A 230,686-nucleotide genomic window follows, 5' to 3' on the forward strand; every position below is an offset into this window, starting at 1 on the left:
TCGGCCGCGGGTAGCTCAGGACGCAGGATCGGTAGAAGGAGTGCATCTGGGCAAGTGTCGCGGCCCGCTGTTGTTGTTTCGGTGTGGCGGAGGAGGACTTCGTCTGCACCGCAGCCATCAGGGTGTCTGTCGTATCGATCAGCGTGGTGGGCACCACAGCCAGGTACGAGGGGTCGTTCAGGGGGAAGTAGGTGGAGCCGCGGCCGCTCGCGAACCATTCGGAGCTGGGCACCACTGTGGTCCAGTAGTTCTCCCACGCTGAATAGTAGGCAGCCAGGTCGTCCCCAGCGAGGGGCCCGACGGCGCGATCGCACCATTCCTGAGTGAGGCTGGTCTCGTCCAGGGTGGAGTCCCAGGCCAGTTTTGTAAGGATCCATGGCTTGGGCCCCTCGCCCCAGTTCGGGTACATCTCGGAGTACAGGGCGGTGACTCCGTGCGTGGCCCCGTGGCCCATGGTTTCGGCCATGGTGGCTGTGTAGATCCGAGGTGCGACGTACGGGACGCCGTAGTTGTAGTCGTACCAACCGAGTTGGCTGGCCTTTGTTGTCCACGAGTCCAGGAGCGCCTTGTCCTGTAGTCCGAGCGTGCTGTCCACCCAGCCATACCTGTCGCGGGTCAGGAACGGATGGACTCGGCTGTCGAGGGTGAATGTCGGAGGATCGGAGACGTTTTTGTATGCCAGTAGGCCGAAGGTCTTGTCGGAGTGGCCGGCAGCGACCACCTGTGCGACGACTGCGTTGACCCAGGCGTAGTAGGTCTCGGACTTGCCGGGCAGTCCGACGGAGTTTGGGCCGCCGCTGTCGACGGGATCGGTCTCCGAGAACCCGCCGTCATCGTTAACTCCCAGGGACACGCTGCTGATGCCCGGATTGGCTACGAAGAAGTTGATCAAGTACGTGGCGGCGACATCGATCGTGCCGGGTTCGCTGAAGGATGGCTGCCATCCTGTACGGCGATAACCGGTCGTTGCGTCGGCGGGTGGGATGTAGCGAACCCCGTTAATGATCGGGTAGTACTCGGGATGAGTGGCCGCGTACACGCTTGGTGGGAACATGTTGTGCAGGTTGTGGTGAAACGCGACACGCCCGTGCGCCCTGTTCCTCGTCATCCATGTCCGCTTGTCCGACGCAGATGGGCCCACATCGACGCCGCTGAACTGGCGTGATGTGAACGAGGGGACTGCAGTGATGTTCGTGGCTGGCATGTTGATCGTTGCCATGATCGGCACGTCTTCGCCCACTGGCGTCGGCATCAGCCATCGAACGTTCAAGAACCGTTCCAGGAACGCTGACGCGGCGAACCGGGTGCCATAGGGGCTAGGTCCCATGAGTGTGACGCTGTTACCCCAGGTGCGGATGATGTAGCCGTCTGCGTCGATGTTGAGCAGGTCGTTGGGGATGGCTGGGTCGCTGAGGGATCCGACTAAGCCGACGTAAATGCGTGTCTGCCCGTCGTACTGGGTTCCTGAAGCGGCGAGGTCGGCCTCGGTCAGGATCGGCAGCGTTGCGCCGGAGGCTGCGGAGATGTACTTGCGGAGTTCGTTGGCGGCCTGGGTGACCAGCGCCGCTGGCGTGGGTGGCACGACGATGACGGCGGCTGGCGAGCCGTCGTCAACGACCGACAGCGGCGTCGTCGCGCCGGCAGGTCGAGTGCTTGCTGTGACCAGGGCCGCCACGCTAGCGGCGAGCAGGGCTCTGCGGCTGACGACAAGATGCGGGTTCGACGATCCAGGAGTCGACGGCGACATAGGACCTATGTTAGGGGAGGATGGTGCGGCTGTCACCAACGATTTTCTGGACAGACTGTCGACCAACTAGCCCTCTGGGCCGTGTTTGTGTCGAAGTGGAGGCGATCATGGGAGATCTATCGCGGAGACATCGGTTGGGTGTCTCGGCTGGCCTAGGCCCTGTCGCTGTGATCGGTGGCGCTGTTTGTCGCGCCGGCAGGTCGAATGCTTGCTGTGACCAGGGCTGCCGCTCGCGCCGAGTAGGGCTCTGCGGCTGACGACAAGATGCGGGGTCGGGAACCAAGGTCCACCTTGACATAGGACCTATGTCAGGGGAGGATGGTGCGGCTGTCACCAACGATTTTCAGGCCGGACTGTCAACCAACTAGCCCTCTGGGTCGTGTTTGTGTCAAAGCGGAGGTTGATCATGGGAGATCTATCGCGGAGGCATCTGCTGGGTGCCTCAGCTGGCCTAGCTGCTGTAGCAATGATCGGCACCGGCACCGCTGAAGCTCAAGGGCGGAGAATCGCCCTTGTTCAGGCAGGCCGACCTCTGGCAACGGTGGTCGTGTCAAGAGGTTCAGCTCGGCTCGTCGCCGCTGCAAAGGACCTCATTGAGGTAGTCGCTGCCATGTCGGGAATTGAGCTGCCACTCGAGAACGCCGCGCCGCGCACAGGCCTCACGATTCGCATCGGATCCAGCCAGGGCGAGCAATCGCCGAAGATCGAGGACCTCGGCACAAGCGGAGCCGTCATCACTGTCCAGCCGGATGTCATCACGATAGTCGGGGCCAGCGATGAGGGGACCGCCAACGGGGTTTCCATGTTCTGCGAACAGCTCCTCGGAGCCAGGAGACTGTTCCCTGGCCCTGATGGATTGGACGTGCCGAGGAGTCCGGTTCCCAGCGTTCCCGTGGGTAGGTGGACGCACAAACCCAGCTTTGACCAACGGTGTATGTCACCGTTCAACCGGCGAGAAGGGTTTGACCCGCAGAACCCTGGCGAGGTGTGGGCCCTGCAGTGCCGTGCCAACTGGCTGATCGATCAGAGCCACGGCCTGTGGGCGATGGCTCCGGTGGAGAAGTACGGCAATCCGAACCTGCCGACCTATCGGCCGGACTTCTACCCGATCCTGCAAGGTACCCGGGTCATCCCGGCCGTGGGTGGCAAGACGTCGTGGGAGCCACGGTTGAGCGCAGATGGCTTCCTTGACGTCGCCGTCGCGGAGACCCGCGCCCGTTTGCTGGCGAACCCGGACGCGAAGACCTTCGGGCTCGGCATGAACGACTCGGGGCGTTGGTCGGACGACGAGGTCGATCCGTCGCGGCGCAACATTCTCGGCTACCCCGACATGTCAGAGCTCTACTACGGATTCCTGAATGAACTCGTGGCACGTCTGGCGCCCGAGTTCCCAGACGTCAAGTTCGGCGCCATCGCCTATCAGCATGTACTCGAACCGCCGTCCTTCCAGCTGCATCCCAGCATCGTGGTGTTTCTCTGCCAAGAGCGATACGGATGGATCGATGACGAGTACCGTCGAATGGATCAAGACCTCACCCGGAGGTGGTTGACCAGGACCGAGAGTCTCGGCTGGTACGACTACCTCGAGGATTCGGCCTACCAGGTGCCGCGGCCGACGTCGCGGGTCACACTCGAGGCATATCGGTGGGCCAAGTCGGTCGGCGTCCGCTACCTGTACACCGAGCTGTACCCGAACTTTTCCGCCGGTCCCCAGTCCTTCCTCCTTCCGCGCATGATGTGGGACGTCGACCTCGACCTAGACGCCGAGATCAACGACTGGTGCCGCCGGATGGTCGGGCCGAGCGCGGCCGGATTGCTGCGTTACTACTATTCACTATGGGAAGACTTTTGGCTCAAGACGGTTCCAAGCGATGGCGGCTGGTTCTCAACGGGGCGGATCTACTTCACCTTCAACGCCCCGTCGTACCTTGACCTGGTCAGCCCTGAGCTGATAGCGAAGAGCCGGCAGTTGATGAAACGCATCGTTGAGCGCGCAACCCGGTCGCCAGACAAAGTCCACGGACGCAGAGCGCGAATGATCCAACGTGGCTTCGACCTGGTCGCAGCCACGGTCGACAGCTACGCTGGCCAACCGCCGGTGGTGTCCAGCCGACAGAGCGCTGACCAGGTTTGGACGACTCTGAAGGATCGCCAGCCGGCCGCCATTGCACAAGCGGACGCCCGCCGGCAACTCATCGCAGAGTTCGACGCCGATCCGGCCCTCAAGCAGTGGAACGCGCCACTCGCCCTCGGAATTGACTGGACCGGTTGGCAGCTCCAAGACGTGTATGCGCTGGGTGATTGGGCAAGAGAAGACCCTGCTGGGCCGGCGTTCCTGGATGCCGTGCGGACCGACGTCGACTCCGCTCAACCCACCACGGCAACGTTGGCGTCCTATGTGCTGGCGGCCGCCGATCCTGAAAAGAATCGTCAACTGTCGAACTTCAGCGACATGGAAGACATCCGCTACGCACCTCAGGTCTGGCGGCTCACCGCGTTTGATCAGACCGTTCGCACGCCGGGCCTGACCACCGAGACGGCTTCGTCCGGATCACGAAGCTTCCTCATCCCGGCCGGATCCCTCAGCCTGGTCTACAGGACCGTCATCCTCAAAAGCGGACCCGTACGAGTACGGGTGAAAGTGCGGACTGCGCCAGGGACACCAGCCACCTTCCCTACCGGCGGATGGCAGGTCCAGCTCTGGAACACCGTCTACCTCAAGAACGCGCCCGCACTGACCCGACGCTCGCAACCACTGCCAGTCTCGGGACTCACCGATGGCTGGATCGATCTCGAGTGGTACGAAATGCTGCCAGAGAATGTGACCCAGATCGTCACCCGAGCGATGGTCGTCACCTCCGCTGACATCTACCTCGATGACTACGAGGTCTGGCAGTTCGCTTGAACTGAACAAGAAGCGACCACCCGAGGATCAACGGTCCAGCAGATACACCATGCCGCTGCACCTGCCCCGGATGGATGGCTTCGGCGCCACCCCGTACGTGAAGAACGGGCCGCCCCTGGCCGGCCACGGGGCCAAAGCCGTCCGTGACGCGATCGCCACCCAGATCGCCACGCTGCCCGAGCAGCTTCGCCGGTCGCTGACCTGGGACCAAGGAGCCGAGATGGCTCAACACGCCCAGCTCAAGATCGACACGGGGGGTCGAGGTCTACTTCTGCGACCCTCACTCCCCGTGGCAGCGCCCCAGCAACGAGAACACCAACGGCCTGCTGCGCCAGTACTTCCCCAAGGGCACCGACCTGTCCCGCTGGAGCGAGGACGACCTCGCCGTCGTCGCCGCGGTCCTGAACGTCAGACCACGCAAGACACTCGGCTGGCGCACTCCGCCGAGGTCTACCACGAACAGTTGGCCGTGCTGACACAGGCCGGTTTTCCTACGACGGACCTCGAACAGATCCGGCCGTCGATCGGCAGCGTCGGTGACGTCTACGACAATGCTCTGATGGAGACCATCAACCTCCTCTACAAGGTCGAGTGCATCCGCACCATGGTCTTCCACGACGAACCGTACAAGGCCCTGGCCGACGGAGAGTCGCGGACGAGCACGCCCACTACGCTGCTCTCTACCAAAGCCGCAACCGCATGAGAGCGGCAAAGAGGGACTGTCGGGACTGTCTGAAAAACGGTGGATCTTGGTCTTGGTCTGACACGCCGAGCAGGGGTGCTTGGCGGAAAGGATTGATCTTGACCGAGACACTGGAGCCCGTGGCGGACGAGGTGGATCAGCAAGCGCTGGCCGAGCAGTTGCTGGCGCAGGCCAAGGAGCAGGGCGTCGATCTGGTGGGTCCGAACGGGCTGCTCAACCAGTTGACGAAGAACGTGCTCGAGACCGCTCTGGAGGCGGAGATGAGCGAGCACTTGGGCTATGAGAAGCACGACCGGGCCGGGCGGGACAGCGGGAACTCGCGCAACGGGACCCGCACGAAGACGGTGCTGACTGAGATCGGGCCGGTCGAGATCGAGGTCCCCCGCGACACCGAGTCCTCGTTCGAACCGCAGATCGTGAAGAAGCGGCAGCGCCGCCTGAACGGGATCGATGAGATCGTGTTGTCGCTGACTGCCAAAGGCCTGACCACCGGTGAGGTCGCCGCGCACTTCGACGAGGTCTACGGCGCGAAGGTGTCCAAGGACACGATCTCCAGGATCACCGACAAGGTCGTCGGCGAGATGACCGAGTGGTGCGCCCGGCCACTGGAACGCGTATATCCGGTGATGTTCATCGACGCCATTCACGTGAAGATCCGCGATGGTCAGGTCACCAGCCGCCCGATCTACGTCGCCATCGGCGTCACCGTGACCGGCGAGCGGGACATCCTCGGGCTGTGGGCCGGCGACGGCGGTGAAGGCGCGAAGTTCTGGCTGCAGGTGCTGACCGAGATCAAGAACCGCGGCACCCAGGACGTGTGCATCGTGGTGTGCGACGGCTTGAAGGGGCTTCCCGAGGCGATCACCACCGTGTGGGAGCTCGCGATCGTGCAGACCTGCATCATCCACCTGCTGCGCAACACGTTCCGGTACGCCTCCCGCCGGTACTGGGACCAGATGTCACGCGAGCTCAAACCGGTCTACACCGCACCTTCGGAGGCCGCGGCCAAAGAACGCTGGAACGAGTTCGCCGCCAGCTGGGGGCAGCAGTACCCGGCCATCGTGCGGTTGTGGGAGAACGCCTGGTCGGAGTTTGTGCCGTTCCTGGACTACGACCAGGAGATCCGGCGGGTGATCTGCTCGACCAACGCGATCGAGTCGATCAACGCCCGCTACCGACGCGCGATCCGCGCCCGCGGACACTTCCCCACCGAACAGGCCGCCCTGAAGTGCCTCTACCTGGTGACCCGGTCGCTGGACCCGACCGGCCGAGGCCGGGCACGATGGGCCATGAGGTGGAAACCGGCCCTCAACGCGTTCGCGATCACGTTCGAAGGCCGCATCACACCAACCGGAAACTAGCCGATGCCAAGACCGGATCCACCGTTAATCAGACACACCCGGCAAAGAATCTGGGCGCTTCAGTACAGCGCGTGGTGGAACGGGCAGTGGCATGACTGGTTCCGGGTCGGCGCCGCGAAGTTCCCGGCGGGGACGCCCGTCGCGGCCCTGTCGCGGAAGCCGAACCAGATGGACCTGCATGTGCCGCCGACGAATGCGTGCATCATCCTGCCGTTTGTCGCCGGATCACGAGGTTGCCGCTGTCCAGGTGGCGATGGCTGTCTCGAAGCGTTCGAGTGCGTCGGCGAGTTCCTGCGGGCCGTGGGCGGCGGATGTGTACCAGATGCCGCGGCCTGTGACCCAGATGCCGTGGTCGACGAGGTGGTGGGAGAATCGGTCGTACTGGGCGAGGTCGAGCTGCTGCAACGATCTCCAGTCGGAGACTGCCGCGGCGCCGAAGGAGAGGTGGAACGCGGCGGGAAAGCCGTGGACGTTGAGGGTGTAGCCGTGGTCGGCGGCGATGCGGGGGAGTTGCCGCATGAGTGTCGTGCCGTGGTCGTGGATTCGTTCATAGGGAGGGTTGTCGCGCAGCTGGGCGAGAGTGGCGATGACGGCTGCGGAACCGATGGCGTTGCCGTTCAGGGTGCCGGAGTGGTTGACGCCGCTGGTGACGATGCGCTCCATGATGTCGCCGCGTCCGGCGAATGCTGCCACCGGAACTCCACCGGCCATGGCCTTTCCGTACGTGGCCAGGTCGGGAGTGATCTGGAAGGCTTCGGCGCCGCCGCCGAGGGCAAGCCGGAACCCCGTGATGACCTCGTCGAAGATGAGGAGGGCGTCGTGGTCGGTAGTGGTCCGTCGGAGGTGTTCGAGGTAGCCGGGCTGGGGCGGGATCGCGCCGGCATTGATCATCGCCGGTTCGGTGATAATCGCGGCGATGTCGTCGCCGTAGAGCTTGAAGGCGGCGTCGACGGCGCTGGTGTCGTTCCAGGGGATGACGATGGTGTGGTCCAGGTCACCGCGGAGCTGTCCGGCCGATGCCGGGCCCCAGCGGCCGTTGGTGGGTGCGAGGAGAACGTTGTCCAGCCATCCGTGGTACTGGCCCTCGAACCGCAGGATTCGGCTGCGGCCGGTGTGGGCACGGGCGAGGCGGATTGCGGCTTGGACGGCTTCGGTGCCGGTGACCGTGAAGCGGACCATGTCGGCCCAGCCGATCGTCGAGAGCAGTGTCTCGGCGGCTTCCAGTTCCAGGCGGTGCTGACCGCCGAAGATGATGCCGTCGCGGCTGGCCCGATCGACGGCGTCCAGCACCGGCGCCGGGGCATGACCGAGGAAGTTCGGGCCCTGGCCGAGAAGGTGGTCGACGTAGTCCTTGCCGTCCACGTCCCAGAGGCGCGCCCCCGCGGCCCGGGCGATGAATGTGCGCGGACCGGCCAGGCGGACGTTGGAATGCACGCCACCAGGCGTCGAGCTCTCGGCGCGGTCGAGGAGATCGGTCGAGGTCGTGAGAGTCATGATCCGTTCCGTCCGTGTCGGGTGGGCGTGGGCGACGTGCTGGAGTGGTGGAAGCCGACGATGAGCCGCGCGACGGCGCTGCTGATGGCCTGCAGGGCGACGGCGCCCACCTCGGGGTCGGCGTCCGCGGAGTCGTCCGAGCAGCCGGCGCTGGCGTGCCAGATATCCGGCCGGCGGATGGTCGCCGTGGTAGTCGCGAGCTCGGCTAGGGGTCGTGGGGCGCCCTCAGGTGGCGGTCGCCGCTCCAACCGCACCTGGCCGGGCGCGATGGCGAGCAGGCAGGACGTCTCGAAGCCACCGGCATGTCCCGGGACGGGGCCATCGACCGCGAGGTCCAGGGCGGCGAGCTCGTCGGCGGCGCAGGTCCAGTACGACGTGCCCGCGACGTGCAGATCGAGGCCGCGTTCGTACAGGAGCCGGTCTCCGACTGCCCGGACGGCGGCGTCGTTGCCGCCGTGGCCGTTGAGGAACAGCACCCGCCGGAATCCCGATGCGTGCAAGCTGGCGCCGATGTCGGTGAGAACCTCGAGGTAGGTGACCATCCCGAGGCTGACAGTTCCGCCGAACGGCAAGTGATGGTGGGCGAAGCCGAACGGCAGTGTGGGGGCGACGACGGCGGACGCGGCGGCTGCCGCTTCGGTCGCCGCTCGCTGGGCGATCTCGGACACGATGGCGGTGTCGGTGCAGACCGGTAGGTGTGGCCCATGCTGTTCGGTCGACCCGAGGGGGACTACCACCGTCGTGTCCGCCGCCATCGCGGCGAGGTCGTCACGGGTCAGGTGCTCCAACAGGACGGTGCTCACGCGTTGCCCGTCCTTCCCGCGTCGGAGGAACGCCGGGCCCGAGGCCGCCAGCCCAGGTCCGCCTCGGTGGCGGACCAATCCAGCGTGCGTCCGTCGGCGTCACCGGTCACGAGGTACGTGTGGAAGCCGGGCCGCGGATGCTCGAGCGCTGCGAGGTAGGCACTGGCGACGTCGCTGCCGGCGGTGACGACGTCGCGGAGGGGGGTATCGTCGGCCTGCCACTCGTCGTCGGGCATCGGACCGACCAGGCGCAGGGCGGTGATCGACATGCCGTTCCTGCGGGCGGCTGCGGCGCACACCTGCTCGCCGAGCCGTTTGGACAGGCCGTAGGTGTCGTCAGCGTCGGGCTCGGGACCCGCAGCGTGGTCAAGGGCCGTGTAGTCGGCGAACACCGAGGCCGAGCTCGTATGGACGATCTGCGTGATGCCGGCCTCCGCGGCCGCCCAGAGGGTCAGGTGGACGCCCGTGACGTTGACGTCGAAGTTCGACGCCGCCCACGCGGCGGTGGTGCCCCAGCCCTGTTTGGACCCCATGGCCAGATAGACGATCGCGTCCCGCTGGCGTACGGCGGCGCGCAGCGCGTCGGGGTCAGTCACACTGCCCGGTACGTACTCACCGAGCACCGGCTCCGGTGGCGGGACGATGTCGAACAGGAGCAACTCGTGCCGCTCGGCCAGCGCCGGCACGACCAGGCGGCCGACGTCCCCTGATCCTCCGATGACGAGGAGCCGCATGTCATGCCTCCGTCGTGGTGCTGAGTCGATCGAGCGCGCGCATCGTCGGCAACACGTCCTGGACGGTGCACTCTGGGCGGCGGCCGTGGACGATGGCGGTGAGAAAGTCCTCGTCCTGACGGGTCAACCCGGCCCGTTCCATCGCCGCCGCGCTGCCGCAGTCGGCGATGACGCCGTCGGGTGAGAGCAGGCGCGGGCCGTCGATCCGCAGCGTGATGCCCTCGGCGATGATCGTCAGGTCGCGGGCGGCGACCCGCGAGTGATACGACAAGGCGATGGTGGCGACACCGCCGCCCGGGGCGCACAGCACGATGCCGGCGTCCATCGGCCGGCCGCTACGTGGCCAGGCCGGGCCCAGCTGCCCGGTGACCGTGGCGTCGTCGGCCGCCAGCAACCACAGAGCAGCGTCGACCGTGTGTGCCCCGTGATGCCAGCGGACGTCGTCGGTCCAGGTCCGGCGCCGGCCAGCAACGCCGGTGTTCTCTTGGCGCAGCATCAGGGTGCGGGCGACGATGTGCCGGATTTCGAGCCGGCCCGCGTCGACGAGTTCACGAACCTGCCGGTACGGCGAGCAGTACCGCAATGTGTGGGCGACCGCGACCTGCAGGCCGGAGCGCACGGCCGCGTCGGCGACGGCCTCTGCTTCCGCCAGGCTCATGCCGACCGGGATCTCGGTCAGCACGTGCAGGCCCGCGTTCAGCGCGGCGATCGTCTGGGCGGCGTGCGTTTCGTTGGGCGAGGCGACGACGACGGCGTCGATACCGGGGTGTGCATACAATTCCTGGGCGCTGCCGTATGCCGTCGCGGTGCCAGCACCAGCGCCGGCGGTGTCCGCGAGCGCGGCGGCGCGCCCGTGGTCGGGATCCGCGACGCCGACGATCTCCGCGCCGGCGTCGCGCATGGCGATGGCATGCTGTTCGGCCATCGCGCCGGCGCCGACGATGCCGATTCTGGTCCTCATGGCGTGGTCCTGGGCCAGCCGAAGAGCTCCCGTGCCGCCCCGCCGAGGATCCACGTTCTGTCCGCGGCGGTCAGGTACGGCCGCTCGGTCACGTGCCGGACCGCGGCGGCGTAGTGGCCCGGCGCGGGATCGGGCTGGTTCCAGTCGCCGCCCCAGGTGATCCGGCGAGCACCGAACGCGGACACGACATCGCGGAGAAACGGATCAGCATCCGGATACGGATAGGTGGCGCCGCTATTGGCGTAGAAGCCGGACCACATCGTGTACACGTGCGCGCGGTCGGCGAGACCGAGGAACCGGTCGAAGTCCGCTCTGTCGGCCGCCGCGTCGGGATACTGGGTGAACCCAACATGCTCCAGCCGGATCCTCAGGTGGGGGAGCTCGTCGACGAGCTCGACGAAGGCCGGACGCGCGATGTCGGACAGCGGGCCACGAACGCTCGCCACCAGACCGTGGGTTGCGATCGCCCGCCACACCGCCAGCGGGTCGGCACCGGGCGACCTCGTCGACGCCCACAGCCGGACTCCGACGAAGGCGCCCGTGCGCGCGAGCCGGCCCACCTGCTCTACCGCACCCGGTGTGTCCTGCTCGACCATGGCGACCGCGGCGAACCGGTCCGGCGCGCCGGTGACGCACCTGGTGAGGTAGCTGTTGTCCGGGTTGCCCACGAACTGCACCAGCACCGCGTGTGTCACACCGGCACCAGCCATGGCCGGCACGTAGTCCTCGACCGGCGGATACTTCCACGGCCCCACGTGGACATGAGAATCGATGATCACGCTGGCCACTCCGTGATAGCCGTGGCCAGTGCCTGGGTGCCGCGGTCGCCGCCACGCTGCTGGCGCACCGTGTCGACCAGCTCGGTGACGAGTGTGGTGCCGGGGAGCTCGGTGTCGCCCGCGGCCTCGATCACCAGGCCGAGGTCCTTGCGGAGGTGATCGAGTTTGAATCCCGGTTCGAGGTCGCCCGCACGGAGGCGAGACCAGACGAAGTCGAACAGCGGCGATCCGGCCACGCCCGGGCGGACGGACTCCGAGACTCGCTCCAGGTCCAGCCCGCCGCTGCTCGCCAGCACGAACGCCTCGCAGGCCGCGAGGGTCACACCCGCGACGAGTGTCTGGTTGACCAGCTTCGCCAACTGCCCGGACCCGGCCGGGCCCTGGTGGACGACAGTGCCGGCGAATATGTCGAGCACCGGTCGAACTCGCCGCAGGCCATCGGCGTCGCCACCCACCATGACCGAGAGCGTGCCCGCCTGGGCGCCCGCCGGGCCGCCGCTGACGGGCGCGTCCAACACGGTCACGCCGCGTTCGGCACCTGCTTCAGCGAGCCGGCGTGCCAACGCCGGGGCCGATGTGGTCATGTCGATCACCACCGTCCCGGCCGCCGCGTTCGCCAGCACGCCGTCCTCGCTCAGGTAGACCTGCTCGACATCAGCGGGCGCCGAGACGATCGTAACGACGACGTCGGCGTCGCGGACGGTATCGGCGACGGTGCCCGCGGGCTTGGCGCCGGCCGCCGCCAGAGCGTCGGACCGGCCCGCCGTGCGTACGAAGGCCCTGACGTCGTGACCACCGGCGACGACGTGGCGCACCATGGGCATGCCCATGAGGCCGGTCCCGATCCAGCCGATCCGGAACGTGCTCGTGCTCACTACGCGCCCTCCACGTTGCTGTGGCCGTTCAAGAACGCCGCTTCGAACCGTTCGACGCGGACGGAGCTACGATCCACATCCTAGAGGAAGGACCTAGGACCTGGCCACGTATTGTTCTGTTCGTTCCGGAATGGCCTGTCAGTGAGCGACCTCGGCTGAAGTCGACGGCTGAAGTCCACGTGGCAGGACGTGGTCACCGGCGCCGGTCTCGGAGAGCCGTGGTGCCCTTTCGTTCGCGGCAGCGAGAGTGCGCATGGCTTAACCTAAGACCTATGTAGCCGATGGACTTCGCCGCCAGGGCAGATTCCGGATCAAAGCCACGCCGAGAAGGGCAACGATTGATGCAGCTGAACGACACGACGGGGCGCCCAGCAGAGACAATCGACCTCCGGGACGACCGTGTGACGTGGGGCGGGACGATCGAGGTGGAACACGGGCCAGGGTGGTCGCGGGGCTGGCGACTGCCGCTCAGCCGGATCGAGCTCTTCCCCGGTGATGGGCTGCGCAGCCGGGCGGCGATGCAGGCCGGCGTCCGGCTGGAATTCAGTACCGACGCGACAGTGATCAGTGGCTCGGCGACCGTCATGGACGAGGCCGACGCGACGATCGTCGATCTGGTCGTCAAAGGCACGTATCTGGCGTCGGCTCCCGTCCTCGGTGACGGCTCCTTCACCTTCACGGGACTGGCCCCCGTCATGAAAGAGGTGGAGCTGTGGTTGCCGCAGTACGGAGACGTCCGGCTCACGAGCCTGGCGGTGAACGCCGGTGCGGACGTCCGGCGGAGTCCCGACACAGACCGTCCCCGGTTGGTGACGTACGGCAGCTCCATCACGCAGTGCCGGGCCGCGGCGTCGCCGTCGAGAACGTGGCCGGCGCTCGTGGCAGCAGACCTGGGCATGGACCTGACCTGTCTGGGTTTCGGCAGCGAATGCCACGTGGATCCGATGATCGCTCGCCTCATCCGGGACCGGCCGGCCGACCTCGTCGTCACCTGCCTGGGGATCAACGTCTACGGTTCCGGCACGTTCACCGAGCGGTCGTTCCTCCCGGCCGTGCTGGGTTTCCTGAGCACCGTCCGAGACGGCCATCCCGGTACGCCGATCGTTGTGATCTCACCGATCGTCAGTCCGGATCGCGAAGCCGTGGCCGGACCCACCGGCATGACCTTGGCGGAGCTGAGGTCATATGTCGAGGAGGCCGTCGCCCTACTGGCGGAGCACGACGACGGCCTCCACCTGATCCGCGGGCTCGAGGCGTTCGGGCCGGACCAGGCGCATCTACTCCATGACGGCCTGCACCCCGGCCCCGACGGATACGTTCAGCTGGCCCGGTCAATTCTCGGCCGGTTGCGCGTAGTCCTCGACGGCGGCTGAACCGGCCCTCAGGAGGCCACGAAGATCGCTTCAGCGTCGTCGAACCAGACGTTGGCGCCCTCGGGGACTCCGGTCAGGACGGGGACGAACTGAGCGGTCGCCACGGCCCGCGCTGGGTCGGTGGGTGGGGCGAACTCCTCCACACTCGTGACCGGCCGCCAGGTGCCCTCAAGCGTTCTCAGCGCCAAGGATTCTCCGCGCACCGTTCCGACACGCTGGTTTGCGCTGTTGAAGAGGTTCAGGGCGAACTGGACGCTCGCCTCGCCCATGCCCGGATCGGCCTTCACCCAGAACTGCGATGCCAGGATCCCCGTCCCGACGGCGAGCGGCTGAATCGGTCCGCCACGCCCTACGGATACCGACTGCAACGACTTGTTCCCGGAGCGGGATTGTGTGGTGGAGATGCTGAACTCGCCTGTATCGGTGACCCAGGTCGCCCAGCCGGCGAAGTCGGCTTCGAAGCCGGGGTTCGTGAAGATGTTGGCATCCGGCGAAAGGGCCGCCGTGATCACGTTGACCAGTCGTGTGAAAGACGGATGATCGTCGCTGTGGGCGGAGAGCCATTGGGTGACCTCGCCCCCAGATGGTTCGTGTGTTCGCATGAAGGTGATCAGCGCCCACACCGAATAGTGGTTGTACGCCGAGAGGCCGGTGAGTCCACCGCGGGTGGGATCGAGCGGTTGGACCAGCACGGGGTCGGTTCTTGCCTCGGCCAGCCAATCCGCGCGGCGGGTGACAAGTGCCTCACGGACGGGAAGCTCGTCGCGGACGGATTGGGCGAGTTCGAGCGCGGCGGCTGTGTCCCCGGGGACGGGTACCGGCCGGGGATACAGGCGTGCCGTGATGTCGTAGTACTCGTGGGCCCTTGCGAGCGTCGTTGCGCGCTGTCGTTGGGCCGGCGGCGCCGTTTCGGCTGTGGCGACCACGTCGTCCATCAGAGACGCGGCTTGATCCAGGGTCGCGATGTCGACGCTGGAGAGGTAGCTGGGCGAGTCGAAGGGCTGATAGGTCCGGCGCCTGATGAACCATGGGCTCTGCGAGATCTGCGTCATCCAGACGTCTTCCCAGAGCCGGTAGTACGCGCTCAGCGACGCGGCGGCTTGATCGCCAACTGCCCGGCTGCACCATTCGTCGACCAGCGCGGTGACGTCGGCCCCGGGCTCCCAGAGCAGTCGCGAAACGACCCATGGCTTCGGGCCCTCACCCCAGTTGGGGTACAGCTCGCTGTAGTGATACCGCACGCCGACGTCGTGGCTTGTCGTGTAGACCTCACCCAGCAGCGACAGGTACATGCGAGGCACCGCGTACGGCGATCCGTAGAGGTAGTCGTAGGTGCCGAGCTCGGTGGCACGTTGCGACCACGCGAGCAGCTGGTCCTCCCGATACTGGCGCGTCACGGGGTCGACCCAGGCATAGCGATCCTCGGTGAGGAACGGGATCACCGACGGGTGGAGGTCGAAAGGCGGCGGCACTTCCAGCTCGTGGTAGGCGAGCAGGCCGAACTTCAGGTCCGGGTGCTGTGCGGTGACCCGTGACGTGACCTCGTTCACCCATCCGTAGTAGGTCTCCGGTATCGGCTTGCCGATCTCGTAGCTCGTGTAGGCGCCGTCGTTGACTCCCAGCGACACCGATCTGAGCGCCGGGTCCGCAGCTTTCATGGCGAGGATGTCGTCGACGACGATGTCAACGGTTTCAGGGTTGCTGAACGCAGGCTGCCAGCCGGTGACGACACCAGACGCGGGAACGATGCCGTTCGCGTACAGATCCGGCCGGTCGCCGTAGCGTGACACGGGGAAGAACGTGTGCAGGTTGTGATGGAACTCGACCGGCTTGTTGTAGTTGCCCTGGAGCCGATTGCGTTGCGCCCACTCGTACTGTGCCGGGTACGGGCCACCAGTCCCGGGCTCGGCCAAGAGCGGGCTGAACATACGCTGGGAGAAGGCTGGCCGGGAACGCACGATACGAGGTGAGACCGAGATGGTCGATCTCTGGGGTACGTCCTCCCCGATGGCCGTCGGCATGAGCCAGGCGACGCCGACATAGCGCTCCAAGAAGTTGTAGACGCCGTTGAGCGTTCCCCATTCGTTGGCTCCCCTGATGGTGATGGTTCCGTCGCACGGCGCGATGACGTACTCGTCGTCGACGGACCTCCTCAGGAGCCCTGATAGCGCTGAATGCGAACTCGGCCCGGCGAAGCCGACGTAGATGGCGGTGAGGCCACCCGGCAGCGCGTCGGACGGCAGGCTGGCGGTCGGCAGAGTGACGCCGGTCGACTTGGCGATGAAGGTGACGAGCTCGTCAGCGGCGTGCCGCACCGCATCGGTCGCGTCGTCTTCGGTGACGACCACCGCTCGAGCCTCACCGCCGTCCACGACAAGCAGGTCAACGGCGGAGGTCGCGGCAGCGGACGTGGTGGTAGCGAACACGAGTCCGCTCGCAGCTGCCGCGGCCCCTGCTCCGCCGATGGCGAGGGCCTGCCGGCGGGAGAAGAGGCGGGGGCCGGATCGTGGATCGAGCGACATCGAGTACCTCCGGTGGTCTAGCGGCCATGGGTCTGTTGACGATGTGGCGTCGTGGTGGTGGGACTCGTGCCGTCCGCACCTAGAAGGTCGTGGTAGACATAAGACCTAGGACTGATAGGCCCAGGACGCTATTGGGCGGATCCACGGCCGTCAAGGCCTGCGCGGCAACGGATTGCAACCGGTGGCAACGCTGAGGGATGGGCAGCAAGCCGGGTCCGGTGCGCTGTGCTGGGCCGCTCGTCAGGAGCGTGGCACTGATCGTCGACATCCTGAGCATCTGTGGCTGCTGGGGCCGCCGGCAGCTGGCGGGCTAGGAACCAACTTGAGACCTAGGTCTGATATGGTGACAACCTCTCAATGTCTTCGAGAAAGGCCCCGTATGCGTGTCACTGCAGTCCGGAAGTGGGTTGCGGAGTTCGGGTACTACAACGCGATCTATGTCCGGATCGAGACGGACGAGGGTGTTGTGGGGGAGTCCGAGGTGGCGATGCGCCGGCGGACCCGCACGGTCGCTGCCCTCATCGACGAGCTGGGCGAGTACCTAGTGGGGAAGGACGCGACCCGGATCGAGCAACATTTCGAGCGGATGTATCGCGACTCGTTCCTGGGCGGCACCCTGCTGACGATCGGCATCTCGGCGCTCGACATCGCCCTGTGGGATCTGAATGCGCGCGCGCTGGGCGTTCCGGTGCATCGCATGCTAGGCGGGAAGTTCCGCGACCGGGTACCGGTGTACACGCACGCCCGGGCCACCGAGACGCCGGAGCTGTTCGCCAAGGAGATCGCGGATCGGCTGGAGAGCGGGTTCACCGCGATCAAGACGACGCTGCCCGGCTTTTACACGAAGGTGTCGAGCGTGCACCACGACACGCCGGCGGCCATCCCCGCCCGGCAGACCGAGACCGAGCTCTTGCCGAACTCGATCTGGCCGCTGATCGCCGAGTACTTCGAGGCGGCCCGGGAGGTGACGGGTCCGGACGTGCATCTGATGCTGGACTGCCACGGCCGGCTGAACGTCGCGAACTCGATCCGGCTGGCCGAGACGCTCGCGCCGTACAGGCTTACGTTCATCGAGGAGCCGACGCCGCCGGAGCGCCCGGAGTGGCTGGTCGAGGTCGCGCGCCGGTCGTCCACGCCGATCGCCGCCGGTGAGCGTTGGGCGAGCCACTATGGCGCGTCGCCGTTCCTGGAGCAGCCGGCGGTGTCGGTCGCCCAGCCCGATGTCGTCTTCTGCGGAGGCATCACCGCGGCGAAGCGCATCGCGACACTCGCGGAGACGCATGGCGTGTCCATCGCTTTCCACAATCCGTTCGGACCCCTCGCCAGCGCGGCGACCTGGCAGCTGGCGGCGACGCTGCCGAACTTCCTCATCTCCGAGTCCATGATCACGCCACAACAGATGGTCTATTGGGATCGGTACACCGACGGGGCACCGCAGGTCTCCGGGGGAGAGTGGCTCGTCACCGACGAGCCGGGGCTCGGGCCACGATTGCGCGTCGACGACATCCTGAAGCACCCGTTCAAGCCGGAGTACGACCGCGGCGGCACGCGGTGAGCTCGCCCTTCACCGGCATCTGGCCGGCTCCGCTGACGATGTTCGACCTCGACGGCCGGCTGGACGAGGAGGCCATGGCGGCGCACTTCGACTGGCTCGTCACTGCTGGTGTGCACGGGCTGGTCGTCAACGGCACCAGCGCCGAGTTCATCGCGCTGACCGATGCGGAGCGGCGCCGGCTGCTCGAGATCGCGATCACGGTCAGCGCCGGCCGGGTGCCGGTCCTGGCCGGCACGGGCCACTATTCGACGGCGGCCACCATCGAGGCGACCCGGCACGCCGCGGACACCGGTGCGGCCGGCGCGCTGGTGGTGCTTCCGTACTTCCAGCGTCCCGCTCGGCCGGAGGTCCTGGACCACTACCGGGCGATCGCCGCGGCCGCCGGGGAGATCCCGCTCCTCGTGTACAACATTCCAGCCAATGCCGCGACGGCCGCGGTGTCGGTTCCGGACCTGGCAATGTTGTACCGCGAGGGCGTCGTCCGTGGCGTGAAGAGCACCGGGCCGGCGATACACCTGGTCAACGAGCTGCGCACGACGCTCGACGACGGGTTCCGGGTCCTCTACGGCGGTGCCACGGCCCCGGTGGAGGCACTGGCCGGCGGCGCGCACGGCTGGGTGAGCGGCCTGCTCAATGTCATTCCCGCCGAGGCAGTACGGATATGGGACGCGATGGGCCGCGGCGACGTCGAAGACGCGCGAGCCGAGTGGGCCCGGTTGTGGCCATACCGGAGGCTGCTGGTCGATCCACCGTTCCCGGACGCCAGCGACCTCGCCATCTACCGTGGCCTGCTGCGCATCTGGGGGCGTCCGGCCGGCTACTGTCGACCACCACTGCGCGACCTCGACGCCGACCAACTGGCGGAGCTGGAGAAGCTGGCCCGGCTGACGGCCGCCACGGTCGGGTCGAGTGCAAGGAGTCGGGGATGACGTTACGAGTGACCGGTGTCGAACGTTTTGTCGTCAACGTGCCGTTTCGGGAGCGGGTCAGGCCGTGGAACGAGCTGTTGGTGGCGAAGTGGGGCGTGATCGAGATCGTCAAGGTCACGACCAGTTCGAGGGGCATTGTCGGATACGGCGAGACCTTGGTGCATTACACCTGGGAGCAGGTGACCGACGCGGATGTGAACCGCGTGGTCGGCACGAACCCGGCCGAGCACCTGGCTGACGACTCATTGGGCGCAGGACTGCAGATGGCCCTGTACGACGTCGTCGGCCAGGCGCTGGAGGTGCCGATGTACCGGCTCCTCGGCGACCCTAAGATCCGCGACTGGTGCCCGATATCGTGGTGGAACACCAAGATGCCGCCCGGACTGCTCGCCCTCGAAGCGCGGGATGCGGTCGCCGAGGGCTACCTGGCCCACAAGATCAAGGCAAGGCCGTGGTTCGACGTGCGCGAACAGGTCGCCGCGATCAGCGACGTCGCCCCCGAGAACTATCTGATCGACATCGACTGGAACGGCATGCTGCGCAGTCCGGGAGAGGCACTGCCCGTGCTGCGTGAGCTGGACCAGTGGTCGCGGATCGGTCTGTTCGAGAGCCCGATCCGGCAGGACGACGTCATCGGCCATGCCCGTCTGCATGCTCAGTCGCCGCGGCCGCTGGCCGAGCACTTCCGCAAGGACCTCTTTCCGGTCTGGATGCGAGACGACTCGCTGGATGCCTTCGTGGTGTTCGGGGCAGGGGTCAGCGGCATGATGCGGCAGGGCCATCTCGCGGCGAGCTTCAACAAGAGTTTCTGGCTCCAGGTGGTCGGGACCGGGTTGACCACGGCCTTCACGCTGCATCTGGGTGCCGTGCTGAGCCATGCGACCTGGCCCATGGTCACCGGGATGAACACCGTGGCCGACGATCTGATCGTCGAGCCGATCGAGATCCGCAACGGCCTGGCACGGACCCCTGAAATGCCCGGGCTCGGGGTCGCCGTCGACGACGACGCGCTCGAGAGGTACCGCGTCGACACCTCCGAGGTGCCGGCCACGCCACGGCGGATCCTGGAGTTCGACATCGGCGACGGCCGGCGGCGGTACTACGCGGACATGCTCCAGCTATGGCGGGACTGCCGGGACGACCGGAACATGCCGGTGCAGCCGCGGCATGCGACGTTGACCCTGCGCGACGACAACCACTCGGTGGAGTTCGACCAGATCCACCAGCGGCTACAGCGTGCGCCGGTGTGGGACATGGATCTCGCGCTCCCGAACTGGGAATGAGTGGGTGACGGCGGCGCCGGCAGGACCACCTGGAGACTAGAGCCCTAAGTCTCACCTTGCGATAGGATGGCTGAGATCTCCGGGTGAAGGGTGATGTGCGTGGTAGCGCAGAGGGCTGGTGCGGCGAGTGTCGACGCGGAGGAAGCTCGAGGCCGCGGCGAGCGAGTCCTCATGGGCTCTAGCGTCGCGGACAAGATCACCGAGTATATCCGCCGAGAGTCGCTCGTCGAGGGTGATCCGCTGCCCTCCGAGTCCCGCCTCGCCGACGAGTACGGCGTCAGTCAGCGGGTCGTCCGGGACGCGCTGCGGCTGCTGAGTCAGCAGGGCGTGATCTGGACCCGCCAGGGCAAGCGCGCGGTGGTCAGTAGCCTGCGCCCGGTCGGAGTTCTCGGCTACTTTCAGCATGCGGTGGCTGGTGACTCGGAGGCGATCCACGAACTGCTGGAGCTCCGTCAGGCCATCGAGACCCGAGCGGCCGGGAGCGCTGCGCCGCGCCTGAGCGCCGAGGATCTCGCCAAACTGTCCGAAATTCTCGACCAGGCCGAGGCCGAGGACGTGACGTCCTCGTCGCGAGTCGATCTCGACCTCGCCTTTCACCGGTCCATCGTCCGGCATTCCGGCAACCGGTTCTTCGACGCGATCCTCGAAGTGCTCACCGCCACGCTCACCGAGGAGCGGCGGCGCGGCCAGGAGCTGACCGAGCACGCCGGCGGCACCCACGAGATCAGCGACCGCGAGCACCGGTCGATTCTGCGGGCGCTGGAGGCTCGAGACAGTTTCCTGGCCGAGCAGGCCATGCGCGCCCACCTCGAGCGGGTGCGGCAGACCTTCCAGGCCATGTGACCTGTCGCGCCGATCTCCGCCCCACACGGGGCGTGCGGACGATCAGGCGGTCACGTGGTCGCTCAGTTCGATCCAGCGTTGTTCCCGCATCGACCGGTCCGCGGCGAATCCGAGCAGATGCCCGGCGACGGAATCGTCGAGTGTGGTGGCGGAGATCGACGGATCTTTGTGCCGGACGATGTCGACGAAGTCCTCGACGAGCCGCATATCGCCGCCGCCATGCATCTCGCCCTTGATGTCGAAGCGGACGTGCTCCTCCGCGTACTCATGACCGGGCCTGGCGTCGAAGGTGCGCACGACGAAATGCCCATCCTCGAGAACGCCCTCGATCTCGCCTTTGGTGCCGACGATCTTGATGGTCCGGCACGGCTTGGCGGTGTTGCCGACGACGTTGAGGGTGGCGGTTGCCCCGTCGGTGAACTCCACCATGACCGATTGATGGTCGACGACCGTGTTGTCCGCATGCCACACGCAGCGGCCGAAAGGACTGTCGTTGCGCAGAGACGCCAGCTTGTCCTCGTAGGAGGGTTTGCCGTCCGGGCGTTCGATCGGTTGCCAGGCGTAGACGCCCCACAGGTCCTGGTCGATGTAGTTCTTGCGCGCCGAGTAGGGACAAGCGGACTCTATGGAGCAGTCGACCAGGCAGCGGGTCCCCGCGCCGGCAGGCGCCCGCTCGGCTCGGAAGTACGACCGGTCACCGAAGCTGGTGACCCGTCGCGGCGGGATCCCGCTCTTCATCCAGACCAAGAGGTCCAGGTCATGGCATGACTTCGCCATCAGCAGGGACGATCCGCTGACCTCCGCGTTGCCCCACTTGCCACGGACGAAGCCCACGGCCATGTGGTGGTAGCTCACATGCTCGGCCAGCTGCATGTTGATGATGTCGCCGATCTCACCGGCGGCGAGTCGCTCCTTGATCCGCACATAGAAGGGGGCGTAGCGCAGGACGTGGCAGATGAGCACTGTTCGGCCGTATCGGGTGGCTTCGCGCTGGAGGGCCATGACGTTTTCGGCGGACGTGCTGATGGGCTTCTCGAGCAAGAGGTCGTAGCCGCCCTTCAGTAAGGGAACGGCGGTCGCGAGATGAAGATCGTCCATCGTGGCGTTGATCGCGACGTCGGCGATCTTGCCGTGCGCGATGAGTTCGTCCACCGAGTCGAACCGGTGGGCGGCCGGCACGCCGAAGCGTCTGGCGGCCTCGCTCTGCCGGAGGGGGTTGGGATCGACTACTCCGACGATCGCGAGGTCGTCGGGCGCAGTCGTGGCGTACGTGGCGTAATGCAAGCCTCTGTGCCCGGCACCGACGATCACCGCCCGCAGCGGGCCGGTCGGCAAGCTCGACTCCGGCGGCCGGCGATAGGCGGTGAGTTCATTAGACATCGAAGGCTCCACTTCGGTTGGCAGATGACTGCGCCATGTCTGAACGGACAAAAGGTAGGTCCTATGTTAGCGGATGGCTCCGCCAAAATAGAGCGCAAGCACACTGAGAGTGGCGCCTGGTCGAGGACCTAGGACCCTTGACGTATCTAGAGCTCGCCCACATACTCGGGGATCGGCACGTACCAACGTGCCTCGGATCGATCGTGGGAGGTTGGGATGGAAGCCGACGCTCAGGGCAGAAGTCGACCATCGCGCAGAAGCGTCCTGGTAGCCGGAGGCGTCGGCCTGGCCGCAAGTGGCCTGTTGGCGGGTGAGGCATTCGGAGCGGTACGCGACTCGAGCCGGAGTGCCGCCGCGCTCACCATCGTCGACGGCGGGCTGGCGTACGCAGTCGTGGTGGTGCACAGTGGCGCCTCCGCAGAGGTTCAGGAGGCAGCCGCGGAGTTGGTGTCATACGTCGAGAAGTCGACGGGCGTGACATTGCCGGCTGTTCGCTACCCGGACGAGCCGGTCCCGGAGGGTATGGTCAAGATCTACGTGGGCTTCACCGCTCCGGGCGCACATCCGTTGGGCCGGAGACTGCCTGAGCGAATTCGTCATGACGGCTTCTGCATTCTTCCCGCCGACGATTCGATCACCATTCTCGGATCGAGCGACTCACCTGACCTCGGCACTCGCAACGGGGTCAGGGCGTTCTTGGCGCGGTACCTGGACGTGGCTTGGCTGATGCCCACGGAGGTGGGCGACGATGTCCCCGAGCGGGACAGCGTGGTGGTGTCGTTGCGGCCGGTCCACGACGAGCCGGCCTTCGCGCAGCGCGTGTTCAGTCCGCTGAGCAGAGACGATGGGCCATATACCGAGCAGTATCTGTGGGCGCGAAGAAACGGGTTGCAGGCTAGTGTCGGCGATGGGCGTCCTGATTACTTCATCGCCTTCCATCACAACCTCTACAGCTTGTTCCCGGTCGACGAGTTCGGCGAAACCCATCCCGAGTTCTACCCGAACGGAAAGCCGCCTCCGCCCGGAAGTCATGCGGGGTGGCAACCCGTGTTCTCCGAGCCCGGGACGATTCCGGTCGCGGTCGAGAAGATCAAGCAGCACTTTCGGGACAATCCGGCGTCCGCCTCGTTCTCCTTGGGGGTCAACGACAGCGGCGGATTCGCCGAGGTAGATCCTGTGGAGCCCTACTACAGCTGGGTGAACGAGGTCGTGACGCAGGTGACGGCAGAGTTCCCGGACAAATGGTTCGGCCTGCTGGCGTACGTGCAGCTGGAGGAGCCGCCGCCGTTCGCCCTGCACCCGCGCGTCGTTCCGTTCTTCACCCAGGACCGACTGGTCTGGGCCGACGCGACGGCGAAGGCCGACGCCCAGGCCAAGTTGGATGTGTGGGCTGGGATCACGTCCCAGCTCGGGTTCTACGACTACCTCTACGGATGCCCATACGTCGTACCGCGGGTCACTCCCCACCTCGGTCAGGAGGTCTACACCTATGCGAAGGAGATCGGCGTCATCGCTCACTACGCCGAGCTCTATCCGAACTGGGGAGAAGGCCCGAAGCCGTGGCTGCGGGCGAAGCTGCTGTGGAACCCTGCGCAGGACGTCGACGCCCTGCTTGACGAGTGGTGTATCCGGGCGGTGGGAGCCGAAGCCGCGCCACATCTTCGGGAGTATTACGCGAACTGGGAGAGCTTTTGGACCGAGCGGGCGGTGGCCACCGCGTGGTTCAACCCCAGTGCCACCTTTCAGGCGTTCGGTGACGCCTCCTACCTCGAGGCGGTCACCGATGCCGACATCGCCGAGAGCCGTCGTCTCATCGACGAGGTCGTCACACGAGCGGTCACCGCGCCGCAGCGCACACGTGCGGAGAAGCTCGCCCGAGCCCACGAGTACTACGACCTCAGCGCGCGGACATACCCACGCGCCGTCCCCGCGCCGGCCGACTCGGCGGCCGCGGTGACCTTGCTCGAGACCATCGAGGACACCTGGGAGGAGCGCCAACAGCTGGCTGAGCGCCGGTTGGACCTGATCGACGAGTACGACAGCGACCCCGTGCTGGCACACGTGTGGAAGCCGTCGGCCGTCGGCCTGCTATGGGGAGGCTGGAACAAGTCGGAGTTCTGGGGGCTCGCCGACTACCTGCGCGATCACGAGCCGTCGGGTGGGGCAGCAACAAGCTGGCTGGAAGCTCGCGCCGGGTCGGAAGGGGCCAGTCAGTTCACGCAGTTCGCGCAGCTGTTGTTGGGTCTGCGGGCGGGGACGTTGTCTACGCTCACGCAGAACTGGTCGTTTGAAGACGGGCTCGGGCAACCGCCCGGCTGGAGCCTCTGGATTGCTCGGCTCGGCGCGAACGCCCGGTTCAGTGCGCAGGCGGGGGTAGCACACACCGGCACTGCCAGCGTGAACGCGCGAGCCATCGGCCGCGGCGGCCCGAACCAGGTGATCCAAGTCGTGCCCGGCCTCCTCGCCACCCGGGCACACGTGCTCGCCCCTAGCGGTACCGAGTGGCGAGGCACGGTGGGCGTCACGATGAATCTGCGGGACGAAGCCGGCACGCAGATCGGCCAGTTCCGCGGACCCATCATGCCCGTGGCGCCGCGAGCCGGAGCATGGTTCACCGTCGACAGCATCGATGTCGTTCCGGAGGATATCGACGGGCGGGCGGTCAAGGCGGTCCAGTACGTCCTCGTCATCGACGGCTTTCAGGACGACCCCGGATTCTTGTACATCGACGACATCGTCGCGTATCAGGCGCCGGCGTTCTAAGTCCGGGCGTCGTCAGGTGTCTGAATGGTTCGGCCGCCGACGAAGAGTCTTGACCTAGGACCTCAGTTCGGCCATGATGTGGGTCACCCCGAGGCGCCGGAACGCTACCGATGCGTCTTCCCTGCCTGTTGAAGCCAGGAGGTTCCGAGTTTGAACGTAGCGCCTGTACCTCCACCGTGGACTCGTGCCTTGTCGTGTACACCGATGGCCGCTCGTGATCACCGAGCCGGCGCGGATGGTGGGTGAACCGTGTTGGGATTCGTGGGTCGTCGGCTGGTTCGGCTGGTGGTGTCGTTGGTCGTGGTTTCGATCATCACGTTCGGCCTGCTGCAGTTGGTTCCGGGTTCGTTCTCGGAGCTGGCCGACGTGGGGTCGACTGCGCTGGGCGACTCGGCGGACAGCGGGACGGGTCTGGCAGGTCGCTACGGCGACGATGTGCCGGCATGGCAGCAGTACCTGCAATTCATGCAGGGCGTTGCGACCTGGGATATGGGGCCGACGTTCAAATACCCGCAATCGTCGGTGGAGGGACTGATAGCTGAGGCGTTCCCGGTCTCGCTGTCGCTGGCTGTGCCCGCCACGCTGCTCACGCTGATGGTGGCGATTCCGATCGGGATGCTGGCAGCGGTCAAGAAGGACAAGCTGGCCGACTACGGTTCGATCTTCACCCTCACCACGATCCAGGCGCTGCCTGGATACCTGTTCGCGTTGATGCTGGTACTGGTCTTCTCAGTGGGGCTGGGGTGGTTGCCGGTTCGGGGCTGGGCCGGGCCGGAGTACCTGATCGTTCCGGTCGTGGCGTTGGCGGTGCAGCCGACGGCGATGCTCGCAAGGTACGTGCGCTCGTCGATGTTGGAGGCGCTCCGCGACGACTACGTGGTCGCTGCCATGGCGAAGGGCGGAACGAAGCGGACCGTTCTGGTGTGCCACGTACTGCGAAACTCCTTGATTCCGTTGGTGACCGTCGTCGGACCGCTGTTCGCGGCCCTGGCAACCGGGACCGTGTTCGTGGAGGTCCTGCTGGGCATCCCTGGGCTCGGCCGGCTGTTCACGCTCGCGGCGCGGACACGGGACATGCCGTTGCTGATGGGGACGACGTTGTTCTTCGCGTTGATCCTGATGTTGATCAACCTGATCGTCGATGTCACCTACGGTCTGTTGGACCCTCGGATCGCGCACGAACAGCGCAAGGGTGGCGGCTGGCGGCGGTCGCGTCGCCCGGGGCTGCTGGGAGGCGCGCGCGGACTCCGGCCTATGCGTGGCCGCGATGACGATCCGGGCGGTGGGGCCGGTTCTTACGGTGACCGAGGTGCGTCGAATGTGGGGGTGTCGGCATGAGCGCGGCAACGGCCACGCCGAACCAGAATTCTCCGATCGGCACGCCTGCCACTCCGGCCAGAGCGCAGAGCGAGTTGGGGCGGGGTTGGGCGCGGTTCAGACGAAACAGGCTGGCGTTGGGCAGCCTGGTCTTCGTCGGTGTCCTCGTGGTGGTGGCGGTGGCGGCGCCCTGGTTGGCGCCGTACTCCTACACCGAGCAGGACCTCACTCAGCGTCTGCTGTCGCCGCTCAGTGACGGGCACCTGCTCGGCACCGACCAGCTGGGCCGTGATGTCCTGTCGCGGTTGCTGTTCTCGTTGCGAACCGCATTGATGATCGGTTTCGCTGCCGAACTGGTCGCGCTGCTGGTCGCGCTGGCGATCGGGTTGTGGGCCGGATGGCGCGGCGGGAGGGCCGAGTCACTGCTGATGTCGTTCACCGACGTGATGTACGCGTTCCCGAGCTACCTGTTCTCTGTCCTGCTCGTCGTGGTCATGGGCCGGTCGGTGTTCGCGATCATCCTCGCGATCGGGATCGCCGGGTGGGTCACCCAGGCCCGTCTGGTCCGCGCTCAGGTGCTGAAGATCAAGACGTTCGAGTACGTCGAGGCGGCCCGATCGATCGGCACCGGTGGGTTCGCCATCACTGTCCGGCACATCCTCCCGAACGCTGTCGGTCCGCTGCTGGTGACCACCAGTTTCGGGATCCCGGGAGCGATCATCGCCGAGTCCGGCCTCGCTCTGATGGGTCTCGGTGTCGCGCCACCCACGCCGTCGTGGGGCGGGATGATCGTCGAGGGCTATACCTACGTCCTCGCCCACCCGTTCCTGATCGCCGCACCCCTCGTCTTGTTCAGCCTGACCATGCTCGCGTTCACCTGGATGGGTGACGGCCTGCGTGACGCGTTCGACTCCAGTGAGGAGGACCACGCATGACGGCCGCCGCCCGTGACGACACAGCGTTCCCGAGCCCTGCCACAGAGCCGGGGCTCGCCCGGCCCCTGCTATCCGTGCGCGACCTCCGGGTGACGTTCATGCATCCTCGCGGTGGTGACTCGTCGACGGTCGTCGACGGACTGAACCTCGACGTGCGGCACGGTGGGTCGCTCGCCATCGTCGGCGAGTCCGGATCGGGCAAGACCGTGTCCATGCGTGCACTGCTCCGCGTGCTTCCCGAGACCGCACATGTCACCGGCCGCGCCATGCTCGGTGAACGGGAGCTGATCTCCCTGCCGGACGCCGAGCTGCGAGCCATTCGCGGTGCACGGATCGGGATGGTCTTCCAGAACGCCATGTCAGCGCTCAACCCGACGCGCACGCTGAAGGTTCAGCTCACCGAGCACCTGCGCTGGCACGGCATCACCAGCCGCAAGGAGGCCGTTCGCCGGGCGGTCGAGGCGCTCGACCGGGTCGGCATCCCCGAACCGGCCAAGCGGCTGCGGATGTACCCGTTCCAGCTTTCCGGTGGTCAGCGCCAGCGCGCGATGATCGCGATGGCCATCGTCGCGCAGCCGGAGCTACTGATCGCCGACGAACCCACTACGGCACTGGACGTCACCGTCCAACGTCAGGTGCTCGACCTGCTCCGGGACCTGCGCCGTGACGGACTCGCGCTCGTCATGATCACACATGACCTCGGCGTCGCCCGGTACCTCTGCGACGACATCGTCGTCATGCGCCACGGTCAGGTGGTCGAGACCGCGGCCATGGGCGCGTTCATCACGAACCCGCGGCACGAGTATTCGCAACAGCTTCTGAACGCCGCGCTCGACGTCACGACGCCGGAGCACGGCGGCGAGGCCGATGGCGCGTCGGCCACAGCGGATGCCACGCCTGCGACCCCGCCCCATGATCGTGGCGTTCGCGACCTCATGACGGTCTGCGACCTCGTCAAGGTCTTTCACGGCCGGGGAGGTGACGTCGCCGCGGTCAGCAACGTGGAACTGACCGTTGCAGCGGGTGAGAACGTCGGCATCGTCGGGGAGTCCGGCTCGGGCAAGTCCACGCTCGCCCGGCTGATCACCCGTTTGATCGAGCCGTCCTCCGGCACGGTGACGTTCGACGGCGCCGACGTGCTCAGCTTGACCGGTCCTGAGCTGAAAACATGGCGCCGCCGGGTCCAAATGGTGTTCCAGAACCCCTACGCGTCATTACTGCCACACCTGACCGTGGCCGCGAACGTCCTGGAACCCCTCCGCGTGCACCGGGTGGGCACGCAGGCGACGCGCCGCGCTCGCGCGATCGAACTCCTGGACCTGGTCGGCATTCCGCGGTCTCGGATTGATCACTACCCCCGGCAGTTCTCCGGCGGGCAACAGCAACGCATCGCGATCGCCCGTGCTCTGGCCCTGGAACCCGACCTTCTGGTGTGCGACGAGCCCACCTCGGCCCTCGATGTCTCCATCCAGGCGCAGATCCTTGAGCTGCTCCAGCGCCTCCAGGGCGAGCTGGGCCTGTCGATGCTGTTCATCACCCACAACCTCGCTGTCGCACAACGCCTGTGTAATCGAATCGTCGTGATGGCGAGCGGGCGGATCATGGAAGCCGCTCCCACCGCCGATCTGTTCACCGCCCCCCAGCACCCCTATACCCAGGCGATGCTGGCCGCGGTCTTGCCCATCCACGGACGGCCCGGTGCACCCACCACCGTGGGGCTCACCGACCGCGCCGCCACGGACACGACTGGAGACTTGGTCGAAGTCAGTCCTGGTCATTGGGTCCGCACCTCCAACCAACGGCAGCCAACAGCCGCTCCGGCAACGTCAGGTCAAGGAGTCCACCGATGACGCGCACTACCCGCACCATCATCGACGAAGCGCCGCAACTCATGCGGCGGCGTACCTTCCTCGCCGCGACGCTCGCGACCGCCGCGGGAGTGGCCACCGGTTGTGGCTTCTCCGGCGGCGGCGACGACGGCACCGAGGAGAGCGGCGACGAGGAAGGCGGCGGGGGCCAGCGTGGCGGCACGTTGCGGCAGTCGATGCTGCCAGTCACCCAACTCGACCCCGCCATCAACGGGAACTCCTCGTTCGGGCAGATCATCATGATCGGCCTGTGGGAGGGGCTGGTGGTCATCGACGCCGACGATCCCAGTCAGGTCCTCCCCGGTGCGGCGCAGTCGTGGGATGTGTCCGACGACGGCCTGGTGTACACGTTCCACCTCCGCCCGGAAGCCACCTGGTCCAACGGGGACCCGGTGACCGCGGCGGACTTCGAGTGGAACTGGAAGCGGATCCTCACTCCAGGGATCGCCGGGGAGAACGCACCGTCCTACAACCCGGGCGTCGTTCAGGTGGCGGGCGCGGCTGCCTATATGGCGGGTGAGAGCGACGATTTCGCCACCGTCGGTGCCAAGGCCGTCGACGACGGCACCTTCGAGCTCACCCTCGAGCGGCCCAACGCCGATCTGCTCATTCACCTGGCCGGCTTCTGGGCGCTGCCGCTGCATCCGCCCACGGTGGAGGAGCTCGGTGATGCGTGGCTGGACCCGGCGGGTTGGGTCAGCAACGGCGCGTACGTCCTGGACGACTTCAGAGTGAACCAGGGTGCCGTACTGATCCCGAACGAGGAGTACTGGGACGCCGAGAGCTACTTCATCGACCGGTGGGAGGTGACCTTCAACGACGGTGGCACCACTGCGGACCTGCTGGCCTACCAACAGGGCGAGATCGACATCACCGGCCGTATCGAGGACGACCTCGAAGCCGTCACCACGTCCGACGTCGCCGACCAACTCCTGACGTCGCCCACCAACCAGGTCCGCCGGTTGATCGTCATGAACAGCCACCATCCAGCCTTGCACGACGTCCGCGTTCGCCATGCACTCGCCTTGGCCATCGACCGCGAGGCACTCGCCGGCGTCGCCGCGCCGGCCGTGGCCGGCAACTCTCTCGTTCCCACCGCCGTGACGGGGCACGAGGGAGTTCCCGGTATTGAGTTCGACGTCCAGCAGGCCAAGGATCTGCTCAATGCCGCCGGCTACCCCGATGGCGAGGGCATGCCCACCATCACCTTGCTCGACTTCCAGAACAGCCCCTGGGTCGAGGCCATCGCCCAGATGTGGCGGGACAACCTCGGCATCGAGGCCGAGCTGGATATCGTGGAGGTGGGTGTCTACGCGGAGAAGCGGAACCAGGTGCACGGCGAGGACTACACCGGGTTCTACGTGCAGAACGGCGCGATCAACCCGCCCACCCTACTGGCCACGGCCCAGCAGATCATTCCTGCGGCGCCCGTCATCAACAACACGAACCTCATACCCGCCGATATCGCGGAGGACGTGCTCGCCGCGGCGGAGGGTGGGGCGTCTCCGGCCGACCAGTTCGCGATCATCGACCAGAACCGTCCCCCTGAGCTTCAGGCGTGCGTCGATCTCGTCCGGGCCGCCTTGGCCGAGACCGACCTCGACGCCCAGAACGACCTGGCAGTTCAAGCGGCTACGGCCTGGAACGAGACCTACGCCCTCATCCCGGTGCTCTGGGGCGGTTACAACCTCTTGGTCAAGCCCAGGATCCAGAGCCTCAAGCCCTGGTACTACGCGACAGTCTTCACCACAAAGGGCGTCACGATCAGCGACTAGCGCCAAACCCGTCGAGGAGTCCGATCTCGCGACGTGGGCCGCCCGGGGTTGACGGCCCACCTCGCGGGTGACCGAACCGTGAACCAGGAGTCTGTCTCATCTCATGCGATACGAAGAGTTCACTTCGGACATCGTGGTCGTCGGCGGTGGGCTGGCGGGATGCTGTGCGGCCATCGCTGCGGCTCGCCAGGGCGCGACCGTTGCCTTGGTCCAGAACCGGCCGGTGCTCGGCGGCAACTCGTCGAGCGAGGTGCGAGTTTGGGCCTGTGGTGCGACCGCGCACGGAAATCAGCACCATGCGCGCGAAACTGGGATCGTCGGTGAAATGCTGGTCGAGAACCAGTTCCGCAACATCGATGGGAATCCGTATTACTGGGACCTCGTCGTCTTGGAAGCCGTCCGGGCCGAACCCAATCTCACACTATTTCTCAACACCGATGTGCGGACCGTCGATGCCGTGGGACCCGATGACGACAGGTTCATCCGTTCGGTCACCGGCTGGATGGTGGGTTCAGAGCGGGAGATCAAGTTTCGCGCGTCGTCGTTCATCGATTGCAGCGGTGACGGGCTGGTGGGTCATCTGGCCGGGGCACGCTACCGCACCGGATGTGAGGGCGCGGACGAGTACGGCGAGTCCTGGGCCGTGGACGTCGCCAATGACAACACACTGGGCAGCACGATCCTGTTCTACTCCAAGGACGTCGGCCATCCCGTGAAGTACGTGCCACCCAGCTTCGCCAGAGACATCACCGCCACATCCATACCGGAGCGGCGCGTCATCCGGGAGGACCTCAACGGGTGCTCTTACTGGTGGATCGAGTGGGGTGGCGAGAAGGACGTCGTGCACGACAACGAGGAGATCCGCGACGAACTGCAAGCGGCGATCTACGGAATCTGGGACTACATCAAGAACTCGGGCACATTCGACGCTGACAACCTGACGTTGGAATGGGTGGGATCGGTGCCCGGGAAGCGCGAGTACAGACGTTTCATCGGCGATTACACGATGACACAGCATGACATCCTGGAACAGCCGTCGCAGCCGGACAACGTCGGTTTCGGGGGCTGGCCGATCGACCTACACCCTCCGGGTGGCATGTACGCGACGGAGAAGGGTTCGCGGCACTGGCATCCCGACGGCTGTTATGAGATCCCACTGCGGAGCCTCTATTCGCAGAACGTCCGCAATATGTGGATGGCCGGGCGCAACATGAGCTGCAGCCACGTTGCCTTCGGGAGTACCCGGGTGATGCTCACCTGCGGAGTTGCCGGGGAGGCTGCGGGTACCGGCGCGGCGCTCGCGCTCCAGACCCGGACGACCCCGCGAGAACTCGTCGCCTCGCACCTGACGACAGTGCGCAACACGATGGTGCGTGCAGACGCCTCCATCCTGGGCGTGGCCAATACCGACCCGGACGACCTGGCCCGGACGGCGACAGTGACCGGCTCTTCCACCCTCCGCGCCTTGGCCGTGGAGGACTCGATGGGCGCCATGCCGCTCGAGGCCGATCTCGGGATGGTCTTTCCGGTGAATCCCTCGGTCGACTACGTCGAGCTGCTGGTCGACGCGACTGCGGAAACAGAGCTGACTGTAGAGCTGTACAACACGGGGAAACCGCAGTGCTACCTCCCCCGCGATCTGGAGATCTCGGCTCGAGCGCCAGTGGCAGCGGGTCAGAAGCAGTGGGTGAGGTTTGATCTCCCCTGGGCACCAGAAATTCCGCGGAACGCATTTCTGATGATCCGGAAGAACCCGCGAGTGGCATTGCACCAGGCGTCCTATGCCGAGCCCGGGACGATCTTCTTCTTGCACCGCGACCCGCCGGCGGATGAGGAGTACCTGGAGCAATGGCGAGAGTGGAAGTATGCGCTCCATCGGCAGGGCATCTGCTACCGGGTGGGGCCGCGGACGAATGCGTACGCCGCCGAGCTCATTGTCGGCGGATACGCGCGGCCGTTCGGCGGGCCGCAGATGTGGGTGTCGGAGTGGCTTGCATGGGATGAGAACCCGTGGGTCGAACTCACCTGGCCGGAGCCGGTCACGTTCGCGGAGATCGCCCTCGTCTTGGATGACGAGGTTCACGAAGACCTCATCAACCTTCATGCTTTCCGGACGCCCTTCGAGGTCCTTCCCGGCCTCATTCGCGACTATCGCGTCGAGGCCACCGTCGACGGCACCTGGACCGAGATCGTGTCCGTCATGGGCAACCGCCGTCGCCATCGCGTCCACGGCCTCGATCGTCCGGTCACGACTGACCGACTCAGGATCACCATGACAGCCACCAACGGCGCCCCGCGCGCCCACCTTGTTGCCGCTCGCGTCTATCGCGATCGGGCTGGCCGGCGCCGGGCCTTCCAAGAGAGGTCTCATGATGCCCGCTGAGCGTCGCCTTGCCGAGATTCTGCCGACTCGGCCGGCGCCGGTGGACGCGGCGGCGCTCATCGAGGGCGTGGTCGTCGACGACGGGGTCGCGTACGTGTCCGGTGTCGTCGCGTTCAACGGCGCCGACGGACCCCGGACGGGGAAGGTCGGTGCCGACCTCACGGTCGAGGAGGCGTCCGCCGAGGCCGGGCAAGCCGTGGCGAACGCCCTGTACCGGCTGATCGCGGCGCTGGGGTCGTTGGACCGGGTCGAGCGGGTGCTGAAGCTGACGGTGTTCGTCAACGCGACGGAGTCACTGACCGAGCAGCCGGAGGTCGCCGACGGTGGCAGCCGCGTGCTGCTGCACGTCCTGGGGGAGCGGGGGCGCCACGCGCGGTCGGCCGTGGGTGTCGCGAGCCTTCCGCTGGGCGCGTCCGTCGAGATCGAAATGGTTGTGAGGGTCGCGTCCTGATGCGGCTGGCCGCTGTTGGGTTCGGCCACGAGGCGAACTCGTTCGCGCCGGCGCGGGCGACCCTGAACGCCTGGCGGGCCGAGGGCATCCTGGAAGGCGCCGAGATCAGAGCGCGGCACCGTACGGCCGAATCGATCCCGTCCGGGTTCTTCGCGTACGAGGCGGAGCAGCCCGGCGTCGAGGTCGTGCCACTGGTGTACGCGTGGATCACCCCCACAGGTGCCAGCACGGCGGAGGCGTTCGAGCACCTGACCGGCCGGATGATCGGCGCACTGCGGGCAGGTGGGCCGTGGGACGGCGTGCTCCTGCCCCAGCACGGTGCTGCCGTCGCGGACGGGTTCCCGGACGCCGACGGCGAGTTCGTCCGCCGCGTCCGCGCCGCCGTGGGTCCGCAGGTGCCGATCGGGATGACGCTCGACCTGCACGCGAACGTCTCGGACCTCATGGTCGCCCATGCCGACGTCATCACCGTGTATCAGACGAACCCGCACGTCGACGCCGCCGCGCAGGGTCTGGCGTGCGCCCGGCTGATCGGACGTACCGCCCGGGGCGAGATCAGCCCGGCGATCGCATTGGCCGCCCCGCCGTTGGCGATCAACATCATTGCGCAGGGCACCGCCGAGGAGCCAATGGCCGGACTTCTCGCGCTCGCCCGGCAGGCGGAGCGACGGCGGGGTGTCTTGTCCGTCAGCGTCGTGGAGGGGTTCCCGTATGCCGATGTGCCCGAGATGGGCGTGAGCGTCGTGGCGGTCACGGACAATCAGCCTGACCTGGCCGCCGAGATCGCCGCGGACGTCGCTGGTGCGGCGTGGGCGTCGCGAGGAGACATGGTCGGTGACGCCCTCGGTATCGACGACGCGCTGCGTCAGGCGGCTGCCGAGCCCGGCGGGCCCGTCGTGCTGCTCGACATGGGAGACAACGTCGGTGGCGGCAGCCCCGGCGACTCCACGCATCTCCTTCACGCCGCCCGGCGGTTGGGGATCACCGGCGTCGCCGTGTCGCTCTACGACGAGGTCGCGGTCGCCGCCTGCCATGCGGCCGGCGTCGGCGGCCGGGTCGGGGTGGCCGTCGGCGGGCGGACTGACGACCGGCACGGAACGCCCCTCCCCGTCACCGGGGAGGTGATCGCGCTGTCCGACGGCCGGTTCGAGGACTCGACGCCGACCCATGGCGGAGCCAGGTTCTTCGATCTCGGGCCCACCGCCGGTATCCATACCGACGACGGCCTCCTGCTCGCTGTGCATGCCCGTCCGGCCGCGACCCACAGTCAGGTACAGTTCCGCATCGCCGGTATCGAGCCACGAGAGGTGAGGATCATCGCAGCCAAAGGGGTTCACTCCCCGAGAGCTGGGTTCGAGCCGATCGCCAGCCGGCTGATCTGGGTCAACACGCCCGGCGCCACGAGCGCCGACCTGGCCACGCTCGGCTACCGCCTCCGCCGCAAGCCGATGTTCCCGTTCGAACCGGACACCGCCTGGGCGCCGCGATGACCGCCGCGGCATGCTCCCTGCGGGAAGTCGGCCTCGACGGCGACCGAGTCCTGGTCGTCGAGGACGGCGAGATCCGGATGTCGATCAACGTCGACCATGGCGCGCACATCTTCGAGCTCGCCGACCTCCGCAGCGGGACGAACCTCCTGTACGAGGATCCGGACGGCTCACGTCACTACCGGGTGGGCGGCTGGTACGAGCTGTTCCCCAACGCCGGCAGCCCCTGCGTCGTGGACGGGAGCAGCCTCAGCTGGCACGGTGACATCCAGCACCGGCCGTGGTCGTGGACGGTCCGCGCGTCCGGTCCGGAACGGATCGTGGTCGAGTTCGCCGCGCGAAGCCACGATCTGCCGTTCGCGATCCGCCGGACCGTCGAGCTGGCCGGGGACGGCGATGTGCGCATCAGCGAGACGATCACGAACCTGTCCGACCGGGGGCTGCACTACTCGTGGGGGCACCACGTCACGTTCGGAGCGGTGATGATGGGCCCGGGCTGCCGGATCGACGTGCCCGACGCCGAGTTCTCCGCCGAGCCCCGAGACAACCCGTCGGCGCCCTACGCCCCCGGCGCGCGGGGCACGGTCGATGCACTGCCCGGCCGGGACGGCGGCACCGTCGACCTCACCAGGTTCCCGGGCCGGCCGTTCAGCATGATGCTGTTCGCCGATCGCCTGCCTCAGCATCGATGCGGCATCTGGTCCGACGAGCTGCGGACCGGCATCGAGCTGGAATGGGACGGTGACGCGTTTCCGGCGCTGTGGATCTGGGCCACGGACAAGGGCAGCGAGTCGCTCCCCGATGTGGTGGCGTGCGCGCTGGAACCACAGAGCTCCGCGGTCCACACTCTGTCCAGGGCCATCGAGGCAGGGAAGGCGCCCTTCCTGAGGGCCGGAGCCAGCCGCGACGCCTGGCTTCGGGCACGCATCCGCCATGACCCCGCCGCAGGCAACCGCCACGAGCCGGGGCCGCAAGGTAAAGCTGAATCTCACATCTAGGCATGAATCGGCGGTTGAGGCATTGATCGGCCCCTAGGTGCTGTGGAGTGATCGCGGGCTGCGTACCCGCGTCATAGAGGTGGGCGTATGACCGGCGTGGCGGCGAAATCGCCACGTCGTTTAGCGTGCTCGGTCGAGTTGAACGCGCTTTCGTCGTTCGTCGGTCATCTGGCCCATGATCGTGTGCGATCTGTGTGACGATCTTGCATGGCAGGCCGGGTCAGGTGGGATTGGTCCGGGCGAGGTTGCGCCCCTGAGCTGTAGCGATGTGATCCGGCGACGGTCAGGCGGATGTGGGTTCATCGTTCACACCGAAGAGGTCCCTGTTCAGGGCGTGTGGCGGTCGACGTACTACGAGCCCGGGTCGACAACTCGACAACTAAACCCTCACGGTGCGGGTCCTCGACGAATCCTGCTTCGGTAGCGCAGGCGGCAACCTCACGTACCGGATCGAGATCACGTCGCTGTACGTCGAAGAAGCGGATCGGCTGGCGGCCTACGAACTCATCTACGGAGTCCAAGGCGGCGAGGATGCCCGCGTCAACATCCTCACGGTCCAGGGCGACGGCAAACGGTCAGCGTCGTCCCTGCCACGCCTGGGCGCCTCGTGTGTCCGGACGCACGAAACCGCCTCGCCCCGAACGAGAGTTCGGGGCGAGGCGGTTTCTGGTCCCCCAAATGAAGTCCAGCCCCCCAGCAGACTCAAGGTAGGGATCTTGATGATCTACGTCGTGACCGGCGCCGTCAAGGGTGTGATCGCAGAGCGGTGGTCCTCGACCTGGTCGACGTGGCCGGCGAAATCCGGATCGGCCGGACCATCGATCTGCCCAGCCGGCAACTGTACTGACACTCCGACGGACGCCATACGCCCAGCGCATGGCTTCAGAGTGCACTGGGTAGTCGTCATTGATACCGACACTCAGCTTCCACGCCGCCAACGCTGGATGTTGGGCACGCTTGTGTATCGCTTCCCGCAGGTGCACCTCGGTATCGGACTCCTGGGCAACGCACTGTTCGTCGTCGGCGCCATTCTCGTCATGTTCAACCATCAGGGCACCCGGGATCTGGTTCTTCCTCGTCGGCAGCTGCGGCATGCTCGCCGGGAGCCTCGGGGAGCTGGGTCGCCGACCAGGAACTGTCCACCGATCACCCGTCGGCGGATAGCCAGACACAACCCTTCCGTTCCTAGCCCGGGACCGATGCCCAGCCCACCTTCACACGTACCAGAAGCTCCTAGGAGCGCACAACCCGTCCGCGTTCACCGCGGTGCTGCTGAATGTCCCGCGTCTTGTCCGCATTCGACAAGGGCGAGGTGGGCTAAGGCGTCGCTGTCCTGGCCGACGCCGCGAGCCGACGGCGGCGCTGTCGCGGTCTCGGCTGGCCTGGTCCTCAGCGGAGCTGGTGCCTGGTCAGTCGGCGTGCGGTGTCACAGCGGCCGATGCCGGGTCGTGGCGAGGGAGATGGCGCCGGCAGTAGCGAGCAGCGCCGCCGCGGCCAGGAGGCACCGAGAATGCCGGACCGCCTCGGCCTTACCCATGGCGAGATCGCCGGCCCACGGAGTGGACGGATGGCCGGCGCCGACAGCGGCGAGCTCCTCATTCAAGCGCTTGGCCGGCGTAGTCCGCACCACCGCGAGGATTTCATCGAGCGGACCGGTACGTTCCGGCGCCAGGAACTCCGGAACGTCTGCCATGCGCGGGCACCCGACCCAGCAGGGCACCTGCCGGGGCGGGCAGGCGGGTGCTGGAGGTTCGGCACAGCGTGCGGAACCCGCTCGCCGGGCGTTGGACGGCCTCGACGCTGCCGGCGACCTCACAATGGGAACGGCGCGTTGAACGTCGTGCGGGCCGAGTCGTTCACGTCGAACCGCAATCGCAGCATTCGGCGCCTCCCTCGTGTCGTCGCCAATTGATCCTGCGCCGAGCAGAGGTGTCGTGCAACCGGGATCGAGTGACGAAGCCGGCGAATAGGTCGTACCAGCCCGATGACGGTGTGATTCCGGTCAGATGGAGGTGGCGGCGGTGACGGCGAGCGCGGTGCCGAAGGTGTACGTGCCAAGGGCGCCGGCTAGCCGCGGTGTCGATTCGGCGGCGAGGCTGGACGCGGTGAGCATGCCGAAGGCGTGCACCAGCCGTGCGGCGGTTGCGCCGATGATGAGCGCTGCGGACCACCAGGTCGGTTCGCGGGCACTCACCAGGAGGAACAGGACGATGAGCGTGGGGACGTGCTCAGTGGCGTTGCCGTGCGCGCGGATCGCGATGAACAGCCGGTCTGCTGGATCTGAGGGGAGCTGGGAGCCACCGGACTTCGCTGTGACGCCGCGCAGGCGGGACACGTTGAAGCCGAGGGCGAAGACCAGTGTGGCGAGGATGGCCGTGCAGATGATGGCGGTGGTCATGCGGATCTCCTGATGTTGGGTGTGCCGAGCACGGTGTCCACCACATCGGCGCACAGCGACCAACCGAGCATCCCGTCGGCCTTGCGCAGAGCACCCGGGCTGGTCACGTTGACCTCGATGAGATAGGGGCCGATCACGTCTATGCCCGCCATCCGCACGCCATGCTGGGTCAGGGACGGCGCGAGCCGTGCGCAGATCTCGCGGTCGCGTGCCGTCACCGGCGCCTCGGCGCTGGGATCGCCGATCCGGAAGTCGCCCAGGGCGGGGAATCGGTAGATCGCGCCGACGGGGGTGCCGTCGAGAAGGAAGATCCTCTTGTTGCCGTCGGCGACCTGGGGGAGGAAGGGTTGGAGCATGACCGCTGCGCTCCCGCCGCCGGTAGTCATCTCGATCAGCGATGGCAGGTTCCGGTCCTCGCCGTCCAGTACCAGCACGCCGCGCCCGGCGAAACCGTCGATTGGTTTCACTACCGCGACTCGGTGGTCGGTGACGAACGAGCGGACGGTGCGGGGGTCCGCGGTGACCACGGTGGGCGGTATCAGGTCGGGGAAGCGCAGGGGGAGCAGGTGCTCACTGCAGGCCCGTAGCCCGGCTGGGCGGTTGACCATCGCGGTTCGGGACGGATCCACGACGTCGAGGATCAGGGTCGCCGCGAGGTATGACGGGTCGACCGGCGGCTCGGTGCGGATGAACACCGCGCTCATGTCGTCGAACCAGATGTGTTGCGGCTCGGATGCGGTGAACCAGCGTTCGGCCGCGATCCACCGGTGGTCTCCCGCGGGCTCTGAGGGGGCCAGGTGGACCTGGCGGGCCAGGCCACGGGCCCTGCCGTCGCAAGCTTCGAGCAGCCGGCCCTCGGTCACCCATACCTCCGCCGAGCGGTCCTGCGCGGCGTGCATGAGGCCGACGCTTGTGTCGACGCTAGGATCGAGCGTTTCCAGCGGGTCGGCGACGAAGGCTACTCGCATCAGGCGCCTCCTACGGTGCTGAGGTCGTGGGCGGTGAGCCGTCGGGCCATGCCGGCGCGGGCGATGGCGAGCACGTCGTCCGCGTGAGGTGCCGAGCCCGTGGCCGCCGCGAGCCAAGCCCGCTCCATGTCGCCGGCGTGGGGCAGCAGCAGGTCGAGGGCGTCGCGACGCGCTGTAGGGTCGTTGACGAGGGCGTCGACGGTGGCGATCGCCTCGCCGATCCGCTCGATCGGCTGGGCGTCGAGGTAGCGCACCTCGAGGTATCCGCGGCGCGGCCGGACCGGCGGGAACAACGTGTTCAGGTGGTACTGCGGGTCCGCCGCTGCGGCGATGGGCAGACGCTCCGCGCGGGTCGCGAAGGCGGTGTATGCGCCGACCGGGTCCGCCGGGTCGAGGTGCCGGCCGTCGTAGCCGGTCCGTCGCAGGTCGACGCCGTGCCAGATGTGCGTCCTGGCACTGTCGAAGGCGACTCGCCGGCCGTCGAGATGGGGTGAGTTGGCGAAGGCGGCGGTCAGTGCGGGGCCGGCGAGGTTCGCCACCTGCCACTGCTCGTGGCCGGCGCGGCCGGGCAGCAGCTCGACGGCGACCTGCAACGACGCGGTGAGCCTCATCATGCGGCGGCCGTGCGGGCCGACCGTGTCGAACAGGCGCTGCATCGCCAGGTAGCGCGGTGTTCGCGCGCACAGTGGGACGTCCGCGCACGAGTGGTATGGGTTCGTGCCGCTGGCCTCGAGCCGGATGCCGCGCTTCATCGCGATCCTGGCCGCTCGGTCAACGAGGCGCTCCACGTCGTCGATCAGTGCGGCGACCGTGGAGCGCGGTGGCGGGCTCAACTCCAGCTGTCCGCCCGGTTCGAAGGTCGGTCGTGCGGCGGCGACGAAACCGGCGTCGAACTCGGCGGCCAGCAGCGCCGGATCGGCCGGGCGCGGCGATCGGTCGTCCGTGACCGCGATCAGCTCGACCTCGGCACCAACCCGGCCAGGGCAGGCGCCCGGCATGAACTGCCGCCGGACCGCGTCGGCGAGGGTCATGATCCCGCGGCGTCCGCGACGGGGCGGCCGTAGCCGCGCCGAGCCGAATGATCGATGCCGTGCCCGGCCCAGGTGTAGAGATGCAGTTCGAGACCGTCCGGATCGTTGAACACGAGCAGCCACCCGATGGACGCCTCGATGATCGGTGAGTGCGGGACGCCGAGGTCGTCCAGGTGGGCGACCCAGTTCTCGGCGTCGGCATGGTCGGCGATGGCGAAGCCCACGGGATCGAACCCCCGGCAACCCTGCGCGGCCTGCAGGTTCTCGCGGAAGGCGACCAGCGTGTCGCCCAGCCCGGGAACCTGCCCGCCGACGCCGCGGATGACGCCGTCGTCGTCGGGGAACTCCATGGTGGCCCGGAACCCGAAGACCCGTTCGTACCAGGGCAGCGATCGCGACAGATCGCTGACCGGGATCTTCACGTAGTGGACGCCGGCCAGTTCGAGCTGGGGCATGATGACCTCCAATTTCGCCGCAGTGCAACTGCGGCTAATGTTGATAGAATCCACGCCATGGCCGAATCCGTCAAGCGGCAATACCGGGCGCCGGGACGTGCGGCCGCCGCCGCCGAGACCCGCGCCCGGATCCGTCGAGCGGCCGCCAGGCTGTTCGTCGAACGTGGTTATGCCGCGACGACCATGCGGGACGTCGCAGCGGCGGCCGGGGTGGGGGAGCGGACCCTCTACGACGCCTTCGAGAGCAAGGCGGCGCTGTTCGGGCACACCCTCGGGGTGGCGACGGTGGGCGACGAGGAACCGATCGCCGTCGCCGACCGCACGCAGATCCAGGCCGCGCGCGAGGAAGCGGACCCGGTCGCGGCCATCGCCACCATGGTCGCCTACGCGACCGACCTGCTCGAACGTGCCGGCGACCTCATCATGGTCAGCGTCGAGGCCGCCGGCAGCGACGCCGACATGCGCGCCGCCGCCGACGCCGGGGCCCGGGCAACCCATGAGGTGCATCTGGCATTCACCAGCGCCCTGCACGCTCGTGGTGCCCTGCACGACGGCCTCGACGCCACCGCCGCCGCGGACATCCTCTATGCCCTCGCCTCGCCCCACCTGCATCAACTCGTCCGCCGTCATCGAGGATGGAGCCGGGAGCGGTATCAGACCTGGCTCCAGCACCTCCTCGTCCACGAACTGCTCCGCTGAGGGGCACCCAGGTCCGACTCGTCGTCGCGCGGGTCGATGAGGAACGAGGGCGGCGGACTCATCCGGACGACCGCTCGAAGGTCGGTCAGGGTGCCCGGTAGTTCGAGCGTTCGCCGCGCAGGGCCGCGAGGACGGCGAGCACGCGGCGATGGTCGTCGGGGGTCTCCTGCAGGCCGAGCTTGGTGAAGATGTTCGCGATGTGACTTTCCACGGTCTTGGTGCTCACGACGAGACGTTCGGCGATGGCGACGTTGGAGCGGCCCTGCGCCATGAGGGAGAGGACGTCGTGTTCGCGCTCGCTGAGCGATTGGACCGGGTCGTGGCGGGAGCGTGTGCGCATCAGGTGCCGTACGACGTCGGGGTCGAGCACCGTACCGCCCGCGGCGATGGTCGCGAGCGCACCCAGCAGGGTGGCGACATCGATGACTCGATCCTTGAGCAGGTAGCCGAACCGTTCAGGGTGTTTCTCCAGAAGGTGCGCGGCGAACTGCGTTTCGATGGCCTGGGACAGCAGCAGGACACCCAGCCCGGGGTAGCGTTCCCGCAGTTCGACCGCGACCGCGGCGCCCTCGTGCGTGAACGTCGGTGGCATCCGGATGTCGACGACGGCGACGTCGGGCTGGTGCGCCTCGACCGCTGCCGTGAGTGCGGAAGCGTCGGCGGCCAGGGCACTGACGGTGATGCCGACCTCACCGAGCAGCCGGGCCAGCCCTTCACGCAGCAGGGCGGAGTCGTCGGCGATGACTACGCGCATGGCAACACCGCCCGCACTTCGGTCCCGGACGGTACACGCGGCCGCACGGTGAGGCGACCGCCAGCGGCCGCGACCCGGTCTGCCAAGCCCTGCAGGCCGTGCCCGCCGGGGTCGGCGCCGCCGACGCCGCGGTCGGTGACGCTCACGATCAGGTGTGCCTGGTCGCGGTCGACCTCGATGCCGACCGTGTCGCTCGATGCGTGTTTGACCGCGTTGGCGACGGCCTCCGCGATCACGAACCACGCGGTGCTCTCGACCGCGGCGTCGAACCGGTCCGGCGGAACCCGGTAGGTGATCGGCGCCGGGATCCGATCGGCGAGATCTGCGACCGCGGCGAGCAGACCGCCACCGGCCAAGGCCGCCGGCTGGAGTCCGGAGGCGAGGTCGCGGAGCTCCTGTACGGTGGCGCCGAGCTCGACGACGGCGCGGTCCGCCTCCTCCCGGAGCCGCTGGTCGGCGCCGCTGAGTCGTGCTGACTGCAGGTGCAGCGCGATCGCGAGTAACCGCTGCTGGGCACCGTCATGGAGGTCACGTTCCAGGCGCCGCCGTTCGTCGAGGTGCGCCGTTGCCAGCCGGGCACGCGACTCGGTGACCACCTCGACCTGGCGGGCGAGCTCGGCACGCAGAGCCACGTTGTCGATCTCAGCGCTGGCCTCGGCGGCAACGGCCGTCACGACGTCCTGACGGACGCGGGCCGGGTCGTACTCCAGCTTCGCCCCGCGCACGTCCACGACGTGCGGCCCGGGCTGGCCGCTCACGCCGTCCGCGGCGACCCACCCGCCCGGCGCGGGGTACAGCACGCGGGCAGAAGGGTCGCGCAGCGCCGCCCCGATCACCGAGTCCAGGTCGGTGTTGCCGGACGCGGCCAGTCCCCGGCGCAACGCCTCGACGGCGTTGTGCCGGGTGGGGTCGAGCCGCTGCTCGACTGCCCGGCGGGCCCAGACATACGACAGGCGCGCCACGACCACGCCGGCGATGGTCGCCGCGATGGTCGGAAGCTGCGAGCGCTCGCCGAGCGGCGTCGTGCGGCTGATGACCAGAACGACCGCTCCGAATGCTGCGACGACCGCTCCCGAGGCCAGCGCATAAGCCGCGGAGTCGGTGACGACACGCTCGACGTCGTAGAGCCGGTAGCGCAGCACGGAGAGTGCGGCCCCCGCCGCGAGCGCGACGAAGGCCAGGGCCAGCGGCCAGCCCGCCCACTCGCTGTAGCCGGTGTAGGACAGCACGAACGCGGCGGCGACCCCCGGCACCAGCGGCGAGGCACCGGCACCCAGCCAGAGCAGCCGGCGGCGTTCGTCCTCTCGGGCCACCCGCCAGGCCCGGACGGGGACGAGGACGGAGGCGATGGTGCATGCGCCCAATGCGAGCCCGACGCCGTACGACAGGTAGGTCGCGAGGTCGCCGTACGGTGACGGCAACGCCCATGGACTGTGCCGGCCCCTGAACGGGCCCTCCAGCGGGCTCGAGCGCACCAGTACGAGCACTTGAAGCAGGACACCGAGCACGAGGGTCAACCGCAGCAGCCGCCGGGGGCGCAGCGCCCGCGACGGTGTGGCCTGCAGCGCCAACGCCACGAGCACGAACCACCACACCCAGCTCGAGTCGGCCAAGGCCGCGACCAGCAGGTCGCCCTGCCGCAGTGCCAGCTCTTCGGCGAAGACGCTCCAGGCCATCGCGGTGCCGAGGCCCAGGAACGCCCAACCGGCGGGCTGGCGGAACGCGCGCCAGGTCAGGACGACGCCGACGAACCAGCAGCCGAGCATCGCCGCGGCGAACGGCGCGTCGCCCGCGCCGAACCCCGCGGTCGGCAGCGCGTACCCGGCGAGCCCAGGGCACAGCGACCACGACAGTGCCCGAACGACGAACCGGGTGACCCGCGCCATCTGCTCATGGTGGCAGGAATCAGCCGAGTGTGGCTCAGGGTCAGCCCTGATCGTGAACCGGTGCCTGCACCGTGGCGGCGAGCGTCGGCTCCGGCCGAAGGTGGAGCCCATCGCCGAACTACGAGGAGCTCTCATGAGTGTCAACACCGTGCAGTCCGACAACCTGGTGACCAAGACCGAAGGCAGGGTCGCAGCGGTGTCGGCGTTGATGTTCGCCGTCTGCCTGTTCTGGACCGTAGCCAGCGTCAACGTGCCCCGCGACGCCTCCGACACCGAACTCCTCGCCTGGTGGCAGGAGGCCGACAACCTGGTCAGCATCCTGGTCTCGAGCGTCTTCGCCGTCGTCGCCGCGGTGTTGTTCGCAGTCGTGGTCAACCGGGTGCTACGCCTGCCCGCGGCGGGGCGTGCCCCTGCGTGGCTCGGGTTCGCACGATCGATGGGCGCCGCCTTCGTCGCGACGCTGCTGGTGACCGGGGCGACACGCGGTGTGATCGGTCATCTCGTCGAGCGGCTGGACGAGCCGCTGCCCTCGCTCGACGTGTTGCGCTACTCCACCGCGTTGAACTATCTGCTCCTGGATCTGCCCGTGATGACAGCGCTGGCGCTCACGATCGCGGCGATCGGTGTGGTCACGCTGCGCACGTCGGTGCTCCCGCGCTGGTCCGCCTACGTCGGGCTGGCTGCGGCGCTGGTCATCCTGGGCGCCGTCGCCGCCGGCATCGGCGCATACGCGACGCCCGCCGCTCTTCTGTGGGCCGTATGCCTGTCGGCCGTCCTCTGGCGGCGATCATGACGGCTCAGCGGGTGAAGCCGCCGTATCCGCCGTCACCCTTGATTCCTGTGTTGCCGTGGCGTACGCCGATTGGTTTCGATCGGCGTACGCCGCTGGACTGAGCATCGATCACCACATTCGTTGTGATCCGATCGTTCCGATCGCCTAGATGCTTCTGGTGGCGACCGTTGGTCATCGGTGCCCATGTCGCCCTCGACAATGGCCCGATCATGATCACCAGGCCACCGCTCTGACGCGCAATGAGGAGTCCGGCGGTCTCTCTGCGGTGCTGGGCGGATCTCGCGGTGTGGTCGGCGTAGTGGTGAGCCGATGATGGAGTACGGCGTTCGGGCCGTCGGCGACGGCCGCTGGAATGGAAGAGACCCCTGCCGATGCACTCCTGTCGCGGCATGAGCTGGAAGACCACTTCCGCCTAGGCGCCGCCGCTGAGCGGCGAGGTCTGACCGTGGCGTTCGCCGCGGACGCCACCTGCATGCCGACTTCCTCTCCCGCGCCGTCCAGCTCGCTCACGACCAGGGCGCCACCGTGCTGGCGTCGGCTGCCGGACGCCGCGCCTTCCCCCATGCATCCCGACTACGCTGCGGCCCACGGTGCCGAGCTTGTCCGCGATGGGCGCGTGTGAGGGTCAGCGGCTGGTCCGGCTGAACATCCGCACGGCCAGCGGCGCGAACACGACGGTGAGGGCGGCGGCCCATGTGAGGGTGAGCGCGACCTGACCCGTGACGGTCTGCCCGGGTGGAAGGGCGCCCTCGCCGAGCATCAGCCCGCGCAGCGCGCCGGCGGCGACGGTGACCGGCTGGTGGGTTGCGAACGGTTCGAGCCAGCCGGGCATGGTCTGGGCGGGGACGAAAACGGCGCTGGTGAAGCCGAGGGGGAACACGACCATGTACACGGCGGCCTGGACGGCTTCGGCGGATCGGACGACGAGCCCGACCAGCGCCATGACCCACGACATGCCGTAGCTGAACGCGAGCGCGATACCCAGGCCGGCGAGTAGCCCGGCGAGGCTGGTCTGCCAGCGGAACCCGATGAGGATGCCGACCCCGAGCATGAGCGTGATGGTCACCGCGGAGCGGAACAGGTCGGAGAACGTGCGCCCGGCCAGGACGGCTAGCCGGCTCATCGGCAGTGAGCGGAACCGGTCGATGGTGCCGGAGCCGAGGTCGTCGGCCAGGCCGGCGGCGGTGGCGGCGCCCCCGAAGAGTGCGAACTGGGCGATCAGGCCGGGCACGAGCCAGTTGACGTACTCACCGGCGGCGGCCGCTGGCAGCACGCCCTCGACGGCGCCGCCGAACACGAAGGTGAACATCAGGATGAAGATCACCGGCATCGTGGCCGACAGGACCAGCACCCCCGGGAGGCGCACGGTGTGGAGCAGGTTGCGGCGGGTGAGTGCCCAGATGTCGGCGCCGGTGCGGCGGGCGCCGGGTGGCCGGGTGACGGTGGTGGTCATCAGGCTGCCTTTCGGTCTGTGGCCTGGTGGCCCGTGAGTGACAGGAAGACGTCGTCGAGCGTGGGTCGGCGCAGGGCGACGTCTGTCACGTGAACGACGGCGTCGATCTCGCGCAGCACCCGCCGCAGGGTGTCGATCCCGTCGGTGGCGGGCAGGACGACCGTGCCTGCGCTGCGGTCGCTGGGCCGGGCCCCCAGGTGCCGGAGCTCCTCGAGGAGCCGGGCACGGTCGGCCGGCTCGACCGTGACCTCCACCGTCGCCGCCCCCACCGCCGTCTTGAGCTCGTCCGGCGTGCCATCACTGATGACTCGGCCGGCGTCGATGACGGTGATCCGGTCGGCCAGCTTGTCGGCCTCGTCGAGGTACTGGGTGGTGAGCAGCACCGTTGTGCCGTCGCGGACGAGCCCTCGGATCAGCTCCCACAGGTCGCGGCGGCTGGCAGGGTCCAGCCCGGTGCTGGGCTCGTCGAGCAGCAACACCAGCGGGCGGCCGACCAACGAGGCGGCCAGGTCAAGGCGCCGCCTCATACCGCCGGAATAGGTCTTCACCTGGCGGCCAGCGGCCTCGGCGAGCCCGATGCGTTCGAGCATGTCCGTGGCCCGCCGCCGGCTCTCCGCCGGTCGGAGGCCGTAGAGCCTGCCGATCATCTCGACGTTCTCCCGGCCGGTCAGGTAGTCGTCCACCGCGGCATACTGCCCGGCCAGGCCGATCACCGACCGCACCGCGGCAGCATCCTGGCGCACGTCGAGACCGGCGATCCGCACCCGGCCCTGGTCGGGGGTCAGCAGCGTCGTGAGGACACGGACCAGAGTCGTCTTGCCCGCGCCGTTGGGCCCCAGCAGGCCGTGCACCGTCCCGGGCTCGACCGACAAGGACAACCCGTCCAGCGCACGCACGCCACCCGGGAAGGTCTTGCCCACCGCCTCGACCCGAACGATCGGCTCGGACATCTCCCGCTCCTTCAGATGTTGACATCAGAATGTAGACACTAGTGTGTACATCCAGAGATGTAAACTCCGGCTATGGAGACGGCGACACAGCCCCGGCTGCCGCGGGCTCAACGGCGCGAGCAGATCATCGCGGCCGCTACGAGGGCGTTCGCCGCTGAGGGGTTCGCCGGCACCGGCCTGGACGGCATCGCCGCGGAGGCGGGCGTCAGCCGTGCCATCCTCTACCGGCACTTCGAGTCCAAGACCGATCTCTACCGGGTCGTCCTCGACCGGGTCTGCGAGCGGCTCGGCGCTGTCGTGGGGGAGCGGCCCGGCGGTTTCACCGAAGCCGCCGTGGACGGCCTGATCGCCGGCGCGGCGGCCGACCCCGACGGCTTCAGGCTGCTGTTCCAGCACGTTGCCAGGGAGCCGGAGTTCCGGGACTTCGCCGACCGCTTCAGCACAGGAATGACCTCGGCTGCGTATCAGCAGATCGCCGCCGTGGTGCCCGATCCCGCCTGGGCGCGATGGGCGGCCCGACTGGCTCCGATCGTCGCCATCGAATCCGTCATCGCCTGGCTCGACGCCGGCCAACCCGACGCCGACACAGCGAGCGAGCGAGTCATGCAGGCCGTCGGAGGCATCATCGCCGCTGCCCAGAGGCGGCCGGACTGACACCCTGACGGGGTCGGGACCCATAGGTGCGTCAATCTGTGTTTGCGGGAGCGCTGCCAACTGCATGGGACACGGCAGATTCGCTCCAAGCGACTCGGCAAGATCGAACGTGTCTCATCGCTCAGGAGTTCGAGGATGTCGAGGTTCTGATAGCAGAGCCCGTCCTGTGGGAATGGCGAACACGACCACCGCGACCCCAAGCGAGCTGCGGACGAACACGACGCCGCCACGCGCGCTCGCCAGGCACAGCTAACCAGGATCCCCAATGCTGTCCGTATCGCCCCGGACGTCGAGCCTCTCGACGTCCGGGGCGAGAAGCGGCAGCCCGCATGAACGGGATCGATGAGATCGTGTTGTCGCTGACTGCCAACGGCCGGACCATCGGTGAGGTCTCCGCGCACTTCGACGAGGTCTACGGCGCGAAGGTGTTCAAGGACACGATCTCAGGGTCGCGGACAAGCTCGTCGGCGAGATGACCGAGTGGTGCGCCCGGCCACTTGGCTCCGTGTATCGGGTGATGTTCATCGACGTCATTCACGTGAAGATCCGCAATGGTCGGCTCAAGCGCCGTGTCGGTGGCGATCACCGGCGACGTTGAACCAGCGCGGAAACGCTGCAGCGAGCTCGCGGTTTCCGCTCACCCGCAGCGAGCCGAAGTGCAGGATGTGCTGCCACGTCGTGTCCCCGCCTACATAGGCGGCCAGGCACGAGGCGTCCACGGTCATGGTGAGATCGACGTCGTGGCCGGGGTCGCTGATGCAGAGGTCACAGGTCCCGAGCTGGCCGTCGATCACCATCCAGAACCGGCTGAGGCCGTCGGCGGAGCCGGCGACCCGAAACGCGACCACCACGCGTCGTGCCGGTACATCGGTGAGGACCGCCTGCTGTCGAAGCGTCCACAGCAGGTCGCCGGCGTTCAAGGTGTCGGTCTCGCAGCTGAAGCGGTTACCCCACGCGGTCATGGCATCGAGCACCGGCTTCAACTGCTGCCCTGAAGGGGTCAACGCATAGCCATGATCGGAGCGGGTCACCACACCCACCCGTTCGAGGTAGCGCAGGCGGCGGAAGAGCACGGTCGGCGACATCGTCGGCAGGGATCGGCGCAGGTCGTTGAAGCGGCACCGCCCGTGCTGCAACTGGTGGACGATCGGCACGGTCCAGCGTTCGGCCAACACGTCCGCACAGGTCATCACGGCGCAGAGCTCGCCGTACTCCTCCTCCACGCCTCCACGGTAGAACCGGTGCACGGCATGTACCAGTACACGTCGTGCACTTCCTCGGCCGGCGGAAACGGCGAATCCTGAAAGCAGGCACGAGTCAGGAGGAAGCAGAATGACCATCGACCGCGAACTGCAAGACATCGCCCGCCGCACCTGGTCGGCCGGCAACTGGGACAAGGTCGCCGACTTCATCGGCAACGCCGGACCTCGTCTCCTCGACGCCCTTGACGTCTCGGCGGGCATGACCCTGCTCGACGTCGGCGCGGGCAGCGGCGGCTCGGTGGCTATCCCGGCCGCGCTGCGCGGCCTGGACGTCACCGCCACGGACCTGGTGCCCGATCACTTCGACGCGGGCCGCCAGCGTGCCGCGCAGGTGGGGGTGTCGCTGGATTGGGTGGAGGCCGACGCCCTCGACCTCCCCTTCGAGGACGAGTCCTTCGACCGGGTGACCTCCACCTTCGGGCACATGTTCGCCCCCGACCACGCCCGGGCGGCGAGCGAACTGGTCCGCGTCTGCAAGCCCGGCGGCCGGATCGGGCTGGCATGTTGGTCGCCGCAGGGCACCATCGGCCGGTTCTTCGCACTGACGGGTGAGTTCCTGCCGCCGCCTCCACCGGGCTTCGTCCCGCCGGTGGCCTGGGGCTCCGAACAGTACGTGCGCGAGCTCCTCGCCCCGTACGGCCTGGATCTGGCCTTCCAGGAACTGTTGAACACGTTCATCGACGAAAGTCCCCAACACTATGAGGACTTCATGTTCGCGAACTTCGGGCCGCTGGTCACCGCCGTCGAGGCTCTGGGCGAGCGGGCCGACGAGTTCCGGGCCGCCAACCTCGCGCTGTACGACGACATCAACCAAGCCACCGACGGCACCCTGCGCTACGAGGGGCAGTACCTCCAGACCATCGCCGTCAAACCAACATGAGGATCCAACGACGCATCGACGCCAGGCTGCACGCAAGCAGGCCGGTTCGAGGCTACGCAGCATGGCCGGGCTCAACGATTGGTGCCGGCTGCACTACTGCGGTGCGGGCCGGCTAGCCCCCACCGCAGTAGTCCGTGAGAGCTTCATGCGAAAGTGCCGCGATCGCCCCGTGGCGCGCCACCTCTCGAACGCCGGCCGGGATCGGCCGCGGCAGCGACCGAGCGGTGGTAGTTGTCGGGTGCCCCGGCGCCTACGCGAGGCTCGGGCTCCCACGGCTCGGGACGCATTCCTCCAATTGAGAATGGGTCTTCGTGCAGACCTCTGACACGATGTCGAAGTCACCCGATGAGCAACGCTGATTGCGGTGGACGGATCATCGCACTGGGATGAACACATCATCGGTTCAGCATGTTCGCAGTGGCGCCTGACCTTGCCCGTCGTGTTGCCAGTGAGCTGGGCCTCAACAGTCACCCGCGGTCCGCAGTGCGTCGGTGGCTGCGCGCCTCGGGAAACGTCGCCACAACTACGACGACGACTGCGAACACCGTCAGCGCAGCCAATGTGCGCAGCAGATTCCACTCGTTCCACGGATCCTCGAACGCCGCCCGCGCTTCGACCAACGCCGCCGAGGAGGGATCGGTCCGCTCAGCGAGTTCGTCGTTCAGGGGCACATTGACGAGGAACGTCACGCCGAGGACCCCGACCGCGTAGATCGCCGTCGCCACGGCCAATGCCACACGAGCGGCGACACCGGACACTGTGACGGCAGCCAGGGCGAGTAGCGGCGCGCTGCCGAAGAAGAACGCTGCGAACCATCCGGTACGCACGGTCGCATTGATGCTCTGCATCGCCTGCACGTACGTGGCGTCGTCCACCACCGCCAACCCTCGGGTGACAGAGATCGTGTAGGTGACGAAGAATCCCGCCGCCAGGCCGGTCGCAAGCGTGGCCAGTACGGCGACAATGCGTGGGAAGGTCATGACACACCCCAAAAGTAATCGAACCGATCGGTACGCTTGTTACCGTATGCGCTGGTACGGTTTGGGTCCATGGCAGGAGCAACACGGCGTCGAGGCCGCCCACCGGCCGCCGATGCACGCGCACACCGCAACCGAGTACTTGGCGCCGCGCGAGATTGCCTCGCCGAGCATGGTTACGAACGCACCACGATGCTCGCGATAGCCCATCGCAGTGGCTCCTCGAAGGAGACCCTCTACCGTTGGTTCGGCGACAAGGCCGGACTGTTCCGAGCGCTCGTCGAGGACGAAGGGGCGCGGACGGTCCAGAGCCTGCGTCGTCATCTGCGGGCTGACGACGAGCCCCTGAGGGTCCTCACCGATTTCGGGGTCAGCCTACTGAAGCTGCTCACTGGCGACTGGTCACTTGCCGCGAACCGCGCCGCGATGTCATCACCTGAGCTGGCCGGCATCGTCCTCGCCAATGGCCGGCACGCGGTAGGGCCGGAAGTCGAGGCCTACCTGGCCGAGCTCGACGCCCGCGGAGTACTCATTGTCTCCAACCCGGGGGAGGCCTTCACACTGCTGTATGGCTTGATCGTTCGCGATACGCAGATCCGGGCGCTACTTGGCGAGCGCTCGCCAACACCGCATGCGTTGCGCAGACAAGCCGAACACGGCGTCCGGGTGTTCTACTCGCTACACGCCGCCTGATCGGAGACCTGCCGGGTAGCGAGGTGTTCCCGGCGACGGCGGCAAGCTGATTCGTGTCGCACCGATCGACTGACCGGCTGCGCTCACACCGCCTCGGCCGAGATCCTCGTCAGCCACACCGCCGCCATCCTGCAGCGGCTGGAACTGGCCGAATCGGACACGATGGCATCGTTGGACGAGGCGACCGGCACCGTTCGGATAGCCGTATTCCAGTCGGTCGCTATTGCGCTGATGCCCGAACCGGGAGGGTACTCGGTGGTAGTGCGTCGCTGCAGGTCAGAGTGTCGTTGTGAGGTGATCGCGTAGCCGCTCGGCGACGTCCGGGACGTCAGCGTCGCAGAGGTTGAACGGGTTGACGACGAGTGCTCCTGGCGGCGGTTCTTGGTGGAGGGCGATGGGTGGGTCGGCGTCGATGAGTCCGCGCTGGACGGCGGCCGCGATCGCAGTCGCGTTCTCGTGGTCGATGGTGACGAGGATGCTGGGGATGCGGAAGGTGTGGTCGTCGTGTTCGATGGTGGCGGTGACGTGGGGGAGCCGGGTGAGACCGGCGACGATGGGTTCGAGGCGTGCGCGGTAGGTGCTCATCAGCCCGTCGTGGTCGGTGTTCAGTGCCTCTCTTACGGCGGCATGGAGTCCGGCGATGGTTTCGCGGCTGACCTTGTGCGGTCTTCCGAGTTCGATGTTGGGGCTGGCGAGCGTGCGGGCGATCTCGATGAGGTCGCGTCGGCCCGTGAGGATGCCGCTGTTCTGCGGGCCGCGGAGGTACTTTCCGCCACTGAACTGGACGAGATCGGCGCCGCTGGCGGTGAAGGCCGTCAAGTTCGCCATGGGTGGCAGGGCGCCCGCGGCGTCGACGATGACGGGCAGGTCGTGTCGGTGGGCGACGCGGACCATGGTGTCGAGGTCGAGGCCGCGGGATGGGCCGGAGACCACGTGGAGCACTGCGATGGTGCTGGGGTCGGCGGCGGCGTCGAGGTCTGCCGGGCTGGTGTGCTCGGCGGTGCCGATCCAGCGCAGGTGGGCGCCGGCCAGGGTGGGTAGCCGCGTGAACGGGTTCTGGTGGGCGCGCTGCACGATGACGTGGTTGGGCGGGCGGGTGTGGCCCGGGAGGGCGCGAACAGCGGCGGGGTCGTGCCGGGCCAGGCAGGCGGCGGTGGCCAGGACCACTGCGCTGGCCGCGCCGCTGGTGACCATGGCGGCTTCGGCGCCGGTGACGGTGGCCAGGTAGCGCCCGACGGCGTCGTTGAGTTCGGTGACGTCGACAAAGTCGTGAGAGGCGTCGATCATGGCCGCTTGGACGGTGTCGGTGAGCCGGGATCCCCCGTATCGGGTGTTGGTCCCGGCGGCGTTGATGACGCGCCGTACGGCCAGGTCGTCGTAGATGGTCATTCGATGGTCATCCTTGGAGTCCGGAGCGAACGAAGGCGGAGATGATGGAGCGCTGTGCGACGAGGTAGAGCAGGAGTGGTGGGAGCAGTGTCAGCAGGGTGGTGGCCATGAGCTCGCCCCACAGTTGTGCTCCTTCGAGATCCGACGCCATGAACTGCAGGCCGATGGGCAGCGTGCGGGTGTCGATGTCGGTGAGCACAGTGAGCGGCCACAGGTAGGCGTTCCAGCCGGAGACGAAGTAGATGACGGTCACGACGGCGATGGCCGGCCGGGTGATGGGCAGGATGATTCGCCACAGGGTGCTCCAGCTGCCGGCTCCGTCGAGGTGGGCGGCCTGAACGAGGTCGATGGGGATCTGCAACATCGCCTGGCGCAGGAGGAAGATCCCGAAGCCGCAGAACGCGAGGCTGGGCACGATGACGCCTTGCGGTGTGTTCACCCAGCCGAGGTGGGAGATGGTGACGAAGTTCGGGACGAGTGTGACGATGCTCGGCGCGATCATCGTGCCGATGACCAGCAGGAACAGGAGCCGCTTGGCCGGGAGGGTGAAGAACGCGAAGCCGTGGGCGAATCCCTCCTCGGACACGCCCAAACCCCCGCCTTGGTCAACATCTACTCTGACCAGGCGCGGGGTTGGTTCATAAGTCAGTCGTAGGCGAGGGCGTCGTAGATTTCGACGCGTTCCTCGGCCGTGGCGCCGCCGAGGGCCTTCGTGATTCCACGAGCTGATCGACAAATGTCGCGATGTCGGCCTCGGTCACATCTTGGAGTTTGCTCGTAGCTTCGTCGCATTTCAGCGTGCGCTGGTCGATCTAGCGGTCCAGGTCGCTGATGCGTTCTCGCAGGTCCGTCACTCGGGAGTTGTGGGTTTCGGCGTCCTGCTGCCCGCTGGTGTGAAGCGTCCCGGGTTCTCTGCCGCTCTTGTGCGGGTTGCGGCTCTTGGTTGAGCAGCGTAGCGCCCCGCCACCTTGCAGCAGCGACGCACCTTCACCACCGCACGTTGGTCTTCTCGAACACGCTCTCAGTCCGGAACGCGAGGGCTACGTGCGGACACAGGTCGCGCACCGATTAGGTTCTCGCGTCGCGCCCGTCGGTACGTGTGACATCGACTCACGGGAGGCTGACGCCATGCGGAAACTGACCTTTGGCATGAATGTGACCCTGGACGGCTACATCGCCGCGCCCGGCGACGACCTCGGCTGGAGTGGGGGTGAGGGACCGGACTCGTCGCCGAGCGACGAGCTGTTCCAGTGGTGGTCCGACCGGGTGGCGGCGACGGGCCTGGCGCTGTATGGGCGCAAACTGTGGGAGACGATGAGTTCCCACTGGCCGACCGCCGACCAGCAGCCCGGCGCCACACCGGCGGAGATCGAGTTCGCCGGCCGCTGGCGGGACATGCCGAAGGTGGTGTTCTCCTCGACGATCGACAAGGTCGACTGGGACACCCGTCTGGTCGCCGGCGACGCGGTCGCCGAGATCACCAGGCTCAAGGCCGAGGACGCCGGCCCGATGGACATCGGCGGCGCGACGCTCGCCGGGGCGGCGATGCGGGCCGGGCTGATCGACGAGTATGTGCTGGTCACCGTGCCGGTCTTGGTGGGCGGCGGCACGCCGTTCTTCACCGCGCTGGACAGCTGGGTGAACCTGAGCCTGGTGGAGACGCGGACATTTTCCGGCGGCGTGGTGCTGACCCGATACGAGACGAGGCGCTGAGCACGGGCCAGACGAGTGCTCGTTCCGCGGTGATTTCGGTGACGGCGGCCCGTGCGCTGGACTCGTCGACGATGGGGACATGTGTGATCACAGTGTCGGGGGCAGGTCCAGCCATGGTTTGTCGGTGGCGTCGAATCCGGTGAGCTCGGCGATCTTCCCGTCGGCGATGTGCAGGACCGCGATGGCGAATAGCCGGTACTCCGGGTCGTCGGGGGTGCGCAGGTACAGCACGGCGGCAGGCATGCGGTTGACCGTCGTGGTGGTACCGCGCCAGTCGTCGTAGCCTCGCTGGAAGAGCCCACCGGAGACCCAGCCGTCCACCGCATCCTTGGCCGTCGTGGTCAAGGTGCCCGGCTCGGGCAGCATTGCGAAGCGCAGGTCGTCGCGCAGCAGGGACATCAGCCCGTCGAGGTCGTTGCGCTCATGGGCGTCGATGTAAGACTTGACCACGCCGCGCTCGTCGTTCGACAGCTCGGGGCTCCGCCAGTCGAGGCGGCGGTCGGGCAGCTGCTCGTGCATCGTCACGCGCGCCCGCTGCAGTGCGCTGGTCACCGATGCGACGGTCAGCTCGAGGGCGTCGGCGGCCTTCGACGCCGGCCAGCCGAGGACGTCGCGCAGGATGAACACCGCCCGCTGCCGCGGCGGCAGGTGCTGGACGGCGACGATGAACGCCAGCTCGATCGTCTCCCGCGCCACCACCGATTCCTGCGGGTCCTCGGGGAGCATCCGGTCGGGGTACGGCTGCAGGTAGAGCACCTCCGACAGCTCGGACGGCACGGGTGTGCGGTTGTTGCGCTTCTCCAGGAAGTCGAGGCAGGCGTTCGTCGCGATGCGGTACAGCCACGTACGCAGCGCAGCGTGGCCCTTGAACGACTCCCGCTTGTTCCACGCTCGCAGGAACGTCTCCTGCGTCATGTCCTGGGCGTCCTCGTAGTTCGCGAGCATCCGGTAGCAGTGCACCTGCAGCTCACGCCGGTGGCGCTCCGTGATGAGCGCGAACCGCGCCGTATCGCCTGAGCGAACCGCCGCGATGAACGTGGCCTCGTCGGCGCCCAGGGGTCTAGCGTCGGTCATGGTCATCAATCCTTCCACCGGTGCGAGAGGGCTACCAGAACTGACGACGTGGCGGAGGACTTCTGATCGGTGAAGGCCGCTCGATCCCGGCGTTGTCGACCCGATGTCGATCGGGCCGAGCGCGTCGACGGCGGAGACGACGGCGTTCGCGACGTTCTGGCTGTCGGTTACGTCGCAGAGCGCGACGTGCGTCTTCCGCTCAGCGGTGGCCCGACCGATGCAGCTGCCGGCTCCCGTGATGAACACGGTCTTGTCGGTGAAGTCGAAGGTGATGGGCATGAGGTGCTTCTTTCGTTCTGCTTCGGTGGTGATCGCGCGACCGGGCCGTTCGCCAGGGCGTGAGCGCCCGAGCCCGGCGAGATCGGCTACTACGCCTCGGGCGCTTGCCTGGTCCTCTACTACGCCAGCCTGGGCCGGTGGCCGGGACTGGTCCGTGTAGGCCGCTTCGACTACCCGTTGGACGAGTTGCGGTCACTGCCCGACGGCACGCGCATCCGCATCGCCGCGGGCTAGGCCTTCCCGCCCCTCGTCGCGGGCCGCATAGCGTGAATGACGTGAACGGCACCGCCGCGTCGACCTGACCAGGCTCGGTCACCCGCCGAGCTGACCGAGGTGGGCATCACCGCCCGCGGCTACGCGGCGAACGTCCGCGACCCCCAGGCACTGCGCGCAGCCCTCGACGCCGCTGCCGAGGATCTCGGCTTTATCGAGGTGCTCCAGTACGGCCCGGTCCCTGCCGCGAGCTCATGAAGCCGGTACTCGAGGCTGCGGCTGCGGACCTCGTGGGCCCGAGGCCTGCGACATCGCGCGCGTCGTCCTCGCACCTCGAGGGCGCTCTCGCGTCAGGTATGGCGCCGGTTGCGCGTCGGGCCGGTGCTGCCGCGGACGATGAACTCGACGGGTGGCAGGTGGACGGGGGGCGGTTGTTTCCCTTCGACCAGTGCGACGAGGGTCTGCGCGGCGGCGGTGCCCCACGCGACGACGTTCTGCCGGACCGTGGTGAGGGGCGGTACCGCGTACGCTGCGAGCGGGATGTCGTCGAACCCGACGATGGACAGGTCGTCCGGCACTCGGATCCCACGGTCGGTTGCGGCGGAAATGCCGGCGATGGCCATGAGGTCGTTGCCGTAGACGATGGCGCTCGGTGGCTCGGGCAGATCGAGGAGCTCGTGCGTCGCCCGGGCACCGGACGCCCCGGTGAAGTCCGCGGTCACGACCGTCCCGGCGGGCAGGCCGAGTGCGACGAGCGTCTCCTGCCACGCGCGGAGACGTGCCGCGGTGTGCACGTAGCCGGGGGCGCCCGTGACGTGGGCGATGCGCCGGTGCCCCAGCGAGTTCAGATGGTGGACCGCGCGCCGGACGCCGGCGTCGTCGTTCATCCCGATTGCGACGCCGCCACCCGGATCCGCACCCTCGGGCGCGACGACGACGGTGCTCAGGCCGAGCTCGTGGGCGTCCTGCGGCCGGGTGTCCCCCACCCGCACGTCGGTGAGGAACACGCCGTCGACGCGGGACTCGCGGGCGAACCGCTGATAGGCGGCTCGCTCGGACTGCTCATCCCCGACGACCTGCAGGACCAGCGAGTAGTCCTGGGTGGACAGGCCGATCTCGACGCCCGCCACGAACTGAGGGAAGAAGGGATCGGTACTGAGCAGCTCGGGGTTGCGCCGGATGACGAGACCGACCGCCTGGGTGCGGCTGCGCGACAGGGCGCGGGCGCGGGCGCTCGGCTGCCACCCGAGTTCGTTCGCGGCGCGGAGGATGCGTTTCCGGGTCGACGTGCTGACGCCGGGGCGGTCGTTGAAGACGAAGGACACCGCGCTCTTGGAGACGCCGGCACGGGCCGCGACGTCCCCGATCGTCACGTGCTTGCGAGGGTTCGGCTCGACGTCTGCAGCCCCGGGGGGCGAGGGCTCCATGGCGTTCACGGCAGAAGGATAGCGCATGGTTTACCAATTGTTTAGTGCTGGCGATCCAGCATCCAGGCGGACTTTGGACCTCGATGGACGGTCCCGTCAGCAGCGTTCCTGCTGATCTTGGGCCCTTTCAGCCTGAGCGAGGCGGCAGCACCCGGGGAGGATTACGGCCATGAATCCGTCATCTTGACGACCCTTCTATAAACCGGTTTAATCGCCGATGTCGACGACGGAGTAGCGACCAGAGGGCCGGTGCGGCCTGGATGAGGAGAGAGCGCGATGAGGCGTAGGGCACGAATGATGGCGCTTGCAGCGGTCTCGGCGGTGGCGCTGCCGCTCGCCGGGTGCGGGTCCGAGGGCCCTGACGAAGCGAGCGGCGACTCCACGGAGCTCACGAGCGGACCGATCGAGATCTGGTACTCGACCAACGAGCAGGAGATCGCCTGGGGGGACCAGGTCGTCGAGGCGTGGAACGCCGAGCACCCGGACGAACAGGTGACGGCACAGCCCATCCCGGCCGGAAGCTCGTCCGAGGACGTCATCGCGGCATCGATCACGGCGGGCAACGCGCCGTGCCTCGTCTTCAACACCGCACCCGCGGCCGTCCCCATGTTCCAGCGGCAGGGCGGACTGGTGAACCTCTCGACGACGTTCGAGGACGGCGAGGAGTACATCACGTCGCGTTCCGGGACGGCGGCGGACGGCTTCCGCAGCGCGGACGGTGACCTCTACCAGCTGCCCTGGAAGACGAACCCGTTCATGCTCTACTACAACAAGGACGTCTTCGCCAACGCCGGACTCGACCCCGAGAACCCGCAGCTCGAGACGTACGACGACGTGCTCGCTGCCGCGAAGGCGATCAAGGACTCCGGCTCCGCGGACGTCGTGATCTACCCGCCCGCCACCGCGGACTACACGAACGTCAACTTCGACTTCTACCCGTTCTTCCTCGCCAACTCGGACGGCACTCAGCTCATCGAGGACGGTCACGCCACCATCGCCAGTGAGCAGGGCATGCAGACGCTCCAGTTCTGGCAGACCCTGTACGCCGAGGGGTACTCGTCCGCCGAGGCATACAGCGGCGACATGTGGGCGGGGCCGTTCGCCGACGGTGTCGCGGCGATGGGCGTCGCCGGGCCGTGGGGCAAGGGCCAGTTCGACGGCAAGGTCGACTACGGCGTCGTGCCGCTCCCGACGGCCGACGGCAAGGCAGCCGACACGACGTCGACGTTCGCCGATTCCAAGAATGTCAGCCTGTTCACGGCATGCACGAACCAGCAGACGGCCTGGGATTTCCTGAAGTTCGCGACGAACGACGCGAACGACCTCGCGCTGCTCGAGATCACGGGACAGTTCCCGACGCGCACCGATGTGCCGGAGCTCGCGGCCGACTTCCTCGCCGAGAACGAGTTCTTCCAGCCGTTCGCCGCGTCGGTCCCGCTCGCCGTCGACGTGCCGACCGTGGACGGTCTCGCCGAGAAGATGCAGGTGTTCCGCGACGCGTGGACCGGCGCCGTACAGTCCGGTGACGGTGACCTGACGAGCACGTTCGAGGACGCGGCGGCCAGCATCGACGGAATCTCGGGCTGACGAGGGCTGACGAGGTAGCACCATGTCCACCCTCCGAGACGCGGTGCCGGGCGCGGACCGCAGCGCCCGGCACCGCGACCCCAACGCCCGCAGGCCCGGCACCCGTCGCCGCAGCCGGCGCGTCGAGCGACTGCTCGGTGAGCACCCGCTGGGGCTGCTCCTCAGCAGCCCCTATGTGGCGTACGTCCTCGTCGTCTTCCTGATCCCCTTCGGGTTCGGGGTGTGGATGGCGTTCCACGACTTCTTCTTCACCGCTCCCGGCGTCCAGGTGCCGCATCCCTTCGTCGGGTTCGACAACTTCGGGCAGGTGCTCGGTGACCCGGCGGTCCGGCAGGCATTCGGGAATCTGCTGGTCTTCCTGGTGATCAACGTCCCGCTGACCGTCGTGCTGGCGCTGCTGTTCGCCTCGGGTCTCGATGCCGTCGTCCACTGGAAGGGGTTCTTCCGCGTCTCCTACTACATCCCGTACGTCACGGCCTCGGTTGCCACGCTCACGGTGTGGATCTTCATGTTCAACGGCAACGGGGTGGTCAACAGGGTGCTCGGCGACCTGGCGCCGGACCCGACGTGGCTGGCGAACCAGAACCTCATCATGCCGCTCATCGCGGTCTACGTGACCTGGAAGAACCTGGGGTTCTACGTGCTCCTCTACCTGGCGGCGCTGCAGAACGTCCCTGCCGAGTTGCACGAGGCCGCTCAGATGGACGGCGCCGGCAAGTGGCAGAGGTTCCGCGCGGTGACGCTGCCCGGCGTCCGCCCGGTCACGTCGCTCGTCGTCCTGCTCACGATCATCATGACCGGCCAGATCTTCACCGAGCCGTACCTGCTCACCGGGGGCGGGCCGGACGGTGCGTCGATGACCCCTGCCCTGTTGATGTACCAGAAGGGCATCCAGCAGGGGCAACCCGATGTCGCGGCGGCGATCGGACTGCTCCTCGTGCTCGCCGTGATGATCCTGTCGCTCGCCTCGCGGCGCCTCACCGAGAGGAAGGGCTGACATGCCGAGCACCGCCAACCGCGCCACCGGCCTGCCCTCCGTCCTGCGGTTCGCCGTCCTGTTCGTCGGCGCGCTGGTCGCGCTGGTGCCGTTCTACTACATGGTCATCGGCTCGCTGCAGCGGGAACGAGACACCAGCCTCGGCGGCCTCCTGCCGCTGCCGGGCAACCTGACGTTCGACAACTTCGTCGGGGTCAACGAGTCCATCAACCTGCTCCGGGCACTGCTCAACTCGCTGATCATGACGGCCGGCGTCGTGGGCTGCACTCTCGTCCTGGGCCTGCTCGTGGGCTATGCGCTCGCCGTGTTGTCCTTCCGCGGCCAGGGCCTCGTCTTCGCGCTCGTCCTGCTGGTCCAGGCGATCCCGTTCCAGCTGCTCATGGTCCCGCTGTACGTCATGGTCGTGCGCTACTTCAACCTGGCTGACAGCTACGCCGGGATGATCCTGCCCTTCGCGGTCAACTCGGTCGCCGTCCTGATCTTCCGGCAGTACTTCCTCCAGATCCCGCGGGACGTGTTCGACGCGGCCCGCATCGACGGGGCGAGCGAGGTGCGGATCCTCAGATCGATCGCGGCGCCGCTCGTGCGTCCGGCGATCCTCACGGCGATGCTCGTGACGTTCATCGGTCCGTGGAACGAGTTCCTGTGGCCCTTCCTCGTCACGAAGGACGCCTCCATGCAGCCGTTGGCCGTGAGTCTCGCCAACTTCTCGCAGGCGAACTCGACCTTCCAGGCCAACCCCATGGGCGCCGTCCTGGCTGGGGCGTGCGTCCTCGCGATCCCCGCCGTCGTCCTCTTCCTCATGTTCAAACGGCACTTCACGTCGGCGAACCTCGGATCGGCCATCAAGGGCTGAGCGCGGTTCTCTCCGTCACCCTCCACGACACCTCAAGGCTAGGCGATGACCCAGACGAACCAGATCAGGCACGTTTCGACCGTCCCCTATCGGCTACGCAGAGTCGGCACGATCATGAGCCCCGAGCCGGGCAACCCGCTCGAGGCGGAGGGCGTGCTGAACCCCGCGACGGCATGGGGGCCGGACGGCCGGCTCTACCTCTATCCCCGCCTGGTGGCGCAGGGGAATGTGTCGCGCATCGGTCGTGCCCGTGTCGTCGTTTCCGACGGTGTCCCTGTCGGGGTCGAGCGACTCGACGTCGTGCTGTCCCCCGACGAAGGATGGGAACACGGCCGGTTCAACGCCGGGGTGGAGGATCCGCGGATCACCTTCGTCGAGCCCCTGGGTCTGCACGTCATGACCTACATCGCCTACGGCGCGCTCGGCCCGAGGCCAGCGCTCGCGGTGTCGTCGGACACGGTGACGTGGCGCCGGCTGGGGCCGCTCCGCTTCGCCTACCAGCCCGAGCTGGACACGGATCTCAACCTGTTCCCGAACAAGGACATCGTGTTCTTCCCCGACGCGGTCCCGGGACCGGACGGACGGCCGGCGCTTGCCCTCCTGCACCGCCCGATGTGGGACCTGGACTGGTTGCGCCCCGGCGAAGGCGCTGCGACACCTGCCGGGATCGAGGACGCCCGTCCCTCGATCTGGATCGGCTACGTCAACCTTGACGAGGCATCGCGCGACACCGCCGCGCTCACGTACGTGCAGGCGTCGGCGCTGCTCGCCGCACCTGAGATGCCGTTCGAGGAGTCCAAGATCGGTGGCGGGCCGGCACCGGTGCGGGTGCCGGAAGGGTGGCTCGTGATCCATCACGGGGTCACCGGAGCGAACGTCAAGGGTTTCGAGCTGGCGCACGGAGCCTGCTACACCGCGGGGGCGATGCTGCTCGACCCCACCGACCCGGGCCGGGTGCTGGCGCGTACGCCCGAACCCCTCCTCGTTCCCGAGACCGAGGAAGAGTTGCAGGGGACGCTGGGCAACGTCGTCTTCCCGACGGCGATCGAGAAGATCGACGGCCGCAGCTTCGTCTTCTACGGCATGGCGGACTCGAAGATCGGTGTCGCCGAGCTCGAGCGTTCAGATGGCTGACGTCCCGACGGCCGAGGCGGCGCTCGACCGTGTCGTCAAGGCGTACGACGTCCGCGGGCTGGTCCCCGACGAGCTGGGTCCCGACATCGCGCGCGCTCTCGGCTCGGCCTTCGTCGACGCGGTGGTGGCCCCTGCCGCCTCTCCGGCGCCGCCGCGGGTGGTCGTCGCGCGGGACATGCGCGACAGCGGCCCGGAGCTGGTCGATGCGTTCGTGTGCGGTGCGACGGCGGCGGGTGCGGACGTGCTGGACGCGGGGGAATGCTCGACCGACGAGTTGTACTTCGCGTCGGGGCTGCACGACGCCGCCGGTGCGATGTTCACCGCGAGCCACAACCCGGCACGGTACAACGGCGTGAAGCTGTGCCTGCCCGGTGCCCGGCCGGTGGGTCAGGACACCGGGCTGCGTGCTGTGCGCGAACGCGCCGTCGAGCTGCTCGTCGACCCTGGGACGCCGGCCGGGCGGACCGGAACGCTCGAGCGCATCGATGTGCTGGGTGCCTACGCGACCCGGTTGCGCTCGCTGGTGGACCTCTCGTCCGTGCGCCGGCTGCGCGTGGCGGTCGACGCAGGGAACGGCATGGCGGGCCTGACGGTCCCAGCGGTGCTGGGCAGCCAGGGCGGGCTCGACCCGCTCCCGCTGGAGATCGTCCCGCTCTACTTCGAGCTCGATGGTACGTTCCCGCACCACGAGGCCAACCCGATCGATCCGGCGAACACGGCCGACCTGCAGGAGGCGGTGCTGCGCCATCGCGCCGACCTCGGTCTCGCGTTCGACGGCGACGCCGACCGCTGCTTCGTCGTCGACGAGCGCGGTGAACGCGTCGATCCGTCCACGGTGACCGCGCTCGTCGGACTGCGGGAGGCGGCGCGCGAACGCGCAGCCGGTCGTCGGCCGATCGTGCTGCACAACGCCGTCACGTCGCGCGCGGTCACCGAGATCTTCGGCATGAACGGGGTGCGCACCGTACGCACGCGCGTGGGTCACTCGTTCATCAAGGCGGAGATGGCCGACCGAGGCGCGGTGTTCGGCGGAGAGCACAGCGGACACTTCTACTTCCGCGACTTCTTCGGGGCGGACTCGGGTCTGCTCGCGGCGATGCACGTCCTGGCAGCCCTCGGCGAGCAGCCGGAGTCGTTGTCCTGGCTCGTCGCCGGCCTCGACCCCTACGTGCGCTCCGGCGAGGTCAACGTGGTGGTGGACGACGTCGCGGCCGCGCAGGAACGCGTGGTCGCGGCACTGACCGAGCGCGCAACTCCCGAGGTGGACCGGCTCGACGGTCTGACGGTGTCGCGGTGGCGCGACGAGCGCTGGTGGTTGAACCTGCGGCCCTCCAACACCGAACCGCTGCTGCGCCTGAACGTGGAGGCGGCGGACGGGGCGGTCATGCGTCGCGTTCGTGACCACGTCCTGGCGGTCCTGAGCGCGCCGCCCGCCGACGTCGGAACGGCGGTGGTAGCCAGCGTCTGAGCAGCCCGACACCGACGCCCGCCGAGGCCACCGGCCCGACAGCACCGCCCACGAGAGGACTTTCGATGTCGAGAGCACGGTCCGCCGCTCGCACCGGGTGGCATCCACGCATGACCGGCGCCGGTGCGCTGGTCCGTCCCGATCAGCGAAGGAGCTGAACATGAGACGCATCAGAGCACTGATCGCGGTCGCCCTGAGCCTGGTACTCGCCGGCGCCGGGCTCGTTACGCTGCCGGCATCAGCCGCACCTGGAGCGGACGACGTCAACACGATCGTCTCGCGTCTGCAGGAGTACTACCTGGGGCAGGGCGACGAGATCATCATCGCCAACGGGATCTATCTGGCGCGCACGTCGGAAGCGCTCGAGTACGTCGCGTCGCAGGAGGACGACGGCTCGTGGGCCGACGTGGACTACGCCGACCGGACGAGCTCGGCCAACGGGGCGGTGTGGTCGGCGTACATCGCGCTCTACCGGATGCTCGCGCTGGCGCACGCCTACCGTGACCCGTCGGCCGCGGGCTACGAGAATCCTGACGTCCTGGCTGCTCTCGAGCGCGCGCTCGAGTACTGGGACGTCGCCGACCCGGGGAACACGAACTGGTGGGAGACGGAGATCGGCGAGTCGCTCGCGATGGGACGCATCTCCGTTTTCGTCGGTGACGTCCTCAGCGAGAACGCGCGTGAGGTCGCCCTGAAGCACAACACCGGCAAGCTCGACCCGGTTGGCGCGAACGGCTCTTGGCGCACGACCAACTACCTCTTCGAGGCGATCGCCACCGGGAATGTCGAGAACATCACCGCCGGGTTCGACACGATGGTCGAGACGGTCACCGTCGACGCGTCCGGCGCGGTGCGTGAGGCGGTCCAGCCCGACGGCAGCTTCTGGGCGCACGGCGCCCAGCTGTACAGCGAGGGCTACGGCATGGTCCTGTTCACCTACGTCGCCCTCTGGGCCGACGTTGCGCGCGGAACCGGCTTCGCCTTCAGCCGCGACCACCTGGACACGATCGCCTTCTACATCGTGAACGGCACCCGATGGATGATCCGCGGCGAGATCGGCATGCTCTACCTCAACTACCGGCCACCGAAGACCATCGACGGCGTCACGAGCCACAGCTCGGAGTTCATCGAGCCGCTGAACCGGATGGTGCGCGCCGATCCGCTGTACGCCAGTGCCTACCGCGCCCTCGTCGACAGCATCTACGGCGCCACCCGGTCCAACGGACTGACCGGCAACAAGTACTTCTGGCGCTCCGAATTCTCCTCCCACCTGCGCGACGACTACGGGATCTTCACCCGGCTGAACTCCAGCAGGACCGTCGGCAGTGAGTACCGCTCCACCTTCCGGCCCGAGGTCGGGAACGAGATCGTCTGGAACAGCGCCGGCGCCACCGCGATCCAGGTCAACAACCGCGAGTACCTGGACCTGGGGCCCGCGTTCGACTGGTTCCACTACCCGGGAGTGACCGCGCCGTACGTCAAGGAGCAGACCCGGGGCTCGACGGGTAACGGGGGCAGCTTCACCGGAGGCGTCTCCGACGGCACCTACGGCGCCAGCGTCTACACCCTCGATCGCGCCGCGACGAAGGGGAACAAGAGCTACTACTACTTCGACGACGAGATGGTCGCGCTCGGCGCAGGTATCACGTCCACGTCCGACGCGGCCGTCCACACGACCGTCAACCAGGCCGCCGCGAAGGACAACGCCTCGGTCGACGGCACGCCCGTGCCGGCCGGGACCGACTCCGACGCCGTCGACGGCCCGTCCTGGGCCCACAACGACGAGGTCGGTTACGTCTTCCCGTCGGATCAGCGCGTGCTCGTGTCGAACAAGACGCAGACGGGCAACTGGCTCGATCAGGACCCGGCGAACCGAGACGCCTTCACGCTGTACTTCGACCACGGGGTCGAACCGAGCGACGCCGGCTACGAGTACGTGGTGCTCCCGGGGAAGGACGCCGACGAGGTCGAGGCGTATGCCGCCGACCCCGCGGTCGAGGTGCTGCGCAACGACGGCGAGATCCAGGCGGTCCGGCACGCCGGGCTGGAGCGGACCATGGCGACCTTCTACCAGGCAGGACAGCTCGACCTGGGGGAATCGCGGACGCTCGAGGTGAGCCAGCCCGCCATCGTGATCCTCGACGAGTCCGGTGACGAGCCCGTCGTGAGCGTGGCCAGCCCCAGCCAGCCGGGCCTGGTGGTGCACGTGGCCCTCGAAAGTACCGACGAGGCGGCACGTGGCGTCTTCGCGCTCGGTTCCGGCGCGGACCTCGGCAGGACCGTCACCGCCGAGCTGGTGCCGAGCGGGCCGGGCGAACGATCGGCCTACACGGCGAGCGGCTTCGAGGAGGGCGGCGAGCCCGAACTCGCCGGCGACGGGGACGACGCGACCGCCTGGCGCTCCGGGGCGGACGGGACGGCCTGGCTGATGAAGGAGCTCGAGCCCGGGTCCTTCCTCACCGGTGTCACGGTCTCGTGGGGTGACCAGGTGGCGAAGCGCTACCTGCTGCAGACCTCCCTGGACGGTGAGGTGTGGACCGACCAGCAGTTCACCCAGGACGGGACCGGGGGGAGCATCGACCTCGAGATCGCGCCGACACCGGCCACCTTCGTCCGAGTGCTGATGGTCGAGAGCACAGGCGGGGACGGGTACTCCGTCCGGGAGCTCGCGACGGAGGCGAGCGTCAACCGTGCACTCGCCGCGCCGGTGACGGCGTCCGGCTCGTCGGGTGGGAGGCCCGGCGCGGTAACCGACGGCAGCATGGAGACCCGGTGGAGCGCGAATTCCTCCGATACCGCCTGGGTCCAGGTCGACCTGGGGTCGGTCCAGCCGATCCGCACCGTCCGGCTGTGGTGGGAGGCGTCCTACGCCAAGCAGTACGTCATCCAGGTGTCCGACGACGGCCGGACGTGGCGGGACGCCTATGCCACGAGCGGTTCCGGGTCCGACGGCGGGATCGACCTCGTCGAGGTCGACGAGACAGCGCGATACGTGCGCATGCAGACCGTCGCACGCAGTAGTACACAGTGGGGCGTGTCGCTCTGGGAGCTGGAGGTGTTCGACGACGACAGGATCACCGACGCACCGCCCGCCGAGGGCGGCCGGGAGAACCTCGCGCTTCACCAGCCGATCAGCGCCGACTCGGAGTACAACGCCACGTTGGCGGTGACGAACGCGAACGACGGCAATCCGACCACGCGCTGGGCTTCGCAGCGGCAGTCGGCCCCGTACACAATCGAGCGCTGGCTCCAGGTCGACCTCGGGGAGATCCGATCGGTCAACCAGGCCGTCGTGACCTGGGAAGCGGCAACGTCGAACGATTACCGGATCGAGGGGTCGGTCGACGGCGAGAACTGGACCGAGCTGGCTCGCGTGCGGAAGTCGTCCGACGATCTGCGCAATGTCGTGGACCTGGACCAGGCGGACGTCCGGTACGTGCGGGTGATCGGTCTACCGGCCACACAGTATGGCCTGTCGATCTTCGAGTTCGAGGTCTACGGCGGGTACACCCTGCGCTGTGACGCCTCGCCGCTGCGGGTGGAACCGGACAGCACAGCCGTCGCCACGGCCTTCATCTCGCCTCGCGATCCGGACGACGAGGTCCGAGTCGTCTCGCTGGACGAGGACGTCGTCGCGATCTCCGGCACCCCGCGGGTGGACGATGCCGGCCGGATCGACGTCGATCTCGCGACGGGGGAGTCGGGCACCACCTCGCTCCTCTTCACGCACGCCAACGGTGACGAGCACCTCCTGTGCCCGGTGACCTTCACAGTCACCACGGCCGAGCTGGAGCGTCTGATCGAGCGTGCCAACGCGCTGGAGAGTCTGAAGTACACGCCGTCCAGTTGGAGCCCGCTGCTGCCGGCGCTCGAGGCAGCCAAAGCGACGCTTCGCTCGGCGGAGGCGACGCAGGCCGAAGTCGACGAGCGTGCCGCCGCCCTCACTGAGGCGATGGCAGGTCTCGTCGAACAGGAAGTGGACACGACTGCTCCCACCATCACCGTGAAGGATGAATCACGCGGGCGAGACGGCGTCTACAGCGAGGTGAGCTTCAAGCTGTACGACGAAGGGCTGATCGACAAGGCGGTGCTGAACGGTGTCGTCAAGGACCTGACCGACGACACATGGTCGGACCTGAACGGCGTCAAGCCCGGCGTCTTCGGCGCCGTAGAAGGGGCGAACACCCTCGAGGTGTACGACCGGGCGGGCAACCGCGCCGTTCTCGAGTTCGTCCTGGACACGGAGACGCCGACCGTGACCATCAAGGACGGTGACCGCTACACGATCGGCACCGAAGCGGGCTACGAGAAGGTCTCGTTCACGTTCTACGACGCCGGCAAGGTCGACAAGTTCGTGCTGAACGGTAGGGCCAGGGACCTGACGGACGCCGTGGGGTCGGACCTCGACCACATCCGCCCTGGCGTGCGAGGAGCGGTGCTGGGCAACAACGTCCTCGAGGTGTACGACGTCGCAGGAAACGTGACCACCATCGAGTTCACGTTGGTCAGGAAGCGCTGAAGCCAGCGCAGGTCTCGCAGCGCCGCGAGGCGTGACGCAACACCGGACGGCGGGCCCCCGCGAGATCGTGGGAGCCCGCCGTCGATCGGTGGCACTCGTCGAGGGCGACCCTTGGTCTCGATCCTCGTCGGTGAGTTCGTTCCTGACATCCTCGATGAGGGTGGTGACACCGCGCGCTGGCCAGCGCTTTGCATATCCTGACTCGGAATCCGGCCCACCTGCTCGGACAGCAGCATGCAGGTCGGACCTGGGGAACCGCGCAGGGAATGTGGAGGAGCGACGATGACGTCACCGCCGGCCACCGCCGCGCAGATCACCCGGGTACGCGATCTGCTGGTGTTCGACGACTCGGGGGTGCGCCTGGTCGTGGCCTGCGACTCGGTGGGCGGCATCGGGCCGAAACCGGCGGACACCGTTCCGGTCGATGCCACCTGCACCGGGTATTTCGCCGCCCGCGTGCCGCTGCTGGAGGTGCTCTGCGCCGGTGCGCAGCCTGTCGTGGTGGCCAACAACCTCTGCGTCGAGGCGGAGCCGACCGGGCGGGAGCTGACCGAGGCGGTCCGCGCCATCGCCGCGAGCGTCGGCGTTCCGGCCGCGAACGTCACCGGCCTGATCCACGACGCGGTGCCGGTCGGATCGAAGGGACTGGCGTGGGAGGCGCCGCTGCTGGCGAGCACTGCGGGGCTGGAACTGCGCTGGGAACCCGGGAACCCCGTGCCTCCCGAGCGCTCGGGAGGCCCTTCGTCCTGTGTTCTCGTCTCGTGTGCCCCGGCCGATCTGGACCGGCTCCGGGCCTGCTTCGCCGAGACGCTGCCGGTCGCCGTCGTCGGCACGCTCGCCGAGGCCGCCGAGACCACCGAGGTCCGGACGACGGGGGATGTGACGGCCGTATGGCGGTGCGCATCCTCGGGGGCACGGCCGAGGCGCGGGAGTTGGCCGTCCTGCTCCAGGAGGATGAGAGCACCGCGTTCGTGTCGTCGTTGGCGGGCCGGGTGGCCCGGCCACGGTTGCCGGTCGGTGCCGTCCGGGTCGGCGGATTCGGCGGTGTGCCGGGACGGCGGTCGTACCTGAACGGGATGGGCATTTCCGCTGTCGTCGACGCGACTCACCCGTTCGCGACGGGCATGAGCGCCAACGCGCTGGCGGCGTGTTCGGCCGAGGCCGTGCCGCTGCTGCGGCTGGAGCGGCCCGGCTGGTCGCAGGCTGAGGGCGCAGGGGACTGGCACTGGGTCGACGATCACGACGAGGCGGCGGCACTGACCGCGCGGCTCGGACGACGGCCGTTCCTGACCGTTGGCCGCCAGGCACTCGGGCGGTTCGCCGGGCCGCTGGCAGGGTGTCTCCGCGCTGGTCAGAGTGGTCGACGAACCGGACGTCGAGGTGCCGGCGGCGTGGACGGTGCTGCTGAGCCGGGGGCCGTACCCGCTCGATGCGGGGCGGGCACTGATGGCCGAGGTGACGTGCTGGTGACCAAGGACTCCGGCGGCACCTACACCTGGTCCAAGATGCGGGTCGCCGGTGAGCTCGGGATTCCGGTGGTCATCGTGCGGCGAGAGCCGGCGCCTCGCGCGCTGGAGGTCGTCGACGACGCCCTGGCGGCGGCGGCATGGATCGGCACGCTGGCGTCACGCTGAGGGTCGGTCAGCCGAGGCCGGGGACGTCCGCGACGGCGCCGATGACCGCGACGGCGGGTGGCGAGATGTCGGCGGCGGCGTCGATCGTGCTCAGCGTGGCGCGTGCGACGCGCTGACTGGGCATGGTCCCGTCGGCGACGACCGCCGCGGGCGTGTCCGGTGCGAGCCCGCCCGAGACCAGAGCGGCGCAGATCGCCCGCAACGTGCGCACCCCCATGAGCACCACGATCGTCGTACCGGACGCGGCGAGCGCGGCGTAGTCGATCGTCCAGTCCGGGTGCCCGGGTGGCACCTGCCCGGAGACGACGGTGAAGCCCTGGGCCAGCCCCCGATGGGTCACCGGGATGCCCGCGAGGGCCGGCGCGGCGGTCGCCGACGTCACGCCGGGGACGATCCGCACCTCGACGCGCGCGTCGAGGCAGGCGAGCAGCTCTTCGCCACCACGGCCGAACACGTAGTTGTCGCCGCCCTTGAGGCCCAGACGTGGCGGCCGGAGGTGGCCCGCTCGACCAGCAGTACGCCGAGCACCGGCAGCCCGGTCGACTCGAGCGCGCTGACGACCTCGTCGGCGGGCCGAGACGATCCGGCCTTGTTGAGGGCGACGCCGACGATGCGGACCGACGGGTCGAAGGCGATCATTCCGTGGACGACGGCGGCAATCGAACGTGCGGCGTGCGAGATGTCCACCACCAGGACGACCGGCGTGCGCGTGAGCGTGGCGACGTGCGCCGTCGACGCGAACCCCTTGCCGCCGAGCTGCCCGTCGTACAGCCCCATGACGCCCTCGACGATCGCGACGTCGGCGCCACGCGCACCGTGTAGCAGCATGGAGACGAGGCGCCGCTCACCCACGAGATGCGGGTCGAGGTTGCGGCCGGGCCGACCGGTCGCGAGGGCGTGGTACCCGGGGTCGATGTAGTCGGGCCCGACCTTGTGGCCGGAAGCCCGGTGACCGGCCCGGGACAGTGCGGCCATCAGGCCGGTCGCGACCGTGGTCTTGCCGTGGCCGGACGGGCGCGGCCGGGACGGTTGACCAGCGTCTCGACGACGTCGTCGACGTCGACCCAGCCCCAGGTCATCGGATAGGTGAACTCGTCGAGGACGTAGAGGTCGTGGGCCTCGGCGGAGAGACGGCGCTTGACCTCGGCCCAACCTTCGGCGGCGTCGGCGGCGTGGTCCTCCTCGGTGCCCTTCTTGCGCGACCAGGACCAGCCCGAGCCCATCTTGTGCCACTCGACCGACCCGCCGACGCCGGTCTCGGCGTGCAGCTCGCCGAGGCGCTCGAGCACGGTCTGTTCGCCGATGCGCCACCTGGCCGACTTGACGAACTGGAACACGCCGACGTTCCACCCCTGATTCCACGCGCGCATGGCGAGACCGAAGGCGGCGGTGGACTTGCCCTTGCCGTCGCCGGTGTGGACCATGACGAGCGGCCGGTTGCGGCGCTGCCTGGTGGTGAGGCCGTCGTCGGGCGCGGCGAGCGGCTGACCCTGCGGCATCAGGCGGCCGTCCTCACGACGTTAGTGAGGTCCGCGGCGCTGACCTCACCCAGCGGGACGTACTCCGCGCGCAGCCGGGCGGCGAGATCGTGAGCCAGCCCCAGCCGGAACCTCCCGGTCTCGCAGTCGACGACCACACCGGCGACGCGTGCTGCACGAGATCGGCCAGCCGATCACCGTCACGACCGCGCGCAAACTGCGCACGGCGGTCGAAGCCGGCGCGGACAACCTCCTGGTCATGCTCAACGCACGCATCGATCTGGACGGCTTCGAGGACTGGGACATCTGGTGGGGCGCGAACCTCGGCACGCCGCACGAGCGGCTCGTCGCCGGGCGGGTCGGCGACGTCCGTGCCGAGCTCGACACGGCGCGGGCCGCCGTGAAGTCCGCCGCCGGCTGGATCATGGACCTGTACCTGCTGCGCAGCGCCTCACCTCGCCGCTGAGACCCACCCGGTGTGCCCGGTGCGAGATGACATGCGCCGCGCCACGGAGCCGTAGTGTGGGGACATGGTGAGGCTGACGAAGATCTATACCCGCACCGGCGACGACGGCACCACCGGGCTGGGCGATTTCAGCCGCACCCGCAAGACCGACCCACGGCTCGTCGCCTACGCCGACGCCAACGAGGCCAACGCGGCCATTGGCGTGGTGGTGGCGCTGGAGCGGTCCGGCGGCGGGGGCGGCGGCCTCGGCCCGGACGTGCTCGCCGTCCTGCAGCGCGTGCAGAACGACCTCTTCGATGTCGGCGCCGACCTCTGCGTGCCGCTGAAGGCCGAATACGAGTACCCGCCGCTGCGGGTCCAACCGGCCTGGATCGACGAGCTGGAGGCCGACTGCGACCGCTACAACGCAGAGGTCCCGAAGCTGACGTCGTTCATCCTGCCCGGCGGCAGCGTCACGGCCGCCCAGCTGCACGTCGCCACGACCGTGGTGCGACGCGCCGAGCGGTCGGCGTGGGCGGCGGTCGAGCATTACGGCAGCGGCGACACCGACGGCGTCAACCCGCTCACCGCGAAGTACCTCAACCGGCTCTCGGACCTGCTGTTCATCCTGTCCCGCTACGCCAACCGCGACGCGGGTGACGTGCTCTGGCAGCCGGGTGGCGGCCGCGCGGAACCGCAGCCGAGGCAGCGGGGGCGCTAGGGAACCATGCCAGCGTCAGCAAGCCGTAGACGCCCGTAGCGGACCCGCTGCCGGATCTCACGCCACGTTTCCGTTGGCGATCTCGTCGGCGATCATGGCCACCTGGAGCGACACTCGGGTGTCCGCATCGTCCAAGTCAGCGTCGAGCAGCCTCGCTGCTCTGCCGAGGCGGTCGTAGAAGACCGGTCGCGAGATGTGCAGGCTGGCTGCGGCATCCGACTTGCTCGTCGGGTGCCTGAGGAGCGCCCGGACAGCATCGAGGAGGCCAGTGTTGCGCCGCATGTCGTGCTCCTTGAGCGCGGCGAGCTCGCGCCTGACGAAGGCTTGGACGCGGTGGTCGTCGGCCAACATGGCGAGTAGCCCGCGCAAGTGAACGTCGTCAAGCCGGTAGACGCCACCGAGGGCTTCCCCTCCAGGTCCGACCGAGCCGACCACCTGCTGGGATTCCTGGAGAGTCCGGTCGATGTCGCCTGCGCGCACGGTGGTGAGGCCGACTCCGATGACGACATCCTGACGATGGCGTACCCGTGTCGCGAGGTCGTCGACGACGTGATCGGGTTCAGCAGCGAGGGGAAGGGACAGTAGCGCCCTGACGTCCCCGTCGACGTCGCTCACGAGCGCGGGAACTCGCGCCTCGTGCGCGGCGTGGACGACGGCGGCCGTGATCTCGTCGAGCTGTGGCCGGCGAGGTTGGTCGGCGGAAGCCGCGGCGACGATCGGCCGCAGCGTCAAACCGACGAACTGCCGACGCCGTACCGGAAGGCCGGCGAGCCCGCAGCGCCGCAGCACCTCCTCCGATGCCGGGTTGGCCAGCAGCGCGAGGAGCAGTTCGTGGTGGGTGCGGCGCACCACGTTGTCGCGGTGACGGTCGTGGAGCCGATGGAGAGCGAGTGCCGCGGCCGCCCGCTCGACGATCGCGACCTGCCGCCGCGACGGTGTGGTGCGGCTCTGGATGGCAAGCCGGCCCCAGCCGCGGTCATGCCGACCCACGCGGGTGATCAGCCAGCCGCGTTCGCCGTCCCATCCCGTCCGGCCGTCGAGCGGCATCGACCTCGCCGTCCTGGCCCAGTCGGCCAGGGCCGGCGCGAGGTCGTCGGCGCCGGAGCGGTAGTCGAGGACATGGTGCTGCTCGCTCTCGAGAATCACCGCGGCGCCGGCGAGGCGCTGCACGGCGTCGAGGATCTCACCCGGACCGGCCTCCGCGATGCCGAGGTCGGTGAAGGTGTCGTGCACGCGCTGTGTCTCGCGCAGTTCGGCCAGTTGCTCCTCGACGATCCGCTCTCCCACCGCCTGTGCGAGCGTGGCGAAACGCGCTTCCCGGACCAGCGCGATCAGCGGCAGGCGATGATTGTCGCAGGCTTGCACCAACGCGCGCGGCAGGACGGTCCAGCGCCGCCCGAGCTCGACCACGAGTCCGGCCGCGCCGCTCTCGGACAAGCTGGCCGCCACCTGCCTGAGGCCCTCGTCGGTGTCGGGCATCGCGATCCCGGTACTGAGCAGGAGATCGCCTTCGCGCAGCAGCGGCCCGATGTCGGCGAGTTCGCCCGAGTGCACCCAGCGCACCGGGTTGTGCAACCACGTGGCGCCGGCGGCTACCCGCGGACCGGCGCTGCGCACCGCCGGCATGGCGAGGACGTCGGCCACGGTCAGAAAGTCCACAGGGATCCGCCCATCCACCGACAGAACGCCGGAAAAGTCAGGTGAATTCTACAGAGTGACGGGCGGTGACGGTGCCCGAGAGGGTCAGGCTCCGATGACCACCGTGGAAAGGGGAGAAGGGTGCCGAGCCCGATCACACACTGGAAGGACGGTTCGAGTTTCGAGGGCGTCCCGGGCCGCTGGGCCGACGTCACCAATCCCGCGACGGGCGCGGTCTCGGGCCGTGTGGCCCTGGCCGGCGCGGAGGACGCGGAGGCGGTCATCTCCTCGGCGACGGCGGCCGCGCGGTCGTGGGCGGAGACCTCGCTTGCCCGTCGTACCCAGGTCGTCTTCGCCTTCCGGGAGTTGCTCAACCGCCGCAGAGACGAGCTCGCGCACCTGATCACCGCCGAACACGGCAAGGTGTACAGCGACGCGCTCGGTGAGATCGCCCGGGGCCAGGAGGTCGTGGAATTCGCCTGCGGCATCCCGCACCTGCTCAAGGGCGGCCGTTCGGAGAACGCGTCGACCGGCGTCGACGTGCACTCCAAGCGGGTGCCCCTCGGCGTCGTGGGGATCATCAGCCCGTTCAACTTCCCGGCCATGGTGCCGATGTGGTTCTTCCCGATCGCCATCGCCGCGGGCAACACGGTGGTGCTCAAGCCCAGTGAGAAGGACCCGTCGGCGGCCGTCTGGATCGCGAAGCTCTGGACGGAGGCCGGACTGCCCGACGGCGTCTTCAACGTGCTCCAGGGCGACAAGGTCGCGGTCGACGCGCTCCTGCGGTCGCCGGACGTGGCCGCCATCAGCTTCGTCGGCTCGACGCCGATCGCCCGGTACGTCTATGAGGAGGCCGGCCGCCACGGCAAGCGGGTGCAGGCATTGGGCGGGGCGAAGAACCACATGGTGGTTCTGCCCGATGCCGACCTGGACCTCGCCGCCGACGCCGCAGTCGGCGCCGGCTACGGCAGCGCGGGCGAGCGATGCATGGCGATCAGCGTGCTCGTGGCGGTGGATCCGATCGGCGACGACCTCGTCGCGCGGATCGCCGAGCGCACCAGGACCCTGCTGATCGGCGACGGCGGCCGCGATGCGGCCGGGGCGTCGGTGCGCGAGGCCGACCTGGGGCCGCTGGTCACCGCGGCGCACCGCGACCGGGTCGCCGGCTTCATCGCCTCCGGCGAGGCCGCAGGTGCCGAGCTGGTCGTCGACGGCCGCGAGGTGCGGCCCCGTGGCGACGAGGCCGGCTTCTGGCTGGGCCCCACGCTGTTCGACCACGTCACGCCGCGGATGGATATCTACACCGAGGAGATCTTCGGGCCGGTCCTGTCCGTCGTGCGGGTGGCCTCCTACGAGGAGGCGGTCGCCCTGATCAACGCCCACGAGTACGGCAACGGGACGGCGATCTTCACCAGCGACGGCGGAGCCGCCCGCCGCTTCGAGCGCGACGTCCACGTCGGGATGATCGGCGTCAACGTGCCGATCCCGGTCCCGGTGGCCTCCTACTCGTTCGGGGGCTGGAAACGGTCGCTGTTCGGGGACACGCACGCTCACGGTACCGAGGGCGTCCACTTCTACACGCGCGCCAAGGTGGTCACCACCCGCTGGTCCGATCCGTCCGATCGCCGCGAGGGCGGTCCCGAGCTGGGGTTCCCACAGTATGTCTGAGCGCACCTACCTGGACGCCGGCCCGGACCGGGTCTACGCACTGGACCGCGCACACGTCTTCCACTCCTGGTCGGCGCAGGGCGCCCTCGAACCTGTCGTCGTCACGAAGGCCGCCGGTTCGTACGTGTGGGACCGTGACGACCAGCGGCTGCTCGACTTCACGTCGCAGCTGGTGTACACCAATCTCGGCCACCAGCATCCGCGCATCGTCCGGGCGATCCAGGACCAGGCGGCGCGGCTGTGCACGGTCGCTCCCGGGTACGCCAACGCGGCGCGGTCTGCGGCCGCTCACCTGATCGCGGCGCACACGCCGGGCGACCTCGACCGGATCTTCTTCACCAATGGCGGCGCCGACGCCAACGAGCACGCCATCCGCATGGCCCGGTTGCACACCGGCCGGCACAAGGTCCTGTCGACCTACCGCTCCTACCATGGCGGCACCCAGCTAGCCGTCAACGTGACGGGCGACCCGCGACGATGGCCGAACGACAACGGCTCCACCGGCACCGTGCACTTCTTCGGGCCCTATCTCTACCGCAGCGTATTCGACGCCGGCACCGAAGAGGAGGAGCGCGACCGTGCGCTGGCGCACCTCGAACAGGTGATCCTTCTCGAAGGGCCGGCGACGATCGCCGCCATCATCCTCGAGCCGATCCCGGGAACGGCTGGCGTTCTCGTGCCACCGCCCGGCTACCTCGCCGGCGTGCGCGAGCTCTGCGACGCGCATGGCATCGTGCTCATCGCCGACGAGGTCATGGCCGGCTTCGGCCGCAGCGGCAGCTGGTTCGCGATCGAGCGTGACGACGTGGTGCCGGATCTGCTGACCTTCGCGAAGGGGGTCAACTCTGGCTATGTCCCGCTTGGCGGCGTCGCCATCAACGACGCGATCTACCGGACATTCACCGATCGCGTGTATCCCGGTGGGCTAACCTACTCCGGGCACCCGCTCGCGTGCGCCGCCGCGGTCGCCACCATCCAGGTCATGGAGAGCGACCATGTCGTCGACCACGCCGCCGGTCTGGGCGAGAACGTGCTCGGGCCGGGGCTGCGACGGCTCGCGGCCGAGCACGACTGCATCGGCGAGGTCCGCGGCACGGGCGTGTTCTGGGCAGTTGAGCTGGTCCGCGACGCGGCTACCCGCGAACCGCTGGTGTCGGCCGACGGCGCCGGGGCCGAGGTGCTGGCAGCATTGCTCGCCGCGGCCCGCAGACGCGGCCTGTTGGTGCTGGGCAACGGCAACCGGGTGCACCTCGTGCCACCGCTCACCACGACGGCCGACGAAGCGCGCGGGGGCCTGCGGATCCTGGACGAGGCCCTGACCGAGGTCGAGGTCGGTCAGACGAGCGCCGCGTCCGGCTCCGCGGTCTCGATGCCGTGAGCCGCGCCGACTGGACCGTAGACGAGCCGGCCCGCGTGGGTGTTGAGTCCCAGGCGCAGGGCGCCGTCGTCGGTCAGTGCCTGACGCCAGCCCTTGGCCGCCAGCGCGACGATGTAGGGAATCGTCGCGTTGGCCAGGGCGGAGGTCGCGGTCTTCGGCACCGCGCCCGGCATGTTCGCCACGCAGTAGAACGTCGATTCGTGCACCCGGAACACCGGGTCGGTGTGCGTGGTGGGCCGGGAGTCCTCGAAGCAGCCGCCCTGGTCGATCGCGATGTCGACGAGCACCGACCCGGGCTTCATGCGGGCGACGAGGTCGTTGGTGACGAGCTCGGGCGCGGTGCTGCCGGGAACCAGGACGCTGCCGATGACGAGGTCGGCCTGCTGGACCTGCTCCTCGATCGTGAGCTGGCTCGAGGCCAGCCCGTGGACCCGGTTGTCGTAGCGCCAGAACGACATCCGCAGCTTGTCCAGGTCGACGTCCAGCAGCGTGACGTCGGCGCCCATGCCGAGCGCGATGTTCGCGGCGTTCTGGCCGCTGACGCCGGCCCCGATGATGACGACCTTGGCGGTGGCCACGCCGCCGACGCCGCCCATGAGCACGCCGTGCCCGCCTTGCTGGCGCATCAGGTGGTAGGCCCCGACCTGGGGCGCGAGGCATCCGGCGACTTCTGACATCGGGTACAGCAGCGGCAGCGCGCCAGAGGGCAGCTGCACCGTCTCGTAGGCGACGGCGGTGACGCCAGCGGCGAGCAGCCGCTCGGTCAGCGGCTTGTCCGCGGCGAGGTGCAGGTAGGTGAAGAGGACGAGGCCCTCGCGTAGACGGTGGTACTCGGCGGAGACCGGCTCCTTCACCTTGATCACCAGATCGGCGGCGCCCCAGACGTCGTCGGCGTCGTCGAGGATCTTCGCGCCGGCCGCGGCATAGGCGTCGTTCCCGATCGACGAGCCGGTCCCGGCATCGCGCTCGACGAACACGTCGTGGCCGAGGCGGGTCAGCTGGTCGACGCCGGACGGGGTGATCGCCACCCGGAACTCGTGGTCCTTGACTTCCTTCGGGATGCCAATGCGCATGTCACCTGACTCCGTTCTGCTCGGTGACGGCGGCGAGTGCGTCGCCGAGGATGTCGATGCCGGCGTGCAGTTCGTCCTCGCTGATGGTGAGCGGCGGGGCGATGCGGAAGATCCCGCCCATGCCGGGCAGCTGGACGATGTTCATGTGCAGGCCCCGCTCCAGGCAGGCCGCGGTGACGGCTGCGCCGAGCGTGTCCGCCGGCGCCTTGCTCGTCCTGTCGCTCACCAGCTCGACGCCCTGGAGTAGGCCCCGGCCCCGGATGTCGCCCACGACGTCGTGGACGTCGCGAAGTCCCTCGAGGCGGTCGGTGAGCTGCTGGCCCAGCTTGGCGGCTCGTTCGACGAGGCCGTCGCGCTCGATGACGTCGAGGACGGTCGAGGCGATCACCGCCGCGAGCGGGTCGGAGGCGTGCGTCGTGTAGAAGAGGTACCTGCGATCTGCGCAGACCTGCTCGATCTCGGCGCTCGTCAGCACCGCGGCGACGGGCAGCCCGGCGCCGAGCGTCTTCGACAGTGTCAGGATGTGGGGAGCGACGCCGTCGCGCTCGAACGCGTACAGGTGGCCGGTGCGCCCGAGGCCGGTCTGTGCCTCGTCGAGGATCAGCAGCATCCCACGCGCCTCGCACAGCTCCTTGAGCCGGGCGAGATAGCCCTCGGGCAACTCGATGACGCCTCCCGAGGAGAGGATCGGCTCGACGAGGCAGGCCGCCAGCGATCCGTTGGACTGGGTGTCGATCATGGCGAAGCCGTACTCCAGCTCGGACTCCCAGTCATGGGACCCGTCCGGGTGGCGGAACGGCGAGCGGTAGGCGTTCGGCGTCGGCAGGACGAAGTTGCCGGGCATCGTGGGCCCGTAGCCGCGGCGGCCCGCCGAGAACGTCGCCGCCGACGCGCCCGACGTCATGCCGTGCCACGAGCGGTCGAACGAGACGATCTCGTACCGGCCGGTGTACAGCTTGGCCATCTTGAGCGCGGCCTCGTTCGACTCGGCGCCCGTCGACAGCAGAAGCATCTTGGTGAGGTTCGGCGGCAGTGTCTGAGCCAGCCGCTTCGCCAGGTCCACGACCGGCCGGCTGAGCATGCCGCTGAACAGGTGGTCCAGTGAGCCGACGCACTCCGATACCGCCCGTACGATCTCCGGGTGCGAATGGCCCAGCACCGCGCTCATCTGGCCCGAGGTGAAGTCGAGGATCGCGGCGCCGTCGCTGTCGTAGACGTACGAGCCGGCTGCGCGTTCGATGACGCGCGGCATGAACGCCGGGATGTATCGGACGAGGTGATCCTGCACATCGGTCCAGAAAGTGTCCGTGCTCACTGCGGCCTCCAGAGGGTAATTATGGCCTATTGAACTAGGCCATAATTACTCTGGCAAGTATGGGAACAGTGGCCCTGGACACATTGGGCAGAACCGCCCGGCGGGCCGGTTCCCGGGCACTCGGGAACTTCGACATCCCCATGATCAACGTCGCGAGGCGGGTACCGAAGACGTCAGGCGCCCGCTCGCCGGTGCACCAGCTGGGCCATGGGCGCCTGCACCGTGTACTCGTCGGCGACGTCGCCGGCGATCCGGACGATGGCGTCGGTAGTGCGTTGCACCAGCTCGTCGCCGTCGCGCTCGAGCGTTCCCGGGACGGGCCGCAGGGCGTTGGCCAGGCCGGCGCGCAGCGACAGCACCGGCCACGGGCCCCGGTCCGGGGCCAGCCGGGCGGCGGCCAGCAGGGCGGCCACCCCGAGGTCGGCGGCGGGTAGCAGGGGTGCGGGCACCTCGGCGTCGAACTCCGAGCCGTCGAGGGTGGAGAAGTGGACGGCGTAGCTGTCGCCGTCGCGTCGCGCCGTCGCGACGTCGGCGCCCTCGGCGCGGCGCCGCTCGATGTCGGCCGACACGAGGTAGCCGGACGCGTCGATGACCGTCGTGCGGGTCTCGACGCCGTGTCGCGTCGCGATTTGCTCGCGCCAGGTGGTCGCGCCGCCGTCGGAGTGCGAGGAAATTCTGGTGGCGGCGTCGATCCGGCCGAAGTTGCTCCGCTCGTACTCGCCGACCAGTCGTTCGCCGGGCGGCACCGGGAGCAGCCGGGCTCGGTCCGGCTCGGCGTGCACGAGCGCTTCGACCTCGTCGAGCAGGGCGTCCAACTGCGGGCGCTCCAGCACCGTCCCGCCCACGACGACGGCAGACGGGTCCTTCAGAGCGGTGACCGACACCAGGGGGTCGCCGGTCACGGCCACGAGGTCGGCGACGAACCCGGCCTCGACGCGGCCGCGATCGGGCAGTCCGAAGTAGTCGGCCGCGCCGCTCGTGGCCAGCCGCACGAGCTCGGCGCTCGTGTACCCGGCGCCGGTCATCAGCTCCAGCTCCTCGACCAGCGAGGACCCGTGGAAGACGAACGCGTTGTGGGTGTCGGTGCCGACCAGGACCGGCGCGCCGGCGTCACGGAGCGCGGCGAGGACGCGCCGGCTGCGCTCATGGAAGAGATCGGCGGTGCCCTGCAGCTCGTCGGGCGTCAGCGCCATGATGCGGAAATCGTTCTCAGGCCGCCACGTGCGGGCGAGCACGGGATCGGTCAGGCGCAGCCGCGGGTCGGTGAAGTCGCGGTGCCCGAGCAGGCGGTCGAGGACGATCAGCGTGGGGCAGGAGGTGATGTTCTCGGCGGCCATCCGCTGGGCCAGGGCCGCGATCTTGTGTTCGTCGATGTCCGATGCCGCCCGGGCGGCATCGGGGGAGAACCGGTTCCGGCCGCGTCCGTAGCTGAACCCCTGCGCGAAGAAGGCGTCGAGGCGTTCCTGGGCGGCCGGGCGCAGCGAGCCGTACTCGTAATTGTTCAGGTGCTCGAACCCGGTCTGGCCGCGGTCGATCGCCTGGTGGACGGTGAGCGCCTGCGGGCAGTGCCCGACCAGCGGGAGGCCGGTGTCCCGGCAGGCCTCGCCGAGCCCTTCGAGAGCCTCGCCGGACAGCCACTGATACGCCTTGACCTGCTGGTACCCGAGATCGGCCCACCGGTTCACCGCGGCGTGCGCGCTGGCGCGATCGGTGATCTGGGCCGAGTCCGGCCACACTGTCGTTCCCGGCGCACCGCGGCCGTCGGCCATGGCGGTGCTGGTGACGAGGTAGGGCCCGAGCTCCGTGCCCTCGGCGACGCGTCTGCGCCAGTCCAGGTGCCACGGCTTGCCGCGCATGTTGCGCACCAGCGTGACGCCGTGCGCCAGGTAGCCGAGCATGTCCGCCCGGTCCTCGACGTGCACGTGGCAGTCGGCGAGACCGGGCAGAATGGTCCGGTCCCGCCAGTCGACGACCCAGCCGGTGATCTGCCGCTCGGTGCGGGGCGCGACCCGGGTGATCCGGCCGGCGGCCACTGTGATCGCCTGGTCCCGCAGGACCCCGCGATCGGTCATCGAGAGCACGGTTCCTGCGAGGATCGTCATCGGCGCGGCGTTATTCACCTGGTCCTCCAGTCCTCGTGCCGCTGGAAGGTCGCCACGCTAGCAGCAAGTTCGACCTACGGACATAGGTCTAACCCTTGCGTCCAGTGGCTGGTTGCCTCAAGAATCGACCCATGATGATGCGACGTTGTTTGCCTGGGACCGACCGATGACGGCGCCGAACGACGAGGCCCTGGTCGTCGATCTGCACAACGACCTGATCCTGCTGGTCGACCACTTCGACCAGCGCGGCCGGCCGGAGCACTTCGCCGAGTTCTGGCTGCCCGAGCTGCGGTCGGGCGGTGTGAACGTCCAGGTGCTGCCCGTGTTCATCGAGGCGCAATACCAGTCCGAGGGAGCCCTGCGGCGGACGCTGCTGCTCATCGAGCGGATCCATCAGCTGGCGTCACACCACCCCGAGGTGGAGGTCTGCCTGTCCGGAGCGGAGGTCGCGGCGGCCGTGTCCGCCGGCCGGATCGCGTTCGTGATCGGGCTGGAGGGTGCGCATGCCCTGGGCCAGGACCCGGAGCTGATCGGGACGATGTACCGCGTCGGCGCGCGGGTGGTGTCTCTCGCCCACCTGGGCCGGACGCACCTCGCGGACGGCAGCGGGTTCGACGACAGCGCGCGCGGCGGGCTGACCCCGCAGGGGTTCGAGGTGCTCGCCGAGATGGAACGGCTCGGGATCGTCTTCGACATCAGCCACCTCGGTGTGGCCGGCGTCGATGACGTGCTGGCCCGGGCGACCCGCCCGCTGCTCGCGACCCACTCGGGCTGCCGGGCCATCACCGACATGCACCGAAACCTCAGCGACGACCAGATCAAAGGCATCGCCGACCTCGGGGGCGTGATCGGGGTCGCGGCGGCGATCCCGCCGTTCATCGACCCGGCCCGGCCGACCGCCGCCCGTGTCGTCGACCACATTGAGCACATCGCGTCGGTCGCCTCGATCGACGCCGTGGGGCTGGGACCGGACTTCGTCGACGACTATTACGCGGAGGTCTACGGCGGCCGCATGGTCATCATGGGCGTGGACGTCGAGTTCGTGGACGCCGAGGTCCGGCGGCCGTCGGACCTCCCGAAGCTCACCGCCGAGATGGTCGCCCGCGGCTTCTCCGAGGCCGACGTCGCCAAGGTGCTGGGCGGCAACGCCATGCGGGTCCTCGACCATGTGATGGGCGTCGGTGCGCGTGGCTGAGCGCCGCGCGGTGATCGTCGCCGCGCAGCCGGAGGCCGTCGAGGCCGGCGCCGCGATCCTGGAGGCGGGCGGCAACGCGGTCGACGCGGCGATCGCCTGCGCCTTCGTGCAGACCGTGGTCGACCCGTTGATGTGCGGCATCGCCGGATTCGGCAGCATGGCCGCGTACCTCCCGCAACGGGAGTTCCACGGCTACTACGACTTCCATGCGGCGGCGCCGAGAGCGGCCCGACCCGAAATGTGGGAGTCGCTCGTCGAGGGCGAGGCCCGCGACGGGTTCGGCTTCATCGTGACCGGCCACGTCAACGAGATCGGCTACGAGTCCATCTGCGCACCGGCGTCGCTGCGGGCGCTCCACACCGCTCATCAGGAGCACGGGACGCTGCCGTGGCGCGACGTCCTGGCGCCCGCGATCGAGTACGCCCGCGATGGATGGACGGTGCGCCCGGACGTCCACGCCTTCTGGTCCGATCCGGGCGCGTTCGGGCACGTCGCCAACAGCGACCGCGCGTCGTTCACCCCAGCCGCCGCGGCGCTCTACCTGCGCCCGGACGGGTCGCCGAAGCGAATGGGCGACGTTGTGGTGAACCGCGACTATGCCGACGTGCTGGCGGCGATCGCGCGATCGGGCCCCGAGTCGTTCTACACCGGCGACCTGGCCCGGGCGATGGTCGACGACGTCGCCGCCAACGGCGGTCACCTGACGCTGGAGGACCTCGCCGACGTCGCCGTCCGGCGCAACGACCCCCTATGGACGACGTACCGCGGCTGGTCGGTCGCCACGAACCGGCCGCCCGGTGGCGGCGTGCAGCTCGTCCAAATGCTCAACGTCCTCGAGAACTTCGACCTCGAGGCGTTGGGGCACAACGGCGTGGAGTACGTGCGCGTCGTCAGCGAGGCCATGAAGAAGGCGACGGCCGACAAGGACCGCTACGTCGGCGACCCCGCGTTCGTGGACGTGCCGCTGGACCGGCTGACGTCGAAGGGCTACGCGCGGGAGGTCGCGGAGCGGATCGAGGCCGGCGAGCGGTTCTCCGTGCCGCGTCACCAGGGACCGGTCGAGGGCCACGACACCACCCATCTCTCGGTGATCGACGCCGACGGGAACTGCGTGGCCATGACGCACTCGCTGGGCCTGCCGTCCGGGGTGGTCAGCCCCGGGCTGGGCTTCATGTACAACGGCTGCATGTCAAGTTTCGACCCCCGGCCCGGCCGGGCGGCGTCGATCGCCCCGGGCAAGGCCCGGTTCAGCTCCGTGTGCCCGTCGGTGGTGTTCGACGAAAACGGCCCCATGCTGGTGATCGGTGCCCCTGGCGGCACACAGATCGCCATGGGCGTCCTTCAGGCGACGCTGAACGTACTCGACTTCGGCGTCCCCATCGGTGAGGCGGTCGGGCTGCCGCGCTTCTCCGCCACCAGCGACGTCATCGACGTCGTCAATCGCGTCCCGCGCGTCACCCAGGCCGCGCTCGAGGCCCGCGGGTACGAGGTGGTGCGCAGCCCCCGTAGCCATGCCTTCGGCCTTGTCCACGGGCTGGCGCGGCAGGACGGACGGTGGCGCGGTGGCGCCGATCCCGGCGGCGACGGCATGGCCCTGGAGGTGACGGCGGCCGCTCAGGCGGGCACCTGAGCGATCCAGCGTTCCACGGCGCCGGCCAGCACTGTCATGGGCACTGACCCGTTGCCGAGGACGGCGTCGTGGAAGGCGCGGATGTCGAAGGCGGCGCCGAGGCGTTCGCGTGCCGTTCGCCGCAGCCGCTCGATCTCGAGGCGGCCGGTCATGTAGGCCAGGGCCTGCCCTGGCCAGGCGATGTACCGGTCGATTTCGTTGGCGACGTTCTCGGGGGTGAGCGCGCTGTTGGTGAGCATGAAGTCGATCGCCTGCTGACGCGTCCAGCCGTGGTGGTGCAGGCCGGTGTCGACAACGAGCCGGCAGGCCCGCCAGGAGTCGAACGAGAGCATGCCGAAGCGGAACAGATCGCCGGAGTAGAGCCCCATCTCGTCGGCGAGACGCTCGGAGTAGAGACCCCACCCCTCGCCGAACGCCGGGACGTACAAGTGACGACGGAACGCAGGCAGCTCGGTGAGCTCTTGCGCGAGCCCGAACTGCAGGTGGTGGCCGGGCACGCCCTCGTGGAACGCTAGTGTTTCGTACTCGTACCGGGTCCGCGTGCTCGGCGCGTGGGTGTTGAGGTTGTAGCGGCCCGGCCGGCTGCCGTCGCCGGACGAGGGCAGGTACTCGCCGAGCACCGCGGCTGGCGCCAGCACCTCGTTCATGGGCACCACCGCGCACGACGTCGACGGGGTGCGGCCGAACCAGTTCGGCAGCGCCGCCTCGGCCCGGGCCACGGCCGCCCGCGCGTCGGCCAGGATGTCCTCGGCGGAGGAGTAGCGCAGATCCGGGTCGTGCCGCAGCCGGTCGACGATCGCGTCGAAGTCGCCGGTGCCGAAGACCCGTTTCCCCAGCACGGCGTACTCGTCGCGCAACGCCTCGCACAGGTCCAGGCCGAGCCGGTGGATCTCGTCCGGCGAGCGTGTCGTGGTCGTGTGCGCCGCGACGGCGCGCGCGTACATCTCGCCGCCGCCGGGCACGTACAGGAGCCCGCTGAGCTCGTCCGGCCGGGCCGCCGCCAGCACCGGTCCCGAGAGCGTCTCCATCAGCGCCGCCAGCGCCGGCCGAATGGACTCCGCCACCAGGTCGCGGACCTCGTCCTCGACGGCGGCGCCGGTCACCCTGCCGGCGATGAGGTCGTCCTGGGCGCGGCTGCGCAGGTAGACGTCCAGCCGTTCGACGGTCTGCTCGACGCCGCGGCGGGTCGGCACCCGGCCGGCAGCCACGCCGTCCAGCGCCCGCTCCCGGGCCTGGCGGAGGTACCCGGGCACACCGCGCAGCCGGCGCACGTAGCTCTGCTGCTCGTCCGGCGTGGCGACCGAGACGTTGGTCAGCGCGGTGAACAGCAACGCGCTGGGGGAGGCGTAGCCGGAGACGGCGAACTCCGCATGCCGGTCATGGAACGGCACGGCCTCGGACCGCGCGACGTGGATCAGCACGTCCCGCGTCACCCGATCATGGTCGTCGAGTTCGTCCGCCGGGATCCGCTCCGCGCGCGCCGCCAGGTCCAGGAGGCGCTCGGCCGATGCGAGCTGGGCGGACTCGTCGAGATCGGGCACCTCGCCGTCGAGCCCGGGGATGCCGTGGATGAGCGTCGCCACGAACGGATCGGCCGCCGCCAACGCCGCGAACAGGTCGTCGGACAGCTCGGCGAGGGGTCGGGACGCGGTATCCATGTGGCTCCTTCGTCGGACGGCCGGGTCGCTGGTGGCCCACACGCTAGCGCCTTGTTCGATCTAGCGACATGGGATGATGACACCAGCTCAAGCTGGCGCGGTCGGTAGTGGCGAACGGCATGGTTGAAACTGGCGGACAATCTGACCTACTCGTTTAGGTCTAAGTGCTCTACTCTGTCTGCGACAAGGATCCCCCAGCTTGCACGGAGGAGTCTGATGTTGGAGCCGAGGTCTGTTGGCGACGACCGAGCGATGATCCGACTTCGCTTGTCGCCCGGCGATGCGCGGTACGCCGGGAACCTGGTCCCCGGGTCGAAGGCGATGGAGATCTTCGCCGACCTCGAGACCGAACTCGCCCTCAAGGAGGGGGGCGACGAGGGCCTATGCGCGGCATACGACTCGGTCGAGTTCCTCGCGCCGCTGCGGGTGGGCGACTACGTCGAGGGCATCGCGCGGGTGACCCGGCGAGGGAACCGCAGCCGCATCATCGAGGCCCGGATCTTCAAGGTCCTCGGCGTCGACGAGAATGGCGCGCTCGCCAGCACCGACCCGGTGCTGGCGGCCACCGCCGTGGCGACGATCGTGGTGGGCACCAACTCCGGCGCGGGCGTTGCCTGAAGTGATCGCCCACCCTGACACGGTCGTCGCGTGGATCGAGGCGGTGGTGCGTGCGCACGCCGGCCGCCCGGCGCTGATCCACGACGGCGCCACCTGGAGCTACCGGGAGCTGTGGTCGCGCGCGGAGGACACCGCCCGGCGCCTGCTCGCAGGCGGCCTGCGGCCCGGCGACACGGTCGGTCTCCTGGGCGCCAACGAGCCGGCGTACATCGTCAACTACCTCGGGATCGCCCGGGCGGGCGGTACCGCGGTTCCGGTCAACGACCGGCTCGACGGCGCGACGGTGCGCAGCCTGCTCGCCTCGGTCGACGCCACGCGCGTGTTCGTCGGCCGGGTCGACGCGGTCGTCCGCGACGAGCTCGCCGAGACGTTCCAAATCCTCCCTATGGGCGCCGACGATCCGGTGCAGCGCCGCGGCCGGCTACCGGTCGCGGGACCGGCGACGCCGGCCGCGATCATGCTGACCAGCGGCTCGACCGGACGGCCGAAGGGGGTCGTGCACTCCCAGGCCACCATGTTGCACGCGGCACAGCAGCTGACCTCGACGTTCCCGTTCCGCCCGGACGACCGGTCGGTGGTCTTCCTCCCGCTCTACGCGTGCATCCCGGAGCAGGTGCTGCCGGTGCTGTGCACCGGCGGCGCGCTGGAGATCCTGCCGCGATTCGACGTCGAGCGTGTCGCCGACGCCTGCACCAGGGCGACGACATTCGACGCGGTGCCGACGATCCTGAGCCGGCTGATCGAACACGCGCCCCCGGAGAAGCTCGCCCACCTGCGGTGGGTGCTGTTCGCGTCGGAGCACATGCCGGTGACGCTCCTGCACCGCTGGTGGGACGAGCTGCCCGGCGTGGAGACACACCAGCTCTACGGGATGACGGAGGTGCTGCCGCTGTCGGCGGCGCCGCACCGGTTGCTACGCCGGGAGCCGTCCACCATCGGGCGGGCGTTCCCGACGACGCGGCTGAGCGTCGACGGCGGCGGCGCGGACGGCGGCGGCGCGGACGGCGGCGAGCTGATCGGCGCCAGTCCGGCCCAGATGGTGGGGTACTACAAGGACGAGGTCGCCACGAAGGCTGCGCTCGGCCCGGACGGCGCCATGCGCACGGGTGACCTCGGTCGCATCGACGAGCGTGGGCTCGTCTTCCTGACCGGCCGGAGCAAGGACATCATCATCTCCGGCGGCATCAACATCGCGCCCGCCGAGATCGAGGCCGTCGCCGCCCGGCATCCGTCGGTCGAACGGGCGGTCGTCGTGGGCGTGCCGAGCGAACGCTGGGGTGAGACCCCGGTCGTCGTCGCCGTGCCCCGTCCGGGCCGGGCCCTGACGGCCGACGACCTGCTGAGCCACTGCAGGTCACAGCTGACCAGCTACAAGCGACCTACCGCCGCCGGGCTGATCGACGCCCTCCCGACCACCGGTATCGGCAAGACGGCCAAGGACACGGTGAGGAAGATGATCGTGGATGGGAAGATCAACGTTGTTCGAGTCTGACCAGATCGAGGCACTCGTGGCCAAGGGCCGGCAAGGCCACTGGGCGCCGCTCGCCCGTGCGGTGACGGTGGTCGAGAACAGCCCGCCCTGGGAGGTCTCCATCCCACGGGCGTCCCGGCCCTGCCACATCGTGGGCATCACCGGGCCGCCGGGCGCCGGCAAGAGCACCCTCACCGGCCGCCTGATCGAGTCCTTCGCCGACGACGGCCAGCGGGTCGCCGTCCTGGCGATCGACCCGTCCAGCCCGCTCAGCGGCGGAGCCGTCCTCGGCGACCGCGTACGGATGGAGACCTACCTGACCGGCCGGCCCGGGGTGTTCGTGCGCAGCCTGGCCAGTCGCGGATCGCATGGCGCCGTGGCCGGGTCCACCCGCAACATCGCCCGGCTCCTGGAGCTGTCCGGCCTGTTCGACATCGTGCTCATCGAGACGGTGGGCGCGGGCCAGACGGAGGTCGCCATCGTCGAGGTCGCCGACACCGTGCTGCTGGTCACCGTGCCCGGGCTCGGTGACGCCGTGCAGACGATCAAGGCGGGCCTCATGGAGGTCGCCGACGCCTTCATCGTCAACATGGCCGACCGGCCCGGCGCCTCGGAGACGGCGCGGCACCTGCGCCTGGCCGCCGGGCGGGTGGACGCCGTGTACAAGACGGTGGCCATCGAGGGCACCGGGGTGGACCAGGTGCGCGACGGCATGTACGCGCGGTGGAAGTCGCTGCTGGAGGACGGGCAGCTGGAGGCGCGGCGCCTGGCGAAGTGGGGCTCGGACGCGGCGCTGGTGGCGGAGGCCTGGGTCGCCGACTGCGCCGGCGCGCTCGACCTCGACCCGCACGCGACCATGCAGGACTCCGTGGACAAGATCTTGAAGGAGGCGTCACACCGATGGAGCCGATGAACGAGGACGACAAGCGCTGGGACGAGCGCGTCGAGGCATGGAGCACCGGGCGGGTCGCCGCCGACTACGAGCGGATCCCGCCGCGGCGCTCGGAGTACACGACCCTGTCCGGTGCGCCCGTCAAGGACATCTACACCCATGCGGACATCCGGCACCTGGACCCGGCCGAGGACATCGGGCTCCCCGGTGAGTACCCGTACACCCGTGGCGTGCACGCCACGATGTACCGCGGCAGGCCGTGGACGATCCGGCAGGTGGCGGGCTTCGGTCAGGCCGAGGACACCAACAACCGGTACAAGTACCTGCTCAGGACCGGCCAGACCGGTCTCTCGACCGACTTCGACCTACCGACGCTGCTGGGCTACGACTCCGACCACGAGGTGTACCGACGCGAGGTCGGCCGCATCGGTGTCGCCGTCGACACCGTCGTCGACATGCATGCGCTGTTCGACGGCATCCCGCTCGACCAGATCTCCACATCGATGACGATCAACCCGTCGGCCGCCGTCGTGCTGGCCATGTACCGGGTGGTGGCCGACGAGCGGGGCATCCCGGGCCACGTGCTCACCGGGACCACCCAGAACGACATCCTCAAGGAGTACATCGCCCAGAACGAGTTCATCTTCCCGCCGCTGCCCTCGGTGCAGCTGGTGGTCGACACGATGGAGTACGGCGCGGACGTGATGCCGCGGTTCAACCCGCTCAACGTGTGCGGCTACCACATCCGCGACGCCGGTGCGACGGCCGTCGAGGAGGTCGGGCTGACGATCAGCAACGCGCTGTGCTACCTGGAGCACGCGGTCGAGCGCGGCATCGACGTCGACCGGCTGGCGCCGCGGGTGTCGTTCTTCTGGGACGTGCACAACAACTTCTTCGAGGAGGCGGCGAAGCTGCGGGCGGCCCGCCGGTTGTGGGCGCGGCTCATGCGGGAGCGGCTGGGCGCCAAGGATCCCCGCTCGTGGCTGATGCGGGCGCACTGCCAGACCGCAGGCGTCTCCCTCACCGCGCAGCAGCCGTACAACAACGTCGCCCGGACCGCGATCCAGGCCATGGCTGCCGTCCTGGGCGGCACCCAGTCGCTGCACACGAACTCCCTCGACGAGGCCCTGTCCATCCCGTCGGAGAGCGCAATCAAGATCGCCGTCCGCACCCAGGCGATCATCCTGCACGAGACCGGCGTCGCCGACGTCGTCGATCCGCTCGCCGGGTCGTACTACGTGGAGTCGCTCACCTCCCAGATCGAGGAGGACGCGCTCGCGCTGATCGAGCGGATCGACGCAATGGGCGGCATGATCGAGGCGGTCCAGTCCGGCTACGCGGTCCAGCTGATCTCCGATTCCGCCTGGGAGCAGCAGGTCAAGGTCGAGAGCAACGACACCATCACTGTCGGTGTGAACGCCTACGTCGACGAGGACGAGACCCAGGACATCGAGATCGACCGTCCGGTGCCCGGCGTGATGGAACGCCAGATGGCGCGGCTCGCCGAGGTGAAACGGTCCCGCGAGGACCGGCAGGTGAGCACGACACTGCGGGCGATCGAGAAGGCCGCCCCCGACCTGCAGCACAACCTGATGCCGCTGATCGAGGACGCCGTGCGCGCTCGAGCCACGGTCGGCGAGATCTGTGACGTGCTGCGCGGCGTGTGGGGCCACCACCAGCCGTCGACCGTGTTCTAGAGGAAGGACGTGACAATGACATCCGCCACTGCTGGTCTGCCGCCGCTCAAGGTGGTGATCGCCAAGCCCGGGCTCGACGGACACGACCGCGGCGCCAAGGTCGTGGCACGGGCGTTGCGCGACTCCGGTATGGAAGTCGTCTACACCGGCATCTATCAAAGCCCGGAATCGATCCTGCGCGCGGTCGTCCAGGAAGACGCCGACGTCCTCGGCCTGTCCAGCCTGTCCGGCGCTCACCTCGAGTACGCCAGGGACCTGTGCGCGCTGCTGAAGGAGAACGACCGCCGGGACGTACTGTTCGTCGTCGGCGGCACCATCCCGCCCGAGGACGCCGACACGCTCAAGGGCTACGGCGTCCACGAGGTCTTCGGGCCTGGGACGCCGACGGCCGAGCTGGTCGAGTACATCTCCCGCAACGCCCGACAGGCGAGGCTGGCGTGACGTTCAGGTCGCGCGACCTCGGCATCGTGGTCGGTGACCTCCCGACCGGCCGGCACAACGCCATCACCGACGTCCCTGGCGTGCGGGTGGGACACCACACGTTGCGCGCGGGCGACGGGCCGCTGGTCGTCGGCGAGGGCCCGGTGCGCACCGGGGTGACCGTCGTGGAGCCGCGGCCGCAGGTCTGGCGCTCGCCGGTCTTCGCCGGCTTCCACCGGCTCAACGGCAACGGCGAGATGACCGGCCTGCACTGGATCCGGGAGAACGGGCAGCTCACCACCGCGATTGGCCTGACCAACACCCACTCGGTCGGCGTGGTCCGCGACGCGATCGTCGCCCGGCTGCACGGGGAACGGGGCGACGACGAGCTCTACTTCCACCTTCCGGTGGTGGCGGAGACGTATGACGGCATCCTGAGCGACATCAACGGGCAGCACGTCACGGCCGCCCACGTCGACGCGGCCTTCGACGCCCTGTCCGGCGGGCCCGTCGCCGAGGGCTCGGTCGGCAGCGGCACGGGCATGATCTGCCACGAGTTCAAGGGCGGCATCGGCACGTCGTCGCGGGTCGTCGGCGACACCTACACCGTCGGCGTCCTCGTGCAGGCCAACCACGGCCGGCGTGGGCGGCTGCGGGTGAACGGCGTACCGGTCGGCGAGCGGATCCCCACCGACGAGGTCCCGTCGCCGTTCGACGCGGTGGTGCGGACGGCCCGGGGCAGCGGGTCGATCATCGTGCTCATCGCGACGGACGCACCGCTGCTGCCACATCAGTGCGAACGGCTGGCCCAGCGTGGCGCCCTGGCCATCGGGCGGACCGGCGGGTCCGGCGAGAACGGCAGCGGCGACCTGCTCCTGGCGTTCTCCACCGGGAACGAAGGCCTACCCCGGGTCGGCCTGGTGGAACCGGACCCGGACGAGATTCCGCTGCGCATGGCCAGCAACACCGTGATCAACGGCCTGTTCGACGCGGTCATCGACGCCACCGAGGAGGCGATCCTCAATGCCGTAGTGACCGCGGACACCAGTGTCGGACGCGACGGGATCACCGCGCACGCGCTGGACCACAACCGCCTGCGCACGGCCTACGCCGGATGACGCGTCCGATGCCACCCGCCGAACCACCCGATGCCACGCCGGCCACCGTGGCCGCGGCGATCGCCGAGTACCTGAGTGGTCAGGGGATCGAACGGGTGTTCAGCCTGCCCGGCTCGCACATGAAGCCGATCTGGGCGGAGCTGGACGCGCGGGGCGTCCGGATCGTGACGGCGCGGCACGAGGTGGCCGCCGTGCACATGGCCCAGGCGGAGGCCGATCTGCGCCACGGACTCGCCGTCGCGATCGTCACGACCGGGCCGGGGCTGACCAACGCGGTCACCGGGATCGGATGTGCTTTCCTCGCCGGTTCACCGGTGCTCGTCATCTCGACCCGCCCGCCGGACGAGCAGGCGGGCATGGGTGCCCTGGAGGAGATCGACCAAGCGGCGATCGTCCGGCCGGTCTGCCGGGCAGTGGAGGTGGTCCGATCGCGCCGGCACGTCGTCGACCGGCTCGACCGCGCCGTGAGCGCGGCGCTCGGTGACGACGGCCCCGGCGGCCCGGTGTACGTCGAGTTCGGCACCGAGCTGCTGCGCCAGGATGCCGCGCCGCTCTACACGACCTATCCGCGCCGCACGAGGGCGCGCCGGCCACCGGAGGCCGCCGCCGTCGACCGAGCCGTCGACGCGATCGCGGCCAGCACCCGGCCGTTGGTGCTCGCCGGTCGCGAGGCGCTCACCGTGCCCGGCCCGTTGGCCGAGTTCGTGCGCACGACCGGCGCCCTGTACCTCGACACCCGGGCGAGCCGGGGCGCCCTGTCCGAGAGCATCCCCACGTTCGTTCCGGCGGCGCGGGCCCGGGCGATGGCCGAGGCCGACTTGGTGATCACGGTCGGCCGGCAGCTGGACTTCGAGACGGCGTACGGGTCGCCCGCGGTCTTCACCGGGGCCGAGCGGTTCCTGCGGATCGGCCGGAACTCCGAAGAGGTCCAGGCCAACCGCCGCGGCGACGTGGAGCTGCGCGCCGATCCGCACTCAGCGCTGGAGGCTCTGTTCGCGGCCGGCGCGCGACCGGCCGCTCCGGATCTCGCGTGGCGCGACGACGTCATGAGCAGCAACGCCGGCAAGCGGCGCCGGCTCAGCGAGACGATGCAAGCCCAACCCACTCCCGCAGACGGCGGGCTCCACCCGCTCCAGGTCATCCGCGCGCTCAATGAGCACATCGACGACACCGCGATCGTGATCGTCGACGGCGGGGACATCCTGTCGTGGTCGCGGTCTAGCCTGAACACGCCCACCTACCTGGACCTGGGGGCGTTCGGATGCCTCGGGGTGGGCATCCCGTTCGCCGTCTCGGCGTCGCTCAACCATCCGGACCGCACGGTCATCGCGCTCGTCGGCGACGGCGCCCTGGGCTTCAACGTCATGGAACTGGAGACCGCAGTCCGCGAAGGCGCACGCTTCGTCGTCGTCGTGGCCGACAACAACGCGTGGAACATCGAACGCGTCGACCAGGTCCGCAACTACGAGGGGCGGGTCATGGGCACCGAGCTCGGCCCCTGCGCCTGGGACCGGCTCGCCGAGAGCCTCGGCGTCGCCGGCTACCGCGCCGGCAGCGTGGACGACCTGGACACGGTGCTCGGCGAGGCCTTCGCGCACGCACCCGCGGTGGTCGCCGTCCGGGTCTCTCGCGAACCGGTGTCACCGGACACCAGAAGCGGCCTCGCCCTGGTGCCGGAGTACCACGCACTCGCCGCCTGGGACGCGGCCGAGCGGACGTGGTTGTCGGGGCCGCGTCCTGGGGGCCGCAGAGTCGTGAACCGGTGAGGTGGTCATGGCATGGTCAGCACCCTGATATCCCACATCGGCGCCGTGGCGAGGGCCCACCCGGACGATCCGGCGCTGATCTACGACGGCGAGACCTGGACCTATGCGCAGTTCTGGTCGCGCACCGAGGAGATGGCCCGAGGACTGCTCGGCCTCGGGCTGAGACCGGGGGAGCCGGTCGGGATCATCGGGCAGAACGAACCGGCCTACATCGCCGCCTACCTGGGCGTCATGCGGGCCGGGCTGGTCGCGGTCCCCATCAACACGATGCTCGACCTCGCGTCGGTCCGCGACCAGCTCGACCTCGTCGGCGTGCGCACGATCCTGGCCGGCCGGGTCCCCGCGGAGCTCCGGGAGGGGCTCGAGGACTCCCACCGGCTCCTGGAGCTGTCCGCGCCGCCGCGCGGGCCGGCCGGCCCGGCGCTGCCCCGGATCGCGCCGTACGCCACCTGTAAGATCATGCTCACGAGCGGCTCGACCGGACGGCCGAAGGGTGTCGAGCACACGCACGGATCGATCTTCCACACGGCGCTGCAGATGACGGCGGCCCTGCCCTTCGACCGCGGCGACCGTGGCCTCGTGTTCCTGCCCCTCTACACCTGCATTCCCGAGCACGTTCTGCCCACTCTGTGCGCCGGTGGCTCGCTGGAGGTCCTACCCGGCTTCGACGTCGAGCGGGTCGCCGACGCTTGCACCCGGGCGACGACGTTCGACGCTGTGCCGACGATCCTCAGCAGGCTGATCGAGCACGCGCCCCTGGAGAAGCTCGCCGGGCTCCGGTGGATCCTGTTCGCCTCCGAGCCGATGCCGGCTCACCTGCTCCGGACGTGGTGGGAGCTGCTGCCCGGGGTGGAGACACACCAGTTCTACGGACTGACCGAACTGGTCCCCGTCACCGTCGCGACGCACGCCATGCTGCGGGCCGAGCCCACAACCGTCGGGCGCGCCTTCCCGACGACTCAGGTGGCGCACGACAGGTTGGAGGGCCACGGCGACGCCGGGGAGATCCTGGCGGCCGCGCCCAGCCGCATGCGCGGCTACTTCGGCGACGCCGCGGCGACGAACGGCGCGCTGACGGCGACGGGCGCGCTACGCACTGGGGACATCGGCCGGGTGGACGACCGTGGGCTGGTCTTCCTGACCGGACGGCTCAAGGACATCATCATCTCGGGCGGCCTCAATGTCGCTCCGGCCGAGATCGAGGCTGCGGCGTTCGGCCACGGAGGCGTCCAGGAGGCCATCGTCGTGGGGATCCCGAGCGATCGGTGGGGCGAGACGCCGGTGGTCGTCGCCGTGCCGAAGTCGGGTAGTGGTCTCACCGCGGAGGGCCTGCTCCGGCACTGTCGCGAGGCGTTGCCGAGCTTCAAGCGTCCGTCGGCGGCCGCGCTGGTGGCGAGCCTGCCGGTCACCGGGATCGGCAAGGGCGACAAGGCGGCGGTGAAGCGGCTGATCGCCGATGGGGGGATCGATCTCGTGGGTGCGTGACGACCTCAGCCCGCGTGAACGGGCGTCGCCGGAGCGGAGGGCGCTTTGCCGAGCGACGGCGGCCCGCCGCGCTTGAGGTCCTGCATGTCGCGGACGACGTCGCTGACCATTCGGATGGACGCGGCGTCGAGCACGTTGCCGAACTCCATGACCTTGACCCGGCCCTCGAGCTGCTCCCGCAGCTCGCCCATGCCGTCGGGGATCACGACGAGGTCGACGCCCTCGAGGTCCTTCTCCTCGATGCCGTCGAGCACTTCGATGTTCTTGATACCGGAGTCGCGCAGCGAGTCCCGGACGGTGATGGCCTGCTCGTCGGTGCGGTACCAGATGCCGACCGTGCCGTTCCTCGCCACGGAGGCGATCTGCACCAGCGTCTGGACGTGCGGTGCGACGACGATGGCGACGATCTCGGTGTTGGGGCGGCGCATGATCGCGCGCACCTCCGCGAGGTGGAAGAATGTCGTGAGGACGAGGTCGGCGCGCTCTTCCTCGGGCTCGAAGGTGCCGAGGACCAGCGGCTTCACCTTGACGCCGATGTTGGCCTCGAGCTCGCTCGCGAAGTACTTGGCGCGGTCGACGTTGCATTCGACGAACGAGACCTTCAACAGGTCGTCCTCGGCGCGCAAGGCCAGGCTCATGACCAGCGACTGGATCTCGGCAGCGGACAGCCCGAGCTCGATGCATTCACGGGTGGCCGCCTCGAGCAGCTGTCTGGCCTGGTCACGAGCCAGCGACCCCTCACGGGCGGGCCCGGGTCCCACAACGATGGTGCCGCTGCGTCCGCGTCCCTCGACCAGGCCGATCTCGCCGAGCTCGGCATAGGCCCGCGCGACGGTGTTGCGGTTGATGTGGAGGTTGTCGGCCAGGAGGCGGGCACTGGGAAGGGCTTGGCCGGGCGCGAGGTCGCCGGTCTCGATCATGAACGACAGCTGCGTGACGATCTGCCGGTAGATGGGCACATCGGAGTGCAGGCTCACCTGAATCTTGTCGACCACTGCTCGCTCTCCCTCTGCGGAAGGACGTATCCGCCCAGCACAAGTACACCACTGTCCGTGGCGTCGAGTCGACCTAACCGGATGAGCTCAACGACCCGAGCGATGGCCAGTCCCTCCATTTGCCATAGATCATAGGGCGAATCGGCCGCCCTCGGGCATCCGCAATGCTCGAGAGGGCCTTGGCGAGGCTGACCGCACACGGGATCGGACATGTCGACGGCGGGGTGACGATCCGCCTTGCCAGGGCGGCAGGCTCGCGGGCTCCATCGACGACCGGCGATCAAGGGCCGCCGGGGCGCGGCATTCACGTGCCCCGCCGGTGGGTCAGTGAGCGTTCCGCTGGGTCCGCCGCACGCCGGTCTGTGACATTTCAACCTAAGGCAATAGACGTGTATCGGCCCGATCGATCAGCTCTCGGTGCCGCGCCGGTCACTTGCGCGGCGGACGGACGGGGCTGGCCCGCCGCAGATGGCGCTAGCTGTATCGGCTCGAAGTCGTGCGGTTTGCCTGATATCGACTGCCCGTCTCGGACTTAGGTTAGACCACTCAACTAGGTCTTGACAGGCATAAGCAATCAGACAATGCTGTGCTCCACGTTACGACATGGGCCAGCTAGACACAGGCCGGAGCGACGAGAACCAGGCTCTTCGCGGAGTCCCGTGAAGGGACGCGGATTCTCTGCCACGACAACCGAATGGTGTTGAGATGTCCGAGACGAACCGTGTTCCCAGGCGCGGACGGCGCCACGTGCAGATCATGTCGTGCGTTCTCGGCGTCACGCTGCTCGCGGCATGCGCCGGCGGCGGTGGCGGCGCCGGCGAGCAGGATCCTGCCAGCGGCGATGCCGGGCCGGCCGAGACAGCCAGGAGCGTGGACCCGGGCAAACCGGTCTCGGACGAACGGATCCCGCACCTGAACGTGGGTCTGGCCGGCAAGGTGACTCTCGTGGATCCGGCGGAGAACATGGAATCGGGTCTCTTCGTCAACCAGCTCGGTCTGGAGCCGTTGCTGCGGATCGACCCGGAGGGTCAGCTGCAGCCGTGGCTGGCCACGGAGTGGGAGCAGGTCAGCGACACCGTCTTCGAGTACACGCTGCGTGAGGGCGTGATGTTCTGGGACGGGACCGAGCTGACGTCGGAGGACGTGAAGTACTCCTGGGATCATCTGCGGGCGCCGGATTCGCGGAGGGCCAACTACTTCGCCACGGTGGACACCATCGAGGCCGTGGACCCGTACACGGTGCGGGTCACGCTGACGCAGCCGGATGCGTCGTGGCAGTTCACGCCCGCGATGTGGTACTCGGTGATCTTCCAGAAGAAGTTCGCCGAGGAGGCCGGAGACTCCTTCGGTCAGCCGGGCACTCTACTGGTGGCGACCGGTCCGTGGAAGTTCGACAGCGTCAACCCGGCCACCGGCATGGAGCTGTCAGCCCACGAGGAGTACTGGGGCGGCAAGCCCCCCGTCGACCGCATCTCGATCAAGGCCTTCGCCGACGACAACAGCATGGCGCTGGCGCTGCGGGCCGGCGAGATCGACATCACCCCGACGGTAGCCGGCCCCACCGGCTTCGACGCCGCCGCCGGCGGTAACTCCGTGACGACGGTGCCGACCTGTGCCAACACGCTGCTCAGCATTCCCACGCAGAGCGAGCCGTGGAACGACGTCCACGTGCGCCGGGCGGTCGCGTACGCGATCAACCCCGACGACATCATCGCGGCGGCCCAGGGCGCCGCGGCCGGACCGGCCGAGCACCTGATCTCCGAGAGGCTGCTCCAGACACTCGGCTCTGACGAGGAGGTCGAAGCGGCGCTGGAGGAGGTCGAGACCTATCCGTTCGACCTGGATGCCGCCGAGGCCGAGCTGGCGCAGTCGTCGGTCCCGGACGGGTTCAGCTACGACCTCACGGTCACCGCTGCTTCTGCCGCGATAGCCGAGGTGATCGCGGCCCAGCTGGGCGAGATCGGCATCGACATCACCGTCGCGGTACTCCAGGACACCGCGTACTACGCCGCCCTCGGCGAGGACGAGAAGCCGTTCACGTTCTTCCAGACCGGTCCCTGCTCGCCGGACCCGAGCTGGGCCGCCCTGTTCATGGACACCGACGCGGCCGGGCAGCCGGTCGGGCTCAACTTCGCCGAGTACGCGCCGCCGGAAGTGACACAGCTGCTCACCGACGGACTGCTGGAGCAGGACCCGCAGGAACGGCTGGGGATCTACGCGGAGGTCCTCACACACCTGGGCGAGGACGTTCCCTACGTGCCGCTCTATGCCGAGGGCAACACCTACGGCTCGATCGACTACGACCTGGTCGAGTTCAGCAGCTTCTGGTCGAACCTGCCCTGGGTGCTGAACCTCGTTCCCAAGTAGTGGGGTTCGTCGCCGGTCGAACGCTTGTGGTCGCGAGAGAGGAGTGAGCGCATGTCCGAAACGACGGGAACCAGGGGATGGCGTGGACGCCGGGCGCGAATCGTGTCCTGTCTGCTCACCACGGCGCTGCTCGCGGCATGTGCGGGGAACGATCCCGCGGGTGAGGGTGGTGCGGCCGGGGGCGGTGAGCGGCCGGCGGACACCGCGCGGACGGTGGATCCGGGCGCACCGGTCTCGGACGAGCACATCGCGCAGCTCAACGTCGGCATTCCCGGCAAGGTGACGCTCGTCGACCCGGCCGACAACATGGAAGCGGGCCTCAACGTCAACCAGCTCGGCCTGGAGCCGCTGCTGCGGATCGACCCGGAGGGCCAGCTGCAGCCGTGGCTGGCCACGGAGTGGGAGCAGGTCAGCGACACCGTCTTCGAGTACACGCTGCGTGAGGGCGTGACGTTCTGGGACGGCACCGAGCTGACCGCGGAGGACGTCAAGTACTCCTGGGACCACCTGCGGGCGCCGGAGAGCAGGCGAGCGACGTACTTCGCCACGGTGGACACCGTCGAGGCCGTCGACACCCACACGGTGCGGGTGACCCTCAAGCAGCCCGACGCGTCCTGGCAGTACACGCCGGCCATGTGGTACTCGGTGATCTTCCAGAAGAAGTTCGCCGAGGAGGCCGGAGAATCCTTCGGCCAGCCGGGCACCCTTTTGGTGGCGACCGGTCCGTGGAAGTTCGACAGCGTCAACCCGGCCAGCGGGATGGAGCTGTCCGCGTACGAGGACTACTGGGGCGGCACACCGCCGATCGACCGGATCTCGGTGAAGTCGTTCGCCGACGACAACAGCATGGCGCTGGCGCTGCGGGCCGGCGAGATCGACATCGCTCCCGCCGTCGGCGGGCCGACCGGCTTCGATGCCGCCGCCGGTGGCAACACGGTGACGACGGTGGAGACCTGCGGCACCGCCAGGATGAGCCTGCCGACGAGGCGGGCGCCGTGGGACGACGTGCACGTGCGCCGGGCGGTCGCACACGCGATCAACCGGGACGACATCGTCGCCGCAGCCCAGGGCGCCGCGGCCGGACCCGCGGTGTACACGATCGCCCCGCAGCTGCTCCAGACGCTCGGCACCGAGGAGGAGGTCCAGGCCGCGCTGGACGAGGTCGAGACGTACCCCCACGACCTGGAGGCCGCCAAGGCCGAGCTGGCCCAGTCGTCGGTCCCGGACGGGTTCAGCTTCGAGCTCACCGTTCCTCCTTCCTCTGCCGCCATCGCCGAAGTGATCGCCGCTCAGCTGGGCGAGATCGGCATCGACATCACCGTCGAGGTCCTCCCGGACACGGCTTGGTACGCCACTCTCCGCGAGGACGTCCGGCCGCTGACGTTCTCCGCGACCGGCGCCTGCACGCCGGACCCGGACTGGGACTCGATCTTCTTCGAAACCGACGAGTCGGGCGAGCCGATCGGGCTGAACATGGCCCAGTACTCCTCGCCGGAGGTCACCGACCTGTGGGCCGAGGGCCTGCTGGAGCAGGACCCGGCGCAGCGGTTGCGGATCTACACGGACCTGCAGAAGCAGGTCGCCGAGGACGTTCCCTACGTGTCCCTGTTCGCCGAGGGGACGACGTACGCCTCCACCACGTACGACATCGTCGAATACAACAGCTACTTCTGGATGAACCTGCCCTGGGCGCTGAACCTGGTGCCGAAATGACGGCGCCGTCCGGATCTCCGGACGCGCGATCCGTTCCTGAAGCAGAAGAAGCCCCTGCCGGATCCGAACCCGTTGCTGTTCACGCGTGGCGTGGTCACAGACGAGGAGAGCACATGCCCGGATCGACGAGGAACAGAGGGTGGCGCCGGGCGCGGGTCGTGTCCTGTCTGCTCGGCGCGGCCGTGCTGGCAGCGTGTGCCGGCAACGGGCCGGCGGACGAGGGCGACCCGTCCGGCAGCGACGGCGAGCACCCCGGGGCCACAGGCAGGACCGTGGACGCCGGGAAGCCGGAATCGGATGAGCCCATCGCGCACGTCACCGTCGGCATAGCGGGCCAGGTGCCGCTGGTCGACCCGGCGCAGAACATCATGTCGGGTCTGTCCGTCAACATCAACGCGCTGGAGCTGCTGCTGCAGGTCGACGCCGAGGGGAACCTCGAGCCGTGGCTCGCGTCGGAGTGGGAGCAGGTCAGCGACACCGTCTACGAGTACACGCTGCGCGAGGGCGTGACGTTCTGGGACGGCACCGAGCTGACGGCTGAGGACGTGAAGTACGCCTGGGACCGGATGTCGCCGTCGGCCGGCGGGACCAGCACGATCTTCGCCGCTGTCGCCGGCATCGAGGCGCCGGACACGTACACGGTCCGGGTCACGTTGCACCAGCCGGACGCGTCGTGGCAGTACGTGCCCGCGATGTTCTACGCGGCCGTCTACCAGAAGGCGCACGCCGAACAGACCGGAGAAGAGTTCGGGCGCCCGGCCACCCTGGCGGTGGGGACCGGCCCGTGGAAGCTCGACAGCCTCAACCCCACGAGCGGGATGGAGCTGTCGGCACACGAGGGCTACTGGGGCGGCAAGCCGCCGATCGACCGGGTCTCGGTCAAGTTCTTCACCGACAACAACAGCATGGCCCTGGCGATGCGGGCCGGTGAGATCGACATCGCTCCAGGAATCGCTCAGCCCGAGGGCTTCGTCGCCGCCGCCGGCACGGCGAGCACCTACACGACGGCCACCTGCGCGACGGCGCTGGTGAGCATGCCGACGCGGACCGAGCCATGGGACGACATCCACGTCCGCCGGGCAGTGGCGCACGCGATCAACCGGGACGACATCATCGCCGCCACCCAGGGGCAGGCGGGGGCGCCGCTGCACACGCTGATCTCCCCACAGCTCTTCGAATCACTCGGGTCCTCCGACGAGGTCGAAGCGGCGCTGGAGGAGGTCGAGACCTATCCGTTCGACGTGGAGGCCGCCGAGGCCGAGCTGGCGCAGTCGTCGGTCCCGGACGGGTTCAGCTACGACCTCACCGTCCCTGGCGCCTACTCCGCCATCGCGCAGGTGATCTCGGCCCAACTGGCCGAGATCGGCATCGACGCCCCGGTCGAGGTCGTCCCGGACACCGCGTGGTACGGGATGATCTCCGAGGGCGACCCGATGTTCACCTTCACCGAGACCGGCGCCTGTACGCCCGACCCGGACTGGGACTCGCTCTTCCTGGACACCGACGACGCGGGTGAGCCGATCGGGCTGAACCTGGCCCAGTACACGCCACCGGAGATCAACGAGCTGCTCACCGAGGGACTGCTGGAGCAGGACCCGGCCGAGCGGTTGCGGATCTACACCGAGCTGTCGAAGCAGGTCGCCGAGGACGTTCCCTACGTGCCGGTGTACGCCGAGGGCAACACCTACGCTTCGGCCGACTACGACATCGTCGAGTACGACAGCTTCTGGATGAGCTTCCCCTGGCTGTTGAACGTGGTGCCGCGATGACGGTGGCCCGGCAAAGGCGCCACGCCATGACGGCGGTCGCTCGGTTCGGCGCCGCGGGCAGCGACAGCGGCATTTACGTCCAGCCGCTGGGCATGGAGGCGCTGCTGTGTGACACGACTCGAGAGGTGATCATGATCAAGCCCCCACGGTCCGGCGCGGTGAGGATGCTGCGATGACCGGCCGCGCCATCCTGCTGATGATCGGCAAACGTCTGGTCGCGTTGGTGGTCCTGGTCGCGATCCTGTCGTTCCTCGTCTTCTCCCTGGTTCACATCGCCCCGGGCACCGCGGTCGACGCCTATCTGGGCGGTAAGCCGGCCACGCCGGAGCTGGTGCAACTGCTGACGGAGCGATACCACCTCGACGAACCGTTCCTCACCCAGTACTGGCTGTGGCTGAAGGACGCGCTGAGGTTCGATTTCGGCGAATCCACGCTGACAACGCTGCCGGTCACCGACGAAATCGGGATCCGGCTGGGCCCATCGGCATTCCTCGCCGTCTACGCCTACGTCCTGACGATGATCCTCGGCGTCGTCCCCGGCATCATCGCCGCGCTGCGCCAGCGGAAGCTGCTCGACCGTGGCCTGGTGGCGGGAGCGGTCGTGGCGCTGAGCACTCCGCCGTTCGTGATGGGGATCCTGCTTCTCTACCTGTTCGCCGTCCTGGTGCCGATCTTCCCGGCCGCCGGCCGCGGCGAGGGGTTCTTCGACCAGCTGTGGCACCTGACCCTGCCGGCGCTGGCCCTCGCCCTGTGCGTCGCGGCGTTCCTCCTGCGGCACACTCGCGCCTCGATGATCAACGTGTTGGATCAGGACTACATCATGTTCGCCCGGGCTCGGGGTCTGAGCTGGGGACACGTGCTGTTCCGGTACGCGTTCCGGAACGCGCTGATCCCCGTGGTGACGGTATCCGGAGCCCTGCTCGCGTTCTTCTTCGCCGGGGCCGTGTTCGTGGAGGCGACCTTCTCCCTGGGCGGCATCGGCGAGCTTCTGGTGCAGTCCGCCCAGACAAGTGACATGCCGATGATCCAGGCCCTGGCGATCCTCATCGCGGTGCTGATCGTGCTGGCCAACCTGCTCGCGGACCTCGCCTACGTGGCGATCGACCCGCGGATCCGCTTCGAAGGGAGGTCGGCATGACAGAAGCAGCTGTCACGGCGCCGCAGCAGCTGACCAGGCGCCGGATGAAGAGCCGTCCGCCGTTCCTGATCGGCCTGTGCCTCGGGTTCATGACTCTGGTCCTGCTCGTGGCACTCTTCGGCGCGGCTCTGGCGCCCCACGACCCGGCCCAGCAGAACGTGCTCGGCAGCCTGGCGCCGCCGAGTGCCGAACACTGGCTCGGCACCGACGGCCTGGGGCGCGACGTGTTCTCCCGGTTGCTGGCCGGAGCGCGGTCCGCGATCATGGGGCCGCTGTTCATCGCCATCGTCGCCATGGTGTGCGGCAACCTGCTCGGACTCCTGGCCGGCTACCGCGCCGGACTCGTCGACTCGCTGTTGATGCGCTGGGTCGACCTGATGGTGGCCATCCCTTCGCTGCTGATCATCATCGTGGTGGCCGGTGCGCTGGGCGGAGGCTACTGGCTCGCCGTCGCGTTGCTGACCATTCTCACAATCCCCACCGACGCCCGCGTCATGCGCGCCGCCACGCTCGAGCAGGTGCCGCGTCCGTACGTCGAGGCGGCGAAGACACTGGGTGTCTCGAACGGCCGGATCATGGTGCGGCACATCTGGCCGAACATCGCCGCGACCGCCGTCGCGAACTCGGTCATCATCTTCGCCGGGTCGCTCGTCGCCATTGCCGGCCTGTCCTTCCTCGGCCTCGGTGCCGAGCCGGGTACCCCCGACTGGGGCCAGATGCTGTCGGAGAACCAGCCCTTGCTGTTCACCAACCCGGTCGCGAGTATCGCGCCGGGCATCGCCATCGCGCTCACCGCCACGGCGGTGAACCTGATCGGCGACTGGGTGTACGAGAAGATGTCGAGGCGAGGAGCAGCCCGTTGAGTCCCCACACCGAGCCCACGCTCACCGCCGACCGTCCCGTCCTCGAGGTCGAAGGGATGCGGATCGAGCGCACCGATATCGGCGCCCCGATCGTCTCCTCGCTGGACCTGCACCTGGCCGCGGGGGAGAGCATCGGGATCGTCGGCGAGTCCGGAAGCGGGAAATCGATGAGCGCGAAGGCCCTCATCGGCCTCCTGCCCGAGGGAGTCGTCGCGAACGGGACCGCCCGATTCGACGGCCAGAACCTCCTCGAGCTGTCCGAACGGCAGTGGCGCAGCATCCGCGGCCGCCAGATCGGCATGATCATGCAGGACCCGTTCACGATGTTGAACCCGGTCATGCGCTGCGGGCGGATCCTGGAGGAGTCGTTGCTCCCCGAACGGCGACTGAGCCGCGCCGAGCGGCGAGCCGAGGCGATACGGCGGCTCGCCGAGGTGGGCATCACCGACGAGTCGGTCGTCGAGCGGTACCCGTTCCAGCTCTCCGGCGGCATGCGCCAGCGCGTCGCGATCGCCGCGGCGCTGGCTCGGGACCCGAAGGTCCTGATCGCGGACGAACCGTCGACCGCGCTGGACGTGGTCACGCAGCGCGAGGTCCTGGCCCTGATCAAGGGGATCCAGGCGGCGCGAGGCATGGCGCTGATCCTCATCACCCACGACCTACGGGTCGCGTTCGCCACCTGCGACCGGATCCAGGTCCTCTACGCGGGATCGCTCGTTGAGACAGGCCGGGCGGACGACGTGCACGAGCGGCCTCTACATCCGTACACGCAGGGACTGTTGCTGTCCGAACCCCCGGCCGACCGCCGGGTGCGCCAGCTCGTCGCCATCCCGGGCTCGGTCCCGTCGGCGGCCGACGTGCAGGACCGCTGCTCCTTTTCGTCCCGGTGCCGCTGGGCCGAGGACGTGTGCCGGGACGGGGTGCCGCCGCTGGCCGAGGTGGGCGAGGACCGCCACTCACGCTGTATCCGGCTGCCGGAGATCAGGGCCGAGATGGCCGCGCTCCTCAGCAAGGGTGAGGAGCGTGCGGTGGTACCGGCCGAGGGCCGCTCCGACGGTGCGCTGATCGATGTCATGAACATCGAGAAGGTCTTCGAGAGCGGGGGTCGCACCGTCACCGCCGTCGACGACGTGTCGATCTCGGTCCGCGAGGGCGAGAGCGTCGGGATCGTCGGTGAATCCGGGTCGGGGAAGACCACCATCGCCCGGATGCTGGTCGGGCTCGAATCGCCGTCCGGCGGCGAGATCGTGATCGACGGCATCCCGGTCCGCAGCTGGAGCGCGTTGACCCCGCGCGACCGCCGCAAGCTCCGGCAGACCGTGCAGACCGTGTTCCAGGATCCCTATTCGAGCCTCAACCCGATGCGGACCATCGGCTGGGCGCTCAAGGAGGCGATCACCACCCATGACCGCGGCGGCGGGAAGGTGGAAGGCCGGATCGCCGAGCTTCTCGAGTCCGTCGGCCTGTCGCCGAGCTACGCCCAGCGGCGTCCGTCGTCGCTGTCCGGCGGCGAGCGGCAACGCGTCGCGATCGCGCGGGCGCTGGCGGTGCAGCCCCGGGTGCTGATCTGCGACGAGCCGGTGTCGGCGCTGGACATGTCGGTCCAGGCGCAGATCCTGAACCTGCTGCAAGAGGTCCGCACCGAACGCGGGATCAGCTGCCTGTTCATCACCCACGACCTGTCCATCGTGCGGCAAGCCTCGGAGTACCTCTACGTCATGCACCACGGCAAGGTCGTCGAGTCCGGGCCGACCGAGTCGGTGCTCGACAACCCGAGCGCTGAGTACACCGCCCAGCTGCTCAACTCCGTCCCGCGCCCGGAGGGCCAGTGGCTTGTCATCGGCGACGCCGACGAGATGGCCGCGACGCGACCCTAGGCATCCCGTACTCCGATCGAATGGAGGAAGCAACGTGATCAACAGTTACGTCGGTGGCGTCATCTACGACGTCATGGCCAACCACGGCATCCCGGGCAACAAGGCGGAGGTGCTGCGCTCCACCTACATTCCGCGGTGGCGGGCGGGTGGTCTCGAGGGTGCCGTGGTGCAGGTCTCGAACTGGCCGTCCATCAACGCCTATTTCGCGGAGATCGACCGGTCCGCGGGCGAGATCACGTACTGCAGGACACGGGCCGACTTCGACAACCGCCCGGAGGGGTCGTTCGGGATCTTCCTCTCTCTGGAGGGCCACGGGTCGTTCGCGGGCGACTTCGAGGCGCTGCACACGCTGTCCGAGCTCGGCGTCACCACCTTCACGTTCTCGCATAACCTGCAGAACCTGCTCTGCACAGGCAGCAACGAGCGCTTCGGCGAGGGCGGGTTCAGCCACCTCGGCAAGCAGACCCTCGAGGAGCTCGAGTCGCTGCCGATGATGATCGACTTGGTCCACATGTCGCGGGCGTCGTTCTGGGACGCGCTCGACCTCTACGACGGCGACCTGTTCGTGTCGCACTCCAACGCCGACGCGCTCTGCCCGCACCCGCGCAACCTGACCGACGACCAGATCAAGGCTGTCGCGGAGCGCAATGGGACGATCGGACTCAACACGTTCCGCGGCTACGTGTCGTCGGAGCCGCTGAAGGCCACGCTTTCCGACCTGCTTGACCATGCGATGTACATGTACGACATGGTTGGTCCGGAGCACCTCAGCATCGGGGCCGACTACTGCGAGTCGCCCGTCGAGATGCTACTGCCCGTGCTGGACATGATCGACCCCGACGGCGCCCACGGCATCAAGGGTCGCGGCCGCGAGCTGTACACGTACGGCCCAGAGGGCCTGGAGGACGCCAGCAACCTCGGCGCGATCGCCACCGGCCTCGCCGAGCGCGGTCTGACCCCCGACGAGGTCGACCTGGTCTGCGGGGAGTCCTACCTGCGGATGCTCGAGCGGTCCCGCCCGTCGAAGCCCTGATGCCGAGGCAGCGGGCAGTCGCCGCAGTAGGCGCCGGGTCGGGCACGGTAGAACAGGCAGCAGCTTCGCCGCCGCGACGTGCCCGGCTCCAGCCGGCCGGCCAGCAGTGGGTGGGCGAGCGCCTCCTCGGCCAGCGACATCGCCGCGGGGCCAAGGACGGTTCCCGCGCCACGCAGGGCCGACGCGGCGTTGCCCCACAGGGCGCCGGGAGCGATCCAGCGGCTCCAGGCGCGTACCAGCGGTGTCAACTGCCGGTCGATCACCTCCTCGGCGGGCGTCGCTCCGAGGCGCGGCGTGCGGCAGTGCAGCGTCAGCGAGCCCCTGAAGCTGGACCAACCCAGGGCGTCGGGGTCGAGGTCGAGACCGCGGCCGGTGAGCTCGGCGGTGCCGATGGCCAAACACCACAGGCGGGAGGCGAAGCCGAGGAAGAGGGTCGAGACCGCGACGCGGGCCTCGGCGGCGCCGATGCGCCCGCCCACCTCGGCGATCAGCGCGACGGTGACGTCCGGATCAAGCAGGTCCGCGGTGGGACGGCCGCCGGCCTCGGCGCCGACGCGCACGAGGTAGTGCGGCGTGCGGTCGCGGACCCACCGTATCGCGTCCTCCGTTTCGCCCATGTGTGGTCCCTTTCAACCGCTGTGCTAGCTCGATAGTAAGCACACGCTATTGACTGCATATTGACATAGTCGTACAGTCCGAACACCGCCGATCTCTGGGAGACATCGATGCCGGACGCCGTGACCAAAGAGTCCACCGCCACCGAGGCCGACAAGGTCGCGGACACGAAACCGCTGGAGGACCAGCAGTTCGTCACCCAGCACGCCGTGACCATCGGCGGCGAGCGGATCCAGTACACGGCCAAGACCGGTCGCATGGTCATGCACGACGATGACGAGCAGAGCAAGCCGAAGGTCGCCATTTTCTACACCGCCTACCTGCGTGACGGGGCGCCGTCGACCCAGAAGCGGCCGCTGGTTTTCGTGTGGAACGGCGGCCCGGGATCGTCGACGATCTGGCTGCACATGTACAGCTACGGCCCGCGCCGCGTCGTGTTCGAGGGCGACCCGCTCGTCGACGTCTCGCGCTGGGAGCTGCGGGAGAACGAGCACTCGCTCCTGGACGTGGCCGACCTGGTGTTCCTCGACCCGCCGAGCACCGGCTTCAGTCGGACCGCCCCAGGCGTGGATCCCAAGGAGTTCTACGGGATCGAGGTCGACGCCGCCGTGGTCGGGGACTTCGTGCTGGAGTTCATCGCGCGTGAGCGCCGCGGCGACAGCCCGATCGTGCTGTTCGGCGAGAGCTACGGGACCCTGCGGGCCCCGGCCGTGGCCGACTACCTGCAGCAGGTGCCGGGGTTGTTCGTCGACGGCGTCATCCTGCTGTCCTCGCTCATGGATGTCGCGGGAACGACCTTCGGCGTCGGCGTCAACAACGGCCCGGTCGGCCAGCTCCCCAGCTACGCCGCGACCGCCCTGTACCACGGCGTCATTGCCGGCGACCTGACGACCGTCGTCGCGGAGGCCGAGGACTTCGCCCTGAACGAGTACTCGGTGGCCCTGCTGAAGGGCAGCCGGCTCACCGCCGCGGAGGAGCAACGCATCGCCAACCGGCTCTCCGAGCTGACCGGCATCTCGGCCGAGTACTTCCTCCGGGCGAACCTGCGGGTGACCCTCTGGCGGTTCATGAAGGAACTACTGCGCGATCGGGCACGCACCGTCGGCCGGCTCGACACCCGCTTCACCGGCATCGACTCCGACTCTGCCGGCGAGGCATTCGAGAACGACCCCAGCTACACGGCGCCTACCGGCGCGGCGACGGCCGCGCTGACCAAGTACCTGCGGGCCGATCTCGGCTGGGAGGCCGACCGGCCGCTGCTGTACCGGCACATCCGGCCGCGCTTCGAGTGGAAGCACCGCGAGAGCGAGCAGATGGGCATCTGGACGCCCCAGCTCGAGGTCGCCACGCTGCTGCGCGGAGCGATGTACCGCTCACCCCACCTCAAGGTGCTCCTGCTCAGCGGCTACTACGACCTCGGCACACCGTTCTTCCCGGCCGAGCTGACGTTCGACCACCTGCACCTGCATCCGGACGTGGCACGCAACGTCACCAAGAAGCGCTACGAGTCCGGGCACATGATCTACCTGCACGAGCCGTCCCTGGCCCAGACGCGTGCCGATCTGGTGGAGTTCCTCACCTCCGTCCGGACGGGCATCGGTGCATGACGGCCGGGCCACTGTCCGCGGCGGATGTGTTCGCTCCGGCCCGGGCGTTCAACTGGCTCCGCACCGACGGCGACGCCCTGCTGTGGACCGAGGCCCGGCCGGCGGAGGGGCGCACCGTCGTGGTCCGCTGGGCGCCGGGCGCGGCCCCGGTCGACCTCACCCCACCGGGGCGGTCGAGCAGCAACATCGTCGGCTACGGCGGCATCCCGTACGGCGTCGCGCCCGACGGCGAGGTGCTGCTGTGCGACAGCGAGGACCAGCGCATCCACAGCGTGCGGCGCGGCGTCGCGGTGACACCGGAGGCGCTGGGCAAGACCGTGCGGTGGAGCGACTTCGTGCTGAGCGGCGAGCACGTCTACGCCGTCCGGGAGCAGCACTACGAGGACGGCCGCATCGCCAACGAGCTGGTGCGGCTCCGCCTGGACGGCGCGGACGACCCGGTCGTCCTCGACGGCGGCCACGACTTCGTGGGCTCGCCGCGGGTGTCGTCCGACGGGACCAGGATCGCCTGGATCACCTGGGACCACCCGCAGATGCCGTGGGACGGCACGCAGCTGTGGACCGCCGAGCTCACGTCCGCGGGCATCGTCACGGCGACCCGCGTCGCGGGCTCTGCGGACGAGTCCGTCCTGGAGCCCACCTGGACGCCGGACGGCGACCTGCTCTTCCTCAGCGACCGCACCGGCTGGTGGAACCTCTACGGGGCCAGCGCCGGCGAAGCGCTGGTCGCTATGGAGGCCGACATGGGCGGCCCGGTGTGGTTCCTGGGCCTGCGCAGCCTCGACGTCTTCGCCGACGGGCGGCTGGTGGTGAAGTGGACCATCGACGGTGTCGAGCACCTCGGCGTCCGGCACCCCGACGGCCGGCTGGACGAGATCGCGACGCCGTACACGCAGTTCGTCTCGCCGACCGTCGTCGGCGACCGGATCGCCGTCATCGCCGCCGGGTACCGGGACGCTCCCGCGGTGGTCCTGCTCGACCCGGCCACTGGCGGCGCGGGCGAGGTGGTGCGCGACAACGGCACCGTTGCGCCCGAGACCGTCGCGGTGCCGGAGGCGATCACCTATCCGACGACCGACGGTGCGGTGGCGCACGCCTTCTGGTACCCGCCGACGGTGCCGGTCGACGGCCCGCCGCCGCTGATCGTCAACTGCCACGGCGGCCCCACCGGCCACGTCGTGCCCGTGCTCGACCTGCGGCAGCAGTACTGGACCAGCCGCGGGTACGGCTACCTGGAGCTCAACTTCCGCGGCAGCAGCGGCTACGGACGCGCCTACCGCGACGCCCTCAAGGGCCATTGGGGCGTCGTCGACGTCGACGACGCCGTGGCGGGAGCCGAGTACCTCGTGGCCAGGGGGCTGGCAGACAGATCCCGGCTGGTGATCCGCGGCCTCAGCGGCGGTGGCTGGCTGACGCTGTGCGCCATGGCCTTCCGCGACGTGTTCGCGGCCGGCGGCAGCATGAACGGCGTCGCCGACGCGTACAAGATGGCGACGGACACGCACAAGTTCGAGTCCCGCTACCTCGACTCTCTGATCGGCCCATTGCCGCAGGCGAAGGACCTCTACGCCGAGCGCTCGCCGGTCACGGCGGCCGAACACATCACCGCGCCGCTGATCCTCCTGCAGGGAGAGGCCGACAACGTCGTCCCCGCCGACCAGGCCGAGGCGATCGCCGTCGTGCTGCGCGAGCGTGGCGTCGAGCACGAGCACCACGTCTACGCGGGCGAGGGCCACCTGTTCGCGAAGGCCGAGAACCTCGTCCACGCCCTCGAGGCCGAGCGTGACTTCTACGCCCGCGTCCTGGCCGCGGTGGACTCGTCAGCGCCAGAAGGAGGAGCGAGATGATCAACATCTACGTCGGCCCCACCATCGCGCACGTGATGGAGGGGCACCGGGCCGACCGGCACGCTCAGATCCTGCGCGAGAACTATCTGGAGTCGTGGCGGGCCGGCGGCCTGACCGGGGCCATCATGCAGATCTCCGACTGGAGCACGATCGGCATGCTCCTGTCGGAGGCGCGCCGGTCCGAGGGCGAGATCACGTTCTGCACGTCCCGGGCCGACTTCGAGAACCGTCCCGAGGGGTCGTTCGGCCTCTTCATCTCGTTCGAGGGCTACGGCGCGCTGGTCGGTGACTTCGAGGCCCTCGAGACCATGTCCGAGCTAGGCGTCACCACGTTCACGTTCTCGCACAACATGCAGAACCTGCTGTGCACCGGCTGCAACGAGCGCTTCGGCGAGGGGGGGTTCAGCCATCTCGGCAAGCAGGTGCTCAAAGAGCTGGAGTCGCTGCCGCTCATGGTGGACCTCGTGCACATGTCGCGGGCGTCGTTCTGGGACGCGCTGGACATCTACGACGGCGATGTCTTCGTCTCCCACGCCAACGCCGACGCGGTTTCTCCGCACCGGCGCAACCTGACCGACGAGCAGATCAAGGCCGTCGCCGCGCGCAACGGCGTCATCGGCATCACCACCTACCGCGGCTACGTCACAGAGGACCCCTACCAGGCGACCCTCGCTGACGTGCTCGATCACGCGATGCACATCTACGACCTGGTCGGGGCCGAGCACCTGGCGATCGGGGCGGACTACTCCGGGTCGCCCATGGAGATGATCGCGGCCGGACTCAAGTCGGCCGACCCGGACAACGCCTACGGGCTGAACGAGGTCGGCCCGGACGTCTATGCCGTGGGGCCAACTGGGATGGAGGACGCCAGCCGCCTGAACAACCTCGTCGAGGGGCTGCGCGAACGCGGTCTCGACCAGGCCGAGCTCGACCTCGTCACCAGCGGGTCCTACCTCGCGATGCTGGAGCGCGCCCGGCCCGAGACGGCGAGGTGAGCACGTCATGGCCGTACCGAGGGTGATCGACGTCGAGGAGCTGTTCGCGGACCCGGAGTTCTCCGGCGCGTCGATCTCGCCCGACGGGAAGCGCCTCGCCCACCTGGCGCCGTGGAGCGGGCGGACGAACGTCTGGGTCCGCGGCATCGACGAGGAGCACGAGGCCGCCGTGTGCGTCACGCACGACGCGCGACGCGGCATCAAGACCTACTACTGGACCGACGACTCGCGCTGGCTGCTGTACCTGCAGGACACCGACGGCAACGAGGACTGGCACCTGTATCGGGTGGATCTCGACGCGCCGGACGAGCCCGCCGTCGACCTGACGCCGCTGCCGCCGGGATCGCGGGTCATGGACGTGTCGCCGCTGTCGTCGCTGCCGGGCACGGTCGTGGTGTCGATGAACCAGCGGCACATGTTCGTCGACGCGTTCCGCGTCGACATCGCCACCGGCGAGACGACCCTGCACCGGGAGAACCCCGAGTCCGCGGGGCACTTCCTGTTCGGCCGCGCCGGAGAGGTCTTCTACTCGCGGATCGCCGAGGTCGGCGTGTGGGAGTTCTCCACGGTCGACGAGGAGACGGGCGAGCTGCGCCCGTTCCACCGGGCCGGCGGCCCGGAGTACCCGATGGGGATCTACCCGGCGCACGTCACGGCCGACGGCAAGGGCCTGCTCGTCGGCGCCTACCAGGGCACCGACGACCTGCGCCTGGTCCGGGTCGACGCCGGGACCGGCGCCGAGACCGTGGTCGCGGCGATGGACGGGCACAGCCTCTGCACCATGGGCTACGTCTCGCGCACCTATCCGCCCACCCTGTTCACCAGCCGGCGCACCGGCGAGGTCCTGGCCGCGCGGTTCGTGGGCGAGCGCCCGGAGCTCCTGGTGCTCGACCCGCACTTCGCGGACGTGTACGCGGAGCTGTCCAAGCTGTCCGACGGCGTGCTGGCGGCGGTCTCGTCGGACGAGTCGGAACAGCGCTGGGTCGCGACGTTCGCGCACGACCGGGAACCGGGCCTCACCTACTACTACGACCACGGCACGCGGGAGAGCCGGCTGCTGTTCCGGCCCTACCCGCGGCTGGACCCGGCGGAGCTGGCGCCGATGACGTCTGTCGCGTTCCCGGCTCGGGACGGGCTGCCGCTGCACGCGTTCCTCACCCTGCCGGTCGGCGTCGAGCCCGCCGGCCTGCCGCTGATCCTGAAGGTGCACGGCGGGCCCTGGTGCCACGACTCGTGGGGCTTCGACCCGCAGATCCAGTTCCTGGCCAACCGCGGCTACGCCGTGCTCCAGGTCAACTTCCGCGGCTCGTCCGGCTACGGCGCGAAGCACATCAGCGCCGCGATCAAGGAGTTCGCCGGCGCGATGCACGACGACCTGATCGACGCCGCGAACTGGGCCGTCGAGCAGCGTTACGCCGACCCGGAGCGCATCGGGATCTACGGCGGCTCGTACGGTGGTTACTCGGCGCTCGTCGGCGTCACGGTCACTCCGGACTTCTTCGCCGCGGCGGTCGACTACGTCGGCATCTCGAGCCTGCCGAACTTCATGCGCACTCTGCCGGAGTTCCTGAAGCCGCTCATCGGCAACAGCTGGTACCGCTACGTCGGCGACCCCGAGGACCCGGCGGACGAGGCCGACATGCTCACCCGGTCGCCGATCACCATGGTCGACCGCATCCGCACCCCGCTGCTCGTCGTCCAGGGCGCCAACGATTCCCGGGTCGTCAAGGAGGAGGCCGACAACATCGTCGGCGCCCTCCGCGCGCAAGGGGTCACGGTTGAGTACATCGTCGCCGACGACGAGGGTCACGGGTTCCAGAACCCCGAGAACCTGATCACCATGTTTCACGCCATGGACCGCTTCTTCGCCGAGCACCTCGGCGGGCGGTCGTCATGACCGCTCCAGGGCTGATCGAGGTCGAGGAGCTGTTCGCGGACCCGGAGTTCTCCGGCGCTTCGATCTCGCCCGACGGGACGCGACTGGCCTGTCTGGCGCCGTGGAGCGGGCGGACGAACGTCTGGGTGCGCGGCGTCGACGAGGAGCACGCCGACGCGGTGTGCGTGACCCACGACGAGCGGCGCGGCATCAGGCGCTACTTCTGGACCGACGACCCGCGGTGGCTGCTGTACTTGCAGGACACCGACGGCAACGAGGACTGGCTTCGCCGCGGCGGTCGACTACTGCGGCATCTCCAGCCTGCCGAACTTCATGCGCACGCTGCCGGAGTTCCTGCATCCGCAGATGGTGAACAACTTCCTGCTCTACTGCGGCGACCCCCCGATCCCGAGCACGAGGCGGACCTGCTGGCCCGGTCGCCCATCACGATGGTCGACCGGATCCGGACGCCGTTGCTGGTTGTCCAGGGCGCCAACGACGTCCGTGTCGTCAAGGCGGAGTCCGACGCCATCGTCGAGACGCTGCGCGCCCGCGGCGTCGCCGTCGAGTACCTCGTGGCCGACGACGAGGGGCACGGCTTCCAGAACCCGGAGAACGTCATGACGATGTTCCGCACCGTCGAACGCCACTTCGCCGAGCATCTGGGCGACCTCAGGGAGGAGCAGCGGTGACCGATCCCGTGTACGACGTCATCGTCGTCGGCGCCGGTTCCGCGGGCGCGGCGCTGGCCGGCCGGCTGACCGAGGACGACGGCCGCCGGGTGCTCGTCCTGGAGGCCGGCCCGGACTACCGGTCGGCCGACGCGGTCCCTGAGATCCGCAGCATCGAGCCGATGATCGTCATGCCGACCGCGAACCTGCTGAAGACCCACATGTTCGCGGAGCTGCTGGCGGCACGGACGCCCGTGCAGGACCGGCTGCCATACGCGCGCGGACGCGGCGTGGGCGGCAGCTCCGCGGTCAACGGGCTCTTCGCGATCCGGGCGACCGTCGAGGACTTCGACGGCTGGGCCGCGCAGGGCTGCGCCGGCTGGGGCTACGACGACGTCCTGCCGCTGCTGCGCCGGCTCGAGAACGACCTGGACTTCGGCGACGAGCCGTACCACGGCAGCGACGGGCCGATCCCGGTTACGCGTCCGCGGCACGAGGAGTTCGCCGCCGTCGACGCCGCCGTCGACCAGGTCGCCCGGCGGCTGGGCCACCCGTGGGCGCCGGACCACAACGCGCCGGGCTCGACCGGGGTGTCGCCCTACGCGCTCAACAGCTTCGGCACTGTCCGGGTCTCGACGAACGACGGGTACCTCGAGCCGGCGCGTGACCGTCCGGGCCTGCACGTGGTGGGCGACGCGCTGGTCGACCGGATCCTGTTCACCGGGAACCGCGTGAGCGGCGTGCGTGCCGTCGTCGCGGGTGAGCCGGTCGAGTACCGGGCCGCCGAGGTCGTCGTGTCCGCCGGCGCCATCCACTCGCCGGCGGTCCTGCTGCGCTCGGGCATCGGCCCGGCCGGTGAGCTGCGCGACGCCGGCGTCGCGCCGATCGCGGACCTGCCCGTCGGGCGCGGCCTGCAGGACCACCCGAGCATCGCGCTGGGCCTCGGCCTGCACCAGGAGATCGACTACCGCGGTGTGCCAATGCGCGGCCAGGTTTGCGTGCGGTTCACCACCGGCGTCGGGGGCGAGGTCAACGACGCCATGATCGCGGTGACCGGCGCGCTGGGCCTCGGCGTGCCGGCCGCCGGTGTCGTCGGGTGGGTTAACCGGGTCAGCTCCACCGGATCGGTCCGGCTGGCCTCCACCGACCCGGCCACCGACCCGGTGGTCGACCTCGGCCTGCTGTCCCATCCCGACGACCTGCGCAGATTCCGCGCCGTGACCGACGAGCTGCGGTCCTTCGCCGCACAGCCGGAGCTGAGGGCCATCGCGTCGGCGATGAGCCTCAGCGGGCTCGGCTCGGTGAGCGCCGATCCCGCCGAGACCATGACCGACGACGAGTTCGAGCGGTTCGCCCTCGCCGCCGTGTCCGACACGGTGCACGCGAGCGGGACGTGCCGCATGGGCGCGCCGGACGACCCGGAGGTCGTGGTCGACCCGCACGGCCGCGTGCTCGGCGTCGACGGGCTGCGGGTGGCCGACGCGAGCATCCTCCCGTGGGTGACCCGGGCGAACACCAACCTGACCGCGATCCTCGTCGGCGAGAAGGTCGCGGCATCGATGCGCGAGGAGGCCACCTCACAGTGAGCGATCACGACTGCACGATCCGGGAACTGGTCGGCGCGACGTCGGCGATCCCGGCGGACACCCTGGACCCGGTCCTGACCGACGCCGACACCGGACGGGAGCTGCACCCGCAACGGGCCAGCTCCGCCGCGAGCGTCGACGCGGCCCTGGGCGCCGCGTGGGCCGCGCACAGCGACGGAACCTGGTTCGGGCTGCCGCGCGAGGAACGCGCCGCGGCCCTGCGAGCCCTGGGCGGCGAGCTGCAGGCCCGCGTCACCGACATCGCCCGGGCCGACGCCCAGGACACGGGGGTGTCGCAGGCGACGATCACCGCGTTCGCGGGCGCCGTGGCCCTGCTCCTGGACGCCGGCGCCGCGCAGATCGAGGAGGGGTTCGGCCACGCCGAGCAGGCCACGTCGGCCGGTGCGAGCGACCAGTGGCGGCTCCCGTGGGGCCCGGCCGCGGTGTTCCTCCCGTGGAACGCCCCGGCCAACCTGGCGATGGTCAAGACCGCCGACGCCCTGACGGCCGGCTGCCCGGTGATCATCAAGCCGTCGGAGTGGGCGCCGCACTTCACCGGGATCTTCGCCGAGGCGGTCCAGGCGACCCTGCCCGCGGGTGTCGTGCAGATCGTCCACGGCGGCAGCGCGGTCGGCGCCTCCCTGGTCAGCGACGAGCGCGTCGCCGCCGTCTCCTACACCGGCGGGGTGGCCGGTGGCACCGCCGTGGCGCAGGCCTGCGCGGCGCAGCTCAAACCCGTCGACCTCGAGCTGTCCGGCAACAACCCGGCCGTGGTGCTTCCGGGCGAGGACCCGGCGACGGTGGCCGAGCACGTCGTCACGGCGATGTTGACGCTGAACGCTCAGTACTGCGTCGCGCCGCGACGACTCATCGTCCCCGAGGCCGAGGCGCAGGAATACGTGACCGCGTTCGCGACCATCCTCGACGCGGTGACCATCGGTGGCACGGCCGACCCCGCCACCCAGCTGGGTCCGCTGGCACACGAGCCGCATCGCCGCCGGGTCGAGGAGCAGCTCGCTCAGTTCGCCGCGCGTGGCTGCGAGGTACGCCGATACGGGAAGGTGCCGGAGTCCGAAGGTCACTTCGTGGCGCCGGCCGTGGTGCTCGCCGACGGCGCCCCGGACCTCCGCGAGGAGATCTTCGGACCTGCGCTGCTGGTCCGGACGTATCGGGACCTCGACGAGGCGGTCACCATCGCCAACGACCACTCCTACGGTCTGGCCGGCTACGTGTTCGCCAGTGATCGCGACGCCGCTCGGGCCGTGGGCCGCCGGTTGCGCGCCGGTCTGGTGCGGTTGAACTCGCCCTACGGCCCGCCCGACTCCGACCCGGTGATGGGCATGTGGGGCAGTAGCGGTGTCGGGCAGATCGGATCAGGGCAGGGGCCGCAGTTCTTCACCGGCGCACGCTTCGTCGGATGACTCGAGGAGTGAACGTCATGACCACCGATCTTGCGGCCCGCTATGCCAAGGCCGAGGCGCTACTGCCGCACAACCTGAAGAAGCTGGTCGACGCGCCGCGGGTGAGTCCGGTCTGGATCCGGGACACCGAGACGTTCTGGTACCGGATTGCCACTGCCGACGGCGCCCGCTTCTTCTTCGTCGACGCGGTGGCCGGCACGAAGCAGCCCGTGTTCGACCACGCCCGTCTGGCGAAGTCGCTGAGCGGTGTCATCGACGACGAGGTCGATCCGGCAGCGCTTCCGTTCGTCGCGATCGACCTCGTCGACGGGGCGGTCCAGGTCGTCGTCGGCGGGCAGCGCATCGAGATCTCGCTCGAGACGTACATGGCGACCGTCGTCGGCCCGGCCCACCCGGCCGAGGTCCGGTCTCCCGACGGGCGCTGGTCCGTGGGCGCGCGCGACCACAATCTGTACGTACGCGACACGGCGACCGACGAGGAGCGGTGGCTCACCACCGACGGAGTCGAGTCCTACTCATACGGCTCGACGAACGACGCGGTCGCGTCCCTGGTGATGCAGGAGAACCTCGGCTTCACTCTCCCGCCGCAGGTGGTGTGGTCTCCGGACTCGACCCGGTTCGTCACCCACCGGCTCGATCAGCGCGGCGTCGAGCTCATGCACCTGGTCCGTTCCACGCCGGCGGACGGCGGACGTCCCACGCCGATGAGCTATCACTACCCGATGGTCGGGGACGAGACGATCGCCACGGCCGAGTTCTTCGTCTTCGACGTGGCGACGGGGAAGGCGACGCGATCGACGTGCGGACCGATCCCGACTCCGTTCGTGCCGACGATCGCCTACGGATTCGTCTGGTGGAACGACGACGGCACCAAGATCTACTGGGTGTGGGGTGATCGTGGCGACAAGACGTCGAGGGTCCGCGAGCTCGACCCGCAGACCGGGGCGGACACCGTGCTCGTGGAGGAGACCAGCCAGACCCAGATCCTGTACGCGCCCCATCACCACGAACGCAACGTCACCGTCCTGGATACGGGGGAGGTGCTGCTGTGGTCCGAGCGCAGCGGCTGGGGCCACCTGTACCTGCACGGCCCTGAAGGCGCCGTCACGACGGTCACCTCCGGTGACTGGCTGGTCCGCAGGATCGTCAGCGTCGACGAGCAGGCCCGACGAGTCTTCTTCACCGCGGCCGGTCGTGAGCCCGGTACCGACATCTACCTGCAGCAGCTCTACTCGGTGTCGCTGAACGGTGGCGAGGTCACGGCCATCACCTCCGACGGACTCGACCACGACTGTCTGCCGTCGAGGTCCGGGAGGTTCTTCGTCGACGTCACGTCCCGGATCGACGTCCCCGCCGTGTCGGTGCTGCGCGACGGGACCACCGGCGAGGTGGTGATGGACCTCGAGCAGGCGGACGCGTCGGCTCTCTACGCCGCCGGCTGGACACCGCCGGAACGCGTCGTGGTCAAGGCGGCCGACGGCGCGACCGACATCTACTGCGCCATCTACACGCCGTTCGACTTCGACCCGTCGCAGCGGTACCCCGTCCTCGACGAGATCTACGCCGGCCCGCAGGTGTCGACCACGCCGCTGCGGTTCCCACTGTCGGGCGGCGCCCTGACCGGCTCCCGCAACGGGCACGTGTTCGCCGCACTCGGCTTCGCTGTCGTCGCCGTCGACGCACGGGGGACCGCGCTGCGGCACAAGGCGTTCCAGGATCATGAGCGCCTGCACGGCGCCGGCCAGTACGTCGACGACCATGTCGCGGCGATCACGCAGCTCGCCGAGACCCGGCCGTGGATGGATCTGGATCGGGTCGGCATCTTCGGCCACTCCGGCGGCGGACTCGGGTCCACCAGGGCGCTGCTGCAGGCTCCCGACTTCTTCAAGGTCGCGGTCTCGTCCGCCGGCGACCACGACGACAAGACCTACCACGCGTGGTGGGGAGAGAAGTTCTTCGGACGGCCCGACGAGTTCGACTATGAGGCCCATTCCAACGCCTCGCTCGCCGGCAACCTGAAGGGCAAGCTCTTCCTGGTGCACGGCGAGATGGACGACAACGTCACGCCGCATCTGACGATGCGGCTGGTGGACGCGTTGATCGCGGCGAACAAGGACTTCGACCTGCTCATCGTCCCGAACGCCGAGCACTCCCTGATGGTGCATCAGGAGTACTGGCTCCGGCGGCGCTGGGACTACCTCGTCCGTCACCTCATGGGCGAGACGCCCCCGGCGTACCGCATCGCGGACATCCCGCTCGATGCCGAGCTCCTGGCCTCCCTGGGCGCCTCGCCCTTCCGGTGATCACCGAGGACGGAACACCTGGTCCAGGCGCTGCAAGGCCCAGGCGCCCGACGCGTTCGCGGCCCCGGTGCGCGAGCACCTGTGCACCTGCCAGTCGACGCACCTGCGGAGTAGGCGCCAGCCGGCGCTCGGCGGCGCCGTGCGTCCCTACGGGTGCACGAGGTGATGTTCCATCAGCGCCTCGGCGGCCGCGCCGTCGCCCGCCTCGATCAGGTCGACGAGCTCGAGGTGCTGTGCCCCGCCGGCCACGAGCGCGCCGTGCTCGGCGAGCGGGGCGAGGACAGCCAGGCGCGTCTGGTCGCAGAGCCGGGACACCAGGTCGACGAGGCGCTGGTTGCCTGCGTAGCCGAGGAGCCTGAGGTGGAAGCGCCGGTCGGCATGGTGGTAGCCGACCAGGTCGCCGGCGCTCGCCCGGCCGGCGGTCTCCTGGGCGAGGCCGCGCAGGGCGGGGACGTCCCGGCCGGGGATCGACGCGGTCACGCGGCGTATGGCGGGGGGCTCCAACAGCAGCCGCAGGTCGGTGATCTCGTCGAGGTCCTGGTCCGACACCTCGGCCACGCGAAACCCCCTGTTCGGCACCGCCGACACCAGCCCCTCGCCGAGCAGGTCGAGCAGCGCCTCGCGCACCGGCGTCGCGGAGATGCCGAAGCGCTGCCCGAGACTCGGCGCGGAGTACACCGTGCCGGGCTCCATCTCGCCGGAGACGATGGCCTCGCGCAGGGCACGGGCGACGCTCACCCGCAGGCCCTCCCTCTTGGGGATCTCGGCGAAGGCCGGCATGGACGTCACGGCGTGGCTACTTCGGGGGGAGCCGAACGCCGCCGTCGACGCGGACCACCGACCCGTTCATGTACGGGTTCGTCAGGCACTCCACCACCATGCGGGCGAGCTCGTCGGGAAGGCCGAGCCGCTTGGGGAAGAGCACCGACTGGCCCAGCCGCGCCTTGAACTCCTCGGCCTTCTCACCCACACCGTAGATCGGGGTGTCGACGAGACCCGGTGCGATGGTGTTGAGGCGGATCCCGCTGACCGACAGGTCGCGGGTTACGGGGAGCGTGAGACCCACGATGCCGCCCTTGGAGGACGAGTACGCGGCCTGGCCGATCTGCCCGTCGAACGCAGCCACGCTGGCGAACGCCACGATCGCGCCGCGCGCGCCGTCGGCGTCGGGCTCGTTGCGGCTCATCGCGGTGGCGGCGAGGCGGATCGTGTCGAAGGTGCCGATCAGGTTCACCCCGAGGACCTTGGTGTACAGCTCGAGGTCGTGGGCCGAGGCGAACTCACCGTCGCGGCCAATGGTCCGCTGCGCCGGCGCGAAGCCGGCCGAGCAGACCACCGCGCGCAGCGGCGCGAGCTCGACGGCCCGTTCGACCGCGGCTTGGACCTGCTCGGTGCGGGTTACGTCGACCTCGACGAAGACGCCGCCGATCTCGTCGGCCAGAGTGCTGCCCTTACCGGCCTGCAGGTCGGCGACGACGACCCGCGCGCCGGCCGCTGCGAGCTGCCGGGCCGCGGCCGCGCCGATCCCCGAAGCGGCGCCGGTGATGAGCGCGGACGCGCCCGTCAGCACCGTGGCGCCGGGTGCGGCGGTGGTGTCACTGGTCATGACTCGATCTCCAATCGGATCCGCGACGGGCGATCGCCGCCGTGGAAGACGCTGTTGTGTGCCACGCGTGGTTCGGCCTGGGTGGCGATCGGCTCGAACGTGTTGAGGTTCCGGGCGAACCAGGGGAACTCCGAGCTGGCGAGCACCATCCGGATCCGGTGGCCCGGCCGGATCGTGTGGAACATCGGGGTGAGCTCGATCGAGTACCGCTCGACCGCGCCCGGCGTGACGGCCTCCGGCGCCGCCAGGTCGATGCGGTGCGACGCACGCAGACAACCCCAGGCGACGCACAGTGCCCGGCCGCGCTCGTCGACGTCGGCGAGCTTCACGTGCCACTCCGTGTCCTCGCCGTCGGTGGATGCCCACAGCTCGGCCTCGCCCCAGCCGCGGATCGTCACGGGGTCGTCGAACGGCGCGCTGGTCCAGGACACGACGCCGGGCTGCGCCTCGAGCTCGGCGAGGTCCAGGTCCGGCTCGAGCGGCAGGTTCTCCAGGTCGACGCTCAGGCCGTTGGGCGCCATCGGGTCGTAGTCGTAGCTCTGCGACCCCGCTGCGCCGGGGGCAGCACCGAGCGAGGCGTCGTCACCCAGGTACAGGCTCAGCTTCCGGGTGCCGCCGGTCCAGGCCGGCCGGATCTGCCACGACTTGGCGCCGGGGTCGTAGATCTGCACCCGCGGCTCGTCGTCGACGCCGTTGTCCTCGCCGCGCAGGAACCGGTCGAAGAAGCGCAGCTGGATGCCGGCCATGTCGACCGTCCCGCCGGGGTACTCGATGCCCTTGTACGTGCTGGTCGGGTAGTACGAGGACACGTGGCTCCACGGCCCGACGAGCAGCCACTGCCGGTCGCGGGCGGGCGAGTGCGCCATCATCTGCTCGTAGTGGTGGAACGCGGCCTGGATGTCCTCGCGGTCGTGCCAGCCGGTGACGTGCAGGGTCGGGACGTCGAAGGTGTAGGCGCCGTCGAAGCGGCGGCCGCGCCACAGGTCGTCGAGGGCGTCGTGCTCCATCCACTCCGCCCACCCCGGCCCGGCGGTGTCGAGGGCGTCGCCCATCGCCTGGACCGGCAGCAGGTCGAACAAGGCGGGCACGTCGATGCTGGAGTCCATGATCCGGCGCCGGACCCCCGCCCACCACCACACGAAGAACAGCTGGAAGCACCCGAACGTGTACGGGATCTCCTGCTGCCACCGGCCGGCCGCGGAGAACGGAGTGGCCGCCCGCAGGTGCGGCGGGTTCTGGCTGATGGTGGCCATGGTGGTCCACCCGTCGTAGCTCAGCCCTTCGGCGCCGACCGCGCCGTCGCACCAGTCCTGCGCCGCGACCCACTCGACGACATCGTGCCCGTCCTGCGCCTCGGTGATGGTGAACGGGTGCCAAAGGCCCTCGGACTTGCCGCGCCCGCGCACGTCGTACCGGACGTGCACGTAGCCGGCGCCGACCTTCCGGCTGACGTCCTGCGGCATCCCAGCGCCCTTGTCGTACGGGGTCCCGCGCACGATCGCGGGCGCGGGCAGGACCTCAGCCGCCGGCAGGTGCACGGTGGCCGCGAGCTCGACTCCGTCGCGCATCGGGATGCCGGCCTCGAACGATCGCGGCGCCTTCAGGTCGACCTGCCGGTAGGCGTCGAAGACGTCGCGTGGCGGGCGGTCCAGGGTCGACGCTCCGAACGGCGCACCTCCGAGGGTCCCGTACCTCATGTGGTCCTCCGCTTCGGTTGCCGGTGCTCGAGGTCCAGGTCCAGCGGTGGCAGGTCGGTCGCCGCCGCGAGGAGGGTCTGGGTGAAGTCCACCGCCGGCTCGGTCAGCACCTGGCCGACCGTGCCCTCCTCGACGATCAGCCCGCCGGCCATGACGGCGACGCGGTCGCACAGCTGCCTGACGACGGCGAGGTCGTGCGAGATGAACAGCATGGTCAGACCCAGCTCGCGCTGCAGCTGTTTCAGCAGGAGCAGCACCGATGCCTGGATCGAGACGTCCAGCGCGGACACGGGCTCGTCGGCGACCAGCAGCGTCGGGTCGACGGCCAGCGCCCGGGCGATGCCGAGTCGCTGCCGTTGACCGCCGGAGAAGGCGCGGGGGCGCTGGTCCAGGGCGCTGCGCGGCATGCCCACCAGGTCGAGCAGCTCGGCCGCTCGGGTCACCGCGGCGTCGCGGCTCGTGGCCAGGCGGTGCACGCGCAGGATCTCGACCAGCGCGGCGCCGATCGTCATGCGCGGGTTCAGGCTGCTGTAGGGGTCCTGGAAGATCATCTGGATGGCCCGGCGCTGTCCGTGGTCGCGCGCCGGGTCCAGCGGCGCGCCGGCGAACGTGATGGAGCCGCGGGTCGGCTTCTGCAGTCCGACGACGCACTTGGCCGTCGTCGACTTGCCCGACCCGGACTCGCCGACGAGCGCGAACGCCTCGCCGGCGTGCACGGAGAAGTCGATGCCCCGGACGGCGTGGATTCGGCCGCGCTCACCGCCCCAGCCGCGCCCGGAGGCGAACGACACCGCGAGGTCGCGCACGTCGAGCAGGGGCTCGCTCATGGTGTCCCTCCCACCATCGCTGCCAGCAGGGGATGACGCCTGCAGGCGGTCGAGCGGCCGGCGCCGATCGGGACCAGTTCGATCCCGGTCCGGCATGCGGGCTCGGCGTACTCGCAGCGGGACGCGAACGCGCAGCCGGGCAGCTCCTCGCCGCGCTGCGGCGGGTTGCCTGGGATCGCCCGCAGGCCGTCGATGTCGCGGTCGCGCGTGGGCACGGCCTGCAGCAGCGCCAGCGTGTACGGGTGCCGGGGGCGGCGCAGCAGCTGCTCCGTCGGTCCCTCCTCCACCACCTGGCCCGCGTACATCACCGCGATGCGGTCGCAGATCCGCGCCGCCACGCCCAGGTCGTGCGTCACGAACACGATCCCGATGCCGAGGTCGCGGACGAGGCCGGTCAGCAGGTCCAGGATCCGCAGCGTGACGGTGGCGTCCAGGGCCGTGGTCGGCTCGTCGCACAGCAGCAGCGACGGGTTCCCCGCCAGGGCGATCGCGATGACCACCCGCTGGCGCATCCCGCCGGACAACTGGTGTGGGAACTGCCGGTAGCGCCGCGCGGGCTCGGGGAAGCCGACGCGCTCCAGCAGCTCGATCGCCCGGGCGCGCGCCTGGGACCGGGAGAGGTCGCCGTGGGCCCGCGCCGCCTCGGCGATCTGCCGTCCGATCCGCATCGTCGGGTTCAGCGCCGTCATCGGCTCCTGGAAGACCATGCCGACGGTCCGGCCGCGCAGCCTGCGCAGCGCCTTCGGGCCGGACCTGACCACGTCGACCCGGTCCACCTCGATGTCTCCGCCGGCGACGGCGACGCCGGCGGGCAGCAGCCCGGCGATCGCCCGCAGGGTCAGCGACTTCCCGGACCCGGACTCGCCGGCGATGCCGACGACCTCTCCGCGGGCGGCGTGCAGCGACGCGCCCCGCACGACGTCGTGCCCCTCGTCGCCGACGCGCAGCCGCAGCCCGCGCACCGAGAGCAGGTGCTGCTCCGGCCCGCTCACTGGGCGTTCCACTTCTGCGAGAGACCGTCGGCGATCAGCGACAGTCCGAGGCCCGCCGCGCAGATGGCGAGGCCCGGGAAGACCGCCAGCCACCAGTGTGTCGTGAAGTACGGTTGGGCGTCGGCGATCATCGTGCCCCAGTCGGGCGCCGGCGGCGGCACGCCCAGGCCGAGGAAGCCGAGCGCGGTGATGAACAGGATGATGGCGACGGCGTCGGACATCGCGAACGTGACCGGCTGCGCGATGATGTTGCGCAGGATGTGCCGGCCCAGGATGCGCCACGTCGGCAGCCCGCTCACCGTCGCCGCGAGCACGTAGTCCATCGAGCGCTCCCGCCGCACCAGGTCCCTGGCCAGCCGGGCGTAGGAGACCCAGCTCACCAGAGTTACCGCCACGATGATCGTGGGGATGCCGGGGCCGAGGATGAACACCAGGGCGATCAGGAGGACCATCACGGGGAAGGCGAACACGACGTTGACCACCCCCGTCACCACGCGGTCGACGATCCCGCCCCGGTACCCGGCGATCGTGCCTACGGCGACGCCGATCACCAACGGCAGCAGCACGGCGCCCACCGCGACGAACAGGTCGGTCCGAGCGGCGTACAGCATGCGGGTCAGCACGTCACGGCCGAGCGCGTCGGTCCCGAGCAGATGGCCGTCCGTGCCGGGCGGGGCCAGCGCGTTGGGGATGTCCTGGCGGATCGGGTCGGACGGCGACAGCACACCCGCGAGGAGCGCCGCCAGCATCATGACGCCGACGATGGCGACGCCGATCGCCAGCGACGCGTCGGCGCCGCGCGGGGAGCGGCGGCGACGGGACCGGCGCTCGTACCACGACGCCACGCCGGTACGGGACAGGCTGCTGCTGATGGTCACTGGACCTCCACGCGGGGGTCGATCAGCGCCTGGGCCAGGTCGCCGAGCATGTTGACGGTGACGACCAGCACGGCCAGCACCAGCGTGACCGCCTGGACGAGCGGGAAGTCGCGGGCGTCGATGCCGGTCAGCATGAGGTCGCCGAGCCCGCCCAGGCCGAAGACCCGCTCGATCACGAGCGTGCCGCCGATGAGGAAGCTCACGTTCACCGTGAGCACGGTGACCGACGGCGCCAGCGCGTTGCGCAGCAGGTGCCGCATCCGGATCTGGTGCGGTGTGAGCCCCTTGGCCCTCGCGGTGGTGACGAAGTCGGACTCGGTGACCCGCAGCACCTCGGTGCGCAGGCTCCGCACCACGAGCGGGGTCATCCCGGCGGCGATGGTCAGGCTCGGCAGGAACAACGACTCGAGGTGACCGAGGAAGCCCGGCTGGACGCCCGCGGCGGGCAGCAGCAGCCAGTTCACCGACACCACCTCGATCAGGACCAGCCCCAGCCAGAACCCCGGCACGCCCAGGCCGACGACCGAGATGACCCGGACCACCCGGTCGCGCAGCGCCGCGGGGCGCGACGCCGCCCACAGTGCCAGCGGCACGGCGAACAGGCAGGCCAGCACGGCCGCGTAGGCGATCAGCCACAGGGTGACCGGCAGCCGGGCGGCGATCAGGTCGCCGGCCGACTGGCCGAAGCGCAACGACGTGCCGAGGTCACCGCCGAGGAGCCGCTCCATGAACAGCAGGTACTGCTCGTGCAGCGGCTGGTCCAGCCCCCACTGGCTGCGCAGCGCGCCGACCGCGTCCGGGGTCGCCCGCGGTCCCAGAGCGGTCTGGGCGGGGTCGCCCGGCACCAGGTGGATCAGGACGAAGACCACGAGCGTCACGCCGAGCAGGACCGGCACGGCCTGCAGCAGGCGGCTGACGAAGAACCTCGCGAAGGCCATCGCTCACTCCCGGAATCCGGTGTTCGCCAGCCACGGGACGCCGGTCATGGGGACCTCGTAGCCGACGACGTCGGCACGCCAGGCCCAGATCCACGGCTGGTAGCCGAGGACGACCAGGCTACGGTCGGCGTACACGATCTGCTGGATCCGCGCGTAGAGCTCGCTGCGCTCCTGCTGGTCCACGGCCTGCTTCGCCTCCTCGAGGAGGGTGGCCACCTCGGCCGTCTCGCCGCCTGTCCAGAGGGCGTTCAGGTCGATGTAGAAGCCGATGACCTCGAGGGGATCGATGATGTCGCTGGTCATCGTGAAGAGGGTGGCGTCGTAGCGGCCCGCGCCGACCTCGGAGAGGACGGTCGCGCCGTCGAGCTGCTCGATGGTCACGTCGAAGCCGACGTCCTCGAGGTTCTCCTGGATGATCTGCGCGGTCAGGTTCGCGTACGTCCCGCCCGCGGCGACCGAGAGGGTGAACCGCCGGCTCGCGCCGTCGGCGACGGCCGCGTCGAGCAGCTCCGCCGCCCGTCCGGGGTCCCGGGTGACCGGCTCGAGCGTCTCGTCGTGGAAGTTCAGGGCGGGCGCGAGGAAGGAGCCGCCGAGCTCGCCCACCCCGCCGCCCGCCGCTTCCAGGATGTTGGCCCGGTGGATCGCGAGGTCGACGGCCTCGCGGATCCGTGGGTCGGTGAAGGCGTCGGACTGCTGGTTGAGCAGCAGGTAGTTCGGGAAGGCCATGGCGAACTCGCCGACGACGGTGGCCGGCGCCTCGTCCAGCGCCTCCAGCTGCGGCCGGGGTGGTGTCGCGATGATGTCGAGGTCGCCGCCGCGCAGCTGCTGGGTCCGGTTGTTGTCGCTGGGCACCGCCTCGAAGACGACGCTGTCGAGGTAGGGACGCCCCGGGACCCAGTAGGACTCGTTGCGCACCAGCGTGATCCGCTGCCCGCTCGTCCACGACTCCAGCCGGAACGGCCCGGTCCCGATGGGGTGCTGTCCGAACTCCTCCGGGGTCATGCCGGCGAGGTTCGCGGGCACGACCGGGGCGAATGGCAGCGAGAGGCTGGCCTCCAGGGCGGGGGAGGGCACCGACGTCGTGACCACGACGGTCGACGGGGAGGTGGCCCGGACCGTGTCGATCTCGGCGAACATCGACACCCATGCCTCGGACTGGCGCACCGTCTCGATGCTGTACACGACGTCGTCGGCGGTCATCGGGGTGCCGTCGGAGAACGTGACGCCCTCGCGGAGCCGGAACGTCCAGGTGGTGAAGTCCGCGTTCGCCTCGCTGCTCTCGACCAGCCAGGGCACGACCTTGCCATCCTCGTCGGTCCGGAACAGAGTCTCGAGGATCTGGGCGAAGACGTGTGCCGAGTTGTTGTCGATCGCCGTGTAGGGGTTCAGCCCGAGCGCCTCCCGCTCGTCGGCGATGTGCAGCGTGCCGCCCGTCGCGGGGGTCGCCGTCGGGTCGGCCGAGACCGGCTCGGGGGCCTCGCCGGCCGAGCACGATGCGAGGGCCAGCGCGGCCGCGGCCAGGACTGTGCGTCTCTTCCGTGCGACGTGGATCACCCTCATTCCCAGAGACAGTCAGTCTCTCCAGAGACAGCCAGTTGCGGCCGTTCTAGTGCCTAGAAGACAGAGTCGATCTGGGCATAATTCACTATCCAGAAGCCTCCGTCAACGATGAACGCGCTGTCAGCAAGTGAACCAGGCGCGGCCTAGCGTGGTCGCTATAGTTGGGGTAATCTGCGCCTACTTCGCTAGGTGAAAGGATGCGCCGTTGAGCGCCGTCGACCTCCCCGGCCTGGTGGCCGGCATCGAGAAGGACGCCGAGGAGTACCTCGCCACGCGCGCCGAAGCCACGCTGATGATCGGCCTGTCCGTGCAGGGTGAGCGCCACGTTCGCAGCCTCCGGTCGCCGGGCGCCGAGCAGGCCCGGCTGCCTGACACGGACACGATCTACGAGATCGGATCGGTGTCCAAGGTCTTCTCGACCACGGTCCTGGCCGTGCTGGAGGCCCAAGGGCTGATCGGTCTGGACGACCCGATCGGCGCGCATCTCCCGAAGAAGCTCCGGCTCCCGCCGCACATCTCGTCGATCACCGTCGAGCAGCTCGCCACACACAGCTCCGGGCTGGGCTCCGTCGGCGCGATCCACCAGGCCCTCATCGACGAGGAGCTGCGAGGCACCGAGACGCCGTTCGCGACGTACACCCACTACCTGCGCTACAAGAAGGAACACCTCTACGCCGACCTCGAGAACGCCGAATTGATCTACCCCACCGGGCAGGGCTGGACCTACTCAGTCATCGGCATGGGGACGCTCGGACACATTCTGGAGCTCGTGGCCGGCCGGCCGTACGAGCAACTGCTGAAGGAGACGGTCTGCGCGCCGTTGGGGCTCACCGACACCGGCTACACGCTCTCACCGGAGCAGCAGGGCCGGGTGATGCACGCCTACGACGCCATGGGGCAGCCGTGCCCGAACTGGTACCACGACGTCATGCTCCCGCAGGGCGGGCTGCGCTCGACGATGACCGACCTGCTCACGTTCGTGGAGGCCAACCTCGCTGCCGGCGCCGGCAGCGGCGCCGGCGATGGCATGCCGATCCTGTCCCGGGCCATGCGCCGCGCCCGCAAGCAGTACTTCGCCGTACCCGGCGGGTTCACCATGCCCGACGGGAGCGACCTGCCCGACTTCGTCCAGGGGCTGGGCTGGCGTGGGCTGGAGCACCCGGAGGGGCTGGCCTGGTGGCACGGCGGGACCACGCTGTTCTACCTCGCGTCCGCCGGCGTCGACGACCGCGCCGGCGTGGGCATCGCCACGGTGTATTCAGGCCGCCGCGCGCTCGTCGAGCGCGACGAGCTGCATGCCCTCGAACGGGAGTGGTTCCTCCGGGCCTGTCAGTAACCGACCCACCTCCCCGAGGAGTTGCTGTGACGACGACCGACCTGCGAGCACGGTACGCCACCGCCGAAGGTCTCCTGCCGCACTACCTGAAAGAGCTGGTCCACACCCCACGGGTGACGCCGCAGTGGGTCGCCGGCACCGAGACGTTCTGGTATCGCACCAGGACGGCCGAGGGCGTGCGGTTCGTGGTCGTCGACGCCGAGGCGGGGACGAGACGGCCGGCGTTCGACCACGAGCGGCTGGCCCGCGCGCTCGGCCGCGTCCTGGACGAGGAGGTCGACGCGGCTGCCCTGCCGTTCTTCTCCGTCGACCTGCGCCACGACGGCGTGGTGCGCGTGGTCGCCGGGAAGCGGCGGATCGAGGTCGCCCTCGACACCTACGCGGCGACGATCCTCGGGCCGGCCCACCCGGCCGAGACGCCGTCGCCGGACGGACGCTGGGCCGTGGGGATCCGCGACCACGACCTCTACCTGCGCGACACCGCCACGGACGAGGAGCGGCGGCTTACCACCGACGGCGTCGAGTCCCACGACTACGCGACTATGACGGACTCCTGCGCCGGGCTGGTGATGCAGGAGAACCTCGGCTTCACCATGCCGCCGCTGGTGGCGTGGTCGCCGGACTCGACCCGGTTCGTCACGCACCGGCTGGACCAGCGTGCCGTCGGGCTCATGCACCTGCTGCGTTCCTCGCCGCCCGGCGGCGGGCGGCCGGAACCGCTGTCCTACCGCTACGCCGTCGTGGGCGACGAGGAGGTCCCCACCACGGAGTTCCTCGTGTTCGAGGCCGCGACGGGCGCGGTGACGCCGGCCAGGTGCGAGCCGATCCTGGCCCCGCTCGTCCCCGCCATCGCCTACGACCTGCTGTGGTGGAGCGCGGACGGTTCGACGGTGCACTTCCTCTCCAGCGACCGTGGCGACCACCTCGTCCGCCTGCACGAGCTCGACCCCAGGACCGGCGCGGTCACCGTGCTCGTCGAGGAGACCAGCACTTCGCACATCCTGTACGGCCCGCAGCAGCAGGACAACAACATCCGGGTCCTGTCCACGGGAGAGGTGCTGTGGTGGTCGCAGCGCAGCGGGTACGGCCACCTCTACCGGTACGGCCGCGACGGCTCCGTCACGACCCTGACCTCCGGTGACTGGTTGGTGCGCCACGTCGTGTCGATCGATGAGGACGCCCGGCGGGTCGTGTTCACCGGCGCCGGGCGCGAGCCAGGGTCGGATCCGTACCTGCAGGAGCTGTACTCGGTGTCGCTCGACGGCGGCGAGCTGACCGTGATCACGTCCGACGGTCTCGACCACGACTGCGCGCCGTCGCCGTCGGGACGGTTCTTCGTCGACAACGCCTCACGGTACGACGTCGAGACCGTGTCGGTGCTGCGCGACCGCGACGGCGCCGTCGTGCTGGAGCTCGAGCGGGCCGACGCGTCCGCCCTCTACGCGGCCGGCTGGACGCCTCCGGAGCGGGCGGTGGTGAGGGCCGCCGACGGCGTCACCGACCTCTACTGCGCGATCTACCGTCCGCACGACTTCGACCCGTCGGCCAGGTACCCCGTGGTCGAGGAGATCTACCCCGGACCGCAGATCTCCACCGCGCCGCTGCGCTTCCCGCTGGCCGGCGGTGTCCTGACGGGGGAGCGCAACGCCGCAAGCTTCGCCGCGCTCGGCTTCGTCGTCGTGGCGGTCGACGGCCGGGGGTCCGCGCTGCGCGGCCAGGCGTTCCAGGACGCCGCTCGGCTCGGCGACGACAGCGATGTCCACGACCACGTCGCGGCGATCGAGCAGCTCGCGCGGACCCGTCCGTGGATGGACCTGGACCGGGTCGGCATCTTCGGGCACTCGGCCGGCGGCTACGCCTCGACCCGGTGCATGCTCCGCGCGCCGGACTTCTACAAGGTCGCGGTGTCCTCGGCCGGGAACCACGACAACCGGCTGAACCACGCCTGGTGGGGTGAGAAGTTCTTCGGCCTGCAGGACGATTTCGACTTCGCCGGCCAGGCCAACGGAACCCATGCCGGGCAGCTGGCCGGCAAGCTCCTGCTGGTGCACGGCGAGATGGACGACAATGCCACACCGCACGGCACGATGCGCCTGGTCGACGCCCTGATCAAGGCGAACAAGGACTTCGACCTACTGGTCGTCCCCAACGCCGACCATCGCCTGATGATCGGCACCGCGTACTGGCTGCGGCGGCGCTGGGACCATTTCGTGCGCCACCTGATGGGCGAGACGCCACCGGCCTACCGCATCGCCGACATCCCCGCCGACCCCGAGTTGCTCGCTGAGTACGGAGGTTGAAACGTCATGACGGAACCCGGCTCGATCGCGCGTCTCGCTGACGACTACCTGGAGACCACCAGCTCCGCCAACCCGTTCACTGCCTCCGTCTTCGGTGTTCCCGGGTACGACGACCGTGTCCCCGACCTCGGCGAGGAGGCCGAGCTGGCCGCCGGCGAGCGGCTGCTGGACCTGGCGGCGCAAGCCGAGGCGATCCCCGCCGACAGTCTCGGCGACGACGACCGAGTCACCCGCGACGTGCTGATCCACTCGGCCCGCTCGGAGGCGGCGCCACTGGTGGACCGGCACCTGGAGTTCACCGTCTCCGGGCATGCCGGGCCCGTGGCGGGCGTGCTGGCCACCCTGGCGTACACCTACCTGCGCACCCCGCAGAGCGAACGCGACTACCTGAGCCGGATGAAGGGGATCCGGGCGTACGTGGAGGGCATCGCCGTGCGCGCGTCGGCCGGCGTGGCGTCCGGGCGCGTGCCCACCCGCCGCGGCGTCGAGCAGACGATCGAGAGGGTGCACGCCTACCTCACCACGCCAGCCGACGCCGACCTGATGGTGGCGCCTGCGACGGGCACCAGCGTCGAGGACGACGTCCGCGCACTCGTGACCGACAGCATCCGCCCGGCATTCTCGGCGCTGCTGGAGACGCTGTCCGGCCCGGTGCTGGCGGCGGCCCGCCCGGACGAGCGCAGCGGGCTGCTGCACCTGCCGGACGGTGGTCAGATGTACGCGCGCGCCGTCGCGGCACACACCACGACGGCGCGGACTCCGGAGGAGCTGCACCGGCTGGGGCTGGACCTGTGCGCGCAGCTGCGCGAGGAGTTCTCCGAGCTGGGGCAGAAGGTGTTCCGCATCAGCGACTTCGACGCGATCGTCGACAAGCTGCGCAGCGATCCGGCGTTGCGCTACGCGTCGGCCGAGGACATCGTCGCCGACGCGCGGGCGGCCGTGGCCCGGGCCGAGGCGGCGCTGCCGGACTGGTTCGGCCGGCTCCCGTCGGCGGACTGCGTGGTGGAGCCGATGAACGAGGTGGTCGCGCCGGCGGCCGTCATCGGGGAGTACATGCCGCCGGCCGACGGGCGTCCCGGCCAGTACAACGTCAACACCTACCAGCCGCACACCCGGACCCGGTTCGAGTACGAGACGCTCTCGTTCCACGAGGGCGTGCCCGGCCACCACCTGCAGTTCGCCGTCGCGCAGGAGCTCACCGAGCTGCCTGCCTTCCGCCGCTACCTCTACATCGCCGCCTTCGGCGAGGGGTGGGGCCTCTACTCCGAGCGACTGGCCGACGAGATGGGGCTGTACTCGGACGACCTGTTCCGGTTCGGGATGCTGTCGTGCGACGCGTGGCGGGCGTGCCGGCTCGTCGTCGACACCGGCCTGCACCACCACGGCTGGACGCGGCAGCAGGCGATCGACTTCATGCTCGCCAACAGCGCCGTGTCGCCGCCGAACGTCGTCAACGAGGTCGACCGCTACATCGCGTGGCCGGGGCAGGCGCTGGCGTACATGACCGGTCGGCTGGAGATCGACGCGCTGCGCCGGGCCGCCCGCGAGCGTCTCGGCACCGCCTTCGACATCCGCGCATTCCACGACGCCGTCCTGGGCAACGGCGCCGTCCCGCTCGCCGTCCTCTCCACCGAGATTCACCGCTGGATCGCCGGCCAGACCCGACCGCCCTACCCGGATGAACGCGCACAACCTGCGTCCGCCGACCGCGTGCCTAAAGTGGGGCATTGAACAACTGGACTTAGCTGTCGTTATCTGGCCCCACAGGTAGGCCTACCATCGTTCTAGAGTGATGTGGTCATCGATGATGACAGGCCCTGGGTTGGGAGTTGACCATGGCGACTCTGATCATCGGGTCGACCCAGGGTCGCCATCGACCTGGTGATGGCATTCGAGCACGGGGATCCCGACTACGTCCGGCTGATCGATGAGGGCCCTCCCGGTGAGCGCGAGGGGATCGTGTTCGATCGTCACCCCGAGCCGGCCGCGCTGATGACGATGTTCGGCCGATTTTCTGTGGACACCGTGATCAACGCCGCGGAACCCTACGCCGAGGGTGTGTCCGCCACCGTCGCGACGGCCTGCGACGTCGCCGGGTTGCCGCTGCTGCGTGCGGTGCCACCGTCGTTCGGGGACGTAGCCGGTTCCTCACGATGGACCTGGGTGGCCTCGTTCGAGGCGGCCGGGTTCGAGGCAACGAGACACCCCGGAAACGTTCTGATTGCGATGGACCCGTTGCATCACGCCGGGCGGCTCGGTGACCTGGGTACGCAAACAGCCATCAGCCACCGGAGACGGATGTCCGTGGAATCGCGACTTCCGAGCTGGGCGCGGGAGCCGGAGAGCACCCGACCATTGTGGCGTCCCAGTGATCATCATCCGGCGGCCGGAGCTGTCGAGCGGCCGGCAGCGGCGCAACAGGCCGGCCGGCCGAGCCTGTCGTTACGGACGCCTTGTCGGCGCTGACCTGGCTTAGCGACGTACGAAGACGCTCGTCTGCCAGGGCGGAGAAGTAGCCGCCGAGCCCCTCCTCAGCCACCGGTTCGGGACGTCGAACGCGATCTGGGCACTGAACGATCCGCTGTCGGTCGGGCAGCTCCGCGTGCCCCCAGGACCAGGCATAAGCGCTGCCTATGGGACAGTTAAACATCATGTGGATTGCCTTGGCCGCAGACCCGTGCGACCGTGGCCGGACACGCCGGCCCCGCCGACATGACCAGCAGGTTCGCCCGCGCGGAAGGAACACGCACTGTGAGTGAGGATCTCCAGCCGGCTGGCCCCGGCACCCGACGTCGCCGTGTCATCGCGGTGGTCGTCGGCCTCGTCCTGGCCGGCCTGATGGTCTCGCCGTGGCCTCAGGGCGAGCACGAACCGATCGTCCTCGGGGTGATCCCGGCGTCGCTGTTCTTCTGGATCCTGTGGACCGCGGCTTTCGTCGGCTACGTGGCCTGGATCGCGTATCGCTGGGATCCGTACGCCGAGATCGTCAGGCGCAACTCCCAGTCGTCCGGCAACGAGAGCTGAGAGGCAGGACATGTCCGTCACCGCCATGTGGATCGCCCTGTGCTGCCTCGCCGGCGTCATGGTCTACCTGGGCTACTTGGGCCACCGCGGAACGAGCAGCACGATGGAGGACTTCGTCCTCGGCAGCCGCAAGCTCGGGAAGGTCCCGGCCTTCTTCACCGTGACCGCCACCTTGTTCAGCGCCTTCTCCTACTTCGGGATCACGGGCCAGTACTACACCGACGGCATCGGACCGTGGATCCAGGTTGTCAGCACCGCCGTGGTCGGACCGATCCTGTACTTCGCGGGAACCCGGATCTGGCTGGTGGCGCGACGCTACGGCTTCGTCAACGTCACCGAGTATCTGTCCGACCGGTTCCAGGCGCGGTCCGTCGGGCTGGTCGCCGGCTTGATCATGATCGCCGCGCTGGTGCCGTACATGGGCGCGCAGTTCCGCGGCAGCGGCCTGACCCTCGAAGCCGTCACCGGCGGCGGCATCCCCTACTGGGCCGGTGCGGTCTTCCTCGCCGTGGTGGTCACCCTCTACGTGATGTCCGGCGGGTTCCGCAGCGTGGTGTGGACCGACGTGGTGCAGGGCGCGTTGATGTACATCCTGCTCGGCGCGGCCATGGTGATCCTCGTCTTCACCGCCACCGGCGGGTTCGCCGACCTGATGGACGCCGTCGAGGACCAGTCGGCCGAACTGCTGTCCGTCCCCGGCCCCAACGGCGTCTTCGGCCTGCCGTACCTGATCTCGGTGATGATCATCTTCGCTGCGGCGCACTTCACCATGCCGCAGCTGCAGCAGCGGTGGATGGCGGCCCGCAATCACAGCACGCTGAAGTTCATGGCGCTGTCGCTGCCGATCGGCACCGCGATCATCTACATCTTCGCCTTCTACATCGCCATGGTCGGTGTCGTCACCCTTCCTGACTTCGACGCCCCAGAGGCCATCTACCCGACCATGATCATCGATGTGCTTCCCGAGTGGCTGACGCTCATCGCCATCCTGGCCATCATCGCCGCCACCGGGAGCACGGCGAACTCGATCGTGCTCACCATGAGCTCCATGGTGGCCAAGGAATACGTCGCTCCGGTCGTGCACCGGCGCGGCGGCGGCGAGTCCGACCGGTTCCTCACCCTGACGACTCGCGTCATGCTGCCGCTGCTGGTCGCCGGGGGACTGCTGGTGGCGTTCTACGGGCCGAGCACGATCCTTTCGATCATCCTCGGCATCACCTGGCCGGCGGTCTTCCTCATCTTCCCGACACTGATGGCCGGCCTCTACTGGCGCCGCGCCACGGCGGCCGCGGCAGTGGCGTCGATGGTGGTCTCCGAGGTCCTGTTCCTCTGCCTGTACCAGGGCTGGATCCCGCTCGACCTGGGCGGCTGGAACCCGGCACTTCCGGCCGGCGTCGTGGGCGTCCTGGTCCTCGTCGGCGGCAGCCTGGTCACGACCCCGCCTCCGCAGGACCATCTCGACCGCCATTTCGCCATGTTCAAGGACGCGGACCGGTTCCGCGCATGACCGGCGCCGACCCTGGAGCCCGCCATGCGGCAGACGCTGCGCCGGTGGCCGTCGTCACCGGCGGGACCGCCGGCATCGGCCGCGCGGTGTGCCAGCGGCTGGAGGCGGACGGCTATCGCGTACTGCCGATCGGACGCACCAGCGCCCGGTACGGCGCGGACGTCAGCGATCCGGCCGCCGTCGACGCTGTCGCCGCCCGCGTGCTCGCCGAAACCGGCCGGGTGGACGCGCTGGTCACGTGTGCCGGGATCGTCGGCCGGGGCGAGCTCGCCACGGCGACGGCCGACGACCTGGTCCGCCAGGTCGAGGTCAACCTCCTCGGCACGATGTACTCCTGCCGGGCGTTCGCTCCGGCCCTCGCTGGCAGCGGCGGCTCCATCGTCACCGTCAGCTCGTCCATCGCCTCCAGCCCGCAGGCAGGCGTGAGCGCCTACGCCGCAGCCAAGGGCGGCGTGGAGACGTTCACCCGCGCGCTGGCCCTGGAGCTCGCCCCGAGCGGTGTCCGGGTCAACGCGGTCCGGCCCTCGCTGGTCGAGAGCCGGATCTGGATCGAGAGCGGCATGGACCCTGCGGACTACCACGCGCTGCTGGAGCGACGCGCCGCCGAGTACCCGTTGGGGCGGGTGGGCCGGCCGGAGGACGTCGCCGCCGCGGTGGCCTTCCTGGTGTCGGCCGAGGCAGCCTGGATCACCGGCGTCATCCTCCCGGTCGACGGTGGCAGCGGTCTCGTCGGGCGATAGCGCGAGCCCACGGGTTCACACGTGCTCGAGCACCGGTGCGCCGGACAGGAAGTCCTCGATCGCGGTCAGGTGCGGCCCCGGGTCGATGCCCTGCTCCGCTCGCCAGGCGTCGTCGTGGAACGTGTCCGCGTACCGGTCGCCGCGGTCGCAGATCAGCGTCACCACGCTGCCCTTCAACCCCGCGCGCACGAGCTCGGCGACGACCTGGAACGAGCCCCAGAGGTTGGTACCGGTCGACGGGCCGGCAACGCTGCCGGTCGCGTGACGCAGATGAAGCATTGCCGCGACGGAGGCGGCGTCGGGCACCGGCAGCATCCGGTCGACGACGCCGGGCACGAAAGACGGCTCCACCCGGGGGCGACCGATGCCCTCGATCCGCGAGCCGGCTGTGGTGACCGTCGGGTCACCCGTGCGCCAGGCCTCGTGGTACGCCGACCCCTCCGGATCGACGGCAAGGATGCCAGCGGACAGCCGATGTCGTCGGACGTAGCGCCCGAGCGTGGCACTGGTCCCGCCGGTGCCCACGCCGACGACGATCCACCGCGGCACCGGATGGCGCTCCAGCCGCATCTGGTCCATGATCGACTGCGCCAGCCCCGGAGCTTCGCCGATGTCGTTGGCCGCCGCGGCGTGGCTGAACTGGTCGAGGTAGTGGCCGCCGAGATCGTCCGCCAGCCGCGCCGCCTCGGCGTACACCGCTGCGGCATCCTCGACAAAGTGACAGCGTCCGCCGTAGCTCTCGATGAGGGCCAGCTTCGCCGTACTGGTGCGGCGCGGGACAACGGCGACGAACGGCAGGTCGAGCAGCCGCGCGAAGTAGGCCTCGGAGACAGCCGTGGAACCGCTGGACGCCTCGACGACCGTCGTGCCCTCCCGGATCCAGCCGTTGATCAGCCCATAGAGCATCAGCGAGCGGGCCAGCCGGTGCTTCAGCGAGCCGGTCGGATACACCGACTCGTCCTTGAGGTACAGGTCCACGCCCCACTGCGGCGGCAACGGGAACCGCAGCAGGTGAGTCTCGCCGGTGCGGTTGTGGTCTGCCTCCAGCCGGGCCAAGGCCTCGTTCAACCAACGACGTTCGGGGAGGTCGGACGCAAACATGATGCCACCCTGACACCGAGGCGATCTCAAAGGAAGACACATATTTGTTAGCGTTTGTATTGGAACTGCTTATGGGAGCCTGCATGATCGAGATCCGTCACCTCCAGCTCCTGCAGAAGGTCGCCACGACGGGTTCGCTCTCCGCCGCGGCGCGTGAACTCGGGTTCTCCCAACCCGCGGCGAGCCAGCAGATGCGGGCGCTCGAACGGGCCGTGCGCACGCCGATCCTGTTGCGGAACCCCGGCAAGACCCGGCTGACCGAGGCGGGAGAGGTCCTGCTGCAGCACGCCGAGGTCATCCTGGCGCGGCTGGCGCTGGCGACCAAGGAAGTCTCCGCGATCACCGATCTCGAGACCGGTACCGTCCGGCTCGCCTCGTTCCCCAGCAGCAGCGCCACGATCCTGCCGCGGGCGCTGAGCATGGTCGGCCGTGACCATCCGGGCGTCCACTTCACCTTGGTGGAGGCCGAGCCGCCCGAATCACTGGACCTTCTGCGCGAGGGATCGTGCGACATCGTGATCGGCTACACGTATCGTCGCCCGCCCGAGTCCGAGCCGTCGGAGTTGCTGCAGGTTCCGCTCTGCGACGACCCGCTCCACCTGGCGCTACCGCAGGGACACCGGCTGGCCGGCGACGAACGGCCCATCGCGTTCGGCCGGCTGCGCGGGGAGCGCTGGATCGCCGGATGTCCCCGCTGCCGTCGTCAACTGGTGGACGCCTGCCAAGACGCCGGTTTCGAGCCGGAGATCGGGTTTTCCACCGACGACTACGTGGCCGTGCACAGCCTGGTCTCCGAGGGCTTCGGGGTCGCCTTGTTGTCCGGCCTGATGCTGTCCTCGACCCGGCTGGGCACGCTGGAACTACGATCCGTCGCTCCCACACCCGTCCGCGCGATCAGTGCCTACACGACGCCGGCCCTGGCGACCGTGCCCGCGGTCCGGAAGACGTTGCAGGCACTGGCCGCCGTCAGTCGTCAGCTCCGCGCGGAGGACGCTCTCGACCCGGTGCCGGTCCACACGTGAGTCACGGCGCCGCGGTGCTGTACAGTCCCCGCGCGACGGCGAGTTGCCGGCCGTCACCATTCGTCACGGCGACGTCGGCGACACCGAGCGTCCGGCCCCTGCGGACGACCGTACCGGTGGCGCGCAGGTAGTCGTCGGGCTTGGCCGGGCGGAGGTAGTCCATCCGCAGGTCGATGGTGGGCAGGCCGTATCCCAGCTCGGTGACCAGGGCGAAGTCACCGGCGATGTCGGCGAGCGTGGCGAGCAGGCCGCCGTGCACGTAGGTGCCGTCGGTGTTGCCGCCGAAGTCGGGCCGGCAGGCCATGCCGATCACCACGCCGCCGGGCCGGGCCTCGAGCAGTTCCAGGCCGAGCCACTGGTGGTATGCGGGTCCGGTCAGCAGGGTTTCGACCAGCTCACGGTCGACCTCGCCACTCGTCACGTCGTCTCCATTCGGTTCATGCGCTCGGCGGCCCACTCGACGAGCACGCCGCGATCGATCTTGCCGGTGCCGCCCAGCGGGAGGTCGCCGACGAACCAGACCCGGCGCGGGTGCGCGTGCGGGGCGCCCTGGGCCAGCGCGTACGCCTTGACCTGGTCCTCGGTGAGCCCGTCGGCCTTCACGAACGCGACGGGCACCTGGCCCTTCTGCGGATGCGGAACCGGGACGACGGCGGCCTGCCGAACCCCCGGCATGGTCAGCAACAGCTTCTCGACCTCGATCGGGTAGACGTTCTCCCCGCCGACGTTCATCATGTCGTCGGCCCGGCCGAGGACCCGATACCAGCCATCGTCGTCAGCGATGGCCAGGTCGCCCGTGCGCAGCCAGCCATCGGGGCTGATCCGCGCCGCTGTCGTGGCGGGCAGGCGGTAGTAGCCGCCGGTCACGCCGGGGTTGCGGACCCACATCTCACCCACGGTCCCGACGGGCACCTCCGGAACGTCGGACACTCCGTCCTCCGGCATCTCGTCGATGTCGAGGAGGCGGACCTCGCACCCGGGTAGCGGCCGCCCCGCGTAGCCGTAGCGGGGTTCGCCGGTGCGCGGGTTCATCAGTACCTGCGGGCCGCCCTCGGTCAGCCCGTACGCCTCGATGACCCGGACGCCGAGCCCATCGGCGAAGCGCCGGCCGAGTTCGTCGGAGAGGGGCGCGGAGCCGCAGATCACGAAGCGCAGCGTCGACAGGTCGTGCCTCTGGTGCTCGCCGCTGTCCAGCAGCAGCTCGTACGTCGCCGGCACACCGGTCGTGTACGTGCAGCCATGACGTTCGACCTCGGCAGGGATTGCAGCCGGACGGGGCGACTCACCGATGACGACCGTGCCGCCGACCAGCAACAGGGGCTTGACCACGCAGATCATCGCGTTCTTGTGGTAGATCGGCGCGGTGATGAGGCCGCTGTCGTCGTCGTCCAGTTCCCACACCTCAGCGACGGTCGACGCATTCCAGTACTGGCCGCCGTGGGTCAGCAAGCACCCCTTCGGCGCGCCGGTGGAGCCCGACGTGTACGGCTGCAGACAGACGTCGTCGGGGGAGACGGGGTGGGCGGCGAGGGCGGCTCGCGCCGGCGGGTCCTCGCCCGCCCAGTCGTCGTCGGCGACGAGGACCGGTGTGCCGGACGTCCCGGCCAGCTCCGCGGCCCGGGCGCCGAGCTCGGGATGGGTGACGAGCACCGCCGGGGTCGCGTCGGCCATCACGTGGCGCAGCGAGGCCGTGCCGGCCCGGGTGTTGAGCGGCACGGCGACAGCGCCGATCCGGATCGCGGCCAGGAGCACCTCGATGAATCGGTGATCGTTGGGGAACAGCAGGGCGACCCGGTGCCCGGGCTCGACGCCGGCGCGACGCAGCACTGCCCCGGTGTGCCGGACCGACCGGTCCAGCTCCGCGTAGGTGATGGCCCGGTCGCCCTGGCGGATGGCGACCCGGTCCGGGTGGCCGGCGGCCCCGCGCAGGAGACGGACGGCCAGGTTGGTATCGACGTCGGGCAGGGTCACGGCGTGATGACGACCTTGCCGAAGACCAGCCGTTCCTCGATGAGGCGCTCGGCCTCGCGGATCTCGTCCAGCGGTAGCACCCGGTCGATGACCGGCTTCAGCCGTCCGTCCTGGACCATGTCCAGGAGCGCGACGAGGTCCTCGCGCCGCCAGCCGTTGCTGCCGCGGATGTCCAGTTCGCGCACCCACACGTAGGGCTGGTACTGGGTGACCTCGTAGCCGCTGGTGGCGCCACAGGTGACGACCCGGCCGCCGGGCTTGGTGGCGCGGATCGACTGCTGCCAAGTGGCGGCGCCGGTGTTGTCGACCATCAGGTCGACGCCCTGCTTGCCGGTGACCTTCCAGATCTGCGCGCCCCAGTCGTCGGCGCTGCTGTCGATGATGATGTCGGCACCGAGCTCGGCGAGCCGCTTCAGCTTGTCCGGCGACCCGGCACACGCGATGACCGTCGCGCCGACCGCCTTGGCGATCATCACGGCCCCGGTGCCCAGGCCACCGGCCGCACCGAGGATCGCGACGGTCTCCCCAGCCTGCAACCCGCCGCGGGTGATCAGCTGCCGGCGGGCCGTGCCGTAGGCGATTGGCAGAGCGGCGGCCTGCTCGAAGGCGACGTCGTCGGGCAGGGGGATGCAGTTCTCGGCCGGAACCGCCGCGTACTCGGCCAGGCCGCCCTGCATGTCCTCACCGAGGGCCTTCCCGTCGATCAGCGGGTCCACGAGGACGCGCTGCCCGATCTCGAGTCCGGACACCTCGGCACCGATCTCGGCGACCTCGCCGGCGATGTCGCCACCGGAGATGTGGGGCAGCGGCAGATGTGTGCCGGCGACGCCCTTGCGGACGAACACGTCGAGGTGGTTGAGCGAACATGCGCGCACCCGGATCAGGACGTCCCGCGGCCCGGTCGTCGGGCGCGGGTGGCTCTGGACGACGCGGCCCTCGGGACCGCCGCGTTCGACGACGACGGCAGCGCGCATGTCCTGCCCGCTGGTGGGGTGGCTGACCACTGAAGGACCTCCGGCTTTGTGAGACGTTGCCCATCACTCTGGCCAGCACGCTGGACGAAAAGCAAGACGGCAATAGTTTAGGCATCGCATAAGCCAGCCTTATTCGTGGGTGGCAGCGTGGGGTCGCTACCGTGAGGCCATGGATGTTGACGTCGACCACCTGGTGTGGGCCGGGCCCGATCTCGACCGACTGGTGGAACATGTCACGGTGCAGACCGGGTTGACACCGGTCTACGGCGGACGCCACGAAGGCCGCGGCACGCACAACTACCTGGTCGGGCTCGGCCCCGGCCGCTACCTGGAACTGCTCGGACCGGACCGCGGCCAGCCCGAGCCGTCCCGGCCGCGGCCGATGCGCGTCGACGGGCTGACCGATGCCGCGCTCGTCGGATGGGCGGTACGCACCGACGACATCGAAGGGCGCGTCGCGGCGGCCCGCAACCGCGGGTACGACCCGGGCGACGTGGCCGAAATGTCCCGCCGCACCTCCGACGGCACCCTCCTTACCTGGCGGCTGACCCCGCCGGAAGGAGGCTTCGACGGTGTCGTGCCGTTTGTGATCGACTGGCTGGACAGCCCGCATCCGGCGTCGGGACTGTCGTCGTCCATGACGCTGGCCGGGCTCACGTTGCGGCACCCCGAGCCGGACAAGGTGAGCGAAGCTCTCACGGCGCTGGGTCTCGACGGCGTCGCGGAGGTCGTCCAGGGCACGGCTCCAGGCATCTCCGCCGTGCTGAGGAGCCCGCGTGGCGACGTCCTGATCGGCTGACCGCTGGTTCAAGGGGTGTTTTGGGCGCTATTGGGTGTTGGCGGCTTCCGCGCGGTGGTCGTCGAGGTACGCGACGAGATCGGCTATCGAGGTCTGGATGAACGCATGCGCTCGGCTGAATGCGGCGAGGTCTGGGCCGCGCAGCATCTCCCCGTCGGCGCCGGCGATCTCGACGATGACGCCCATGGCAGGCAGGCCGGCGAGTAGTGCCAGGTCTACGGCCGCCTCTGTGTGGCCGGGGCGTTGGGTGACGCCTCCGGGTGCGGCGGCACTGCTCAGTGGGACGCAATCTACGACAAGATCGTGAAGAAGGCCGTCATCACGAGCTGGGGTCAACAGGACTCGACGTTCACCGACTACATCAAGCCCAACTGGCCCGATATCCAGAACCGCGAAGTGTCGACATCGATCTGGGGCTACGGCTCCCGCGGAGTGGTCCTGCCTGAAGACGCGCATTACCACTCCACCGAATGGACCAAGGCCAACGTCTCCGACGTCGGCCCGATCGGCGCCTCCTATCGCGTCTGGGGCGACGGCAAGCAGATGGCCGCCAGCTTCGACGACGAAGACTACTTCGGACTGTCCGGCTACACCGCAGACGAACTCCGCGAGATGGGGTACGTCGTCTGGACACCCCCGCAGCCAAGGGATCGTGGATCTCCGAAGGGGATTCGTCCAACTTCGCGCTCCACATCGACAACGGCCTGCGCAGCTGGGAACAGCCCGGCTGGGGCGGCTGGGGCGGACGGCAGGTCGTCGACCCCGACGACCCCAACCGGTGGACGAACCGAGGCGCACAAGACGCCGACGAGACAGGCGCCACGCCGCGCGACTATGCCGCCGCGCGCTGGTTCTCCGCCATCCAGAACGACTTCGCCGCCCGCATGCTGTGGACCGTCAAGGGCGTCGACGACACCAACCATCAGCCGCAGGCCTGTGTCGCCCAAGGCTTGGACATCACCCGGCGCCCGGGCCAACCCGTCGTGCTCACGCCGCGCGCTCGCGATGTCGACGGTGATGCGGTCACGCTGACGTGGTGGCAGTACCGGGAGGCCGGAACGTATCCTGGCACGGTCGAGCTCGAGACCACCGGCGCCGGCACCGCTCGGTTCAGGGTGCCGGCTGACGCACAGCCCGGCCAGACCATCCACCTGATCCTCGAGGCCACCGACGACGGCTCTCCTGCGCTGACGCACTACCAGCGGGTGGTCGTCACCGTCGCCGATCAGCGCGACGCGGTGGGACGCAGCGGTCCGGGCGGCTGTGCCCAGAACTGATCCCTGAATCGGCCGGGCCGCAAAGGCGCTCGCGGCCCGGCCGATTCCGAAATGGCTGGACCAGCGCCATGGGTCGGCTGTGCTAGCGGCATGATGGGCTGCCGGCTTGCGGCATCCTCTTGTGGTCTTTCCGGCGGCATGCCAGTATGACCTTTGAATCGCTTCAATCCGCCAAAGGCACACATCCGTACGAGTTTGAAACGCTTCATTCGTTGCCCCCGATTGTCAAGGAGGACACGTGGCCATCGACGTATCCGATCGGTTCGAGGCCGGTCGTACGGCCACCCGCCGGACCGGCCTGCGACGGTCGATCATCCCGATCACGACGGCCGGCCTGCTCGCTCTCACCCCGCTGGTGGCCCAGGCCGAGCCTGAGGCCCCAGTACCCGAGACGACCGCCGGTTCCCACCCCGCCGAGTGTCCTTGGATGGACACGAGCCTTTCCGCAGACGACCGAGCGAGGATCCTGCTCGACCACTCCAGCCTGGAACAGAAGATGCGTTGGATCGTCGAGCAGCCCGCCGCGTCGCCGCAGCAGACGACGTGGCCGGGCGATGTCGTCTACCCGGAGCAGCTCCCGTGCACCCCCCGGATCATGTTCGCCAACGGCGCGCAGGGGCTCGACGCGACGGGCGCCACGGCGCTGCCCGTCGCGATCGCTGAAGCCGCGGCCTTCGACCCGGAGCTGAGTCAGGCCAAGGGGAGCCTCGTGGCCGACGAGACCTTCCGCGCCGGCCGCAACGTCCTGCTCGGCCCGGGCGTCGCCGGCGGCCGCACGCCGCTCTCCGGCCGTACTTCGGAGTACTACGGCGAGGACCCGGTGCTCTCCGGCGTGCTCGCAGCGGCCAACATCCGCGGGCTCGAGGAGAGCAACCCCGAGCGGCCGGTGGTCGCCAACCTCAAGCATTACGTAGCCAACGAGCAGGAGCTCGACCGCGATGCGAGCTCCAGCAACATGGATGAGCGCACGATGCGCCAGATCTACGGCCTGGGCTTCGAGATCGCGACCCGCGAGGGTGAGCCGGGCTCCATCATGTGCTCGTACAACCAGATCAACGGCGTCTATGCGTGTGAGAACGACCTGCTCGACGACGTCGTGAAGGACGAGTGGGGCTTCGACGGCTTCATCATGTCCGACTTCGGGTCGGTCCACTCGACCGCGCCTTCGCTCACGGCCGGCCTGGACATGGAGCTCAACCGCCCCGTGTGGTTCACGCCGGAGCTGCTCCACGACGCGCTCGCGGCGGGGGAGATCACCGAGGACGACATCGACGCGGCGGCATTCCGCGTGGTCAAGGTGTTCATCGAGGCAGGGCTGTTCGACCACCCGCTGCCCGACGACCCGTCGACCGACCTCATGACGGACGAGAGCCGGGCGCTGGCGCAGGAGATGGCGGAGAACGGTTCGGTGCTGCTCAAGAACGAGGGGGCGCTGCCGCTCGCGGACACCGCTCTCGACGTCGCCGTCATCGGCCCGACCGCCTCGAACACGCCGACGAACGGCGTGAGCGCGGTGTCCGTCTGCTCCGCCTGGATGCCGTTCGGCGGCGGCCGGCCGGCCGTGCCGTGCCCCGACCCCGTGGCGCCGCTCGATGCGATCACCGAGCGGGTCGAGGCCTCCGGCGGCACCGTGACCTTCGCTGCCGGCACCGACCTGGCCGAGGCGGCCGAGGTCGCCGCCGCGGCGGACGTGGCGATCGTCTTCGGCTACTACCAGATGGGCGAATTCAGCGACATCACCGACCTGCGTCTCGACGGCAGCGGCGACGCACTCGTGGAGGCGGTCGCCGACGCCGCCGCCACCACCGTCGTCGTGACGCAGACCGGCAGCGCGGTCGAGATGCCGTGGGTCGACGACGTGGACGCCGTGCTGCACGTCTGGTACGCCGGGCGCGAGATGGGCACCGCCATCAGCAACCTGCTGTGGGGTGACGTCAACCCGTCGGGCAAGCTGCCGCTGACGTTCCCCGTATCGCTCGACGACACGCCGACGAGCACGCCGGAACAGTACCCCGGCGTCGTCGACGACAGCGGGATCCGGCAGGTCGAGTACTCGGAGGGTCTTCAGGTCGGCTATCGCTGGTACCAGGCGCAGGGCATCGAGCCACTGTTCGCTTTCGGCCACGGCCTGTCGTACACCGAGTTCGAGTTCTCCAAGGTGAACGTCACGCCGCGACGGTCCCACGAAGGCCACGCCCTCAAGGTGCGTTTCCGGCTGACCAACACCGGCGACGTCGCCGGCGACGAGGTCGCGCAGGTCTACCTGACGCTGCCCGACGAGGCGGGGGAGCCCTTCAACCGGCTCGTCGGCTTCGAGCGGGTGCACCTCGAGCCGGGCGAGCACAAGAACGTGACGATTACGCTCTCGCGCGAAGAACTGCAGACCCGACACCTGCTGCAGTACTTCGATGTCGAGACCGACGCCTGGGTCACACCCAAGGGCGAGTTCCAGGTCCGGGTCGGCTCCGCCTCGGATGACCTCTCTGAACCGGTGAACTTCACCGTTCGCTGACGCAACGGGCCGGAGGGCCCTTCCGCTGCTGCGGGAGGGCCCTCCGGTACGTCACCGTCCTGTCGCTTCCGAGGCTTCCGAGCAGAACCGGCGGGCCGGGTCAGGCGGGCAGGCGATGCGTGACGTCGTGGACGCCATGCCCCAGCTGGCGCCGGAGGCCGGGCAGGTCGAGCACCGCGGTCGTCCCGACCGGAACCCGCAGGCGCACCGTGACGTGACCGTCGTCGCAGCGCCAGTCGATGGCCGCGGTGCCGTACGGCGTCTCGTGCCGCGCCCCCGCCGACGTGATTCCACCGCCGGGCCGCGGCGCGAACCGGATCCGCCGGTAGCCCGGGGCGTCAGGCGCGAGGCCCGCGACGACCCGGTGCATCCAGTCGGCGACGGCACCGAGCGCGTAGTGATTGAACGACGTCATGTCGCCGGGGTTCACGCTGCCGTCCGGCAGTATGCTGTCCCACCTCTCCCACACTGTCGTGGCGCCCATGGTCACGGCATAGAGCCAGGACGGACACCGGCGTTCGAGCAGCAGCGTGTAGGCCTCGGCCAGATGACCGCTTCCCGACAGCGCGTCACAGATCGCCGGAGTGCCGGCGAACCCCGTGCTGATCGTCCCGCCGGTGGTGCGCACCAGGGCCGCGAGCATCTCGCCCACGCGCTCGCGTGTCGGCTCGTCGGGGCACAGGTCGAGTGCGAGCGCGAGCGAGCAGGCCGTCTGTGTCCGCGCGTCGCCGGGCGCGTCCGGCGCGAGATAGCTCTTGGCGAACGCGTCACGCACCTCGTCCGCGAGCGCCCGGTAGCGCCGGGCGTCGTCGGCCTCACCTAGCACATCGGCCGTCTCCGCCAGGCGGCGGGCCGAGTACGCGAAGTACGCGGTCGCCACGAGGTACGGGTCCGTCACGGCCTGGGCAGGGTCATCCGGCGGCGCCGTGGGGTCGAGCCAGTCGCCGAGCTGGAAACCGGAGTCCCACAGCCGGTCGGGACCGGCGAGGCTCTCGACCTGGTCGACCCATGCCCGTGCGCTCGCGTACTGCTGTCGCAGGACGCCCGTGTCCCCGGTGCGCTCGTACAGCGTCCACGGCACGAGGACGGCGGCGTCGCCCCAGAGCGCCCCGGGCACCGTGGGGTCCCAGCCCGGGCTCGGGACATAGGGGACGTACCACGGGACGGTGCCGTACTCCTCCTGCTCGGCCGCGAGGCTTCGCAGCCAGTCGTCGAGGACGCCGTTGACGCCGTAGAGGAACGAGGCGGTCGGCGCGAACACCTGCATGTCCCCGGTCCACCCGAAACGCTCATCGCGCTGGGGGCAATCGGTCGGGACGTCGACGAAGTTGGAGCGCATACTCCAGACGACGTTCTCGTGCAGCCGCTCGACGTCAGGTTCGGAGCACCAGAACCAGCCACGGCGCGGCATGTCGGAGTGGTGCACGCGCGAGACGACGTCGCCGGGGCGCAGCTCTCCGGGCCAGCCACTGATCTCGGCGTACCGGAAGCCGTGCATGGTGAAGCGCGGCTCCCACTCGCGTTCGCCGCCACCGTCCAAGATCAGCACATCGGTCGACGTTGCGCCCCGCAGCGGCCGGGTGCACAGTTCGCCGTCCTCCAGCACCTCGGCGTGGCGCAGGCGGATCGTCGTCCCAGCCGGGCCGGCGACGCGGACCCGCAGGCGCCCCGCGTGGTTCTGCCCGAAGTCGAGCAGATAACGGCCCGGTTCGCGCTCGAGGATGTGAGCCGGGGCCAGTTCCTCGGTGCACCGAACGGGCGGACCGTGGGGCGCGACGAGCAGCGCGCCGTCGAGCTCGATGCGCCGCACCGGCGACCACGCGGTGTCGTCGAAGCCAGGGCTCGACCAGCCATGCTGCTCGAGGCGCCCGTCGTACGCCTCGCCCTCGTAGAGCTGCGCGGAGATGATCGGGCCGGGTGCGGTGCGCCAGCTCTCGTCCGAGGTGAGAACGACCACGCGCCCCGCATCGGTGACGACCTCGAGCTGGGCGAGCAGTCCGACGTCGTCGCCGAAGACGTTCCACCTCCCGCCGTCGAACCCGAGATGGCCCCGGTACCAGCCGTCGGCGAGCCAGGCACCGAGTACGTTCTCGCCGCCGCGCAGGTGATCCGTCACGTCGTAGGTGAGGTAGCGCAGGCGGTGCCGATAGCTGGTCCAGCCGGGGGCCAGCACGTCCTCGCCCACGCGGCGGCCGTTGACCTCGACTTCGAAAACCCCGTGCGCGGTGACGTACAGGCGGGCCGAGCGAACGCTGTCCGGCACCTCGAAGCGCCCGCGGATCAGGGGCGGTCGCCTCGCGGACGGTGGTTGTTCCGCGTCCGCAGGACCTACGAGCACAGCCGACCAGTCGGACGGTTCGAGCAGGCCCACCTCCGCGCTCGCCTCCGTGCTCCACGGGCTCCATGGACCGCTCGCCCCCTGCACGCGGACCTGGACCGTGACCGCCTCGCGGCTGGCGAGGCCGCGGCCGGGCCACGGCACGAGTACCTGCTCACCGCCCTCCACTCGGTGCCGGATCTCTTCGGGGGAGCCGTCGGCCCGCACGACCCGCCCTCGCACCTCGTAACGAGCCTGCCGATATCCCTCCGGCGCGGCCGCGACGACCCAGGAGAGCCGGGGCCTGCGGGTCCCGATGCCGAGCGCATCCGGGACGTGGTGCTCGAGCGTGAGCCGCTCGGGCGCGGATGGTCCAGTGGTGGTCACGCAGCAGACTCCTCGGTGTCGGTCAGTTCCCACCGGCCCGGGGCGAGATCTCCCCGGACGGGATGGCGCAAAACAGTGCCGGGCGGCACGTCCACGATGGTCTTGTCCGGCGCGGCGTCGACGACGATGTCGCCGCCGGGCGCGGGGACGACGGCACGTGCCCATGACAGGCCGCCCAGCATGGGGTCGACCTTGAAGGCTTTCCAGCCGTCCTCGACCGGGCGGATTCCCAGCACCAGCTCGGGCAGCAGCACGAGCGGCCCTGCCGACCAGGCGTGGCACAGGCTCTTGCCGAACGGCCGGCCGTACATGGTGAGGTCGTCCACGCCGTCGCCGAACTCCTCCCAGAAGGTCAGGGCACCCGCGTCGAGCATCTGCCCCCAGAGGTCGCACAAGCGGCGCACGGCTTCGACGCGCTCACCGCACACGCCGAGTGCCCGCAGCGCGAACGCGGTCATGAACGGGGTGCCGGCGCGTGCGGCGCCGCACAGCGACGCACGCATGCCATCGGGTACCGGGTCGACCAGCCCGGCGGCCACGGAGAGGAAGTCGGCATACGGGGTGCCGGACGGCTCGGTGTCGCCGAGGTACTCGCGCCACGAGTCGGTGATCGGGTCCCAGGCGCGAGCCACGAGTACGGCGCGAAGGTCAGCGGCACGCTTCTCCCAGCCGACCGCCTCGGGTCGGCCGGCGGCGGCGAGGACACGCGCGCCCGACCGCAGCGCCCACCACCACAGCACCTGCAGGGCGGTGAGGTCGCGCCGGGTGTCGATCTCGACGCCCCAGTCGAGGAAGACGTGGGTGATGAACTGATCGGGGAGTACGGCCGGCCGCAGCACGCCGTTGGCGTGGGTGTACCCGGACATCTCGGTGAGGAAGTCCTGGACGCGCTCCGACAGGCGCGCGACGTCGTCGGATGCGTCGAAGTGGCGCACGTAGAAGCCGCAGGCGATCACCCACCACAGTGAGTAGTCGGCGATGCCGTTGACGTAACCGTACCGAGGCTGCCCGAGCGCGACGATCGTGTCGTGCGCCGCCTGCCGGTCCGCGAACGCGTAGGCGTTCGTCAGCGTGCTCAGAGCCTGGTCTCCCATCCACGGCATACGGTCACGCTTGATGCCGTCGACGACGAGCTCCTGCAGACACAAGCGCAGGGTGTAGGCGCTGGTGCTCCAGATCTGGTTGAGTCGCTCGTCGGAGCAGAGGAAGGCACCTCGTCGCGGCACGGGGTGGACCTGTGCTTCGACGACGACGTCGGCGGCGGTGTCCGTAGCGATGTAGCGGAAACCCAGCAGGTGACGCGAGGTCCACCGACCGTCGGAACGCCGGACCAGGTCATGACGGGTCTCGTGATCATCCTCGCGGGCCGCCAGCGCCTCGGTTCGCGACTCGCCGGTGCTCAGCCGCGGGCGCTGAGGAGCGGTGAGGACGGGCCGGCCGAGGACGGGCGCCGGCAACTCCAGCAGTCCGCCGGAGCGGGCCGGGCGGACGAGGACCACAGGGTCGGCCGCGCGGTGCGGGGCGCGGCCCGGTGCCCCGAGGCGAGACGCTGCGAGCTCCCAGTCGCCTCCCGGTACCCGGACCTCGACCGCGCCCACGGCGGCCGAGGGTCCGGCCAGCACGACGGCGGGCGGTACTCCGGAGGTGGTCACCACGCGGACATGGCGCATGCCGGTGCGGGCCGTCCAGCGGAACTCGGCCTCGGACACGACGTCGCCGTAGTTGTCGACATAGTCCACGTGCCGGTTCGCCTCGAACCCTCGCCGCACGAGATCGTGGAGCCTGGCGAGCTCGAACTGCCCCCAGGGGTAGTACCAGGTGGCGGACGCATCGTCGTCGGCTACGGCTTCAGGGACGGGGAGGTCGGGGAACGGGTCAGGGCCGGACTCCCGGCATCGGGCGATCATGGCGCCCCGGACGGGCGTCGGCTCCGGGTCACGCTCGTCGTCGCGCACGTGCTGCTCCTGGTCTCGGTGGTGACGCACGGCGCCCGGCCGGGCCAGGCCCGGCCGGGCGCCTGTGGGTGGACACGGGTCAGGCCGGACCCTGCTCCCAGGCCGCGTCCATGTCCTCGAGGACCTCGTCGCCGGTCTTCGAGCCGTCGAAGACGCCCTGGACGCCCGTGAGCAGCGCCGTCTGGACGTCCGGGTTGGGCCAGAGCTGGTCCATGAACGGGTACGTCCTGCCGCTGTCGAAGTAGTCGCCGAGCGGCTGCAGCGCCGGGTCGAGCTCGAACTCGTCGTTGGGGATGCCCGGAAGACCGGCGTTGATCTCGGCGAAGGCGTTGGTGCCCGCCGCGCCCGCGAGGAAGTCGAAGAACAGCAGGGCGTTGTCCTTGTTCTCGGCGTTCGTGTTGACGCCGTAGGTGCCCGACGCCGCGGCCGCCATGCGCGTCGCCTCGGCATCGTCCGAAGCAGGCACCGGGTGGAGGCTGAACGTCGTGCCCTCAGCGGCGACGTTCGACAGTTCGGCGACCGCCCAGTTGCCGTTGATGATGCCGAGCGCGTCGCCGGCCGCCGTGGTCTGCAGGACGGTGTTGTAGTCGGTACCGCCGACGCCGTCGTTGAAGCAGCCGGCCTGGGCCATCTCGTCGTACTTGGCCATGACATCGCTCCATGCGGAGCCGGCGAAGTGCGGGGCCGTGTACTCGGCGGCCCCGGAGTCGAACTCGGGGTCGTCCGTGTACACCAGCTCGGGCGCGAGCGAGAAGGGGATGAGCTGGCCCACCCAGGAGTCCTGCGTGCCGAGCGCGAACGCGACCTTGCCGGCCGACTGTGCCGTCGAGCACAGCTCGAGCACCTCCGACCACGTGGTAGGCGGAGTGGCTCCGACCTCGTCCATGGCGGTGTCGTTGAAGATCGCGCCGATGCCGCTTACGGTCACCGCGAGGCCGTACAGACCGCCATCACGCTCGAGGACCGGCCGCAGGCCGTCCGGGACGCGGCTCGCCCATTCGCGGTCGCTGAGATCCTCGAGGAATCCAGCCGGCTGGAGCACGGCGATCGCTGCCGAGTTGCCGGCGCCGGGCCAGATCTGGATCACGTCCGCCGCCGTGCCGCCCGTGAGTTGGGTGCGCAGGGTCGGCTGGTACTGGTCGACGTCTGCCCACGTGGTCGTGACCTCGATGTTGGGATACTCCTCCTCGAACGCGGCGATCGATGCCTCGAGCGCTTCCTTGTCGGAGTTGAGCGCCGAGATGGTGAGCGAGCCGCTGCCCGCATCCTGCTCGGCGGCGCCGCCGTCATCGTCTCCGCCGCCACCGCACGCGGTGAGCGCGAGCCCGACGGCCGCCGTGATCGCGACGGTGGCAGAGGTGTGAGTCCTCTTCATGGCGATTCCCTTTCCGTGTGCCGCGTCATCGCGGCGTGACCGTGCGTTGTCATGTGGTTGGGCAGCTCAGGCCTTGAGCCCTCCGCTGAAGCCCTTGATGATGTGGCGTTGCATCGCGAAGTAGACGACCAGGACCGGGACCATGCCGATGAGCAGGCCCGCGAACACGACGTTGAAGTTGGACGAGTACTGCGCGACGAACGTGGAGACGGCGAGCGGCATGGTGGCCGTCCCGCTGCCCGACAGGTAGAGCAGCGGCGTGAGGAAGTCGTTCCAGACGAAGACAGCGTTGAGGATGACGACCGTGCCGGTGATGGGGCGCAGCAAAGGGAACACCACCCGCCGGAACGCCTGCAGCGGCGTGCAGCCGTCCAGGAGCGCGGCCTCCTCGTAGTCGGTGGGCGTCGCCCGCAGGAAGCCGACATAGAGGAACGTCGCGAAGGGGACCTGGAGACCGCTGTAGAACAGGACGAGTGACCACAGTGAGCCGATGAGGTCCAGGTCTCGGATCGTCGCGTACAGCGGCAGCATCGCGAGCTGGAACGGCAACAGGAGCCCGATCATCACGACTATGAACACGATCTTGCTCCAGGCGCGGGTGACTCTCGCGAGCGTGTAGGCAGCGAGCGCCGAGACCACGACAATGATGATCACGCTGACGACGGTGACGAACGTGCTGTTCAGCAGCGCTCGGCCCAGGCCCGCGTCTTCCCAGGCGGTGCGATAGTTCTCGAGCGTCGGGTCGGCGGTCGGCGCGAGGATGGATTCCGTCGAGGTGCGCGACCGGAACGACATGTTGACCAGCACGTAGAGAGGGAAGGCGATGACCAGCGTCGCCGCCACCATGACGATCTCGAGGGCGAAGGTCCGCCCGGTGTAGCGGCGCATCAGGAAGCCCTCCTCTCGCCGCGGCGCAGGATGGCGTACTGCGCGAAGGCGAAGATCGCGACCAGCACGGTCAGGACGACCGCGAGCGCGATCGCGAACGAGAACTGGCCGGAGTTGAACGCGAACCGGTAAATGAGCGTCGAGAGGGTCTCGGTCGAGTTGGCCGGTCCGCCGCCTGTTGTCGCATAGACCTGATCGAAGAGCTTGATTCCGCCGATGATCGAGAGCATCAGGTTGATCGTGATCGCCGGGGCCAGGAGCGGCAGGTCGATCGAGAAGAAGCGCCGCACCGGGCCGGCGCCGTCGAGGGCCGCGGCCTCGTAGACGTCCGTCGGGATGCTCTGCAGCCCCGCCAGGAAGATCACCATCGAGTACCCGGCGAACTGCCAGACCACGATGCCGATGATCGCCCACATCGCGGTGTCGGAATCCCCGAGCCACTCACGCTGCAGGCCGTCCAGCCCGACGGCATCGAGCAGCTCGTTGAGTGCTCCCGTCGGCGCCAGCAGGTTGCGCCACAGATAGGCGATCACGACGGGCGTGAGCACCGCGGGGGCGAAGAGGAAGACGCGCAGCAGGTTGCGCGACTTGATCTGCGAGTTCACCCCGAGCGCGAGGAGCAGGCCGATCGCGTTCTGGACGAACATGATCGACACGGCGATGACGATCGTCCGCACGACCGCGTCACGGGCGACGTCGGTCTCCCAGAGGCGCACGAAGTTGTCGAGGCCGATCCACTCCCAGGAGGGGCTGATGCCGTTCCAATCGGTGAACGCCAGGATGGCGCCGCGCCCGCTGGGGATCAGCACGATGAACGCGTAGAGCGAGAGCGCCGGAACAAGGAACCACCACGAAGCACGCGAGCGGCCTCGGTGGCGCCGAGGGCGACCGGACGAGCCCTTGCCCGGGCGGCCGCGACCCGTCGACCCGTCCGCGGTCGCCCCACCCGGACCCCCTGGGTGCGCTGTCGGCACCGAGGCCGGAAGAGGTTGCGTCATCGGTCCTTCTCCGAACGTCGTTGTACTGAGGACCGGCGCACTGGGGTGAGCGCGCCGTAGTCGGACGGCATGTGGAGTGCCGTCGCTCATGTCATGTCCTCGCTTGCCAGCGGGTTTTGAAGCGTTTCATAGCGGCATATGGCTGTCAACACCCGGCGCGCTGCCGCCACCGTCCGCGCGGCGCTCGGAGCCCACCCCGCGGCGTACCGTGGTCTACATTCAGGAGCGTCGGATCGAATAGTCAGAAGGAGCGTGGTGGGGGTGGTGAGGCCGCCGAACGTCGCCGACGTGGCTCGCGCCGCGGGGGTCTCCCTCGGCACCGTCTCCAATGTGCTCAACAACCCCGACAAGGTGACACCGGCGACCCGGAGAAGAGTCGAGGCGGCGATCGCCTCGCTCGGATTCGTACGCAACGGTGCCGCACGGTCGCTGGCCGCCGGGACGAGCCGCACGCTGGGCTTCGTCCTCACGGACTTGACGAATACGTTCTTCCTCGACCTCGTGCGGGGCGCCGAAGAGGTCACCAAGGCGGCCGACCTCAACATCCTGCTGGCCAACTCGGACTCCCGAGCGGACAAGCAGCGTTCCTACCTCGATCTCTTCGAGGAGGAACGCGTCGCGGGCATCCTCCTCGCGCCTCGGCAGGACCTCCTCGAACAAGTCGCGCCTCTGCGGGCGCGTGGCGTCCGCGTCGTCGTGTTGAACGCCGACCCGCCCGACGGCGCGTGCAGCGTCCAGACCGACAACGTCCGGGGCGGCTACCTCGCGACGCAGCACCTCATCGCAGGTGGTTGCCGACGGCTGATGTTCGCCGGTGCGCCCCGGTTCCCCGCCGTGGTCGACCGGCTCGAGGGCGCGAAGAAGGCCGTCGACGAGACGGCCGGAGCGGTGACGCTGGAGGTGGTCACAACCGACGGTGTGACCGCGACCGACGGACACCGGATCGCCGCGCTCGTGGACGAGCTGCCCGACGAGGCACGGCCCGACGGGCTCATCGCCGGCGCCGACCTGCTCGCTCTCGGTGTCGTTCAGTCCACCCTCGTACGCGGACGGCTGCGCATCCCTGAGGACCTCGCCGTCATCGGGTACGACAACAACCGTGAAGCGTGGTCGAGCCTCGTGCCCATCACGACCATGGATCAGGCGGGCGAAGAGATGGGCCGCGTGGCCGCCACCATGATTCTCGAAGAGCTGCGCACGCCGAGACAGCACAAGCACCGGCGCGTCGTCATGGAGCCCGTCCTGGTTCCCAAGGCGAGCACGCGTCGAACCGGTCGCGAGCAGCACCCGCATGCCGCATCGGGACCGGTGAGCTCGGCAGTCGCCCCGGAAGGCTGATCCGTCGCCGACGCCGGCGTCGGCTCGGCACGACCGCGTGCGGCCGTGCGCGGTCTGCTGACACTTGCCTCCCATCACCCGCCGCGCGAGCGGTTCGAATCGCTGGGAAGCCACCCTGCCCAGCGGTGCATGTCGAACGTTTTACTCAGGAAATTGCCTGGAAACAAGCCGTTGACATGAGTCGACGTCCTCGCCATACTGAGCCACCTAAAACGTTTCACAAGGTGGAGACGGCACGCCAGACTGCCCGGCGGAGCGCCACCCCTCGGGAGCGCATCAGTGGCCGGGCGTTCTCTCCACCGGTCAGTCACATGCCGGGCCATGGCCGCCGGTGGACGCCAGTCGTTCGCCGCCCCGGCCTGGAGGCCTCGCTGAACACGGCGGTGCTCCCAACCCGGGGGGTACAGAGATGAGGAGCAAGCGATGATGCGAAAGCGCCCCATCCGCACGACACTCGGCATCGCCACCGCAGCCGCCGTGGCTTGCGGTGGACTAGCGCTCGGGGCGGTCGCCCCGGCTTCGGCGCTCTTCGGCGAGGCCGAGATCGCGCCGATCGAAAGCAACCTCAGCGCGAAGTCCTGGGCAGGCGTCGACGCCAGCAGTGGTGCGTCCACTGCCGGCCTGGCGATCGACCAGGACGAGCAGACCGCGTGGATCGCCGGCGACGCGTCCGCGAGCCAGTGGCTCACGCTCGACCTCGGCGGCGCCTACGACAATGTCAGGAAGGTCCGGGTGGTCTTCCCGGACGCGGGCGCGGTCTACCAGTACGTCGTCGAGTCCTCTGCTGACGGCACGAGCTGGAACGTCATCGCAGACCACTCGGCCAACCAGCAGCCCGGCCGCGGCTCGGTCGACGTCTTCACCCAGCCCGGGACGAGATACGTGCGGGTGACGTTCACCGGAGCCTCGCCCGGCGCGACCCTGGGGATCAGCGAGCTCAGCGTCTACAACTACCTGCGCGAGGACCTGGTCCTCGGCGCCGACGCCTCCTGGGTGGACAACGACGTCGCCGAAGGGCGCAACTACTGGGTGAATCCGACGGAGGAAGACCGCGGCGCGGGCCCGCACCTGCTCGACGTGCTCCAGGACCGAGGGTTCGAGTACATCCGGTTGCGGGTCTTCAACGAGCCGCGCAGCGAGAACAGCGGCAACGTGTCCGCCGTTCCGTACCAGGGCCCCGAGCGATCGCTCGAGGTGGCCAAGTGGATCAAGGCTGAGCGGGACATGGGGCTCGGCATCGACTTCCACTACGCGGACTCGTGGGCCGACCCGATCAAGCAGCCGAAGCCGCGGGCGTGGGCGGAGCTGGAGTTCGACGACCTGACCGACGCGGTGTACGAGTACACCTACGACTACGTCGAGCAGCTGATCGAACAGGGCACGACGCCGGACAAGGTCGCCATCGGCAACGAGATCCTCAACGGCTTCATGTACGGCAGCGAGAACGCCCACATCGGTGCGACCAACCCGGCGTACTTCCGCAACCAGCCGGAGATCTATCAGTCGCAGCCCGGCGGCGGCCTGCTCTGGAACTACTGGGGATCGGACGACCCGGAGGAGCAGCGGCTGTACGACGAGGCGTGGGACCGGTTCACGACGCTGTCCGCGGCGGGGATCCGTGCGGTCCGCGACGTGTCAGCGGCCCATCGCGAGGACATCGACGTCGAGACCCACATCATCATCGACAACGGTCAGCTCGACAAGACGCTCGAGTTCTGGGACCAGTACCTCACCCGCGTGAACGCCAAGGGAGCCGACCCGGACGTCCTCGCTCACTCGTACTACCCGCAGTACCACGGGTCGCCGGACCACTACGAGTTCAATGTGAACGCTGTGGCCGCGGCGCACCCGGAGTACAAGATCGACGTTGCGGAGACGTCGTACCCGGCGTCGGGCGGCGATGGTTCCCCGATGCCCAACTCGCCGTACCCGCGGACGGTTCAGGGGCAGGCGGATGCGCTCCAGCGGGTGTTCCAGATCGCCAACGACATCCCGAACAACCAGGGAGTGGGGGTTCTGGCGTGGGAGCCGGCGAGGTGGCAGTCCTTGTTCAGCTCTGTTCCCGGAATGACGCGCACGTGGGAGCCCAACGCGTCGATCGACGTCTTCAACCAGAGCCGGGCCACCCACGTGGTGGAGGACACCGTCTTCTCGACCGCGCTGGTGGGCGACGAGATCGTGCTGCCGGAGTCGGTGCGGGCGCTGGCCACGGCCGATGGGTCGGCCGAGTCGGTCCCGGTGGACTGGGATGCGGTACCGGACGATGCCACCGGCACGGCCGGCCGGCTCACGATCAGCGGCTCGACCGAGTACGGATCGGTGACCGCTTCGGTCGACGTGGTCGACGAGTTCGCCGGCCTCGCGTGTGACCGTGTGATCACTGGCCGGCATGCCGGGCCGCTCTCGGTGAGCGGGGGAGTGACCTGCCTGGACGGCACCACGGTCTCCGGTCCGGTGACGGTGCGCGCCGGCGCCTCGCTCCAGGTGGACGGCGCGACCATCGCCGGCCCGGTGCTGGCCGAGGGCGCGGCCGCGGTCGTGATCTGCAACAGCCGGATCAACGGCCCGGTCACCTCGTCGGGGACTTCGTCGGTGACGATCGGCAACCCGGTGCTGGACTGCGCCCCGAACACCGTCACCGGGCCGGTCATGGTGACCCGGACGTCGTGGTGGAACGTGATCGCCGGCAACACCATCAACGGCCCGCTGATGTGCAGCGGGAACACCGAGGCGCCGGTGAACAACGGCGCACCGAACACGGTGAGCGGCCCGAAGTCGGCACAGTGCCGCGACCTGTAGCGGCCTGAGATCAGGCGGTTCCGAGACGTCGCCGGGCCGGACGGCTCCGGCCCGGCGACGCGCTCCCCGCACCCGTGACACCAGCATCACAGCAGGAAGGAGGCATGACGATGGCGCAGGCGACGGTCGTGGCACGACGGTCCTCCCGCGAAGCGGCGGGCCGGAGGCGCCTGGGTGCGGCGGTGCTGCTGTTGCTGCCGTTCTTCGCCCTGTTCGCCGCGTTCTACCTGGCGCCTGTCGTCTACGCGGTTTACCAGTCGTTCCTGAAGGTGGAGCGGCAAGGAACCTTCGGTGCTCCCACGGACGTCTTCGGAGGCTTCGATCAGTATGCGCGGGTGTTCCAGGACGAGGCGTTCCTGGCGAGCTTCGGGCGGGTTCTGCTGTTCGGCGTCGTCCAGGTGCCGGTCATGCTCGTGTTGGCGTTGCTGTTCGCCTTGTTGCTCGACTCGGGCCGGCTTCGGTTCAAGCGGTTCTTCCGGCTCGCGTTCTTCGCTCCGTATGCGGTTCCCGGCGTCATCGCGGCGATCATCTGGGGCTTCCTCTACTCGCCCTCGCTGTCGCCGTTCGGGTGGCTGACCGAGCGAGTCGAGTTCATGTCGGGCTCGGTGATCTTGTGGTCGCTGGCCAACGTGACGACATGGATGTTCACCGGTTACAACATGCTGATCATCTACGCCGCGCTCAAAGCCGTTCCGCCGGAGCTCTACGAGGCCGCCCGCATGGACGGCGCCGGCGCGGTCCGGGTGGCATGGTCGGTGAAGATTCCTCTGGTGCGACCGGCGCTCGTCCTGACCGGCGTCTTCTCCATCATCGGGACGCTTCAGCTGTTCACCGAGCCGCAGGTCTTCAGATCCCTGACGACGGCCATCACGGGCACCTACACCCCGAACATGGTGGTCTTCGGTACGTCGAACATCCCGAACTTCCACCTGGCGGCGGCGTTCTCGGTGGTGCTCGCGCTCACCACGTTCGCGCTGTCGTTCGGCTTCCTCAAGATCACGCAGCGGGGGGTCCAGCCATGAGCATCCAGGCCCAGGCGCCGACGGAACGCCGGCCTCCCGAGACGCGGGACCTCGCGCGCGGCGTACGGCGGCGAGCCGCCGGCCAGGCACTGCCGTTCCTGGTGATGGCGGTCTTCACCGTCTACATGCTCGCGCCGCTGTGGTGGCTGCTCATCGCCGCGAGCAAGCAGCGCTCCGACCTCAACAGCACGAACCCGATGTGGTTCGCCGACGTCGAGCTGTTCGGCAACATCGTCGACGTCACGACCCACCGGGACGGCTTGTTCCTGCGGTGGATGCTCAACAGCCTGCTCTATGCGGGCGTCGGCGCCCTGGGTGCCACGGTTTTCGCGGGGATGGCAGGGTACGTGCTCGCGAAGTTCCAGTTCCGCGGGCGCGAACTGCTGTTCAATGTCGTCCTCGGCGGTGTCCTCGTCCCCGCGACGGCCTTGGCGCTGCCCTTGTTCCTGCTGTTCAGCAACATCGGGCAGACGAACTCCTTCTGGGCGGTGTTCCTTCCCAGCCTGGTCAGCCCGTTCGGCGTCTACCTGAGCCGCATCTATGCGGCCTCTGGCGTACCCGACGAGCTGCTCGAAGCAGCGCGGATCGACGGCGCCGGTGAGCTGCGCACCTTCTTCCGGGTGGCCGCGCCGCTCATGGCGCCGGCACTGGTGACGGTTTACCTGTTCCAGTTCGTGCACATCTGGAACAACTTCTTCCTGCCATTGATCATGCTGCGCAGCGAGTCGCTGTTCCCGGTCACTCTGGGCCTGTACGTCTGGAACAGCCAGGCGACTCAGCAAGCACCAGAACTGCGCACCTTCGTCATCGTCGGCGCGTTCCTCTCGGTCGTGCCATTGATCGTCGCCTTCCTGTGCCTACAGCGCTTCTGGCGCTCCGGCCTCGGCACAGGCGGCGTCAAGTAACGAACGACAACTCACACAGCGCGACCGTGACGTCCAGAAGGCCACGGCCGCCGATTCCGGGGAGGAAACGAACATGCGACGGACACGACGGACAGGCGGGCTCACCGCGCTGTCTCTGGCAGGAGCGTTGGTCCTGGCCGGCTGCGGTGGTGACAGTGACGACACCGCCGCCGAGGGCGGTGACGAGCAAGGTGGCAGCGGCGGCTCCTGTGAGCCGGCAGGGGAGCCCGTCACGCTGGAGTACTACTCGTGGGTGCCGGGTGTGGACCAGGTGGTCGACATCTGGAACGAGCAGAATCCGGACATCCAGGTGGAGTTCGTCACCGGGCCCACCGGCGTCGACGCCTACCAGACCTTCTTCAACGGCATCGAGGCCGGGAACGCCCCCGACCTGGCTCAGATCGAGTACGACGCACTGGCGAACTTCCGGCTCCAGGACGCGCTGGTGAACCTCGCGGACTGCGCGGGCGTGCTGGATGCACAGGACGAGTTCGTCGACTGGACGTGGGAGCAGGTCACGTTCGGCGAGGATGAAGCGGTCTACGCCATCCCGCAGGACATCGGCCCCATCGGCATGTGGTATCGCGCCGACCTGTTCGCCGAGGCCGGCATCGAGCCGCCGGAGACGTGGGATGACTATTACGAGGCCGCCAAGCTGATCGCCGGCCGTGGCGGCCACATCCACCACTTCTCCGACGGCGACGTCAACTGGTTCCTCGGCCAGGTCTGGCAGGCGGGCGGGTCGTGGTTCTCCGTGGCGGACGGCGAATGGACGGTCGACTTCACCGGTGCTGAGTCCATTCAGGTGGCGGAGTACTGGCAGCGGATGCTGGACGAAGGTCTGATCCGCCCGATGGCGTCGTGGTCCGACGAGTGGTGGGCCGCACTCGAGGCGGGCGACATCTGGACGTGGGTCAGCCCGTACTGGGGCAACGCGCTCATCGAGCAGAACGCGTCGGCCAGTGCTGGCGCATGGGCAGTCGCGCCGATGCCGCAGTGGGACGAGGGTGCGAATGCGGCCGGCAACTGGGGCGGATCGACCGCTGCTGTCACGTCGTCGACCGACCACCCCCACGAAGCAGCGCAGTTCGCGCTCTGGTTGAACACCAGCGAGGAAGCCCTGGTCGCGCTGAACGAGCTCGGCGGCCTGTACCCGGCCACGTCGGCCGGGCAGCAGCTGCCGCAGCTCAACGAGCCCGCCGAGTTCTTCGGCGGTCAGAACATCGCGGAGGTCTTCGTCGACGCCGCGCAGAACGTCAACCCCGACTTCCCGTGGGGCCCGACGATGACGCAGACCTACAGCGATGTCGCCGACGGGTTCGCCGGCGTCGTCAACGGCACCGGCACGTTCGTGGAGGCGCTGGAGACCGCGCAGGAGAAGACCGTCGACGCGCTCGAATCCCAGGCGATCCCTGTCGCCGGGGACTGACGAGCGACCTGACAGTCAGTACGCCAACCGAAGGGGAGAGGGATGCTAGGAGGCAAGGCGAGTCGGCTGCCGTTGAAGCAGCTCATGATCGCCGGCGCGGTGCTTGCGACATCCGCATCGGGACTGGTCGGTGCCAGCGGTGACGACGTGCAGGCGGTGGCGCGCGGCGTCGGAACCGTCGAGACCCAGGCCAGCAACACCGGACGCATCGACCATGTGGCCGGGCAGCGTGGGGCGGAGGCGGCCACGGAGCTGCCGTGCGAGGCGACGCAGAAGCTGAAGGACATTCCTTCGCACGACCCGTTCATCCTGCCGGATCCGGTGAGCGGCATCTACTACCTGTATCTCGGCCGGACTGTTCGGATGAGCATCGACCTGGAGAACTGGTGCGCTCCGGTGAACGTGTTCACGAACCCGGCGAACTCGTGGGCCAACATCAACCACGGCGTCTGGGCGCCGGAGGCGTGGTACTACAACGGGAAGTACTACTGGTTCGCCACGTTGCACAACCGCGACCGCGTGCTCAAGACCGCCTCGACCGCCGGTCAGCACTGCGGTGACTGCGGACAGGTCTGGCAGAACCAGCACTGGCGCGGAACCATCATCGGGGTGGCCGACTCGCCGCTCGGCCCGTTCGAGATGCTCAACCCGGAGTCGCCCGTGGCTCCGTCGAACTTCATGACCCTGGACGGGACGCTCTACGTCGACCCTGAGGGGCAGCCATGGATGGTCTACGCCCACGAATGGACCCAGAAGATCGACGGGACGATCGAGGCGATCAGGCTGGAGCGTGATGAGGACGGGAACCTCACCGGCCGCGGCGACGGAGAGCCGATCTACCTGATGAAGGGGTCCGACGCGCCCTGGTACTACGAGGAGGGCCGGGTCGACGACGTGCAGCTGCCGCCGTACGTCACCGACGCACCCTCGTTCTATCGCACGGCGAGCGATGACCTACTCATGTACTGGACCAGCTACCGCAAGCACAACAACGAATACGTGGTGACGCGGGCCCGGTCGACGTCGGGCGACCTGGCCGGCCCGTGGGTTCAGGAGGACGTGGTCATCACCGAGAACAAGGGCCATTCCATGCTGTTCTGGACCTTCGCGGACAGGAAGAACCCCCGCGGGACCATCATGATGTCACTGCACAACAACATGAATCGCTCCAACATCCGCACGGAGCTGTATGAGATGAAGGAGACCGGCCGCGATCTGCTCGTGGCCCGCCAACGCACCGACCTCGACGGTGACCCGCCGTCGAGCTGGGTGTGGCCGATTCCGTGACACGAAGAGAGTGAGGGAACGTTGGGTACAGTCGGCATCCGGGATGTCGCCGCGCTGGCCGGAGTATCGGTGAGCACCGTCTCGAACGTGCTCAACCGTCCGGAGCGTGTCTCGGCCACGTCGGTGGCACGCGTCCGCGAAGCGATCGAAACGCTCGGCTATGTGCCCAACCTGTCCGCCCGCCAGCTCCGCGGTGGGCGCAGCGGCACCATCGGGATGGCCGTGTTCAACACGGCCATCCCGTTCTTCAACCAGGCGATCTTCGGCGCCGAGACGGTCGCCGAACGGGCGGGATTGTCGATCATGGTCGGGAACAGCTACGAGTCCGTGGTTCGCCAGGCACGGCACCTGGCGAACTTCGAGCAGTACCGGGTCGATGGTGCCCTCGTCACCCCGGTGACCCGCGACCTGTCGTCCCTGCATCGGCTGCACCAGCGAGGCATCCCTGTGGTTGTCCTCGACGCCCGCGACGACGCTGGCGACTTCGACTCGGTCTGGCTCGACGATGTCGGCGGAGGACGGCTCGCGACCGAACATCTGATCGGGATCGGCCGAAGCCGCATCTGGTTCGTCGGTGGGCCCCTCGGCGTCCGCCAGAACGCTGACCGGCTGGCCGGATGCCGCGAGGCCGTGGCCGCGACCGCCGGAGCCACGCTCACCGTGAAGGAGGGCGACGGCGCCGGCCTCCGGGTCGGACGCACGACCGGCGACCAGATCGCGGCCATGCCTGCTGCGGAACGTCCTGACGGGATATTCGCGGCCAGCGACATGGAGGCGATCGGGCTGATGCAGTCGCTGCTCCGGGCCGGGCTGCACATTCCCGACGACGTCGCCATCGTGGGCTACGACGACAGCGACTTCGCAGCGAACACCAGCGTCCCGCTCAGCTCCGTCCGCCAGCCCGCTCTCGCAATGGGGCAGAGCGCCGCCGAGTTGTTGATCGAGAGGCTGTCCGGCACCGACTCCGCCGTCAAGCAGATCGCCTTCGACCCCGAGCTCATCGAGCGGGAGAGCACCAGAGGTGGCTCTGCCTGAGTGTCGGTTGCCCACGAACGACAACGCTCACCGGCTTCTCACCCGAGCCCGGTTCTGACCGCAGGAGGACATGTGTACTACGGAGGCGACTACAACCCCGAGCAGTGGCCTTCCGAACTCTGGCCGAGGGACGCGGAGCTCATGCGCGCCGCCGGCGTCAATCTGGTGAGTCTCGGCATGTTCTCCTGGTCGCGCATCCAGCCGGCCGAAGGCGAGTTCGATTTCGGCTGGTTGGATGAGGTCATCGGTATTCTGCATGACCATGGCATCGCGGTGAATCTGGCGACCGCCACGGCGTCGCCGCCGCCGTGGGCCACGCACCACTATCCCGACATGCTCCCGCAACTGGCTGACGGCACCGTGCTGTGGCCGGGCAGCCGGCAGCACTTCGCCGCGACCTCTCCGGTCTACCGGCGCTTGGCGCTCGAATTGGTGACGGCGGTAGCTGAGCGGTACGCCGGTCATCCGGCCGTGGTCATGTGGCACGTGAACAACGAGTACGGCTGCCATGTCCCGTATGACTACTCCGACAACGCACGTGATGCTTTCCAAGGGTGGCTACGGCGTCGGTACGGCGACGTCGGCACGCTCAACACCGCCTGGGGCACCGACTTCTGGTCGCAGCGCTACACGGCGTTCGAACAGGTGCTGCCGCCACGATCCGCGCCGTACAGCCAGAACCCGGCCGCCCTGCTGGACTTCCGCCGCTTCACCTCCGACGCGACGCTGGAGCTGTTGGTCATGGAGCGCGACGCCATCCGCGGCGCCGGCGCGGCCCAGCCTATCACCACCAACTTCATGGGCCCGTTCCATGCGCTCGACTACTGGCGGTGGGCCGACGAACTCGACCTCATAGCCGACGACAGCTACCCCGACCCAGCCGACCCGCAGTCCTTCCGCCGAGCTGCCTTCACCCGCGATCTGATGCGCTCACTCGGCGGCGGCAAGCCGTGGATCCTCATGGAGCAGGCCGCGAACGCGGTGAACTGGCGGCCGGCCAACGCCCCCAAGGCTCCCGGCCAGATGGCCGCGCTCAGCATGCAGGCGGTGGCGCGTGGCGCCTCCGGGGTCATGTTCTTCCAATGGCGTCAGTCCCGCTCCGGAAGCGAGAAGTTCCACTCGGCGATGCTGCCGCACGCCGGCACCGAGACACGCACCTGGCGCGAGGTCGTGCGGCTCGGTGCGGAACTCTCCCCGCTACCGGAGATCGCCATGTCACCCGGCGACGTGAAGGTGGCGCTGCTGTTCGACTGGGACAACCTGTGGGCGGTGAGCAACCCCGACCACCCGGTCGAGCTGGACTACACCGATATCGTCCTTCGCTGGTATGCAGCGATCCACCGCCAGCACGTCCAGGTCGACATCCGCACGGCTGGCCACGACCTCTCCGCCTACGACGTCGTGATCGCCCCCTTGCAGTACCTGCTGCCGGCGGCTGCTGGAACCAACCTCATCGACTACGTCCGGCGCGGCGGTCACCTCCTGGTCGCCGGTTTCACCGACATCGTCGACGAGCACGACGCCTTCCGCGACGGCGGGTTCCTCACCCAGCTCGGGCCGACACTCGGCATCCGGCTGGAGGACTTCGGCGCGCTGCCCGAGTGCGACGGTGTTTCCTTCCGGCTCGACGGCGCCGACCACACCGGTACGACCTACGCCGAAGAGATCCAGCTCGCCGGCGCGACGCCCCTGGCACGGTTCAGCACCGGTCGCCCCAGCGACCAGCCCGCGTTCACCAGCCATCGCGCCGGCGCAGGTGTGGCCTATTATCTCGCCACCCTGCCGGACGACGACGGCATGCGGGCGGTCACCCGCCACGTGTTCGCCCGCGCCGGGGTGACGGGGGTGCTTCCGGGCGCTCACCCCGACGTCGAAGCGATCCGCGCCGGCGGGTACCTCGTCGTCATCAACCACACTGATCGGCACCATGCCGTCACGCTCGACAGGCACTACGTGTCCGACAACGCACCGGTCACCGAGGTCGAGCTGCCACCGTTCGGCTATGCAGTGCTGTGCCGGCCGTCGGAGGCCGCCACGAACGCGAGCGACCGGCAACACGTGCCCGCGCGAGCACACGGCTCAGTCGGCTGATCGTCCCAACTCTGCAGCGGCACCCCGGACAGCCTGTAGCAGCGGCGTGACGAAATCCGCGAGCTTTCTCTTGCTGACCCGCATACCGGGCGCCGATACGCTCAGTGAGCCGGCCGCCCGGCCATCGGCGTGCATGATCGGGGCCGCGACGCATCGGATTCCCAGCTCATGCTCCTGCTCGTCGACTGCGAAGCCCCGGGCTCTCGTCAGCTCCAGATCGGCCCGGAGAGCATCAGGTGAGGTGAGTGTGTGCTGTGTGTACTCCGTGAGGTCCGTCGCGTCGATCAAGGCAGCTTGTTCGGCAGGTGGGAGCTGCGCCAGTATGGCTTTCGCCACGCCGGTGCAATGCAGTGGCGCGATAAAGCCGATCCGCGAGTACATCCGCACCGGATGCTGGCTCTCGATCTTTTCGATGTAGACCACGTGACCGTTCGTGAGAATTGCCAGGTGAACGGTTTCCCCGGTCGCTTGGTTCAAGTCGCGCATGAACGGCAAGGCGACGTCGCGGATGTCGATCGACTCCAGTGCCCGCTGCCCGAGCTCCATGACCGCCGCGCCGAGCGAGTAGGCACCATCGGGCCGCCGGTCCAACAAGCGCCAGCCGTGCAACGCGTGGAGGATCCGCAGTGCGGTGGTTGCATGGACGCCGAGCCGATCCGCTACCTCGCTGACGCTTCGGGGTCGCACGCCCACGAACATCAGCGTCTCCGCGGCACGATTGACCGACTGCGTCACCGAGGTCGACCCCCAGCGCGTGAGGTCATCCGGGCGCGGGTCGCGGCTCTACCCATCGGACACCATTTCCTCCCGGCATGTCGCAGATCACTCAGCGGCGTGAACGCAAGCCGTCAACGATGACTGGTCGCCAAGTCTACGCCGCTGCGCGTTGCGCAGCAGCGCTGCGTAATACGCAGGGTCGGTCGACGGGGCGGGGCCGCTGCAGGCTTGCGCACGGTGGAGCGCAAACCTGCAGCGACGAACTCGGCCTGGTCGGCTACCCAGCCACTCGAAGGTCGATGGATGCTCCGGTGAGGCCGGACGCGGAGGCGCTCACCCTGACGCCGCCCGGCTCGTCCTGTGCCTGGAGGACTGCCAGCAGCCTGCCCTGGAAGGCGTTTCGCTCGGTCAGCCGGTAGGCCTGCCGATCGGACATGTTCCCGTTGTCCGATCCCAGGTACGTCACCGGACCGTTCACCGACCAGGTGACCCGGTTGTTGGCCGTGGGCACCACCAGCCCGTTGGCGTCCACGATCTCGGCGACAATGTGGGCCACATCGCGGCGGTCGGCGGTGATCTCGTCCCGATCCACGGAGAGCCGGACCGCCGCCGGCGCTGAGGTCGTGGAGATCTCAGTCGTCACCGCGACATCGTTGAGCTTGCGTCCTACGGCCCGGAGCGTGCCGGGCTCGTACGGGACGTCCCACGCGAGGCTCAGATCCGAGGTCGTGCGGGGCGTGCTCCGCTCGGGCGGGTAGTTGCCGTACGCCTCGATCATGCCGATCGCCGGGTGCCAGTATCCCTTGACCCCGAGCGACCGGCCGTTGAGGAACAACTCCACCGAGTCACAGTTCGAGTAGCACCGGACGGTGATGACCTGCCCCTCCGGGACGTTCTGGTTCCAGTGCGGAAAGATGTGGACCATCGGCTCCTCGGTCCACTGGCTCTGGTAGAAGTGGTAGCCGTTCTTCTTGAACCCGCACAGGTTGAGCACGCCTCCACTGAAGCCGCGACTGTTGGGGGAGGACGCCTCGCCGAGATAGTCGACACCGGTCCACATGAAGTCACCGGAGGCGTAGTCGCGCGTCGAGATGAACTTGTACTGGTTCTCGACGTCGACGCTGTGGTTCGTGGTGATGTTCCCGCTCTCGCTGCCGACCATGGGCTTGTGGCCCCACTTCTTGCGGTCGACTTCCATGTACAGGTGGGCGCGGTCGCGCCAGCGATTGCAGTAGTTGTATCCCACGATGTCCATCTCGGCGATGAACTCGTCGGTGGTCGCGGCTCCGGGTCGCTCGTGGCCCATCCGGTCGCACCCGACGGTCACCAACCTGGTGGGGTCCTCGCGGTGGAACACCTCGTTGAGCCGCCGTAGCGTGACATGCCCGTTCGGGTCTCCCTCCGGGGACTGGTCGGCGACCTCGTTGCCCGCACTCCACATCACCACAGACGGGTGGTTGCGGTCGCGGTGCACGACGTTGACCAGGTCGCGCTCGAACCACTCCTCGAAGTAGGCGCTGTAACCGTTCGGTGCCACCTGCGGCTTGGGGGCCTTCCACTCGTCGAAGACCTCGTTCATCACGAGGAAGCCCATGCGATCGAAGAGATCGAGGACCTCGGCGGCGAACGGGGTGTGGCCCGTCCGGATCGCGTTGCATCCCATCTCCTTGAGGATCTCCAGGCGGCGGACCCATACTCCCTCGGGCACCGCGGCACCCACCAGGCCGCCGTCGTGGTGGAGGTTGACACCGTTCATCTTGACCTGCTGGCCGTTGATCAGCAGGCCCCGGTCAGCGTCGAAGACGGCGGTCCGGATGCCGATCGGTGTGAGGTAGACGTCTGCAACGCCGAGCGCCTCTCCGCCGGGGCCCGGCCGGGTCCGGACCGTGCTCTTGATCGTGTACATCACCGGGTCGTCCACCGTCCACAGCGTGGGGCTGTCGACGTCGATCTGCTGGCGGAAGGTGTGGTCCGTTCCGTGCGGGATGGTCTTGGCCGACTCGACCGTCTCGACCGTGCGTCCGTCGGCGTCCACCAGGTCGGTCTGCAAGACGACTCGGAGGGGGCGGCTGCCCTCGTTCTGCACTCTGGTCCTGACCTGCAGCGTGGCCGCTTCCTCGGCGGCGTTCTCGACGATCACCTGAGTGCCCCATTGGCCGACATGGATGTCGTGCATCGTGGTCAGCCAGGTGTGCCGGTAGATCCCAGAGCCGGAGTACCACCGGCTGTTGGGCTGGCGGGAGTTGTCCACTCGTACAGCGATGACGTTGTCGCCGTCGACGAGATGCGGAGTCAGGTCGTAGGCGAACGGGACGTAGCCGTAGGGGCGGTGACCCAGCTGGTGCCCGTTGATCCAGACGGTGCTGTTCTGGTACACGCCGTCGAAGTCGACGACGAACCGTCGGCCGGCCCGCGAGTTCGGCACGGTGAAACGCTTGCGATACCAGCCGATGCCGGTCGGCACCCAGCCACCCGGCCCCCCGGACGGCTCGCTGGGGCTCAAGGGCCCCTCGATGCTCCAGTCATGCGGAAGGTCGACGTGCTGCCAGCCGGCATCGTCGAACGCCGGGTCCTGGGCGCCCTCCTGATCTCCGCGGACGAACTGCCAGCCGAAGTCGAAGGTGGCACGGTGGCGACCCTCCTGCGTAGCCTCGTCCGTCGCGTGTGCGACCGAGGCGCCGGCGATCTGCGGACCGACACCGGCCGCGAGGAGGCCCAAGCCGAGGCCTGCCCCTCCTCTGAGCAACTCGCGCCGTGTCGCGCCCTCGGTGGCCACTGTCTGATCGCTCATGAATCCACTTCCTTCGCTCGATCCGGACTGGATGACGTGCGCGTGATGGCGCGCCTTGGAGCAACCGCGTACGCGGCGATTTGGGGTTGGACGGGGACTGGCTCACATCGCTTCCGGGCCGTCCAACTGTCGGTGGATCGCCACCGGACTGAGGCGTGTCTTCCAAGTCCGTGGCCTACTGCGCTACGGCCGAGTCTTGGGAGACATGCCTAGAGCCCGGCGCACTGCCCCCTCTTCGGGCCAGTCGTGTTGTTGGCCGAACCGTTGTTCACCGGTGCCGGGTCATTGCCCGAACACGTCAGCGGGCCGGTGATCCGGTTGCCCGCGATCACGTTCCACCCCGACGCTCCTGTCACCGAGACCGGCCCCAGCACGGTGTTCGGCTCACAGCCGACCGCGGGGTTGCCCAGGGTTGTCGACGACGCGCCCTCGACGGTCAGCGGGCCGGTCACTCGAGTGCCGCAGACCACTACGACGCCGTCACCCTGCGACGTCACCGGACCCGTGATCTGTCCCTCGGACACGACGACCGACGCACCCGGACGGACCGTGACCGGCCCGGTGATCGCCGCCTGCTCGATGCAGGTGACGCCCGAGTCGATGGTCAGCGGGCCCAGGTGCCGCCCGGACACCGTCTCGTCGCACGTCGGTGCCACGTAGTCCTCGATCACCTCCACGAGCGCGATGACGTCGCCGAACTCGGTCGAGCCTGTGATAGTGACCTGGCCAGCCGTGTCTGTAGCGTCGCCAGCGACCTCGTCCCAGTCGACCGGGACCGAAGCCACCGACCCGTCGGCGGTGGTCAGCACCTGCACCGTTTCGGGCAGCACCGGCTGGTCGCCGACGAGCACCGTCCGGTAGAGGCGGTCCTCCACGACGTGTGTGGCGCGGCTCTTGTTGTAGATGTCGATCGAGCTGTGCGGTTCGAAGGTGTTCGGCATGCCGGGAACCGACCGGAACATCGACTGCCAGCTCGCCGGCTCCCAGGTGAGAACGCCCTTGCCCTGGTTGTTGATGATGTCGTTGTTGGCCTGGAAGACCCGCTGGATGGCATCGGCCTGGCCCTGGATCGTCCGCGGGTAGATCGCGTTCGGCATCGGCGCACCGCCACCGCCGGAGGCCGGATAGGACGTCTCTGCCACGACGAGATCGACCTGCGGGTATGCCGAGGCAATCGTGTGCAGGTTGAACACGAGCTGCTCCATCGTCCCGTGGTGCTCGGGGTAGTACGACTGCCCGATGACGTCGGGGAACACGCCGTGCTGGTCCTCCAGGCGGGAGAGAGTCTGGCTCCACATCTCCATCGCCTTCTCGATACCGCTGATCTCCTGGTTGCCCACGCCCGGGCCGACGACCGGGCCGATGCCGCCGCCGGTCAGCGAGTGGATCTCGACTCGCGTCTCCGGCGAGGCGTCCCGGACGGCACGGATACCGGCGGCCTGCAACTCGGCGAAACGGTCGAAGGCCTCCGAGTAGAGCTGCTGTTCCACCGGGTCGTCCGAGTTCATGTACGGCCACAGCAGACCTCCGCCGAGCTGTGACTGGTAGATCCCTGGATTGTTACGGAAGTAGGCAGGGTTCGCCCTCCCGATGACCGGGCCGGTGGTCATGCCGGTGGCTTCGCTACCCCACATGAAGCCGTTGTTGACCTCGTTGCCGATCGCCACCTTGTCCGGTGTCGTGCCCTGGTCGATGAGCTGGCGGATGTAGTCGTAGGTGTAGTCGTAGACCGCCTCCACCAGTTCGTCGAACGGTAGCTCGGCCCAGGCCCGCGGCTTGGGCTGCTTGCCCGGGTCGGCCCATGAGTCGGCATAGTGGAAGTCGATGCCCAGCTCGAGTCCCCGCTCCTTGATCCACTTCGCCGACTGGAGCGATCGCTCCGGGCCCTGGCGCGGGGGATGGACGAGGTTGCCGGAGGACTCGCTGCGGGGCTCGTTGAAGACCCGCAAGCGGACGAAGTCCATGCCCCGATCCTGGAGGACGTCGAGCAGGAACGGCCCGGCGCCGCGATCCTCGTCCAGCGGGTGAACCCAGTACGCGCGATTCTGGAAGTCGTCGATGTACGACAGGTCAGCACCCAGCACGACATCGTCGCGCAGGTAGTTGAAGGCACTGATCTCGCTCACGCCGATGGTCGCGCCTGGCGACGATCCGGTGATCGTGACTCGGAGGTAGCGGGCGCCCGGCTGCGTGAACAGCACGATCGAACCCCGGCCCGCCTCGGCATTGTTCGACCGGTCGGCGATCACTGTCCAGTGCTCGCGATGGTCCGACGCCTCGACCACGTATTGGTACACGGCGCCGGCGTCCGGGAAGACGACTTCGACCTTGCGGATGTTGTCGTAATGGCCCCCGAGATCGAGTGTCAGCCACTGATCGCCGGAGCCCTCGGCGGCCCACGCCGTCTGGGTGTCCTGGTCGATCGCCAGCCCGGCCGAGTCGGCGCCGCTGCTGGCCTCAACGGACGCCCAGAACCTCTCCGCGATATCGCTCTCGATCGGTTCGATCTGGACGTCACCAAACAGCGCTGTCGCCGGATTCACAGCGCCGAATAGCGTACCGCTGAACGCCAGGGTAATCGCTGCGGCGATGCTCACAATGGTGCGGATAGGGCGGTACGTCGCCATTGGACACTCCCTATGCGAGTCTCCATTGATCTCATGGAGTTTGAATGGATGACCGGGCTATGTGTCCTTCGGACAGAGCCCTTGTCGACCGTTGCAGGCCCGCTCCAACCTCAGGCCGCTGCTACCCGTGCCGCAGTCAGGTAGGGGCCGAGGCTGCGTATTGTGCAGTCACACTGCGCCATGTGCAGGGCAGTCTGGCTCACGGGGAAATTGCGTGTCAAGACTCGGGTCCAGGCCCGCGAGGTGACTGTCCGGCGAACGGCTTGGGTGGTCTGCCGTCATGGCGATGGCATGGTCGAGTCATTCCGCGAAGGTGACCGTGAGTGCGGTCCGGCTGCTTTCGGCCTGGTGAGGTGGCGTGCTCTGCGGCCTCCGGTGGCGGACAGGCGCCCGTGGCGAGTGCTTCGCAGCCGGCGCGGGCCGGGCCGATCTGCATCCGGTCGCCTTCGGCACGGTCCGACAAGGCGTCGCTGGCAGCCTTCGACGGCTCATCAGGCTCGACCGGCCGCAAGCCTCGCCCGGGCCAGGAGATCCGGTGCATTCGCGCTTGACGCCGGATGGGCCAGCATCCAGACTGGGACCGGTCACAGTGCTGAGGCGGTGCCGCAGCGGCGTCTCATGGCGTACCCCCAGAGTTGGCTTCGCGACGTGAAAGACAACCAAAGGAGGTTGTTGGATGGTGTTCCAGAGTCGACGCGATTTCATCAAAGCGTCCGGGAACGCGGCCGCTGCAGCGACATGATCCTCGGTACGTTCGTGGCGCCATGAATGCTGATCACTCAAGGCTTCGAAAACGCGCCGCATTTCGTGCGAAGCCGAGTGTGATCGGAGAACAGCTGCCTCCCACCGCCGGCGAGATCGCTGCCGTGGTCGGGTTCTTCAGCAATGAACGGACCTTGGCGACAGCAGGCGATCACGAGCCGTCACATCCTGCGCGAGAAGGTGTCGACCGTTCTGGTTGATGCGTGCTTGAACCCGTCTGTCCGCCGGCCTCGGGTGGACAACTCCGTACGACGGCGACGCCGGTTGTGCGTCGTCGACGACATGTAGATCACAGGAAGGTGCTCCGATGAACGACCGATCGTCGGCAGGCCGCCTCATCCCTCGCATGGGCCGCATGCAGCGCGCGACGGCCCTGGCAGGCGCCGCCGTGCTTCTCGCCGCTTGCGGCGGAGGTACGGCGGAGGACGCTGGTGAGGATGGTCCGATCGTGCTCGACTTCCCGACGTGGCAGGCGAATGAGCCGGGTCACGGCGACGCGCTGCGCGCCATCGTGGAGGAGTTCGAGAGTCGCCATGAAGGCGTCACCGTCAACATGTATCCAGTCAGCAACGAGGACTTCCAGAACCAGATCGTCACTCAGTTGTCCGCCGGTGACCCGCCGGACATCATCGCCTCGGGCAACCACTTCTATGCCTTCGCCGAAACCGGCCAGCTGGAACCGCTGAACGACCGGCTCGAAGACAGCGGCCTGCTGGACGAGTGGGAGGACTTCCAGCAAGAACGCGTGGTGGACGACCAGCACCTGGCTCTCACGATGCACGCTTTGACCCGGCTGCTGTACTTCAACGAGGACTACCTCGCCGCAGCCGGCGTCGACGCACCACCGACCTCGCCCTCCGAACTGGCCGACGCTGTGAAGGCGTTGGCCGGAAGCGTCGAAGAGGGAGTGTCTCCCTGGGGCGCCACGACAACCACACACTCCAACCTCTTCGGCGAAGTGACGGCCTTCATCGTCGGTATGGGCAGCCAGTGGATCACCGACGGCGAATGGAGCGTCACGGCGCCCGAAACCGTCGAAGCAGTGGAGCTCTACCGCGAACTGGCACGTCAGGCACCACCTGGTCTTGACGGTGGCGGCTACCGGCAGCTGCTCGCGGACGGGCGGATCGCCATGTCGCAGGACGGCAACTGGGTCATCTCGACCCTCGACGAGGTGTCGCCGGCCGATGTGCGACCGCAGTTGCAGGCCGCACCGCCGCCGTTCGAGAACTCGTTGGCGCTCGTCGGCACATCCTTGTCGATACCGGCCGGGATCAGCGAGGAACGCAAGGATCTCGTGTGGGACTTCATCCAGGTCGCCGCCGAACCGGAGTTCCAGGGCATGTGGGCCGGAGCCATCGATGCCGCCCCGGGTCGCACCGGTTCGATCCCGCCGGAGCGCATCCAGGAACGTCCCGAGCTGGAGGTGGTCGCGCAGACCATCGAGAGCGCCCAGCCGGAGTTCCCCGACAGCGCCAACTTCCGCGCCAACTTCGGCGAGCCGAGACGCGGATCATCGACGCGATGATGCGCCTGCTGACGACCGACGCCGAGACCGTGGACGTGCTGACCGACCTCGAGTCGGAACTGTCGTCCGTCACCGAACCGTAGGCAACGGGCCTGGTGGGCGGCGCGCCGGTTCAGCCCACCAGGCCGTGCCCGACCGGCCGACAGGAGGAGATGTCATATGACGGTAGCTACCGATGACCGCCGAAGCGCCGGCACCCCAACCGGCAGACCGAGGCGGTCGCCGTGGCGCCCGTCGCTCTCGACGCGCAACAACCTGCTCTCGTATGTCTTGCTCGCGCCGTCGCTTGCGATGTCTCTTGTGTTCATCGCGTTCCCCATCTACATGATCGTGAATCTGAGCCTGCGCGACGGTAAGACGATGATCATGAGCGAGGTCGGGGACCTGCCGCTGACTCTGGGCAACTACGACGCGGTGCTGTCCGACCCGGATACCTGGCACTCGCTGCGGATCTCGGCAACGTACACGCTGGCCGCAGTGGCCGGAGCCATCATCATCGGGCTCACCACCGCGCTGCTGATCCGCCGGCGGCTGCCCGGCAGACGGTGGCTTCGAACACTGATTCTCATTCCGTGGCCGATCCCGGGATCGATCGCTACCGTGGCATTCGTCTGGATGCTCGACGGCACCTACGGCGTGGTCAACTACCTGCTGCGTCTCGTCGGCGTCATCGACGAGAACATCGCCTGGTTCTTCGACCCACAGACCGCGTTGATCGGCGTGCTGATGCCGACGGTGTGGAGCGCGTACCCGTTGTGCACTCTCATGCTCCTCGCATCGCTGCAGTCCGTGCCCGACGAACTGTACGAAGCGGCGAAGGTCGACGGTGCCGGCCCAGTGCTGCAGTTCCGTCACGTCACGTGGCCCGCGGTGCAGAACACGGCCGTGCTGGCGATGATCGTCACCGGGCTGTGGACCTTCACCACGTTCGACTTCGTGTACGCGATCACGCGCGGCGGTCCCGACGGTGCGACGCAGACATTGGCTGTGGCCATCTACAACCAGGCGTTCCGGTTCTTCGATCTCCCACACGCGTCCGCGCTCGGCGTGGTGACGATGGTGATGGCCGGCCTTGTGCTGCTGGCACTGTTCCCCGTCGTCCGCCGGCGCTTTTTCTAATGAACCGCCACCGTGCGTGGCTTCGAGGTGATGCACGTTATGAGTCGGAGTACGGTCCTTCGCTACGGACTGATCGTGGCGATCATCGTCGTGCTGCTCTTCCCCGTCTACTGGATGGCGCTGACGGCGGTGCTGCCCACCCGCGAGTTGCTGTCACCGTCGCCGCCGCTGATTCCCGACCTCGGTTCGATCAGCTTCGAGTCGTTCCGGCGCGTGTTCGAACTCCGGCCGGTCGGACGCTGGATGACCAACTCGGCCATCGTGACCGCCGGAACCGTGGTGTGCGCGGTCGTGCTGGCGACGATGGCGGGCTACAGCCTCTCCCGTCTGGCCTCGAAGATCGGGCTGGTCGTCGGATACAGCCTGTTCGCGGTCCGGCTGATCCCGACGACGCTCCTGGTCATTCCCTTGTTCATGATGTTCAGTCAGGTGGAGCTCAACAACACGCTGCGCAGCCTGATCATCGCGAACACCGTCGTCATCGTCCCCTTCGCGGCGTGGCTGATGAAGTCCTTCTTCGACTCGATCCCGGTCGAGCTGGAAGAGGCGGCGATGGTCGACGGGTGCTCGAGGTTGCGGTCCTTCCTGACGATCGTCCTCCCGCTGGCCAGGCCGGGCATCGGCGCGGTCGCGATCTTCTCCGGCATTCTGGCCTGGGGTGACTTCACCTTTGCTCGAACCCTCATCCAGGGTGACGCCGGCACCACCGTGACCGTAGGACTGGTGAGCTTCGTCGGGGAGTACACCGCCGACTGGGGAGCTCTCATGGCCGCGGGCCTGCTGTCGATCGCTCCCATGGTGATCTTGTTCATCCTGCTCGAGCCGCTGCTCATCAGCGGACTGACGAGCGGCTCCGTCAAGTGAGCGCCCGCCGTCGCCGCCCCTGCCGTTTCTCGCCCCATCACAGCGACAAGGAGCTCTGACCACGTGGCACCAGTAGGGACGTCCCGCCGCCTGCGCAGCAACCGGTACTACGGCGGCTACAACCAGCAGGCGTTGGTCCGCAACGGGCACATGCAGGCTCTCGGGTTCCCCGACGGCCTGTTGCGGTCGGGGAAGCCACTGATCGGCATCGCCAACAGCCAGTCGGACCTCAACCCGTGCAACGCCCACCTCGGCGACGTCGCCGAGGCCGTCAAGCGGGGGGTCTGGGAAGCCGGTGGCGTGCCCGTCGTGTTCCCCACGATCAGCCTCGGCGAGGCGAACATGCTTCCGACCACCATGCTGTTCCGCAACCTCATGAGCATGGACGTGGAGGAGACGCTGCGTGCCAACCCGGTCGACGGGGTGGTGCTGCTGGGAGGATGCGACAAGACGACGCCGGCGCAGCTCATGGGCGCCGCCAGCGTGGATCTCCCGTCCTTGGTGCTCACCGGCGGGCCGATGCTGACCAGCCGGTTTCGCGGGCGGACGCTCGGCACGGGAACTGACGCCCGCAAGCTCGCCGACGAGGTGCGGGCGGGCCGGTTGGCGCCGGAGGAGTTCTTCGCCGCCGAGGGATGCTACGCGCGCAGCGCCGGCCATTGCATGGTGATGGGGACGGCATCGACCATGGCGAGCGTCGCCGAGGCGCTGGGCATGCAACTCCCCGGCACATCGTCGATCCCGGCGCCCGAGGCCGCCCGGAAGCAGGCGGCGCACCGGGCAGGCCGGCGCATCGTCGAGATGGTCCACGAGGATCTGAGGATGTCGCGGATCCTCACCCGCGGCGCCTTCGAGAACGCGGTGAAGGTGAACGCCGCGCTCAGCGGGTCGACGAACGCGGTGCTCCATCTGCTCGCCATCGCCGGCCGCATCGGTGTGCCGCTGGAACTGGACGACTTCGACCGGTGGATGCGCGACGTACCGTGGCTGGCCAACCTCCGCCCGGCCGGGCAGCACTACATGGAGGACTTCCACCACGCCGGCGGCCTGCCCGCACTGATGCGGCGGCTCGGGGACCACCTCGACACCAAGGCGCTGACCGTGACCGGCACGACGGTCGCGGAGAACGTGGCTGCGGCCGAGTGCTTCGACGACGACGTGATCCGGCCGATCGATCGGGCTCTGGGCGTCGGCGCGGGGACCGCCGTGTTACGTGGCAACCTCGCGCCTGACGGCGCCGTCATCAAACAGGCCGCCGCGAGCCCCGGGCTCATGCGCCACCGCGGACCCGCGCTCGTCTTCGACTCCATTCAGGAGTGCGAGGCGCGGATCCACGATCCGGACCTGGACGTCGACGAGAACACGGTCCTCGTGGTGCGCAACTGCGGACCGAAGGGATACCCCGGCATGCCCGAGGTCGCCAATCTCCCGATCCCGCGCAAGCTGCTGGAGCGGGGCGTGGACGACATGGTCCGCATCTCTGACGCGCGCATGAGCGGCACGGCGTACGGCACCGTCATCCTCCATGTGGCGCCCGAGGCTGCCGCCGGGGGTCAGCTCGCCCTCGTCGAGACCGGTGACGTCATCGTGCTCGACGTGCCAGCTCGGACCCTCTCGCTGGAGGTCGACGACGCCGAACTGCAGCGACGGCGCCAGGCGGCCGCGCCGCGGCCCCGGCGCTTCGAGCGCGGCTGGGCCCGGCTCTACGAGGACCACGTGCTGCAGGCCGATCGCGGTGCGGACCTCGACTTCCTCGTCGGCGGCAGCGGCGACGAGCCGCACGGCGGGGATCCGTACGCCACGCCGGACGAGGACGAACTGCTGCGCACCGACGCCGACCTCGCCGGGCGTCGGTCCACGGGATCGGAGGCCACTGCATGACGCCGGAGTTCCGCGGGGTGTACTCGGTCCTGGTCACCCCGTTCACCGAGACCGGACACCTCGACCTCGCCGCCCTGGAGCGTGTCGTCGACTTCTCCATCGGCGCCGGTGCACACGGACTCGTGACTCCCGTCGTCGTGAGCGAGTTCTTCACGCTGAACGACGACGAACGACGGGCCGTCGTGGAGACCGTGGTCACGGCCACTGCGGGACGCATCCCCGTTGTCGCCGGCGTATCGGCGCCGTCGATTCATGGGGCGGCGGAGCGTGCCGGGCACGCGGCTGAGGTGGGAGCGGACGCGGTCATCGCGGTACCGCCGTACGTGAAGCGTGCGTCATGGACCGAAACCGTCAGCTACTACGAGGCGATCGCGAACGCGAGCGACGGGCTTCCCGTGTTCGTGCAGAATGCCGACAACCCGTCGGGTACGCCGTTGTCGCCGGCTCAGCTGCTCGAACTGGCAGACCGCATCGAAGCGGTGTCCTGGATCAAGGAGGAGTCGGGTTTCTCCAGCCAGAAGATCTCGGCGGTTCTGGCGCAGGCCGGCACGAACGTGCGCGGAATCATGGGAGGAAAGGGCGCGAGGTACGCGCTCGACGAATTCCAGCGTGGCATCTGCGGCACGATGCCTGGCTGCGAGTTCACGGATCTACACGTCGCATTGTGGGATGCGCTCGACGGCGGCGACCACGATCGGGCGGATCATGCCTATCGGCTGTTACTCCCACTCGTCGAGATGGAGGACCAGTACGGCGGCGCGGCATTCTGCAAGGAAGTGCTCAGAATGCGCGGTGTTCTCACGAGCACATTCGTTCGGGAACCCGGCTCGCCTTCGCTGGATCGACAGGCGACGGATCTGTTGGCCCGCCACCTGCGTGTCGCCGAGGAGAACATCACCCGCTCGGGCAACCAAGCCGCCAAGCATGTGATCGACGTTTAGGTCACAAGGCTGCGCATCATGCAGTCGTGCTGGATGGTGCGCAGTCCGGATGTCAGGTTGATCGGCTCCACGAGAAGGCAGGAGAGCCTTATGAGTGAGAGGTCTGCGATGAGACGGACAGCTGCGCTGCTGGCTGTGTCGGTCGTGGCAAGTGCCTTGGTGTCCACTGCTGTGGGTGCACAGGCCGCTGCGCCGACAGAGCTGGAGCCAGTCGCTGTTCCCGGGGTCGGAACCGAGGTCTGGCTCTTCGACGAACGAGCGGCCTACGATTTCACGAAGCGTGAGCCCACCATCGCGCCACGCTATCTGGTCTATCCCGACAAGGCCGTCGACGCGGCGGGAGCGGCTGAGGTCATCGATGAGCTCGGGCTCGCGCCGCATCTGACCGAATACGCAACGCGTGCGTGGGTCATCAACCCGACGAACGGCGTCAGCTACGACGCCGAGGCGGATCTCGAGTCCTACTTCTCGCTGCTCAGCGAGCTCCCGCGGCAGGCCACCTGGCAGCACACCAACATGAAGGTGATCGGTATCGGCGAAGGCGCCACCTTCGTCAACAACGTCATCTCACAGAACTCGTGGTCGGTCGCCGGCATTTTCACTTACGGCGGGGCCATGAGTTCGACGGTGACGCCGCATGCGCCGATCCCGGCGTATATCCACGGGAACGCCGCCGCGGCGGAACGATATGTGTCGGCGAACCAAGCTGCCCCGGTGAGCACTCAGGACGGGGTCACCGTCTATGAGAATCCAGACGATCCCTTGGTCCGGGTCGTGGCTTCACCGGACGACGGCCAGAGCCTGGCGGAGGCGTTCTCGGCCGCATGGGACCATCTCCTGAGCCATAACTACCGCATCTACCTCGATGCCAACAATCCGGGGCGGGTCGATCCCTTCGTCACGCGCGAAGGATTCACGTTGTTCTCCTATCGACTCGACGATCTGGGTGTCCGGCAGACGCCGGTGACCGACTCGCTGGGGTCGAGTGGCGAGTACATGTGGCAGGAGTACATTCCCGATTCGGCGGCCGAAGCACCTGCGGGCACCTTGCCGCTGATTGTGCTCCTGCACGGTACGACCGACATGCCTCAGCACATCGCCGAGCGAGGAGGCTGGATCGAACAGGTCGCTGAGGTCGGCGCGATCATGGTCTCCGCTGAGAACCAGGGCACCCGATTCGGCTTCCGGGACTTCGATGCGGACTCGACCGAGCGGCTCGTCGAGCATCTCGCGGCGAAATACCCGCAGATCGACACCGGGCGCGTCTACGCATTCGGCTTCTCGCTCGGTGCCAGCCAGGCACAGTCATGGCCGCCCGCGAAGCGCGATCTCTTCGCCGCCGTGGCGGGCCTGGGAGCCCCCTTCGGAGGCGGCGACGCACAGATCGCTCAGGCCGCCGCGATCGCGGCGCCCAAGCACGAGGTGCCCTTCTACATGCTCCAGGGCGTGAACGACACCATCGGCCAGGTGCCGGTTTCCGCCAACCCACGCAGCGTCTACACGGCGGTGCGCGCCTACGGGGCGCTGAACGGGGTGGACGTGCCACAAGCGCCCGATCTCTCGATCAATCCCTTCTACGGCATCGCGCTGGACGATCAGCGATGGGACGAGATCGGCGCGAAGGACGCGCATGTCGGCACCCTCTCCAACGACCGCGGTGTCGTCATCAAACTGGCAGCGGTCGACGACCTCGCGCACGTGAACTACCCGTTGTCAGCGCCCGACATCTGGGACTTCTTCGACGACTACCGGCGCGACACCGCAACCGGAGAACTGCTCTTCGTCCCGAGCTTCGACAGGGTGCGGTGGCACTACGACCGAGCCGTTCGCGCCGGTCTGCTCACGGGAGATCGGGCCACCGAGATCCAGGAGGCGATCGACCGAGCCGAGCGGTTCATCGACGGACCGCGGCACAGTGCTGGCCTCGTCCAACTTCGGAACGCCGCTCGCGCGGCCGACCGGGCGGGAGCCGATGCGCTGGCCGACGCCCTGACGGAGCTGCGCCGGTCGCTGGCCTGAACGACCCCGGACTCCTCTCCCGCTTCACCAGGATGCCGGCCTGGTGAAGCGGGAGAGGTCATGGTGAACCGTGGTCAGGCAGACTCACGCTGGACGAGCGTCGTCGGGAGTATGGTCGCCGCTCCCTGCTGGCCGTCGATCACCTCGAGTAGGAGGCGCACGAGTTCAATGCTCATCCGCTCGAACGGCAGCCGAACAGTGGTGAGCGACGGCTCGACGGCTGCGGCCAGGTCGGTGTCGTCGAAGCCTCCGACCGCGATGTCGGACGGCACCTGCAGTCCAGCGTCCCGCAGGGCGGCCATGGCTCCTGCCGCCATCCGGTCGTTGGCGGCGAAGACCGCATCGACGCGGTCGTTCCGGCGCAGCAGCTCCTGCATGCCCGCGTAGCCGCTGGACCGGCTGTAGTCGCCGCGCACCACGAGGTCCTCGTCGTAGGCTCCGCCGAGGGCATCGCGGTACCCGGCGAGGCGCTCCCGCCCACCGGAGGTGTCGAGGGGGCCGGTGATGGTGGCGATGCGACGCCGTCCAGTGCCCAGCAAGTGTGCCGTCAGCTGCCGCGCGCCGCCGCGGTCGTCAGCGGTGACATAGCTGAGCTTGTTCTCGAACCCGAGCGGACGGCCGCAGCTGACGGTCGGTATCCGCGCCTCGAGAAGCGGGCGCAGCAGTGGGCTGCCGAGGTGACTCGAGATGAGCAGTACGCCGTCGACGTGGCCGGCCATGATGAAGTCGGTCGCGCGCTTGCGTTCCGCCGTGGTCCCTGCCGTCATCAAGATCAACGACAGGTCCCTGTCTCCAAGCGCCGCGGCAGCGCCCCGGAGGAGAACGGCGATGTTGGGGTCGTCGAACAACAGATGCTGCTTCTCCGCCAGAAGGAACGCCACCGAGTTCGATCGGCGCGTGGCCAGGCTTCGGGCGTGGTGATTGACCTTGTATCCGGTGCGCTCGATGGCCTCCTGGACGGCGGCCAACGCGTCAGGGCTGACCCAATGACCGCCGTTGAGAACTCGGGACACAGTTCCCCTGGACACGCCAGACGCGGCAGCCACGTCGCGGATTGTCGGCCGGCGCGGCCTGCCAGCATTGGTCACAGGACCAGGATATTCGCTGAGTACGTCCGGTGTGGAGCCGGTGACCTCGCGTCACACCTGGACATGGCGCCCGCGGGGGTCCGGGCGAGCAGCACGCTGGCCGGACTACGCTGAACGCGACCGAGATGGGTGCATGGGTGGGAGGGTCGCGTGGTGGCACGCAAGGCCACGCTCTACGACGTCGCTGAGCTCGCCGGTGTGTCGATCGCGACCGTCTCGTTCGCGTTCACGAAGCCCGACCGCGTCAAGTCCGACACACTGGCCGCCGTCATGGCGGCGGCCGACCGACTCGGCTACGTGCCCAGCGCGTCCGCCCGCGGCCTCGCGCGGGGGCGGACCGGGGCGATCGGCCTGTACGCGTTCGACTACCTGCTCGACAGCGAGGCGGCGGACGAGCAGGTGACGGACATGCCGACGGCACGGCTGTTCCCGCTGTACGCCGACGAGGTGCAGCGCGGCGTGCAGGTCGAGTGCCGTCGGCGCGGCTACGCCCTGATGATCGGCGGCACGCGGACGGCGCCGCATCTGTCGCAGGTCATCGACGTCGCGGGGCGGGTCGACGGGCTGATCGCCTTCGCCGGCGCGGTCAGCGAGACCGCACTGAGACAGGTCTCCGGCCGCATTCCCGTCGTCGAGTTGGGCGGAGAAGTGCGCGCTGACGGCGTGCGCACGATCTACGTCGACAATCGGCAGGGGATGGCCGACCTCACCAGCCACCTCCTCGCCGTGCACGGCCACCGGCGGTTCGGTTACCTCGGCGAGCTCGGCACCCCCGAGTTCCGGCAGCGCTTCGACGGCTTCACCGTCGCGCTGCGCGCCGCCGGTCTGCCGGTCCCTCCGGTCACGCGCAGCCACCCAGGCGACGACGACACCGCGGCTGTTGCCGTCCGCGGCTTCCTCGAGCGGGGCGACCTGCCGGACGTGCTGGTCTGCGACACCGACCAGAGCGCGCTCGCGGCGATCGACGCACTGCGGGCCGAAGGACTGACGGTTCCCGGCGATATCGCGGTGACCGGCTTCGATGGGATCGTGGCCGGTGAGCTGTTGTCGCCGGCGCTCACGACGGTGCGCCAGCCGATGGAGGCGATCGGGCGGCTGGCCGTGCGCATTCTCGTGGACACGCTGGCCGGCGTGCCGGACGCTCACGTCCACGAGCCACTCGAGTCGGTGCTCGTCGTCGGCGGGACCTGCGGTTGCCCGGTGGGTACCAGCGCGTCGGCCTAGGTCACGATTCGCTTTGCCAGGCGCGATGTCGTGCGTAGAGCCTTGACCCACGAATGTTAAGCGCTTAGATTTCCTCCACGACCGCAGCCCTGTCCGCGCCGCCGCCGAGCGGCCCCGCGGTATCGAAGGAAGGACCAACGATGATCCGACGCAGATGGATGACGGTCGCCGCGGCCGCACTCGTGACCACCGCGCTGCTCAGTGCCTGCGGTCGCGAGAGCGATGCCGGGGACGACGACGCGGTTGCCGCCGAGATCTCCGACGGGCCGGCGACCGGCGAGGTGACGATCTGGGCGCAGGGCACCGAGGGTGAGGCGCTGCAGGACTTCCTGGCCCCGTTCGAGGCGGAGAACCCCGACGTCGACATCACGGTGACCGCGGTTCCGTGGGACTCGGCGCAGAACAAGTACCAGACGGCGGTGGCCGGCGGCACGACGCCGGACATCGGTATGCTCGGAACGGACTGGATGCCGACGTTCGGCGAGGCGTTGCAGCCCACGCCGGAGCAGATCGACACTTCCGGCATGTTCCCGGTCTCGGTCGGGACCACCGAGCTCGGCGGCACCCACTACGGCGTGCCGTGGTACGTCGAGACCCGGCTCATCTTCTACCGCGTGGATCTGATGCAGGCGGCCGGCTTCGACACCTTCCCGACGGACTGGGAGGGCCTGCGAGAGCTCGCCCGCGCCTACCAGGCCAACGGCGCCGAATACGGCATCTCCCTGCCGTCGGGCGGATGGAACTCTTTCCTGAGCATTCTGCCGTTCGTGTGGTCGAACAACGGCGAGGTGATGAACGCCGACCAGTCCGAGTGGACGTTCGACACCCCCGAGATGGCCGCCGCGCTGGAATTCGTCGCCAGCTTCTTCGCCGAAGGACTGGCCAACCCGAACCCGGACTCCGAGACCGGCTCGATCGCGTCGCGGTTCGTCGACGGTTCGGTGCCGATGTTCCTGAGCGGGCCGTGGGACGTGCCCGGCCTGATCACCGCCGGTGGGGCGGAGTTCGCCGACCAGTTCGCGGTGGCGCAGATCCCCGCGGCGCCGGGTGGCACGTCGACCTCGTTCGCGGCGGGCGCGAACCTGGTCGTCTTCGACAATGCGGAGAACGCCGACGCGGCGTGGAAGATCATCCAGTGGCTGTCCCAGCCCGAGGTCCAGGTCGAGTGGTTCCGGACCGTGAACGACCTGCCGGCTCAGCAGGCCGCTTGGGAGGACGGCGCCGTGACGCAGGACCCGAAGGTGGCGGCCTTCGGCGAGCAGTTGCAGAGTGTGAAGACGGCGCCGGCGCTCACGGTGTGGCCCGAGGTCTCGGCGGCCGCCGACACGCAGCTCGAGCAGGTCATCCGCGGCGGCAAGGACCCGGCCACGGCGCTGGCCGAACTCCAGGCCGCGGCCGATTCCCTCGGAACCGGCGAGTGACTACCGCACCGACCTCCGTGGTCGCCGGGGTGCGTCGTCGCCCCGGCGGCCTGGGCCCCGCCGGACGGCGGCGCAGGACGGCGGTGATGGCCTACGCGTTCGCACTGCCGTTCCTGCTGAGCTTTGCCGTTTTCATGGTCTTCCCGCTGCTCAGCTCGTTCGGGATGTCCTTCACCGACTTCCGCAACAGCGACATCGAGACCCCGTTCGCCGTCGCGTTCGTGGGCATCGACCAGTACGTCGCGCTCTTCCAGGACCCGCAGTTCGTGCGGTCGATGCTCAACACGGCGTACTTCGTCGCGGTCGGGATTCCGCTGACGATGATCGCGGCGCTCGCGCTCGCGGTGACCCTGAACAACGGCATCACCCGGTTCCGCACGGCCTTCCGCGTCGGGTTCTACGCACCGGTCGTGACCAGCATCGTGGCCGTCGCGGTCGTCTGGCGGTTCATCCTCCAGCCCGACGGCCTGCTCAACACCGTGCTCGGCTGGGTGGGGATCAGCGGACCGAATTGGCTGGGCGACCCGAACTGGGCGATGCCGGCCATGATCCTCATGGCCGTGTGGCGCAATATGGGCACGCTGATGATCATCTTCCTGGCCGGGCTCCAGACCATCCCGCAGGACGTCCTCGAAGCCGCTCAGGTCGACGGCGCGAACGCGTGGCAGCGGTTCTGGCGGGTGACGCTGCCGATGCTGCGGCCGACGCTGCTGCTGGGCGCCGTCCTTCTCTCCGTCGGGTTCCTCCAGCTCTTCGAGGAGCCGTTCGTGATGACCAGGGGAGGGCCACTCGACGCCACGCTGTCGGTCAGCTACTTCACCTACAACCAGTTCGGCTTCGGCAACTACGGCACCGCGTCGGCGGCGAGCTACGTCCTGTTCGTCGCGATCGCCCTGCTGAGCATCGTGCAGTTCCGAGCTTTCCGTAGCAAGGGGTAGGCCGTGACACAACTGTCGACCGCGGCGCCGGTGGCGCCGGTGAACGCGCCGGGCACCCCGCCAGGCCCTTCTCGCCGCCGCCCTCGCTCCACCGCTCGCGCCGTCACCTACGTCGTGCTCACGCTCGCCGTGGTGGCCACGCTGATCCCGTTCGCGTGGATGTTCCTGGGCTCGGTGAAGACCGAACAGGAACTGCTGCGCCGTCCGCCGACATGGTGGCCCGAGACGTTCACCTGGGGGAACTTCGACGCCTGGTTCGGGCGCCTGCAGATCCAGACGTTCTTCGTCAACAGCGTGGTCGTCGCACTCGTCACCGTCCTGGGCACGTTGCTGTTCTGCTCGATGGTCGGCTACGCGCTTGCCAAGCTGGACTTCCCCGGCAAGAAGGTGCTCTTCGTCCTCGTCCTGCTCACGCTCATGGTTCCCGGGGTGGTGACGTTCATCCCACTGTTCGTGGTGGTGAGCAAGCTGGGGATGGTGAGCACGTACCCGGCGCTGATCCTGCCGTTCCTGGCCGGCCCGTTGGGGGTGTTCCTCATGCGGCAGTTCATCGGCGAGATCCCGGACGCCCTGATCGAGGCGGCGCGGATCGACGGCGCCGGCGAGGTCCGGATCTACACCAGGATCGTCCTGCCGCTGTGCGGGCCGGCCTTGGCGACGTTGGCGATCCTGACGTTCCTGGGCTCGTGGAACAACTTCCTCTGGCCGCTCGTCGTGGCTCAGACCGAGGAGATGTACACGCTGCCCGTCGCACTCTCGCTGTACTCCGTGGGGCAGAACTCGACGAACTACGGCGTGCTGCTCGCCGGCTCGGTTCTGGTGATCACCCCGGTGCTCCTTCTGTTCGTGGCGCTCCAGCGCTACTTCATCCAGGGAATCGCGTTGACGGGAGTGAAGTGACGACTGCCGATGTCAGTCTGACCGCCGAGGACAGCGAGGGGAAACCGGGCCGTCCGGTTCCGGCGAGCGTCCAGCCCGTGATCCCAGGGTTCCACCCGGACCCGTCGATCTGCCGCGTCGGCGACGACTACTACCTGGCGAACTCGTCGTTCGAGTACAGCCCCGGGGTGCCGATCTGGCACAGCACGGATCTGGTGCGGTGGCGTCTGATCGGGAACGTCCTGGACCGGCCCGACCAGTTCGCGCCCGGCCACGCGGCCTCGAGCAAGGGCGTCTACGCCCCGACGCTCCGACATCACGACGGCCGGTTCTGGCTGATCACGACCGATGTGTCGGGAGGAGGCGGTCAGCTACTGGTGTCCGCCGATGACCCGAGCGGTCCCTGGAGCACGCCCACGATCGTCGCTGGCTTGCAGGGAATCGATCCGGACATCGTCTGGACTCGCGACGGCGCCTGCTACGTCACGTACTGCTCGACGCAGCCGGGACTGGAGGGGATCGCCCAGGCGCGCATCGATCCCGCGACCGGCGCGACGCTCGAGCCGCCGCGATCGCTGTGGAGCGGCACCGGGCTGGCCTTCCCCGAGGCACCGCACCTGTACGAGCGGGACGGCTGGTGGTACCTGGTCATCGCCGAGGGCGGGACCGAGCGTGGCCACAGTGTCTGCGTCGCTCGCGGGGAGAGTCCGGAGGGACCGTTCGTGCCCGCTCCGCACAATCCGATCTTCTCCCACCGCAGCACCAGCCACCCGGTCCAGAACACCGGGCATGCCGACCTGGTAGAGCTGCCCGACGGCGCGTGGGCCATGGTCTACCTCGGCGTGCGGCCGCGCGGTGTCACCCCCATGTTCCACGTGAACGGGCGCGAGACGTTCCTCGCGGGCGTGCGGTGGTCCGACGGCTGGCCGGTCATCGACGCCACGACCTTCGTGGCCGAGGTGGGCGACCACACGTTCAGCGACGACTTCGCCGGCGACGCGCGCCATCCGCGGTGGATCTCGCCCGGCAGTGCGCTCGCCGACTTCACCGAGCCCGCGGCGGCGGGCGGCGTCGTCGTGCGGCCCGATGTCGCGCCGAGCGGCGTCACCAGCATGATGGGCGTGCGCGTCCGGGATCAGCGGTGGCGGTTCGAGAGCACCGTCGACGTCACCGACGGCGCCGGCGCGGTCCGGCTGCGGCTGGACGAGCTGCACTGGTGCGAGGTCCGCGCGGACGGCAACCGGCTCGAAGCGTGGATGCGGATCGGCCCGCTCGAGGCCCGTTGCGGTGACGCCCCGTTGCCGCGGTCCGTGGTGACACTGGCCATCGAAGCCGTGCCCGCGTCGCAGTCGGGGCCCGACGACATCCGCCTCGCCGCGGTCGTGGAGGGGCGGGAGCACGAGCTCGCCCGGGTCGACGGCCGCTACCTGTCCACCGAGGTGGCCGGCGGCTTCACCGGCCGAGTCGTGGGCGTACGTGCGGTCGCGGGCGCGCCGCGGCTGGTCGGCGTCCGCTACGACGGCTTCGACGGCACGGCCCAGATCACCGGGTAATACCCCTCGACCACCTGACATGGAGTGACCGTGACGTTCCCCAGCACGTTCCTGTTCGGCTCGGCCACCGCGGCCTACCAGATCGAAGGCGCCGCGCGCGAGGACGGCCGCGGCCCGTCCATCTGGGACACGTTCAGCCAGACGCCGGGACGGGTCCTGAACGGCGACACCGGCGACGTGGCCGACGACCACTACCACCGGCTCGACGAGGATCTGGATCTCATCGCCGAGCTCGGACTGGACGCCTACCGGTTCTCCATCGCCTGGCCGCGGGTCGTCCCCCACGGCATCGGCGCGACGAACCAGAAGGGCATCGATTTCTACGCGCGCCTGGTCGACGGGCTGCTCGCACGCGGTGTCCAGCCCGTCGCCACGCTGTACCACTGGGACCTCCCGCAGCCGCTGCAGGACGCCGGTGGGTGGCTGTCCCGGACGACCGCCGACGCCTTCGCCGACTACGCCGCCGTGGTGGCCGGTGCGCTGGGGGACCGGGTGCACACGTGGACCACCCTGAACGAGCCGTGGTGCTCGGCCTACCTCGGCTACGGTTCCGGCGGCCACGCACCGGGCCTGCGTGGACGCGAGGAGCCGCTGGTCGCCGTCCACCACCTCAACCTCGCGCACGGCCTCGGCGTCCAGGCGATGCGACCGCTCGTCACCAACGACGCGCGGTTCTCGGTGACGCACAACCTGCATGTCTTCCGCCCCGACGGTGAGACCGGCGACGCGGCGCGCGACAAGGTGGAGTCACTGGCAAACGACGCGTTCCTCGGGCCGATGCTGGACGGGCGGTACACCGACCGGCTGATCGCCACCACCGCGAGCGTCACCGACTGGTCCTTCGTGCGCGACGGCGATCTCGCCCGAATCCGCCAGCCGATCGACGTGCTCGGCATCAACTACTACAGCACGAACCGGGTGCGGCTGTGGGACGGCACCGGCGCGCAGGAAGTGGCCGACGGACACCAGCCGGGCTCCGGGTCGGCCTGGCCGGGCGCGGAGGATGTCGAATTCCTACGCCAGCCCGGCCCGTACACAGAGATGGGCTGGAACATCGAGCCGGCCGGCCTGTTCGACCTGTTGACCGAGCTGCACAGCAGCTACCCGACGCTGCCGCTCATGGTCACCGAGAACGGTGCCGCGTTCGCCGACGAGGTGGTCGACGGCGCCGTCCACGACACCGACCGCATCGACTACGTGCACCGGCACCTGCGCGCCGTCCTCGACGCGATCGACACAGGTGTGGACGTCAGGGGCTACTTCCTCTGGTCGCTGCTGGACAACTTCGAGTGGGCCTGGGGCTACTCCAAGCGGTTCGGTATCGTCCACGTCGACTACGACACGCTGAAGCGGACCCCCAAGGACAGCGCGAGGTGGTACTCGTCGGTCATCCGCACCCGGGCGCTGCCCGCATGAACCCGACCCGCCTGCCGCTGACCGATGGCTGGACGGTCGAGGGCCACGGGCCACGCGTGCCCGAGGCCGTGCGGGCCGCCGGTCCGGTGCCAGCGACCGTCCCCGGCACCGTCCACACGGACCTCCTGGCCGCGGGCCTGATCGACGACCCCTACCTCGACGACAACGAGCATCTGCAGGCCTGGATCGGCGTCACGGACTGGACGTACCGCCGCCGGTTGACCTGGCATCCCGACGGCTCCGACCGGCAGGAGCTCGCCTTCGACGGACTCGACACGGTGGCCGCGATCTCGCTGAACGGCGCACCGATCGGCGCGACCCGCAACATGCACCGCCGCCACCGCTTCGACGTCACGGGGCTGCTGCGCGACGGCGGCAACGAGCTGGTCGTCGCGTTCTCGTCGCCGGTCCGCGAGGCCGACGCGGCCAGCCTCGCGCTGGGCTACCGCCCGCATACCAACCACCACCCGTACAACGCGATCCGGAAGATGGCCTGCGGCTTCGGCTGGGACTGGGGCATCGACACCTCGACGTCGGGCATCTGGCGGCCCGCGTACGTGGAGAGCTGGTCCGTCGCCCGCCTCGACGAGACCCGGGTCGCCGCCGCCGTCGAGGACGGGGTGCCAGTCGTCACCGTCGACGCGATCGTGGCCCGTGCGTCGTCGGACCTGCTGACCGTGCGTGTCCGCGTCGGCGGGCGTGCGGCCGACGCCATCATTCCGGCCGGCACCCAGTCGGCGCGGCTGCGCCTGGAGGTCCCGGACGCGCAGCTGTGGTGGCCACGCGGGCACGGGGCGCCGGTCCTGCACGACCTCACCGTGGACCTGTCCGCAGGTGGCCGGTCGCTCGACACCCGAACCCACCGGATCGGGTTCCGGACCGTCGAGCTCCGCACCGAGCCCGACCCAGACGGCGTCGGCTTCGAGGTACGCGTCAACGGCAGCCGGGTCCTCGTCCGCGGCGCCAATTGGATCCCCGACGACGCCTTCCCACACCGCGTCACCCGAGACCGGTACGCGCACCGGCTCGCGCAGGCGGAGTTCGCCGACCTCAACCTCGTCCGGGTGTGGGGTGGCGGGATCTACGAGTCCGAGGACTTCTACGCCGAGTGCGACGAGCGCGGCATCCTCGTCTGGCAGGACTTCCTCCTGGCCTGCGCGGCCTACGCCGAGGAAGAACCGCTGTGGTCGCAGATCGAAGCCGAGGCGCGAGAAGCGGTCACGCGCCTCGGTGCGCACCCGTCGCTGGTGGTGCTCAACGGCAACAACGAGAACCTGTGGGGCCATCAGGACTGGAACTGGGCACCTCGGCTGGAGGGGCGCACCTGGGGCGCCGGCTACTACTACGAGTTGTTCCCGGCGCTCGTCGCCGAGCTCGCCCCGCACGTCGCCTACCTGCCCGGCAGCCCGTTCTCGCCCGACCCCGGCGACCCGCAGAACGACCCGGCCAAGGCGACGTCTCATCTCTGGGACTTGTGGAACGAGAAGGACTACCCGCACTACCGCGACCACCGGCCCCGGTTCGTCGCCGAGTTCGGCTGGCAGGGCCCGCCCACCTGGAGCACGCTCACCGGCTCGATCTCCGACGATCCGCTGACGCCGGAGTCACCCGGCATGATCGTCCACCAGAAGGCCGCCAAGGGCAACGACAAACTCACCGACGGCCTCGTGGCGCACTTCCCGCTCCCGGACGACATGGCCGACTGGCACTGGGCCATGTCGCTGAACCAGGCCGTGGCCGTGCGCACCGGCATCGAGTGGTTCCGGTCCCTGACACCACACTGCACCGGCTCGATCGTCTGGCAGCTCAACGACTGCTGGCCCGTCACGTCATGGGCAGCCGTGGACGGCAACGGGAGGGCCAAACCGCTGCTTTTCGCGCTGCGCCACGCCCACGCCGAACGCCTGCTCACCGTCCAACCCGAGAACGGCGGCCTCGTGCTCGTGGCCGTCAACGACACCGGCGAGACGTGGGACGCCGAGGTCGTCGTGGAACGGCTCACCTACGCGGGGCAGGTCCTGGCGCGGCAACCGGTGCGCGTTGCCGTCGGGCCTCGCGACGCCGGCCGGGTCGTGCTCGACGAAACCGTCGCCACCTCGCAGCGGCCCGCGGGCGAACTGGTGGCCGTACGCTGCGAGGAGGCGGCGGCCCACTGGTTCTTCGCCGACTACCGCGACTCCCTACTGGACCAGCCTGCCGTCACCGTGACGGCGGCCAGGTCCGGCGCCGGGTGGACGGTCGATGTCGCCGCCGGGACGCTGGTCCGCGACCTCACTCTGCTCGTCGACCGCGTCGACCCCGACGCCGTCGTGGACGACGGACTGGTCACGCTGCTGCCGGGGCAGACGGTCCGGTTCACAGTCACCGGCGCGCTTGACGCCGAGGCGAAGGATTTCAGCGCTCCGGCGGTCCTGCGATCGGCCAACGACCTGGTCGTTGACCGAGCACGACGACCTGCCGGGTAGGTGGTACGGGCTCACACCCAACCTGTGACGCTGACCGGCCTACCGTTGGACGGAGAAGCGGTCGAGAACGACGGGGTCGGCGTCGGGGGTGCGCAGGTCGTAGGAGTAGCTGACGACCTCGCCGGCGCCGGTGTCGAGCACGGTGAAGACGGCGTGGTCGTTGCTCTGCACGAACGGCAACGGGGTGCCGTCGGCGGACCGGTGCGGGTTCTCTGTCGGGACGATCGGCGCCAGCCCGCCGGGGTTGCCGAGCGCCCAGTAGTTGGCCGGGTTCCATGGCGCGGGCGGCACCGGGCGGGTGCGGCCGCTGAGCTCGTGGAAGGCGCCGTAGCTGTTGCCGGTGTTGGAGGTCTCCAGGTAGTTCGTGACGCCGTTGGCGCCGACGAAGCGGTTCCAGAGGTGGCTGTGGCCGTTCTGGACGAGGTCGACGCCGGCGTTCTCCAGCAGCGGCTGCAGGTCCTGGAGCAGGTGGTTCTCGCTGGCCGGGTATTCATAGCGGACGCCGGTCAGCGTGCCGTCGGCGGAGCGTTCCTCGATGCGGACCGGGTCGGTGAAGGCCGGCATGACGTTGTCGCCGAGGCCCTGCGGTCCTTCGTGGAGCATGACGACGCGGTACTTCGCGGTGGCGAACTCCTCGCTGGCCAGTTCCTCGGTGAGCCAGGCGTACTGCTCGCTGGAGGCGTCGATGGCTTCGAAGATGTGCTCGCCGTATCCCTGGGCGAGCGGGTTGTCCAGCGTGGCGCGGGACTCCTGGTAGCGGGTGGTGGCGGTGCGGGCTGCGGGGTCGGGGTTCGCGGTCGTGCCGCGCCAGATGCGGGTGGAGTACAGGGAGATGAGCCGTACGTCGCCGACGGTGACGGCGTAGTAGGTCTCGCCGCCGGGGGAGTCGTCGGGCAGGGTGAAGATCTCCTCATAGGTGGTGGTGGAGAAGGAGTTGTCGGCGATCCACCGCTCACGCACCGCCGGGTCGCCGGTGGGGTTGACGTCGTCGGCGACCGCCTCGTAGGCGGCCTCGGCGACGGCACGGGGGACCGGTGCGTTGAACGACGTGTTCAGGCTGGTGGCGCCCGCGCGCCGGCCCTGGACTTCGTGATTGCCGACAGCAGGGTAGAGGGGCGCGTTCTGGATGATCTCGCCGCCGGCGTAGCTTCGGCCGTTGGTGGCGACACGGCCGCCGTTGCCCTGCAGCACGGGGAAGAAGGCGCTCCCGCGCGTGTCGTCGAACCACTCCGAGGCGCGGTCGGGGATGTTGACCAGGTCGCCGGCCAGGAACACCGCGTCGATGTCGCCGATCGTCTCCGCGGCCTTCTGAAGGTTGGCCGGTGTGTTGACCATGGCCTGGTGGTCACTGGTGAGCAGGATCCTCAGGTCCTGACCGGCGACGGGTGCGGGCTGCAGCCGGAACGTTCCGGACGCGCCGAACCGGGCCCGCTGGGTGCTGACGACGCGGTACGGCACCCGCTCACCGGCGGTCAGCCCGGTGAGGGTGGCCTCGTGCCGCCATACGGCGCGCTCGACGACGCCGTCCGCCGGAGCAGGCCGCCGGTCGGCCGGGACGTTCGAGGCGGCGTCCTCAGCCACCTGGGACAGCCGCGTCGTCTCCGCCTCGACTCGGCGGATCCCCGGCAGCCGGGCCCCCATCGCCGCGGCCTTGAGCTGCGCCATGCCGAGCCGGCCGACACTCTCACCGAGGAGAACGACGTGTGCGTCGCCGGCGTACTCGGTGAACCACACGACATTCACGCCGTCGGCCTTGGGCGCCTGCAGGAACGGATCTGTGAGCAGCGACAGCGCTCCGACCGGATCGGTCGAGGACGCCGGCGCAGGGACGGCCGGCGCTGCCGCCGTCGTCGCGGAGAGTGACGCCCCGATCAGCGTGCAGAAGGCGACGGCGGACGCCGCGACGAGGACGAACGGCGGGCGGAGTACGGACACGGCAGGCCTCTTCGTGATCGGTCCTGGTGGCGACAGACGCCCAGCGTGAAGCGGCACTGTGGCGGTGGCGTGGCGCCACGGCTGCCGCGAGACGACTGTTGCGTGAACCGCTGCCGTTACGGCTTGATCTGGTCGCCAGGCCGCTGCGCCGATCCTTCGCGAGAGGATAATCGAGACATGGCGTTACGCCCGTTGGTCATCGCCTTCGACGTGATCGAGACGTTGTTCCCGCTGGAGCCGCTCCGGCGCCGGCTGGTGCGGGCCGGCCAGCCGGGTCATGTCCTGGAGGTGTGGTTCGCCCGCCTGCTGCGCGATGCGTTCGCGCTGGTGGCGACTGACAGCTACCGCTCCTTCGGTGAGATCGCCGCCAGCGCGCTGCGATCGTCCACCGGCGGCGAACTTGACGACGAACAGGCCCGTGCCGTCCTGGCCGGGTTCGCCGAGCTGGACCCGCACCCCGACGTCGTGCCCGCCGTGGAGCTGGCCCGCGAGGCGAGGGTCCGGATGGTGACGCTGACCAACGGCTCGGCGCAGACCACCAGCACCTTGCTGCGGCGCGCCGGAATCGCCCACGACATCGAACAGGTGCTGTCGGTCGACGACGTCCAACGGTGGAAGCCCGCACCGCAGATCTACCTGCACGCCGCGCACCGCACCGACGTCGTGCCGGCCCGGGTGGCGCTCGTGGCCGCCCACGCCTGGGAGACCCACGGTGCCCACCGCGCCGGCCTGACCACCGGCTGGGTGGCGAGGCTCGAGGACGACTTCCCGGCCGTGTTCGAACCGCCGGACGTCACTGGTCGTGACCTCGTCGAGGTCGTGCGGGGTCTGCTGGCCCTGCCGAGTGAGCCCGCGCACCGTGGAACGTCAGTCGAGTCATAGCCCCAGGCCAAGGGTGGCTTCGAGCCTGGGTTCAGGTGGACAAGTTCCTCCTCGGACGCCCACGCGTTTGGTCAACATTCGCTCGGGGGCGACCGGATGTTTTGTATTCGTGAATACAAAACGTGTTAGCGTGACCCTCATGGGAAGGCCACGCATGTTCGACGAAGCCTCCGTGCTCGAGGCCGCGGCCGGCGAGTTCCGGGTCTACGGGTTCGCCGACACCTCCACCGAGCAGCTCTGCGAGGCGGCCGGCGTTCGGCGCAGCAGTCTCTACAACGCGTTCACCTCGAAGGACGAGCTGTTCGTGCGCGCACTGGAACACTACGTCAGCACGATCCGCGAGCGCCAGGCGGCAATCCTCGCCGACGACGCGCTGCGCGGAGCGGAGCGGTTGCGCGCGCTGATCGACATCGTCATCAGTGAGGAGCAGGACGCCTCCGAGCGTGGTCATGCGGCCGGCTGCATGGTGGTGCAGAGCTTTATGAGCCCCGGCCTGCGCGAGCGGGACGAGCGCGTCGCGCGCATCCTCGACCGCGACCTGCGGGAGCGGACCGCGCTCTTGGCGGGAGCCATTCGTGCCGGTCAGATCGACGGGTCCGTCGCGGGCGGAGTCGACCCGGACGACGGGGCGGTGCTCGTCAGCACCGTCATCTCGGGGTTGCGCGTCACCGCGCAGGCCGGCGTCGACGCCGAGACTCTCCGGCGGGTCGCACTGTCCGGGCTCCGCGCTCTCCTGCGCTGACACCCTGTCCGCGGGCGTCCGCGCTTTGGCCTGGACTCATTTTGGATATTGAAGTACAGAAAGGGTTCGACTCTTGACCACCGTCACGACCACTGTCCCCGCCACAAACAGGGAGGTCCCGCTCGCGGTGTACGTCCTGGCCGCCGGCGTCTTCGCGATGGTGACCAGCGAGTTCGCCGTCGCCGGCCTCATGCCTCAGTTGGCCGCAGGGCTCGGCACCGGGATCGAGCAGGTCGGCTACCTCGTGACGATCTTCGCCGCTGCGATGGCCGTCGGCGGCCCGGTCCTCACCGTCGCCCTGCTGCGCGTGCCGCCGAAGACCGCACTGATGATCGTGTTCGCCCTTTTCCTGGTCGGCAACGTCATCGCCGCCCTAGCCTCGGGTTATCCGATGATGGTGGTCGCGCGGGTCGTCAGCGGCGCGGCCTCGCAGGCGTTCTTCGGGATCGCGGTGTCGATGAGCGTCCGACTGGTCGATGAGCGGATGCGCGGCCGTGCAGTCGCGGTCGTGATGAACGGGCTGATGCTCGGCACCCTGCTCGGTCTGCCCATGGCGACGTTCATCGGCGGCCGGCTCGGCTGGCAGTCCGCGTTCTGGGCGATCTCGCTGATCACCCTGGCCGCCGCGGCCCTGACGCACGGAGCCGTGCGCAACCCCGCCGCACCAGTCGGCGCCGATGCGCAAGCTCCGGAGGGGATGGGCTCGGAGCTCGCGGTGCTGCGTAGGCCGCAGTTCCTGCTCGCTCTCGCCTCCAGCACGCTCATCATCGGCGCGACGTTCTCAGCGTTCAGCTTCTTCACCCCGATCCTCACTCGGGTCACCGGGTTCTCCGAAGGCATCGTGCCCGTGCTGCTGCTCGTCTACGGCGCTGCGACCCTGATCGGCAACATCGTCGTGGGGCGGCTGGCGGACCGGCACACCGTGTCCACGCTCTTGGTCGGCACCGGCCTGAACGCACTCTTCCTGGCCGGGTTCGCGCTCTTCACAGATGTGCCGCCATTGGCGCTCGCATTCATGCTCGGCATCGGCTTGGTGGGAGTGACGATGAACCCGGCGATGGCCGTGCGCGTGCAGCGCGCCGGCAGCACCGCGCCCCTTGTGAACACTGTGCACGGCTCAGTCATCACGCTTGGGGTCATGATCGGCTCAGCCGGCGGCTCCGCACTGATCCCGATCCACGGGCTCCGCGCGCCGATCTTCTTGGGTATCGCTCTGGCGGCGCTGGCGGTCCTCGCCATCCTGCCCGCCCTCGCCAGCCCCTACCTGCGACACGGAAACGACGCCGGTACTGCGTCGGGGGCGGATGTTCTCCAGCGCGGCAGCTGATCCTCCTGTGCCGCGCGCTGATGTCGTTGCGCCGGATCACCTCCGCACCGGGAACACGTGGTGCGTGACCCGGTCGCCCTGGACGCCTTGTCCTGCTTGGCGACGTACCCGTCGAGAGGCATGATCGCCTGCGCCTGCCCTGTGCCCACCAGGGCTTCCCTCCTCAGGTGTGCTGGGGTCGGTAAATGTGTACGACTATGCCGCTGGGGAACGGCGTGGTCTCGACGAGATTCAGGTGCCGTGACTGCGGCAGCTGGTCGAACAGGGCCTGTCCGCGGCCGAGGACCAGCGGTTGGACCAGGAGGCGGTACTCGTCGATCAGGTCCGCCGCGGCCAGCGCGCCCGCCAGCCGGCTACCGCCCCAGACGATCACGTCCTGGCCGGGCTCGGCCTTGATGGCTGCGATCTCGGTCGTGAGGTCGCCCCGCGCGACCTTGGTCTCGGGCCAGGTGGCCTCTGCGTCGCTGAGCGTCTTCGAGAACACGACCTTGGGGATGTCGTTCATCGGCGCCGCGTACGGGTCGTCGGACTGCGGCCAGTACGACGACATCTCCTGGTACGTGACGCGACCCATGAGGTGGGCGCCGGTCTCGCTGACCCGGTCCAGCTTCCACTGCTTCAGCTCAGGGCCTTCGGGAACCGCGATCCCTGGGTGCTCACGGTCGCTGCCGACGAACCCGTCCAGCGACATCGACATGTACAAGATGACGTCTCGCATGACTACCTCTCGTTGTTCGTGCTGGATTCGTCGGGCCTTTGAGTCTCGATCGTGTCGGCCATGCGACGACGCTCGCAGCTGGCCCCGCAGGTATTAATGCCGATTTCGGCCAAATCTCGTGGCGTGACTCCTCGACGACGCCGGCGGTCCGGCCGCGGCGCTGGTGCGTCGAGCCTGAACTGCAGGTGGGTCCAGCTTCCTGCTCGACCAGTTGACGGGCGTGGTCGATGTGCTCGGCCGCGCCGCGGCGGTGCAGGTGGATTAGGCCGGGACGTGGTCGCGGGCCCGGCTGCCGAGCAGTTCGTACAGCGGCACGCCCAGGACCTTGCCGCGCAGGTACCACAGCGCCAGATCGATCGCGGCGGCGGCCGGCGGCGCCTCCCTCGCTCGGGTCACGCGCTGGTTACGACCACCCCTGCTGTGGCTGTTCAAGTCCGCCGTGTCGACCAGCCAGGACGTCATCCGCGAGCCGTTCGGGCTGTGGTCCAGCGGCATCCAGTGGCACAACCTCAGCGACGCCTGGAATCTTGTCCACATCGGCCGGGCGCTGCTGAACACGGTGTGGATCGCCCTCGGCTCGTGGTTCTTCGGCCTGCTCGTCGCGTTGACCGGCGGCTACGCGCTGTCGGTGCTGCGTCCGAGGTACGGCCCGATCGTCACCGGCGCCGTGCTGGCCACCCTGTTCGTGCCCGGTGTCGTGTCTCTGGTCGCGTCGTACCTCATCATCCTCGACGTGCCGATCGTCGAGCGGAACCTCATCAACACGTTCTGGGCCGTCTGGCTGCCCGCCGCGCCGAGCGCGTTCAACGTGCTGCTGATGAAGCGCGTGTTCGACCGGCTGCCTCGCGACCTGTTCGAGGCGGCGAAGGTCGACGGTGCCGGTCCGTTCCGCATCTTCTGGAGCATCGTGCTACCGATGTCGAAGCCGATCATCGGTGTCATCTCGTTGCTGACGATCATGGCGGCATGGAAGGAGTTCCTCTGGCCGATGCTGGTCCTGCCCGACACCGAACTACAGCCGTTGTCGGTCGTGCTGCCACGGCTGGAACAGACCTCGGAGATGAGTCTGCTCATGGCCAGCCTGTTCATCTCGGTCATCATCCCGGTGCTGCTCTTCCTGGTCTTCCAGCGTCAGTTCCTCCGTGGCGCCGGCCAGGCGGGAGCGCTGAAGGGTTGACCGTTCCCGCACCGAGCTCCGTGGAGCACGTTCTGGTCACCGGCGCGGCCGGCATGATCGGCCGCGCCACCACCAACCATCTGCGCTCGCTCGGCCATGCCGTCACGGCGCTGGTGCTGGACGACCCCGGAGATCTCAAGGTCGACAGGGTCGTCGTCGGCAACGCCGGCGACCGGGCTGCCGTCGAGGAAGCGCTCGACGGTGTCGAGGCGGTGATCCACCTCGCCGCGATCCCGGCTCCCGTGCTCGGCACCGCGAACGAGGTGTTCGCCGGCAACACGGCGGCCACGTTCACGGTGTTGGACGCCGCCGGCCAGCGGGGAATTCGGCGGGCGGCGATCGCCAGCAGCATCAACGCGCTGGGGTACGGCTGGTCGCCACTGCGGCGGCCATGTCCAGAGTACCTGCCGCTCGATGAGGACCTGCCGACCCAGGCCGCCGATCCCTACTCTCTGTCGAAGGTGGCCGACGAGGCCACGGCAGCGGCGATGCATCGTCGGTACGGCATGACGGTGGTAGCCCTGCGCCTGCCGTTCGTCGGGTCCCTGAGCACCGACGACGGAGGTGATGGCCGGCTGCCCGCACACGCCGCGGCGGTGACGGCGAACGCCGAGGTCGGCGCCCGTGACCTGTGGCTGTACCTGGAGACTCGCGACGCGGCCCGCGCGATGGAACATGCCCTACGGGTGTCCGAAGCCGGTGCCCACGTCGCGTTCGTCGCCGCACCGCGGTCCATCGCGCCCTACAGCACCGAGGACCTGCTCGACCTGTACTACCCCGATGTGCCGCGTCGCCGCCCGATGCCGGGGCGGACGGCTCCGGTCGACCTGACGCAGGCCGAGCGGATCCTCGACTTCACCGCCATCCATCTCCTTCCCGATTCCGACGAGGTCCGCACCCTGCCCGCCGGCCTCCGAACCGAAGAGGACGTCATGACCGTCACCAGAACGACACCCGACTCCCGGACCGCCGAGACCACCCAGGTCCTTGCCGCCGATGCGCCGGCATTCGAGAACGTGAAGCCGCCGTGGGAGCCGCGCGACGGTCTTCGGATCACCGGGGTGCGGGCCATCGCCACCGCGCCCGGCGGCACGCCGCTGGTGATCGTGCGGGTCGACACGAACGAGCCGGGTCTGTATGGGCTGGGTTGTGCGACGTTCACCCAGCGCTGGCACTCCGTGGTGGCCTACGTCGAGCAGCACTTGGAGCGGCTGGTCGTCGGGCGGCACCCGGCAGACATCGAGGACATCATCCGTGCGGTGCACTACGGGAGCTAATGGCGGGCAGGGCCGGTGGGCAACAACGCGCTGTCGGGGCTGGATATGGCGCTGTGGGACATCGCGGGCAAGCGGGCCGGGATGCCGGTGTACGAGCTGCTGGGTGGGCGGGTCCGCGCGGCGGCGGCCACTTACATTCACGCCGGTCGGGCGACGGTCGGGGAGACGTTCGACGATGCGCGCCGGTTCATCGAGGCCGGCTGGACGCATGTGCGGTTGCAGGTGGGGCAGCCCGGTCTCGGCACCTACGGTGCGCCCGGGGCGCGCGGCGGGTACCCGGACGCGCCGAACCCGGACGGGTGGAGCGTGCAGCGTTACCTGCGCACCACGCCGGAGTTGTTCGCGGCGGCTCGTGCGGAGCTGGGCGAGGAGGTGGAGTTGCTGCACGACGTGCACTCGCGGCTGACGCCGAAGCAGGCGGTGTTGCTGGCGCGGTCGCTGGAGCCGTACCGGTTGTTCTTCCTGGAGGACGTGGTGGCGCCGGAGTATTTCGACCGGTTGCCGGAGGCGCGGGCGGCGTCTCCGGTGCCGTTGGCGGTGGGGGAGTTGGCGACGTCGTTCACTGATGCGGTGCGGCTGGTCCGCGACGGTGGGGTGGACCTGATCCGTTGTCACATCTCCGCGATCGGTGGGCTGTCGCCGGCGCGGAAGCTGGCGGTGCTGGCCGAGCTGACCGGGGTGCGCACGGCGTGGCATTCGCCGGCGGACGTGTCTCCGATCGGTGCCGCGGCCAACGTGGCGCTCGACGTCACGTCGGCGGCGTTCGGGATCCAGGAGGGCCATGTGTATCCGGAGCCGGTGCACGAGGTGTTCCCGGGCACGTTGCGGATCGAGCGGGGCTGGCTGCGGCCGAACGAGGCACCGGGCTGGGGCATCGACCTGGACGAGAAGGCCGCCGCCCAACACCCACCGGGTCTGGCGCGCATGGACGAGTGGGTGCTGGGCGTCCGCGGCCCGGACGGCGGCTTCTTCGCGCCGTGAGCCCGGGATCACCCGCGGGCTGCGTCGCTGTGAGCCGGTCAGGCCGACTCGCGGCGGCGCAGCTGCGCCGAGAAGACGACCTCCTGCGGGTCGGGCGGGCCCTCGCCTGCGATGCGCTGGAGCACCAGTCGGCCGGCGGCGTGCCCGATCTGGTGCGACTGGTTGGCCATGGTGGTGAGCTTCGGGGTGATCAGCCTGGCCGCCTCGATGTCGTCGAACCCCATGACGGCGATGTCGTCGGGGATCCGCAGCCCCCGGGCATGGGCGGCGCCGATGGCGCCGATCGCGACGACGTCGTTGGTGGCGATCACGGCGTCGGGTGGTTCCGGCAGATCCAGCAGGGCGTTCATGCCCTGGGCGCCGCCGTCGCCGCTCACTGGCGCGCGCAGGAGCAGGTCGGGTTCTGCCGGGATGCCCGCCTCGTGAAGCGCGGCGCGATAGCCGTCGACGCGCACCGCGGGCGCGCCGCTGCCGGCCGGCGCGGTGATGAACCCGATGCGCCGATGGCCGCGGCCGATGAGGTAGCGCGTGGCCTCGGCGCCGCTCTCGTGGTCGGCGCCGTTGACGACGTCGTACCCCTCCTTCGGCCGGTGACTTCCGAGCAGGACGACAGGTATGCCGACCGACACGGCCGGCCGGATGTCTTCCTGATGCTGGTAGTACCCGGAGAAGACGATGCCGTCGACCCGTCTCTTCACGAGCTGCTCCACGGTCTTGCGCTCGAGATCCGGGTTCGCGTCGGTGTTGCAGACGATGCCGAAGTACGTATCCGCCTGGATGGCGTCCTGCAGGCCGCGGGCCACGGAGGTGTAGAAGGGGTTGGTGATGTCGGGGATCACCAACGCGATGGTGTTCGTCCGCTGGCTGCGCATGCTGCGGGCCAGATCGTTGGGCTGATAGCCCAGCTCGGCGATGGCGTCGAGCACCCGCTCCCGGGTGGCCGCCGAGACCGGCCGGCGCTGGCTGAGAGTGTGCGAGACGGTGGTGACACTCACGCCTGCCAAAGCCGCGACGTCGATGATGCTGGCGTGGCGACGGCGCTGCACGGTCATGTCGCCCACCTCGTCGGATGCCTCATCAAGACATCGTATCGATAAGCGCAGAAGGTTTTGCGCGCGGGAACTCGAGTGAATGGAGATCTCATGGCGGACGGCGAACTGGATCGGATGCTGATCGCGGCAGCGTGCGAGGCCGGCGACCGGTCCTACGACGCGGAGTGGGGCCTGCTCAGAGTCCGCGCGCACTTCAACCCGATCCACACCCGCATCGTGTCCGGCCACGGTCACCGGTATGTCGCCAGCCTGTCGTACGCCGTGGCCCTGTGCGAGGCCGGCCGGTTCGACCGGGCACAGCGAATCCTGTTGCGCTGCATCGAGGACCAGGACACCGACCCGGCGTCGCCAACCTACGGGCTCTGGGGCTACTACGCAGAGGAGCCGGTCGCCGACATGCAACCACCGGACCGGAACCAGGCCGACTTCAACGGCCGGGCCCTGGCCACGGTGCTGCTGCGCCATCAGCCGTCCCTGCCGGACACCGTCCGCCAGGCGGCGCTGACGTCCCTGGCCCATGCCGCCCGGTCGATCGTCCGGCGCAACGTCTCGATGGACTACACCAACATCGCGGCCAAGGGCACCTTCGTCACGCTGGCGGCCGGTCAGCTGCTGGACGATGCCGGGCTCACGGGCTACGGACGGGACCGGCTGCGGCGCTTCGCCGCGAACGTCGACCGCACCGGCAGCTTCGTCGAGTACAACAGCCCGACCTATTGGGCCATCACGAGCCAGGCGCTCACCGCGATCGCACAGTACGCCGACGAGGCGGAGACCAGGCGGGAGGCTGATCGCCTCGCCGCCCTGGCCTGGAGGCATCTGGCGGCACACTGGCATGCGCCGTCCGGGCAACAGGCCGGGCCGATGTCTCGAACCTACGGCGACGACCTGGCGCAGAACTCCGGACTGGCGATGTTCCTACGCAAGGCGCTGGGCGGGAGGGCGCCGTTCGGCTCGTTCGAGCCGGCCGACCCCGAGGTCGAGCTGGTGTGGCCCGCGGTGCTCGAGCCGCAGGTGCCCGAGGAGCTCGCGGCCGAATTCACCGAGCTGCCGGAACCGCAGCAGCGGCGGGTGCTCTTCGCCGTTGGCGACGCCGCCCACGGGGCGGGGGAGCAGCGCGGCGGCACGGCGCTGCGGGCGATCGTCGGCACGACCTGGCGCGAACCGACGCTGACCCTGGGGACGATCAACCAGTCCGACACCTGGTTGCAGCGGCGGAACCTGCTCGGGCGGTGGACCGAACCGGGCGACGCGCCGTGGCGGCAACCCGCGCGTTACGTCCGCCTCCGGGTCCTCAAGGACGGCGTCGACTTCGCGTCCGGCTCGTTCTCCTCCGTGCAGCACGGCAGTGCCGCGTTGTGGGTCGTCGGCTTCGCCTCGCCAGGCGGCGACCGCCACCTGCACCTGGATCTGATCGCCCAGGGCGAGGCGTTCGAGGCAACGTCGATCACGGTCTCGTTCGAGTTCGCGGGAGCCGCCGACGCAGTCATCCTGGTCGGCGACCAGCAGGCGGGTCCGGGTGACGGTTTCGGTATCGGCGACGTCGTACGCGTCGTCACTGCAGGCGTCGAACTGGCGATCCACCTGGCAGCCGGAGACTTCGGCGGAACTCGGCCGCACGGCGTGCTTCGCCGCGACGGCGACAAGGTGTTCGTCGACGTCGACCTGTTCCGGTCGCCGGAGCCTGCCGCGGTCGACCTGACCACCATCGGCAGCGCGTTCGTCGCTGGCACCTTCGCCATGACCCGTCCCGACGAACGGCAGGACCGCACTCGTCTGCCCACGGTCCGGACGCTGCCTGCCCAGATTGAACTCTCCGGATCTGGCATGTGGCTGCGGGCGCGCACGATGGTCGGCACCCGCGCGGACCATGCCGCCGCTTTCGCCTCCAGCGCGCCGGTTCCCTTCGTCGAGGACATGGTCGTCGGCGACCGGCAGGGGGCATGAGCGCGCGGTCCATCCGCCGGTCTCGTGGTCCGAGGTGGCCCCGAGCGCCCGTGGACCATGGGTCGTGGCCGGGCCGGCCCTCGAGGTGGTGCCGCGGGGGTTGTCACCTGATCGTCGATGTGCCGCCTGATCGGGTCCGCGGCGACGATCAGGTGACGACAGCACCCGCGGGCGGTGGGATCGGGCACCTGATCGTCTCCAGCATGTGGACACGAAACGATCAGACGACGTCGACACGGCAATTCGGCGCGAACGGTCACCTGATCATTCCTGCCGGGTCCGTCGCTGGCCGGCGATCCGGTCCTTGACGCTGACCCGATCGCGGTGTGCGTAGAGTTCTGCGCCATGGGCGACGAGCTGGCACGAGGTGGGGACGCGGCCGCGTCTCGGGCGCTGGAGCGGGTGTCCGACGCCGACCGCGAGCGGGCGGCGGAATTCGTCCAGACAGCGCTCGGCGACGGCCGGATCGGTCTCGACGAGATCGACGAACGGCTCGGCGCGGTCATGGCCGCACGAACCCGCGGCGACCTCGAAGCGGCGTTGGTCCACCTCCCAGGCGCCGACGCCGCCTTGGCGACGACCCAGCCGGTGGTGCCCGCGACGGGTCGCGCGAGCGAACCCACGACGATCAATGGGACACACGCGAGAATCCGGCGCACCGGCCGGTGGGAGGTGCCCGCCCACCTCGTCGTCACGATGGTCCACTCGTGGATGGTCCTCGACCTCATGGAGGCGGACCTGCCCGGGCCCGAGATCCGAGTGGACGTCGACCTCACGCACAGCCGTCTTCGCGTGATCGTTCCCGATGACATCCGGGTCGAGGACTCAGGTCTCGAGCAGCACGGGTCGACGGTGAGCGTCGAACCGGCTCGCGGCACCACGTCGCCTCGTGCGGTCGTCCGCCTGAGCGGCCGGCTGCACTGGAGCAAGGTCGCCGCCGAGCCGCCCGGCTGGCGCCGCCGCCGGGAACTGCGCAAAGCCGCCCGACGGTCCTCCTGACCAGTGACCGTGATTTCTGGCCGTCGAGCGCGACCTCAGCAACGGCGAGAACGCCGCCGGTGACGGGCGGACGCTCAGCGTCGGCGGAATCACCCACGAGAAGGGGCTGGGCGTGCACGCGGAGTCGCGGGTGTCCTACTACCTGGGCGAGGCGTGCTCCCGGCTCACCGCCGTCGCCGGCGTGGACGACGAGATCCTCGACTACGGTTCCGTGCGCTTCTCCGTCGTCGGTGACGGCGTCACCCTGGCCCGGTCCGACGTGCTCACCGGGGTGTCGGACCCAATGCCGCTCGACGTCGACGTGAGTGGAGTGAGTTACCTCGACCTGGTTGTGGACGGCGCCGGCGACGGTGTCAGCGGCGACCACGCCGACTGGGCCAGCGCCCGGCTCGCCTGGTCACCATGAGCCGCTCAGTGGACGGCGCGCCGACTGGCGGGTAGGGCTCGCGGGCGTCGGCCGTCACGACCACGAGGGTGGACGCGAGGTCAGGGCCTCCCGGCGCCCGGCGCGGGCGCCGGGAAGGCCACGACCTGTCCGTTGGGCTCCGGCGACTCGGTGCCGAAGTCCTGGCCGACGACATACAGGTGTGGGTCGTCGCCGCGGCTCAGGGCACAGGCGAAGGCGCCCCGGTCCAGTTCTACGGTGGACAGCACCTCGCCGCCCTCGCGCACCCGGACGCAGTGCTGGTTGCCGACGTCGGCGTACCAGACCGCGCCCTCGGCGTCCACGCAGATCCCGTCGGGATGGTCCGTGGGTGTCGGCGCCCACACGCGGCGGTTGCCGAGGCCGCCGTCGGCCTCGATGTCGAACGCGGTGAGGCGGTTGGCGTAGGACTCGGCGACGATCAGGGTCGCACCGTCCGGCGTGATCGCCATCCCGTTCGGGAACGCCACGTCGCCGGCCACCTGCCGGACCTCGCCGCCCGGGGCCACGAGGGCGATCAGGCCGGGCGCGAACTCGCCGCCGGGGAAGTCGAAGCCGATGTTGTTGACGTAGGCGTTGCCACGGTCGTCGACCACGATGTCGTTCCACGGCAGGTCCGAGACGGGGGAGAGGTCCGCGTGCCGCTCCATGGCCCCGTCGGGCTCTCGGCGCAGCAGCTGCCTGTGTGCGGAGTCCACGACCAGCAGCCGCCCGTCCGGGAGGAAGTCGATGCACATCGGGAACGACGGAACGGTCGCCACCACCTCGTGACCGCCGTCGGCGCCGAGCACGATCACCTGGTTCGCGCCCCAGTCGGAGAACCAGAGCCGCCCGTCGTGCCAGCGCGGTGACTCACCGAAGACGATGCGGTCCATCAGGACCTCGGGTGTGCTCATGTCAGTTCCTCTCCCCATCGGTACAAGACGGACCATGCCCGGCTCGGAAAGTCATCGCGAGCACCGGCACATTTGGCTTGCCGATGGGCGGCGGTTGTGTGCAATATATTGCATGCCCATCCCAGAGGGCACGCCCTCGATCGACCGTCGCCTCCTGCGTGACGACGTCTTCGGCCGGCTGCGCGACGCCATCGTCGACGGAGTCCTTGCGCCGGGTGAGCAACTGCGTGACGGTGAGCTCGCGGCCTGGCTCGGGGTGAGTCGCACTCCGGTGCGCGAGGCGTTGCTGCGGCTGGCGGAGGCGGGACTCGTCGTGGCCCGGCCGGGGCGTTCCACGACCGTGAGCACGCTGGACCTGCGTGACATCCGCGATGCTCGTGACGTGGTCGCGGCGATGCACGAGGTGGCCGTGCGGGAGGCGGTGGACAGCCTCACCCGGAGCGATCTCGAAGCGATGCGGGCGGCCAACCACCGCTTCCGCACGGCGGTGGAGCGCGGCGACGTCGAGGCGGCCTTGCGCGCCGACGACGACCTGCACGGCATCCCGGTGGCCGTGGCCGCGAACCGGGCGCTGAGCGCCGTGCTCGATCAGTTCACGCCGGTGCTGCGGAGGGCTGAGCGGCTGCGCTTCTCCTCGCTGGGCGGCCGCGCCTCGATCACCCGGCACGACGACCTCATCAGACTGTGCGCCGCCGGAGACGCGGAGCAGGCGGCAGCGGTCGCCTTCGACACCTGGCACACCCTGCCGACCACTGAGGAGTGACCATGGCCCTGTCCGATTTCCCCCGCCACCGGTTGACCTTCGGCCCCAGCCCCGTCCACCCCATGCCGCGATTGACCGCCCACCTCGGCGGCGCGTCGATCTGGGCGAAACGGGAGGACTGCAACTCGGGTCTCGCCTACGGCGGCAACAAGACCCGCAAGCTGGAGTACATCGTCCCCGACGCGCTGGCGCAGGGAGCCGACACCCTGGTGTCCATCGGCGGGTACCAGTCCAACCACACCCGCCAGGTCGCCGCCGTCGCCGCGTCGCTGGGCCTGAAAGCCGTGCTGGTACAGGAGAACTGGGTCGACTGGCCCGATTCCGTCAACGACCGCGTCGGCAACATCCTGCTGAGCCGCATCATGGGCGCCGAGGTCCGCCTCGACCCGGCCGGTTTCGGCATCGAGTTCAAGGAGTCCTGGTCCCGCGCGATCGAGGACGTGAAGCAGCGCGGTGGCACACCGTACCCCATCCCGGCGGGTGCCTCCGACCACCGGCTCGGCGGTCTCGGGTTCGCGAACTGGGCCTACGAGGTCGAGCAGCAAGAACGCGACCTGGGCATCTTCTTCGACACCATCGTGGTCTGCGCGGTCACCGGTTCCACCCACGCGGGCATGATCGCCGGATTCGCTGCGCTCGAAGAAGCCGGTGGCCGGCCACGCCGCGTGATCGGCATCGACGCCAGCGCGAAGATCGAGGAGACACGCGCTCAGGTCGCGCGCATCGCGACCGCGACAGCCAAGCTCATCGGGGTGGAGCGGCCGCTGCGTGACGACGAGATCACGATCCTCGCCGACTGGGCGGGGGACAGGTACGGCATCCCGGTGGACTCCACGCTCGACGCGATCCGGCTCACCGGTCAGCTCGAGGGGGTGATCCTCGACCCCGTCTACGAGGGCAAGTCGATGGCCGGCCTCATCGACCTCGTCACCGCCCGCGAGATCTCGCCGGAATCGACGGTCCTCTTCGCCCACCTCGGCGGCCAACCGGCCCTGAACGCGTACAGCAGCCTGTTCACCCACACCAGTCCGCTCCCCATCGAATCGCAGGAGCGCGGTGTCGGCGGGACCGCGTAGCCCTCATTCGCGGCCCCGGGGTCCGCCGCCGCGCGGTGACCCGCACCGAGCCCGCAACAGCTGCCGGGGTCGGTCAGACCGGCTCGCGCCACATGCACCACAACGGGGGCCCGTCGGGGAGCCGGATCACCTTGGTGACCGCGAAGCCGTGCCGCTCGTACAGCGAACGGTTGCGCTCCGAGGTGGCCTCCAGATAGGCGGGTACGCCGTCGTGGTCACACCAGGTCAGGACCGAGCGCAGCAGCGCCGTGCCGAGGCCCTGGGATTGCCAGGCGTCCCGGGTGCCGAGGAGGAAGAGGTACTGGTGCTCCTTGTGGGTCGGGTGGTGCTCGTCGAGCAGGCCCATCAGCGTCAGCAGGCGGTCGGCGTACTGCTCGGACGCCGTGCCGAGGTCGCCCGCCATCCGTTCCGCGTCGATCTCGGCGGCCGGCGGGACCCAGACCGAGGCCGCCGCGCCTTCGAGCGCGGTCTCCACCCCGCCGTGGGGGATCGCCGCTTCGAGAATCACGCGGAACGCCGTCGGCAGGATCCGTGCTCGCGCCGCCACGTCCGGGTAGCACCACGAGAGAACCGGATCGGACTGGAACGCCTCGGCGAGGGTTGCCGCGAGGGTGTCGGTGTCGGCTGGGCCGGCGCTGCGTGCCGTGATGGTCTGGGTGCTCATCGCTGTCATCTCCTCTTCGGTGCTGCCCGAACGGGCTCTCGACCCCCAGGCTGCGCCGTCGGACGCGGCGGCCGCGTCGCAGGATGACACCAATCTCCGGGTCCGGAACGGATGGCGTGTTCCCGCCAGCAGACTCGGGTCCGCCGAGGCTCACACGTTGTCGATCAGCCCGTCCCGCAGGGCGAGGGCGACCGCGGCGGACCGCGACCCGGCGCCGAGCTTGCCCAGGATGTTCGTCATGTGGCGGTTCACCGTGTGCTCGCTGACCACCAGCGCGCTGGCGACGTCGCGGTTGGTCAGGCCACGGGCGATCAGGCCGAGCACTTCACGCTCTCGGGGCGTCAGCGGCGACCGAGCTCCTGACGGTTCGGTACCGGCAGGCTCGGGCGCGCGGCCGTGCAAGCCGCTCAAGAGTGCGTCGGCACGCGCCTGATGATGGTCGGCGTCCGCCGGCCGCCCGTCCCGGTCGAGCACCCGGGCCAGTGCCATCAGGGCGCGGGCCTCGTCCCACGGTGCGCCGACCCGGTGGAAGAGCCGGGCCGCGTCCTCGAATGCGATCCGTGCCTCGCCGAGGTCCGCGGCCGCCTCCGCTACGAAGCCGGCCGCCCATGCGACCGAGGCCCGGCTGGGATCCGTGCCGAGGCGCTCGGAGACCGCGGTCAGCTCGGCCAGCGCAGCCCGCGCGGCCACCAGATCTCCCTCTGCCGCGGCCGCCCGGGCCAGAAGCTCCAGTCCGGCGGCCCGCGGAGTCGCCGGTCCGGAGGCGGCGTCGCGGAGGTACTCCTCGGCTCGGTCCCGGGCGGCCCGGACCTCCCCGGCGTCCAGGTGCAGCTCGCCGACGCCCAGGATCGAGAGCGGGTGTGCCGGCGCCTCCTCGAAGAGCCGCAGTGCCTCCTCGGCCCGAGCCTGACGACGTCGCAGCTCACCCAACCGGACACCGACGTCCGCAACCGCCGGGGGCCTCAGCTCGACGAGCGCTCGCATCGCCTCGGTCAGTTGGGTCTCGGCCGCATCCCAGGCACCCTGCCAGACCAGCACGCTGGCGTAGTGCGCACGACAGGTGTGCTGGAGCGCGCCGAATCTCCGCGTAGCCCACTCCTCGATGCTCCGGCACCACTGGACTGCTCGCTCGTAGTCACGGACCTGCTCACAGCCATAGATGAGGTAGCAGCAGCACCAGCCGGCCGCCCACGTTTGGTCCAGCTCGTCCGCAAGCGCGGCCGAGGCGGCCTCCTCGAGCCTCCGGCTGCCCTCGTCGACGTGCCCGGCGAAGACCTGCGCGAGCCCGATCGTGGCGGTCGCCAGGGACTCGAGGTCGAAGTGGCCGAGGCGGCGTGCCAGGGCCAGCGCCTCCGAACCGTCCGCGATCGCAGTGTCGGTATCGCCGATGTACATCACCTTCTCGGCCTCGTGGATCAACAGCAGGCCGTACTCGAGGGTTTCCTCTCGCCCATCCAGCAACCGACGCGCCCGGGCCAGCCACCCGCTGGCGACCGCCGTCTGTCCCCGGAAATCGACGGAGTCGGTGCCGAGCCAGCACGCCATCCGAGCCGCGCCGAGGTCGTCGCCGGCAGCGCGGTAGGCCCGGTACGCACGTTCTCTGGCCTCGAATAGGGCCTCGACGTCGTTGCGCCACCAGGCTTCCCAGCTCAGGGCCTCGAATGCCTCCGGGGAGGCCGATATGGCACTCGAGGACGGGGCCACCAGCGGCTCCATGAGGCCATTGTGCACCCGATGGCGGACGCTGGTCGGCGTCGTGGACCACGATCTCGCCGCTGCCGAGGGGTGACAGGCCGCGGTGCCGCGCCGCATGGCCCGGCCGAGTGACGCGCGTCAGCCGATGTGCTCGAACAGGGACACGATGATCCCTTCGGGCCCGCGCACGTAGGCCATCCGGACACTGCCCTCGTACTCGCCGACGCCACCCACGAGGCCGTACCCGTCCGCAGCTACAGCCTCGATGGCTGCGTTGAGGTCGCCGACCTCGAAGGAGACGTTGCGCAGGCCCAGCTCGTTGGCCATCGCCGCGGGCGATCCGGGGACGTGATCGGGCGTGAGGAAGCTCGAGAGCTCCAGCCGGGTTCCACCGGCGGGCAACCGCAGCATCGCGATCTTGCAGTGCGCGCCAGGGATGCCGCAGACGGTCTCCACGAACTCGCCCTCTACGGATCCGGTGCCCTCGACCTCGAAACCCAGCCCGACGAAGAACGCCGTCGCCGTCTCCAGGTCCGCAACGGTGATGCCGACGTGGTCGAAGCGTTGTACATGTGTCATGCGATCCATCCTTCACTGGTGATCTGGTCGCTTCGATCCTGGGACGGAGCCAAGGCCGGGATCTCGACATGTTCCAGCCGCAACCTCGTGGTACTCCCCTAGATTGCTGCCAACGCGCATACCTGGCCGCCAGCGGTCGCTGCGTTCCCTGACGAAGGGTCGTCACGGTGCCTTCGGCGGGACGGCAAATCGCGCGGCGATGAGCTGGAGTGTGGAGGTGCGCTCGAACTCGGCGCCGACCTCGGCATATATGGCCGCCGCGGTCTCCAGGTCCTCATGGCGTCCGAGGAGGCGGCCTCGGGCACGGGCGAGAGTCGCGGCGGCCCACCTGTTCTCTGCGGCGTACGGCTCGGCCGCGTAGATCCGTTCCTCGGCGTCCGCAAGCCCGGCGGCGACGGCCAGCTCGGCACCGGTGGCGCGCGCGTATCCGTCCGACCGGTGCGCCCAGCCGGGCGGTGCCGCGAAAGCAGCGTCGACCAGGCGTGGAGCCGCTGCGAGGTCGCCGGTGTGCAGAGCGATCCTCGCGCGCACGAACGCTGCGCGGACCGTCATCCAATCGGTCGGTGCGAGGTCGGCCATGGCCACCATCGACGTTCGCTCGAGCCACACGCCGTCCTCGCCGTCGTCGGCGAGGCCGTGCGCCAGGGCGACGAGATTGAACGCGGGCGCCAGCCAGCGCCGGTCGATGCCATCGCGTCTCCAGGCGTCCCACAGCTCGGCGCCTTGGTCGATGGCCGCGGCGAACCGGCCGGTGAGCGTGTGGACGGCGATGCGTCGCGGGATGGCGATGTACGGGTTCGAGGTGGGATCCTCCACCTCGGCGCGGTCGAGGAACTCGCTCGCGAGGTCCAGCTCGCCGGTGGAGATGGCCAGGTTGATCGCGACCTGGAACGTGTCCGAGATCTCGGTGGCGGCCGCCGGGCGATGCCGTGGCAGGCTCCTGAGCAGGCTGAGCCGCTCACCGGCGATCTCGAGTGCGTCGTGCAGGTGGCCCTGCTCGATGAGGGTCGCACTCAGGACGTCCAGTGCACGGAGCGTGACGATCGGGTCACCCGCGTCGCGTGCTCTGGCCACGGCGGTGCCGGCCGGATCGGTCCGGAGGAGGCCGCCTTCGTGCCAGGCGCGCGCAGTGGCGACGAGTGCCGTGACGACCGGATCGTCCGGGTCCGCCTCACGCTGCGCCGCGTCCAGGAGTTCCGATCGGTGTTCCGGCGCACCGGCCGACCGGTACTCGTATCCGAACCGGACTCGGGTCTCGACGGCGGCCGCCCATGCGGCGGCCGCGTCGTTGCCGTGGTCACCGGCCCGGCGGGCGGCGAGCATGAGCAGGTCGACGCCGGCCTGGACGTCCGAACCGGCGATCGCGACCTCGGCCGCATCGCGGAGGTCGTCGAAGGCCTCCCCGTCGTCCGCGGTCCGGGTGGCCGCGGCGAGATACAGCTCGCGAGCCTCGCGGACGTAACCGCGGGCGAACATCAGATGCGCCAACGTCCGCGCCAACTCACGGCCCGCGGGATCGGGCGCGGCCGGCGACCGCGCGAACGCCTCTCGCAGGTCGTCGACCACAGCGTCGAACTCGGTCAGCCAGCTACCATCCAAGGCCTTCTCGAGCCTCGTTGCGGTGGCGATCGCCCAGCTCAGGTGCCGCGCGACCAGGTCGGACCGCTCCACACCGCCGGTCTTGGTGTCGGCAAAGGCGCGGACGGTCTCCAGCAGTCGCCAGCGGGTGGTTCCCGTCGTTGTCGCCCGCACGACGAGGCTGCTGTCGACGAGGCGTCCGAGCAGGTCCGCCGCGGCCGCGGTGTCCGGTGCACCCGTGACCCACGCGACGGATGCGAGGTCGAAGCTGCCCGCGAACACGGACAACCCTCGCAGCATCGACCGCTCCGCGTCGTCCAGGAGGTCGTAGCTCCAGCCCATGACGGTGTTCAACGACGTGTGACGCGGTGGTACGCCTCGAGCGCCGTTCACCAGGCGGACGTGGTCGCTGATGGCAGCGCGGAGCCCGTCCTGACCCAAGGACGATGCCCGCGCCGCGGCGATCTCGATCGCCAGCGGCATCCCGTCGAGGTGATCGCAGATGTCCGCGACCACCTCGCGGTCGAGTTCCAGGTCAGGATCCCCTGCGCGAGCGCGGTCGAGGAACAGGCGTACGCCGTCGGGATCGGTGGGCAGTGGGCCCAGGCGCACCAGCCGTTCATCTGGTAGTCGGAGCCGCTCACGGGAGGTGGCGAGCACGACGAGGTGCGGGCATCTGTCGAGTAGCGTCCCGAGGAGAGAGCCGACCTCGTCGACGACGTGCTCGCAGTTGTCCAGCATGAGCAGGAACCTGCCCGTCCCCAGGTGTCCTGCGATCGTGCCGCTCACCTCCTGGTCCGGCAGCTCGGAAACCCCGAGGACGCTCGCCACCGCCTCCGCCACGAGACCGGGCCGCACCGGAACGAGGTCCACGAACGCGGCACCTGCGGGAAAGCCCCGCGCGCTTTCGGCGGCCACCACCGTCGCCAGGCGGGTCTTGCCCATCCCGCCGGGCCCGACCACGCTGACCAGTCGGTGGTCGTCGAGAGCGCCGACGATCGCCGCTCGATCCGGCTGGCGGCCGACGAAGGTGCTTCGCCCGCGGGGAAGCCCGGCCACTTGTCCGGGCCCGCCGCCGGGAACGGACGCCTGCGGCCCGGCCAATGCCCCCAGTTCGCGCCGGTCGCTCGCGCCGAGCTTGCGGAGCAGGGATGACACGTGGTTCTCGACCGTCCGCACGGAGATGTGCAGGACATGCGCGATCTGGGCGTTCGACCGGCCAGCCGACAGTTGGCCGAGTACCTCGGCTTCACGATCCGTGACCGAGGGCAAGGACGACCGATCCATGCCAGAAGGAAACCACGTCCGGGCACAGGTGGCGGGTGCGTGGTCGTTGAGTGGTGCCCACTGATGCGCTCGGGAGCCGCGATCAGCAGATTGGAACCACGCACGCAGGCACAAGGAGGACCGTGATGAGCCTGGTGATCGTGACAGCCCGGGTCCACGCGGACAACGTCGACGCGGTCGCCGTCGAGGCGCGCAGGACATTCGCGGCGATCGCCGCCGCGGCGCCGGACGCAGGGTATGCGGTCTGCAAGGGACCCGACGGCACCTTCGTCGCCATCCTCGATGCGCCGGAGGGCAGCAATCCACTGCTCGCGATCCCGGCTTTCGTCGACTTCCAGGATGGCATCAGCGCCTGGGGAGCGGAGCCGCCCACGTCCGAGCTGTGGGAGGTGGTCGGCTCGTACCGCCTGTTCGAGCGCACCGCTGACTCAGCCGAGCCCGAACGGCTCACCGGCAGCCTGAGCCTCGAACGCCGGACGTCGAACTCTTCGGCAGCCGCCAATCGAAGGACGAATCAAGAGCACGACCCAAGGAGAGCCTGAACATGACAGACAAGCGCAAGCTCATCGTCCAGCAGTGGGTGACCGTCGACAACGTCGCAGCCGAAGAGGACGGCGGGCTCAGCTTCGTGTCGGGTGAGCCTTTCTCCGAAACCGACACCAGTCCTTTCAAGGCCGATCTCATGGGGTTCATCGGCTCCGTCGACACGATGATCCTCGGTGCGAACACCTACCACCAGGCCAAGGGCTACTGGCCCCACGCCGACGAGCAAGGCGAGTACGGCGAGAAGCTCAACAACCTCACCAAGTTCGTCGCCTCCACGACCCTGGACGACGCGCCGTGGGGCGATTTCCCCGCGGCGACCGTCACCCGTGATCCCGCCGCCACCGTCCGTGAGCTGAAAGAGAAGAGCGGCAAGGACATCTGGCTGTGGGGGAGCTTGACGCTCATGCGTTCGCTGCTCGACGCCGGCCTTGTCGACGAAATCCGGATGCTGGTCTGCCCGGCCTCGCGTGGCAGGGGAACGCGCGTGTTCGAGGACCGGCGAGACCTCTCACTGCTCGAGGCCACCGCGTTTCGGAACGGCGTGGGACTCCTGCGCTACGAGATCAAGAACTGAATGGCGTCCACACAGTCCACGATTCTGCCCGGCCGCAGCTCCGTGCCTGCACCGAATCAGACGAACGAACGTCGGAGGATCACATGCCGCACGTACAGCGTTTCGACCACATCGGCATCACCGTCGCGGACCTCGCCTCGGCGACCGCGTTCTTCGTCGGGCTGGGACTCGAAGTCGAAGGTACCGGAACTGTCGAGGGCGAGTTCGTGGAGACCGTCTGCGGCATCCCTGGCGCACGCTGTCAGATCACGATGCTGCGGCCTCCCGACGGAGGATCCCGGCTGGAGCTCTCGAGCTTCCTCACGCCCGACCATGTCCCCGGATCGCCCGCGGCGATGGCCAACGAGATTGGCCTGCGCAACGTGTCCTTCCAGGTCGCCGACCTCGAGGCGGCCGTCAACGCCGTGGCCGCGAATGGGTACGGACTCGTCGGCGGCATCGGCGACTATGAGAACAGCGTCCGGATGGCCTACGTGCGCGGGCCGGAAGGAATCATCGTGTCCCTGTTCGAGCAGATCGGCTGACGCGCGCGAGCAGCACCACGTGCGTGGGCCCGTTGCCAATACGGGAACGACCAGACCGCTCCGTTCTGGATGCACGGGCGACCGGCGCCGCACACAACAACGAAACGGAAGGAATGCCTATATGGCCACCGCCGCGGATCTCGACCGCGCCACCGACTCACAGTGGGACTGGGTAGCGGAGCAGACCCGGACGTACCTCACCTCGGGCGGATCCGAGGGACACGAAGCGAACGGGGTGCGCATGCTCGTGCTCGTCACGACAGGACGCACCAGCGGACAGCCACGACGCACGTGCCTGATCTACGGCACCTCCGGGAACGACTTCGTCCTGGTCGCCTCCAAAGGCGGCGCCGACGAGGATCCGGATTGGTTCAAGAACCTCAAAGCAGACCCCAGCGTCGGGGTCCAGGTCGGTACCCGCCGCTTCACCGGCCGCGCCCGACTGGCGTCCCCGGCCGAGCGCGAGGCCCTTTGGCCCCAGATGGTACGGATCTTTCCGCTGTACGAGGACTACTCCCACAAGACCGACCGGCAGATTCCGGTCGTCTTGCTCACGTCCCAAGACTGAACCAACCCGTCGAAGCACGCCCGCGACCCACCTAGCGTTGTTCTCACCGTCCCCCGGGGTCGCGGTCGACCTCTTGGACGTGACTGCGGAAGGATTGCGATGGGCGGACCGAGCAGAACGAGCTGCAGGTAACGGATGGCGTGCGGACCAACGGCCCGCCCCGTCCGGTGATCAAGGGATTCCGAGCATGGCGGTGATCGAGGACGTTCGGGCGCTGGGCGCTGGGTCCTCGCCGAGCTGGCGGCACTGGGCCCGACCGAGGCGCGCGAGCTGGTCGTCGACGCTTGGCGCATGGTCGTCCCCAAGAAGCTCTCCCGCGCCTACGACCTCACCCATCCGAACGGCCCGGGCTGAGCCCATACTCCATGCGGCCTGCGGCCGGGTGTGCCGACATGGGTCCCCCTGGGTCCCATGGATTGATGCATCGGACGCCGAGGGGTTCGAAGTGCTTGGTGTTCCGCGTCGCGACGGTCATCTCGGCGGCCTGCGCGATTGCGGCGATGAGGGCGTCGTCGAACGGCGCGTGCTCGGGAACCCCGTAGGTGGCAAGGATCCGTGCGGCCGGCAGGTCGAATGGCAGTACGCGGTTCGTGAACGTGGGGAGCACATGCTCGTCGAACCACCGGCGCAAGATCTCTCCTTGTGCTGGGTCGGATCGCTCCTTCGCGACGATTCCGCGCTCGATCTCGGCGACGGTCGTAGCCGTCACGAACAGGTCGGCCACCGGAATAGCCGCCGCCCAGGCTTCCACCGACCGATTGCGCCCTCGGACGCGCAGCGCGGACACCACGCTGGTGTCCAAGACGTACCTCACAGCTCAGGGGTACGCGCCGTCAGGCCCAAGCGCCCCGGCTCGAACACGATGTCGGCGCCCTCGTCCATGCTCAGCAGGTCGACGATGGTGACGGGCTCACGCGCGAGGCTCTCGGCGAGAATCTCGCGCGCCTCTGCTTCGACGGACCGGTGATGCTGCTCGGCGCGCACGCGAAGCGCGGCCTTCGTACCGGCGGGAAGGTTGCGGATCAAGATCTGCTCCATGGTGACCACCTCCGATATCAATTCGACGATATCACTTCACGACGTGGCCATCACGGTGTACGGGCGGACCGTTCGTTCGCTGTCCAGGGTGTGCCCCGGTGACGCGGAGGACCGGCACGGTCGTTCCGCCGGTACTGGCCGCAAGCGGCCATGCGCGGCGCGGCCGGTCAGCCGGGCGGCAGCCAGTGGTAGACGACGGCGCTGCCGGCGAGCCGGTCCTGCAGGGATCGCCGCTGCGGCGTGAGCAGCGTCCACAGCAGGCCGATCGGGAAGACGGTGCAGGTGGCTGCGCGCAGGAGGGCTCGCCTGGCGGGCAGGCGTGCGCGGGTGCCGGCGTCCACGACGCGGGTTCCCATGACGGCGCCGCCGAACGTGCGGCCGGTCGACGCCCAAGCGATTGTCAGGTACACCACCGAGATCACGAACCCACTGAGCAGCATCACCGGCAACGGCACCAGGACCGGCTCGAACGCCAGTGGCCGGATCGCCAGGACGGCGGCGTTGAGCAGTAGCAGGCCGACAGCGAGGAGCACGAGCACCATGGCCAGGTCGACGGCGCCGGCGATCAGCCTGGTCACGAGGCCGGCCGGCTGGCCCTGGTACCTGCGGGCCTGCTTCGGCACACCGGACAGGTGGTGTTCGGTGTCCGCGCCGCGTCCGGTGGTCATCGGCGGTTCCGGCGTAGCAGTCGGTCCACGACCCCGGCGACGACGTCGTCCGCCTCGATGCCGCGCTTGCGGACACCGACGACCACGGAGCTGGCCAGCGATCCGGTCGAGCTGCGGATGATCTCGGGCAGGTCGATCTCGTCGAGGACCTGGTCGGCGATGGCCGCCAGATCGAGCCGGTCGACGACGCGTTCTGTGTCGACACGGTCGGCGATCGCGTCGACGTCGATCCGCGCGGCGATCGCGTCGAGGTCGACGTTCTCCGTGACCAGGTGCGTCAGGTCGATCCGCTCGACGACCTCGGCGACGATCAGCGGGACCAGCCGGTCGAGCAGCTCGGACACCTGCGCTGCCTGCCGCTGTCGCTCGACGTCACCGCGCCGGGCCAGCTCGGCGACCCGGAAGCGCAGGTCGGCCTCAATCGTCGCCGCGGCTTCCCGGACCATCGCGCGATAGTGCTGCGGCACCAGCGCACGAACCGGCGCGGAGCCGTGCCACACCAGACGGGCCGTGATGCCGACCATGACGGCGCCGTACTCGACCACCCGGACGGCGGCGGCCCGGCCGGTCGCCGCCGCGCCCACCACCGCGTCCGACGCCCGCACGGCGGGCGGCGCCGGCGCGGCCATGCGACGCGACGCTGCGCCCGGACGGGTCACGCTCATCTGGCCAGTATGACCCTCACGGTGACGGCTACGCGTGCGTTGCCGCGTTCTGCGACTTCTACGGGCCGTCCGGTGACGGTCGGGTGAGGATGTCATCGATGGCTTGTTCCAGGTCCGCGGCGGCTCCCTCGAGGCGGTTGCGGACGGCGGTGACTTCGGCCCGGTCTCGGTCCAGGGAATGCTGGAGCGAGGCGAGAGCCGCCCGGAGGGCATGTGGCGAGGGCCCGCCCAGGAGCGTGCGCCGTTCGACGCCCTGACGCGGATCGAGTGCGTCGCGCAGGATCATCTCGGGAAGCTCAACCGGCCGGCCGAGGTAGGCGACGGCGGCTTCGTCGACGAGCTGTGGGGTGACGTCCTGGGGGAGGAGGCCCCTTTCACCACAGAGCCGGACGAGAATCCCGACGATCTGGTGCGCGCTGCGCCACGGCAGCGCGCTGTGCCGGCTGACGGCGGCGGCCAGATCGGTGGCTTGTGCCCAGCCGCCGGTGGCAGCGGCGAGGGTGCGGTTGGCGTCGACGGTGACGTCGCGCAGGACCGTGGTGGTCGCGGCCAGCTGGGCGATCGCCAGCGTGAACACCCGGTCGAGAGTGTCATCGGTGACGCGACGCTCGCGGAACGACAGTCCAGTGGGTCCCTTCTCAGCCAGGAACGCCGACGTGAGCCCCGATACGGCGAGCACGGCGATGCTCTTGGTGGCCTCGGGGAAGTCGGGGTTGCGCTTCTGCGGCATGATGCTGCTGGTGCCGCAGAAGCGGTCGGGTACGTCGACGAAGCCGAACTCGGACGAGAACCAGAGCTGCAGGTCGTCGCCGAGACGCCCGAGATTGGCGGTGGCGATGCCGAGGACGGCGGCCGTCTCCAAACAGTCGGTGTCGTGGCTGAGGATGGCGTCCATGGTGTGCGGGATCGGGCCGTCGAAGCCGAGCAGATGTGCGGTGCGCTCGCGGTCAACGGGGATGTCGGAGCCGGTGAGCATGCCGGCACCGGCGGGCGACAGGTTCAGGCGCCGGTACAGCGCCAGGGCGCGCTCGCAGTCGCGGGCGAAGACGTTGGCCCACATGGCGAGCCAGTGACCGAACGTGGTGGCCTGCGCCACCTGGCCGTGGGTGTACCCGGGCATGACGGTCTCGACGTGCGCGGTGGCCTGCTCGTGCAACGCACCACGCAGTGCGTTGAGTTCGCCGACCAGGTCGAGCAGGTGGTCGCGGTGCACGATCCGGCGGGATACGGCGCCGAGGTCGCCTGAGCTGCGCGCGAGGTTGATGTGCCCGCCGACGTCCTCGCCTAGGGCACGAATGAGGTACTGCTCGCCGGAGTGCCGTTCGCCACCGACCCGGGCCCGCTGCTCGACGATGTCGTGCTTTTCGAGCCGGCGTAGCTCATTCAGGATCGCCGCGCCCGCGGATCGGGGGATCAGCTCGCGTTCGGTCAGCATCACGACGTGTGCCTTGTCGAAGCGGTGCGCCGCGGCGAGGAAACTGGCCGGGTCGCTGATGCCGGGCACCACGGCAGAGGCGTCCAACTCCTCGGAGAGGCGGATGCCGGCGGTGCGGTACCCGCGGTAGGTGGCGTGGGGTTGCTGCAGGGGCATGATCGGCTACTCCTGAAAGGCGCGCACGCGGCAGGTGGGTTGCCGCGTGCACGGTCGGCGGTCACTCGTTGCGGTCGCGGTACTCCGCTTCCGCGGTCTCGAACGTCTCCGCCATGGTGGAGACGAACTCCTCGGCGCTCGTCTCGCCCAGCAGGACGTTCTGGTACGCCGGCTCGCTCTGGGACGTCTCGATGGAGGAGTAGTCCGGCAGGTACATCGGCGCGAAGAGCGTCTGGGTCCGCGGATCGGCGAGGATCTCGTTGGCCACGACGATGCCGGGCTGGTCGAGCGTCCACTCGTCCTGGGCGGCGTCGAGGTTCGCCGGCACCGATCCGAAAGCCTCGACCAGGTAGCTGTTGCTCTCGTGGGACAGCAGGAATTCGACGAAGGCCCATGCCTCGTCGGGGTGGTCGCTGCCGGCGAAGATGGCGTAGCCGGGTACGCCGGACATCAGCTGTGTGTGCGGGTCCGACTCCGACTGTCGCGGCAACGGGAACGCGCCGAGGTCGTCGCCGAACGCGGTACGCAGGGTGCTGGCGCTGAACAGGTCATGGTGCATCATCGCGATCTCGCCCTCGGTGAACTGGGCGACCATCTCGCTGTAGCCGTTGGTCAGGTCGGCTTCGGGTGTGTGCGTGCCGTAGATCTCGGCCATGCGCTCGATGTGCGCCACCGCGTCCGGGTGCCGGAGATTCGCCGTACCGTCGTCGTCGAAGAACGGTGCGGCACCAGACGCGGCGAAGGCTTCGGTCATGACCTGGAAGACGCCACCCGCCCCGCCTCGGATCGTGTACCCGTACCGGCCCGCGGCCGGGTCGGTCAGCGTTTCGGCGGCGGCGAAGAACTCGTCCCACGTCTGCGGAACGTCGATGCCGGCCTCAGCGAACAGGGACTTGCGGTACCACATCAGTTCCAGGTTGCCGCGGAACGGGACGGCATAGAGGGCGCCGTCCGGCGAGATGTCACGCAAACCGTCGAGGAGCCCTTCCTGCAGCGAGCCGCTGAGCTCGCTGGACTCCAGACGATCGTCCAGCGGTATCAGCGCGTTCTGGGCCAGGATGGCGCCCAGGCGGCTCGACGTGACGCTGCCGATGTCCGGTGTTGCTTCGTTGGCGATGGCCGCGTTGTACTTCTGCGGCGACTCACCCGGGGGCAGGCCGAGGTAGCTCACCTCGATCCCCGGGTTCGCCGCCTCGAACCGCTCGATCAGCTCCTCGTATCGCGGGGTGGTCGTGGCGCCGGCGCTGTCGTCCCAGAACTCCAGCGTGACGGTACCGTCGGCGTCGCTGGCCGTACCGTCGTCGGAGCCGCAGGCGGCGAGGACGGCGACACAGGCGGCGCCGGTCACCACGGCCAGGACGCGGCCGCGGATGCTGATGATGGGTTGCATGGCATTCCTCCTCGACGGAGTTCGGTGTGGCACTAGCCTTTGACCGCGCCCAGGGTCATGCCCTGGACAAGGTGGCGCTGTACGTAGGCGAAGACGAGCACGACGGGCAGAATCGACAGCATGCCCCCGGCGGCGAGGGCGCCGTAGTCGGCACTGTGTTCGCCGACCAGGTAGCTCAGCCCGACCGGGACCGGGAACAGCTCCTGCTGGTTGATGAACATCAGGCCGAACAAGAAGTTGTTCCAAGCACCGATGAACGCGAACGAGCTGACCGCGACGAGCGCCGGCCCGAGTAGGGGGAGCACGACCAGCCGGAACCCGCGCAGCCGGCCGCAGCCGTCGATCATCGCCGCTTCTTCGAGCTCGACGGGAACACTGCGGATGAACCCGCTCATCAGGATCATCGCCAGGGGCAGTTGGAAGACGGTGTTCGCGACGACGAGACCTTGCAGGGAGTTCAGCAGCCCGAGGTCGCGGAAGACCTCGTACAGGGGGATGAGCAGCATGGCTCCGGGAACGAACTGGGTGCACAGCAGCAGCACCAGGAAGGCGCGGCGGCCTCGGAACCTGAAGCGTGCCAGTGCGTATCCGCCCATGAGCGCGAACAGGACGGTCAGGACGACGGTACCGACGCCGATGACGGCGCTGTTGCGCAGGAACGCGCCGAAGTTCAGGCTGCCGAGGACCGCGTCGAAGTTCTCCCAGGAGAGCGGGAACGGTGTGAACAGCCGCGAGCCAGGCTGCCGGAGCGCGTAGACGAGCATCCAGTAGAGCGGCACCAGCGTGAACGCCAGGTAAGCGAAGAGCGGCAGGTAGATGCTCAGGATCCGCCCGCGGCGGCGCTGGCGTCGTGCTGGCGGCGTGACGGCGCGACGGGTCGCGGTGTGTGCCATGGTCATTCCTCGTCCCCCAGTCGGACCAGCCGGAGATACAGCAGGGACATGAGCAGCAGGCCGAGGAAGGCCGCGACGGTGAGCGCCGCCCCGTAGCCGAAGTCGTAGTCGTGGATCGCCGTGCGGGCGATGTAGAGCGGCAGTGTGGTGGTCTGGTTGGCCGGACCGCCTCCCGTCAGGGAGTACAGGAGGTCGACGTTGTTGAACTCCCACACGATGCGCAGCAACGACGCGAGGACAATGGTCTCCTTGAGGTGCGGCAGTGTCACGGCGCGGAACTGGTGCCACCGCCCAGCGCCATCGACCGCGGACGCCTCGTACAGCTCGGGCGGCACGGTCTGCAACGCGGCGAGCAGCAGGATGGCGAAGAACGGCACGCCGTGCCACAGTTCGGCGACCACCGCCGCCCAGAACACCGTGTCGGTGTTGCTGAGGACCGCCGTGGACGAGTCGCCGATTCCGGCGGCCGAGAGCACCCGCATGACACCCGTCGCCGGGTTGTAGACCAGGCTGAAGATCGCGGTGGTGAGGACACCGGAGACGGCCCACGGAGCGAAGATGAGCGCGCGGGCCAGGCCGCGGCCGACGAAGGTCTGGTTGAGCACCAGGGCGCCGCCGAGCCCCAGCAGGAGCTGAAGACCGACCTCGACGACCACCCACTTGACGCTGAATATGAGGCTCTGCCAGAAGAGGTCGTCGTCCAGCATCGCGCGGAAGTTGTCCAGGCCCACGAAGCCGTCGTTCCACGGCTGGGTGATGTTGTAGTCACGCAGGCTGAAGTAGAAGACGTTGCCGATGGGGTAGGCGAGGAAGACGGCGAAGAGGACGAGCGTCGGGGCGATCAGCAGGTAGGGGGTCGCCCGGCGTCGCAGGCGGCGCCGTCTGGGCGTCGTGCGCGTCCGCCGTCGCCGGTCGAGGTCGTCCGGCGAGTTGCGGGGTATGTCAGTGATCGTCATGTGATGCCTCCACGGGGCCGACCACGTGGGGGACCGTCGCGAGAATGTCGTCGAGCGCGTCCAGGGTGGGCGAGGCGGACACCGGGCCGGGAAGGGCGGCCGTGGTCGCCGCAACGTCCTTGAGGCCGCTCGACGTGCCGATGACGACGACCTCGTCATGTGGGTGCAGCGTCCCGTCCGCCAGGAGGCGGCGCACCGCGAGTAGAGCGGTGATGCTGGCGGCTTCCAGGTAGATGCCTTCCGTGGCGGCCAGGTCGCGCTGTGCCGACATGATCTCGTCATCGCTGCGGACCGGCACCGCGACGCCAGCTGACTCCCGCAACGCCGCGACGCCCTGGCCGGTAGCGTAGGCCACTGCCGTCGAGAAGGAGACCGAGCCGGGCATCGGCAGCGGGTCCGGCAGAGGCTGGCCGTGCCGAAGTGCCCGTTCGTACGGCCCGTACACCTCGGCCGCCACCAGCCGGGGCGCCCGCTCGATCAGCCCCAATGCCCGCAGGTCGGCGAAGCCCCGGTGGATGCCGGCGAGGCCGTCGGCGTAGGCGGTGGGAACGACCACGACGTCCGGGACGCGACCAAGCTGCTGGAAAAGCTCGTAGGCGATGGTCTTGTATCCCTCGACGCCGAACGGGTTGGACCCGGCCGGCGGCTGAGTGAACGACGACATCGGCACCCAGCCGCGCTTCGCCACCGCCTCCCGCATCACCGTCCACCGGTCTGCGGGATCGTCGTAGGCCACGACCATGGCGCCGAACACCTGCATCAACGTCCGCATCGTCGGCGGGACCGAGTGGAGGGTGAGCGCGACGCAACGCAGCCCGGCGGCTGCGGCGTAGGCGGCGACGGCCGCGCCGTGGTTTCCCGTTGTCGAGACGACGACCGTGTCCGCCGCGCTGGCCCGTGCCTTGGTGACCGCGACGGCTGCCAGCCGATCCTTGTAGGACCAGGTGGGGTTGCGGCTCTCGTCCTTCAGCCACAGGTCTCGCACGCCGAACCGCCGGGCCAGTGACCTCAGCGGGAGCAGCGGTGTGCCGCCCTCGCCGAGGCTCACCGGCGGGTCGGCCGGCGCGAGCGGCAACAGGTCTCGATAGCGGAACAGCCCGGGCATGTCGGCGTCCAGCGGCAGCGGACCTGGCACGATCTCGTACACGGGGGTCAGGTTGGCCGGATGCCCGGAGGTGGGGTCGGGCACCGGGACGTAGGCGGCCTCGTCGTTGTACCGGCGAGTGCCGCCCGGCGCGACCAGGTGGCCCGCATATCGCGCGGTCACGCTCCCACCACCCGCAACGAGCGATCCAGGCTGGTGAAGAGCTCGAAGCCGGATTCGGTGACCACGCCGGTGTCCTCGACCATCATGCCGCCCCAGCCGAACTCGTAGTACGGGGTCTCGAGCGAGAACACGCCGCCGGTCTCGATCCTCGTATCCACACCGGGACCGACGACCGGGTGTTCGTAGACGGACAGCCCGATTGCGTGACCCACATGGTGCCGCCGATACGGGCTCAGGCCGTGACGTTCCACCGTCTCCACGGCCCGGGCGAACACATCCCCGGCGCGAACGCCGGGGCGGGCCAGCTCGATCTCGGCCATCAGCCCCTCGAGGAGCGCCCCGTATCGCCGCTCCTGGTCCGGTGTCGGCTCCACCAGCACCGCCGTCCGCGCGATGTCGGACCAGTAGCCGTCGAGCTGGCAGCCCAGATCGAACCGGAGCAGGTCGCCTGGCAAGCAGCGGGTAGTGCCCGGTGGGGCATCGCCCAGCGCGCTGCGCTGACCGGTCGTCACGACGATGTACCGCGGATCGCCGCCGCGGGCGATCATTGTCTCGGCCACGACCCGCGCCAGGCTGCGTTCGTCCACACCGGGTTCGGCGACGGCCAGGGCCGCATCGATCGCCGCCTCGGCGATGTTGGCGGCTCGTCGCAGGAGTTGCTGCTCCGCGGGCAGCTTGACCGATCGCACCGACAGCATCCAGGCGTTGGCGTCCGCGACCTCGGGGAGGGCCCCCCGCACCTGTGAGGTCTCCGCCACCCAGCCCTCGGCGCCGATGCGCACCTGTCCGAGGGCCACCAGTCGATCCGCGACCGCGGCGGCGAGGGACCGGTGCCGGGCGTCGGGGACGCCGATGCGTTCGGCACCGGTGAAGTAGAACGTGCCGTGCACGGTCAGGTCGTCGACGTCGGTGCCCGCGTCCACCGCGGCGGCTACGTCCCCGGCCGGGCAGATCAGCCAGGTCCGTTCCACGGTCACGACCGCCGCCAGCGGATAGCCCTGGTGGAGAGAGCCGAACACGCTGCGATACCCGGTCGCGTAGTCGACGGCTTCCGGGCTGGTCAGGACGAGCGCGTCCAGTTCCGACTCGGCGAGCCGGGCGCGCAGCCGGTGCTTGCGTTGTCGGACCGTCTCGTGCCGCTCGTGGATCGCGATGGTATCGGCCAGCGCCGGCGATCGCCTCGTCGCTGCGCCGAGTGCCTCCTGCGACGTGTCTGTGCGCAATCCGCGCACCCCTTCCATCTGCCGAATTTGTGGTCTGCTCATGGTGGCCGGAGTCGCATGCTGTGACAATGTGAGCGGGAGGGAGCGAATGACGAGCGCAGTTGTGTCATTGTCACAATTGGCGGCGCGGATGGAGCAGTCCGCGCCCGACCTCGCGAACGAGATCCTCCGATATGTCTGGGGGATCCCGGGTTACAGCGAGGAGCGGATCTCTCGCAGCGAGCTCGCGGGCATCCTCGAGGACACCGTGCGGGGCGTGGCCGGGAGTCTGCGCCACGTCGGTGACGCTGACCCTGCCACCATCCTCTCCGCCCAGCAGATCGGCGAGGCGCGAGCGCTACAGGGTGTGCCGGTCGACGCCATGGCCCAGTCGTGGATGACCGTGCAGCGCGTTCTGGTCGACCATCTCGTCATGCGCGCGGACTCTCTGGCACCGGACGACCTGCGCCGCGGCGTCGCGTGGCTCGGGTCGATCTTCGCGGTGCTGACCCGCACGTCTGTCGACACCTACCGCAAGACGCAGGACGAGGTGACCGCACATTACGACCGGCTCACCGGCGACCTGGTGGCGCGGCTGGCCGGCGCGCAGCCCGCCGACCCCGACGACATCGTCCAACGCGCCCGGATCCTCGGCGTGGACCCGAACGCTCAGCACCTGGCGATCGCGGTTTCCGCCTCCCCGCTGGACGGCGAGTCCGCGCCGCAGGCGTACGTGCGGGTGCAACGGCTGATCCTGGCGCGGGTGGCGCCGATGACGGTCGGGCGCGTCCTCATCGGCCATCTCGACGAGTTCCCCCTGCTGATCGCGCCGTTGAAGGTTCCGGTCGAGGCAGCGGAGGCGCAGATCGCGGCGGCGGTGCGGCAGTCACCGCACCACCCCCAGGCCCTGGTCGGCATCGGTCAGAAGACGGCGCGCCTGCCTCAGATGGCGGCCGTCTGCCGGCAAGCCCGCGAAGCGCTCGACGTGGGGCTGCGAATGAGTTGGTCGGGACGGGTGGTGCGGTTCGACACCGTGTTGCCGGAGGTGTTGCTCATCCGCAGCCCGGACGTCCTGGAGCAGTACGTCGAGCTGCTGCGCCCGATCATGGACCGGCCAGAACTGCTGGACACGCTGCGCGCCTACGTGGAGTCCGGCCTCTCCGCCCGGGAGACCGCCCGGCGGGTCTTCGTTCATCCGAACACCGTGCCCTACCGGCTCAAAACGATCAGTTCGCTCCTCGGCCGGGACGTCTCCGACCCCGCGTCCACAGTCCTGCTGGAGTTGGCTCTTCGCGCTGTCGATCTCAGCTGATCGCTGCCTTGTCGGGTTCGGCGTCGTCGCGGTCGGCGGGGTCCGGCCGGCGTCGGGTGAGGTTGTGGGCACGGTAGACGGCGAGGGTGGCGGCGACGGCGAACAGCGCCAGCCCGGTCCACACCATGCCCGGCGTGACGTTGAGCCCGGCACCGTCGACGCCGCGGGTCCGGCCGCCGTCGTTCCCGGATGCGGCGACGACGAGGATGGTGACGATGGTGGCGGTGACGGCGATGCGGGCGATCCAGCGGCCCGCCTGGTCGATGGGCCGGCTGGACGGGCGGTGGGCGGGGGAGAGGATGCGGGTGATCAGCAGTGCCGCCACGGGCAGCTGGAGCAGCCAGACGGTGGTGCGGAACCAGCCGTCGTACCAGACGTTGGTGCCGTAGAGCAGCGTGTGCCAGACGCTCAGTACGTAGACGACGATGATCGTGCTGTGCAGGACGCGCCACGTCTTGGCGCCGACGGAACGTCGTGCGTAGTAGGCCAGGCCGAGGGGGATGGCCAGATAGAACGCGAGCAGTCCGATGAGGATGGCGATGACGCCGGTGCCGCTGGGGTAGGCGCCGGGGACGAAGGCGTTGGCGAAGGCGTGCCAGGTGCGCCCGGCCCAGCCCAGACCCTCGGCGTTGCCGCGTACCTCCTCGGCGAAGAACATGAACGCGTGGGCGAACATCAGCCCGATGGTGGTGAGGCTGGTGGTGCGGTGCAGCTTCTCGATCCGGGTGGGGGAGAGCGGTAGCCAGGGCTTGGGGCGGCTGGACCGGGTCAGCCCGAGCATGACGGTGATCCAGGCCCACAGCAGGGCCGACCAGCCGAAGGCCTGGCACAGCCAGTACATCCAGTAGAGGTCGGCACCGCCGGCGAGGAATGGCATCACCTCGACGGTGGGTGAGGTGCCGGTGTCGACGCGCTGGTAGAACCATGCGAACAGGCCCACGGTGATGATCATTGCCAGGCCGCCGTCGATCATGGAGTCGCGGAGGTCGAGGCGGAAGGCGGCCCAGTCGAACCACCGGCGGGTGCGAAGCTCTCGAGCGTCGGTCACGGGCAGCACCCTTCCACGTCGGAACGGCCGATGCCGCTTTCAACGAATCAGCAGCGGACCTTCGTGCATTGGCGTGAAAAGTAGGGCATTTCGGGAGCGTTTCGCTAGGGCATGCCCAGCAATCGGCCTGGCGCCGGGAGCTTTCTCAACCAACAGGTTGACGATGCGCGATCCACGACCTACGGTTGTATTCAACCGAGGAGTTGAGGATGCGTGGCGGAGGAGAGCGAAGAGCAACTCAACCGGGCGTTCGCGGCGCTGGCCGACCCCACCCGGCGTGACCTGGTGGCCCGGCTGGCTGGCGCGGACGCGACCGTGGGCGAGCTGGCGGAGCCGTACGACATGAGTCTCCAGGCGATCTCCAAGCACGTGAAGGTGCTCGAGGAGGCCGGACTGGTGACCCGTAGCAAGGACGCGCAGCGCCGGCCGGTCCACCTGGACGCCGAGGTGTTCGACCTGATGACGAAGTGGATCGAGCGGTATCGCCGGGAGGCCGAGGAGCGCTATCGACGCC

Annotated in this window: 184 protein-coding genes and 11 pseudogenes (2 of these 195 cut by a window edge); 118 read left to right on the forward strand and 77 right to left on the reverse strand. The window is 69.0% G+C overall.

All coding sequences use genetic code 11. From position 1 onward, the window contains the following. A protein-coding gene (locus JIAGA_RS0120100; protein WP_084469824.1) for a DUF4838 domain-containing protein crosses the window boundary here: on the reverse strand, nt 1-1,747 show its 5' portion. Its footprint begins 788 nt before the window's first position; only the first 1,747 of its 2,535 coding nucleotides appear in the window; the start codon lies at nt 1,745-1,747; the stop codon falls past the left edge of the window. Nucleotides 1,748-2,357: 610 nt separating this feature from the next. On the opposite strand from JIAGA_RS0120100, the gene JIAGA_RS0120105 reads away from it, so the two are divergent. From JIAGA_RS0120105 to JIAGA_RS0120120, 3 genes and pseudogenes are all read left to right on the forward strand, one after another. Then, nucleotides 2,358-4,652 carry a DUF4838 domain-containing protein gene (locus JIAGA_RS0120105; protein ID WP_026877059.1) on the forward strand — a complete coding sequence of 765 codons (2,295 nt, stop codon included), beginning with the start codon at nt 2,358-2,360 and terminating at the stop codon, nt 4,650-4,652. A 28-nt stretch (nt 4,653-4,680) separates the two neighbouring features. Then, nucleotides 4,681-5,095: pseudogene (locus tag JIAGA_RS34000) on the forward strand (IS30 family transposase); the annotation flags it as partial. Between the two features lie 358 nt (nt 5,096-5,453). Then, on the forward strand, nt 5,454-6,716 hold the full coding sequence (locus JIAGA_RS0120120; RefSeq protein WP_026876777.1) for an IS256 family transposase: 1,263 nt from the start codon (nt 5,454-5,456) through the stop codon (nt 6,714-6,716). A gap of 225 nt (nt 6,717-6,941) precedes the next feature. Here JIAGA_RS0120120 and JIAGA_RS31115 read toward each other — a convergent pair whose 3' ends face one another. Genes JIAGA_RS31115 through JIAGA_RS0120155 form a run of 6 tightly spaced genes read right to left on the reverse strand, consistent with a single transcriptional unit; the run spans nt 6,942 to nt 12,362 of the window. After that, nucleotides 6,942-8,210: an aspartate aminotransferase family protein gene (locus JIAGA_RS31115; protein ID WP_035812774.1), complete on the reverse strand. Its 1,269-nt coding sequence runs from the start codon at nt 8,208-8,210 to the stop codon at nt 6,942-6,944. Further along, nucleotides 8,207-9,013, reverse strand: coding sequence for a creatininase family protein (locus JIAGA_RS31120; RefSeq protein ID WP_051426296.1), 807 nt, complete (start codon nt 9,011-9,013; stop codon nt 8,207-8,209). Before JIAGA_RS31120 ends, JIAGA_RS31115 begins: the two co-directional genes overlap by 4 nt. Continuing rightward, nucleotides 9,010-9,747, reverse strand: coding sequence for an NAD-dependent epimerase/dehydratase family protein (locus tag JIAGA_RS31125; protein ID WP_051426297.1), 738 nt, complete (start codon nt 9,745-9,747; stop codon nt 9,010-9,012). The genes JIAGA_RS31120 and JIAGA_RS31125 overlap by 4 nt, the downstream gene beginning before the upstream one ends. A 1-nt stretch (nt 9,748) precedes the next feature. Further along, nucleotides 9,749-10,708: a Gfo/Idh/MocA family protein gene (locus JIAGA_RS0120145; protein WP_026877060.1), complete on the reverse strand. Its 960-nt coding sequence runs from the start codon at nt 10,706-10,708 to the stop codon at nt 9,749-9,751. Next, nucleotides 10,705-11,487 carry an amidohydrolase family protein gene (locus tag JIAGA_RS33345; protein ID WP_051426298.1) on the reverse strand — a complete coding sequence of 261 codons (783 nt, stop codon included), beginning with the start codon at nt 11,485-11,487 and terminating at the stop codon, nt 10,705-10,707. The genes JIAGA_RS0120145 and JIAGA_RS33345 overlap by 4 nt, the downstream gene beginning before the upstream one ends. Next, nucleotides 11,484-12,362 carry an NAD(P)-dependent oxidoreductase gene (locus JIAGA_RS0120155; RefSeq protein WP_026877061.1) on the reverse strand — a complete coding sequence of 293 codons (879 nt, stop codon included), beginning with the start codon at nt 12,360-12,362 and terminating at the stop codon, nt 11,484-11,486. The genes JIAGA_RS33345 and JIAGA_RS0120155 overlap by 4 nt, the downstream gene beginning before the upstream one ends. Before the next feature lie 341 nt (nt 12,363-12,703). On the opposite strand from JIAGA_RS0120155, the gene JIAGA_RS31135 reads away from it, so the two are divergent. Then, complete coding sequence (locus tag JIAGA_RS31135; RefSeq protein ID WP_051426299.1) at nt 12,704-13,735, forward strand: GDSL-type esterase/lipase family protein; 1,032 nt, start codon at nt 12,704-12,706, stop codon at nt 13,733-13,735. Nucleotides 13,736-13,743: 8 nt separating this feature from the next. Here the strand turns inward: JIAGA_RS31135 and JIAGA_RS0120165 are convergent, their stop codons facing one another. Then, nucleotides 13,744-16,083, reverse strand: coding sequence for a DUF4838 domain-containing protein (locus JIAGA_RS0120165; protein WP_169738901.1), 2,340 nt, complete (start codon nt 16,081-16,083; stop codon nt 13,744-13,746). Between the two features lie 355 nt (nt 16,084-16,438). On the opposite strand from JIAGA_RS0120165, the gene JIAGA_RS0120170 reads away from it, so the two are divergent. The 4 genes from JIAGA_RS0120170 to JIAGA_RS0120185 all read left to right on the forward strand — a co-directional run bounded on the left by JIAGA_RS0120170 (nt 16,439) and on the right by JIAGA_RS0120185 (nt 20,867). Beyond that, the gene (locus JIAGA_RS0120170; RefSeq protein ID WP_157553351.1) at nt 16,439-17,812 is read left to right on the forward strand and encodes a mandelate racemase/muconate lactonizing enzyme family protein; all 1,374 of its coding nucleotides are present in this window, start codon (nt 16,439-16,441) and stop codon (nt 17,810-17,812) included. Next, nucleotides 17,809-18,741, forward strand: coding sequence for a dihydrodipicolinate synthase family protein (locus tag JIAGA_RS33350; RefSeq protein ID WP_051426300.1), 933 nt, complete (start codon nt 17,809-17,811; stop codon nt 18,739-18,741). Before JIAGA_RS0120170 ends, JIAGA_RS33350 begins: the two co-directional genes overlap by 4 nt. Continuing rightward, entirely contained in the window at nt 18,738-20,024 is a 1,287-nt protein-coding gene (locus JIAGA_RS31145; RefSeq protein WP_035812776.1) for a mandelate racemase/muconate lactonizing enzyme family protein, read from the forward strand. The genes JIAGA_RS33350 and JIAGA_RS31145 overlap by 4 nt, the downstream gene beginning before the upstream one ends. 171 nt (nt 20,025-20,195) lie before the next feature. Then, nucleotides 20,196-20,867 carry a FadR/GntR family transcriptional regulator gene (locus JIAGA_RS0120185; protein WP_026877064.1) on the forward strand — a complete coding sequence of 224 codons (672 nt, stop codon included), beginning with the start codon at nt 20,196-20,198 and terminating at the stop codon, nt 20,865-20,867. 42 nt (nt 20,868-20,909) lie between these two features. On the opposite strand, the gene JIAGA_RS31150 is transcribed toward JIAGA_RS0120185, so the two are convergent. Beyond that, a complete protein-coding gene (locus tag JIAGA_RS31150; protein WP_051426301.1) occupies nt 20,910-22,247 on the reverse strand; it encodes a Gfo/Idh/MocA family protein in 1,338 nt (445 codons plus the stop codon). 393 nt (nt 22,248-22,640) lie between these two features. Here JIAGA_RS31150 and JIAGA_RS0120195 point away from each other — a divergent pair, with 393 nt between their 5' ends. From JIAGA_RS0120195 to JIAGA_RS0120235, 9 genes are all read left to right on the forward strand, one after another. Continuing rightward, nucleotides 22,641-25,010 carry a DUF4838 domain-containing protein gene (locus tag JIAGA_RS0120195; protein WP_211239742.1) on the forward strand — a complete coding sequence of 790 codons (2,370 nt, stop codon included), beginning with the start codon at nt 22,641-22,643 and terminating at the stop codon, nt 25,008-25,010. A gap of 249 nt (nt 25,011-25,259) precedes the next feature. Next, entirely contained in the window at nt 25,260-26,348 is a 1,089-nt protein-coding gene (locus JIAGA_RS31155) for an ABC transporter permease (RefSeq protein ID WP_084469834.1), read from the forward strand. Further along, a complete protein-coding gene (locus JIAGA_RS0120205; RefSeq protein WP_084469836.1) occupies nt 26,345-27,262 on the forward strand; it encodes an ABC transporter permease in 918 nt (305 codons plus the stop codon). Before JIAGA_RS31155 ends, JIAGA_RS0120205 begins: the two co-directional genes overlap by 4 nt. Next, nucleotides 27,259-29,112: a dipeptide ABC transporter ATP-binding protein gene (locus tag JIAGA_RS31160; protein ID WP_051426303.1), complete on the forward strand. Its 1,854-nt coding sequence runs from the start codon at nt 27,259-27,261 to the stop codon at nt 29,110-29,112. Before JIAGA_RS0120205 ends, JIAGA_RS31160 begins: the two co-directional genes overlap by 4 nt. Further along, nucleotides 29,109-30,905, forward strand: coding sequence for a peptide ABC transporter substrate-binding protein (locus tag JIAGA_RS0120215; RefSeq protein ID WP_026877067.1), 1,797 nt, complete (start codon nt 29,109-29,111; stop codon nt 30,903-30,905). The genes JIAGA_RS31160 and JIAGA_RS0120215 overlap by 4 nt, the downstream gene beginning before the upstream one ends. A 103-nt stretch (nt 30,906-31,008) precedes the next feature. Beyond that, the gene (locus JIAGA_RS31165) at nt 31,009-33,288 is read left to right on the forward strand and encodes an FAD-dependent oxidoreductase (RefSeq protein WP_051426304.1); all 2,280 of its coding nucleotides are present in this window, start codon (nt 31,009-31,011) and stop codon (nt 33,286-33,288) included. Next, on the forward strand, nt 33,278-33,739 hold the full coding sequence (locus JIAGA_RS0120225) for a RidA family protein (protein ID WP_169738902.1): 462 nt from the start codon (nt 33,278-33,280) through the stop codon (nt 33,737-33,739). The genes JIAGA_RS31165 and JIAGA_RS0120225 overlap by 11 nt, the downstream gene beginning before the upstream one ends. Then, on the forward strand, nt 33,739-35,229 hold the full coding sequence (locus tag JIAGA_RS0120230) for a M81 family metallopeptidase (protein WP_051426306.1): 1,491 nt from the start codon (nt 33,739-33,741) through the stop codon (nt 35,227-35,229). The genes JIAGA_RS0120225 and JIAGA_RS0120230 overlap by 1 nt, the downstream gene beginning before the upstream one ends. Then, the gene (locus JIAGA_RS0120235; protein ID WP_026877070.1) at nt 35,226-36,224 is read left to right on the forward strand and encodes a DUF4432 family protein; all 999 of its coding nucleotides are present in this window, start codon (nt 35,226-35,228) and stop codon (nt 36,222-36,224) included. Before JIAGA_RS0120230 ends, JIAGA_RS0120235 begins: the two co-directional genes overlap by 4 nt. Nucleotides 36,225-37,650: 1,426 nt before the next feature. Here the strand turns inward: JIAGA_RS0120235 and JIAGA_RS0120245 are convergent. The 5 genes from JIAGA_RS0120245 to JIAGA_RS0120265 all read right to left on the reverse strand — a co-directional run bounded on the left by JIAGA_RS0120245 (nt 37,651) and on the right by JIAGA_RS0120265 (nt 41,076). Continuing rightward, nucleotides 37,651-37,917, reverse strand: a complete 267-nt coding sequence (locus JIAGA_RS0120245) for a hypothetical protein (protein ID WP_026877071.1) — start codon at nt 37,915-37,917, stop codon at nt 37,651-37,653. 309 nt (nt 37,918-38,226) lie between these two features. Continuing rightward, nucleotides 38,227-38,622: an MAPEG family protein gene (locus JIAGA_RS0120250; protein ID WP_026877072.1), complete on the reverse strand. Its 396-nt coding sequence runs from the start codon at nt 38,620-38,622 to the stop codon at nt 38,227-38,229. Then, complete coding sequence (gene gshB / locus JIAGA_RS31170; RefSeq protein ID WP_035812778.1) at nt 38,619-39,590, reverse strand: glutathione synthase; 972 nt, start codon at nt 39,588-39,590, stop codon at nt 38,619-38,621. The genes JIAGA_RS0120250 and gshB overlap by 4 nt, the downstream gene beginning before the upstream one ends. Next, nucleotides 39,590-40,621, reverse strand: a complete 1,032-nt coding sequence (locus tag JIAGA_RS31175) for a glutamate-cysteine ligase family protein (RefSeq protein ID WP_035812780.1) — start codon at nt 40,619-40,621, stop codon at nt 39,590-39,592. The genes gshB and JIAGA_RS31175 overlap by 1 nt, the downstream gene beginning before the upstream one ends. Further along, a complete protein-coding gene (locus JIAGA_RS0120265; RefSeq protein ID WP_026877074.1) occupies nt 40,618-41,076 on the reverse strand; it encodes a VOC family protein in 459 nt (152 codons plus the stop codon). The genes JIAGA_RS31175 and JIAGA_RS0120265 overlap by 4 nt, the downstream gene beginning before the upstream one ends. Nucleotides 41,077-41,133: 57 nt before the next feature. On the opposite strand from JIAGA_RS0120265, the gene JIAGA_RS0120270 reads away from it, so the two are divergent. Further along, on the forward strand, nt 41,134-41,775 hold the full coding sequence (locus JIAGA_RS0120270; RefSeq protein WP_026877075.1) for a TetR/AcrR family transcriptional regulator: 642 nt from the start codon (nt 41,134-41,136) through the stop codon (nt 41,773-41,775). Nucleotides 41,776-41,860: 85 nt separating this feature from the next. Here JIAGA_RS0120270 and JIAGA_RS0120275 read toward each other — a convergent pair whose 3' ends face one another. Together JIAGA_RS0120275 and JIAGA_RS33355 are read right to left on the reverse strand one after the other, a co-directional pair. Beyond that, nucleotides 41,861-42,529 (reverse strand): response regulator transcription factor, encoded by a 669-nt coding sequence (locus tag JIAGA_RS0120275; protein WP_026877076.1) that lies wholly within the window; start codon nt 42,527-42,529, stop codon nt 41,861-41,863. After that, nucleotides 42,520-44,415, reverse strand: a complete 1,896-nt coding sequence (locus tag JIAGA_RS33355; protein WP_051426307.1) for a sensor histidine kinase — start codon at nt 44,413-44,415, stop codon at nt 42,520-42,522. The genes JIAGA_RS0120275 and JIAGA_RS33355 overlap by 10 nt, the downstream gene beginning before the upstream one ends. Before the next feature lie 133 nt (nt 44,416-44,548). On the opposite strand from JIAGA_RS33355, the gene JIAGA_RS0120285 reads away from it, so the two are divergent. After that, nucleotides 44,549-45,208 (forward strand): hypothetical protein, encoded by a 660-nt coding sequence (locus tag JIAGA_RS0120285; RefSeq protein ID WP_026877077.1) that lies wholly within the window; start codon nt 44,549-44,551, stop codon nt 45,206-45,208. Between the two features lie 412 nt (nt 45,209-45,620). Then, nucleotides 45,621-45,772, forward strand: a pseudogene (locus JIAGA_RS36195) (MBL fold metallo-hydrolase); the annotation flags it as partial. A 61-nt stretch (nt 45,773-45,833) separates the two neighbouring features. Here JIAGA_RS36195 and JIAGA_RS0120290 read toward each other — a convergent pair. Further along, nucleotides 45,834-46,661, reverse strand: coding sequence for an ABC transporter permease (locus tag JIAGA_RS0120290; protein WP_026877078.1), 828 nt, complete (start codon nt 46,659-46,661; stop codon nt 45,834-45,836). Continuing rightward, nucleotides 46,661-47,611, reverse strand: a complete 951-nt coding sequence (locus tag JIAGA_RS31185) for a daunorubicin resistance protein DrrA family ABC transporter ATP-binding protein (RefSeq protein WP_035812784.1) — start codon at nt 47,609-47,611, stop codon at nt 46,661-46,663. The genes JIAGA_RS0120290 and JIAGA_RS31185 overlap by 1 nt, the downstream gene beginning before the upstream one ends. A gap of 72 nt (nt 47,612-47,683) precedes the next feature. On the opposite strand from JIAGA_RS31185, the gene JIAGA_RS0120300 reads away from it, so the two are divergent. Both JIAGA_RS0120300 and JIAGA_RS36200 read left to right on the forward strand, forming a co-directional pair. Next, nucleotides 47,684-48,265, forward strand: a complete 582-nt coding sequence (locus JIAGA_RS0120300; RefSeq protein WP_026877079.1) for a TetR/AcrR family transcriptional regulator — start codon at nt 47,684-47,686, stop codon at nt 48,263-48,265. 326 nt (nt 48,266-48,591) lie between these two features. Next, nucleotides 48,592-48,836 (forward strand): annotated as a pseudogene (locus JIAGA_RS36200) (transposase); the annotation flags it as partial. On the opposite strand, the gene JIAGA_RS31190 reads toward JIAGA_RS36200, so the two are convergent. Continuing rightward, on the reverse strand, nt 48,826-49,677 hold the full coding sequence (locus JIAGA_RS31190) for a winged helix-turn-helix transcriptional regulator (RefSeq protein ID WP_342673666.1): 852 nt from the start codon (nt 49,675-49,677) through the stop codon (nt 48,826-48,828). The pseudogene JIAGA_RS36200 and the gene JIAGA_RS31190 overlap by 11 nt on opposite strands. On the opposite strand from JIAGA_RS31190, the gene JIAGA_RS0120315 reads away from it, so the two are divergent. Then, nucleotides 49,598-50,407 carry a class I SAM-dependent methyltransferase gene (locus JIAGA_RS0120315; protein ID WP_026877080.1) on the forward strand — a complete coding sequence of 270 codons (810 nt, stop codon included), beginning with the start codon at nt 49,598-49,600 and terminating at the stop codon, nt 50,405-50,407. The two genes, JIAGA_RS31190 and JIAGA_RS0120315, sit on opposite strands and share 80 nt — an antisense overlap. A gap of 467 nt (nt 50,408-50,874) precedes the next feature. Here JIAGA_RS0120315 and JIAGA_RS31195 read toward each other — a convergent pair whose 3' ends face one another. Beyond that, complete coding sequence (locus JIAGA_RS31195) at nt 50,875-51,282, reverse strand: anthrone oxygenase family protein (protein ID WP_245597215.1); 408 nt, start codon at nt 51,280-51,282, stop codon at nt 50,875-50,877. Between the two features lie 174 nt (nt 51,283-51,456). Here JIAGA_RS31195 and JIAGA_RS31200 point away from each other — a divergent pair, with 174 nt between their 5' ends. Then, nucleotides 51,457-52,077: a TetR/AcrR family transcriptional regulator gene (locus JIAGA_RS31200; RefSeq protein ID WP_084469843.1), complete on the forward strand. Its 621-nt coding sequence runs from the start codon at nt 51,457-51,459 to the stop codon at nt 52,075-52,077. Between the two features lie 276 nt (nt 52,078-52,353). Here JIAGA_RS31200 and JIAGA_RS33360 read toward each other — a convergent pair whose 3' ends face one another. Then, the gene (locus tag JIAGA_RS33360) at nt 52,354-53,466 is read right to left on the reverse strand and encodes an aminotransferase class V-fold PLP-dependent enzyme (protein ID WP_051426311.1); all 1,113 of its coding nucleotides are present in this window, start codon (nt 53,464-53,466) and stop codon (nt 52,354-52,356) included. Nucleotides 53,467-53,473: 7 nt separating this feature from the next. After that, nucleotides 53,474-54,052: a carbohydrate ABC transporter permease gene (locus JIAGA_RS31210; protein WP_051426312.1), complete on the reverse strand. Its 579-nt coding sequence runs from the start codon at nt 54,050-54,052 to the stop codon at nt 53,474-53,476. Between the two features lie 542 nt (nt 54,053-54,594). Between JIAGA_RS31210 and JIAGA_RS0120345 the strand changes: the two genes are divergently transcribed. Then, nucleotides 54,595-55,179 carry a dihydrofolate reductase family protein gene (locus JIAGA_RS0120345; protein ID WP_026877081.1) on the forward strand — a complete coding sequence of 195 codons (585 nt, stop codon included), beginning with the start codon at nt 54,595-54,597 and terminating at the stop codon, nt 55,177-55,179. An 87-nt stretch (nt 55,180-55,266) separates the two neighbouring features. Here the strand turns inward: JIAGA_RS0120345 and JIAGA_RS0120350 are convergent, their stop codons facing one another. Further along, complete coding sequence (locus JIAGA_RS0120350) at nt 55,267-56,253, reverse strand: RNA polymerase subunit sigma-70 (RefSeq protein WP_026877082.1); 987 nt, start codon at nt 56,251-56,253, stop codon at nt 55,267-55,269. Nucleotides 56,254-56,322: 69 nt separating this feature from the next. On the opposite strand from JIAGA_RS0120350, the gene JIAGA_RS35370 reads away from it, so the two are divergent. From JIAGA_RS35370 to JIAGA_RS34015, 3 genes and pseudogenes are all read left to right on the forward strand, one after another. Next, nucleotides 56,323-56,595: a hypothetical protein gene (locus JIAGA_RS35370; RefSeq protein WP_211239744.1), complete on the forward strand. Its 273-nt coding sequence runs from the start codon at nt 56,323-56,325 to the stop codon at nt 56,593-56,595. A gap of 15 nt (nt 56,596-56,610) precedes the next feature. Continuing rightward, a pseudogene (locus tag JIAGA_RS36205) lies at nt 56,611-56,766 on the forward strand (cyclophilin-like fold protein); the annotation flags it as partial. A gap of 84 nt (nt 56,767-56,850) precedes the next feature. Further along, nucleotides 56,851-57,044 (forward strand): annotated as a pseudogene (locus tag JIAGA_RS34015) (SDR family NAD(P)-dependent oxidoreductase); the annotation flags it as partial. Nucleotides 57,045-57,095: 51 nt separating this feature from the next. Here the strand turns inward: JIAGA_RS34015 and JIAGA_RS0120360 are convergent. Beyond that, nucleotides 57,096-58,172: a LacI family DNA-binding transcriptional regulator gene (locus JIAGA_RS0120360; protein ID WP_051426313.1), complete on the reverse strand. Its 1,077-nt coding sequence runs from the start codon at nt 58,170-58,172 to the stop codon at nt 57,096-57,098. Between the two features lie 294 nt (nt 58,173-58,466). Between JIAGA_RS0120360 and JIAGA_RS0120365 the strand changes: the two genes are divergently transcribed. The 7 genes and pseudogenes from JIAGA_RS0120365 to JIAGA_RS31230 all read left to right on the forward strand — a co-directional run bounded on the left by JIAGA_RS0120365 (nt 58,467) and on the right by JIAGA_RS31230 (nt 70,367). Further along, nucleotides 58,467-59,759, forward strand: coding sequence for an ABC transporter substrate-binding protein (locus tag JIAGA_RS0120365; protein ID WP_026877084.1), 1,293 nt, complete (start codon nt 58,467-58,469; stop codon nt 59,757-59,759). Between the two features lie 22 nt (nt 59,760-59,781). Further along, nucleotides 59,782-60,756: a carbohydrate ABC transporter permease gene (locus JIAGA_RS0120370; protein WP_051426314.1), complete on the forward strand. Its 975-nt coding sequence runs from the start codon at nt 59,782-59,784 to the stop codon at nt 60,754-60,756. Nucleotide 60,757: 1 nt separating this feature from the next. Then, nucleotides 60,758-61,612, forward strand: coding sequence for a carbohydrate ABC transporter permease (locus tag JIAGA_RS0120375; protein WP_051426315.1), 855 nt, complete (start codon nt 60,758-60,760; stop codon nt 61,610-61,612). Nucleotides 61,613-61,726: 114 nt separating this feature from the next. After that, nucleotides 61,727-62,746 carry a glycoside hydrolase family 130 protein gene (locus JIAGA_RS0120380; RefSeq protein ID WP_211239747.1) on the forward strand — a complete coding sequence of 340 codons (1,020 nt, stop codon included), beginning with the start codon at nt 61,727-61,729 and terminating at the stop codon, nt 62,744-62,746. Next, nucleotides 62,739-64,214 carry a phosphomannomutase/phosphoglucomutase gene (locus JIAGA_RS31215; protein WP_051426316.1) on the forward strand — a complete coding sequence of 492 codons (1,476 nt, stop codon included), beginning with the start codon at nt 62,739-62,741 and terminating at the stop codon, nt 64,212-64,214. The genes JIAGA_RS0120380 and JIAGA_RS31215 overlap by 8 nt, the downstream gene beginning before the upstream one ends. Before the next feature lie 160 nt (nt 64,215-64,374). After that, nucleotides 64,375-68,733, forward strand: a complete 4,359-nt coding sequence (locus JIAGA_RS34020) for a discoidin domain-containing protein (RefSeq protein ID WP_084469845.1) — start codon at nt 64,375-64,377, stop codon at nt 68,731-68,733. Between the two features lie 890 nt (nt 68,734-69,623). Next, nucleotides 69,624-70,367, forward strand: a pseudogene (locus tag JIAGA_RS31230) (cobalt-precorrin-6A reductase). Nucleotides 70,368-70,374: 7 nt separating this feature from the next. On the opposite strand, the gene JIAGA_RS35380 reads toward JIAGA_RS31230, so the two are convergent. From JIAGA_RS35380 to JIAGA_RS35040, 4 genes are read right to left on the reverse strand one after another with little or no spacing between them, the layout of a single operon-like run. Beyond that, the gene (locus JIAGA_RS35380; RefSeq protein WP_051426317.1) at nt 70,375-70,821 is read right to left on the reverse strand and encodes a uroporphyrinogen-III C-methyltransferase; all 447 of its coding nucleotides are present in this window, start codon (nt 70,819-70,821) and stop codon (nt 70,375-70,377) included. Further along, nucleotides 70,746-71,342 (reverse strand): AAA family ATPase, encoded by a 597-nt coding sequence (locus tag JIAGA_RS35385; protein WP_084469848.1) that lies wholly within the window; start codon nt 71,340-71,342, stop codon nt 70,746-70,748. The genes JIAGA_RS35380 and JIAGA_RS35385 overlap by 76 nt, the downstream gene beginning before the upstream one ends. After that, on the reverse strand, nt 71,342-71,866 hold the full coding sequence (locus JIAGA_RS31245; protein ID WP_084469850.1) for a cob(I)yrinic acid a,c-diamide adenosyltransferase: 525 nt from the start codon (nt 71,864-71,866) through the stop codon (nt 71,342-71,344). The genes JIAGA_RS35385 and JIAGA_RS31245 overlap by 1 nt, the downstream gene beginning before the upstream one ends. Beyond that, on the reverse strand, nt 71,866-72,003 hold the full coding sequence (locus JIAGA_RS35040; protein WP_211239749.1) for a vWA domain-containing protein: 138 nt from the start codon (nt 72,001-72,003) through the stop codon (nt 71,866-71,868). The genes JIAGA_RS31245 and JIAGA_RS35040 overlap by 1 nt, the downstream gene beginning before the upstream one ends. Before the next feature lie 11 nt (nt 72,004-72,014). On the opposite strand from JIAGA_RS35040, the gene JIAGA_RS0120420 reads away from it, so the two are divergent. After that, nucleotides 72,015-72,311: an SAM-dependent methyltransferase gene (locus tag JIAGA_RS0120420; protein WP_026877089.1), complete on the forward strand. Its 297-nt coding sequence runs from the start codon at nt 72,015-72,017 to the stop codon at nt 72,309-72,311. Nucleotides 72,312-72,375: 64 nt separating this feature from the next. Beyond that, nucleotides 72,376-73,011, forward strand: a complete 636-nt coding sequence (locus tag JIAGA_RS0120425; RefSeq protein ID WP_026877090.1) for a cob(I)yrinic acid a,c-diamide adenosyltransferase — start codon at nt 72,376-72,378, stop codon at nt 73,009-73,011. 57 nt (nt 73,012-73,068) lie between these two features. Here JIAGA_RS0120425 and JIAGA_RS0120430 read toward each other — a convergent pair whose 3' ends face one another. Continuing rightward, entirely contained in the window at nt 73,069-74,670 is a 1,602-nt protein-coding gene (locus JIAGA_RS0120430; RefSeq protein ID WP_211239750.1) for a PucR family transcriptional regulator, read from the reverse strand. A 120-nt stretch (nt 74,671-74,790) separates the two neighbouring features. Between JIAGA_RS0120430 and JIAGA_RS0120435 the strand changes: the two genes are divergently transcribed. Next, a complete protein-coding gene (locus tag JIAGA_RS0120435; protein ID WP_026877092.1) occupies nt 74,791-76,317 on the forward strand; it encodes a CoA-acylating methylmalonate-semialdehyde dehydrogenase in 1,527 nt (508 codons plus the stop codon). Beyond that, the gene (locus JIAGA_RS31250; RefSeq protein WP_051426318.1) at nt 76,310-77,695 is read left to right on the forward strand and encodes an aspartate aminotransferase family protein; all 1,386 of its coding nucleotides are present in this window, start codon (nt 76,310-76,312) and stop codon (nt 77,693-77,695) included. Before JIAGA_RS0120435 ends, JIAGA_RS31250 begins: the two co-directional genes overlap by 8 nt. On the opposite strand, the gene ald is transcribed toward JIAGA_RS31250, so the two are convergent. The 3 genes from ald to JIAGA_RS0120455 all read right to left on the reverse strand — a co-directional run bounded on the left by ald (nt 77,653) and on the right by JIAGA_RS0120455 (nt 82,185). Then, nucleotides 77,653-78,768 (reverse strand): alanine dehydrogenase, encoded by a 1,116-nt coding sequence (gene ald, locus JIAGA_RS0120445; RefSeq protein ID WP_026877093.1) that lies wholly within the window; start codon nt 78,766-78,768, stop codon nt 77,653-77,655. The genes JIAGA_RS31250 and ald overlap by 43 nt on opposite strands. Nucleotide 78,769: 1 nt before the next feature. After that, nucleotides 78,770-80,083 carry an aspartate aminotransferase family protein gene (locus tag JIAGA_RS0120450; RefSeq protein WP_026877094.1) on the reverse strand — a complete coding sequence of 438 codons (1,314 nt, stop codon included), beginning with the start codon at nt 80,081-80,083 and terminating at the stop codon, nt 78,770-78,772. Nucleotides 80,084-80,256: 173 nt separating this feature from the next. Beyond that, nucleotides 80,257-82,185, reverse strand: a complete 1,929-nt coding sequence (locus JIAGA_RS0120455; protein WP_026877095.1) for an amidohydrolase family protein — start codon at nt 82,183-82,185, stop codon at nt 80,257-80,259. A 166-nt stretch (nt 82,186-82,351) separates the two neighbouring features. Here JIAGA_RS0120455 and JIAGA_RS0120460 point away from each other — a divergent pair, with 166 nt between their 5' ends. Together JIAGA_RS0120460 and ggt are read left to right on the forward strand one after the other, a co-directional pair. Next, complete coding sequence (locus tag JIAGA_RS0120460; protein ID WP_026877096.1) at nt 82,352-83,380, forward strand: dipeptidase; 1,029 nt, start codon at nt 82,352-82,354, stop codon at nt 83,378-83,380. After that, complete coding sequence (ggt, locus tag JIAGA_RS0120465; protein ID WP_026877097.1) at nt 83,373-85,010, forward strand: gamma-glutamyltransferase; 1,638 nt, start codon at nt 83,373-83,375, stop codon at nt 85,008-85,010. The genes JIAGA_RS0120460 and ggt overlap by 8 nt, the downstream gene beginning before the upstream one ends. On the opposite strand, the gene JIAGA_RS0120470 is transcribed toward ggt, so the two are convergent. Next, complete coding sequence (locus JIAGA_RS0120470; RefSeq protein ID WP_026877098.1) at nt 84,995-86,668, reverse strand: DUF885 domain-containing protein; 1,674 nt, start codon at nt 86,666-86,668, stop codon at nt 84,995-84,997. The genes ggt and JIAGA_RS0120470 overlap by 16 nt on opposite strands. A 252-nt stretch (nt 86,669-86,920) precedes the next feature. Here JIAGA_RS0120470 and JIAGA_RS31255 point away from each other — a divergent pair, with 252 nt between their 5' ends. The 8 genes from JIAGA_RS31255 to JIAGA_RS0120510 are packed head-to-tail and all read left to right on the forward strand — an operon-like array spanning nt 86,921 to nt 96,135. Next, nucleotides 86,921-87,286 carry a hotdog domain-containing protein gene (locus tag JIAGA_RS31255; RefSeq protein ID WP_051426319.1) on the forward strand — a complete coding sequence of 122 codons (366 nt, stop codon included), beginning with the start codon at nt 86,921-86,923 and terminating at the stop codon, nt 87,284-87,286. 1 nt (nt 87,287) lies between these two features. Continuing rightward, complete coding sequence (locus JIAGA_RS0120480; RefSeq protein WP_026877099.1) at nt 87,288-88,778, forward strand: class I adenylate-forming enzyme family protein; 1,491 nt, start codon at nt 87,288-87,290, stop codon at nt 88,776-88,778. Next, nucleotides 88,765-89,670 (forward strand): ArgK/MeaB family GTPase, encoded by a 906-nt coding sequence (locus JIAGA_RS31260; RefSeq protein WP_051426320.1) that lies wholly within the window; start codon nt 88,765-88,767, stop codon nt 89,668-89,670. The genes JIAGA_RS0120480 and JIAGA_RS31260 overlap by 14 nt, the downstream gene beginning before the upstream one ends. Then, complete coding sequence (locus tag JIAGA_RS0120490) at nt 89,667-91,346, forward strand: acyl-CoA mutase large subunit family protein (RefSeq protein WP_026877100.1); 1,680 nt, start codon at nt 89,667-89,669, stop codon at nt 91,344-91,346. The genes JIAGA_RS31260 and JIAGA_RS0120490 overlap by 4 nt, the downstream gene beginning before the upstream one ends. 15 nt (nt 91,347-91,361) lie before the next feature. Then, complete coding sequence (locus JIAGA_RS0120495) at nt 91,362-91,787, forward strand: cobalamin B12-binding domain-containing protein (protein ID WP_026877101.1); 426 nt, start codon at nt 91,362-91,364, stop codon at nt 91,785-91,787. Then, complete coding sequence (locus tag JIAGA_RS0120500; protein WP_026877102.1) at nt 91,784-92,884, forward strand: DmpA family aminopeptidase; 1,101 nt, start codon at nt 91,784-91,786, stop codon at nt 92,882-92,884. The genes JIAGA_RS0120495 and JIAGA_RS0120500 overlap by 4 nt, the downstream gene beginning before the upstream one ends. Then, nucleotides 92,881-94,650, forward strand: coding sequence for a thiamine pyrophosphate-binding protein (locus tag JIAGA_RS31265; protein WP_084469853.1), 1,770 nt, complete (start codon nt 92,881-92,883; stop codon nt 94,648-94,650). Before JIAGA_RS0120500 ends, JIAGA_RS31265 begins: the two co-directional genes overlap by 4 nt. A gap of 12 nt (nt 94,651-94,662) precedes the next feature. Next, nucleotides 94,663-96,135: a class I adenylate-forming enzyme family protein gene (locus JIAGA_RS0120510; protein WP_026877103.1), complete on the forward strand. Its 1,473-nt coding sequence runs from the start codon at nt 94,663-94,665 to the stop codon at nt 96,133-96,135. 5 nt (nt 96,136-96,140) lie between these two features. Here JIAGA_RS0120510 and JIAGA_RS31270 read toward each other — a convergent pair whose 3' ends face one another. Then, a complete protein-coding gene (locus JIAGA_RS31270; RefSeq protein WP_051426322.1) occupies nt 96,141-97,130 on the reverse strand; it encodes a GntR family transcriptional regulator in 990 nt (329 codons plus the stop codon). A 705-nt stretch (nt 97,131-97,835) separates the two neighbouring features. Between JIAGA_RS31270 and JIAGA_RS0120520 the strand changes: the two genes are divergently transcribed. The 8 genes from JIAGA_RS0120520 (at nt 97,836) to JIAGA_RS0120555 (ending at nt 107,890) form a co-directional block, all read left to right on the forward strand. Then, nucleotides 97,836-99,497 (forward strand): ABC transporter substrate-binding protein, encoded by a 1,662-nt coding sequence (locus JIAGA_RS0120520; protein ID WP_084469855.1) that lies wholly within the window; start codon nt 97,836-97,838, stop codon nt 99,495-99,497. A 51-nt stretch (nt 99,498-99,548) separates the two neighbouring features. After that, a complete protein-coding gene (locus JIAGA_RS0120525; RefSeq protein WP_084469857.1) occupies nt 99,549-101,210 on the forward strand; it encodes an ABC transporter substrate-binding protein in 1,662 nt (553 codons plus the stop codon). A 113-nt stretch (nt 101,211-101,323) separates the two neighbouring features. Continuing rightward, nucleotides 101,324-102,979, forward strand: a complete 1,656-nt coding sequence (locus JIAGA_RS0120530) for an ABC transporter substrate-binding protein (RefSeq protein ID WP_169738905.1) — start codon at nt 101,324-101,326, stop codon at nt 102,977-102,979. Between the two features lie 26 nt (nt 102,980-103,005). Beyond that, complete coding sequence (locus JIAGA_RS0120535) at nt 103,006-103,155, forward strand: hypothetical protein (protein WP_157553357.1); 150 nt, start codon at nt 103,006-103,008, stop codon at nt 103,153-103,155. Beyond that, entirely contained in the window at nt 103,152-104,117 is a 966-nt protein-coding gene (locus tag JIAGA_RS0120540) for an ABC transporter permease (protein ID WP_026877108.1), read from the forward strand. Before JIAGA_RS0120535 ends, JIAGA_RS0120540 begins: the two co-directional genes overlap by 4 nt. Further along, nucleotides 104,114-104,980, forward strand: a complete 867-nt coding sequence (locus JIAGA_RS0120545) for an ABC transporter permease (protein WP_211239753.1) — start codon at nt 104,114-104,116, stop codon at nt 104,978-104,980. The genes JIAGA_RS0120540 and JIAGA_RS0120545 overlap by 4 nt, the downstream gene beginning before the upstream one ends. Then, nucleotides 104,977-106,857, forward strand: a complete 1,881-nt coding sequence (locus JIAGA_RS31275) for a dipeptide ABC transporter ATP-binding protein (protein ID WP_211239754.1) — start codon at nt 104,977-104,979, stop codon at nt 106,855-106,857. The genes JIAGA_RS0120545 and JIAGA_RS31275 overlap by 4 nt, the downstream gene beginning before the upstream one ends. A gap of 34 nt (nt 106,858-106,891) precedes the next feature. Beyond that, on the forward strand, nt 106,892-107,890 hold the full coding sequence (locus JIAGA_RS0120555; RefSeq protein ID WP_026877110.1) for a dipeptidase: 999 nt from the start codon (nt 106,892-106,894) through the stop codon (nt 107,888-107,890). Here JIAGA_RS0120555 and JIAGA_RS31280 read toward each other — a convergent pair. Next, complete coding sequence (locus JIAGA_RS31280) at nt 107,848-108,507, reverse strand: (2Fe-2S)-binding protein (protein ID WP_051426324.1); 660 nt, start codon at nt 108,505-108,507, stop codon at nt 107,848-107,850. The two genes, JIAGA_RS0120555 and JIAGA_RS31280, sit on opposite strands and share 43 nt — an antisense overlap. A 108-nt stretch (nt 108,508-108,615) precedes the next feature. Between JIAGA_RS31280 and JIAGA_RS31285 the strand changes: the two genes are divergently transcribed. The 8 genes and pseudogenes from JIAGA_RS31285 to JIAGA_RS0120600 all read left to right on the forward strand — a co-directional run bounded on the left by JIAGA_RS31285 (nt 108,616) and on the right by JIAGA_RS0120600 (nt 120,811). Next, a complete protein-coding gene (locus JIAGA_RS31285; protein WP_051426325.1) occupies nt 108,616-110,112 on the forward strand; it encodes a S10 family peptidase in 1,497 nt (498 codons plus the stop codon). Next, nucleotides 110,109-111,959 (forward strand): S9 family peptidase, encoded by a 1,851-nt coding sequence (locus JIAGA_RS31290; RefSeq protein WP_051426326.1) that lies wholly within the window; start codon nt 110,109-110,111, stop codon nt 111,957-111,959. The genes JIAGA_RS31285 and JIAGA_RS31290 overlap by 4 nt, the downstream gene beginning before the upstream one ends. Continuing rightward, nucleotides 111,956-112,954 carry a dipeptidase gene (locus tag JIAGA_RS33370; RefSeq protein ID WP_026877111.1) on the forward strand — a complete coding sequence of 333 codons (999 nt, stop codon included), beginning with the start codon at nt 111,956-111,958 and terminating at the stop codon, nt 112,952-112,954. Before JIAGA_RS31290 ends, JIAGA_RS33370 begins: the two co-directional genes overlap by 4 nt. Before the next feature lie 7 nt (nt 112,955-112,961). Next, nucleotides 112,962-114,851, forward strand: coding sequence for a S9 family peptidase (locus tag JIAGA_RS0120580; protein ID WP_026877112.1), 1,890 nt, complete (start codon nt 112,962-112,964; stop codon nt 114,849-114,851). A 219-nt stretch (nt 114,852-115,070) separates the two neighbouring features. Further along, nucleotides 115,071-115,522, forward strand: a pseudogene (locus JIAGA_RS36210) (alpha/beta hydrolase family protein); the annotation flags it as partial. Beyond that, a complete protein-coding gene (locus JIAGA_RS0120590; RefSeq protein WP_026877114.1) occupies nt 115,519-117,087 on the forward strand; it encodes a GMC family oxidoreductase in 1,569 nt (522 codons plus the stop codon). The pseudogene JIAGA_RS36210 and the gene JIAGA_RS0120590, both read left to right, overlap by 4 nt. Then, nucleotides 117,084-118,508 (forward strand): aldehyde dehydrogenase family protein, encoded by a 1,425-nt coding sequence (locus JIAGA_RS31300; RefSeq protein ID WP_051426327.1) that lies wholly within the window; start codon nt 117,084-117,086, stop codon nt 118,506-118,508. The genes JIAGA_RS0120590 and JIAGA_RS31300 overlap by 4 nt, the downstream gene beginning before the upstream one ends. Nucleotides 118,509-118,525: 17 nt before the next feature. Next, nucleotides 118,526-120,811: a S9 family peptidase gene (locus JIAGA_RS0120600; RefSeq protein ID WP_026877115.1), complete on the forward strand. Its 2,286-nt coding sequence runs from the start codon at nt 118,526-118,528 to the stop codon at nt 120,809-120,811. Nucleotides 120,812-120,958: 147 nt separating this feature from the next. Here JIAGA_RS0120600 and JIAGA_RS0120605 read toward each other — a convergent pair whose 3' ends face one another. Genes JIAGA_RS0120605 through JIAGA_RS0120640 form a run of 8 tightly spaced genes read right to left on the reverse strand, consistent with a single transcriptional unit; the run spans nt 120,959 to nt 129,309 of the window. After that, nucleotides 120,959-121,591: a GntR family transcriptional regulator gene (locus tag JIAGA_RS0120605; protein ID WP_026877116.1), complete on the reverse strand. Its 633-nt coding sequence runs from the start codon at nt 121,589-121,591 to the stop codon at nt 120,959-120,961. A 16-nt stretch (nt 121,592-121,607) separates the two neighbouring features. Continuing rightward, on the reverse strand, nt 121,608-122,417 hold the full coding sequence (locus tag JIAGA_RS0120610; RefSeq protein ID WP_084469864.1) for an SDR family oxidoreductase: 810 nt from the start codon (nt 122,415-122,417) through the stop codon (nt 121,608-121,610). After that, a complete protein-coding gene (locus JIAGA_RS0120615; protein ID WP_026877118.1) occupies nt 122,414-124,114 on the reverse strand; it encodes a CocE/NonD family hydrolase in 1,701 nt (566 codons plus the stop codon). The genes JIAGA_RS0120610 and JIAGA_RS0120615 overlap by 4 nt, the downstream gene beginning before the upstream one ends. Then, nucleotides 124,111-124,941 carry an ATP-binding cassette domain-containing protein gene (locus JIAGA_RS0120620; protein ID WP_026877119.1) on the reverse strand — a complete coding sequence of 277 codons (831 nt, stop codon included), beginning with the start codon at nt 124,939-124,941 and terminating at the stop codon, nt 124,111-124,113. The genes JIAGA_RS0120615 and JIAGA_RS0120620 overlap by 4 nt, the downstream gene beginning before the upstream one ends. Continuing rightward, on the reverse strand, nt 124,938-125,933 hold the full coding sequence (locus JIAGA_RS31305) for an ABC transporter ATP-binding protein (protein ID WP_169738906.1): 996 nt from the start codon (nt 125,931-125,933) through the stop codon (nt 124,938-124,940). The genes JIAGA_RS0120620 and JIAGA_RS31305 overlap by 4 nt, the downstream gene beginning before the upstream one ends. Then, nucleotides 125,930-126,811: an ABC transporter permease gene (locus JIAGA_RS0120630; protein WP_051426330.1), complete on the reverse strand. Its 882-nt coding sequence runs from the start codon at nt 126,809-126,811 to the stop codon at nt 125,930-125,932. The genes JIAGA_RS31305 and JIAGA_RS0120630 overlap by 4 nt, the downstream gene beginning before the upstream one ends. Beyond that, nucleotides 126,808-127,749, reverse strand: a complete 942-nt coding sequence (locus tag JIAGA_RS0120635; protein ID WP_026877121.1) for an ABC transporter permease — start codon at nt 127,747-127,749, stop codon at nt 126,808-126,810. The genes JIAGA_RS0120630 and JIAGA_RS0120635 overlap by 4 nt, the downstream gene beginning before the upstream one ends. Nucleotides 127,750-127,752: 3 nt before the next feature. Next, on the reverse strand, nt 127,753-129,309 hold the full coding sequence (locus JIAGA_RS0120640) for an ABC transporter substrate-binding protein (RefSeq protein ID WP_084469866.1): 1,557 nt from the start codon (nt 129,307-129,309) through the stop codon (nt 127,753-127,755). Between the two features lie 205 nt (nt 129,310-129,514). Here JIAGA_RS0120640 and JIAGA_RS0120645 point away from each other — a divergent pair, with 205 nt between their 5' ends. The 7 genes from JIAGA_RS0120645 (at nt 129,515) to JIAGA_RS0120675 (ending at nt 138,216) form a co-directional block, all read left to right on the forward strand. Next, the gene (locus tag JIAGA_RS0120645) at nt 129,515-130,645 is read left to right on the forward strand and encodes a serine hydrolase domain-containing protein (protein ID WP_026877123.1); all 1,131 of its coding nucleotides are present in this window, start codon (nt 129,515-129,517) and stop codon (nt 130,643-130,645) included. 26 nt (nt 130,646-130,671) lie between these two features. Continuing rightward, nucleotides 130,672-132,945, forward strand: a complete 2,274-nt coding sequence (locus tag JIAGA_RS0120650; RefSeq protein ID WP_026877124.1) for a S9 family peptidase — start codon at nt 130,672-130,674, stop codon at nt 132,943-132,945. 6 nt (nt 132,946-132,951) lie between these two features. Beyond that, on the forward strand, nt 132,952-134,676 hold the full coding sequence (locus JIAGA_RS31310) for a DUF885 domain-containing protein (protein WP_051426331.1): 1,725 nt from the start codon (nt 132,952-132,954) through the stop codon (nt 134,674-134,676). Nucleotides 134,677-134,829: 153 nt separating this feature from the next. Then, nucleotides 134,830-135,411, forward strand: coding sequence for a precorrin-6A/cobalt-precorrin-6A reductase (locus JIAGA_RS0120660; RefSeq protein WP_026877125.1), 582 nt, complete (start codon nt 134,830-134,832; stop codon nt 135,409-135,411). 285 nt (nt 135,412-135,696) lie between these two features. After that, nucleotides 135,697-135,969 carry a hypothetical protein gene (locus JIAGA_RS0120665; protein ID WP_157553363.1) on the forward strand — a complete coding sequence of 91 codons (273 nt, stop codon included), beginning with the start codon at nt 135,697-135,699 and terminating at the stop codon, nt 135,967-135,969. Between the two features lie 10 nt (nt 135,970-135,979). After that, nucleotides 135,980-137,476, forward strand: a complete 1,497-nt coding sequence (locus tag JIAGA_RS0120670) for a sodium:solute symporter family protein (protein ID WP_026877127.1) — start codon at nt 135,980-135,982, stop codon at nt 137,474-137,476. Nucleotides 137,477-137,520: 44 nt separating this feature from the next. Next, nucleotides 137,521-138,216 (forward strand): SDR family NAD(P)-dependent oxidoreductase, encoded by a 696-nt coding sequence (locus tag JIAGA_RS0120675; RefSeq protein ID WP_026877128.1) that lies wholly within the window; start codon nt 137,521-137,523, stop codon nt 138,214-138,216. Nucleotides 138,217-138,231: 15 nt separating this feature from the next. Here the strand turns inward: JIAGA_RS0120675 and JIAGA_RS0120680 are convergent, their stop codons facing one another. Continuing rightward, nucleotides 138,232-139,317 (reverse strand): PLP-dependent cysteine synthase family protein, encoded by a 1,086-nt coding sequence (locus JIAGA_RS0120680; protein WP_026877129.1) that lies wholly within the window; start codon nt 139,315-139,317, stop codon nt 138,232-138,234. An 83-nt stretch (nt 139,318-139,400) separates the two neighbouring features. Between JIAGA_RS0120680 and JIAGA_RS31315 the strand changes: the two genes are divergently transcribed. Then, on the forward strand, nt 139,401-140,339 hold the full coding sequence (locus JIAGA_RS31315; RefSeq protein WP_035814806.1) for a LysR family transcriptional regulator: 939 nt from the start codon (nt 139,401-139,403) through the stop codon (nt 140,337-140,339). A 1-nt stretch (nt 140,340) separates the two neighbouring features. Here the strand turns inward: JIAGA_RS31315 and JIAGA_RS0120690 are convergent, their stop codons facing one another. Genes JIAGA_RS0120690 through JIAGA_RS0120700 form a run of 3 tightly spaced genes read right to left on the reverse strand, consistent with a single transcriptional unit; the run spans nt 140,341 to nt 143,314 of the window. Next, a complete protein-coding gene (locus tag JIAGA_RS0120690) occupies nt 140,341-140,760 on the reverse strand; it encodes a PaaI family thioesterase (RefSeq protein WP_026877130.1) in 420 nt (139 codons plus the stop codon). After that, nucleotides 140,757-142,310, reverse strand: a complete 1,554-nt coding sequence (locus JIAGA_RS31320; RefSeq protein ID WP_051426333.1) for a class I adenylate-forming enzyme family protein — start codon at nt 142,308-142,310, stop codon at nt 140,757-140,759. The genes JIAGA_RS0120690 and JIAGA_RS31320 overlap by 4 nt, the downstream gene beginning before the upstream one ends. Further along, entirely contained in the window at nt 142,307-143,314 is a 1,008-nt protein-coding gene (locus tag JIAGA_RS0120700; RefSeq protein WP_051426334.1) for a zinc-binding dehydrogenase, read from the reverse strand. The genes JIAGA_RS31320 and JIAGA_RS0120700 overlap by 4 nt, the downstream gene beginning before the upstream one ends. A gap of 139 nt (nt 143,315-143,453) precedes the next feature. On the opposite strand from JIAGA_RS0120700, the gene JIAGA_RS0120705 reads away from it, so the two are divergent. Continuing rightward, entirely contained in the window at nt 143,454-144,083 is a 630-nt protein-coding gene (locus JIAGA_RS0120705; RefSeq protein ID WP_026877132.1) for a VOC family protein, read from the forward strand. Between the two features lie 66 nt (nt 144,084-144,149). Here the strand turns inward: JIAGA_RS0120705 and JIAGA_RS36215 are convergent. Continuing rightward, nucleotides 144,150-144,350: pseudogene (locus JIAGA_RS36215) on the reverse strand (3,4-dihydroxy-2-butanone-4-phosphate synthase); the annotation flags it as partial. A gap of 36 nt (nt 144,351-144,386) precedes the next feature. Between JIAGA_RS36215 and JIAGA_RS36220 the strand changes: the two are divergent. The 4 genes and pseudogenes from JIAGA_RS36220 to JIAGA_RS31330 all read left to right on the forward strand — a co-directional run. Further along, a pseudogene (locus tag JIAGA_RS36220) lies at nt 144,387-144,545 on the forward strand (DUF1593 domain-containing protein); the annotation flags it as partial. An 8-nt stretch (nt 144,546-144,553) separates the two neighbouring features. Then, a pseudogene (locus JIAGA_RS36225) lies at nt 144,554-144,784 on the forward strand (hypothetical protein); the annotation flags it as partial. Nucleotides 144,785-144,967: 183 nt separating this feature from the next. Then, nucleotides 144,968-145,360, forward strand: coding sequence for a cadherin repeat domain-containing protein (locus JIAGA_RS35785; RefSeq protein ID WP_026877133.1), 393 nt, complete (start codon nt 144,968-144,970; stop codon nt 145,358-145,360). 238 nt (nt 145,361-145,598) lie between these two features. Then, nucleotides 145,599-147,872, forward strand: coding sequence for a beta-glucosidase family protein (locus JIAGA_RS31330; protein WP_211239758.1), 2,274 nt, complete (start codon nt 145,599-145,601; stop codon nt 147,870-147,872). A gap of 100 nt (nt 147,873-147,972) precedes the next feature. Here the strand turns inward: JIAGA_RS31330 and JIAGA_RS31335 are convergent, their stop codons facing one another. The 5 genes from JIAGA_RS31335 to JIAGA_RS31340 all read right to left on the reverse strand — a co-directional run bounded on the left by JIAGA_RS31335 (nt 147,973) and on the right by JIAGA_RS31340 (nt 155,603). Continuing rightward, nucleotides 147,973-150,576, reverse strand: coding sequence for a glycoside hydrolase family 78 protein (locus tag JIAGA_RS31335; RefSeq protein WP_035812795.1), 2,604 nt, complete (start codon nt 150,574-150,576; stop codon nt 147,973-147,975). Beyond that, nucleotides 150,573-152,531 carry an alpha-L-rhamnosidase-related protein gene (locus JIAGA_RS35405; RefSeq protein ID WP_026877134.1) on the reverse strand — a complete coding sequence of 653 codons (1,959 nt, stop codon included), beginning with the start codon at nt 152,529-152,531 and terminating at the stop codon, nt 150,573-150,575. The genes JIAGA_RS31335 and JIAGA_RS35405 overlap by 4 nt, the downstream gene beginning before the upstream one ends. Nucleotides 152,532-152,610: 79 nt before the next feature. After that, nucleotides 152,611-153,906, reverse strand: a complete 1,296-nt coding sequence (locus JIAGA_RS0120735) for an ABC transporter substrate-binding protein (protein WP_026877135.1) — start codon at nt 153,904-153,906, stop codon at nt 152,611-152,613. A gap of 66 nt (nt 153,907-153,972) precedes the next feature. Then, a complete protein-coding gene (locus tag JIAGA_RS0120740; protein WP_026877136.1) occupies nt 153,973-154,794 on the reverse strand; it encodes a carbohydrate ABC transporter permease in 822 nt (273 codons plus the stop codon). Beyond that, nucleotides 154,794-155,603: a carbohydrate ABC transporter permease gene (locus JIAGA_RS31340; protein WP_211239759.1), complete on the reverse strand. Its 810-nt coding sequence runs from the start codon at nt 155,601-155,603 to the stop codon at nt 154,794-154,796. Before JIAGA_RS31340 ends, JIAGA_RS0120740 begins: the two co-directional genes overlap by 1 nt. Before the next feature lie 453 nt (nt 155,604-156,056). Here JIAGA_RS31340 and JIAGA_RS31345 point away from each other — a divergent pair, with 453 nt between their 5' ends. The 8 genes from JIAGA_RS31345 (at nt 156,057) to JIAGA_RS31355 (ending at nt 167,698) form a co-directional block, all read left to right on the forward strand. Continuing rightward, nucleotides 156,057-157,130 (forward strand): LacI family DNA-binding transcriptional regulator, encoded by a 1,074-nt coding sequence (locus tag JIAGA_RS31345; RefSeq protein WP_169738908.1) that lies wholly within the window; start codon nt 156,057-156,059, stop codon nt 157,128-157,130. A gap of 423 nt (nt 157,131-157,553) precedes the next feature. Continuing rightward, complete coding sequence (locus JIAGA_RS0120755) at nt 157,554-159,929, forward strand: glycosyl hydrolase 53 family protein (protein WP_026877137.1); 2,376 nt, start codon at nt 157,554-157,556, stop codon at nt 159,927-159,929. Nucleotides 159,930-160,039: 110 nt separating this feature from the next. Further along, complete coding sequence (locus tag JIAGA_RS0120760; RefSeq protein WP_026877138.1) at nt 160,040-160,951, forward strand: carbohydrate ABC transporter permease; 912 nt, start codon at nt 160,040-160,042, stop codon at nt 160,949-160,951. Next, a complete protein-coding gene (locus JIAGA_RS0120765) occupies nt 160,948-161,856 on the forward strand; it encodes a carbohydrate ABC transporter permease (protein ID WP_084469876.1) in 909 nt (302 codons plus the stop codon). The genes JIAGA_RS0120760 and JIAGA_RS0120765 overlap by 4 nt, the downstream gene beginning before the upstream one ends. A gap of 73 nt (nt 161,857-161,929) precedes the next feature. Then, a complete protein-coding gene (locus tag JIAGA_RS0120770; RefSeq protein WP_026877140.1) occupies nt 161,930-163,285 on the forward strand; it encodes an ABC transporter substrate-binding protein in 1,356 nt (451 codons plus the stop codon). 42 nt (nt 163,286-163,327) lie between these two features. After that, nucleotides 163,328-164,572, forward strand: a complete 1,245-nt coding sequence (locus JIAGA_RS31350; protein WP_211239760.1) for a glycoside hydrolase family 43 protein — start codon at nt 163,328-163,330, stop codon at nt 164,570-164,572. Between the two features lie 21 nt (nt 164,573-164,593). Continuing rightward, nucleotides 164,594-165,607: a LacI family DNA-binding transcriptional regulator gene (locus JIAGA_RS0120780; RefSeq protein WP_026877141.1), complete on the forward strand. Its 1,014-nt coding sequence runs from the start codon at nt 164,594-164,596 to the stop codon at nt 165,605-165,607. A gap of 72 nt (nt 165,608-165,679) precedes the next feature. Then, on the forward strand, nt 165,680-167,698 hold the full coding sequence (locus JIAGA_RS31355; RefSeq protein WP_051426338.1) for a beta-galactosidase: 2,019 nt from the start codon (nt 165,680-165,682) through the stop codon (nt 167,696-167,698). Here JIAGA_RS31355 and JIAGA_RS0120790 read toward each other — a convergent pair. The 3 genes from JIAGA_RS0120790 to JIAGA_RS0120800 all read right to left on the reverse strand — a co-directional run bounded on the left by JIAGA_RS0120790 (nt 167,687) and on the right by JIAGA_RS0120800 (nt 173,749). Then, a complete protein-coding gene (locus JIAGA_RS0120790) occupies nt 167,687-168,433 on the reverse strand; it encodes an IclR family transcriptional regulator (RefSeq protein WP_026877142.1) in 747 nt (248 codons plus the stop codon). The two genes, JIAGA_RS31355 and JIAGA_RS0120790, sit on opposite strands and share 12 nt — an antisense overlap. Nucleotides 168,434-168,692: 259 nt before the next feature. Beyond that, nucleotides 168,693-171,206, reverse strand: a complete 2,514-nt coding sequence (locus JIAGA_RS31360; RefSeq protein ID WP_084469878.1) for a glycoside hydrolase family 2 TIM barrel-domain containing protein — start codon at nt 171,204-171,206, stop codon at nt 168,693-168,695. Nucleotides 171,207-171,415: 209 nt separating this feature from the next. Next, a complete protein-coding gene (locus JIAGA_RS0120800) occupies nt 171,416-173,749 on the reverse strand; it encodes a glycosyl hydrolase 53 family protein (protein ID WP_169738909.1) in 2,334 nt (777 codons plus the stop codon). A gap of 760 nt (nt 173,750-174,509) precedes the next feature. On the opposite strand from JIAGA_RS0120800, the gene JIAGA_RS36390 reads away from it, so the two are divergent. The 7 genes from JIAGA_RS36390 (at nt 174,510) to JIAGA_RS0120840 (ending at nt 182,947) form a co-directional block, all read left to right on the forward strand. Further along, nucleotides 174,510-174,575, forward strand: a complete 66-nt coding sequence (locus tag JIAGA_RS36390) for a twin-arginine translocation signal domain-containing protein (protein WP_084470405.1) — start codon at nt 174,510-174,512, stop codon at nt 174,573-174,575. 327 nt (nt 174,576-174,902) lie between these two features. Further along, nucleotides 174,903-176,123: an ABC transporter substrate-binding protein gene (locus JIAGA_RS0120805; protein ID WP_084469881.1), complete on the forward strand. Its 1,221-nt coding sequence runs from the start codon at nt 174,903-174,905 to the stop codon at nt 176,121-176,123. 291 nt (nt 176,124-176,414) lie between these two features. Further along, on the forward strand, nt 176,415-177,242 hold the full coding sequence (locus JIAGA_RS31365) for a carbohydrate ABC transporter permease (RefSeq protein WP_169738910.1): 828 nt from the start codon (nt 176,415-176,417) through the stop codon (nt 177,240-177,242). A 39-nt stretch (nt 177,243-177,281) separates the two neighbouring features. Then, entirely contained in the window at nt 177,282-178,106 is an 825-nt protein-coding gene (locus JIAGA_RS0120820; protein WP_026877145.1) for a carbohydrate ABC transporter permease, read from the forward strand. A 63-nt stretch (nt 178,107-178,169) separates the two neighbouring features. After that, nucleotides 178,170-179,987 carry an IlvD/Edd family dehydratase gene (locus JIAGA_RS31370; RefSeq protein ID WP_084469886.1) on the forward strand — a complete coding sequence of 606 codons (1,818 nt, stop codon included), beginning with the start codon at nt 178,170-178,172 and terminating at the stop codon, nt 179,985-179,987. After that, nucleotides 179,984-180,928 carry a dihydrodipicolinate synthase family protein gene (locus JIAGA_RS31375; RefSeq protein ID WP_051426341.1) on the forward strand — a complete coding sequence of 315 codons (945 nt, stop codon included), beginning with the start codon at nt 179,984-179,986 and terminating at the stop codon, nt 180,926-180,928. Before JIAGA_RS31370 ends, JIAGA_RS31375 begins: the two co-directional genes overlap by 4 nt. Nucleotides 180,929-181,087: 159 nt before the next feature. After that, the gene (locus tag JIAGA_RS0120840) at nt 181,088-182,947 is read left to right on the forward strand and encodes an alpha/beta hydrolase family protein (RefSeq protein WP_157553372.1); all 1,860 of its coding nucleotides are present in this window, start codon (nt 181,088-181,090) and stop codon (nt 182,945-182,947) included. A 74-nt stretch (nt 182,948-183,021) separates the two neighbouring features. Here the strand turns inward: JIAGA_RS0120840 and JIAGA_RS0120845 are convergent, their stop codons facing one another. Next, on the reverse strand, nt 183,022-184,035 hold the full coding sequence (locus JIAGA_RS0120845; protein ID WP_026877147.1) for a substrate-binding domain-containing protein: 1,014 nt from the start codon (nt 184,033-184,035) through the stop codon (nt 183,022-183,024). Nucleotides 184,036-184,185: 150 nt separating this feature from the next. Between JIAGA_RS0120845 and JIAGA_RS31380 the strand changes: the two genes are divergently transcribed. The 7 genes from JIAGA_RS31380 to JIAGA_RS0120880 all read left to right on the forward strand — a co-directional run bounded on the left by JIAGA_RS31380 (nt 184,186) and on the right by JIAGA_RS0120880 (nt 193,931). Continuing rightward, complete coding sequence (locus JIAGA_RS31380; protein ID WP_211239762.1) at nt 184,186-185,259, forward strand: LacI family DNA-binding transcriptional regulator; 1,074 nt, start codon at nt 184,186-184,188, stop codon at nt 185,257-185,259. A 140-nt stretch (nt 185,260-185,399) separates the two neighbouring features. Next, nucleotides 185,400-186,680 (forward strand): extracellular solute-binding protein, encoded by a 1,281-nt coding sequence (locus tag JIAGA_RS0120855; RefSeq protein ID WP_026877148.1) that lies wholly within the window; start codon nt 185,400-185,402, stop codon nt 186,678-186,680. Beyond that, the gene (locus JIAGA_RS0120860; RefSeq protein WP_211239763.1) at nt 186,677-187,618 is read left to right on the forward strand and encodes a carbohydrate ABC transporter permease; all 942 of its coding nucleotides are present in this window, start codon (nt 186,677-186,679) and stop codon (nt 187,616-187,618) included. The genes JIAGA_RS0120855 and JIAGA_RS0120860 overlap by 4 nt, the downstream gene beginning before the upstream one ends. A 12-nt stretch (nt 187,619-187,630) precedes the next feature. Next, entirely contained in the window at nt 187,631-188,518 is an 888-nt protein-coding gene (locus JIAGA_RS0120865; RefSeq protein ID WP_425402790.1) for a carbohydrate ABC transporter permease, read from the forward strand. 77 nt (nt 188,519-188,595) lie between these two features. Beyond that, nucleotides 188,596-190,050 (forward strand): glycoside hydrolase family 43 protein, encoded by a 1,455-nt coding sequence (locus JIAGA_RS31385; protein WP_211239765.1) that lies wholly within the window; start codon nt 188,596-188,598, stop codon nt 190,048-190,050. 30 nt (nt 190,051-190,080) lie between these two features. After that, complete coding sequence (locus tag JIAGA_RS0120875) at nt 190,081-191,466, forward strand: GH1 family beta-glucosidase (RefSeq protein ID WP_211239766.1); 1,386 nt, start codon at nt 190,081-190,083, stop codon at nt 191,464-191,466. Continuing rightward, nucleotides 191,463-193,931, forward strand: coding sequence for a glycoside hydrolase family 2 protein (locus tag JIAGA_RS0120880; protein ID WP_026877152.1), 2,469 nt, complete (start codon nt 191,463-191,465; stop codon nt 193,929-193,931). Before JIAGA_RS0120875 ends, JIAGA_RS0120880 begins: the two co-directional genes overlap by 4 nt. 39 nt (nt 193,932-193,970) lie before the next feature. On the opposite strand, the gene JIAGA_RS31390 is transcribed toward JIAGA_RS0120880, so the two are convergent. After that, a complete protein-coding gene (locus JIAGA_RS31390; RefSeq protein WP_084469890.1) occupies nt 193,971-195,866 on the reverse strand; it encodes a metallophosphoesterase family protein in 1,896 nt (631 codons plus the stop codon). Between the two features lie 177 nt (nt 195,867-196,043). On the opposite strand from JIAGA_RS31390, the gene JIAGA_RS0120890 reads away from it, so the two are divergent. The 3 genes from JIAGA_RS0120890 to JIAGA_RS31395 all read left to right on the forward strand — a co-directional run bounded on the left by JIAGA_RS0120890 (nt 196,044) and on the right by JIAGA_RS31395 (nt 198,817). Next, complete coding sequence (locus JIAGA_RS0120890; protein ID WP_026877153.1) at nt 196,044-196,748, forward strand: haloacid dehalogenase type II; 705 nt, start codon at nt 196,044-196,046, stop codon at nt 196,746-196,748. A gap of 139 nt (nt 196,749-196,887) precedes the next feature. Then, nucleotides 196,888-197,490 carry a TetR/AcrR family transcriptional regulator gene (locus tag JIAGA_RS0120895; RefSeq protein WP_026877154.1) on the forward strand — a complete coding sequence of 201 codons (603 nt, stop codon included), beginning with the start codon at nt 196,888-196,890 and terminating at the stop codon, nt 197,488-197,490. Nucleotides 197,491-197,563: 73 nt separating this feature from the next. Beyond that, a complete protein-coding gene (locus JIAGA_RS31395) occupies nt 197,564-198,817 on the forward strand; it encodes an MFS transporter (RefSeq protein ID WP_211239767.1) in 1,254 nt (417 codons plus the stop codon). A gap of 163 nt (nt 198,818-198,980) precedes the next feature. On the opposite strand, the gene JIAGA_RS0120905 is transcribed toward JIAGA_RS31395, so the two are convergent. Both JIAGA_RS0120905 and JIAGA_RS35410 read right to left on the reverse strand, forming a co-directional pair. After that, a complete protein-coding gene (locus tag JIAGA_RS0120905; protein ID WP_026877155.1) occupies nt 198,981-199,535 on the reverse strand; it encodes a dihydrofolate reductase family protein in 555 nt (184 codons plus the stop codon). Between the two features lie 261 nt (nt 199,536-199,796). Beyond that, nucleotides 199,797-199,931, reverse strand: coding sequence for a hypothetical protein (locus JIAGA_RS35410; RefSeq protein ID WP_211239768.1), 135 nt, complete (start codon nt 199,929-199,931; stop codon nt 199,797-199,799). 43 nt (nt 199,932-199,974) lie between these two features. On the opposite strand from JIAGA_RS35410, the gene JIAGA_RS0120910 reads away from it, so the two are divergent. The 3 genes from JIAGA_RS0120910 to JIAGA_RS31405 are packed head-to-tail and all read left to right on the forward strand — an operon-like array spanning nt 199,975 to nt 202,970. Beyond that, the gene (locus JIAGA_RS0120910) at nt 199,975-200,712 is read left to right on the forward strand and encodes a carbohydrate ABC transporter permease (protein WP_169738912.1); all 738 of its coding nucleotides are present in this window, start codon (nt 199,975-199,977) and stop codon (nt 200,710-200,712) included. 20 nt (nt 200,713-200,732) lie between these two features. Beyond that, nucleotides 200,733-201,989 (forward strand): NAD-dependent epimerase/dehydratase family protein, encoded by a 1,257-nt coding sequence (locus JIAGA_RS36465; protein WP_211239769.1) that lies wholly within the window; start codon nt 200,733-200,735, stop codon nt 201,987-201,989. A 15-nt stretch (nt 201,990-202,004) separates the two neighbouring features. Beyond that, entirely contained in the window at nt 202,005-202,970 is a 966-nt protein-coding gene (locus JIAGA_RS31405; protein WP_211239770.1) for an enolase C-terminal domain-like protein, read from the forward strand. Nucleotides 202,971-203,008: 38 nt separating this feature from the next. On the opposite strand, the gene JIAGA_RS35055 is transcribed toward JIAGA_RS31405, so the two are convergent. Continuing rightward, nucleotides 203,009-204,022, reverse strand: coding sequence for a LacI family DNA-binding transcriptional regulator (locus JIAGA_RS35055; protein WP_169738913.1), 1,014 nt, complete (start codon nt 204,020-204,022; stop codon nt 203,009-203,011). 90 nt (nt 204,023-204,112) lie between these two features. On the opposite strand from JIAGA_RS35055, the gene JIAGA_RS35060 reads away from it, so the two are divergent. The 3 genes from JIAGA_RS35060 to JIAGA_RS0120940 all read left to right on the forward strand — a co-directional run bounded on the left by JIAGA_RS35060 (nt 204,113) and on the right by JIAGA_RS0120940 (nt 207,374). After that, nucleotides 204,113-205,969, forward strand: coding sequence for a hypothetical protein (locus JIAGA_RS35060; RefSeq protein WP_026877157.1), 1,857 nt, complete (start codon nt 204,113-204,115; stop codon nt 205,967-205,969). A gap of 345 nt (nt 205,970-206,314) precedes the next feature. Then, on the forward strand, nt 206,315-206,968 hold the full coding sequence (locus JIAGA_RS33380) for a DUF1707 SHOCT-like domain-containing protein (protein ID WP_051426343.1): 654 nt from the start codon (nt 206,315-206,317) through the stop codon (nt 206,966-206,968). A gap of 16 nt (nt 206,969-206,984) precedes the next feature. Beyond that, on the forward strand, nt 206,985-207,374 hold the full coding sequence (locus JIAGA_RS0120940) for an NPCBM/NEW2 domain-containing protein (RefSeq protein ID WP_084469895.1): 390 nt from the start codon (nt 206,985-206,987) through the stop codon (nt 207,372-207,374). An 80-nt stretch (nt 207,375-207,454) separates the two neighbouring features. Here the strand turns inward: JIAGA_RS0120940 and JIAGA_RS0120945 are convergent, their stop codons facing one another. Then, nucleotides 207,455-208,288: an SMP-30/gluconolactonase/LRE family protein gene (locus tag JIAGA_RS0120945; protein WP_026877159.1), complete on the reverse strand. Its 834-nt coding sequence runs from the start codon at nt 208,286-208,288 to the stop codon at nt 207,455-207,457. A 112-nt stretch (nt 208,289-208,400) separates the two neighbouring features. Between JIAGA_RS0120945 and JIAGA_RS0120950 the strand changes: the two genes are divergently transcribed. Both JIAGA_RS0120950 and JIAGA_RS31420 read left to right on the forward strand, forming a co-directional pair. After that, nucleotides 208,401-209,051, forward strand: a complete 651-nt coding sequence (locus tag JIAGA_RS0120950; RefSeq protein WP_026877160.1) for a GntR family transcriptional regulator — start codon at nt 208,401-208,403, stop codon at nt 209,049-209,051. A 2-nt stretch (nt 209,052-209,053) separates the two neighbouring features. Further along, on the forward strand, nt 209,054-210,127 hold the full coding sequence (locus JIAGA_RS31420) for a 1-aminocyclopropane-1-carboxylate deaminase (protein ID WP_051426344.1): 1,074 nt from the start codon (nt 209,054-209,056) through the stop codon (nt 210,125-210,127). 73 nt (nt 210,128-210,200) lie between these two features. On the opposite strand, the gene JIAGA_RS0120960 is transcribed toward JIAGA_RS31420, so the two are convergent. From JIAGA_RS0120960 to JIAGA_RS31425, 4 genes are all read right to left on the reverse strand, one after another. Further along, complete coding sequence (locus tag JIAGA_RS0120960; RefSeq protein ID WP_035812799.1) at nt 210,201-210,791, reverse strand: GNAT family N-acetyltransferase; 591 nt, start codon at nt 210,789-210,791, stop codon at nt 210,201-210,203. Between the two features lie 150 nt (nt 210,792-210,941). Next, nucleotides 210,942-212,507, reverse strand: coding sequence for a helix-turn-helix transcriptional regulator (locus tag JIAGA_RS0120965; RefSeq protein ID WP_026877162.1), 1,566 nt, complete (start codon nt 212,505-212,507; stop codon nt 210,942-210,944). Between the two features lie 117 nt (nt 212,508-212,624). Further along, nucleotides 212,625-213,065 (reverse strand): VOC family protein, encoded by a 441-nt coding sequence (locus JIAGA_RS0120970; RefSeq protein ID WP_026877163.1) that lies wholly within the window; start codon nt 213,063-213,065, stop codon nt 212,625-212,627. A gap of 162 nt (nt 213,066-213,227) precedes the next feature. After that, nucleotides 213,228-215,930 carry an ATP-binding protein gene (locus JIAGA_RS31425; protein WP_051426345.1) on the reverse strand — a complete coding sequence of 901 codons (2,703 nt, stop codon included), beginning with the start codon at nt 215,928-215,930 and terminating at the stop codon, nt 213,228-213,230. A 125-nt stretch (nt 215,931-216,055) separates the two neighbouring features. Between JIAGA_RS31425 and JIAGA_RS34750 the strand changes: the two genes are divergently transcribed. From JIAGA_RS34750 to JIAGA_RS36400, 5 genes and pseudogenes are all read left to right on the forward strand, one after another. Next, complete coding sequence (locus JIAGA_RS34750) at nt 216,056-216,472, forward strand: hypothetical protein (protein ID WP_035812800.1); 417 nt, start codon at nt 216,056-216,058, stop codon at nt 216,470-216,472. Between the two features lie 2 nt (nt 216,473-216,474). Further along, nucleotides 216,475-217,050 carry a dihydrofolate reductase family protein gene (locus tag JIAGA_RS0120985; RefSeq protein ID WP_035812802.1) on the forward strand — a complete coding sequence of 192 codons (576 nt, stop codon included), beginning with the start codon at nt 216,475-216,477 and terminating at the stop codon, nt 217,048-217,050. Between the two features lie 83 nt (nt 217,051-217,133). Then, nucleotides 217,134-217,574 (forward strand): VOC family protein, encoded by a 441-nt coding sequence (locus tag JIAGA_RS0120990; RefSeq protein ID WP_026877165.1) that lies wholly within the window; start codon nt 217,134-217,136, stop codon nt 217,572-217,574. 121 nt (nt 217,575-217,695) lie between these two features. After that, complete coding sequence (locus tag JIAGA_RS0120995; protein ID WP_026877166.1) at nt 217,696-218,142, forward strand: nitroreductase family deazaflavin-dependent oxidoreductase; 447 nt, start codon at nt 217,696-217,698, stop codon at nt 218,140-218,142. 222 nt (nt 218,143-218,364) lie between these two features. Beyond that, nucleotides 218,365-218,496: pseudogene (locus JIAGA_RS36400) on the forward strand (MmcQ/YjbR family DNA-binding protein); the annotation flags it as partial. Here JIAGA_RS36400 and JIAGA_RS31435 read toward each other — a convergent pair. The 10 genes from JIAGA_RS31435 to JIAGA_RS0121050 all read right to left on the reverse strand — a co-directional run bounded on the left by JIAGA_RS31435 (nt 218,471) and on the right by JIAGA_RS0121050 (nt 227,833). Further along, nucleotides 218,471-218,956: a type II toxin-antitoxin system VapC family toxin gene (locus JIAGA_RS31435; RefSeq protein ID WP_084469898.1), complete on the reverse strand. Its 486-nt coding sequence runs from the start codon at nt 218,954-218,956 to the stop codon at nt 218,471-218,473. The pseudogene JIAGA_RS36400 and the gene JIAGA_RS31435 overlap by 26 nt on opposite strands. Continuing rightward, complete coding sequence (locus JIAGA_RS0121010; protein ID WP_026877167.1) at nt 218,953-219,180, reverse strand: FitA-like ribbon-helix-helix domain-containing protein; 228 nt, start codon at nt 219,178-219,180, stop codon at nt 218,953-218,955. The genes JIAGA_RS31435 and JIAGA_RS0121010 overlap by 4 nt, the downstream gene beginning before the upstream one ends. 167 nt (nt 219,181-219,347) lie before the next feature. Continuing rightward, nucleotides 219,348-219,848 carry an RDD family protein gene (locus JIAGA_RS0121015; RefSeq protein WP_084469900.1) on the reverse strand — a complete coding sequence of 167 codons (501 nt, stop codon included), beginning with the start codon at nt 219,846-219,848 and terminating at the stop codon, nt 219,348-219,350. After that, entirely contained in the window at nt 219,845-220,513 is a 669-nt protein-coding gene (locus JIAGA_RS31440) for a hypothetical protein (protein ID WP_157553380.1), read from the reverse strand. Before JIAGA_RS31440 ends, JIAGA_RS0121015 begins: the two co-directional genes overlap by 4 nt. Nucleotides 220,514-220,571: 58 nt before the next feature. Then, nucleotides 220,572-222,104 (reverse strand): argininosuccinate lyase, encoded by a 1,533-nt coding sequence (locus JIAGA_RS0121025; protein ID WP_026877169.1) that lies wholly within the window; start codon nt 222,102-222,104, stop codon nt 220,572-220,574. A gap of 61 nt (nt 222,105-222,165) precedes the next feature. Further along, entirely contained in the window at nt 222,166-223,494 is a 1,329-nt protein-coding gene (locus JIAGA_RS31445; RefSeq protein ID WP_051426347.1) for an ABC transporter substrate-binding protein, read from the reverse strand. 32 nt (nt 223,495-223,526) lie between these two features. Beyond that, nucleotides 223,527-224,387 carry a carbohydrate ABC transporter permease gene (locus tag JIAGA_RS0121035; protein WP_084469902.1) on the reverse strand — a complete coding sequence of 287 codons (861 nt, stop codon included), beginning with the start codon at nt 224,385-224,387 and terminating at the stop codon, nt 223,527-223,529. Between the two features lie 2 nt (nt 224,388-224,389). After that, nucleotides 224,390-225,343, reverse strand: a complete 954-nt coding sequence (locus tag JIAGA_RS0121040; RefSeq protein WP_051426348.1) for a carbohydrate ABC transporter permease — start codon at nt 225,341-225,343, stop codon at nt 224,390-224,392. Continuing rightward, nucleotides 225,330-226,610, reverse strand: coding sequence for a threonine synthase (locus JIAGA_RS31450; RefSeq protein ID WP_157553382.1), 1,281 nt, complete (start codon nt 226,608-226,610; stop codon nt 225,330-225,332). The genes JIAGA_RS0121040 and JIAGA_RS31450 overlap by 14 nt, the downstream gene beginning before the upstream one ends. Then, nucleotides 226,607-227,833, reverse strand: a complete 1,227-nt coding sequence (locus JIAGA_RS0121050) for a M24 family metallopeptidase (protein WP_169738914.1) — start codon at nt 227,831-227,833, stop codon at nt 226,607-226,609. Before JIAGA_RS0121050 ends, JIAGA_RS31450 begins: the two co-directional genes overlap by 4 nt. 88 nt (nt 227,834-227,921) lie before the next feature. On the opposite strand from JIAGA_RS0121050, the gene JIAGA_RS0121055 reads away from it, so the two are divergent. After that, a complete protein-coding gene (locus tag JIAGA_RS0121055; protein ID WP_169738915.1) occupies nt 227,922-229,124 on the forward strand; it encodes a PucR family transcriptional regulator in 1,203 nt (400 codons plus the stop codon). Here JIAGA_RS0121055 and JIAGA_RS31455 read toward each other — a convergent pair. Then, nucleotides 229,117-230,097, reverse strand: a complete 981-nt coding sequence (locus JIAGA_RS31455) for a ferric reductase-like transmembrane domain-containing protein (protein WP_084470408.1) — start codon at nt 230,095-230,097, stop codon at nt 229,117-229,119. The genes JIAGA_RS0121055 and JIAGA_RS31455 overlap by 8 nt on opposite strands. A gap of 288 nt (nt 230,098-230,385) precedes the next feature. On the opposite strand from JIAGA_RS31455, the gene JIAGA_RS0121065 reads away from it, so the two are divergent. Continuing rightward, nucleotides 230,386-230,686, forward strand: partial view of an ArsR/SmtB family transcription factor gene (locus JIAGA_RS0121065; RefSeq protein WP_026877174.1) — the 5' portion only. 74 nt of this gene lie beyond the right edge of the window; only the first 301 of its 375 coding nucleotides appear in the window; the start codon lies at nt 230,386-230,388; the stop codon falls past the right edge of the window.

This window comes from Jiangella gansuensis DSM 44835, assembly GCF_000515395.1.
In the GTDB taxonomy this organism is placed as follows: Bacteria; Actinomycetota; Actinomycetes; order Jiangellales; family Jiangellaceae; genus Jiangella; species Jiangella gansuensis.

What these genes read in the sequence shown, in the direction of transcription:
- JIAGA_RS0120245 (WP_026877071.1), bottom strand. Translation starts at nt 37,917, where the DNA reads ATGGCAGACGTTCCGGAGTTCCTGGCGCCGGAACGTACCGGTCCGCTC.
- JIAGA_RS33360 (WP_051426311.1), bottom strand. Translation starts at nt 53,466, where the DNA reads ATGACCATCTACGACGACCTGGCCGTACGGCGCGTCATCAACGCCGCC.
- JIAGA_RS31445 (WP_051426347.1), bottom strand. Translation starts at nt 223,494, where the DNA reads ATGCAACCCATCATCAGCATCCGCGGCCGCGTCCTGGCCGTGGTGACC.
- JIAGA_RS0120950 (WP_026877160.1), top strand. Translation starts at nt 208,401, where the DNA reads ATGCCCATCCCAGAGGGCACGCCCTCGATCGACCGTCGCCTCCTGCGT.
- JIAGA_RS0120315 (WP_026877080.1), top strand. Translation starts at nt 49,598, where the DNA reads ATGACCATCGACCGCGAACTGCAAGACATCGCCCGCCGCACCTGGTCG.
- JIAGA_RS31160 (WP_051426303.1), top strand. Translation starts at nt 27,259, where the DNA reads ATGACGGCCGCCGCCCGTGACGACACAGCGTTCCCGAGCCCTGCCACA.
- JIAGA_RS0120620 (WP_026877119.1), bottom strand. Translation starts at nt 124,941, where the DNA reads ATGAGCGAGCCCCTGCTCGACGTGCGCGACCTCGCGGTGTCGTTCGCC.
- JIAGA_RS35785 (WP_026877133.1), top strand. Translation starts at nt 144,968, where the DNA reads ATGCTGTGGACCGTCAAGGGCGTCGACGACACCAACCATCAGCCGCAG.
- JIAGA_RS0120300 (WP_026877079.1), top strand. Translation starts at nt 47,684, where the DNA reads ATGGAGACGGCGACACAGCCCCGGCTGCCGCGGGCTCAACGGCGCGAG.
- JIAGA_RS0120820 (WP_026877145.1), top strand. Translation starts at nt 177,282, where the DNA reads ATGAGTCGGAGTACGGTCCTTCGCTACGGACTGATCGTGGCGATCATC.
- JIAGA_RS31310 (WP_051426331.1), top strand. Translation starts at nt 132,952, where the DNA reads ATGACGGAACCCGGCTCGATCGCGCGTCTCGCTGACGACTACCTGGAG.
- JIAGA_RS0120760 (WP_026877138.1), top strand. Translation starts at nt 160,040, where the DNA reads ATGGCGCAGGCGACGGTCGTGGCACGACGGTCCTCCCGCGAAGCGGCG.
- JIAGA_RS31315 (WP_035814806.1), top strand. Translation starts at nt 139,401, where the DNA reads ATGATCGAGATCCGTCACCTCCAGCTCCTGCAGAAGGTCGCCACGACG.
- JIAGA_RS0120990 (WP_026877165.1), top strand. Translation starts at nt 217,134, where the DNA reads ATGCCGCACGTACAGCGTTTCGACCACATCGGCATCACCGTCGCGGAC.
- JIAGA_RS0120610 (WP_084469864.1), bottom strand. Translation starts at nt 122,417, where the DNA reads ATGACCAGTGACACCACCGCCGCACCCGGCGCCACGGTGCTGACGGGC.
- JIAGA_RS0120145 (WP_026877060.1), bottom strand. Translation starts at nt 10,708, where the DNA reads ATGAGGACCAGAATCGGCATCGTCGGCGCCGGCGCGATGGCCGAACAG.
- JIAGA_RS0120275 (WP_026877076.1), bottom strand. Translation starts at nt 42,529, where the DNA reads ATGCGCGTAGTCATCGCCGACGACTCCGCCCTGCTGCGTGAAGGGCTG.
- JIAGA_RS35385 (WP_084469848.1), bottom strand. Translation starts at nt 71,342, where the DNA reads ATGGCCGCACTGTCCCGGGCCGGTCACCGGGCTTCCGGCCACAAGGTC.
- JIAGA_RS0120635 (WP_026877121.1), bottom strand. Translation starts at nt 127,749, where the DNA reads ATGGCCTTCGCGAGGTTCTTCGTCAGCCGCCTGCTGCAGGCCGTGCCG.
- JIAGA_RS0120535 (WP_157553357.1), top strand. Translation starts at nt 103,006, where the DNA reads ATGACGGCGGTCGCTCGGTTCGGCGCCGCGGGCAGCGACAGCGGCATT.
- JIAGA_RS0120755 (WP_026877137.1), top strand. Translation starts at nt 157,554, where the DNA reads ATGATGCGAAAGCGCCCCATCCGCACGACACTCGGCATCGCCACCGCA.
- JIAGA_RS0120490 (WP_026877100.1), top strand. Translation starts at nt 89,667, where the DNA reads ATGAACGAGGACGACAAGCGCTGGGACGAGCGCGTCGAGGCATGGAGC.
- JIAGA_RS31440 (WP_157553380.1), bottom strand. Translation starts at nt 220,513, where the DNA reads ATGAGCGTGACCCGTCCGGGCGCAGCGTCGCGTCGCATGGCCGCGCCG.
- JIAGA_RS0121025 (WP_026877169.1), bottom strand. Translation starts at nt 222,104, where the DNA reads ATGCCCCTGCAGCAACCCCACGCCACCTACCGCGGGTACCGCACCGCC.
- JIAGA_RS0120215 (WP_026877067.1), top strand. Translation starts at nt 29,109, where the DNA reads ATGACGCGCACTACCCGCACCATCATCGACGAAGCGCCGCAACTCATG.
- JIAGA_RS0120290 (WP_026877078.1), bottom strand. Translation starts at nt 46,661, where the DNA reads ATGACCACCACCGTCACCCGGCCACCCGGCGCCCGCCGCACCGGCGCC.
- JIAGA_RS0120580 (WP_026877112.1), top strand. Translation starts at nt 112,962, where the DNA reads ATGGCCGTACCGAGGGTGATCGACGTCGAGGAGCTGTTCGCGGACCCG.
- JIAGA_RS0120460 (WP_026877096.1), top strand. Translation starts at nt 82,352, where the DNA reads ATGACGGCGCCGAACGACGAGGCCCTGGTCGTCGATCTGCACAACGAC.
- JIAGA_RS0120365 (WP_026877084.1), top strand. Translation starts at nt 58,467, where the DNA reads ATGATGGCGCTTGCAGCGGTCTCGGCGGTGGCGCTGCCGCTCGCCGGG.
- JIAGA_RS33370 (WP_026877111.1), top strand. Translation starts at nt 111,956, where the DNA reads ATGATCAACATCTACGTCGGCCCCACCATCGCGCACGTGATGGAGGGG.
- JIAGA_RS0120520 (WP_084469855.1), top strand. Translation starts at nt 97,836, where the DNA reads ATGTCCGAGACGAACCGTGTTCCCAGGCGCGGACGGCGCCACGTGCAG.
- JIAGA_RS31290 (WP_051426326.1), top strand. Translation starts at nt 110,109, where the DNA reads ATGACGGCCGGGCCACTGTCCGCGGCGGATGTGTTCGCTCCGGCCCGG.
- JIAGA_RS0120470 (WP_026877098.1), bottom strand. Translation starts at nt 86,668, where the DNA reads ATGGATACCGCGTCCCGACCCCTCGCCGAGCTGTCCGACGACCTGTTC.
- JIAGA_RS0120285 (WP_026877077.1), top strand. Translation starts at nt 44,549, where the DNA reads ATGAGTGTCAACACCGTGCAGTCCGACAACCTGGTGACCAAGACCGAA.
- JIAGA_RS0120350 (WP_026877082.1), bottom strand. Translation starts at nt 56,253, where the DNA reads ATGACCGACGCTAGACCCCTGGGCGCCGACGAGGCCACGTTCATCGCG.
- JIAGA_RS0121015 (WP_084469900.1), bottom strand. Translation starts at nt 219,848, where the DNA reads ATGACCACCGGACGCGGCGCGGACACCGAACACCACCTGTCCGGTGTG.
- JIAGA_RS0120905 (WP_026877155.1), bottom strand. Translation starts at nt 199,535, where the DNA reads ATGCGAGACGTCATCTTGTACATGTCGATGTCGCTGGACGGGTTCGTC.
- JIAGA_RS0120895 (WP_026877154.1), top strand. Translation starts at nt 196,888, where the DNA reads ATGGGAAGGCCACGCATGTTCGACGAAGCCTCCGTGCTCGAGGCCGCG.
- JIAGA_RS0120360 (WP_051426313.1), bottom strand. Translation starts at nt 58,172, where the DNA reads ATGGAGCCCTCGCCCCCCGGGGCTGCAGACGTCGAGCCGAACCCTCGC.
- JIAGA_RS0120680 (WP_026877129.1), bottom strand. Translation starts at nt 139,317, where the DNA reads ATGTTTGCGTCCGACCTCCCCGAACGTCGTTGGTTGAACGAGGCCTTG.
- JIAGA_RS31190 (WP_342673666.1), bottom strand. Translation starts at nt 49,677, where the DNA reads ATGAAGTCGGCGACCTTGTCCCAGTTGCCGGCCGACCAGGTGCGGCGG.
- JIAGA_RS0120525 (WP_084469857.1), top strand. Translation starts at nt 99,549, where the DNA reads ATGTCCGAAACGACGGGAACCAGGGGATGGCGTGGACGCCGGGCGCGA.
- JIAGA_RS31255 (WP_051426319.1), top strand. Translation starts at nt 86,921, where the DNA reads ATGATCCGACTTCGCTTGTCGCCCGGCGATGCGCGGTACGCCGGGAAC.
- JIAGA_RS0120970 (WP_026877163.1), bottom strand. Translation starts at nt 213,065, where the DNA reads ATGACACATGTACAACGCTTCGACCACGTCGGCATCACCGTTGCGGAC.
- JIAGA_RS0120105 (WP_026877059.1), top strand. Translation starts at nt 2,358, where the DNA reads ATGTCGGGAATTGAGCTGCCACTCGAGAACGCCGCGCCGCGCACAGGC.
- JIAGA_RS31265 (WP_084469853.1), top strand. Translation starts at nt 92,881, where the DNA reads ATGACGCGTCCGATGCCACCCGCCGAACCACCCGATGCCACGCCGGCC.
- JIAGA_RS0120670 (WP_026877127.1), top strand. Translation starts at nt 135,980, where the DNA reads ATGTCCGTCACCGCCATGTGGATCGCCCTGTGCTGCCTCGCCGGCGTC.
- JIAGA_RS0120965 (WP_026877162.1), bottom strand. Translation starts at nt 212,507, where the DNA reads ATGGAGCCGCTGGTGGCCCCGTCCTCGAGTGCCATATCGGCCTCCCCG.
- JIAGA_RS31425 (WP_051426345.1), bottom strand. Translation starts at nt 215,930, where the DNA reads ATGGATCGGTCGTCCTTGCCCTCGGTCACGGATCGTGAAGCCGAGGTA.
- JIAGA_RS0120235 (WP_026877070.1), top strand. Translation starts at nt 35,226, where the DNA reads ATGACCGCCGCGGCATGCTCCCTGCGGGAAGTCGGCCTCGACGGCGAC.
- JIAGA_RS0120265 (WP_026877074.1), bottom strand. Translation starts at nt 41,076, where the DNA reads ATGCCCCAGCTCGAACTGGCCGGCGTCCACTACGTGAAGATCCCGGTC.
- JIAGA_RS0121040 (WP_051426348.1), bottom strand. Translation starts at nt 225,343, where the DNA reads ATGACGATCACTGACATACCCCGCAACTCGCCGGACGACCTCGACCGG.
- JIAGA_RS0120345 (WP_026877081.1), top strand. Translation starts at nt 54,595, where the DNA reads ATGCGGAAACTGACCTTTGGCATGAATGTGACCCTGGACGGCTACATC.
- JIAGA_RS0120740 (WP_026877136.1), bottom strand. Translation starts at nt 154,794, where the DNA reads ATGCGCCGCTACACCGGGCGGACCTTCGCCCTCGAGATCGTCATGGTG.
- JIAGA_RS35055 (WP_169738913.1), bottom strand. Translation starts at nt 204,022, where the DNA reads ATGACCGTGCAGCGCCGTCGCCACGCCAGCATCATCGACGTCGCGGCT.
- JIAGA_RS31125 (WP_051426297.1), bottom strand. Translation starts at nt 9,747, where the DNA reads ATGCGGCTCCTCGTCATCGGAGGATCAGGGGACGTCGGCCGCCTGGTC.
- JIAGA_RS31150 (WP_051426301.1), bottom strand. Translation starts at nt 22,247, where the DNA reads ATGTCTAATGAACTCACCGCCTATCGCCGGCCGCCGGAGTCGAGCTTG.
- JIAGA_RS0120615 (WP_026877118.1), bottom strand. Translation starts at nt 124,114, where the DNA reads ATGAGGTACGGGACCCTCGGAGGTGCGCCGTTCGGAGCGTCGACCCTG.
- JIAGA_RS31455 (WP_084470408.1), bottom strand. Translation starts at nt 230,097, where the DNA reads ATGATCGACGGCGGCCTGGCAATGATCATCACCGTGGGCCTGTTCGCA.
- JIAGA_RS31115 (WP_035812774.1), bottom strand. Translation starts at nt 8,210, where the DNA reads ATGACTCTCACGACCTCGACCGATCTCCTCGACCGCGCCGAGAGCTCG.
- JIAGA_RS0120495 (WP_026877101.1), top strand. Translation starts at nt 91,362, where the DNA reads ATGACATCCGCCACTGCTGGTCTGCCGCCGCTCAAGGTGGTGATCGCC.
- JIAGA_RS0120380 (WP_211239747.1), top strand. Translation starts at nt 61,727, where the DNA reads ATGAGCCCCGAGCCGGGCAACCCGCTCGAGGCGGAGGGCGTGCTGAAC.
- JIAGA_RS0120995 (WP_026877166.1), top strand. Translation starts at nt 217,696, where the DNA reads ATGGCCACCGCCGCGGATCTCGACCGCGCCACCGACTCACAGTGGGAC.
- JIAGA_RS34750 (WP_035812800.1), top strand. Translation starts at nt 216,056, where the DNA reads ATGAGCCTGGTGATCGTGACAGCCCGGGTCCACGCGGACAACGTCGAC.
- JIAGA_RS31215 (WP_051426316.1), top strand. Translation starts at nt 62,739, where the DNA reads ATGGCTGACGTCCCGACGGCCGAGGCGGCGCTCGACCGTGTCGTCAAG.
- JIAGA_RS31285 (WP_051426325.1), top strand. Translation starts at nt 108,616, where the DNA reads ATGCCGGACGCCGTGACCAAAGAGTCCACCGCCACCGAGGCCGACAAG.
- JIAGA_RS31245 (WP_084469850.1), bottom strand. Translation starts at nt 71,866, where the DNA reads ATGCCGCAGGGTCAGCCGCTCGCCGCGCCCGACGACGGCCTCACCACC.
- JIAGA_RS0120375 (WP_051426315.1), top strand. Translation starts at nt 60,758, where the DNA reads ATGCCGAGCACCGCCAACCGCGCCACCGGCCTGCCCTCCGTCCTGCGG.
- JIAGA_RS31280 (WP_051426324.1), bottom strand. Translation starts at nt 108,507, where the DNA reads ATGGGCGAAACGGAGGACGCGATACGGTGGGTCCGCGACCGCACGCCG.
- JIAGA_RS0120985 (WP_035812802.1), top strand. Translation starts at nt 216,475, where the DNA reads ATGACAGACAAGCGCAAGCTCATCGTCCAGCAGTGGGTGACCGTCGAC.
- JIAGA_RS0120370 (WP_051426314.1), top strand. Translation starts at nt 59,782, where the DNA reads ATGTCCACCCTCCGAGACGCGGTGCCGGGCGCGGACCGCAGCGCCCGG.
- JIAGA_RS0120660 (WP_026877125.1), top strand. Translation starts at nt 134,830, where the DNA reads ATGGCATTCGAGCACGGGGATCCCGACTACGTCCGGCTGATCGATGAG.
- JIAGA_RS0120250 (WP_026877072.1), bottom strand. Translation starts at nt 38,622, where the DNA reads ATGACCACCGCCATCATCTGCACGGCCATCCTCGCCACACTGGTCTTC.
- JIAGA_RS0120605 (WP_026877116.1), bottom strand. Translation starts at nt 121,591, where the DNA reads ATGCCGGCCTTCGCCGAGATCCCCAAGAGGGAGGGCCTGCGGGTGAGC.
- JIAGA_RS31175 (WP_035812780.1), bottom strand. Translation starts at nt 40,621, where the DNA reads ATGACCCTCGCCGACGCGGTCCGGCGGCAGTTCATGCCGGGCGCCTGC.
- JIAGA_RS0120270 (WP_026877075.1), top strand. Translation starts at nt 41,134, where the DNA reads ATGGCCGAATCCGTCAAGCGGCAATACCGGGCGCCGGGACGTGCGGCC.
- JIAGA_RS0120880 (WP_026877152.1), top strand. Translation starts at nt 191,463, where the DNA reads ATGAACCCGACCCGCCTGCCGCTGACCGATGGCTGGACGGTCGAGGGC.
- JIAGA_RS0120225 (WP_169738902.1), top strand. Translation starts at nt 33,278, where the DNA reads ATGCCCGCTGAGCGTCGCCTTGCCGAGATTCTGCCGACTCGGCCGGCG.
- JIAGA_RS31185 (WP_035812784.1), bottom strand. Translation starts at nt 47,611, where the DNA reads ATGTCCGAGCCGATCGTTCGGGTCGAGGCGGTGGGCAAGACCTTCCCG.
- JIAGA_RS0120705 (WP_026877132.1), top strand. Translation starts at nt 143,454, where the DNA reads ATGGATGTTGACGTCGACCACCTGGTGTGGGCCGGGCCCGATCTCGAC.
- JIAGA_RS35060 (WP_026877157.1), top strand. Translation starts at nt 204,113, where the DNA reads ATGGCGGACGGCGAACTGGATCGGATGCTGATCGCGGCAGCGTGCGAG.
- JIAGA_RS0120205 (WP_084469836.1), top strand. Translation starts at nt 26,345, where the DNA reads ATGAGCGCGGCAACGGCCACGCCGAACCAGAATTCTCCGATCGGCACG.
- JIAGA_RS0120540 (WP_026877108.1), top strand. Translation starts at nt 103,152, where the DNA reads ATGACCGGCCGCGCCATCCTGCTGATGATCGGCAAACGTCTGGTCGCG.
- JIAGA_RS31375 (WP_051426341.1), top strand. Translation starts at nt 179,984, where the DNA reads ATGACGCCGGAGTTCCGCGGGGTGTACTCGGTCCTGGTCACCCCGTTC.
- JIAGA_RS34020 (WP_084469845.1), top strand. Translation starts at nt 64,375, where the DNA reads ATGAGACGCATCAGAGCACTGATCGCGGTCGCCCTGAGCCTGGTACTC.
- JIAGA_RS0120230 (WP_051426306.1), top strand. Translation starts at nt 33,739, where the DNA reads ATGCGGCTGGCCGCTGTTGGGTTCGGCCACGAGGCGAACTCGTTCGCG.
- JIAGA_RS31365 (WP_169738910.1), top strand. Translation starts at nt 176,415, where the DNA reads ATGTCTCTTGTGTTCATCGCGTTCCCCATCTACATGATCGTGAATCTG.
- JIAGA_RS0120185 (WP_026877064.1), top strand. Translation starts at nt 20,196, where the DNA reads ATGGGCTCTAGCGTCGCGGACAAGATCACCGAGTATATCCGCCGAGAG.
- JIAGA_RS0120855 (WP_026877148.1), top strand. Translation starts at nt 185,400, where the DNA reads ATGATCCGACGCAGATGGATGACGGTCGCCGCGGCCGCACTCGTGACC.
- JIAGA_RS0120765 (WP_084469876.1), top strand. Translation starts at nt 160,948, where the DNA reads ATGAGCATCCAGGCCCAGGCGCCGACGGAACGCCGGCCTCCCGAGACG.
- JIAGA_RS31250 (WP_051426318.1), top strand. Translation starts at nt 76,310, where the DNA reads ATGTCTGAGCGCACCTACCTGGACGCCGGCCCGGACCGGGTCTACGCA.
- JIAGA_RS0120805 (WP_084469881.1), top strand. Translation starts at nt 174,903, where the DNA reads ATGAACGACCGATCGTCGGCAGGCCGCCTCATCCCTCGCATGGGCCGC.
- JIAGA_RS0120545 (WP_211239753.1), top strand. Translation starts at nt 104,114, where the DNA reads ATGACAGAAGCAGCTGTCACGGCGCCGCAGCAGCTGACCAGGCGCCGG.
- JIAGA_RS0120735 (WP_026877135.1), bottom strand. Translation starts at nt 153,906, where the DNA reads ATGAAGAGGACTCACACCTCTGCCACCGTCGCGATCACGGCGGCCGTC.
- gshB (WP_035812778.1), bottom strand. Translation starts at nt 39,590, where the DNA reads ATGCGAGTAGCCTTCGTCGCCGACCCGCTGGAAACGCTCGATCCTAGC.
- JIAGA_RS0120960 (WP_035812799.1), bottom strand. Translation starts at nt 210,791, where the DNA reads ATGAGCACCCAGACCATCACGGCACGCAGCGCCGGCCCAGCCGACACC.
- JIAGA_RS0120425 (WP_026877090.1), top strand. Translation starts at nt 72,376, where the DNA reads ATGGTGAGGCTGACGAAGATCTATACCCGCACCGGCGACGACGGCACC.
- JIAGA_RS33380 (WP_051426343.1), top strand. Translation starts at nt 206,315, where the DNA reads ATGGGCGACGAGCTGGCACGAGGTGGGGACGCGGCCGCGTCTCGGGCG.
- JIAGA_RS33355 (WP_051426307.1), bottom strand. Translation starts at nt 44,415, where the DNA reads ATGGCGCGGGTCACCCGGTTCGTCGTTCGGGCACTGTCGTGGTCGCTG.
- JIAGA_RS31200 (WP_084469843.1), top strand. Translation starts at nt 51,457, where the DNA reads ATGGCAGGAGCAACACGGCGTCGAGGCCGCCCACCGGCCGCCGATGCA.
- JIAGA_RS31165 (WP_051426304.1), top strand. Translation starts at nt 31,009, where the DNA reads ATGCGATACGAAGAGTTCACTTCGGACATCGTGGTCGTCGGCGGTGGG.
- JIAGA_RS0121055 (WP_169738915.1), top strand. Translation starts at nt 227,922, where the DNA reads ATGACGAGCGCAGTTGTGTCATTGTCACAATTGGCGGCGCGGATGGAG.
- JIAGA_RS0120510 (WP_026877103.1), top strand. Translation starts at nt 94,663, where the DNA reads ATGGTCAGCACCCTGATATCCCACATCGGCGCCGTGGCGAGGGCCCAC.
- JIAGA_RS0120640 (WP_084469866.1), bottom strand. Translation starts at nt 129,309, where the DNA reads ATGAGGGTGATCCACGTCGCACGGAAGAGACGCACAGTCCTGGCCGCG.
- JIAGA_RS31350 (WP_211239760.1), top strand. Translation starts at nt 163,328, where the DNA reads ATGCTAGGAGGCAAGGCGAGTCGGCTGCCGTTGAAGCAGCTCATGATC.
- JIAGA_RS0120770 (WP_026877140.1), top strand. Translation starts at nt 161,930, where the DNA reads ATGCGACGGACACGACGGACAGGCGGGCTCACCGCGCTGTCTCTGGCA.
- JIAGA_RS0120945 (WP_026877159.1), bottom strand. Translation starts at nt 208,288, where the DNA reads ATGAGCACACCCGAGGTCCTGATGGACCGCATCGTCTTCGGTGAGTCA.
- JIAGA_RS0121010 (WP_026877167.1), bottom strand. Translation starts at nt 219,180, where the DNA reads ATGGAGCAGATCTTGATCCGCAACCTTCCCGCCGGTACGAAGGCCGCG.
- JIAGA_RS31135 (WP_051426299.1), top strand. Translation starts at nt 12,704, where the DNA reads ATGCAGCTGAACGACACGACGGGGCGCCCAGCAGAGACAATCGACCTC.
- JIAGA_RS0120455 (WP_026877095.1), bottom strand. Translation starts at nt 82,185, where the DNA reads ATGACGATCCTCGCAGGAACCGTGCTCTCGATGACCGATCGCGGGGTC.
- JIAGA_RS0120890 (WP_026877153.1), top strand. Translation starts at nt 196,044, where the DNA reads ATGGCGTTACGCCCGTTGGTCATCGCCTTCGACGTGATCGAGACGTTG.
- JIAGA_RS0120600 (WP_026877115.1), top strand. Translation starts at nt 118,526, where the DNA reads ATGACCACCGATCTTGCGGCCCGCTATGCCAAGGCCGAGGCGCTACTG.
- JIAGA_RS31145 (WP_035812776.1), top strand. Translation starts at nt 18,738, where the DNA reads ATGACGTTACGAGTGACCGGTGTCGAACGTTTTGTCGTCAACGTGCCG.
- JIAGA_RS31360 (WP_084469878.1), bottom strand. Translation starts at nt 171,206, where the DNA reads ATGAGCGATCAGACAGTGGCCACCGAGGGCGCGACACGGCGCGAGTTG.
- JIAGA_RS31420 (WP_051426344.1), top strand. Translation starts at nt 209,054, where the DNA reads ATGGCCCTGTCCGATTTCCCCCGCCACCGGTTGACCTTCGGCCCCAGC.
- ald (WP_026877093.1), bottom strand. Translation starts at nt 78,768, where the DNA reads ATGCGCATTGGCATCCCGAAGGAAGTCAAGGACCACGAGTTCCGGGTG.
- JIAGA_RS0121035 (WP_084469902.1), bottom strand. Translation starts at nt 224,387, where the DNA reads ATGGCACACACCGCGACCCGTCGCGCCGTCACGCCGCCAGCACGACGC.
- JIAGA_RS0120530 (WP_169738905.1), top strand. Translation starts at nt 101,324, where the DNA reads ATGCCCGGATCGACGAGGAACAGAGGGTGGCGCCGGGCGCGGGTCGTG.